Annotated in this window: 224 protein-coding genes, 1 tRNA gene, 3 rRNA genes and 12 pseudogenes (2 of these 240 running past the window's edge); 117 read left to right on the top strand and 123 right to left on the bottom strand. The window is 58.3% G+C overall.

Annotation, left to right across the window (positions count from 1 at the left end; all coding sequences use genetic code 11):
• Positions 1 to 25, bottom strand: the start of a protein-coding gene (locus tag LIW51_RS22610; RefSeq protein WP_227377341.1) for a thiolase domain-containing protein. Its footprint begins 1,145 nt before the window's first position; only the first 25 of its 1,170 coding nucleotides appear in the window; it begins with the start codon at positions 23 to 25; its stop codon lies off the left edge, out of view.
• A 110-nt stretch (positions 26 to 135) separates the two neighbouring features.
• Here LIW51_RS22610 and LIW51_RS22605 point away from each other — a divergent pair, with 110 nt between their 5' ends.
• From LIW51_RS22605 to LIW51_RS22585, 5 genes are all read left to right on the top strand, one after another.
• Positions 136 to 1,581: an MATE family efflux transporter gene (locus LIW51_RS22605; protein ID WP_227377340.1), complete on the top strand. Its 1,446-nt coding sequence runs from the start codon at positions 136 to 138 to the stop codon at positions 1,579 to 1,581.
• A 55-nt stretch (positions 1,582 to 1,636) separates the two neighbouring features.
• The gene (locus LIW51_RS22600) at positions 1,637 to 2,113 is read left to right on the top strand and encodes a metal-dependent hydrolase (protein ID WP_227377339.1); all 477 of its coding nucleotides are present in this window, start codon (positions 1,637 to 1,639) and stop codon (positions 2,111 to 2,113) included.
• 47 nt (positions 2,114 to 2,160) lie between these two features.
• Positions 2,161 to 3,624 (top strand): lipase maturation factor family protein, encoded by a 1,464-nt coding sequence (locus tag LIW51_RS22595; RefSeq protein WP_227377338.1) that lies wholly within the window; start codon positions 2,161 to 2,163, stop codon positions 3,622 to 3,624.
• Between the two features lie 117 nt (positions 3,625 to 3,741).
• Positions 3,742 to 3,906: a hypothetical protein gene (locus LIW51_RS22590; protein WP_227377337.1), complete on the top strand. Its 165-nt coding sequence runs from the start codon at positions 3,742 to 3,744 to the stop codon at positions 3,904 to 3,906.
• A gap of 50 nt (positions 3,907 to 3,956) precedes the next feature.
• Positions 3,957 to 4,358: a DUF488 domain-containing protein gene (locus tag LIW51_RS22585; protein WP_227377336.1), complete on the top strand. Its 402-nt coding sequence runs from the start codon at positions 3,957 to 3,959 to the stop codon at positions 4,356 to 4,358.
• Positions 4,359 to 4,373: 15 nt separating this feature from the next.
• Here the strand turns inward: LIW51_RS22585 and LIW51_RS22580 are convergent, their stop codons facing one another.
• Together LIW51_RS22580 and LIW51_RS22575 are read right to left on the bottom strand one after the other, a co-directional pair.
• The gene (locus LIW51_RS22580; RefSeq protein WP_227377335.1) at positions 4,374 to 4,634 is read right to left on the bottom strand and encodes a hypothetical protein; all 261 of its coding nucleotides are present in this window, start codon (positions 4,632 to 4,634) and stop codon (positions 4,374 to 4,376) included.
• Between the two features lie 99 nt (positions 4,635 to 4,733).
• Entirely contained in the window at positions 4,734 to 6,101 is a 1,368-nt protein-coding gene (locus LIW51_RS22575; RefSeq protein WP_227377334.1) for a sodium-dependent transporter, read from the bottom strand.
• Between the two features lie 102 nt (positions 6,102 to 6,203).
• Here LIW51_RS22575 and LIW51_RS22570 point away from each other — a divergent pair, with 102 nt between their 5' ends.
• The 5 genes from LIW51_RS22570 (at position 6,204) to LIW51_RS22550 (ending at position 10,349) form a co-directional block, all read left to right on the top strand.
• A complete protein-coding gene (locus LIW51_RS22570) occupies positions 6,204 to 7,751 on the top strand; it encodes a SagB/ThcOx family dehydrogenase (RefSeq protein WP_227377333.1) in 1,548 nt (515 codons plus the stop codon).
• Between the two features lie 161 nt (positions 7,752 to 7,912).
• Positions 7,913 to 8,383, top strand: coding sequence for a cupin domain-containing protein (locus LIW51_RS22565; protein WP_227377332.1), 471 nt, complete (start codon positions 7,913 to 7,915; stop codon positions 8,381 to 8,383).
• A gap of 64 nt (positions 8,384 to 8,447) precedes the next feature.
• Positions 8,448 to 9,296 (top strand): DUF3891 family protein, encoded by an 849-nt coding sequence (locus LIW51_RS22560; protein ID WP_227377331.1) that lies wholly within the window; start codon positions 8,448 to 8,450, stop codon positions 9,294 to 9,296.
• Between the two features lie 117 nt (positions 9,297 to 9,413).
• Complete coding sequence (locus LIW51_RS22555; protein WP_227377330.1) at positions 9,414 to 9,794, top strand: hypothetical protein; 381 nt, start codon at positions 9,414 to 9,416, stop codon at positions 9,792 to 9,794.
• Between the two features lie 252 nt (positions 9,795 to 10,046).
• Positions 10,047 to 10,349, top strand: a complete 303-nt coding sequence (locus LIW51_RS22550; RefSeq protein ID WP_227377329.1) for a hypothetical protein — start codon at positions 10,047 to 10,049, stop codon at positions 10,347 to 10,349.
• On the opposite strand, the gene LIW51_RS22545 is transcribed toward LIW51_RS22550, so the two are convergent.
• Entirely contained in the window at positions 10,333 to 11,931 is a 1,599-nt protein-coding gene (locus LIW51_RS22545; RefSeq protein WP_227377328.1) for a class I adenylate-forming enzyme family protein, read from the bottom strand. The two genes, LIW51_RS22550 and LIW51_RS22545, sit on opposite strands and share 17 nt — an antisense overlap.
• 313 nt (positions 11,932 to 12,244) lie before the next feature.
• On the opposite strand from LIW51_RS22545, the gene ddfA (LIW51_RS22540) reads away from it, so the two are divergent.
• Both ddfA (LIW51_RS22540) and LIW51_RS22535 read left to right on the top strand, forming a co-directional pair.
• Positions 12,245 to 12,580: a DdfA family disk-determining factor gene (ddfA, locus tag LIW51_RS22540; RefSeq protein WP_227377327.1), complete on the top strand. Its 336-nt coding sequence runs from the start codon at positions 12,245 to 12,247 to the stop codon at positions 12,578 to 12,580.
• A gap of 137 nt (positions 12,581 to 12,717) precedes the next feature.
• The gene (locus LIW51_RS22535; RefSeq protein WP_227377326.1) at positions 12,718 to 13,962 is read left to right on the top strand and encodes a hypothetical protein; all 1,245 of its coding nucleotides are present in this window, start codon (positions 12,718 to 12,720) and stop codon (positions 13,960 to 13,962) included.
• Here LIW51_RS22535 and LIW51_RS22530 read toward each other — a convergent pair whose 3' ends face one another.
• Positions 13,963 to 15,210 carry an MFS transporter gene (locus LIW51_RS22530; protein ID WP_227377325.1) on the bottom strand — a complete coding sequence of 416 codons (1,248 nt, stop codon included), beginning with the start codon at positions 15,208 to 15,210 and terminating at the stop codon, positions 13,963 to 13,965.
• A gap of 94 nt (positions 15,211 to 15,304) precedes the next feature.
• A complete protein-coding gene (locus LIW51_RS22525; protein WP_227377324.1) occupies positions 15,305 to 16,618 on the bottom strand; it encodes a DUF2238 domain-containing protein in 1,314 nt (437 codons plus the stop codon).
• Positions 16,619 to 16,729: 111 nt separating this feature from the next.
• Between LIW51_RS22525 and LIW51_RS22520 the strand changes: the two genes are divergently transcribed.
• From LIW51_RS22520 to LIW51_RS22500, 5 genes are all read left to right on the top strand, one after another.
• Positions 16,730 to 17,278 carry a ribbon-helix-helix protein, CopG family gene (locus LIW51_RS22520; RefSeq protein WP_227377323.1) on the top strand — a complete coding sequence of 183 codons (549 nt, stop codon included), beginning with the start codon at positions 16,730 to 16,732 and terminating at the stop codon, positions 17,276 to 17,278.
• Positions 17,279 to 17,399: 121 nt separating this feature from the next.
• Entirely contained in the window at positions 17,400 to 18,617 is a 1,218-nt protein-coding gene (locus tag LIW51_RS22515) for an Nramp family divalent metal transporter (protein ID WP_227377322.1), read from the top strand.
• On the top strand, positions 18,618 to 20,624 hold the full coding sequence (locus tag LIW51_RS22510) for a hydantoinase/oxoprolinase family protein (RefSeq protein ID WP_227377320.1): 2,007 nt from the start codon (positions 18,618 to 18,620) through the stop codon (positions 20,622 to 20,624). It begins immediately after the preceding gene.
• Positions 20,621 to 22,234 carry a hydantoinase B/oxoprolinase family protein gene (locus LIW51_RS22505; protein WP_227377319.1) on the top strand — a complete coding sequence of 538 codons (1,614 nt, stop codon included), beginning with the start codon at positions 20,621 to 20,623 and terminating at the stop codon, positions 22,232 to 22,234. Before LIW51_RS22510 ends, LIW51_RS22505 begins: the two co-directional genes overlap by 4 nt.
• A gap of 46 nt (positions 22,235 to 22,280) precedes the next feature.
• Positions 22,281 to 22,994 (top strand): maleate cis-trans isomerase family protein, encoded by a 714-nt coding sequence (locus LIW51_RS22500; RefSeq protein WP_227377318.1) that lies wholly within the window; start codon positions 22,281 to 22,283, stop codon positions 22,992 to 22,994.
• A 609-nt stretch (positions 22,995 to 23,603) separates the two neighbouring features.
• Here the strand turns inward: LIW51_RS22500 and LIW51_RS22495 are convergent.
• The 3 genes from LIW51_RS22495 to LIW51_RS22485 all read right to left on the bottom strand — a co-directional run bounded on the left by LIW51_RS22495 (position 23,604) and on the right by LIW51_RS22485 (position 25,115).
• Positions 23,604 to 23,894, bottom strand: coding sequence for a DUF8036 family membrane protein (locus LIW51_RS22495; RefSeq protein ID WP_227377317.1), 291 nt, complete (start codon positions 23,892 to 23,894; stop codon positions 23,604 to 23,606).
• A gap of 2 nt (positions 23,895 to 23,896) precedes the next feature.
• Positions 23,897 to 24,175, bottom strand: a complete 279-nt coding sequence (locus LIW51_RS22490; RefSeq protein WP_227377316.1) for an ArsR/SmtB family transcription factor — start codon at positions 24,173 to 24,175, stop codon at positions 23,897 to 23,899.
• A 130-nt stretch (positions 24,176 to 24,305) separates the two neighbouring features.
• The gene (locus tag LIW51_RS22485) at positions 24,306 to 25,115 is read right to left on the bottom strand and encodes a spondin domain-containing protein (protein ID WP_227377315.1); all 810 of its coding nucleotides are present in this window, start codon (positions 25,113 to 25,115) and stop codon (positions 24,306 to 24,308) included.
• A 245-nt stretch (positions 25,116 to 25,360) separates the two neighbouring features.
• Between LIW51_RS22485 and LIW51_RS22480 the strand changes: the two genes are divergently transcribed.
• The gene (locus tag LIW51_RS22480; RefSeq protein WP_227377314.1) at positions 25,361 to 26,572 is read left to right on the top strand and encodes a glycoside hydrolase 5 family protein; all 1,212 of its coding nucleotides are present in this window, start codon (positions 25,361 to 25,363) and stop codon (positions 26,570 to 26,572) included.
• Positions 26,573 to 26,579: 7 nt separating this feature from the next.
• On the opposite strand, the gene LIW51_RS22475 is transcribed toward LIW51_RS22480, so the two are convergent.
• The 5 genes from LIW51_RS22475 to LIW51_RS22450 form a co-directional block, all read right to left on the bottom strand.
• On the bottom strand, positions 26,580 to 27,215 hold the full coding sequence (locus LIW51_RS22475) for a right-handed parallel beta-helix repeat-containing protein (RefSeq protein ID WP_227377313.1): 636 nt from the start codon (positions 27,213 to 27,215) through the stop codon (positions 26,580 to 26,582).
• 106 nt (positions 27,216 to 27,321) lie between these two features.
• Complete coding sequence (locus LIW51_RS40485; RefSeq protein ID WP_255767527.1) at positions 27,322 to 28,137, bottom strand: outer membrane protein assembly factor BamB family protein; 816 nt, start codon at positions 28,135 to 28,137, stop codon at positions 27,322 to 27,324.
• 286 nt (positions 28,138 to 28,423) lie between these two features.
• Positions 28,424 to 28,545: ribosomal RNA gene (rrf, locus tag LIW51_RS22460) — 5S ribosomal RNA — on the bottom strand.
• A gap of 130 nt (positions 28,546 to 28,675) precedes the next feature.
• Positions 28,676 to 31,595: ribosomal RNA gene (locus tag LIW51_RS22455) — 23S ribosomal RNA — on the bottom strand.
• A 428-nt stretch (positions 31,596 to 32,023) separates the two neighbouring features.
• Positions 32,024 to 33,494, bottom strand: a 16S ribosomal RNA gene (locus LIW51_RS22450).
• The 16S, 23S and 5S rRNA genes sit together here, the layout of an rRNA operon.
• Positions 33,495 to 33,966: 472 nt before the next feature.
• Here LIW51_RS22450 and LIW51_RS22445 point away from each other — a divergent pair.
• From LIW51_RS22445 to LIW51_RS22430, 4 genes are all read left to right on the top strand, one after another.
• Positions 33,967 to 34,125 carry a hypothetical protein gene (locus tag LIW51_RS22445; protein ID WP_227377312.1) on the top strand — a complete coding sequence of 53 codons (159 nt, stop codon included), beginning with the start codon at positions 33,967 to 33,969 and terminating at the stop codon, positions 34,123 to 34,125.
• A 95-nt stretch (positions 34,126 to 34,220) separates the two neighbouring features.
• A complete protein-coding gene (locus LIW51_RS22440) occupies positions 34,221 to 34,496 on the top strand; it encodes a hypothetical protein (RefSeq protein WP_227377311.1) in 276 nt (91 codons plus the stop codon).
• Positions 34,493 to 34,699, top strand: coding sequence for a DUF7835 family putative zinc beta-ribbon protein (locus LIW51_RS22435; RefSeq protein WP_227377310.1), 207 nt, complete (start codon positions 34,493 to 34,495; stop codon positions 34,697 to 34,699). The genes LIW51_RS22440 and LIW51_RS22435 overlap by 4 nt, the downstream gene beginning before the upstream one ends.
• A 5-nt stretch (positions 34,700 to 34,704) precedes the next feature.
• A complete protein-coding gene (locus tag LIW51_RS22430; protein WP_227377309.1) occupies positions 34,705 to 34,911 on the top strand; it encodes a DUF7563 family protein in 207 nt (68 codons plus the stop codon).
• 60 nt (positions 34,912 to 34,971) lie between these two features.
• Here the strand turns inward: LIW51_RS22430 and LIW51_RS22425 are convergent, their stop codons facing one another.
• The 6 genes and pseudogenes from LIW51_RS22425 to LIW51_RS22400 form a co-directional block, all read right to left on the bottom strand.
• Positions 34,972 to 36,501: an oligosaccharide flippase family protein gene (locus LIW51_RS22425; RefSeq protein WP_227377308.1), complete on the bottom strand. Its 1,530-nt coding sequence runs from the start codon at positions 36,499 to 36,501 to the stop codon at positions 34,972 to 34,974.
• A gap of 121 nt (positions 36,502 to 36,622) precedes the next feature.
• A complete protein-coding gene (locus LIW51_RS22420; RefSeq protein ID WP_227377307.1) occupies positions 36,623 to 38,062 on the bottom strand; it encodes a sulfatase-like hydrolase/transferase in 1,440 nt (479 codons plus the stop codon).
• A 162-nt stretch (positions 38,063 to 38,224) separates the two neighbouring features.
• Positions 38,225 to 38,329, bottom strand: a pseudogene (locus tag LIW51_RS22415) (SDR family oxidoreductase); the annotation flags it as partial.
• Between the two features lie 37 nt (positions 38,330 to 38,366).
• Complete coding sequence (locus LIW51_RS22410) at positions 38,367 to 39,140, bottom strand: hypothetical protein (protein ID WP_227377306.1); 774 nt, start codon at positions 39,138 to 39,140, stop codon at positions 38,367 to 38,369.
• On the bottom strand, positions 39,137 to 39,937 hold the full coding sequence (locus tag LIW51_RS22405; RefSeq protein ID WP_227377305.1) for an outer membrane protein assembly factor BamB family protein: 801 nt from the start codon (positions 39,935 to 39,937) through the stop codon (positions 39,137 to 39,139). The genes LIW51_RS22410 and LIW51_RS22405 overlap by 4 nt, the downstream gene beginning before the upstream one ends.
• The gene (locus LIW51_RS22400; RefSeq protein ID WP_227377304.1) at positions 39,930 to 41,120 is read right to left on the bottom strand and encodes a sialidase family protein; all 1,191 of its coding nucleotides are present in this window, start codon (positions 41,118 to 41,120) and stop codon (positions 39,930 to 39,932) included. The genes LIW51_RS22405 and LIW51_RS22400 overlap by 8 nt, the downstream gene beginning before the upstream one ends.
• A gap of 127 nt (positions 41,121 to 41,247) precedes the next feature.
• Between LIW51_RS22400 and LIW51_RS22395 the strand changes: the two genes are divergently transcribed.
• Complete coding sequence (locus LIW51_RS22395; RefSeq protein ID WP_227377303.1) at positions 41,248 to 42,108, top strand: hypothetical protein; 861 nt, start codon at positions 41,248 to 41,250, stop codon at positions 42,106 to 42,108.
• Positions 42,109 to 42,160: 52 nt separating this feature from the next.
• Here the strand turns inward: LIW51_RS22395 and LIW51_RS22390 are convergent, their stop codons facing one another.
• Complete coding sequence (locus LIW51_RS22390) at positions 42,161 to 42,349, bottom strand: hypothetical protein (RefSeq protein ID WP_227377302.1); 189 nt, start codon at positions 42,347 to 42,349, stop codon at positions 42,161 to 42,163.
• A gap of 291 nt (positions 42,350 to 42,640) precedes the next feature.
• Here LIW51_RS22390 and LIW51_RS22385 point away from each other — a divergent pair, with 291 nt between their 5' ends.
• Positions 42,641 to 43,198, top strand: a complete 558-nt coding sequence (locus LIW51_RS22385; RefSeq protein WP_227377300.1) for a GNAT family N-acetyltransferase — start codon at positions 42,641 to 42,643, stop codon at positions 43,196 to 43,198.
• A gap of 90 nt (positions 43,199 to 43,288) precedes the next feature.
• Here the strand turns inward: LIW51_RS22385 and LIW51_RS39405 are convergent.
• The 3 genes and pseudogenes from LIW51_RS39405 to LIW51_RS22370 form a co-directional block, all read right to left on the bottom strand.
• Positions 43,289 to 44,064 (bottom strand): annotated as a pseudogene (locus tag LIW51_RS39405) (NAD(P)H-hydrate dehydratase).
• Positions 44,065 to 44,306: 242 nt separating this feature from the next.
• Positions 44,307 to 44,765 (bottom strand): twin-arginine translocation signal domain-containing protein, encoded by a 459-nt coding sequence (locus LIW51_RS22375; RefSeq protein ID WP_227377298.1) that lies wholly within the window; start codon positions 44,763 to 44,765, stop codon positions 44,307 to 44,309.
• A 475-nt stretch (positions 44,766 to 45,240) separates the two neighbouring features.
• The gene (locus LIW51_RS22370) at positions 45,241 to 45,666 is read right to left on the bottom strand and encodes a CBS domain-containing protein (protein WP_227377296.1); all 426 of its coding nucleotides are present in this window, start codon (positions 45,664 to 45,666) and stop codon (positions 45,241 to 45,243) included.
• Between the two features lie 121 nt (positions 45,667 to 45,787).
• On the opposite strand from LIW51_RS22370, the gene LIW51_RS22365 reads away from it, so the two are divergent.
• The 3 genes from LIW51_RS22365 to LIW51_RS22355 all read left to right on the top strand — a co-directional run bounded on the left by LIW51_RS22365 (position 45,788) and on the right by LIW51_RS22355 (position 48,577).
• Positions 45,788 to 47,572 carry a S9 family peptidase gene (locus tag LIW51_RS22365; RefSeq protein ID WP_227377294.1) on the top strand — a complete coding sequence of 595 codons (1,785 nt, stop codon included), beginning with the start codon at positions 45,788 to 45,790 and terminating at the stop codon, positions 47,570 to 47,572.
• Between the two features lie 126 nt (positions 47,573 to 47,698).
• The gene (locus tag LIW51_RS22360; RefSeq protein ID WP_227377292.1) at positions 47,699 to 48,103 is read left to right on the top strand and encodes a CBS domain-containing protein; all 405 of its coding nucleotides are present in this window, start codon (positions 47,699 to 47,701) and stop codon (positions 48,101 to 48,103) included.
• A gap of 57 nt (positions 48,104 to 48,160) precedes the next feature.
• Entirely contained in the window at positions 48,161 to 48,577 is a 417-nt protein-coding gene (locus tag LIW51_RS22355) for a hypothetical protein (protein WP_227377290.1), read from the top strand.
• Between the two features lie 93 nt (positions 48,578 to 48,670).
• Here the strand turns inward: LIW51_RS22355 and LIW51_RS22350 are convergent, their stop codons facing one another.
• The 8 genes from LIW51_RS22350 to LIW51_RS22315 form a co-directional block, all read right to left on the bottom strand.
• On the bottom strand, positions 48,671 to 48,937 hold the full coding sequence (locus tag LIW51_RS22350) for a hypothetical protein (RefSeq protein WP_227377288.1): 267 nt from the start codon (positions 48,935 to 48,937) through the stop codon (positions 48,671 to 48,673).
• Entirely contained in the window at positions 48,934 to 49,710 is a 777-nt protein-coding gene (locus LIW51_RS22345) for a hypothetical protein (protein WP_227377286.1), read from the bottom strand. The genes LIW51_RS22350 and LIW51_RS22345 overlap by 4 nt, the downstream gene beginning before the upstream one ends.
• A 51-nt stretch (positions 49,711 to 49,761) precedes the next feature.
• Positions 49,762 to 50,157, bottom strand: coding sequence for a hypothetical protein (locus tag LIW51_RS22340; protein ID WP_227377285.1), 396 nt, complete (start codon positions 50,155 to 50,157; stop codon positions 49,762 to 49,764).
• 133 nt (positions 50,158 to 50,290) lie between these two features.
• Positions 50,291 to 51,364 (bottom strand): hypothetical protein, encoded by a 1,074-nt coding sequence (locus LIW51_RS22335; protein WP_227377284.1) that lies wholly within the window; start codon positions 51,362 to 51,364, stop codon positions 50,291 to 50,293.
• 39 nt (positions 51,365 to 51,403) lie between these two features.
• Positions 51,404 to 52,423 (bottom strand): lipid II:glycine glycyltransferase FemX, encoded by a 1,020-nt coding sequence (locus LIW51_RS22330; RefSeq protein WP_227377282.1) that lies wholly within the window; start codon positions 52,421 to 52,423, stop codon positions 51,404 to 51,406.
• A gap of 4 nt (positions 52,424 to 52,427) precedes the next feature.
• Entirely contained in the window at positions 52,428 to 54,101 is a 1,674-nt protein-coding gene (locus LIW51_RS22325; protein ID WP_227377280.1) for an alkaline phosphatase family protein, read from the bottom strand.
• Positions 54,098 to 56,014 (bottom strand): asparagine synthase-related protein, encoded by a 1,917-nt coding sequence (locus tag LIW51_RS22320; RefSeq protein WP_227377279.1) that lies wholly within the window; start codon positions 56,012 to 56,014, stop codon positions 54,098 to 54,100. Before LIW51_RS22320 ends, LIW51_RS22325 begins: the two co-directional genes overlap by 4 nt.
• Positions 56,008 to 56,163, bottom strand: coding sequence for a hypothetical protein (locus LIW51_RS22315; RefSeq protein ID WP_227377277.1), 156 nt, complete (start codon positions 56,161 to 56,163; stop codon positions 56,008 to 56,010). The genes LIW51_RS22320 and LIW51_RS22315 overlap by 7 nt, the downstream gene beginning before the upstream one ends.
• Before the next feature lie 268 nt (positions 56,164 to 56,431).
• Between LIW51_RS22315 and LIW51_RS22310 the strand changes: the two genes are divergently transcribed.
• Positions 56,432 to 56,746 carry a zinc ribbon domain-containing protein gene (locus tag LIW51_RS22310; protein ID WP_227377276.1) on the top strand — a complete coding sequence of 105 codons (315 nt, stop codon included), beginning with the start codon at positions 56,432 to 56,434 and terminating at the stop codon, positions 56,744 to 56,746.
• 14 nt (positions 56,747 to 56,760) lie between these two features.
• Here LIW51_RS22310 and LIW51_RS22305 read toward each other — a convergent pair whose 3' ends face one another.
• Positions 56,761 to 57,876 (bottom strand): mechanosensitive ion channel family protein, encoded by a 1,116-nt coding sequence (locus tag LIW51_RS22305; RefSeq protein WP_227377275.1) that lies wholly within the window; start codon positions 57,874 to 57,876, stop codon positions 56,761 to 56,763.
• A 204-nt stretch (positions 57,877 to 58,080) separates the two neighbouring features.
• On the opposite strand from LIW51_RS22305, the gene LIW51_RS22300 reads away from it, so the two are divergent.
• The 8 genes from LIW51_RS22300 to LIW51_RS22265 all read left to right on the top strand — a co-directional run bounded on the left by LIW51_RS22300 (position 58,081) and on the right by LIW51_RS22265 (position 66,424).
• Positions 58,081 to 58,830: an ABC transporter ATP-binding protein gene (locus tag LIW51_RS22300; RefSeq protein ID WP_227377274.1), complete on the top strand. Its 750-nt coding sequence runs from the start codon at positions 58,081 to 58,083 to the stop codon at positions 58,828 to 58,830.
• A complete protein-coding gene (locus LIW51_RS22295) occupies positions 58,830 to 60,062 on the top strand; it encodes an ABC transporter permease (RefSeq protein ID WP_227377273.1) in 1,233 nt (410 codons plus the stop codon). Before LIW51_RS22300 ends, LIW51_RS22295 begins: the two co-directional genes overlap by 1 nt.
• 95 nt (positions 60,063 to 60,157) lie before the next feature.
• Entirely contained in the window at positions 60,158 to 60,709 is a 552-nt protein-coding gene (locus LIW51_RS22290) for a DJ-1/PfpI family protein (RefSeq protein WP_227377272.1), read from the top strand.
• A 95-nt stretch (positions 60,710 to 60,804) separates the two neighbouring features.
• Entirely contained in the window at positions 60,805 to 62,136 is a 1,332-nt protein-coding gene (locus LIW51_RS22285) for a tryptophanase (RefSeq protein ID WP_227377271.1), read from the top strand.
• Between the two features lie 155 nt (positions 62,137 to 62,291).
• Positions 62,292 to 62,729 (top strand): hypothetical protein, encoded by a 438-nt coding sequence (locus LIW51_RS22280; protein WP_227377270.1) that lies wholly within the window; start codon positions 62,292 to 62,294, stop codon positions 62,727 to 62,729.
• Positions 62,730 to 62,877: 148 nt separating this feature from the next.
• Positions 62,878 to 64,239, top strand: coding sequence for a sulfatase family protein (locus LIW51_RS22275; protein ID WP_227377269.1), 1,362 nt, complete (start codon positions 62,878 to 62,880; stop codon positions 64,237 to 64,239).
• Between the two features lie 143 nt (positions 64,240 to 64,382).
• Entirely contained in the window at positions 64,383 to 64,571 is a 189-nt protein-coding gene (locus LIW51_RS22270; protein WP_227377268.1) for an HVO_2922 family protein, read from the top strand.
• A 473-nt stretch (positions 64,572 to 65,044) separates the two neighbouring features.
• Entirely contained in the window at positions 65,045 to 66,424 is a 1,380-nt protein-coding gene (locus LIW51_RS22265; protein ID WP_227377266.1) for a calcium:cation antiporter family protein, read from the top strand.
• Between the two features lie 17 nt (positions 66,425 to 66,441).
• On the opposite strand, the gene LIW51_RS22260 is transcribed toward LIW51_RS22265, so the two are convergent.
• Positions 66,442 to 67,671, bottom strand: a complete 1,230-nt coding sequence (locus tag LIW51_RS22260) for a permease (RefSeq protein WP_227377264.1) — start codon at positions 67,669 to 67,671, stop codon at positions 66,442 to 66,444.
• 333 nt (positions 67,672 to 68,004) lie between these two features.
• Between LIW51_RS22260 and LIW51_RS22255 the strand changes: the two genes are divergently transcribed.
• Entirely contained in the window at positions 68,005 to 68,877 is an 873-nt protein-coding gene (locus LIW51_RS22255) for an alpha/beta fold hydrolase (protein WP_227377263.1), read from the top strand.
• A gap of 136 nt (positions 68,878 to 69,013) precedes the next feature.
• Here the strand turns inward: LIW51_RS22255 and LIW51_RS22250 are convergent, their stop codons facing one another.
• Positions 69,014 to 69,694 (bottom strand): haloacid dehalogenase type II, encoded by a 681-nt coding sequence (locus LIW51_RS22250; RefSeq protein ID WP_227377262.1) that lies wholly within the window; start codon positions 69,692 to 69,694, stop codon positions 69,014 to 69,016.
• On the opposite strand from LIW51_RS22250, the gene LIW51_RS22245 reads away from it, so the two are divergent.
• Complete coding sequence (locus tag LIW51_RS22245) at positions 69,693 to 70,079, top strand: hypothetical protein (protein WP_227377260.1); 387 nt, start codon at positions 69,693 to 69,695, stop codon at positions 70,077 to 70,079. The genes LIW51_RS22250 and LIW51_RS22245 overlap by 2 nt on opposite strands.
• 81 nt (positions 70,080 to 70,160) lie before the next feature.
• Here LIW51_RS22245 and LIW51_RS22240 read toward each other — a convergent pair whose 3' ends face one another.
• The 3 genes from LIW51_RS22240 to LIW51_RS22230 form a co-directional block, all read right to left on the bottom strand.
• On the bottom strand, positions 70,161 to 70,631 hold the full coding sequence (locus LIW51_RS22240) for a hypothetical protein (RefSeq protein WP_227377259.1): 471 nt from the start codon (positions 70,629 to 70,631) through the stop codon (positions 70,161 to 70,163).
• A gap of 303 nt (positions 70,632 to 70,934) precedes the next feature.
• Positions 70,935 to 71,909 (bottom strand): aldo/keto reductase, encoded by a 975-nt coding sequence (locus LIW51_RS22235; RefSeq protein ID WP_227378318.1) that lies wholly within the window; start codon positions 71,907 to 71,909, stop codon positions 70,935 to 70,937.
• Between the two features lie 111 nt (positions 71,910 to 72,020).
• The gene (locus tag LIW51_RS22230; RefSeq protein WP_227377258.1) at positions 72,021 to 72,560 is read right to left on the bottom strand and encodes a metal-dependent hydrolase; all 540 of its coding nucleotides are present in this window, start codon (positions 72,558 to 72,560) and stop codon (positions 72,021 to 72,023) included.
• Between the two features lie 262 nt (positions 72,561 to 72,822).
• Here LIW51_RS22230 and LIW51_RS22225 point away from each other — a divergent pair, with 262 nt between their 5' ends.
• From LIW51_RS22225 to LIW51_RS22215, 3 genes are read left to right on the top strand one after another with little or no spacing between them, the layout of a single operon-like run.
• Positions 72,823 to 74,118 (top strand): glycosyltransferase family 2 protein, encoded by a 1,296-nt coding sequence (locus tag LIW51_RS22225; protein WP_227377257.1) that lies wholly within the window; start codon positions 72,823 to 72,825, stop codon positions 74,116 to 74,118.
• The gene (locus tag LIW51_RS22220; protein WP_227377256.1) at positions 74,115 to 74,996 is read left to right on the top strand and encodes a polysaccharide deacetylase family protein; all 882 of its coding nucleotides are present in this window, start codon (positions 74,115 to 74,117) and stop codon (positions 74,994 to 74,996) included. The genes LIW51_RS22225 and LIW51_RS22220 overlap by 4 nt, the downstream gene beginning before the upstream one ends.
• A gap of 24 nt (positions 74,997 to 75,020) precedes the next feature.
• The gene (locus tag LIW51_RS22215) at positions 75,021 to 76,034 is read left to right on the top strand and encodes a GNAT family N-acetyltransferase (RefSeq protein WP_227377255.1); all 1,014 of its coding nucleotides are present in this window, start codon (positions 75,021 to 75,023) and stop codon (positions 76,032 to 76,034) included.
• Between the two features lie 169 nt (positions 76,035 to 76,203).
• Here the strand turns inward: LIW51_RS22215 and LIW51_RS22210 are convergent, their stop codons facing one another.
• The 4 genes from LIW51_RS22210 to LIW51_RS22195 form a co-directional block, all read right to left on the bottom strand.
• On the bottom strand, positions 76,204 to 77,085 hold the full coding sequence (locus tag LIW51_RS22210; protein ID WP_227377254.1) for a glycoside hydrolase family 16 protein: 882 nt from the start codon (positions 77,083 to 77,085) through the stop codon (positions 76,204 to 76,206).
• Between the two features lie 1,172 nt (positions 77,086 to 78,257).
• Positions 78,258 to 79,829 (bottom strand): putative glycosyltransferase family protein, encoded by a 1,572-nt coding sequence (locus tag LIW51_RS22205; protein WP_227377253.1) that lies wholly within the window; start codon positions 79,827 to 79,829, stop codon positions 78,258 to 78,260.
• A 42-nt stretch (positions 79,830 to 79,871) separates the two neighbouring features.
• Positions 79,872 to 80,771, bottom strand: a complete 900-nt coding sequence (locus tag LIW51_RS22200; RefSeq protein WP_227377252.1) for a glycoside hydrolase family 16 protein — start codon at positions 80,769 to 80,771, stop codon at positions 79,872 to 79,874.
• 350 nt (positions 80,772 to 81,121) lie between these two features.
• Positions 81,122 to 83,317: a DUF2206 domain-containing protein gene (locus tag LIW51_RS22195; RefSeq protein ID WP_227377251.1), complete on the bottom strand. Its 2,196-nt coding sequence runs from the start codon at positions 83,315 to 83,317 to the stop codon at positions 81,122 to 81,124.
• Positions 83,318 to 83,892: 575 nt separating this feature from the next.
• On the opposite strand from LIW51_RS22195, the gene LIW51_RS22190 reads away from it, so the two are divergent.
• Entirely contained in the window at positions 83,893 to 84,747 is an 855-nt protein-coding gene (locus tag LIW51_RS22190) for a glycosyltransferase family 2 protein (RefSeq protein WP_227377249.1), read from the top strand.
• Here LIW51_RS22190 and LIW51_RS22185 read toward each other — a convergent pair.
• The gene (locus LIW51_RS22185; protein WP_227377248.1) at positions 84,729 to 85,721 is read right to left on the bottom strand and encodes a glycosyltransferase family 2 protein; all 993 of its coding nucleotides are present in this window, start codon (positions 85,719 to 85,721) and stop codon (positions 84,729 to 84,731) included. The two genes, LIW51_RS22190 and LIW51_RS22185, sit on opposite strands and share 19 nt — an antisense overlap.
• Positions 85,722 to 86,241: 520 nt before the next feature.
• On the opposite strand from LIW51_RS22185, the gene LIW51_RS22180 reads away from it, so the two are divergent.
• Positions 86,242 to 87,657 (top strand): oligosaccharide flippase family protein, encoded by a 1,416-nt coding sequence (locus LIW51_RS22180; RefSeq protein WP_227377247.1) that lies wholly within the window; start codon positions 86,242 to 86,244, stop codon positions 87,655 to 87,657.
• Between the two features lie 235 nt (positions 87,658 to 87,892).
• Here LIW51_RS22180 and LIW51_RS22175 read toward each other — a convergent pair.
• Positions 87,893 to 88,117, bottom strand: a pseudogene (locus LIW51_RS22175) (DUF955 domain-containing protein); the annotation flags it as partial.
• A pseudogene (locus tag LIW51_RS40035) lies at positions 88,045 to 89,108 on the bottom strand (HEAT repeat domain-containing protein). The pseudogenes LIW51_RS40035 and LIW51_RS22175, both read right to left, overlap by 73 nt.
• A gap of 103 nt (positions 89,109 to 89,211) precedes the next feature.
• Between LIW51_RS40035 and LIW51_RS22160 the strand changes: the two are divergent.
• Positions 89,212 to 89,427 (top strand): annotated as a pseudogene (locus LIW51_RS22160) (hypothetical protein); the annotation flags it as partial.
• A gap of 801 nt (positions 89,428 to 90,228) precedes the next feature.
• Positions 90,229 to 91,218: a bile acid:sodium symporter family protein gene (locus tag LIW51_RS22155; protein WP_227377243.1), complete on the top strand. Its 990-nt coding sequence runs from the start codon at positions 90,229 to 90,231 to the stop codon at positions 91,216 to 91,218.
• 300 nt (positions 91,219 to 91,518) lie between these two features.
• Here the strand turns inward: LIW51_RS22155 and LIW51_RS22150 are convergent, their stop codons facing one another.
• From LIW51_RS22150 to LIW51_RS22125, 6 genes are all read right to left on the bottom strand, one after another.
• Positions 91,519 to 92,370, bottom strand: a complete 852-nt coding sequence (locus LIW51_RS22150; RefSeq protein WP_227377241.1) for a type I glutamate--ammonia ligase — start codon at positions 92,368 to 92,370, stop codon at positions 91,519 to 91,521.
• A 483-nt stretch (positions 92,371 to 92,853) separates the two neighbouring features.
• A complete protein-coding gene (locus LIW51_RS22145) occupies positions 92,854 to 93,339 on the bottom strand; it encodes a DUF8154 family protein (protein ID WP_227377239.1) in 486 nt (161 codons plus the stop codon).
• Positions 93,336 to 93,935 carry a nucleotidyltransferase domain-containing protein gene (locus tag LIW51_RS22140; RefSeq protein WP_227377237.1) on the bottom strand — a complete coding sequence of 200 codons (600 nt, stop codon included), beginning with the start codon at positions 93,933 to 93,935 and terminating at the stop codon, positions 93,336 to 93,338. The genes LIW51_RS22145 and LIW51_RS22140 overlap by 4 nt, the downstream gene beginning before the upstream one ends.
• Before the next feature lie 150 nt (positions 93,936 to 94,085).
• Positions 94,086 to 94,664 carry a hypothetical protein gene (locus LIW51_RS22135; RefSeq protein WP_368411859.1) on the bottom strand — a complete coding sequence of 193 codons (579 nt, stop codon included), beginning with the start codon at positions 94,662 to 94,664 and terminating at the stop codon, positions 94,086 to 94,088.
• Between the two features lie 418 nt (positions 94,665 to 95,082).
• The gene (locus tag LIW51_RS22130) at positions 95,083 to 95,862 is read right to left on the bottom strand and encodes a hypothetical protein (RefSeq protein WP_227377235.1); all 780 of its coding nucleotides are present in this window, start codon (positions 95,860 to 95,862) and stop codon (positions 95,083 to 95,085) included.
• 26 nt (positions 95,863 to 95,888) lie between these two features.
• Positions 95,889 to 96,026, bottom strand: coding sequence for a hypothetical protein (locus LIW51_RS22125; protein ID WP_227377234.1), 138 nt, complete (start codon positions 96,024 to 96,026; stop codon positions 95,889 to 95,891).
• A gap of 265 nt (positions 96,027 to 96,291) precedes the next feature.
• Between LIW51_RS22125 and LIW51_RS22120 the strand changes: the two genes are divergently transcribed.
• Entirely contained in the window at positions 96,292 to 96,486 is a 195-nt protein-coding gene (locus tag LIW51_RS22120; protein ID WP_227377233.1) for a hypothetical protein, read from the top strand.
• Between the two features lie 855 nt (positions 96,487 to 97,341).
• Here LIW51_RS22120 and LIW51_RS39400 read toward each other — a convergent pair.
• A pseudogene (locus LIW51_RS39400) lies at positions 97,342 to 97,461 on the bottom strand (type II toxin-antitoxin system RelE family toxin); the annotation flags it as partial.
• 380 nt (positions 97,462 to 97,841) lie between these two features.
• On the opposite strand from LIW51_RS39400, the gene LIW51_RS22115 reads away from it, so the two are divergent.
• From LIW51_RS22115 to LIW51_RS22085, 7 genes are all read left to right on the top strand, one after another.
• Entirely contained in the window at positions 97,842 to 98,369 is a 528-nt protein-coding gene (locus LIW51_RS22115) for an alpha/beta hydrolase (RefSeq protein WP_227377231.1), read from the top strand.
• Between the two features lie 9 nt (positions 98,370 to 98,378).
• Positions 98,379 to 98,606, top strand: coding sequence for an alpha/beta hydrolase family protein (locus LIW51_RS39395; RefSeq protein ID WP_227377229.1), 228 nt, complete (start codon positions 98,379 to 98,381; stop codon positions 98,604 to 98,606).
• A 1,159-nt stretch (positions 98,607 to 99,765) separates the two neighbouring features.
• Positions 99,766 to 102,213: a bacterio-opsin activator domain-containing protein gene (locus tag LIW51_RS22105; RefSeq protein WP_227377227.1), complete on the top strand. Its 2,448-nt coding sequence runs from the start codon at positions 99,766 to 99,768 to the stop codon at positions 102,211 to 102,213.
• A 79-nt stretch (positions 102,214 to 102,292) separates the two neighbouring features.
• Positions 102,293 to 102,661 carry a DUF7344 domain-containing protein gene (locus LIW51_RS40030; RefSeq protein ID WP_438267381.1) on the top strand — a complete coding sequence of 123 codons (369 nt, stop codon included), beginning with the start codon at positions 102,293 to 102,295 and terminating at the stop codon, positions 102,659 to 102,661.
• Positions 102,662 to 102,870: 209 nt separating this feature from the next.
• Entirely contained in the window at positions 102,871 to 103,179 is a 309-nt protein-coding gene (ddfA, locus tag LIW51_RS22095) for a DdfA family disk-determining factor (protein ID WP_227377223.1), read from the top strand.
• 126 nt (positions 103,180 to 103,305) lie between these two features.
• Positions 103,306 to 103,956 carry an HAD family hydrolase gene (locus LIW51_RS22090; RefSeq protein WP_227377221.1) on the top strand — a complete coding sequence of 217 codons (651 nt, stop codon included), beginning with the start codon at positions 103,306 to 103,308 and terminating at the stop codon, positions 103,954 to 103,956.
• A gap of 695 nt (positions 103,957 to 104,651) precedes the next feature.
• A complete protein-coding gene (locus LIW51_RS22085) occupies positions 104,652 to 104,891 on the top strand; it encodes an SWIM zinc finger family protein (RefSeq protein WP_227377219.1) in 240 nt (79 codons plus the stop codon).
• 41 nt (positions 104,892 to 104,932) lie between these two features.
• Here the strand turns inward: LIW51_RS22085 and LIW51_RS22080 are convergent, their stop codons facing one another.
• The 3 genes from LIW51_RS22080 to LIW51_RS22070 all read right to left on the bottom strand — a co-directional run bounded on the left by LIW51_RS22080 (position 104,933) and on the right by LIW51_RS22070 (position 108,591).
• Positions 104,933 to 105,799: a glycerophosphodiester phosphodiesterase gene (locus tag LIW51_RS22080; RefSeq protein WP_227377217.1), complete on the bottom strand. Its 867-nt coding sequence runs from the start codon at positions 105,797 to 105,799 to the stop codon at positions 104,933 to 104,935.
• Between the two features lie 371 nt (positions 105,800 to 106,170).
• Positions 106,171 to 108,189: a CocE/NonD family hydrolase gene (locus LIW51_RS22075; RefSeq protein WP_227377215.1), complete on the bottom strand. Its 2,019-nt coding sequence runs from the start codon at positions 108,187 to 108,189 to the stop codon at positions 106,171 to 106,173.
• A 156-nt stretch (positions 108,190 to 108,345) separates the two neighbouring features.
• Positions 108,346 to 108,591, bottom strand: coding sequence for a hypothetical protein (locus LIW51_RS22070; RefSeq protein WP_227377213.1), 246 nt, complete (start codon positions 108,589 to 108,591; stop codon positions 108,346 to 108,348).
• A 206-nt stretch (positions 108,592 to 108,797) separates the two neighbouring features.
• Between LIW51_RS22070 and LIW51_RS22065 the strand changes: the two genes are divergently transcribed.
• Complete coding sequence (locus LIW51_RS22065; RefSeq protein WP_227377211.1) at positions 108,798 to 109,037, top strand: hypothetical protein; 240 nt, start codon at positions 108,798 to 108,800, stop codon at positions 109,035 to 109,037.
• A gap of 266 nt (positions 109,038 to 109,303) precedes the next feature.
• Here LIW51_RS22065 and LIW51_RS22060 read toward each other — a convergent pair whose 3' ends face one another.
• A complete protein-coding gene (locus LIW51_RS22060) occupies positions 109,304 to 109,510 on the bottom strand; it encodes a hypothetical protein (protein ID WP_227377209.1) in 207 nt (68 codons plus the stop codon).
• Positions 109,511 to 110,426: 916 nt separating this feature from the next.
• On the opposite strand from LIW51_RS22060, the gene LIW51_RS22055 reads away from it, so the two are divergent.
• Positions 110,427 to 110,654 (top strand): hypothetical protein, encoded by a 228-nt coding sequence (locus LIW51_RS22055; protein ID WP_227377207.1) that lies wholly within the window; start codon positions 110,427 to 110,429, stop codon positions 110,652 to 110,654.
• Between the two features lie 18 nt (positions 110,655 to 110,672).
• Here the strand turns inward: LIW51_RS22055 and LIW51_RS39390 are convergent, their stop codons facing one another.
• Positions 110,673 to 110,852, bottom strand: a complete 180-nt coding sequence (locus LIW51_RS39390; protein ID WP_227378317.1) for a MarR family transcriptional regulator — start codon at positions 110,850 to 110,852, stop codon at positions 110,673 to 110,675.
• Between the two features lie 419 nt (positions 110,853 to 111,271).
• Between LIW51_RS39390 and LIW51_RS22045 the strand changes: the two genes are divergently transcribed.
• Together LIW51_RS22045 and LIW51_RS22040 are read left to right on the top strand one after the other, a co-directional pair.
• Positions 111,272 to 111,838 carry a DUF7437 domain-containing protein gene (locus LIW51_RS22045; protein ID WP_227377205.1) on the top strand — a complete coding sequence of 189 codons (567 nt, stop codon included), beginning with the start codon at positions 111,272 to 111,274 and terminating at the stop codon, positions 111,836 to 111,838.
• A gap of 583 nt (positions 111,839 to 112,421) precedes the next feature.
• Entirely contained in the window at positions 112,422 to 113,513 is a 1,092-nt protein-coding gene (locus LIW51_RS22040; protein ID WP_227377203.1) for an Ldh family oxidoreductase, read from the top strand.
• A 375-nt stretch (positions 113,514 to 113,888) separates the two neighbouring features.
• Here LIW51_RS22040 and melA read toward each other — a convergent pair whose 3' ends face one another.
• Entirely contained in the window at positions 113,889 to 115,214 is a 1,326-nt protein-coding gene (melA, locus tag LIW51_RS22035) for an alpha-galactosidase (protein WP_227377201.1), read from the bottom strand.
• A 76-nt stretch (positions 115,215 to 115,290) separates the two neighbouring features.
• Here melA and LIW51_RS22030 point away from each other — a divergent pair, with 76 nt between their 5' ends.
• The 3 genes from LIW51_RS22030 (at position 115,291) to LIW51_RS22020 (ending at position 118,487) form a co-directional block, all read left to right on the top strand.
• Complete coding sequence (locus LIW51_RS22030; RefSeq protein WP_227377199.1) at positions 115,291 to 116,643, top strand: sugar ABC transporter substrate-binding protein; 1,353 nt, start codon at positions 115,291 to 115,293, stop codon at positions 116,641 to 116,643.
• Between the two features lie 148 nt (positions 116,644 to 116,791).
• On the top strand, positions 116,792 to 117,556 hold the full coding sequence (locus LIW51_RS22025) for a carbohydrate ABC transporter permease (protein WP_227377197.1): 765 nt from the start codon (positions 116,792 to 116,794) through the stop codon (positions 117,554 to 117,556).
• Positions 117,557 to 117,590: 34 nt separating this feature from the next.
• Complete coding sequence (locus tag LIW51_RS22020) at positions 117,591 to 118,487, top strand: carbohydrate ABC transporter permease (protein WP_227377195.1); 897 nt, start codon at positions 117,591 to 117,593, stop codon at positions 118,485 to 118,487.
• Between the two features lie 132 nt (positions 118,488 to 118,619).
• On the opposite strand, the gene LIW51_RS22015 is transcribed toward LIW51_RS22020, so the two are convergent.
• The gene (locus LIW51_RS22015) at positions 118,620 to 119,942 is read right to left on the bottom strand and encodes an alpha-glucosidase/alpha-galactosidase (protein WP_227377194.1); all 1,323 of its coding nucleotides are present in this window, start codon (positions 119,940 to 119,942) and stop codon (positions 118,620 to 118,622) included.
• Between the two features lie 1,301 nt (positions 119,943 to 121,243).
• Positions 121,244 to 121,372, bottom strand: coding sequence for a DUF7837 family putative zinc-binding protein (locus tag LIW51_RS40025; protein ID WP_438267380.1), 129 nt, complete (start codon positions 121,370 to 121,372; stop codon positions 121,244 to 121,246).
• A 150-nt stretch (positions 121,373 to 121,522) separates the two neighbouring features.
• Here LIW51_RS40025 and LIW51_RS22010 point away from each other — a divergent pair, with 150 nt between their 5' ends.
• Both LIW51_RS22010 and LIW51_RS22005 read left to right on the top strand, forming a co-directional pair.
• Positions 121,523 to 121,909: a nuclear transport factor 2 family protein gene (locus LIW51_RS22010; RefSeq protein ID WP_227377193.1), complete on the top strand. Its 387-nt coding sequence runs from the start codon at positions 121,523 to 121,525 to the stop codon at positions 121,907 to 121,909.
• Positions 121,910 to 121,927: 18 nt separating this feature from the next.
• Entirely contained in the window at positions 121,928 to 122,143 is a 216-nt protein-coding gene (locus tag LIW51_RS22005; protein WP_227377192.1) for a hypothetical protein, read from the top strand.
• 1,350 nt (positions 122,144 to 123,493) lie between these two features.
• Here the strand turns inward: LIW51_RS22005 and psmA are convergent.
• Positions 123,494 to 124,228, bottom strand: a complete 735-nt coding sequence (psmA, locus tag LIW51_RS22000; protein ID WP_227377191.1) for an archaeal proteasome endopeptidase complex subunit alpha — start codon at positions 124,226 to 124,228, stop codon at positions 123,494 to 123,496.
• Positions 124,229 to 125,031: 803 nt separating this feature from the next.
• Between psmA and ddfA (LIW51_RS21995) the strand changes: the two genes are divergently transcribed.
• Positions 125,032 to 125,331, top strand: coding sequence for a DdfA family disk-determining factor (gene ddfA / locus LIW51_RS21995; RefSeq protein WP_227377190.1), 300 nt, complete (start codon positions 125,032 to 125,034; stop codon positions 125,329 to 125,331).
• Between the two features lie 27 nt (positions 125,332 to 125,358).
• Here ddfA (LIW51_RS21995) and LIW51_RS21990 read toward each other — a convergent pair whose 3' ends face one another.
• Together LIW51_RS21990 and LIW51_RS21985 are read right to left on the bottom strand one after the other, a co-directional pair.
• Positions 125,359 to 126,357 carry a HalOD1 output domain-containing protein gene (locus LIW51_RS21990; RefSeq protein ID WP_227377189.1) on the bottom strand — a complete coding sequence of 333 codons (999 nt, stop codon included), beginning with the start codon at positions 126,355 to 126,357 and terminating at the stop codon, positions 125,359 to 125,361.
• 270 nt (positions 126,358 to 126,627) lie between these two features.
• A complete protein-coding gene (locus LIW51_RS21985; protein ID WP_227377188.1) occupies positions 126,628 to 126,942 on the bottom strand; it encodes a DUF7344 domain-containing protein in 315 nt (104 codons plus the stop codon).
• A 158-nt stretch (positions 126,943 to 127,100) separates the two neighbouring features.
• On the opposite strand from LIW51_RS21985, the gene LIW51_RS21980 reads away from it, so the two are divergent.
• Together LIW51_RS21980 and LIW51_RS21975 are read left to right on the top strand one after the other, a co-directional pair.
• On the top strand, positions 127,101 to 127,592 hold the full coding sequence (locus LIW51_RS21980) for an Lrp/AsnC family transcriptional regulator (protein WP_227377185.1): 492 nt from the start codon (positions 127,101 to 127,103) through the stop codon (positions 127,590 to 127,592).
• Positions 127,593 to 127,760: 168 nt separating this feature from the next.
• Positions 127,761 to 128,138: a DUF7344 domain-containing protein gene (locus tag LIW51_RS21975; protein ID WP_227377183.1), complete on the top strand. Its 378-nt coding sequence runs from the start codon at positions 127,761 to 127,763 to the stop codon at positions 128,136 to 128,138.
• A gap of 130 nt (positions 128,139 to 128,268) precedes the next feature.
• Here the strand turns inward: LIW51_RS21975 and LIW51_RS39385 are convergent, their stop codons facing one another.
• Together LIW51_RS39385 and LIW51_RS21965 are read right to left on the bottom strand one after the other, a co-directional pair.
• Entirely contained in the window at positions 128,269 to 128,532 is a 264-nt protein-coding gene (locus LIW51_RS39385; RefSeq protein ID WP_227377181.1) for a HalOD1 output domain-containing protein, read from the bottom strand.
• Between the two features lie 477 nt (positions 128,533 to 129,009).
• Complete coding sequence (locus tag LIW51_RS21965) at positions 129,010 to 129,492, bottom strand: Lrp/AsnC family transcriptional regulator (RefSeq protein ID WP_227377180.1); 483 nt, start codon at positions 129,490 to 129,492, stop codon at positions 129,010 to 129,012.
• Between the two features lie 155 nt (positions 129,493 to 129,647).
• On the opposite strand from LIW51_RS21965, the gene LIW51_RS21960 reads away from it, so the two are divergent.
• From LIW51_RS21960 to LIW51_RS21950, 3 genes are all read left to right on the top strand, one after another.
• The gene (locus LIW51_RS21960; protein WP_227377178.1) at positions 129,648 to 130,628 is read left to right on the top strand and encodes a DMT family transporter; all 981 of its coding nucleotides are present in this window, start codon (positions 129,648 to 129,650) and stop codon (positions 130,626 to 130,628) included.
• Positions 130,628 to 131,266 carry a trimeric intracellular cation channel family protein gene (locus tag LIW51_RS21955; protein WP_227377177.1) on the top strand — a complete coding sequence of 213 codons (639 nt, stop codon included), beginning with the start codon at positions 130,628 to 130,630 and terminating at the stop codon, positions 131,264 to 131,266. The genes LIW51_RS21960 and LIW51_RS21955 overlap by 1 nt, the downstream gene beginning before the upstream one ends.
• Positions 131,267 to 133,290: 2,024 nt before the next feature.
• Positions 133,291 to 133,542, top strand: coding sequence for a hypothetical protein (locus LIW51_RS21950; RefSeq protein WP_227377175.1), 252 nt, complete (start codon positions 133,291 to 133,293; stop codon positions 133,540 to 133,542).
• On the opposite strand, the gene LIW51_RS21945 is transcribed toward LIW51_RS21950, so the two are convergent.
• The 3 genes from LIW51_RS21945 to LIW51_RS21935 form a co-directional block, all read right to left on the bottom strand.
• Positions 133,537 to 134,124: a hypothetical protein gene (locus LIW51_RS21945; protein ID WP_227377173.1), complete on the bottom strand. Its 588-nt coding sequence runs from the start codon at positions 134,122 to 134,124 to the stop codon at positions 133,537 to 133,539. The two genes, LIW51_RS21950 and LIW51_RS21945, sit on opposite strands and share 6 nt — an antisense overlap.
• Positions 134,125 to 134,661: 537 nt before the next feature.
• Positions 134,662 to 134,853 carry a hypothetical protein gene (locus LIW51_RS21940; protein WP_227377171.1) on the bottom strand — a complete coding sequence of 64 codons (192 nt, stop codon included), beginning with the start codon at positions 134,851 to 134,853 and terminating at the stop codon, positions 134,662 to 134,664.
• Between the two features lie 168 nt (positions 134,854 to 135,021).
• Positions 135,022 to 135,348 carry a DUF7344 domain-containing protein gene (locus LIW51_RS21935; RefSeq protein ID WP_227377169.1) on the bottom strand — a complete coding sequence of 109 codons (327 nt, stop codon included), beginning with the start codon at positions 135,346 to 135,348 and terminating at the stop codon, positions 135,022 to 135,024.
• 289 nt (positions 135,349 to 135,637) lie between these two features.
• Here LIW51_RS21935 and LIW51_RS21930 point away from each other — a divergent pair, with 289 nt between their 5' ends.
• Positions 135,638 to 136,921 (top strand): DUF7504 family protein, encoded by a 1,284-nt coding sequence (locus LIW51_RS21930; RefSeq protein ID WP_227377167.1) that lies wholly within the window; start codon positions 135,638 to 135,640, stop codon positions 136,919 to 136,921.
• Between the two features lie 98 nt (positions 136,922 to 137,019).
• Entirely contained in the window at positions 137,020 to 137,247 is a 228-nt protein-coding gene (locus LIW51_RS21925) for a hypothetical protein (protein ID WP_227377165.1), read from the top strand.
• Positions 137,248 to 137,380: 133 nt separating this feature from the next.
• Here LIW51_RS21925 and LIW51_RS40015 read toward each other — a convergent pair whose 3' ends face one another.
• The 4 genes from LIW51_RS40015 to LIW51_RS21910 form a co-directional block, all read right to left on the bottom strand.
• Positions 137,381 to 137,530 (bottom strand): hypothetical protein, encoded by a 150-nt coding sequence (locus LIW51_RS40015; RefSeq protein WP_438267409.1) that lies wholly within the window; start codon positions 137,528 to 137,530, stop codon positions 137,381 to 137,383.
• 772 nt (positions 137,531 to 138,302) lie between these two features.
• Entirely contained in the window at positions 138,303 to 139,352 is a 1,050-nt protein-coding gene (locus tag LIW51_RS21920; protein ID WP_227377163.1) for a DUF7972 family membrane protein, read from the bottom strand.
• Between the two features lie 764 nt (positions 139,353 to 140,116).
• Positions 140,117 to 141,406, bottom strand: coding sequence for an FAD-dependent monooxygenase (locus LIW51_RS21915; RefSeq protein WP_227377161.1), 1,290 nt, complete (start codon positions 141,404 to 141,406; stop codon positions 140,117 to 140,119).
• Between the two features lie 42 nt (positions 141,407 to 141,448).
• Positions 141,449 to 141,805, bottom strand: a complete 357-nt coding sequence (locus LIW51_RS21910; protein WP_227377158.1) for a winged helix-turn-helix transcriptional regulator — start codon at positions 141,803 to 141,805, stop codon at positions 141,449 to 141,451.
• 153 nt (positions 141,806 to 141,958) lie between these two features.
• On the opposite strand from LIW51_RS21910, the gene LIW51_RS21905 reads away from it, so the two are divergent.
• The 5 genes from LIW51_RS21905 (at position 141,959) to LIW51_RS21885 (ending at position 144,662) form a co-directional block, all read left to right on the top strand.
• Positions 141,959 to 142,366, top strand: coding sequence for a DoxX family protein (locus LIW51_RS21905; RefSeq protein ID WP_227377156.1), 408 nt, complete (start codon positions 141,959 to 141,961; stop codon positions 142,364 to 142,366).
• A gap of 85 nt (positions 142,367 to 142,451) precedes the next feature.
• On the top strand, positions 142,452 to 142,919 hold the full coding sequence (locus LIW51_RS21900; RefSeq protein ID WP_227377155.1) for a DUF6789 family protein: 468 nt from the start codon (positions 142,452 to 142,454) through the stop codon (positions 142,917 to 142,919).
• A gap of 82 nt (positions 142,920 to 143,001) precedes the next feature.
• Complete coding sequence (locus tag LIW51_RS21895) at positions 143,002 to 143,250, top strand: Rdx family protein (RefSeq protein WP_227377153.1); 249 nt, start codon at positions 143,002 to 143,004, stop codon at positions 143,248 to 143,250.
• Positions 143,251 to 143,267: 17 nt separating this feature from the next.
• On the top strand, positions 143,268 to 143,459 hold the full coding sequence (locus LIW51_RS21890; RefSeq protein WP_227377152.1) for a thioredoxin domain-containing protein: 192 nt from the start codon (positions 143,268 to 143,270) through the stop codon (positions 143,457 to 143,459).
• 279 nt (positions 143,460 to 143,738) lie between these two features.
• Positions 143,739 to 144,662 (top strand): bile acid:sodium symporter family protein, encoded by a 924-nt coding sequence (locus LIW51_RS21885; RefSeq protein ID WP_227377150.1) that lies wholly within the window; start codon positions 143,739 to 143,741, stop codon positions 144,660 to 144,662.
• 6 nt (positions 144,663 to 144,668) lie between these two features.
• Here LIW51_RS21885 and LIW51_RS21880 read toward each other — a convergent pair whose 3' ends face one another.
• Positions 144,669 to 144,947: a winged helix-turn-helix transcriptional regulator gene (locus tag LIW51_RS21880; protein ID WP_227377149.1), complete on the bottom strand. Its 279-nt coding sequence runs from the start codon at positions 144,945 to 144,947 to the stop codon at positions 144,669 to 144,671.
• A gap of 163 nt (positions 144,948 to 145,110) precedes the next feature.
• Between LIW51_RS21880 and LIW51_RS21875 the strand changes: the two genes are divergently transcribed.
• On the top strand, positions 145,111 to 145,524 hold the full coding sequence (locus tag LIW51_RS21875) for a hypothetical protein (protein ID WP_227377148.1): 414 nt from the start codon (positions 145,111 to 145,113) through the stop codon (positions 145,522 to 145,524).
• A 65-nt stretch (positions 145,525 to 145,589) separates the two neighbouring features.
• On the opposite strand, the gene LIW51_RS39380 is transcribed toward LIW51_RS21875, so the two are convergent.
• Together LIW51_RS39380 and LIW51_RS21865 are read right to left on the bottom strand one after the other, a co-directional pair.
• Positions 145,590 to 146,021 carry a PIN domain-containing protein gene (locus tag LIW51_RS39380; RefSeq protein ID WP_227377147.1) on the bottom strand — a complete coding sequence of 144 codons (432 nt, stop codon included), beginning with the start codon at positions 146,019 to 146,021 and terminating at the stop codon, positions 145,590 to 145,592.
• The gene (locus tag LIW51_RS21865; RefSeq protein WP_227377146.1) at positions 145,987 to 146,130 is read right to left on the bottom strand and encodes a hypothetical protein; all 144 of its coding nucleotides are present in this window, start codon (positions 146,128 to 146,130) and stop codon (positions 145,987 to 145,989) included. Before LIW51_RS21865 ends, LIW51_RS39380 begins: the two co-directional genes overlap by 35 nt.
• Positions 146,131 to 146,961: 831 nt before the next feature.
• Here LIW51_RS21865 and LIW51_RS21860 point away from each other — a divergent pair.
• Positions 146,962 to 147,381, top strand: coding sequence for a hypothetical protein (locus tag LIW51_RS21860; RefSeq protein WP_227377145.1), 420 nt, complete (start codon positions 146,962 to 146,964; stop codon positions 147,379 to 147,381).
• 37 nt (positions 147,382 to 147,418) lie between these two features.
• Here the strand turns inward: LIW51_RS21860 and LIW51_RS21855 are convergent, their stop codons facing one another.
• Positions 147,419 to 147,544: a hypothetical protein gene (locus tag LIW51_RS21855; protein WP_227378316.1), complete on the bottom strand. Its 126-nt coding sequence runs from the start codon at positions 147,542 to 147,544 to the stop codon at positions 147,419 to 147,421.
• Positions 147,545 to 147,648: 104 nt separating this feature from the next.
• On the opposite strand from LIW51_RS21855, the gene LIW51_RS21850 reads away from it, so the two are divergent.
• A tRNA-Leu gene (locus tag LIW51_RS21850) sits at positions 147,649 to 147,733 on the top strand.
• Positions 147,734 to 147,843: 110 nt separating this feature from the next.
• The gene (locus LIW51_RS21845) at positions 147,844 to 148,122 is read left to right on the top strand and encodes a helix-turn-helix transcriptional regulator (protein ID WP_227377144.1); all 279 of its coding nucleotides are present in this window, start codon (positions 147,844 to 147,846) and stop codon (positions 148,120 to 148,122) included.
• Between the two features lie 118 nt (positions 148,123 to 148,240).
• Here the strand turns inward: LIW51_RS21845 and LIW51_RS40010 are convergent, their stop codons facing one another.
• Complete coding sequence (locus tag LIW51_RS40010; RefSeq protein ID WP_255767555.1) at positions 148,241 to 148,417, bottom strand: hypothetical protein; 177 nt, start codon at positions 148,415 to 148,417, stop codon at positions 148,241 to 148,243.
• Positions 148,418 to 148,582: 165 nt separating this feature from the next.
• On the opposite strand from LIW51_RS40010, the gene LIW51_RS21835 reads away from it, so the two are divergent.
• The 3 genes and pseudogenes from LIW51_RS21835 to LIW51_RS39375 all read left to right on the top strand — a co-directional run.
• Positions 148,583 to 149,017, top strand: a complete 435-nt coding sequence (locus tag LIW51_RS21835; protein ID WP_227377142.1) for a hypothetical protein — start codon at positions 148,583 to 148,585, stop codon at positions 149,015 to 149,017.
• A 251-nt stretch (positions 149,018 to 149,268) separates the two neighbouring features.
• Positions 149,269 to 149,550: a hypothetical protein gene (locus tag LIW51_RS21830; protein ID WP_227377141.1), complete on the top strand. Its 282-nt coding sequence runs from the start codon at positions 149,269 to 149,271 to the stop codon at positions 149,548 to 149,550.
• 422 nt (positions 149,551 to 149,972) lie between these two features.
• Positions 149,973 to 150,038 (top strand): annotated as a pseudogene (locus LIW51_RS39375) (hypothetical protein); the annotation flags it as partial.
• 145 nt (positions 150,039 to 150,183) lie between these two features.
• Here LIW51_RS39375 and LIW51_RS39370 read toward each other — a convergent pair.
• Both LIW51_RS39370 and LIW51_RS21815 read right to left on the bottom strand, forming a co-directional pair.
• Positions 150,184 to 150,464 (bottom strand): annotated as a pseudogene (locus LIW51_RS39370) (alpha/beta hydrolase fold domain-containing protein); the annotation flags it as partial.
• A 51-nt stretch (positions 150,465 to 150,515) separates the two neighbouring features.
• Complete coding sequence (locus tag LIW51_RS21815) at positions 150,516 to 151,583, bottom strand: endonuclease/exonuclease/phosphatase family protein (protein WP_227377140.1); 1,068 nt, start codon at positions 151,581 to 151,583, stop codon at positions 150,516 to 150,518.
• Between the two features lie 769 nt (positions 151,584 to 152,352).
• Between LIW51_RS21815 and LIW51_RS21810 the strand changes: the two genes are divergently transcribed.
• The 5 genes and pseudogenes from LIW51_RS21810 (at position 152,353) to LIW51_RS21795 (ending at position 157,394) form a co-directional block, all read left to right on the top strand.
• Positions 152,353 to 152,643, top strand: a complete 291-nt coding sequence (locus tag LIW51_RS21810) for a hypothetical protein (RefSeq protein WP_227377138.1) — start codon at positions 152,353 to 152,355, stop codon at positions 152,641 to 152,643.
• A 361-nt stretch (positions 152,644 to 153,004) separates the two neighbouring features.
• Positions 153,005 to 153,427: pseudogene (locus tag LIW51_RS21805) on the top strand (potassium channel family protein); the annotation flags it as partial.
• Positions 153,428 to 153,622: a TrkA C-terminal domain-containing protein gene (locus tag LIW51_RS39365; protein WP_368411809.1), complete on the top strand. Its 195-nt coding sequence runs from the start codon at positions 153,428 to 153,430 to the stop codon at positions 153,620 to 153,622.
• 710 nt (positions 153,623 to 154,332) lie between these two features.
• Positions 154,333 to 154,815 carry a hypothetical protein gene (locus LIW51_RS21800; protein WP_227377137.1) on the top strand — a complete coding sequence of 161 codons (483 nt, stop codon included), beginning with the start codon at positions 154,333 to 154,335 and terminating at the stop codon, positions 154,813 to 154,815.
• 506 nt (positions 154,816 to 155,321) lie between these two features.
• A complete protein-coding gene (locus LIW51_RS21795; RefSeq protein WP_227377136.1) occupies positions 155,322 to 157,394 on the top strand; it encodes a PQQ-dependent sugar dehydrogenase in 2,073 nt (690 codons plus the stop codon).
• Between the two features lie 1,408 nt (positions 157,395 to 158,802).
• Here LIW51_RS21795 and LIW51_RS40480 read toward each other — a convergent pair.
• Positions 158,803 to 159,156: a DUF8081 domain-containing protein gene (locus LIW51_RS40480; RefSeq protein ID WP_497007395.1), complete on the bottom strand. Its 354-nt coding sequence runs from the start codon at positions 159,154 to 159,156 to the stop codon at positions 158,803 to 158,805.
• Positions 159,157 to 160,007: 851 nt separating this feature from the next.
• On the bottom strand, positions 160,008 to 160,178 hold the full coding sequence (locus tag LIW51_RS21790; protein ID WP_227377135.1) for a hypothetical protein: 171 nt from the start codon (positions 160,176 to 160,178) through the stop codon (positions 160,008 to 160,010).
• A gap of 12 nt (positions 160,179 to 160,190) precedes the next feature.
• Between LIW51_RS21790 and LIW51_RS21785 the strand changes: the two genes are divergently transcribed.
• Complete coding sequence (locus LIW51_RS21785) at positions 160,191 to 160,409, top strand: hypothetical protein (RefSeq protein WP_227377133.1); 219 nt, start codon at positions 160,191 to 160,193, stop codon at positions 160,407 to 160,409.
• A gap of 431 nt (positions 160,410 to 160,840) precedes the next feature.
• Here LIW51_RS21785 and LIW51_RS38960 read toward each other — a convergent pair.
• Positions 160,841 to 161,989, bottom strand: a pseudogene (locus tag LIW51_RS38960) (aminotransferase class V-fold PLP-dependent enzyme).
• A 170-nt stretch (positions 161,990 to 162,159) separates the two neighbouring features.
• Here LIW51_RS38960 and LIW51_RS21770 point away from each other — a divergent pair.
• From LIW51_RS21770 to LIW51_RS39360, 3 genes are all read left to right on the top strand, one after another.
• Positions 162,160 to 162,342: a hypothetical protein gene (locus tag LIW51_RS21770; RefSeq protein WP_227377130.1), complete on the top strand. Its 183-nt coding sequence runs from the start codon at positions 162,160 to 162,162 to the stop codon at positions 162,340 to 162,342.
• A gap of 117 nt (positions 162,343 to 162,459) precedes the next feature.
• Entirely contained in the window at positions 162,460 to 162,732 is a 273-nt protein-coding gene (locus tag LIW51_RS21765; RefSeq protein ID WP_227377128.1) for a hypothetical protein, read from the top strand.
• Positions 162,733 to 162,847: 115 nt separating this feature from the next.
• Positions 162,848 to 163,351, top strand: a complete 504-nt coding sequence (locus LIW51_RS39360; protein WP_368411808.1) for an AMP-binding enzyme — start codon at positions 162,848 to 162,850, stop codon at positions 163,349 to 163,351.
• Positions 163,352 to 163,615: 264 nt separating this feature from the next.
• On the opposite strand, the gene LIW51_RS21755 is transcribed toward LIW51_RS39360, so the two are convergent.
• Positions 163,616 to 163,774, bottom strand: a complete 159-nt coding sequence (locus LIW51_RS21755) for a DUF8008 family protein (protein ID WP_227377126.1) — start codon at positions 163,772 to 163,774, stop codon at positions 163,616 to 163,618.
• Positions 163,775 to 164,161: 387 nt separating this feature from the next.
• Positions 164,162 to 164,575, bottom strand: a complete 414-nt coding sequence (locus tag LIW51_RS21750) for a winged helix-turn-helix transcriptional regulator (RefSeq protein WP_227377125.1) — start codon at positions 164,573 to 164,575, stop codon at positions 164,162 to 164,164.
• Positions 164,576 to 164,703: 128 nt separating this feature from the next.
• Between LIW51_RS21750 and LIW51_RS21745 the strand changes: the two genes are divergently transcribed.
• From LIW51_RS21745 to LIW51_RS21735, 3 genes are read left to right on the top strand one after another with little or no spacing between them, the layout of a single operon-like run.
• The gene (locus LIW51_RS21745; RefSeq protein WP_227377124.1) at positions 164,704 to 165,159 is read left to right on the top strand and encodes a DUF6069 family protein; all 456 of its coding nucleotides are present in this window, start codon (positions 164,704 to 164,706) and stop codon (positions 165,157 to 165,159) included.
• The gene (locus tag LIW51_RS21740; RefSeq protein ID WP_227377123.1) at positions 165,159 to 165,761 is read left to right on the top strand and encodes an NADPH-dependent FMN reductase; all 603 of its coding nucleotides are present in this window, start codon (positions 165,159 to 165,161) and stop codon (positions 165,759 to 165,761) included. Before LIW51_RS21745 ends, LIW51_RS21740 begins: the two co-directional genes overlap by 1 nt.
• Before the next feature lie 9 nt (positions 165,762 to 165,770).
• Positions 165,771 to 166,319, top strand: coding sequence for a WD40/YVTN/BNR-like repeat-containing protein (locus tag LIW51_RS21735; RefSeq protein ID WP_227377122.1), 549 nt, complete (start codon positions 165,771 to 165,773; stop codon positions 166,317 to 166,319).
• Between the two features lie 60 nt (positions 166,320 to 166,379).
• Here the strand turns inward: LIW51_RS21735 and LIW51_RS21730 are convergent, their stop codons facing one another.
• The 4 genes from LIW51_RS21730 to LIW51_RS21720 form a co-directional block, all read right to left on the bottom strand.
• Entirely contained in the window at positions 166,380 to 167,420 is a 1,041-nt protein-coding gene (locus LIW51_RS21730; RefSeq protein WP_227377120.1) for a hypothetical protein, read from the bottom strand.
• A gap of 300 nt (positions 167,421 to 167,720) precedes the next feature.
• The gene (locus LIW51_RS40475) at positions 167,721 to 167,936 is read right to left on the bottom strand and encodes a DUF8141 family membrane protein (protein WP_368411807.1); all 216 of its coding nucleotides are present in this window, start codon (positions 167,934 to 167,936) and stop codon (positions 167,721 to 167,723) included.
• A gap of 618 nt (positions 167,937 to 168,554) precedes the next feature.
• Complete coding sequence (locus tag LIW51_RS21725) at positions 168,555 to 168,992, bottom strand: DoxX family protein (RefSeq protein WP_227377119.1); 438 nt, start codon at positions 168,990 to 168,992, stop codon at positions 168,555 to 168,557.
• Positions 168,993 to 169,178: 186 nt separating this feature from the next.
• Entirely contained in the window at positions 169,179 to 169,964 is a 786-nt protein-coding gene (locus LIW51_RS21720; protein ID WP_227377117.1) for an HAD-IIA family hydrolase, read from the bottom strand.
• 308 nt (positions 169,965 to 170,272) lie between these two features.
• On the opposite strand from LIW51_RS21720, the gene LIW51_RS21715 reads away from it, so the two are divergent.
• Positions 170,273 to 171,952: a potassium channel family protein gene (locus LIW51_RS21715; protein WP_227377116.1), complete on the top strand. Its 1,680-nt coding sequence runs from the start codon at positions 170,273 to 170,275 to the stop codon at positions 171,950 to 171,952.
• A gap of 32 nt (positions 171,953 to 171,984) precedes the next feature.
• Here LIW51_RS21715 and LIW51_RS21710 read toward each other — a convergent pair whose 3' ends face one another.
• The 3 genes from LIW51_RS21710 to LIW51_RS21700 all read right to left on the bottom strand — a co-directional run bounded on the left by LIW51_RS21710 (position 171,985) and on the right by LIW51_RS21700 (position 176,478).
• A complete protein-coding gene (locus LIW51_RS21710; RefSeq protein WP_227377115.1) occupies positions 171,985 to 173,457 on the bottom strand; it encodes a stage II sporulation protein M in 1,473 nt (490 codons plus the stop codon).
• A 41-nt stretch (positions 173,458 to 173,498) separates the two neighbouring features.
• Complete coding sequence (locus tag LIW51_RS21705) at positions 173,499 to 174,341, bottom strand: hypothetical protein (RefSeq protein ID WP_227377114.1); 843 nt, start codon at positions 174,339 to 174,341, stop codon at positions 173,499 to 173,501.
• A gap of 328 nt (positions 174,342 to 174,669) precedes the next feature.
• Positions 174,670 to 176,478 carry a bacterio-opsin activator domain-containing protein gene (locus LIW51_RS21700; RefSeq protein WP_227377113.1) on the bottom strand — a complete coding sequence of 603 codons (1,809 nt, stop codon included), beginning with the start codon at positions 176,476 to 176,478 and terminating at the stop codon, positions 174,670 to 174,672.
• Between the two features lie 372 nt (positions 176,479 to 176,850).
• Here LIW51_RS21700 and LIW51_RS21695 point away from each other — a divergent pair, with 372 nt between their 5' ends.
• Entirely contained in the window at positions 176,851 to 178,194 is a 1,344-nt protein-coding gene (locus tag LIW51_RS21695) for an MmgE/PrpD family protein (protein WP_227377111.1), read from the top strand.
• A gap of 175 nt (positions 178,195 to 178,369) precedes the next feature.
• Here LIW51_RS21695 and LIW51_RS21690 read toward each other — a convergent pair whose 3' ends face one another.
• Positions 178,370 to 178,735, bottom strand: coding sequence for a hypothetical protein (locus LIW51_RS21690; protein WP_227377110.1), 366 nt, complete (start codon positions 178,733 to 178,735; stop codon positions 178,370 to 178,372).
• Between the two features lie 820 nt (positions 178,736 to 179,555).
• Here LIW51_RS21690 and LIW51_RS21685 point away from each other — a divergent pair.
• From LIW51_RS21685 to LIW51_RS21675, 3 genes are all read left to right on the top strand, one after another.
• Positions 179,556 to 179,792 carry a hypothetical protein gene (locus tag LIW51_RS21685; protein WP_227377108.1) on the top strand — a complete coding sequence of 79 codons (237 nt, stop codon included), beginning with the start codon at positions 179,556 to 179,558 and terminating at the stop codon, positions 179,790 to 179,792.
• Between the two features lie 480 nt (positions 179,793 to 180,272).
• Positions 180,273 to 180,551 (top strand): hypothetical protein, encoded by a 279-nt coding sequence (locus LIW51_RS21680; RefSeq protein WP_227377107.1) that lies wholly within the window; start codon positions 180,273 to 180,275, stop codon positions 180,549 to 180,551.
• 72 nt (positions 180,552 to 180,623) lie between these two features.
• Entirely contained in the window at positions 180,624 to 181,304 is a 681-nt protein-coding gene (locus LIW51_RS21675; RefSeq protein ID WP_227377106.1) for a hypothetical protein, read from the top strand.
• Between the two features lie 8 nt (positions 181,305 to 181,312).
• On the opposite strand, the gene LIW51_RS21670 is transcribed toward LIW51_RS21675, so the two are convergent.
• Complete coding sequence (locus tag LIW51_RS21670; protein ID WP_227377105.1) at positions 181,313 to 181,540, bottom strand: hypothetical protein; 228 nt, start codon at positions 181,538 to 181,540, stop codon at positions 181,313 to 181,315.
• Positions 181,541 to 181,832: 292 nt separating this feature from the next.
• Between LIW51_RS21670 and LIW51_RS21665 the strand changes: the two genes are divergently transcribed.
• Positions 181,833 to 182,663, top strand: coding sequence for a phosphosulfolactate synthase (locus LIW51_RS21665; RefSeq protein ID WP_227377104.1), 831 nt, complete (start codon positions 181,833 to 181,835; stop codon positions 182,661 to 182,663).
• 34 nt (positions 182,664 to 182,697) lie between these two features.
• Here LIW51_RS21665 and LIW51_RS21660 read toward each other — a convergent pair whose 3' ends face one another.
• Positions 182,698 to 183,105 (bottom strand): hypothetical protein, encoded by a 408-nt coding sequence (locus LIW51_RS21660; RefSeq protein WP_227377103.1) that lies wholly within the window; start codon positions 183,103 to 183,105, stop codon positions 182,698 to 182,700.
• Positions 183,106 to 183,270: 165 nt separating this feature from the next.
• Between LIW51_RS21660 and LIW51_RS21655 the strand changes: the two genes are divergently transcribed.
• Entirely contained in the window at positions 183,271 to 184,089 is an 819-nt protein-coding gene (locus tag LIW51_RS21655) for an aldo/keto reductase (protein ID WP_227377102.1), read from the top strand.
• 14 nt (positions 184,090 to 184,103) lie between these two features.
• Here LIW51_RS21655 and LIW51_RS21650 read toward each other — a convergent pair whose 3' ends face one another.
• Together LIW51_RS21650 and LIW51_RS21645 are read right to left on the bottom strand one after the other, a co-directional pair.
• Positions 184,104 to 185,036 (bottom strand): phosphorylase family protein, encoded by a 933-nt coding sequence (locus LIW51_RS21650; protein ID WP_227377101.1) that lies wholly within the window; start codon positions 185,034 to 185,036, stop codon positions 184,104 to 184,106.
• Between the two features lie 49 nt (positions 185,037 to 185,085).
• The gene (locus LIW51_RS21645) at positions 185,086 to 186,660 is read right to left on the bottom strand and encodes an acetolactate synthase large subunit (RefSeq protein WP_227377100.1); all 1,575 of its coding nucleotides are present in this window, start codon (positions 186,658 to 186,660) and stop codon (positions 185,086 to 185,088) included.
• A gap of 116 nt (positions 186,661 to 186,776) precedes the next feature.
• Between LIW51_RS21645 and LIW51_RS21640 the strand changes: the two genes are divergently transcribed.
• The 3 genes from LIW51_RS21640 to LIW51_RS21630 all read left to right on the top strand — a co-directional run bounded on the left by LIW51_RS21640 (position 186,777) and on the right by LIW51_RS21630 (position 189,783).
• Complete coding sequence (locus LIW51_RS21640; protein ID WP_438267379.1) at positions 186,777 to 187,679, top strand: succinate dehydrogenase/fumarate reductase iron-sulfur subunit; 903 nt, start codon at positions 186,777 to 186,779, stop codon at positions 187,677 to 187,679.
• A gap of 209 nt (positions 187,680 to 187,888) precedes the next feature.
• A complete protein-coding gene (locus LIW51_RS21635) occupies positions 187,889 to 189,574 on the top strand; it encodes a cbb3-type cytochrome c oxidase subunit I (RefSeq protein WP_438267408.1) in 1,686 nt (561 codons plus the stop codon).
• Positions 189,574 to 189,783: a DUF6684 family protein gene (locus LIW51_RS21630; RefSeq protein ID WP_227377097.1), complete on the top strand. Its 210-nt coding sequence runs from the start codon at positions 189,574 to 189,576 to the stop codon at positions 189,781 to 189,783. Before LIW51_RS21635 ends, LIW51_RS21630 begins: the two co-directional genes overlap by 1 nt.
• A 49-nt stretch (positions 189,784 to 189,832) precedes the next feature.
• Here LIW51_RS21630 and LIW51_RS21625 read toward each other — a convergent pair whose 3' ends face one another.
• The 3 genes from LIW51_RS21625 to LIW51_RS21615 all read right to left on the bottom strand — a co-directional run bounded on the left by LIW51_RS21625 (position 189,833) and on the right by LIW51_RS21615 (position 193,916).
• On the bottom strand, positions 189,833 to 190,852 hold the full coding sequence (locus LIW51_RS21625; protein ID WP_227377096.1) for a Gfo/Idh/MocA family protein: 1,020 nt from the start codon (positions 190,850 to 190,852) through the stop codon (positions 189,833 to 189,835).
• Positions 190,853 to 190,929: 77 nt separating this feature from the next.
• On the bottom strand, positions 190,930 to 192,333 hold the full coding sequence (locus LIW51_RS21620) for an FG-GAP-like repeat-containing protein (RefSeq protein ID WP_227377095.1): 1,404 nt from the start codon (positions 192,331 to 192,333) through the stop codon (positions 190,930 to 190,932).
• Positions 192,288 to 193,916 (bottom strand): ArnT family glycosyltransferase, encoded by a 1,629-nt coding sequence (locus tag LIW51_RS21615; protein WP_227377094.1) that lies wholly within the window; start codon positions 193,914 to 193,916, stop codon positions 192,288 to 192,290. Before LIW51_RS21615 ends, LIW51_RS21620 begins: the two co-directional genes overlap by 46 nt.
• On the opposite strand from LIW51_RS21615, the gene LIW51_RS21610 reads away from it, so the two are divergent.
• Positions 193,905 to 194,243, top strand: a complete 339-nt coding sequence (locus LIW51_RS21610; protein ID WP_227377093.1) for a hypothetical protein — start codon at positions 193,905 to 193,907, stop codon at positions 194,241 to 194,243. The two genes, LIW51_RS21615 and LIW51_RS21610, sit on opposite strands and share 12 nt — an antisense overlap.
• A 221-nt stretch (positions 194,244 to 194,464) precedes the next feature.
• Here the strand turns inward: LIW51_RS21610 and LIW51_RS21605 are convergent, their stop codons facing one another.
• From LIW51_RS21605 to LIW51_RS21580, 6 genes and pseudogenes are all read right to left on the bottom strand, one after another.
• Positions 194,465 to 195,724 (bottom strand): ABC transporter permease, encoded by a 1,260-nt coding sequence (locus tag LIW51_RS21605; RefSeq protein ID WP_227377092.1) that lies wholly within the window; start codon positions 195,722 to 195,724, stop codon positions 194,465 to 194,467.
• A 192-nt stretch (positions 195,725 to 195,916) separates the two neighbouring features.
• Positions 195,917 to 196,345 carry a universal stress protein gene (locus tag LIW51_RS21600; RefSeq protein WP_227377091.1) on the bottom strand — a complete coding sequence of 143 codons (429 nt, stop codon included), beginning with the start codon at positions 196,343 to 196,345 and terminating at the stop codon, positions 195,917 to 195,919.
• Between the two features lie 340 nt (positions 196,346 to 196,685).
• Positions 196,686 to 197,084, bottom strand: a complete 399-nt coding sequence (locus tag LIW51_RS21595) for a helix-turn-helix domain-containing protein (RefSeq protein ID WP_227377090.1) — start codon at positions 197,082 to 197,084, stop codon at positions 196,686 to 196,688.
• Positions 197,085 to 197,181: 97 nt separating this feature from the next.
• A pseudogene (locus tag LIW51_RS21590) lies at positions 197,182 to 197,577 on the bottom strand (DUF6691 family protein); the annotation flags it as partial.
• Between the two features lie 34 nt (positions 197,578 to 197,611).
• Positions 197,612 to 198,108, bottom strand: a pseudogene (locus LIW51_RS21585) (YeeE/YedE family protein).
• Positions 198,105 to 198,416, bottom strand: a complete 312-nt coding sequence (locus tag LIW51_RS21580) for a hypothetical protein (RefSeq protein ID WP_227377089.1) — start codon at positions 198,414 to 198,416, stop codon at positions 198,105 to 198,107. The pseudogene LIW51_RS21585 and the gene LIW51_RS21580 overlap by 4 nt, the downstream one beginning before the upstream one ends.
• A gap of 95 nt (positions 198,417 to 198,511) precedes the next feature.
• Between LIW51_RS21580 and hflX the strand changes: the two genes are divergently transcribed.
• The 4 genes from hflX (at position 198,512) to LIW51_RS21560 (ending at position 202,706) form a co-directional block, all read left to right on the top strand.
• Positions 198,512 to 199,798, top strand: coding sequence for a GTPase HflX (gene hflX, locus LIW51_RS21575; RefSeq protein ID WP_227377088.1), 1,287 nt, complete (start codon positions 198,512 to 198,514; stop codon positions 199,796 to 199,798).
• A 186-nt stretch (positions 199,799 to 199,984) separates the two neighbouring features.
• Entirely contained in the window at positions 199,985 to 200,608 is a 624-nt protein-coding gene (locus LIW51_RS21570) for an NADH-quinone oxidoreductase subunit B (protein ID WP_227378312.1), read from the top strand.
• Entirely contained in the window at positions 200,605 to 202,248 is a 1,644-nt protein-coding gene (locus LIW51_RS21565; protein WP_227377087.1) for an NADH-quinone oxidoreductase subunit D, read from the top strand. Before LIW51_RS21570 ends, LIW51_RS21565 begins: the two co-directional genes overlap by 4 nt.
• The gene (locus LIW51_RS21560; protein WP_227377086.1) at positions 202,245 to 202,706 is read left to right on the top strand and encodes a NuoI/complex I 23 kDa subunit family protein; all 462 of its coding nucleotides are present in this window, start codon (positions 202,245 to 202,247) and stop codon (positions 202,704 to 202,706) included. The genes LIW51_RS21565 and LIW51_RS21560 overlap by 4 nt, the downstream gene beginning before the upstream one ends.
• On the opposite strand, the gene LIW51_RS21555 is transcribed toward LIW51_RS21560, so the two are convergent.
• From LIW51_RS21555 to LIW51_RS21515, 9 genes are all read right to left on the bottom strand, one after another.
• Positions 202,700 to 203,155: a hypothetical protein gene (locus LIW51_RS21555; RefSeq protein WP_227377085.1), complete on the bottom strand. Its 456-nt coding sequence runs from the start codon at positions 203,153 to 203,155 to the stop codon at positions 202,700 to 202,702. The two genes, LIW51_RS21560 and LIW51_RS21555, sit on opposite strands and share 7 nt — an antisense overlap.
• Positions 203,156 to 203,189: 34 nt before the next feature.
• On the bottom strand, positions 203,190 to 204,593 hold the full coding sequence (locus LIW51_RS21550; RefSeq protein WP_227377083.1) for an arylsulfotransferase family protein: 1,404 nt from the start codon (positions 204,591 to 204,593) through the stop codon (positions 203,190 to 203,192).
• Between the two features lie 266 nt (positions 204,594 to 204,859).
• Complete coding sequence (locus tag LIW51_RS21545) at positions 204,860 to 205,708, bottom strand: class I SAM-dependent methyltransferase (protein WP_227377081.1); 849 nt, start codon at positions 205,706 to 205,708, stop codon at positions 204,860 to 204,862.
• On the bottom strand, positions 205,705 to 206,793 hold the full coding sequence (locus LIW51_RS21540; RefSeq protein ID WP_227377080.1) for a glycosyltransferase family 4 protein: 1,089 nt from the start codon (positions 206,791 to 206,793) through the stop codon (positions 205,705 to 205,707). The genes LIW51_RS21545 and LIW51_RS21540 overlap by 4 nt, the downstream gene beginning before the upstream one ends.
• A complete protein-coding gene (locus LIW51_RS21535) occupies positions 206,766 to 207,143 on the bottom strand; it encodes a 6-pyruvoyl trahydropterin synthase family protein (RefSeq protein ID WP_227377078.1) in 378 nt (125 codons plus the stop codon). Before LIW51_RS21535 ends, LIW51_RS21540 begins: the two co-directional genes overlap by 28 nt.
• A gap of 2 nt (positions 207,144 to 207,145) precedes the next feature.
• The gene (locus LIW51_RS21530; RefSeq protein ID WP_438267378.1) at positions 207,146 to 208,174 is read right to left on the bottom strand and encodes a zinc-dependent alcohol dehydrogenase; all 1,029 of its coding nucleotides are present in this window, start codon (positions 208,172 to 208,174) and stop codon (positions 207,146 to 207,148) included.
• 37 nt (positions 208,175 to 208,211) lie between these two features.
• On the bottom strand, positions 208,212 to 208,808 hold the full coding sequence (locus LIW51_RS21525) for a hypothetical protein (protein WP_227377076.1): 597 nt from the start codon (positions 208,806 to 208,808) through the stop codon (positions 208,212 to 208,214).
• Entirely contained in the window at positions 208,805 to 209,419 is a 615-nt protein-coding gene (locus LIW51_RS21520) for a sensor histidine kinase (protein ID WP_227377075.1), read from the bottom strand. The genes LIW51_RS21525 and LIW51_RS21520 overlap by 4 nt, the downstream gene beginning before the upstream one ends.
• The gene (locus tag LIW51_RS21515; protein ID WP_255767524.1) at positions 209,365 to 210,111 is read right to left on the bottom strand and encodes a PAS domain-containing protein; all 747 of its coding nucleotides are present in this window, start codon (positions 210,109 to 210,111) and stop codon (positions 209,365 to 209,367) included. Before LIW51_RS21515 ends, LIW51_RS21520 begins: the two co-directional genes overlap by 55 nt.
• On the opposite strand from LIW51_RS21515, the gene LIW51_RS40005 reads away from it, so the two are divergent.
• A complete protein-coding gene (locus LIW51_RS40005) occupies positions 210,046 to 210,618 on the top strand; it encodes a hypothetical protein (RefSeq protein ID WP_438267410.1) in 573 nt (190 codons plus the stop codon). The two genes, LIW51_RS21515 and LIW51_RS40005, sit on opposite strands and share 66 nt — an antisense overlap.
• On the opposite strand, the gene LIW51_RS21505 is transcribed toward LIW51_RS40005, so the two are convergent.
• The gene (locus LIW51_RS21505; RefSeq protein ID WP_227377074.1) at positions 210,538 to 211,002 is read right to left on the bottom strand and encodes a response regulator; all 465 of its coding nucleotides are present in this window, start codon (positions 211,000 to 211,002) and stop codon (positions 210,538 to 210,540) included. The genes LIW51_RS40005 and LIW51_RS21505 overlap by 81 nt on opposite strands.
• A 130-nt stretch (positions 211,003 to 211,132) precedes the next feature.
• Between LIW51_RS21505 and LIW51_RS21500 the strand changes: the two genes are divergently transcribed.
• The 3 genes from LIW51_RS21500 (at position 211,133) to LIW51_RS21490 (ending at position 214,557) form a co-directional block, all read left to right on the top strand.
• Positions 211,133 to 211,762 (top strand): phosphoribosyltransferase, encoded by a 630-nt coding sequence (locus LIW51_RS21500; RefSeq protein ID WP_227377073.1) that lies wholly within the window; start codon positions 211,133 to 211,135, stop codon positions 211,760 to 211,762.
• A gap of 299 nt (positions 211,763 to 212,061) precedes the next feature.
• The gene (locus LIW51_RS21495) at positions 212,062 to 213,036 is read left to right on the top strand and encodes a transcription initiation factor IIB (RefSeq protein ID WP_227377071.1); all 975 of its coding nucleotides are present in this window, start codon (positions 212,062 to 212,064) and stop codon (positions 213,034 to 213,036) included.
• Between the two features lie 234 nt (positions 213,037 to 213,270).
• On the top strand, positions 213,271 to 214,557 hold the full coding sequence (locus LIW51_RS21490) for a hypothetical protein (RefSeq protein ID WP_227377069.1): 1,287 nt from the start codon (positions 213,271 to 213,273) through the stop codon (positions 214,555 to 214,557).
• 5 nt (positions 214,558 to 214,562) lie between these two features.
• On the opposite strand, the gene LIW51_RS21485 is transcribed toward LIW51_RS21490, so the two are convergent.
• The 3 genes from LIW51_RS21485 to LIW51_RS21475 form a co-directional block, all read right to left on the bottom strand.
• Positions 214,563 to 215,621, bottom strand: a complete 1,059-nt coding sequence (locus tag LIW51_RS21485; protein ID WP_227377068.1) for a DUF7350 domain-containing protein — start codon at positions 215,619 to 215,621, stop codon at positions 214,563 to 214,565.
• A gap of 183 nt (positions 215,622 to 215,804) precedes the next feature.
• Positions 215,805 to 216,404, bottom strand: coding sequence for an HD domain-containing protein (locus LIW51_RS21480; RefSeq protein WP_227377067.1), 600 nt, complete (start codon positions 216,402 to 216,404; stop codon positions 215,805 to 215,807).
• Between the two features lie 526 nt (positions 216,405 to 216,930).
• A complete protein-coding gene (locus LIW51_RS21475; RefSeq protein ID WP_227377066.1) occupies positions 216,931 to 218,205 on the bottom strand; it encodes a M24 family metallopeptidase in 1,275 nt (424 codons plus the stop codon).
• 496 nt (positions 218,206 to 218,701) lie between these two features.
• On the opposite strand from LIW51_RS21475, the gene LIW51_RS21470 reads away from it, so the two are divergent.
• The gene (locus LIW51_RS21470; RefSeq protein WP_227377065.1) at positions 218,702 to 219,184 is read left to right on the top strand and encodes a VOC family protein; all 483 of its coding nucleotides are present in this window, start codon (positions 218,702 to 218,704) and stop codon (positions 219,182 to 219,184) included.
• A 156-nt stretch (positions 219,185 to 219,340) separates the two neighbouring features.
• Entirely contained in the window at positions 219,341 to 219,646 is a 306-nt protein-coding gene (locus LIW51_RS21465) for a hypothetical protein (protein ID WP_227377064.1), read from the top strand.
• 79 nt (positions 219,647 to 219,725) lie between these two features.
• On the opposite strand, the gene LIW51_RS21460 is transcribed toward LIW51_RS21465, so the two are convergent.
• Positions 219,726 to 220,040: a HalOD1 output domain-containing protein gene (locus tag LIW51_RS21460; RefSeq protein ID WP_227377063.1), complete on the bottom strand. Its 315-nt coding sequence runs from the start codon at positions 220,038 to 220,040 to the stop codon at positions 219,726 to 219,728.
• Between the two features lie 479 nt (positions 220,041 to 220,519).
• Here LIW51_RS21460 and LIW51_RS21455 point away from each other — a divergent pair, with 479 nt between their 5' ends.
• Positions 220,520 to 221,014 (top strand): Lrp/AsnC family transcriptional regulator, encoded by a 495-nt coding sequence (locus LIW51_RS21455; RefSeq protein WP_227377062.1) that lies wholly within the window; start codon positions 220,520 to 220,522, stop codon positions 221,012 to 221,014.
• A gap of 280 nt (positions 221,015 to 221,294) precedes the next feature.
• Positions 221,295 to 222,128, top strand: coding sequence for a TrmB family transcriptional regulator (locus LIW51_RS21450; protein ID WP_227377061.1), 834 nt, complete (start codon positions 221,295 to 221,297; stop codon positions 222,126 to 222,128).
• A gap of 12 nt (positions 222,129 to 222,140) precedes the next feature.
• Here the strand turns inward: LIW51_RS21450 and LIW51_RS21445 are convergent, their stop codons facing one another.
• The 4 genes in view from LIW51_RS21445 to LIW51_RS21430 are tightly spaced (at most 1 nt apart) and all read right to left on the bottom strand, a layout consistent with a single transcriptional unit that may run on beyond the window.
• Entirely contained in the window at positions 222,141 to 222,848 is a 708-nt protein-coding gene (locus tag LIW51_RS21445) for an ABC transporter ATP-binding protein (protein ID WP_227377059.1), read from the bottom strand.
• Complete coding sequence (locus LIW51_RS21440; protein WP_227377058.1) at positions 222,848 to 223,606, bottom strand: ABC transporter ATP-binding protein; 759 nt, start codon at positions 223,604 to 223,606, stop codon at positions 222,848 to 222,850. The genes LIW51_RS21445 and LIW51_RS21440 overlap by 1 nt, the downstream gene beginning before the upstream one ends.
• The gene (locus tag LIW51_RS21435) at positions 223,606 to 225,579 is read right to left on the bottom strand and encodes an ABC transporter permease (RefSeq protein ID WP_227377057.1); all 1,974 of its coding nucleotides are present in this window, start codon (positions 225,577 to 225,579) and stop codon (positions 223,606 to 223,608) included. Before LIW51_RS21435 ends, LIW51_RS21440 begins: the two co-directional genes overlap by 1 nt.
• A 1-nt stretch (position 225,580) precedes the next feature.
• Positions 225,581 to 225,708 carry the end of an ABC transporter substrate-binding protein gene (locus LIW51_RS21430; protein WP_227377056.1) on the bottom strand. 1,129 nt of this gene lie beyond the right edge of the window, so only the last 128 of its 1,257 coding nucleotides appear in the window; its start codon lies off the right edge, out of view; it ends in the stop codon at positions 225,581 to 225,583.

Raw genomic sequence — 225,708 nt, 5'->3', positions numbered from 1 at the left:
CACCCACGACGGTAGCTCGTGGCATGGTTACACGTTTCCCGAGCGACACTAAGAAACCACTGACCGCCGCAATTTTCCGCCGAGGCCGCCGCATATCGAAAGGACTATACTTCGATTCGAAACACTTGTAGCGTCGTGCCCCGCTTCCCGAATCCGATACGGCTCCTCATCTTCGCCATCGGTCTCGCGCTCTCCCGTGTCGGTCTGGTCTCTCCAAAGAACGTCCGTCGAACCACCGATCTCGCGTGGCCGCGCATTGTCACCGGTCTGGCGCGCATGTCGAAGAACGCCGTCGACGTCGCGTTCGTCGGCATCGCCGTCGGACCGGTGGCCATCGCCGGAGTCGGATTCGCCACGCCGTACTGGGGTATCGCGTTCTCGCTCGGCGGGGGGTTCGCGGGCGGCACCATCGCGCTCGTCTCGCAACGCTACGGCGCGGAGGCGTTCGACGAACTCGGACAGGCGGTTCGGTCGAGCGTCGCGCTCGTCCTCGCGGTGTCGTTCCCCGTCGCGGTCGTCTTCGGGCTGTTTCCGGCGGAACTCGTTTCGGTGATGACCGACGACCGGACGGCGATCGAGTTCGGCGCGTCGTACCTCCGCATCCTCTCGGTCGGCGTCCCCTTCGCCGGACTCAACCTCGTCGGCAGTCGCATCTACATCGGCGCCGACGACGCGTGGACGCCGATGCTTGTTCGGGCGGGCGGCGCGCTCACGAACATCGTCCTCAGCGCCGCGTTCGTCTTCTGGGTCGGGCTAGGCGTCGAGGGTGCCGCGCTGGGAACGGTGCTCGCCAACGTGGTCGTGACCGTCGGATTCGCCGTCGGTCTCGTGACCGGTCGGTTTCCCGGCGGAGGGGAGCTCCCCGTACGGGTCGACCCGTTCGACGGCTATCTCGACGCGGAGACGCTCCGACGACTCGTCCGAATCGGCCTGCCGGTCGTCGGTCGGAACTTGGTGTGGACCGTCGCTAAGTTCCCGATGCTCGCCATCGTCGCGCTGTTCGGGCCGAGCGTGGTCGCCGCTTACGTCATCAGCCGACGCATCTGGGGGCTGATGAACACCCCCGGTTGGGGGTTCGGACTGGCGTCCAGCAGCCTCGTCGGGCAGGAACTCGGCGGCGGCGACGAACGCGCCGCCGAGACGTACGCCCGCGACGTCATCGTCTTCTCGGTGGCAACCTACGCGGTCGCCGCGGTCGTCGTCTTCCTGCTGGCCGAACCCATCGTGCTATCATTCGTCGCCGACCCGGCGGACCCCTCGGTTCCGGTCGCGGTGTCGCTCGTCTACGCGGCCTGCGTCGCGGTCATGGCGCAGGGAATCAAGGGGGCGGCCGCCGGGCCGCTCGACGCCAGCGGCGACACTCGCTGGCCGTTCTACAGCCAGATAGTCGGGATGTTCGGCTGCGCGATACCGCTGGCGTGCCTCGGTGCCACCACCTCGCTCGGACTCGCGGGCCTGTACCTGTCGTTCGTCGCCGAGGCAGCGGTGCCCGCGGCCATCAACTACCACCGCTTCTCGACCGGGAAATGGAAGGCCATCAGCCGGGAGTTCCGTCCCGGTTCTCCGGTCGCCGACGACTGAAAACGGAGTCCCGCCCGTCGAAACGCCTTCGTACCGCGACCGTCTCGGTCACCGCATGGTTCACACGGCGGCCCATCTGCTGTCCCTGCTCCCCGCCATCCTGACCCACGGCGTCGTCGGCTACGCACTCGTCCGAATCCTGACGGACGAACCTCCGACGCTCGGATTCCTCGTCGGGATGCTGCCGGATGTCGACCTCTACTTCGGTCACCTCTGGCGGTTTCCATTCGTCCATCGCGGCGTGGTCCACACGCCGCTCTTCGTCCTCGGTTGCTGCGCCGCGGTCTTCGTCGTAACTCGTGAGCGAACGGTCGCGGTCGCCGTCGGTCTTAGCACCCTCTCTCACCTCGTCCTCGATTCGTTCACTGACATGGGGATACTGTGGCTCTACCCCCTCAGCACGCGCTACTTCGCCCACGATATCGAGTTACACGGCGCCCGGAACACGATACTCCTCTGGACGCTGGTCGGAACGGTGCTCGCAGTCGACCGCTGGCGAAATCGTCACGACTCGACCGAAGACTGCGTCTGAAACGCTAGCCATCAACCACTTGAAGGACGGATGAGACGGATTCAGACGTGTTCGTTTCGTCACTTTACGGGCAGGAAACGTACGTGCTCGTCAGATTCCTCCTCCGGCGGGGTATCGGCGTCACGTATCTCGTCGCGTTCCTCGTCGCGGCGAACCAGTTCCGTCCCTTGGTCGGCGAAGACGGCCTGCTACCCATCGAGGGGTATGTCGAACGTCGTCGGTTCCGCGACGCGCCGGGCATTTTCTACCTGTTTCCCGACAACGCGGTCATCGGCGCGGCCGCGTGGCTGGGGGTCGGCCTCTCGATTCTGGCCGTCTCCGGCGCGTCCGAGGCGTTCGGAACCGGCGTCTCGATGCTCGTTTGGGGTACGCTCTGGCTCCTGTACCTCTCCTTCGTGAACGCCGGCCAGACGTTCTACGGGTTCGGCTGGGAGTCGATGCTGCTTGAGACGGGCTTTCTCGCCGTCTTTCTCGGCGCAAGCGACGTTGCGACCCCCACGGTCGTCGTCTGGCTGTTCCGGTGGCTGCTGTTCCGTAACATGTTCGGCGCGGGGCTGATCAAGATCCGCGGCGATGAGTGCTGGCGGAATCTCACGTGCATGGACTACCACTACGAGACACAGCCGATGCCGAACCCGACGAGTTGGTACGCCCACCACCTGCCCGATTCGGTGCATCGAGGCGCGGTCGTGGTGAACCACGTCGTAGAGTTGGCTATCCCGTTTCTGTTCTTCGCTCCGCAACCCGTCGCGGCGTTCGCCGGACTCGCCACGATACTCTTTCAGGGTTGGCTGATGGTGACCGGCAACTTCTCGTGGCTGAACTTCCTAACGGCCGTGCTCGCGTTCAGCACGTTCAGCGACGCGCTCCTCGCGCCGGTGCTGCCCATCACGTCGTGGAACACCGCGACGGCACCGCTCCCCTTCCAAATCGCCGTCTGGCTGTTGGCCGCCGTCGTCGTCCTCCTGAGCGTCAGACCGGTCCGGAACATGCTCTCGTCCGGACAGGTGATGAACACGTCGTTCGACTCGCTTCACCTCGTCAACACCTACGGCGCGTTCGGGTCGATAACGCGAAATCGATACGAAATCGCGGTCGAGGGCACGCACGACGACGTGCTCACCGACGACACGGAGTGGAAAGCCTACGAGTTCAAGGGGAAGCCGACCGACCCAGAACGGCGACCGCCGCAGGTCGCGCCGTACCACCTCCGACTCGACTGGCAACTGTGGTTCGCGGCCATGGCTCCCTCGCCGTTCCGGCATCCGTGGTTCGTTCGCTTGCTCGGCAAACTGTTGGAGGGCGACGAATCGACGCTCTCCCTCCTCCGAACGAACCCGTTTCCGGACGACCCGCCGAAGCACGTGCGGGCGGTTCGCTACCGCTATCGGTTCACGTCGCCCGAGGAGCGAGCAGAGACGGGGCGGTGGTGGCACCGCGACCGCGTCGGAACGTACTTCGACCCGGTCTCCATCGACGACGCTAGAATGCGAGAGTCGCTCCGGCGATAGAGAGCGACCGGTTTCCGTCGGTTCGGTGGACTCGACCGTCGCGGCTCGAACCGCGTTGTATTCGTCGGATAAAACATAATAATCATTATATTAACTCCGGAATACGAAGAGACGAACATGCTCGCAGTTCCCCTCCAAGCCCTTTCCGGCGGGATCGAACTGATAGTCATCTTCTTCACGTTCCTCGTCTGGCTCGTTCCGTTGGCCGGTATCGCGCTGGTGCTCTACTACCTCCGGAGCATCGATAAGCGACTCGAACGATTGGTCGAACTCACCGAGTAGGACACCCCAACGCCCAATACCCGCGCGCCCTTCGACCGAGCGTGACGACGATGAGCGACCTCGACCTGCACCACGCGCATCTGGCCGCCCTGCAACACGACCACGTCGACGTTCCGGAGAACGCGGTCGTCTACGGCGTGGTCAGGAAACCCCTCCCGTGGCTCTGGGGCGTCATCGACGACAACCGCCCGGCGGTCGCCCCGCCGGAATCGCTGCTCGACGAGTTCAAAGGGCGAGCCGACGAAGTCGGCCACAACCGGGCGTGGGAGGAACTGGAGTTCGAGCGGCGCTATCGGAACCACCTCCGGACGAGCGATTCGGCGGCGGAGACGATGGCCGAACTCCGCGACGAAGCCTGCGAACGACCGGTGTACCTCGTCTGCTACGAGAACGTCGAGCAGAAGAACTGTCACCGCACACTGCTCGTCGACGAGTTGGAGAACGGAAAGTGACCGTATCGAGTCTTCCTATGGCGCCCCGTTCAGCATCTGCCACCAGACTATCGGCAACGACATCGCCAGTATCGGCACCCCGAGGAGCGCAACGACGAGCGTCCCGCCTTCGATAGTCAGGAAGAGGAGCGAATTGAAGGAGTGTGGCATCATCGACCAGTGTTGCCAGAACTGCTGCCACAACCGAGGTAGGAACAGTACGACCCCCGCCCAGCCGAGCCACGAGATGACGGAGACGGCGAGTCGAGACGGTGAACGTTCGGAGAGGCGACCCATGAACATGTAATGGTTTTCGGCGCACCGGTATCGGTTTTACTGACTCGGCCGAGGTGCGCGACCGTTCGACCCAGAGGGAGTCACCGATATCGAACTCGACTAGGGAAGATACTGAACGACGTTCGCGTCGATGAACGACGAGACGCTGATGAGGAGCGTCATCCCGACCGCGAGGAGGACGACGATGCGAACGTGCCACAACCAGTACCGCGGCAGGAATCGCTCGTGAAGCCCTTCGCCGAGTTCCGCCATCGCTTCCCGACCGTAGTTCCATCCGACGAACACAGTGACGAGGAAGATGCCGACCGGAAGCAGAACTTCGCTGGCGACCGAATCGAACAATTCGAGCGTGCTCGTGTTCAACGCGGTCGGAACGCCGAGGAGGAACGCGCCGACGCCGAGTCCCCCGGCGACCACCGGTCGGTCGACCGCGTAGTTGTCGACGAAGTACGCCGTGGGGATTTCGAGCAGGCTGATCGACGACGATATCGCCGCGATGAGAACGACGAAGTAGAACACGATGCCGAGCACCTCCCCGGCGGGAAGCGTCCGGAAGGCGTTCGCGATACTGACGAAGATGGCACCGGCCCCGGCTTCGCCCGGCTTCACGCCCTGTGCGAAGAGCAAAGGAAACACGATCAGACCGGCGAGGTAGCCGACGAGCGTGTTCATCACGACGATGGCGACGCCGTCGGTGACGAGGCTCTCGGAGTCTTCGACGTACGACGCGTAGGTTATCATGATTCCCGAGCCGAGAGACAGGGTGAACAACACTTCCCCGACCGCGGCGGGGATGAGGGTGTCGAGGTTCGAGAAGAGGTACTGGAAGTCGGGTTCGAGGAAGTACCGGTATCCGGCACCCGCACCCGGGAGGGTCGTGGCGTAGAGCGCGAGCGCGACCATCAGGACGACGATGGCGGGAACCATGATTTTGGTCGCCAGTTCGATGCCGCGTTCGATTCCGAACGCCACGATTCCGACCGTGACGAGGAGGAAGAGCGCTCCGTACAATAGCGCGTCGACGCCGGCGGCGGCCGCCTCGAAGTGCGCGGCCGGTCTGGCGAAGTACGCCCCACTCGGGCTTTCGAACAGGTATCGCGTTACCCAGCCGCCGACGACGCTGTAGTACGCTACGACCCAGAACGCCGTCACCGCGGCGAGCGCACCGGCCGCCTTCCACGCCCGTCCGCCGGCCGCGAAGGCATCGACGACGTTCCGGTGCGTTCGCCGTCCGATGGTGAACTCCGCCAACATCGCGGGGAGTCCGATTAGCAGAACCGCGATGAAGTTGACGAGCAGGAACGCGGAACCTCCGTGGCCCGCGGCTTCGTACGGAAAGCGCCAGACGTTTCCGAGACCCACCGCGCTCCCTATCGCCGCCGCGATGAAGCCGAGCCGCGAACCCCAGTGTTCGCGGCCGGGGAGTCGGTCGGTCAGCCCCGCCGTATCATTGGTACTCTGTGGCATATAATGGCTGATAGTGAAAACTAATAATATTGATATTGGCCGATTCCTCGAAACGTGTCCTTCCAGCAGGCCCTTTTACGACTGGCCGTGCTACGGGAGCGTATGCCAGAGGGAGTGGACGCGACCGAGTATCACGAACGGACGAAACACTCGCCGGAGAGCGTCGGAGGCGGCCGAATGGAGTGGGAGAATCAGCCGACCCCGTACAAGACCTACGTGGACGTACCGCGAGTGGCGCTCGCGCGGTCGATTCGACCGCCGCAACTTCCGACGCTCTCGGCGCTTCACTGGCGGGTTTCGGACGCGGACGAGGGAACGAGCCCGGCCGTCGACCGCGAAACCCTCACGCAACTCTGCTATTACGCCGCGGGCGTCACGCGCGAACTCCCGATTCCGTCGCGGTCGCCCCTCCGGAGCGACACGGCCCGCTACCGCGCGGCTTCGTGTACCGGAAAACTGTATCACATCGACCTCTATCCCGTCGTCGGCGAGGGCGTCGACGGAATCGACCCCGGCGTGTACCACTTCGACCCGACGACGCTCTCGCTCGATGTGCTCCGCGAGGGCGATTTCCGGGGCGTCCTCGCCGCGGCCAGCGGGGGCGAAGCGCACGTCGTCGCCGCCCCGGTCACGTTCGTCGCCACCTCGACGTGGTGGCGGAACGCGTGGAAGTACGGCGAACGCACCTACCGCCACGCGTTCTGGGACTCCGGAACCGTCTTGGCGAACCTCACGGCGGTCGCCCGCGGGCTCGAACTCCCCACCGAGGTCGTGACCGCATTCGCCGACGAGGAGGTCGCCGCGCTGCTCGGACTCGACACCGCCGAGGAAGCGCCATTGGAACTCGTCCCCGTCGGTACCGGCGCACCCGCACCCGACGCGCCGCGGGTTCCGACCGTCGACCCCGAGACGGAACCACTCTCGGAACACATCGTCGACCATCCGCTCATCCACGAGGCGTACGTCGGTTCGTCGCTCCCGGACGGCGACGCCGTCCGCGACTGGCGCGAGCGCGCTCCCCGAGAGCCGCTGACCCGCGACGTGGGGGATGGCGAGCGCGTCCCCCTCGAACCCGTCGGTCCGGAGCGAGCCTCGAAGGTGCCGCTCCACGAGACGATCACTCGTCGCGGCTCCTGCCGGGAGTTCGTGCGCGACGACCTGAACTTCCGGAAAGTGTCGACCGTCCTCGAACGAGCCGTGAGCGGCGTTCCGCTCGACGCGCGGAACGCCGAGGGTGCGCTCCAGTACACCGACTGCTATCTGCTGGTCAACGGGGTCGAGGGCGTCGAATCCGGCGCGTACCACTACCACCCTGAGGCCGGGGAGCTCGAACGACTCAGGGCCGGAGCGTGTCGCAAGGAGGCCGGTCACCTCGCGCTCGACCAGCGACTCGGCGCTGACGCGGCTGTCTGCGCGTACTTTCTGGCCGACCTCGACGCCGTCACAGAGCGACTCGGCGACCGAGGCTACCGCGTCGCCCAGCTCGAAGCCGCGCTCACCGCCGGCAACCTCTATCTCGCCACCTACGCGCACCGCGAGCTCGGCGGCACCGGGCTGACCTTCTACGACGATTCGGTCACCGAGTTCCTCTCGCCGCGTGCGCGGGGTCAGACGCCGATGTTCCTCTACGCCCTCGGGCGACCGGCGTGACCTTCACGGCGCGACAACACGTCTCGTTTCGCGGCTCCCGCGACGATACTCGTCGAAACGGTCATGGTGCGGGCGAGCGTACTCTGTTACCGAGTACCACGCTATCGATTTCTTTCCGCCAGCGTGCAGTGCTACCAGCCAAACTGAGTTGGAGAACTGTCATGACGCCGAAATCACGAGAAGAGCCGCTCCGAAGCGTCGAACTCTACCGGTTCGACGGAGCCGACGTGTGGCAGGAAGGCGACGAGCGCGCCCGACTGCGCGGATACTTCCCGCTATCACCCGGGACGCCGGGGGCAGGAAAGGTTGCGGGCGAAGGTCTGATGATGGTCTGCATGGAAATCGAACCAGGCAACTACCTCCCGATCCACCGCGACAGCGCCGAGGAACTGCTTCACGTGACCGCCGGGAGGGTAGAAGCGACCGTCGGCGACGCGACGGTCGAACTCCCGACGGGCGGGGTGACAATCGTTCCGACCGACGTTCCCCACAGCCTGCGGAACGTCGGCGACGAGATCGCATGCGTCCTCGGCATCTTCCCGAGTAACGAACTGACCGCGACGTTCGAGGAACCGCTAGAGCCGTTCGGTACGAACGTCGTCACCATCGGCCCGGAACCGGACGCCGAGTAGCGGACTCGATTCGACTCCGGAATCGGCGACGACTTTTTTCTGCCCGCCCGTGGAACCCGAGACCATGATAGTTGCCGAGCAGGAGAACCGCTACCGGTTCATCACGCAACCGAACCACGCCGACTTGTCGGGGCAGTTCGCCGAGCGTTGGGGAAACGACGAATTCGAGCGCCCGAAACCGTCTCAGTCGATGGTTCTCGCGGCCTACACCCACGACAACGGCTGGTGGGAGTACGACCTCCACCCCCACCTCGACGAGGACGGCGAACCGGTCGGGTTCACCCGGATACCGGCGGACGCGTGGATAGACTGTTACGACGAGGGTATCGACAACGTCGTCGAGATGGATGCGTACGCCGGACTCGTGGTGTCGATGCACGGCACCGGCCTCCGTCGCCAGCGATACGGTCTCTCGCCGTCGATGCCCGACCTGCCGTCCGAGTTCGCGGAGTTCGTCCGCCGACAGGAAGAACGCCAAGAACGTCTCCTCGCCGAACTGCGCGACGCGAACCGGTACGAGTGGCTCTCGGAGTCGGACGAATCGTTCCTCGCGGCGCTCCACGAGACCGGAACGCCGCCCGACGACTACGACGGACGCCTCTGGTTCGATTACAAACTCCTGCAGGCGTGGGACACCCTGTCGCTCTCATTCTGCACCACCGAATCGCCGCCTGGCTACGACCCCATCGATTCAGTGCCGGTGGCCCCCGGCGAGGCGGACGAGACCCTGCGAATCACCGCGCTCGGCGGGGACGAGTTTCGGGTTGAACCGTGGCCGTTCGAGGAGTCGACCGTCCGCGTTTCGGTGCCGGCGCGAACCGTGCCGAAAAGCGATTTCGACGGGGAAGACGGACTGATTCGAGCGTACTACGGAAGCGAGCGCGAAACGGTGACGTTCACCCTCCGCCGGTGAGAATCGGGTTCCACGCGTCGAGGGTGGACGGTGAGTCCGACGCCGTTCTCGCCGGAACCGGAGGAAGACTTTCGGAACAGCCGGATAATTGAAATTGTCGGTGTAGAAATGGCACGTATGAACCGCCATCGGGCGACCGCCCTCGCGCTCGTTCTCGCCGTCCTGTTCGCCGGCTGTAGCGGCATCGGCGGGTCAGGCGGAACGACCTCGCCGACCGGAACGACGACCTCCGCGGCGACGAATTCCTCGACCACGACGACGACCACGACCGCGAACACTGCGACGACCGAGATGTGGATCGAGCCGAGCACGCCGCAGAAGACGGAGGTCAAGAGCGAGTCGGGTCACATCGCCGGCGTGAAGTTCGTCGACAAGGTCGGAGCGAAGAACGGCAGCTACGGCGACTTCGACCTGCGGGTGACCGCCGATACGCGGTTCCCGAACGTTGACCCGAAAAGCGACGGCGAACCGTACTTCCTCTTCAAGATAAACGGATAATGGGTCGCGCGAAAGAACGCCGAGTGGCAACAGAAGAAGAACGGCGAGTTCACGATAACAATCCTGCGGGACGCCCTCGACCAGTTCGACTCTGGAACCCTGACGGTGCGGGTGACGCTCCTCGAAAATGACAGCCACTCCGACGACAAATACGATACGTGGAAGGGAACCATCGAGTATCGATCCGGCGGATAGTTCCCCAGATACTCACAGCTGCCGACGGAGGTCGCGGCGGATAGAGGATCGCGGCGGATGGAGGTCGCGTCGCTCCCCGTGACGAACGAGGGTCGCGGCGAGTGGCGGTCGACTACAAATATCGCTTCGTATAACCGCCAACAGCTACTCGATTTTCGTGTCGAAACGTGCGATCGCAGGGAACAAGCTCACGGGATCATGGTAGACAGTGACTTACACGTTTCGTTAACACCCACCCTCACACCCCTCCCTGCACCCGACGCTCTCGTCCGTTTTTCCGTGCGCGAGACGCGACCGGCGGGGGTAGTCTCCTCCGAAGCGGGAGCGGCGCAGGAAGCGGCGATCACCCTTCGCCGATGAGTCGCTCCTCGTCCTCCCAGAACTCCTGTCGCAGTTGGTACTTCTGTACCTTCCCGGTCGCGGTTTCGGGGAGGTCGTCCTGAATCAGGATTTCCCGCGGAACCTTGTAGCCGGCCATCCGTTCGCGGCAGAACTCCTCGACATGGTCTTTCGAGAGATCCGCGCCGGGTTTCGGCACGACGATGGCCGTCACCATCTCGCCCCACTCCTCGCTGGGGGTGGGGATGACCGCCGCCTTGGCGATGTTGGGGTGGTCGTAGAGGTGGTCCTCGACCGCGATCGAGGAGACGTTCTCGCCGCCGGAGATGATGATGTCCTTCTTCCTGTCCTGGATGGCGATCATCCCGTCCTCGTCGATGGTGGCGAGGTCGCCCGTGTGGAAGTAGCCCGGCAGGCGGTCGTTGAACGCCTCTTCGGTCGCCTCCGGCTTGTTGAGATAGCGATCCATCACCTGATTGCCCTGCACGACGATCTCGCCCATCGTCTCGCCGTCACTGGGAACGTCCTCGCCGTCTTCGTCGACGACGCGCACGTCTGTACAGAGCGTCTCGCTCCCCTGGTTCACTTTGAGCGAGCGCCCGCGCTCGGCAAGTCGGCGGGGGGAGTTCGACGTCGTGATGATGGGCGCGGTCTCGGTCAGCCCGTAGATGTGGATGATGCGCCAGCCGATGTCGTCCTCGATGGTCTCGATGGTCGCCGTCGCGGGCGCGCTCCCGGCGGTGGCGATGCGAACATCGCGGTCGCCCGTCGTCTCGACCTCCGGGTTATCCTCGTAGTGCGCGATGACGCGGTTGAGCACCGTCGGCGCGCCGCACATGAACGAGACGTCGTAGTCGCGCACCTTCGAGAGCGTCCGCTCCGGCGTGAACTTCCGCAAGCAGACGTGCGTGCCGCCGGTTCCCGTGATGGCGTAGGTGTGCCCCCAGCCGTTGCAGTGGAACATCGGCAGCGTCCAGAGGTACGTGTCGTCGTCGCTTATCTCCATGTGCTGGTTGAGCACGAGCGCGTGCCAGTGCTCGGTTCTGTGGGTTCGGACGACGCCCTTCGGGTCGCCGGTCGTGCCCGAGGTGTAGTTGATACTCGCGTCGTCGTCCTCGGAGATGGTCGGGCGCTCCGGCGGTTCCGGGGAGGCGTCGTCCACAAGGGCCGCGTAATCGACCCAGTCGCCGTCGATTCGGTCGGCCTCGTAGCCGACGAACCGCTCCGCCGGAACCGAGTCCCGCACCGTCTCTATCTTATCGGCGAAGTCGTAGTCCGCGATGACGACCGAAGCCTCGCAGTCGTCGAGGATGTACTCGTAGTCCTCGGGCACGAGGCGGTAGTTCATCGGGACGTACACCGCACCGAGTTGATTGGTCGCATACAGCGATTCGAGGAAGTAGTGCGTGTTCGAGGCGAGCATCGCCACGCGGTCTCCCTGCTCGATACCGAGGTCGGCCAGCGCGTTCGACAGACGATTTACCCGTTCGTTGAATTCCCCGTAGGTGTACTCCGTGCCGTCGTCAGCTATCACGCCGACGACGTCGTCGTAGAGGTCGACGGCGCGGTCGAGGAAATCCAGCGTGGTCATTTCCGTCTTCATGAACCGTCGTTCGAGTCATACTCTGGCGACGGGGTAAGTATTTCGCCTTTTGGTATCAATTATCACACGTTCGGCTCGGCCGGGGAGACACGTCCGCGTAGCGAACGAAAACCGACCGTCGGCCACGTGTGAGAAACCGGGTTATTGTAGCCCTTGAAGACGGTGGAGCACCTCGGAGATGAGACGAGAAAGCACACACTGTGCGTCTGCTGTCGACAGGATAGGTATATGTCAGTAGCTCTACTTGTATACCCGCGTTGACTGCCGAGTCCCACGCACGGCGCACCTCACAGTACACACTCGCTCCACAACCATGACCGACCACAAACGCGATCTCGATTTCGACCAGCAACGCAACTCGTCCGACCAGCAACGCCATCGTACGACGTTCGACCCCGAGACGGATACGGTCAGCGAGGAACTCGTCGAGGCCGTTACCGCCTTCAACGACGCCGTCCCCGACGAGTTGGCTATCCTCGCCGACTTCATCGACCCGGACGCCCTCGACGCCCTCTTTCGGCCTCGCCCGGACGGGACGCCCCGCAACACCAACGGGCGAGTCCGATTCGAGTACGACGACGCAGTCGTCCGTATCCAGACCGACGGGAAGATCACGCTCCGTAAGCCCAGTCCTCCTCCCACCGAATGACCGGCACGTCGTCTACAGGTTGCGTTCGCCAGCCGGAGACCGAACGTGAGGGGTCGTGAGAATGTCCTCACTTCAGAAACGCACCTCCGATTCAAGCAACGCAATCTTCTTGTGAAACACGCGCTAACGCCACCGACATGGCTAGCGTGACGCGCGAGTTGACGGAACCCCGCGTCCTCGCGCACACCAAGCGCCACCTGTTTCCCGACGACGCGCAAAAATCGTACGCGGTCGTCGATACGCAGTTCGCCACCGACCGCTGGGTCGCCGGTGAGCGAATCACGTCCGAGGTCAAGGAGACGCTGGCGCCGTTCAACCACGTCCGCGTCGGGACGGGATACCCGGATCTCGTCGGAGTTCGCGCGCTAGACGACGAACTACAGGCCGTCGAGCGCCTCGGCGACGAGCCGCCGCTGGTGGCGGTCGAAGCGAAAGGGTACACCAAACACGGGGACATCGACGTCGAGCGCGGCATCGTGCAAGCGTACGACCGTCTCCACGAGGCCAACGCCGCGTACGTCGCCGCTCCGGTTCGGGCGGTCTCCCGGTCGGATCGAACGCTCGCCCGAGAGCTGAACGTCGGCGTTCTCGGCGTCGAAAGCGGTGGAACCATCGAACCGCTGGAGGTGCCGCGAATCGTCGGAAATCGGACAACGACGGAGACGAACGCGATTCGATTTCAGGCGAGCGCGCAGGGCGTGGCGAACAAATCCTTCGGACTCAACCACCCGAAGAACTACCTCGGCTATCCGCTCGCGCACTACGCCGACGGTTCGACGGAGGAACTGATGAGGACGAACAAGATCGTTCGAGAGGTCGAGAGCGCGCGGCGAGGTGCGGCGTTTCTGAATCTCGTCGACGAGCGACCGAACGGCGTCCGGCTCACGCCGCTCGGGAGGGAAGTGGTTCGTTTCGCGCTCGACCGATACGGCTCGGTCGAAACTGCCTTGAGCGAGTTCGAAGGGTGGTATCGGAAGTCGCAGCGTTTCTACGACCTCGCGCCGGAGTGGGGGTTGCTCACCCGACGAGTCGTGTTCGCGTATCCGGCGACGAAACTGCTCGTCGAGGAAATACAGAACTTGCACGACGACGGAACGCCCGAGCCGTCGCTCGTCGACCTCGTCGCGTATCTCCACGAACTCCATCCGTCCTTCGCAATCGAACTGTTCATCCGAGGGACGGACGACGCCAGAATACGAGTGTTGACGCCGGACGGCGAGTTACGGGCGAGCCGACTGGCCGACGGAAACGTCTACCACTCGCCAACCGTGTTCCAACTAAAAGCCATGCTGTTCCACGCGGGAATCGTCACCGAGCGGGGTGCCGAACCCTCCAACCTCGACCCGACGGCGGACACGTGGGCGCTTCGAAATCGCCTGTAACTACCCGTCTCCTGGGAGTACCGCGTAGCAACCGAGCGCAACAGCCGAGAGCGCCGCCAGCGCGAGGAACGCGGCGTCGAAGCGGTTCGCGTCGGCGAAGAGACCGACGAACGTGGAACCGGCGGAACCGACGAGGAAGAAACCGGTGCGGATGAACCCCCATGCCGCACCCTCGACGTGGTCGGGGAGCGTCCCGACGATGTAGGCGTTCGTGACGGGCGCGATGGCCATCCGCGTTCCGAGGACGGTGACGACGACCGCGAGCGCCGTCACCCCTGACGCGAGCGTGAGCGCGACCGGCGTGACAACGCCGACGGCGGTGACGACGAGGAGGACAGGTTTGATCCCGACGCGGTCGGCGGCGTTGCCGGCCACCAGCTGCGAGAGTGCGCCCGCGACGAACATGAGTCCGTAGAGCAGCGCGGCGGTCTGTTGGTCGAGTTCTTTGACCTGTTCGAGATACGTCGGCAGAAACGCGGTCAGTCCCTGATAGACGAACAGGAGGAGACCGATGGCGACGGTCGCGACGCGTATCGACCGGTCGGAGAGCGTCCCGACGACGTCCCGAAGGAGGTGGGTCGAACGCGGGGCGGTCTCGTCGGCATTCGCGTCTGCGCTAGCATCTACTTCGTCGGGCGTTCGCTCGGGGACGACCCGCCACGCTAGCGCTGCGACCGCGAAGAACGGCACAGAGAGACCGGCGAGAATGGGTCGCCAGCCGACTCGCTCGACGACGGCGGTCGCAGCGCCGGGGAGCACCGCGGAGCCGATGCTGCCCATGGCGAGCGTGACGCCAAACGCCGCACCCGCCTTCCGCGTGAACGTGCGCGAGAGGACGGTTCCCCGGCTCGGTCCGTACAGTCCGGAGCCGAGTCCGAAGGCGGCGGTTCCGACGAAGAAGACGGCGAACACCGGGGAGAAGCCGATCAAGCAGAGGCTCAACCCCGAGAGGCAGAGACTCGCCGTGAGCAGCGTGCGTTCTCCGATACGATCTATCAACACCCCAGCCGGGAACTGCATCAGGGCGTAGCCGACCCAGAGCGCGGTGATGGCGAGTCCGGCGGTGGCGTTGGAGACGGTGAACGCGGTCTTGATCTGCGGCAATAGGGGAGGGATGAGAAAGCGCAGTCCGAGCGTGAACGCCCAGCCGACCGCGACGACGACGAGCAGCCAGCCGCGACCGTCGCCGCGAAGTCCGCGCACTCCATTCCGGAGGTGAGCGACGACCGACCAGCGACTGGGCGACATCGATACTGTACCTCGAACAGGGTCGGGCGGGCGGTTAAACGAGTGGGTGTCCGCCAATCTGTCCGGTTCCGAAGTCCGTCGACGGAGAGTGCGCTCAGTCCGCCCCCTCGGAGTCCATTCGGGCGGCGAGCGCGTCTGTGACGTTCGAGAGGTGGGCCGCCCCCCAGACGGCGACCGCGACGCCGCCGACGGTGTCGAACACGAGGTCGAGCATCGTGTTCGACAGCGAGTACTGGGCGAGGACGCTGTCCGTGTCGGTCATCGACGCCAGTCCGTCGAGACCGAACTCCAGAAGCTCCCAGAGCACGCCGAACGCGAGCGTGAACAGGAGGATGAAGACGACCATAAACTTCCCGGGAAGGTAGACGCTGTCGGCGTGGATGTCGAGCGCGCGAACCGTGGTGTAGCCGGCGGCGGCGACGAGCGACGAGGAGAGCGCGTGCGTGAGTTGATCCCATAAGCCTATCGACTGGTACAGCCCGAGCGTACCGACCGCGTGGAGGAACACCGGCACGACGATCCAGAGCGTCAGTCCGGCGTCGATGGGCAACCGGAAATTCCGTTCGAGCAGCGCGGGAAGCTCCATCAGGACGAGTGCTATGGCCGCGTTGACGATGATGCCCACGTTCGCTTCGTACAGGCCGACGAGTAACACGCCGACGAGGACGAGTTGGAACGCGCGAACCACCTGTCGCTGGCGGCGCTCGGACATGCGTCCCCGCCCGTCGGCGGATTCCACGGCGGTCGCGCCGTCCGGTCGGTTGCGCTCGCCGCCCGTGTCGAAGCCGAAGCGCGCCGTGTCGGCCCGCCGAAAGTACGCGTCGAACAGCACGCCGGCCGCGACGCCCGCGCCGGTCGCGGCGAGCAGCGACCACATCACCTGGCTGAGCCCGCGGAGGTTCTGCGTGCCGACCGCGCGGTCGACGACCCACTGGACGACCGCCCATGTGCCGGCGGTCGCCATGGTCGCGGTGACGACGAAGAGCACCGCGAACGCCGGGGAGAGTTCGACCGCGGTGAACGTGTCCAACTCGACGGCGATGACGAGCGCCAGCCCCGCGACGGCGAGGAACGTCGCGACGGGTCGCGGGAGGAACGAATCGAACGGTACGCCGGCGAGCGGGGCGGTGACGAAGAGGAGCGCCTCCCATGGGAGCATCGCCGTGGCTCTTCGATACGTGATGACCGGAACTAGCGCGATTGCGACCGCCGCGACCGCCAGCCCCGCCCACAAGTAGTCGCCGTCGACGGTGCTCACGAGAGCCGAGACGGCGATGGCCGCGACGAGCGTCCACGCCGCGACGGCGTTTCGGTTCCGGGGGACGAGCGCATCGCCGCTCGGTTCGACCCCCTCGTTCGCTCCGCCCTCGTCGCGCGTCTCGCCGTCGCTCGTCCCCCTCCTGACCATAGGTGCGATACGGGCGAGGGAACCAAAAAGAGAGCGTCGAGCAACCCCGTCGCTCGCTAACTTCGGTGAGAGACGAAACCATAAGTGCCCTCGTTCGGAGTAGACGATACGATGACGAACCGCATCACGGTGTCGCTCGACGACGACGCGCGGACGGCGCTCGACGGTCTCGTGAAGCGAGCCGACAAACCACAGAGTGAACTCGTCAGGCAGGCACTCACCTTCTACGCCGCGAACTACGACGCGGCGACGGCGGACGCGGAACCGAACCTCGAAGCGTACCATCAGATGCTGTCGAGCGGCGAGCACGTCCTGCTCGACGTGGATTTCCTCCACTGCTTTCTGGACTACGTCGAGGACGAGTCCGGCGACCCCGACCCCGAGTTCCTCGAACTTGCGGACAAGGTCTCCGAGTACCACGCCCGCGAGTACGAACACCGGTTCGCGTCGCTCGGCGAACTCCTCGATTGGTTGTCGTTCTGCGGTTTCCTGACGGTTCGAGCGACGGAGGGCGACACCTACCACGTCGTCTTTCCGACGGAGTCGGTCAAGTGGTTCATGATGCGATTCGTCGAACTGAGCGCGGCGCGGCTTCCGTTCGAACTCGAAATCGAAGATGGCGTCTCGAAGGTGCTCATCACCGAAGTTCGCCGCGGGTGACCGGTGAACGATTCACAATTGTTCATACGCATTCATACGCCCTTACACGGCGATATGCAGCGTTCTTAGGCGGGTTTTAAGTCCGACTCGTGGGTTGTGACAGCATATCACGGATACGACTATGAACATCGTAAATCGACTCCGTTCCGTCGGGCCGGGCGCGATGGTCGCCGCCGCGTTCATCGGCCCCGGAACGGTCACGACCGCGAGCGTGACGGGCGCACGGTTTGGCTACGCGCTCGTCTGGACCATTGCCTTCTCCATCGTCGCCACAATCATCTTACAGGAGATGAGCGCGCGGTTAGGGGTCGTCACCCGCCGCGGACTCGGGGAGGCGCTGCGAGAACAGTTCAAACACCCGACGCTGTCGTACCTCAGCGTGGCGCTCGTCGTGAGTGCCATCGGTATCGGGACGGCGGCGTACGAGGCGGGAAACATCCTCGGCGGCGCGGCGGGTCTGGCGACCGTCACGGGCATCGGCTCCTCGTTCTGGGGGCCGCTCATGGGGCTGTGCGCTGGCGCGCTCCTGTGGAGCGGTCGGTACGAACTCATCGAGCGCGCGCTCGTCGCTCTCGTCGGGGTGATGGCGTTCTCGTTCATCATCGACGCGATTCTCGTCGGCCCCGACCTGAACCGCCTCGCCCTCGGGTTCGTCCCGTCAGCGCCCGAGGGGTCGGCGTTCCTCATCACGGGCCTCATCGGGACGACCATCGTCGGCTACAACCTCTTCTTGCACGCGAGCAGCGTACAGAAGCGGTGGGGCGGCCCGGAAGACCTCGCAGAATCCAGAACCGACACCGTGGCATCCATCCTCGTCGGCGGGATCATCACGCTCTCCATCCTCGTCACTGCGGCGGCGGTCTTTCCCGCCGGGACGGAGATACAGGACGTGGGGACGATGGCCGAGCAGTTGCGGCCGCTCGTCGGCAACTACGCGACGATACTGTTCAGCATCGGCCTGTTCGCCGCTGGATTCACCAGCGCGACGACCGCGCCGCTCGCTGGCGCGTACGCCACGGCGGGAGCGCTCGGCTGGGACGTCGATCTGAAGTCGTTTCGCTTTCGCGCCGTCTGGGCGACCATCCTCGGGGTCGGAACCGTATTCTCCGCGCTCGGTCTCGAACCCGTCGAGGCCATTGTGTTCGCGCAGGTTGTGAACGGGATACTTCTTCCCGTCGTGGCGGTGTTCCTCATCTACGCCATGAACGACCGCAGCACGCTTGGCGAGTACACGAACACCACCGTACAGAACGTCCTCGGAGGTATCGTCACCATAATCGTCGTTTGGCTCGGCCTCCGCGCGCTCTACACCGTCGCGGAGAGTATGGGGGTGGTCTGAGTGGTCGGCGAAACGCGCGTCGGCGTGGACGTCGGCGGCACCTTCACCGACGTGGTGCTCCTCCTGCCGGACGACGAACTCGTGACGGCGAAAGTGCCGAGCACCGACGACCAGAGCGTCGGCGTCCTCGCCGGCATCGAGAAAGCCTGCGACGAGGCGGGCGTCGATCCGAGCGACGTGGACGCGTTCGCCCACGCGATGACTGTCTCCGTGAACGCCCTGCTCGAAGAGAACGGCGCGAAGACCGCGCTCGTGACGACCGAGGGGTTCCGCGACGTACTCGAAATCGGTCGGCAGAATCGACCGAATCTCTACGACATCGACACCGACAGACCCGCGCCGCTCGTTCCCCGCCGCCGCAGGTTCGAGGTCAAGGAACGAACCGCGGTCGACGGCGTCCGCACGCCCGCCGACGAAGGCGAAGCGCGCGATATCGCGGAGGAGATTCGGCGGTGCGGCTCGGAGAGCGTCGCGGTCTGTCTGTTGCACGCCTACCAGCATCCCGAAAACGAGCGGGTCGTCGCCAAAATTCTCCGCGAGGAACTCGACGTCCCCGTCTCCGCGTCCCACGAGGTGCTCGCCGAGTTCCGCGAGTACGAACGAGCCTCCACGACGGTCGTGGACGCCTACGTCACGCCCGCCATCGACGCCTACATCGGTCGCCTGGAAGAGCGCGCCGAGGAGCGAGGCGTTCCAGCGCCGCGAATCATGCAGGCGAACGGCGGCATCGCCCCGGCGAAGACGGTACGAGAACACGCCGTCACGACGACGATGTCCGGCCCCGCAGCAGGCGTCGTCGGCGGGGCGGAGACCGCCGGGGAGCGCGCCCGCGACGGGCTCGTCACCTTCGACATGGGCGGCACCTCCAGCGACGTGAGCCTCGTCCGCGACGGCGAGGTCGAGCGGACGACGAATGCCGAAATAAACGGGCGACCCATCAAGACGCCGATGGTGGACGTGAACACGGTCGGCGCGGGCGGCGGAAGCGTCGCGTGGGTGGACGCCGGAAACGCCCTGCGCGTCGGGCCGCGCTCCGCGGGAGCGAACCCCGGCCCGGCCTGCTACGGGCGCGGCGGTACGGAGCCGACCGTGACCGACGCGAACGTCGTGCTGGGCTACATTGGCGGCAGTTCGGCCCTCGCCGGCGAACTCGAACTCGACGTGGAGGCGGCCCACGACGCGCTGGAACGACTGGCCGACGACGCGGGATTGGACGACGCGCTCGATGCCGCCCGCGGCGTGTACCGGGTCGCCAACGCGAACATGACCCGCGCCATCCGCGCCGTCACGATCGAGCGGGGACACGACCCGCGGGGATTCGGTTTGGTCGCCTTCGGCGGGGCGGGGCCGATGCACGCCGCCGCCCTCGCCGAGAGCCTCGACATGGAGTCGGTCGTCGTTCCGCACGCCTGCGGCGTCCTCTCCGCCTACGGGTTGCTCGTCGCCGACGAGCAACACGACTCGGTTCGCACGCTCCGGAGTCCGCTGGCGAACGTCGCGCTAGACGACGTGGAGGCGACGTACGACGACCTCGCGGAGGACGTGCTGGCGGACGTCGCGATCCCCGAGGAGGCAGCGGTTCGTCGCGCCGCCGACCTGCGGTACGTGGGACAGAGCTTCGAACTCACGGTGCCGGTTGACGGAGCGTTCGACGCGAGCGCCGTGGCCGACCGATTCCGCGAAGCCCACGAGAGCACCTACGGGTACGCGATGGACGACCCCGTCGAACTCGTGAACCTCCGGGCGACGGCGGTCGTCGAGCGCGAATCGCTCTCGGTGAGCTATCGCGATTCGGGCGAGGCCGAAAAAGGAACGAGGAAAGCGTTCTTCGGCGAGCGGTTCCGCGAGACGCCCGTCTTGGCGCGCACCGGACTCGGCGAGGGTGCGACGGTCGACGGGCCGACCGTCCTCGAGCAGAACGAGAGCACGGTCGTCGTTCCGCCGGGATGGTCGGGCACGGTGCGAGCGGACGGGACGCTCGTGCTCTCGGGGGGCGAGGGCGAATGAGCCGCGACATCGACGCCGTCACGCTCGAAATCGTGCGAAACCAGTTCGAGAGCGTCGCCGAGGAGATGGGGCAAGTGCTCATCACCTCCTCGTACTCGCCGAACATCAAGGAGCGACGCGACTGCTCGACCGCCCTCTTCGACGCCGACGGTCGCCTCGTCGCGCAGGCCGAACACATCCCGGTTCACCTGGGCGCGATGCCCGAGGCGGTAGACACCGTGCTGGAGTACGATCCGCGACCGGGCGACGTGTTCGTCCTGAACGACCCGTTCGAAGGCGGCACACACCTCCCGGACGTGACGATGGTGTCGCCCGTCGCCGTCGACGGGGAGACGCTCGGCTTTGCCGTCTCCCGCGCGCACCACGCGGACGTCGGCGGGATGACGCCGGGAAGCATGCCCGCCGGAGCGCGGGAGATATACCAGGAGGGCATCCGACTGCCGCCGGTTCGACTGGTCAGCGGCGGCGAGGTGAACGACGACGTGATGCGCCTCCTGCTGGCGAACGTCCGGAATCCGAGCGAGCGCCGGGCGGACGTTCGCGCGCAGATCGCGGCGAACGAACGCGCCGAGGAGCGACTGGGCGACCTCGTGGACGAACACGGCAGAGACCGCATCGTTGCGGCTTTCGACGCCGTCATCGACTACTCACGCGACCGCGTGACCGCCGAACTCGCCGACCTGCCGAACGGCGAGTTGGGCGCGCGCGACGTGATGGAAGGCGACGGGGTGACCGACGACGAGATTCCGATCAAGGTGACGGTGACGGTCGAAGACGAGCGAATCGAGGTTGATTTCGCTGGCACCGCGCCGCAGGTCGCGGGTAACGTGAACGCGCCGGTTGCGGTGGCGAGGAGCGCGGTGTACTTCGTGATTCGGTGCGTGACCGACCCCGAGATACCCCCGAATCAGGGCTGTTACGATCCCATCTCGGTCTCGGTGCCGGAAGGGTCGCTGTTGAACCCCCGACCCCCGGCGGCGGTCGTCGGCGGCAACGTCGAAACCAGCCAGCGAGTCACCGACGTGGTGTTCACGGCGTTCGCCGAGGCGGCCCCCGACCGCGTCCCGGCGCAGGGACAGGGGACGATGAACAACCTCACCATCGGGAGTCGATCGGGAGGCGGAGACGGATTCACGTACTACGAGACCATCGCCGGCGGGTTCGGCGGCCGACCGACGAAAGACGGGCTTGACGGAGTGCAAGTGGGGATGACGAACACGCTGAACACCCCGGTCGAGGCACTCGAAGCCGAGTACCCCCTGTTCGTCGAGGAGTACGGTCTCCGCGAGGACAGCGGCGGTCGCGGCGAACACCGGGGCGGCCTCGGCGTCGTCCGCTCCGTGAGGGTCGAGGCGGACGCGACGGTCTCGCTCCTCACCGAGCGGCGGCGAGTCGCTCCACGCGGAATCGCCGGCGGCGAAGACGGCGCGACGGGCGTGAACCGCATCGGGGGCGAGGTCGTCCCGGCGAAGACGACGCGCGACGTGGCGGCGGGAACGACGGTCGCGGTTCTGACGCCGGGCGGCGGCGGGCACGGGTCGCCCGACGACCGCGACCCGGAGGCCGTCAAGCGCGACCGCGCGGACGAGAAGACGGAGTGGAAGGAATGAACCGACTCGGAACCGCGAACCGGACCGGAAACGGGAGGTGGCGCTGATGTTCGGCTGGCGCGGTCGTCTCGGCGCAGTCGTCCCGTCCTCGAACACGACGGTCGAAGGCGAGTTTCGGCGCGCGGTTTCCGACGGCGCGAGCGTCCACTCGGCGCGGATGCCCCTCGAAGCCGTCACCGTCGAGGAACTGGACGCGATGGCCGACGACGCCGTCGAGTGCGCGGAGCGACTGTCGCACGCCGGCGTCGACGTCGTCGCCTACGCGTGTACGACGGGAAGTCTGCTCCACGGCCCCGGTTTCGATAGCGACCTCGAAGCGACGCTCGGCGAGGCGGCGAACGTTCCCGCGGTGGCGACGGCGCTGTCGGTCAAGCGCGCGCTCCGGGTGCTCGACGCCGAGCGAATCGCCGTCGTGACGCCGTACACCGACGAGTTGAACGACCGGGAAGCGTCGTACCTTGACGACGCCGGTTTCGACGTGGTTGAGATGGACGGTCGCGGAATCGAGGCCAACGCCGATATCGGGTCGCTTCGGCCTGCGGACGCCTACCGACAAGTTCGGGGGACGGTCTCCAAGGCGGGTGCGGTGGACGCCGCGTTCGTCTCGTGTACGAACTACCGAACTCTTCCCGCGATAGAACCGCTCGAAGCCGACTTCGACGTGCCCGTCGTGACGAGCAATCAGGCGACCCTCTGGGACGCGCTTCGGCAACTCGGCGTCTCGGCGAACGTGCCAGGACGGCTCGGCGATCGGGAGTAGCAGACGATATAAATCCGTTCGATGGCCACCTCGTCCGCACTCGTCGGGTTTCGCTCGGCAAAGAATTGCGGAAACGGTGCGATGTTGTGAAAACACCTCCCTAGTCGAAGGTGAGGTGGTGATCGATTTCGGGGTGGCGCTAGGGTTTCGAGCCGACCGCGAACATCACTCCCTCACCAACAGGGTCACGCCGAGCAGGCAAGCCAGGAGGACGACGACGACGATTCGAATACGGGTGATGTTCGCCAACTCCGCGATAGTGTTCACGAAAGTCGTGAACATCGTTACGACTGTCAGCACTTCCTTGAATAGGTGAGTCGTGGGTCTCATGGTGGCAGATAGGTGGATACTCCAACGACCGCGCAAAGCGCGGTCATTCTTGCATCGAGGAGCAGCACTTATGAAAGCCGACGACCGTTTTCCGCCGTGAACGGTCGAACTCAGGTTAGCAGGGGGCTAAGCTCGTCATATTGCCGACCGTCGCCGGGCTGAGCGACGAACGACCGCGGTTCGCCTTCCCGCCGTCGATGAACGGAATGAATGAGTTACGCCCGTGCTAACGCTCGTTCGACGCCGATGGGTGGCGAATCGACGCCGATTACCAACGGCCTATTTCATCGTCACGTAGGTGAGAAAGGCGAGCGCGACGAACTCCAGCGTCCGAAGGACGAGGACGGCCTGCTGAACGCGAGGCGTCATCCCGTAGAACCCCTTCATCGTCAGGAAGAAGTACAGCGCCACCGCGTTCTCGGCGAGCATGACGACCGCGAACGCGAGGAGACCCAACACCAACCGGGATTTGAACAGGGCGTAGTTCCGAATCCAAACCCCAGTCAGCGCGAGGAGAAAGAGGACGTTCACGCCCGTCAAAACGCTCGCCGCTTCTATCGTCGTTGCCATGGTTACAGGTTCGTTTTCTCGAGTATCGTCTCGAACGTCTCGCGGGACGATTCGAACCGGTCGGTGAGGAAGTATAGCTTCGCGTACTTGTTCTCGCCCGATTCGACGACGCCGTGGTCTTCGAGCATCCCCAGATGGTGTCGGACGGTCTTGTAGCCGAGTTCCAGTTCGTCGGCGAGTTGGTTCGCGTTCATCGGTTTCTCGGAGAGGGCGCGGATGATCCGGACGCGGTTTTTACCGCCGCGCGTCGCCGTGAGCAGATACCAGAGCGCCTTCTCCATCGCACGTTCCTACGTTTCTCTGTGCGAAGCTTGCATAAATGCTTTTGCAGGCGGAGAAGTCGCTGGTCACCCCGATAAAAATCGAGAGCGATGCGGTCGGCGGGATGACGGGTTCGTCGCTCGCTGCCGGTCACTGTGGCTGGATCGTCAGTTTCAACACGTCGCAAGCGTCGGGGTAGTCGTATCCGTTGACGTCGGCTATCGGCGCGACGGTTCCGCGTTCGACGAGGCCGACGCCGGGCGCTCGTTGTCGTTGGGCCTGATTCGGCCCGGTTCCTGGCTCTTCGTTGATCTCAGTGCCTGCATCCCAGAGCGAGACGCTCTTCGAAACGTCACCCGATATCGGGTCGTTTCCGTCGAAGAGCCGCATCCCGGACGCGCCTCCGAGCGCGAAGAACAGGTCGTTCGACGGGACGAACATCGTCACGAGCGAGAGCCGGACGTTCGACATCATCGGCGTTTCTACCTCGAACTCGTACGCTTCTCTCGGCGGAAGCGGACTCGGCTCGTCGCTCCCCATCGGCGTCGTGAACGCGCCGCTCGCCGCGACCGAGTCGCGCTCCGCGAGCGCGGACGCGAGTCGTTCCGGGTTACCGTCCTCCGCGACTTCTTCGAGACCGTTGTTTCGCTCCGGTTCGCCGGACGTGAATATCGGTTCGTCGTTCCGGTGAACGGCGTACGCGCCCGGCGAAAGTGGAACCGGTTGTTCCGCGAGTTCTCCGTTCTTGCTCGTCGTGAGCGTCGTACCCGTCGAGACGTTTTCAAGTCGGACGGTGAACGACCGCATCTCGTTCCGGCCGAATCCGGCGGTGTTTCCGATGCCCGCGACGCCGAGTGTGGTCACCCCGGCGGCGGCGAGGAACATTCGCCGTGACGTTTCGAACCGGATCGGTCCGTCGCTCGACTTCGGCGTGGGACGTGAGTCAGTGGGGTCAGTCATTCGAATTCCGTGCGTTGGAACGCACGAACGGTACTGCCCCGGGGAGTCAAAAGTAGATTTTTCTACATTCGGGACGAGTTTCACCCAAATCTCGGTCGAAACGGTTCCGAGACGCTTCCGACTTCCCGCGGACGCAATCTGTGCTCGGTTCGACGTGAACCGCGTCCCCTCGGAGACGTTTATAGGGGACGATCTGTAAAATTCCGTAAAGTTACTTTGTTGCCGTTCGAGTGCGAACAGGGAGTATGAGCAGGCGAGTTGGCCGACGGAAATTTCTCGCGTTGAGTGCCGGAGCAGGTGTAGGTGCGGTTTCCAGCGTATCGAAGAGTAGCGGCGTCGTCGGGGGCGGTTCCAGGAGAAACCGGCCGGAGAACCGGCGTCGAACCGACCTCAACTTACCGCCCGATACCGACGCGCCGGTCGACGTCCGCGGGGCGATCTACATTCCGACGCGGGCGTTCAACCGCTATCAGATGTGGCGAGATTACGACCCGGCGATCATCGAGCGCGATATGGGGTACGCCGCGAGCGTCGACCTGAACGCCATCCGAACGTGGCTGAGCTACGAGTACTGGCTCCAGAACCCGCAGCGACACGAGGAGGCGGTCGACCACTTTCTGGCGACGGCCGAGCGAAACGGAATTCGAGTGTTGCTCGGACTGTTCGACAGCGTCGGGCGCGAACCCACGTTCGAGAACCTCATGAACGACGACCCGCTGACCGCGGTGCAGGCGTTCTCGCCGTCGACCAGGACGATGGCGAACGACGATCTGTGGGACAACCCGCGAGACTTCATCGTCTGGTTCATGGAGAAGTATCGCAACGACGAGCGACTGCTGGCAATCGAGTTGACCAACGAACCGGGCTGGAACAACAAAGACCTCCAGTTCTTCAAGGAGTTATCGAAAACCTTCACCCTGTATCGCGGCGAGATTCCGCTCACAGTCGGTTCGACCAGTTTGGTGAACAACGTCGACTACTTGGACTGGGGGATGGATATCCTCCAGTTCCACTACAACTTCGCGCGGACGCCGAGTCTCTACGAGCGCGTGCTGCGGCAGGCGAACCACGTCTCGTCCAAGCTCGACGCGCCGGTCTGGCTCTCGGAGTGGCAGCGAATCCGCCCCGGCCAGAAGTTCTTCGCCGACGTGGCCGAACAGTTCGAGGTTCCGAACTACGCCTCGCTCGCGCCGACCATCCGGGAGTCGGGCGTCGGGAACTTCTTCTGGTCGCTCATGGTCAAACCGGCGTTCTCGCTCTACATGCGAGAGAAGGGCGTCCTTAACGGTCTCTTCCACGAGGACGGAGCTGTCTGGAGTTTGGCCGACGCGCGTAGCATCAAATCCATGTCCGGCGACCCGGAGTACGAGGGCACCGAACGAAAGGAGTACCCCGACTGGGCGAAGATCATCAAGAAGAAAGAGGACGTCGCACCGGGCGAAGAGCAGCCCGAGTGAGGCGCTATCACCCTCCGTTCTGCCGGTACTGTCCGCGACCTCGCGTCGTGTTCGCGGCGCGGTTGTTTCGGAAGTGCGTCGAGGAGAAGGTGACCTCCTGGCTGTCCTCGTCGATGACGACGCCGAACAGGTTGTTGGTCACCCACGAGTTCTCGACTGTGACGCGCGTGCCGTTCCAGACGGTGATTCCTTCCGTACTCCGAACCGTGGTGACCTTCCGAATCGTCACGTCAGATGCGTTCGTGACGTGGATGCCGCGGTTCCACCGCTCGACCCTGACGGAGTGGATGGTGACGTTGGAGACGCTCCGCTCGCTTCCGACGATAATGCCGGTCGTGTCGGTCACTCCTCGGCCCTGAATCTTGTGTCCCGAGCCGTTTATCGTCACGTCGCTCGCGTTGATTTCGAGACACCCGGACGCTAATCCGGCCGCACCGCCGAAATCCTTCGTCAGTACGTACGTCCCGGAATTGTTTATTTCTCTACAGTTCTCGATGGTGATCGCCTCGCCGGATTGTGAGCCGGGACGATCGTTCCCCGGCAAATCGGCGATATCGACGGCGAGAGTCAGTACCACGAGGAGGAGAAGCGGAGCGACGATGATGAGCTTTCGCCCCGCAGACGACGCGTCGATGGAGACCATTCGTAGTCCCAATTAAGCCGTGTGCTTAATAAATGTCGATGACTGGAATCCGTCGGCTCGAAGAGGTTTCGAGTCCGTTCGGCGAGCAGTGGCGTCCGCTCGCGTTTTACGCTCGGTTTCCGATGGCTCTGAGCCACCCGTCCGACGCGCCGATGAAGACGCGACTGCCGGCGACCGCCGGGGAGGAGTCCACGTACGGGCCGTCCTCGCGGTCGGCCTCGAAATCGATTGCCACGCTCCCTCCCCGTCGACGGTCACCGCCGAAACCCCGTTCGCACAGCCGACGTAGACAACGCCGTCTGCGACCGCCGGTGACGAGCGCGTGTCGGGTTCGATCTCCGCCGTCCAGCGTTCCGTACCGGTTTTCGCGTCGACCGCCTACAGGCGACCGCGGGTTACGCCCGAACCGGTGGCCGACATCGACCTTCCAGCGCTGCGTTCCGTCCGCGATGTCGACCGCGTAGAACGTCCGTCCCCACATTCCGGCGTAGAGAACGCCGTCGGAGACTGCCGGTGCCGACGAGATGTACCCCTCTGTTTCGAATCGCCACAGCGGGTCACCGGTGGTCGCGTCGACAGCGCAGATACCGCCTGGGTCGCCCGTCCGTGTGGCGTAGACGACGTTCTCCACGACGACCGGCGAACTGTTCATCGTCGGCGTCCCACCGTCGAACGTCCACTCGATATCGGCGGTTCGACCGGGGCCGCGAGCGGTCGAGGCGGCTCCGCTGTTTCGGTCATCGCATCCGAAACACGGCCACGAGTCGACGGTCTGCGCTCCAGGGGTCGAATCGTTCATTTTCAGTTCCGGTCGTCGCGGACTCGAACTCGTAATGCATCCTGCGAAGGCGCCAATGGCACCGAGCGTTGCGAGCGCCCTGCGACGCGTCCACCGTCGGGCGGCCGATTTTTCGCCACGCATGGTTGGACTATCAATTTATTCAGTGAAAAATAAATCGTAGACCCAAACGGTCGCTGTACCAATCGTTCGGCGAACGGATGGCCGCGCGTCGCGCTCTCTCCATCCCGCCGGGCGTCGCGTATTCGTATCTAAAATCGGTGAGTATGCGCGCTATGCATGGTAATGACCGCTTGAAACGGTGTTGATACCGAACGGACATAGCGGAAACCGCTTTTCGCGTCGCTATCGACAAAAATAGAAAAACCCCACACAGAGCATGCTCTGTGTGGGGTTGATGTCGTATGAATGGAGGCGGCGAATCGAATTTCCCAGAGGCTCGCGCACTCCAGTACTGATCGAAACGCAGGCAGGCTTAACTACCGTGTTCGGGATGGGTACGGGTGTGACCCTGCCGCTCTGGCCGCCTTAACGTCAACTCACGGAATCGAACCGTGACGCGGATACCAATCGTTGATGGTTCGTGTGACCATGTGTATGTGCAATCCAGTTTGCGCCTGGACTCACCGTCGGAGTCGACAGTGATTCCAAATGCGGTATGATTGTGTGGCGTTGACCGGTTAGTACTCGCGGGCTGAACACCTCGTTGCCTCGGTGCGTACACCCCGAGTCTATCGAACTCGTCTTCTACGAGTAGTCTCGGTGGTATCTCTTTTCCAGGTGGGTTTCGAGCTTAGATGCGTTCAGCTCTTACCCCGTGATGCGTGGCTGCCCAGCACGCGCCTTGTCAGACGACTGGTACACCAGTGGCATCCATTCGTAGTTCCTCTCGTACTATACGAACGTTCCCGTCAGATACCATAACACCCCCAATAGATAGCAGCCGACCTGTCTCACGACGGTCTAAACCCAGCTCACGACCTCCTTTAATAGGCGAACAACCTCACCCTTGCCCGCTTCTGCACGGGCAGGATGGAGGGAACCGACATCGAGGTAGCAAGCCACCGGGTCGATATGTGCTCTTGCCGGTGACGACTCTGTTATCCCTAAGGTAGCTTTTCTGTCATCAATCGCCCGCATCAAGCAGGCTGATTGGTTCGCTAGACCACGCTTTCGCGTCAGCGTCCTTCGTTATGTAGGACACTGTCAGACTTCCTTGTGCTCTTGCGCTCTTCTCCGAGTCTCCGACTCGGGTGAGGAAATCTTGGGGCGCGCTCGATATCTTTTCGAGCGCGTACCGCCCCAGTCAAACTGCCTGGCTACCGGTGTCCTCCGCCAGGAGTGAGGGTCGCAGTCACTACCGGGTAGTATTTCACGGATGCCTCGGCGGCCCGCTAGCGCGGGTGCCTGGGTGACGGCTCCTACCTATGCTGCACAGTAGCGACCACGTCCCAGCGACAGCCTGCAGTAAAGCTCTATAGGGTCTTCGCTTCCCCTTGGGGGTCTCCAGACTCCGCACTGGAACGTACAGTTCACCGGGCCCAACGTTGGGACAGCGACGCTCTCATTGATCCATTCATGCAAGCCGCTACTGAAGCGGCAAGGTACTACGCTACCTTAAGAGGGTCATAGTTACCCCCGCCGTTAACAGGTCCTTCGTCCCATTGTACTGGGTGTTCAGATACCTGCACTGGGCAGGATTCAGTGACCGTACGAGTCCTTGCGGATTTGCGGTCACCTATGTTGTTACTAGACAGTTGGAGCGTCCGAGTCACTGCGACCTGCCCTTCCACAGGGCAGGCATCCCTTATCGCGAACTTACGGGACTAATTTGCCGAATTCCCTAACGTCGGTTGCTCCCGACAGACCTTGGCTTTCACCGCCAGAGTACCTGTGTCGGATCTTGGTACGATCATCATGCTCGTCTTTTCACGGGCTCCGGGTACCACCGACTTGCGCTATCCCGCCGTTCATCCGCTTCCTGCCATTACGGCTTCCACGGATTTGGACGGTTCGACCGGGCGACTGCCCGGCTCGATGTTTCCTGAAGCGTCGACTTTGAGTGCACGATGGCACTGGAATATTAACCAGTTTCCCTGTTGTCTCGCTCGAATTGCGACGAGACTTAGGATCGGCTAACCCTCAGCTGATCAACATTGCTGAGGAACCCTTACTCGTAAGGTCGTCGAGGGTCTCACCCGACTAACGCTGCTACTATGGCCAGGATTTTCTAAACTGAGCGGTCCATACGAACTCTCGCCCGTACTTCCACCCGCACAGATTGCCAACCTACTGGATCACTCGATGATGAGTGCCGCCAGGTCTCGGTGATGAGCTTGAGCCCCGATCATTTTCGGCGCCGCAAACCTCGGCCGGTAAGCTGTTACGCTTTTCTTAGAGGGTAGCTGCTTCTAAGCTCACCTCCCGGCTGTTTAGGGCTTGCGACCACCTTCGATTGCACTTAGCTCGCACTTTGGGACCTTAACCCAGCTCTGGGTTGTCTCCCTCACGGTACACAGGCTTACCCCGCGCACCGGATTCCTCGCGTCGACGGCGTCCGTAGGTTCGGAGTTTGACAGGAAGGCCGACTCCTCTCGGAGGCGGGACTTCCAATCGGTCGCTCTACCCCACGAACTGCCTCAGCGAAGGTCATGCTTCGACATGTTTCGGTTGGAACCAGCTGTTGCCGGGTTCGATGGGCCTTTCACCCCTACACATAGGTCACGAGAGGGTATTGTAGGACACCAACTCTAGCAGGCCTCCACGTGGCTTTCGCCACGCTTCGCCTTGCCCATGCGTAGATCACCCGGTTTCGGGTCGTATCCGGTCGACTCCCCGCCCTTGAAGACGGTGACCCTCGCGCAAAGCGCTGCGGTCGTATTGGTTTCCCTGTGCCTGCCCCGATGCTCGGGTTAGGCTCGCCGATCAGATACACTCCCTGGCTCGTTTTTCAAAACGTACGACAGAACACCGGCTCCCAGCAAGTCCTACTGCGGGTTTGCACCCGGGTCGTTTGTTGCTGGGCCTTGTATGCCCTGTCGCTCCATCGCCACTTGATTTCAAGCCCTATTTCACCTCCCTTTTCGAGGTGCTTTTCAGCGTTCGCTCACGCTACTTGTTCGCTATCGGTCTCGAGTCGTGTTTAGTCTTCGCGGTCAATGCCCGCGATATTCACGAGGGATTTCCGACCCCCGCTACTCGGGAGCTGACGCACAACGTAGTAGTCTCTCATACGGGATTGTCACCCTGTTTCATGCTCCGTTCCAGAAGACTTCTGAGAGGCGTTTCGATGCTGAGAGTCAGTCCGCACACCACATTGCCCGTGAGGGCTTCGGTTTGGACTGTGTCGTGTTCACTCGCCGTTACTAGCGACATCGCGTTTGCTTTCTTTTCCTGCCGATACTGAGATGTTTCAGTTCTCGGCGTTCCCCATTGCGCGAAGCAATTGCGGTGGGGATTCCCATTCGGAGATCCTGAGTTCTTCGCCTCCGTGCGGCTCCCTCAGGCTTTTCGCAGCTTGGCACGTCCGTCGTCGGCGCTCGAGCCGAGCTATCCACCAAGTGGCACAGTAGCCACGTAATATTGGATTGGATTCACTGTATGACTCACGGATGTGAGTCCAGTGGACGCCTGGATTGCACGTACACACGGTCGTCATCGCACGTCCCGGTGGTCGCCAAGAGCGTGCGTCGAACCCTTCCCAACCGCGCTTTCGCGGGATGGTGCATCGGTTTTCTTCGGAATAGTTCGTTTCGGCCCCATACACTTAAGGGGAGCGATTCGAACTACCCGACGGAACGGCCTTCCTCGGGATTCGAACCCGAGCACTCTCCGAAACGGAGATGCTCACCACTGAGCGAAGGCTTCCCTCGTCAAGGGGAGAGTAGCCTTGGTAGTTCTAAGGTGCCTCGTCGGAATACGAGAATGCCTCGAAGGTGAAATGCCACCCCGTCAGCACGCTGCTGACAGGGAAGGGTGAGCCGGGCGCGTCGGCCCGGTCTCGATCGTTAGGAGGTGATCCAGCCGCAGATTCCCCTACGGCTACCTTGTTACGACTTAATCCCCCTTGCGAAGCCCAGATTCGACCATCGCCTGATGGCCTCATCCGGACCTCACTCGGGTGATTTGACGGGCGGTGTGTGCAAGGAGCAGGGACGTATTCACCGCGCTCTTCTGAAGCGCGATTACTACCGAATCCAGCTTCATGAGGGCGAGTTTCAGCCCTCAATCCGAACTACGACCGAGTTTCCGAGATTAGCGCCCCCTTTCGGGGTTGCAACCCATTGTCTCGGCCATTGTAGCCCGCGTGTAGCCCAGCACATTCGGGGCATGCTGACCTACCGTTGCCCGTTCCTTCCTCCGCTTTGGCAGCGGCAGTCTCCGTAATGTACCCAGCCACCACAAGGGTGCTGCTGGCAATTACGGACGCGGATCTCGCTCGTTGCCTGACTTAACAGGATGCCTCACGGTACGAGCTGACGGCGGCCATGCACCTCCTCTCAGTAGCTCTAGTAAGCTCATCAAACTGACCGTCACTGCTACTGTCGGTGCTGGTGAGATGTCCGGCGTTGAGTCCAATTAAACCGCAGGCTCCTCCGGTTGTAGTGCTCCCCCGCCAATTCCTTTAAGTTTCATCCTTGCGGACGTACTTCCCAGGCGGCTCGCTTCCGTCTTCACTGTGGCACAGCACAGGCTCGTAGCCTGTGCCACACCTAGCGAGCATCGTTTACAGCTAGGACTACCCGGGTATCTAATCCGGTTCGTGACCCTAGCTTTCGTCCCTCACCGTCGGGTCCGTTCTCCCAAGGTGCTTTCGCGATCGGTGGTCCGTCCAGGATTACAGGATTTCACTCCTACCCCAGACGTACCCCTTGGGTCTTCCGGCCCCAAGCCAGCGGGTTTCCGCCGGACGCCTGCTCGTTGAGCGAGCAGATTTCCCGACGGACCTGTCTGGCAGGCTACGGACGCTTTAGGCCCAATAATAGCGGCCATCACTTGAGCTGCCGGTATTACCGCGGCGGCTGGCACCGGTCTTGCCCAGCTCTTATTCGTGTACCACCTTACGATACACAAAAGCGAGGACTATATGCCCTCGCACTTGGAGTTCCCTTATCGCACTGGCGTGCAGTGTAAAGTTTTCGCGCCTGCTGCGCCCCGTAGGGCCCGGAATCTTGTCTCAGATTCCGTCTCCGGGCTCTTGCTCTCACAACCCGTACCGATTATCGGCACGGTGGGCCGTTACCCCACCGTCTACCTAATCGGCCGCAGCCACATCCTATAGCGCCGGAGCGTTTCCAGCTCTCCGTATTCCAACGTGAGAGCCTTATCCAGTATTAGCCTCAGTTTCCCGAGGTTATGTTGGTCTATAGGGTAGTTTGGCCACGTGTTACTGAGCTTTCCGCTACGAGTCTGAACTCGTACAACTAGCATGGCTAAATCGAACTCCAATAGCAATGGCCTCTGGCAGGATCAACCAGAATGCCGCTGGACGCAATGTCCAGCATTGTAGGCGGAGACACTCTCAAAGAGAGTGTATCACATATCACATAGTTCGAGACACCGCATCGGTATTCCGACAAGGTGTCACCGAACTACCAAGGCTAACATCAGATCCCATCGTGTACGGCTGACCGCAGGGGTGGAATCCTCATTTCCTGATGACCGTGACGGAGATGTCCGCCACCGTCCTTCACATTACTGCGAAGTTGTCGCCATCATATAAGGGCTTCGAATTCACCTGTATCGAGGTGAACCGAAACACCGGGCGACTTCGACATTCTATCCGAGTGGCCGGTTGAATTTAAGTACATCGAATCGGATCCGCTGTGATACGTTTCGGCAAGCCACACCGCGGTATCGCTCGATTGACGGTAGCTGTAGTTGACAGTATTTTCCGCATGCGGACGCAATTCTCGGTTACTCGATGTCAACCGCTCGTTTCTCACGGTTTCTGTGTACGCCCGTGGAGACGGCGATGCAGGATTCGCGTTCGAAAGAGAGACGACGGACGCCACGGACGCGAATCATAGTACCCCGGTTCGGCGGACTCCGGCGACGACGACCGAAGACGGGCGTCGGCGAGACGGCACGTCGAGCCGTCCGGTGTTTTGAGAATCTGGTCAGAATTCCTTTTTGAGTAGCAACGGTCGAATAGAGTGGGTCGAGTGACCTCGACCGCCGGAACGAACCGACCGGAGTTGGCATCCATGTCAAACACACTGCGCCGTGGTGGAAACGTGACGACGGAGCAGCCCATCGAAGAGACGCGGTACGGCCCGCCACAGCACTCGACGCGCGCGAGAGTACCCGAACAGGCGCTCTACGGCAACCCCCAACACGAGACGGACGTCGTGGTCAACGCCGACCTCCGAGAATCGCTCGACTACGAACTCGCTTGGAACGAACATCGTCACGAGCGCCGACGGCGACGCGAACGCCCGCGGTTAGTTTCGCCGTGCAACACCGAACAGTCCCACCCATGACAACCACGAAACCGAGAGACAGGTTCGACGACTTCGTCGAAACCTGCGACGAGTGCGGAACCGATACTCCACATCAGGTCGAGATTTCGATCCTGACAGAGAACGAGGCGAGCGACAACGCCGAGTTCTCGCGCGAACCGTATCGCGTCACCACCTGCCAGTGGTGCGGGGAGACGACCGCCATCCGGATGAACAACGCCTGATACTCATGGCACACGACACGTCCGCCGGGAGCGGCGTTCGCGTTCGACGACCGAGCGCGCCGTCGCAGAATCGCTGTCAAAAGTGCGGTGCGTTCGTCACGCCCCAGTTCGCCCGCGTGTTCGGGAACAACGTCGACGAGGTGTACGGTTGTTTCACCTGCCTCGAAAAGCGGGCGGTGCGCCGAGGTGCGGCCCGCGTCGGGCGCGAGTAGCGCCCTCAAAAGGTGAGCTGCTCGGAAGTCGGGGCATCCCGACTTCCACTGTTTCGGTGCTCAACTGGGGAGATAATCCGCGAAGAACTCCTGATCCTCTCGTTCGATTCCGAGCGTGTACAACACCGCCGCGAACGCGGCGAGGCCGAGGACACCTCCGACCGCACCCTGCACGAGCGCGGCAAGCGCGCCGGAGACGGGGCCGGTGAGGAAATACTTGCATCCATACATGGCGAGCGCCGACGCCACACCGGCGAAGACCGGCTTGACGTACTTTCTAGAGTAGGGGAACAACCCCTCCGTGTACCACACCTCGACGATTCGCAGGACGTTGACCGCCGCGATGACCGTGGCGCTGGCGACCGCGGCCCCGATGAGGCCGAACTGCTGGATGAACAGATAGTTGAGCGCGACGTTGAACGCGCCCAACACCCACTGGTTGACGAGCGTCAGATAGTGGTGGTCGGTCATCATCAGCACGTACCCGCTAGGACCGACGCTCGCGTTCGTGAGTTGGGCGACGACAAACAACAGCAACACCGCCTGTCCCTTGGTAAAACCGTCCCCGAAGAGCGTGAGCAGTTCGTTCGCGTAGACGATGGCACCGACCGCCGGAAACAGCGCCAGCGTGAACGACCATCGGGTCACCCGCCGGTAGAGCGATTCGAGGTCCCCCATCCGACCGTCGTTGTACATGCGCGAGGCGATGGGCGGGAACAGTTGGCTGAAGGCGCTCAGCGGAAGGATGAGCAGTCCGGCCAGCACGGTAGCGCTCCTGTAGATACCGGCGGCGTCCGGACTCGCGATGTACGCCCCCAAGAAGCCGACCATTAGGATATCGACGCGGTTCGAGAGGACGTACCCGGCCTGATTGAGCGTCAGCGGAAGCGAGAAGTCGTAGAATTCGACGACCTCCGACCGAGACGCGCGGAACGACGGTCGGAGGTCGGTTCTCGTCAGCACCAGCCAGACGGCCGCGACGAATACGAAAACGGTAGCGACGACCGTCGCGGCTATCACGCCGAAGATTCGGTATCCGAGCAACAGCGCGATTCCGACCGCGGCGAGACGGGTGACCGGAAGCAGGACGTTCATGATAAAAACCTGATATTCCGGCAGTTCGAGGCCCTTGAAGACGCTCTTGATGCAGTTCGTGAGCGTGTTCAACGGAAGAACGAACGCCAGCACTCGAAGGACGTCGGTGAGATAGGGACGGAAGGCCTCGTCGGCGAACTGCGTCACGACCGGCGCGGCGACGTAGAGAACCACGGCGACGACGACGCCCGCGACCAGCGAGGTGAGATAGGCGAGGCCGAGCATCCGGCGTCGCTTTCTCGGGGCGTCCTCGTACTGGGGAACGAACTTCAGGATCGATTGGTCAGTTCCAAGATTGGTCAACACCTCCACGAACTGTAGGAGGATGAAGCTGAACGAGTAGACGCTGAACAGCACCCCTCCGAGTCCGCGCGCCAACACGAGAGTGATGAGGAATCGAAGGCCGTTGTCGAGACCTTTTCCGGCCATGAAGAACGACGCGCCGCGAGAGAGCGACCGGAGCGGCGAGTACGAATCTGACGATTGGTCAGCCATTGACGTGAGGAGACGATTGTGGACTACCGGGGATTATCTCTTCCGTTTCCGCGTCGCGGATTTCGTTTTCGCGCCGCGGGAGTAGACGGCGAGTGCCCTCCGCGAAGCGCGAAGCGGTCGATCACAGGTAGCCCAGTTCCTCCAAGCGCGACTCCGTCGTCGAATCGATCTCCTCGGCGGTGCTGGGGGAGGTGTCCCGCGCCGACTCCTTCGCGTCCGCTATCGGATCGTCGAAGAACGCCGATTCGACGGCCGGCGTCCCTTCGGTCGTCTCGACCCGCCGCTGCCACGACGGGCGGTCGGAGTCGAGTTCGTACTCGATGCGGGTGCCGAGCGAGTCCCAGACGGTTTTGGTCGTCCCGTCGTACGCGCACCGAATCGCTCGATCCCAGTATTCGTAGTCGGACGGCGGCTCCGGGCCCGCGCTCATCCCGACGAGTTCCGCTGGAAGCCGGTCGCGTTCCACGTCGGGCGTTCGCCCGTCCGCCAGCCCGACGACTAGATCGCCGAGCGTGAGCTGCGAAACGTAGCCCGTCTCGCGGCTGTTGTAGCCCTCCGGCGGGTTGATGATACACAGCGGGACGTGGAGCAGGCCTTCCGAAAGGCTGCTCTTGTGGTTCGCCACGAAGTCGTCCGCCTCCTCAGCGTGGTTCTCGCCGTGGTCGGAGGTGACGATTATCGTCGTCTCGCGCTCCGACCGTTCGAGCACGTCCGTCACGAACGACGCGACGACGCGGTCGAGATACTCGATGGTCGCCCCGTACACCTCCTTTCGGGTGCGCCAGTAGTCGTCGTGCCGCCCCGATTCGTCCATCAGTTCCCAGACGCCGTACCGGCTCGACGTCCACGAGTTCGGAACGCGCTGGAGGGAGGAGTCGAACGCGAGACAGGGCTGGAGTGGGGTGTGCGCGTCCATCAGGTTGCAGAAGCCGAAGTACGGACGGTCGGTTCCGTCGATGTGGCGTTTCGCGGCGCGGAGCACCGCCGACGCCCCGTCGTCGACGCCTTTCGGCACCGGGCCGGTTTTCGTCAGCTCGTGGAGGTAGCCGAGTGTGGTGTTCTTCAGACTCCGGACGGGGTACTCATGCGTCAGCGCCGCTCGCAGGTACTCGACGTACTTCTCCGGACCGCTCGTGTCGACGCGCCGGCTCACCTCCCGGAGGCTCGTCGCTTCGGGATAGCGGTGTTTGGGTTCGACGGGGGAGAACTCGTCGAACCAGGAGTCGAAGCCGTAATCCGGATTGACGAAGGCGTTCGCGCTCGCGCCGAACGTGGAGTAGCCGTCAAGGTCGTCGAGAAACGTCTCCTCCCGGTCGATGGTGTCAAATCGCCGATTGTGGGTGTGAACGCCGTGTTTCGAGGGTAACTCCCCGGTGAACATGCTCGCGTGGCTCGGGACGGTCCACGAACTGGCGGCGCGACACTGGGTGAACGAAACATCCGCGAGCCGCTGGAGTCGTTTCGCGTAGTCGGAGAAGAAGTCCGCACGAACCGTATCGAGACACACGACGAGGACGTTACGACGCCCCGTCTCGTCGGTATCGTCTGCTGCGAGAGCCATTGCTACCCTGATTGTGGATGGAAGGTAAAACGGTGTCGGCCAAAAATTATGAATCGATACCGTTAGCTGAACGTCGGCGCGGTAACATGCCCCCCTCGGGCGTCGCCCTCACACGAAGAAATCCGGAAGAATCGCACTCGGCGATGGTTCGGCGGCGGTGAACTACGCGGTGTTCACCACCCCACCGTCCACGACGAGCGATTCGCCGGTGACGTAGCTGGAGCGGTCGCTCGCCAGGAACAACGCGGCCTCCGCGACGTCGTCCGGCGTCAGTGTTTCTGCGGCGCTCTCGAATCGTCCGCGGTCACGCCGACCGTTCGAGTCGGTCGAACGAGTCAAGGAAGACGACGATGGAAACCGCGTGGATGGGAGCGACGACCGCGGAACTCACGAACGCTCCGACGACGGGAATACTCCCGAGAATCCATGCCGAGAGGCCGACGGCGAGGACGAGACCGAACACCGTGACGCCCTCACCCGCGGTGAGTCGCGAACTCCGACCGACCGCGGTTCGAATATCCGCACCGGCGACGACGAGCGCCGGAGCGACGAACAACCGAACGAACGTCGCGAGGAGGCCGACGAGGGTGACGAACCCGAGGCCGTCGACCGCGCCGAGGAGGCGAAAAGCCGCCTGCACGACGGCCACGAATCCCAGATACGTGAGCAATCGCTCCATCGTCCGTTCCGCCTCGAACGCTCGCGCCAACGTGAACCACCCGGCTATACCGACCGCGAGGAACACGACGAGTTCGAGGCCGACCGCCCAGAGGAAGTATGGGAGTTTCAGGTTCACGAGCGCCGCGACCGGGAGCCCCGTCGTCTCCGAACCGGTCGGATAGAGGGAGAACTGAACTCTCACCATCGTCTCGCCGAGACCGTCGGAGACTCGCGTCGGAACCGCGTCGGTGAGCCGTAACCGACCGACGACGCTGAGGACGACGCCCGCCACGGCGAACGGCACGACGAGTTCGGGGTCGCGACCGAGGCGATCGATCGCCTCGCGGAGAATCCCGGTCGTGGTTCGATGCATACCGGAACGAGCGTCGAACGCCGGGAACCGCGCGTCGTCGCTCATCGTTTCTCCTCCAGCGCGATGACGCGACCGTGGGAGACGACATACAGCACGCCGTCACCGATAGCGGGGAGAGACGCCGGGCCCGTTTCGAACCGCCACCGAACCGTCCCGGTCGCCGCGTCGAGCGCGACGATGTGAGCAGTGTCGGAAGCCGTACCGGGAACGACCGCATAGACGGTGCGTCCGACGGTAACGGGGGGAACGGCGCCCGGAGAACCGAAGAAATCGAAACTCGGGTCGCGGGTCGGGCCGTGCCACCGCTCGACGCCGAACTCGTAGTCGAAGAGACGACGCCCGCCGCCCGCGTTGAGACCGTAAACGCCGGTCGGGGCGGTTACGGCCAACGTGTCCGTCTCGTACGCTCTCGCATCTGCTCGCGCCGGACTCGACTGGTACGACCCCTCGTGGGAGAAACACGGGGACCCCGTCGCCGCGTCGAGGGCGGTCAGTCCTTGGCCGGTCGCGTAGAGGGTGTCACCGAGGAGGATCGGCGAGGCGACGCCGCCCGAGAACCGCTCTGGCTCGCGTCGCCACTTCACTCGGACGGACCGTTTCGGCCCGGCGGTGTCCGGATTGTAGCCGGTTCCGGCCGGGTCGTAGCGCGCCATCGGCCAGTCGGGGCCGGCGTCGCGTTCGTCGGTGTCCGCGACGCCGATACCCGACCGGCCGGCGAGAGCGGTACAGGAGCCGACGACGGCGACGCCGAGGCCGGAGAGGGCGGTTCTGCGGGAGATGACGGGAACCATCTCCCCCGATTCTTCCCTGCCGGTGGTAAATACTTCTCGGAACTCAATCACCGCGCACGACGACCGTACCGCCTTCTCCGACCGCGACCGCCCGACGAGCGCCGACCGCGACCCCTCGAAGCGGCCCGCTTGCGGGCGTCGGGATACGCTCCCAGTCGGCGGTCGCGCCCGCGCGCTGGTAGATGATTCCGGCGTCGCCGCACGCGACGGTCCGACCGTCTTCCCGCGCGAGCGCCCGGAGCGCCTCGTCACCGAGTCGAATCGGCGTCCAGTTTCCGTCGTCGTACCGGTGGATGACGCCGTCGTCGGCGGTTACGGCGCAGTCGCCGCGCGACGTCGAGGCGACGTCGGTGAATGTTCCGTCCGCGCTCTCGACGCCGATCCGTCGGAACGACTCGCCGCCGTCTTCCGTCTCGAACGCGGAGTTGTTCGTATCACAGAGGTAGCCGACCGACGTATCGACGAGTGTCGCGGCGCAGAGGCTCGACCCACTTCCGGGTTTTACGGGGTCGTCCCACGCGATATCGCCGTTCCGATGACGACCGCATAAGACCTGTCCGGAGCCGTTGACGAGGAGTATCGTCTCATCACCCTCCGACCCCGCGACGGCGATATCGGCCCAGTTGTCGGTGATGCCGGACGGCGCGGAGTGGTCGACGTGCCGACCCGTCTCCGGGTTCAGCCAACCCAGCGCACCGCCGTCGCCGGCGAACCAGACGGCATTTCCGTCGGTCGTCACGTCGGCACCGCGTAGGTCGTTCGCATCCGCGCTCGACCCGTCCGGAAGTGCGACGCGCCACTCGCATTCGGGCGCGTCCGCGAGAACGATTCCATCTTGGCCGACGGCGTACGCGCCGTCGGCGGTGACGACGGCGTCGAACAGCGTCGCGTCCGTCGGGGTGTCGGTCGCCGTCCAACTCGCCGAGTCTTCGTCCGGTTCTGCGGGCGATTCGCCCGACTCCGCCGCCGGTTCGTCGACGGAACTGACGCCGGCGTCAGTTCCGCCGGATTCGGTTCCGCCCGAATCGACGCCGCCGAACTCGCTTCCGGAGAAGTAGAGCGCGATCGGCGGGACGACGTAGACGGCAACCGCGACGACCGCGAATCCGTTGTGCACGAACGTCAACATCCCGAACGCGGTCAACGCCGCCGTCGCCAGCGCGTGCAGCCACGTCTTCGTGTAGCGCCGGTAGAATGCGACGAACCCGCGCCGGGGGCGAGCGGAGTGTTCCATCGAGAGGTCGTACTCGCGCGAAACGGAAATGACCTTTCGCCCGAGGGTAACGGATCGGAGGGTGCCTTCGGCGACGAGAGGTTATTCCGGAGAGAAAATACTCACTATTGACATCCGACATTCGAGTATGAACGTCTCCAGACGGCGACTTCTCGCCCTCGCCGCCGGCAGCGGAACGGCCTTGAGTGGCTGTCTCCTCTGGGACACCCACGACGATAGCGAACTGGCGTTTCACTTCGAGTCGGTCGCACCATCGAACTTGGGAGCGGAATTTCTGTACACGAACGGCGAGTGGACGCCGACGCAGCGGCGGCTCGTCGCTTCGGGCGTGCCGAACGGGACGACGGCGTACAGGCACGAACCGTTCGTGGACGGCGAGTTCGTGCGAGTGAACGGGACGTACTACTCGGTCGCGTCTACCGAAAACGGTACCAGAACCGTCACCAGACCGGTACTCCGCGCAGAACCCGTGTCGAGCGCGAACGGCGAGCGCGGCGATTTCTCGGGGCTCTCGCCCGACGACCAACGATTGCTGAAGTGCGCCATCGCGTCCGCGGACAGAAAAGGGCCGACCCCTTGCGTCGTCCACGCGAGAACCGAGAGCAAGTTCTGGCCGAACCCACCCTTCGAGTACCTCCGTCACAACGACGAGGACTACCGTCTCGTCGCCTCCGAGCGAAACGTCACGTTCCCCCGATACGACTTCACCTTCGAATCGGTCGCGCGAAATCGTTTCGCATTCGCCGAGTTCGCCGCCCGAGAGCTGGTCGCCGTCGATTACGACGCGAGAGACCTGACCGAAAAGCAACGGAGCATCCTCCGAACGGCGGCCCGCGAGGGAGCCCACCGAGAATCACCCCCACCGTACTCCAACTCACTTCTCGTCCTCGTCCGGGGGTTCGAGGCGTCGGCGGACGATTTCCGCGATTACCTCCGCTTCGAGGAGGCGTACTATCTCGCGTGGACGACTCGCTCCTACGACGATTGACGCTCGGCTATGAGCGGTCTTCCATCGCGTCGGAGTCCCGTTCCCCGTCCCGTCAATCGAAGTCGTCCGGGTCGAACCGATACTCTCCCTCGGTGTGGGTCGGGGTGGGTCGCCCGAGACGAACCTCGGAAACGAAAAATCGGAGGAGGACGACGATTCCGACGAACGCCGGTAACACCGTGAAGAACGGAATCGTCGCGTTGAGCCAGCGAACTAGCTCTAGCACCCCGGGCAGCGCCATTAGGATTCCCATATGCACTATGTGATGACGGCACATACTTTAGTTTTTCTGTGACACCGTCGAGTGCTGATTTTTCCGAGCGCTGCCGCGAGTGCGTCGTCCGTGGCGAGAAAATCGAAGCCCCCTCGAAAGGGCGTCGAGACGGCCACGCCGCCGACGGAGTTCCATCATGAGGTCTCGTCGAAGTCGCAAGCGGTGAAGAAAGAACGTCTACATCTCACGCGGTGGGCGGGCCTTCCTCGATCGAGTCGTTCCACAAGGTCTATGGTCGGATACGGTGATTCCGGATTCGTGCCGGGAGCACGCATTTCGAGCGGCGAGCGAGTCACGCTCCGGACGGTCGAGCGCGAAGAGATCCCGTTCCTCCAGCGCGCGTTCGCCAACCCCGAGATTCGCTATCCGATTGGCAACCCACTTCAGAACCGGGAGCAGATCGACGTTCCGACCGGGGATGGGAGCGGTGACCAGTTTCTCGTTTGTCTCGACGGAGACGACGCCGCTCCCGACCGGCCCGACGAAGACGTGAGGCGGCTCGGCGCGGTGTACGTGGACGACGCCGACTGGCGTCGTCCGGAACTCGGCTACTGGCTCGTCCCAAAGATTCACGGGGAAGGCTACGGCACGGAGGTCGTCTCGCTCGTCGTCGATTACGTCTTCCGGGTGTACGACCATCCTGCCGTGGGCGCGGAGGCCTTCGACTTCAACGACGCATCCCGCGGGCTGCTGGAGTCGCTCGGGTTCGCGGAGGAAGGGCGCATCCGCAAGGATCGGTTCATCGACGGCGAGTACCGCGACATGATCCAGTACGGACTCCGCCGTCGAGAGTGGCGCGAACGGGGCCGAGCGTAACTCTTGCAATCCGTCGACGCTTCGTGACCGTTTGGTTCGCACCGCGGATTTGACGTTCACAGCCGATTCGTCCAAGTGCAGAGCGTGAATTCAGCGAATGGTATCGGGGATTCGGTCGATGACGTCGGTGGCGACGAGACCATTACCGCGTTCGGCCATCGCGAGTTCACCCGCCTTCCCGACGATCCACGCGCCGAGGCGGCCGAACTCGGCGCGGTTCAGGCCTTGGCTGAGCAGGGCGGCGACCACCCCCGTCAGCGTGTCCCCCGTTCCGGCGACTGTCAGCGCCGGCGTGCCGGTCTCGTTGGTCGTCCGGTCTCCGTCGACGATGATGGTATCGACGTCGCCGGTCGTCGCGACGATAGCTCCCGTCGACTCGGAGAACGTCTCCAGCGACCCGTACTCTTCGACGATGGCCTCCTCCTCCGCATCGTCGGGTATGAAGACCGTGTTCGAGAGATCACCGCTCAGCGCCGGTTCGATGGCGACCGCATCGACGACGACCGGCAGATCGACCTTCGCGAGTGTCTCTCGAACCGCAGTCCGTTCGACCGAGTGAGACCGGGGCCGACGACGAGTGCGTCGGACAACTGTCAGAGTTCGACCGCTCGGTCGACCGCTTCCTCGGTGAACCCTTCGCCGGGATACCGACCGACGAGCAGGTTCGGCGAGTGGCTAGCGACGATGGGGTGAATCTCCGTCGGCGCGAGCGCCCGGACGTGATCCGACCCCGTCCGGAGGGCGGCCAACCCGGTGAGCGCCGGTTGGCCGGTGAACTCGACGCTTCCAGCGATGACGCCGACCGTTCCGCTTTGCCCGCCAGCTTCGTCCAAATGGTTCGGTAGGGTCCGCAGAAGACGATCTATGGTGGTTCGTCGTTCGAGGGTGACCCGGTTAATTCTACTGTCCGATTCGCACCACGAATTTAACATCAAACCCTGACATTTCCACGTGCAGAGTACATGCCGAACGCCGATTCGAAAACCGAATTTGTGTCGTTGCTCGACCGGGCAAGTGTACGAGTGACGCCGTCGTGGGAACCCTCACAGCCGACGATACGAATCGAATGAGGAAGAGGGATTACCACGAGATTCAGCGAGCCGTCTCGTTACCCACCCCGAAGGCTCGTGCTGAGCAGATTGAGCGAGCTGCTGAATACCGACGCGTCGCCCGAGAACCGACGGGTGGACCCCGTGTTCAGCGAGAGGTCGCGGCCGAAGACGAACGTCGTAATCTGGCCCTGCCCCCCGCCACCGCCGCCCAGCAGGTAGCGGACGATGTACGCGTTGTAGTCGTCCGGCTGGCTGATCTCGGGGACGTTGCCGCCACCAGGTCGCGCGAGGAGTCGCACGGTCGTCGACTGTTCCAGCGATTGGATGACGCGGAACTGCACGTTCGGGTGGTAGTCGTACGTGTATACCAGCACGTTCTGGCCCTGCGCCGACGCACTGCCCGCACTTCCGAGCCCGAGCGCGAGCGCACCCGTCGCGAGCGCGCCCTTCTTCATGAACGACCGCCGTTCTTCTGATTCAACGTCTTCCGTGTCTCGTTGGTCTCGTTCTGTCATTGTTACTCCCACTTTCTACCCATGCCGAACTCCGCGATTAAGGCCGCAGATGGTTCACGTTTTCACGAAAATCCTACCGAAGCTTCGAGAGCGGTAATTGGTGGTACTATCGCGGTATCGGCGGTTACATCAGTGGAATTCGCTTCCTAGAGGGATGCTCGTTGTCCCGCCCGCACCGAAATCTACCAGCCAAGGTGTAGTACGAGCGAAACTGTGCTGAATAGAGACCGTGAACCCAACGACGCGACCCCAAAATTACGTCTCTTCCGACAGAACGGAGTACGTCACGTGGCCGTCGACGGGAGAGCAGAGCGGATACGTATCGAGCTCGTGACCCGGGTTTGCCACTGTCGGGGGAGCGATAATCATCCGCCGATTGCCAGAAAACGAGCATCCACCACCGACGTTGCTCGTTCGAAAGAAGATCGACGCGTCGATTCGGTTTTGCGTCTGACACCGTGCGCCCGTGTGACCGTCAGTCGGCGGAGTAGCCCGGCGACTGTGCTTCGATGACGGTCGATATATCCTCCATCTCCTCGCCGACCGTCGAAACGACGTCGTCCAACGTCGCGATTCCCTGTAGCTTCCCGCCGCCGTCCACGACCGGAACGCGCCGCACGTTCCCGTCTGCCATCGTCTTCGGTAACTCGACGGCTTCCGCGTCCGCTTCGATGGTCAGCGGGTCTTCAGTCATGAGGTCGCTCGCCGTCAGCGACGAGACGTCCGAACCGTCCCCGACCGCAAGGGCGATGTCCCGGTCGGTCACGATGCCGACTGGTTTCTCGTCTTCGACGATGACGACGTCCCCGACTCCCTCATTTTTCATCGTGCCGGCCAGTTCTTCGACCGCGGTATCTTTGCTCGCCGTGACTGCGTCGACAGCCAAGGTACCTACGGGCATGGTTCGGTCGAATATGGACGCTGGATATCAATCAATGGTTTGGCCGTCCGACGACGGAAAAGTACCGGAGAAACGGACGGCCGAGGCGAGTTTTTTGGCCTCGCCCTCCCTCTAACGCATCATGTACTCCGTCTCGCGCTATCTGAGCATCGATGCCGTCGAATCGCCGACCGTTACCGTCGACGGCGACCTCGTCTTCCTCATCAACACGACGGGCACGCCGCAGGTCTGGACGCTCGACTCGCCGAACGCGTGGCCCGACCGACTCACCACCCACGACGAACGGATCTCGTTCGTCTCGGCGTCCCCGACCCGCCCGGAAGTCGTCTTCGGCATGGACGAAGGGGGTGACGAGCGTGACCAACTCTACCGGTACGACCTGACCGACGGAACCAAAACCCGACTCACGGACGTTCCGGAGGCGATACATCTCTGGGGCGGCTGGAGTCCCGACGGCGACCGAGTCGCGTTCGCCGCGAACCGCGACGACCCCGGAACGTTCGACGTGTACGTGCAGGGTCGGGACGAAACCGACGCGACGCTCGTCCACGAAGGCGACGGCGGCTTTCTCAGCGTCGAAGCGTGGGGTGAGCCAGGTATCGTCCTCTCGAAGGCAAACGCCAGCTTCGACCAGAACCTCTCCTTCTTCGACCCCGAGACGGGCGACCATCGCAAGCTCACCGACGACGCGGAAGCGAGCTACGCGGACGTTCAATTCGGCCCCGGCGGTGACCTCTACTGCGCGACGAACCGCGGCATCGACACCTCCTACGTCGGTCGAATCGACCTCAACGACGGCACCCACACGGTCGTCGAGGAGGGCGGCGAGTGGAACGCCGAGCAACTCGCCCTTCACCGCGAGACGGGACGCGTCGTCTGGAGTCGGAACGTGGACGGCTACTCCGAACTGTCCGCCGGGCGACTCACGGGCGACGGTGACGCCATCGAATCACTCCCCGACCCGGAAATACCCGAGGGAGTCGTCTCCGAAGTCGCGTTCGCTCCCGACGGAGAACGGTGTACCCTCTCGCTGAGCCGGAGCGATAACCCGAAAAGTGCCTACGTCTTCGACCCCGAGACGGGCGCGGCGGAGCGGTGGACCGATTCGGGGACGCTCGGCATCCCGCGCGACACCTTCAGCGAACCGGAGATCGTTCGATACGATTCGTTCGACGGCCGGGCGATTCCGGCCTCCTGGACGCTTCCGCCGGACGCGTCACCAGGCGAAACCCCCGTCATCGTGGATATCCACGGCGGTCCCGAGCACCAGCGCAGACCGTGGTTCTACCCGATGAAGCAGTACTACCTCCGGCGCGGCTACGCCGTCTTCGAGCCGAACGTCCGCGGCTCGTCCGGATACGGCAAGGCGTATACCCGTTTGGACGACGTGGAAAAGCGGATGGATTCGGTGCGAGATATCGCGGCGGCGGTTGGATGGCTCCACGAGCGAGAGGCCGTCGATTCAGACCGAGTCGTCGCCTACGGTCGCTCCTACGGCGGTTTCATGGTGCTCGCCGCCATCACCGAGTATCCGGAGCTTTGGGCGGCGGCGGTCGATTTCGTCGGCATCGCCAACTTCGTCACGTTCCTCGAAAACACGGGCAATTGGCGTCGTTCGCACCGCGAGCGCGAGTACGGGTCGCTGACAGACGACCGGGCGCTCCTCGAAGTCATCAGCCCCATCCACGACGTCGACCGCATCTCTTGTCCGCTGTTCATCCAGCACGGCGCGAACGACCCGCGGGTTCCGGTCGGGGAGGCGGAACGGATCGCCGAGGAGGTTTGTCAGCAGGGGGTGCCGGTCGAGACGTGCATCTTCGAGGACGAAGGCCACCACACGACCTCGCGGGAGAACCTGATAGCGCAGTTCGAGCGAATCATCTCGTTCATGGACAAGCACGCGTAGCCGACGAACGAAAGCGTCCGAGGGGCCACCGATGTATCAGTTCGGATTCGTACTCTGTTTCGGCGCAACCGAACGAGAATGATACGTGGTGACAATCTTTATACGTATTCGGGACGGAGAATAGGTATGGACGATATTTTTGTCGGCCGGTTGATGACGTCCGACCCGTACACCGTCACACCGGAGACGCTCGTGGAAGACGCGGCACAGGTGATGTTAGACCGCGACATCGGTTCCGTTCTCGTCGTCGACGAGGAAGACGGGTTAGAGGGAATCCTGACAACGACCGATTTCGTCGAAATCGTCGCCGAGAGCCACCCGAAGGCGGAGACGGCGGTATCGGCCTACATGTCAACGGAGGTCGTCACCGCGACGGCGCAGGACTCCATCCGCGACGTTGCGGACGCGATGATAGAACACGGGTTCCACCACATGCCCGTCCTCGACGACGCGGAAGGAGTCGTCGGAATCATCTCGACGACGGATCTCGCGTCCTATCTGTCGCACGTTCAGACGTCGAGTCCGTCGTGATCGAACATCTTGAAAAATTAATCGGTATTATGTGCGGAGCGTTATGCACGCGGTGGAATGTCAACAGGGAGTCACCGTGGCACCGCAGACCCGCTCAAAACGTTCGGAATCAGCCTGGATTCGCTCGCTAGCGTTCGACGGCTCCGCATCCGTTCGTGGACGATCCTCTGGCTCTCGTTCGTGTCCGGACGGGCCGGTAGCACGACACGACGACTGCTCGTCCTACCGGCGGACGTTTACGAGGATGTAGCGGAGGTATTCCACGCAGGTATCGACCAGGAGGTCGAATTAGGTGAGACGAATCGGGCGCAACGGATAGCGTTTCTCGCCACCGCTCTCGGCTTTCTCGGTGTCGCTATTGTCATGTTCGTAGTCGTGTCTCGAAACGACGAGAGACTGTTTCTAGTATTCGTCTTTTCGAGCATGTTCGGCGTGTTCTCCCTGCCGTTTCTCCGGCTCGCTCTTTTCGACTAGTTCCGGGCGCTGGACTACGCAATCGCCTCGATCTCCAAATCGATAGCGCAAATCCGCGACCGTTTCGGAGTCGCCGCGTGACGAGATCCGATTTCACAAACGCTCGACCCTGATACAGCGTTGGGCGGGGCCGGACGAGCGGTCGAAGAGCGTTCCGAACGAGAGGTTTGGGTCGGCCCGGAACGTCGCCAGACAATCGCGGCACAGACCGGCGAACGCGGCCGACGACTCGCGTCGGGATGCGACCGAACGTCCGATGGCCGTGCAGGTCACCCTGACCGCGGCGCGTTCGTCACAGCGTTTGCAGGCTGGGTCGCTCATCGCGTCGCGTGCATCGTCACTAGTGTTCCGAGTGGTCATCGAACTCGTACCGGAGCACGGGTCGTAGTTCCAAGAGTATGACCCGCGTGCGTCGAGGCGTTCGGAACACAAGCGTCGCCTACTCGAACGGGTCGATGTGTCAACCGTGACCGCTCCACGACCGACATCGGCGGTGCGCTCCTCGCAAACCATCGAACGACGGCGAAAAATCCGACCGCCAAGAGCGTCGTCAACCACGGCAGGGGGTACATCCAGTACGTCGGAAACGGACGAACAAACAGCGGTAGGGAGAACGACGCCGCAAACGCGAGCGCTCGCTGCTCCGGCGTTCCCGATTTCCAGCCGACGCCGAATCCGCGGCGAATCGTGACGAGAACGCCGATGGCACCGAGCGAGAGCAGATGCCACAGTCGGAGCGCGGTTCGTCGGTGGAACGCAACCCACGTCTCCGTCCCGTTCCACAGCGACGGCGTCCACTCGACCACGTAGCGTCGCATCGCCCACAGGTTCCGGTCGAGACTCGCCACGAACGCGGCCTCGCCCCAGACGAGGAACGCGCTCGCGTAGCCGACCGCGACGCCGACGAACTGCACCCCCCACCGCAACTTCCACCGCGACCTCCGCTCCGTCGAATCCGCCGAATCCGACACGAAGCGACCGTACAGCACGCCTGGAACGGCGAGAACTCCGTACTGCGACAGCAGTCCCGCCGCCGCGACGGTGAGGCCGCAGGTCGTCACTCGTCGCCGGCGGAGCGCGAGGAGCACCCCGACGAGCGTGAACGACCGTGCGTTTACGGCGTGCCTGTTCACGAGGGGGACGGCCGCGAGAAACAGGAGGGCGCTAGCGAGTCCGACGACGCTCTACCCCGACTCGGCGTGTGTCCGCCAGAGTAGGTACGCGACCGCTCCGTTGGCCAACCCGACCAGAAGTAAGAACACCACCAGATACCGGTTCGTCGCGGCAACTGCGAGGTTGAGGTACTCGAACAGCGGCGGCTTGTTGTCCACGGGAGCGGTGAGGTATGGCGGCGCGCCGGCGAGCACCGCCTCGGCGACCGGTCGCCACATCGTCGTCATGTCCGGGTGCGGACTCGTCTGCGCCGTTAGAATCCTGAGGTACCGGACGAGGGCTTCGGAGCAACCGATGCCGAGTAACGCGAGATCGACCAATCGCCGGTTCGACGCGCGAAGCAGCGGATACTTCCTGGGCGTCTCGAACGGAGCCGCCCACTCGGGAGAGGGCTTTTCGGAGGGCATGATTGTAGCTCAATATGTTATTTCAATTCAGAATACATTAATTCCTATAATTTGGGAAGCTACACGTAGTTATAAGCACCCCGGACGAACGAGACGGGCTTCGATTGCGAGAAGCGACGTGAGAAATGCGAGTTCACTTCTCGCGTCGAACCAGCGCCCGGAGTCCGAAGCCGAGCAGACCACCGAGCGCAGCTATCGCACCGAATCCGGCCTGTCCGTCGGATTCGGTCGTCCGCGTCGAGGTGGTCGAGGTCGTCGGGGTCGACGATTGGGTCGTCGTCCGTGTAGTGGTCGAAGTCGTTCGCGTCGTGGTCGTCGGAGTCGTCGAGGGCGATGTGGTCGTCGTGGTTGGGGTCGTCGTCCGAGTGGGAGGGGCACCCGACCCGTTGCACCCGCCCGACCGAATGACGACCGGCGTATCCATATCGAGCGAGAACCACTGGAACTCGTCCGAGTCGGCGACGAGGACGTTCCACCGCTCGACCTCACCCTCGTAGTGCTCGCCGTACAGTCGCGCCTCGTCGTTGAACGCGGGGTCGATTCGAATTTCGGCGTCGTCGGTCACGCCCCGGAAGGCGCCACCGTCCGAACCGCCGCCGTTACGGGGGTCGGCGGCCCACGTCCAGTCCACCGTCGATTCGTCGCCCGATCGCTCGAACCGGTCGTAGTTGGTGGAGGCGTTGTACTGGTCGTCCATGACCGCCCACCCGCCGTCGGGAGGGAACCCCGAGAAGTCGAGCGTCACCGCCCCACCGCTGTCGCCGCCGCGCTTACTGTGCATAAACACGAGGCTCGTTCCGTTCGGGCCGTCGTAGAGGTAGAAGACGCTGTTTCCGGCCTGCTCGAACGCCTTCGCGGGGCCGTAGGCGCTGTACCGACCGGTCGAGTAGGTGTCCGACGACCGATAGTCGTAGAACTCCTCGACCGGGAGGTTCTCGTTCGACGTGACGACCGCGAGCGGGAGGCACGCGTCACCCTGTTCGAGGACGAACGCCGACCGGCGGATATCGCCCGTCTCGAAGTCGTCACCGGGGTGTTTTTCGTCCGCGAGAACCGACGAGACGCCGGCGATCGATCCGGTGATTCCGGCGGTTGCGAGCAGGTAAGAACGTCGATTCAGTCCGTCTTCGGAGGGGTTCTTCGTCGTCATTAGGTTCGGTAGATGGATGTCCTTGGTTTCGATGGAGGGTTCGTTCGTCCGGTTCACCCGGAGCGTCGAAACGACCGTGACGGTTACGGTCGGCGGTCATTCGGAAAAGACCTTGAGCGGGGTCGGCAGTCGCCGGTACACGCCGGTCACCGCGCGCATCCGCGTCGTCTTCCGCTGGGCGGTGTAGTAGGGTACTGGCTCTGGGCCGAACTTCGATTTGTACCGGCAGAGCCGGGGGAGGTTCGCGCCGAAGAGGTCGTAGCGCGACCGCCCCCGCGATTTTGCCTCCTGCATGATGTGCCAGTCGAGCAGGTCGTTGATGGGAAAGTCCACGTCCGGTTTCGCGCCGCCCTGCCAGCGATAGACGGTGTCGCCTCGTTCGAGCGCGACGATACCGCCGAGGATTTGACTGTCGCGTTCGCAGACGTACGGTCTGACCTGCCCCTCCGGTAGTCGGTGGAACAGTTCAGTCACGAACGCCGGGTCGATTCGGTACTCTTTCCCCTGCGCGTCGTGACGATCTTGAACCTGCTTGATGACCGCCTCGATACCTTCGACGCCGCCCTCCCGAATCGTGTACTCCTCGTCGCAGTTTCGGACGTTGCTCCGGGCGTCGCGGCTGAGCTGCATCAGCAAGTCGTCGGCGGTGAGGTCGAGGATGTACGTGTACGACGGCGACACGTCGAACCCGTTCCACGAGAACGGTCGCAGGTCGGTGTAGCCGTCCACGGTCCGAACGTCGACGTAGTCCGGGTCGAGTTCCTCGTCCACCCAGTCGAGACAGCCGTCGATGAACTCCCGGTGGCGCCGCTCCGCTTTCCGCTGTTTGAGCTTTCGGAAGTTGAGCAGGGCGGGGCCGAGACAGTACACCTCCAGGTGCGGCGGCGGCGAGTAAACCATCTGAAACCGGCCGGTCGTCGTCTCGAACAGCGGGAAGAGACCGACCGGTTCTTCTCCCTTGTAGCCGATCAGCGGTCGCAGTTCCGCGTTCGCGGTTCGCGCGAGGTGCAAAAGCGCCTCGCGCCGATGGAACGGCGTCGCGTGCTCCGAACGCTCCGCGTAGGAGTTCCACTCGTCGAGCGCGTCGTCGTCTGCTTCGCGTATCGTTATCGTCATGGTATCACTCCAGATAGCCGAGGGCCGTCAATCGGTTCGCAATCGATTCGTCGTCCGTCTTCGTTCCGCGTCGCTTCGTCTCGTTTCTCCGCGCCGGGTCTCGCTCCGTCTCGTCGTCCTCCCGGCGCGGTCGTGCGCGCCGCGTCGAGTACGCTCGCTCACCGCTTGCTTCGACGCTGGACAGCACCGAACCGTCCATCTCGATGCTCTTCGGGAGGCCGAACAGCGCGAGCACGGTCGGCGTCACGTCGAAGATGTGTGCGCCTTCGAGCGTCCCGCCGACGCCCTGGCCCGCCGCCGCGACCACGCCGTCGCGCTTGTGGTTCCACGGCTGGCCGGGGGCGGCGAAGGTTTGCCCGGCGAGTTCGGCGGAGAGGAAGTGGTCGAAGTCGGCCGGAACCGTGACGACGTCCACGGCCTTCTCGGCCTCTGGGCCGTCGAAGTACGCCTCGCGCCGGGCGACATCCTCGAAGAGAGGGTCGCCCTCGGGCGTCTCGACGTCCTGCAGGAGTTCGACGAGTTCCGTCCGCAGACTCTCGTACCGCTCGGGCGGGACGACGCCCTCGGGTTCGCGCCCTTCGAGATTGATTCGGACGCCGCACTCGATTCTGGCCCGCACGAACGCCCGCGAAGCGGCGAAATCGACCTGCCTACTGCTCGCCCGGACGACGTGGTCGGGGACGACCCGGGCGGCGAGGTCGCGGAGACCGACCGCCCCCAACAGTTTGCCCGCTCGGTGGGTCGTGAGACCGTGTCGGGCGGCGAGCGCGGTCAACCGCTTCGACAGTCCGGCGGCGTCCGGCGAATCGTCGCCGTCGCGGAGTTGCCCGTCGCGTATCGGAACCCACGACGGCATCCCGTCGCCGCCCTGCGAAACCGCCGCGTAGCCGTGCTCCGCGAGGAACTCGTTGAGGTAGAATCCGTACCCGTCGTACTCGCCGATGCCGTGGTCGCTGACGACGAGGACAGTGTCCGGGTCGCAGTCCGCGAGGATACGCCCGACCTGTTCGTCGACGGCCTCGTACACCGCCTGCACCATCCCCCGCTCGCCAGGGTGTTCGTGGAACACCGTGTCGGTCTGCTGGAACTGGACGAAGCCGAAGTCGGGGTCGAATCGGTCGGCGAGGTAGCGGAAGGCGTCGCCGCGCATCTCAGTGACCGTTCGGTACTCCGAGACGGCTTGGGCGTCGCTGACGCCGTCGGAGTTCGGATACACGCGGTAGTCGCCGAGCGCCTCACACAGTTCGTCGAGGAGCCCCGAGGGGTGACAGCGCGGGGATTCGGGGGCCATGTAACCCGGCACGAGCGCGCCGTCGAACTCGCCCGGCGGGTGCGTCACGGGGACGTTGACGACGACGCTCGAATAGCCGTGCGCCGAGAGGAGTTCCCAGAGGGCGTCCGACCGCACGTGCGTCCCATCGACCACGTCCCATTCGTAGCCGTCGTAGTCGAGGAAGCTGAAGACGCCGTGTTTCCCCGGATTGACCCCGGTGAACAGCGACGGCCACGCGCTCGGCGTCCACGGCGGCACCTGCGACTCCAGCGGCCCGGCGACGCCCTCGTCGACGAGTCGTTCGAGGTTCGGGAGTGCTCCCTCCTCGAACAGCGGTTCGAGCACCGGGAGGCAGGCGCCGTCGAGACCGACCACCAGCGTTCGAAGCCCGTCCCGGTCGCTCACCGGGCGTCACCCCGACTTCCGGTCACGGGCGTCGGCGGTGATCGCGGCGGGCGTCGGCCGTCGGTCTCGCCGTTACCGGATTCGTCTCGGTTGCGGAGGCGCTCCGTAACCGGCATCTCCAGCAGGGTCAACAGCGTGTACAGTTCGACCGTGTTGTCCTCCCCGTCGAGATGGTCGCCGTAACACCGTTTCACGCCGTCCCACTCGAGAAACGGCAGCTTCTCGACGGTAGCGCGATTCTCGGCGAGCGCGTCCGCGACGAAGCCGTGATTCCTGACGAGTTCCGCGTCGTTCGACCACGGGCCGTGCGTGAACCACGGCTCGGGAAGTTCCTCGCCGTCCACGAACTTCCGCCGGAGCGCGTTCAGATGTCTGCCGACGTACTCGACCGGGAACGAGCGGTCGACCGAGACGCCCGACCCGGAATGCGGGACGGCCGCGAGCCGCGGAGAGAGGCGTTCTATCGCCCGGTTGACAACGTTTCGCCGGAGTCGATACCGAACCGGCATCGAGAGGTGGAGATCGACGAGGCGGTTGTCGAGGAACGGGGTTCGATAGGGGCGAAGCTGGCGGAGACCGTTCGTGTAAATGAGTTCCGTGTCGTTCGAGAGCGGGTAGTAGTCGCTACAGACGACGAGTTCCCGGAGCGAGCGGTATCGAACGCCGTGGTGGTCGACGTGGTCACCTTCGTCCGTGACGTTCTCGCGGAGCACTCGGTCGAGTTCGACGCCGTCGAGGTACGACGGCGTCTCGACGGCGAGTCGGTCGACGAACTCGTCCACTGATTCGATCCGGTCTTCGAGGGGGAGGGTCACCGTCCCGAGCGGGCCGAGGGACACCTTCGGGGATGAGAGCGAGTATCCTTTGAACAGCGTGTCGGAGTACAGCCCGGACAGCAGCACGTCCACCGAATTCGTTATCTCGTCGGCGAATCCCGTCGGATACGCCTGCGTGAACCAGCCGTCGAAGTTCGAGAGCGGGGCGTTCCGTTCGAGCGCCCGGGGCCGATAGTCGCGGTCGCGCCGGAGGAAGACGAACTCGTTTCCGGCGGCGGCGGCGACTCGCTTCGCGGTTCTCGCCTCGCGGTTCGGCCAGTCGTTCATGTGGAATCCGACGACCGGTTTGGGCATCGCGGCCATGACGAGCCGCGAGTCGCTCCCGCCGCTCAACAACAGACCGTAGTCGAGGTTGTCGCGCACCCACTCGTCGAGCACTCGGCGGAAGAGGTCGGTGAAGCGGTCGACGAAGAACCGGAACGGCGCGTCGACGGGGGTGTACTCGGGTCGCCAGTAGGAGCGCGTGTCGGTGGACATCGCGTCGAGATCGAGGGTCGTCACCGTTCCAGGCGGGAGCTTCTCCACGCCGGAGAGCGGCGTCGTCACCCCGAACGAACGCTTGAAGGCGAGGTACTCGGCGAGGTAGTCCAAGTCGAACGACGTTTCGACGCCGGGGTGGGACGGGAGCGACTGCACGTCGGTCGAACACAGCAGTGTTCCAGAGGCGGTCGTGTGGAAGAGCGGGTACGAGCCGAGGCGGTCGGTCAGCAGATGGACGTCCCGCGCGTCGCGGTCGTAGACGACGCCGGCGAACTGTCCGTTGAGACCGTCCGCGAAATCGACGCCGTAGGCTTCGTAGAGGTTCGCGCAGTACGTCGGCGCGTCCAACCCCGTCGGGCGGGGCGAGTACGACCCGCCGCGCTCGAAGCCGTACACGTCGCCCTGAATCCAGACCAGCGCGTCGCCGTCGGTCGTTCGCACCGGCTGGTCGTCGGCTAGCACCGGGTGGAACGAGTTCGCCATCGCGACGCGTTCGTCGGAGAAGGTCGCGGTTCGCTCGTCCTCCGACCACGTCGTGCTCGGAAGCGCCTCTAGGCCGTGCCTTCGCTCTCCGAAGGCGCCGAACAGCCCTACCATGTCGCTTCCCCTCCCGATTCGGCACCGCGACCCTTCGCCTCCGTAGTGTCAGCGTAGCGTTCGCTAGTCCGACCGTGCTTCGGCGACGGAACCGACGCCTCTCTCGCGGTAAGACGACGTACCCCGATTCGGTGCGTTTTTCCCTTCATTTGATTTCACGGGAAAGCGAATGGACGTGTCGCGGTATTGTTATAAGCGTCCTGTACTCCGATTGCCCGAGCCTACCATGCGTTCAGGGAGACATTACCGAACCGTAGGCGATTCGTACCGGTCTCGCGCGAACGTCGAATTCGGAATCGATGTCCGCGGTGCGAGACGCGGGACCCGATGCAGTATCGTGAGGACTGATGGGGCCACCTGTCCCATTCGTGTCAATTTTGTCCAATAGCTAAGTAGCTCCTCAGAGTAGCGCGCGACATGGATGGGGAGACTATCTTTCGAGTGCTCGTCGGCGGGGTGCTCGCCGTCGCTCCGACGCTACTGTTCCTCGGACTGTGGCGAGGGTTGATGGCGCTGCGCGACGACGACCTCGTCAATCGAACGATGAGCGGCGAGTTCGGAACGATACCGGACTCGCCGATTTCGGCGATGATGTTCGGCCGGAACGCGGTCGGACGGGAACCAACGCCGATGAGCGGGGCGCGAGTCGAGCGAGTTCGCTGTTCGTCTTGCGAGGAGCCGAACGCCAGCTACGCGGAGTTCTGTCGAAACTGCCTCGAAAAACTCCGCTGACGACCGGCGAGGAGTCACTCGATTCGTCGATCCGCGCTTCGACCGTCGACGACGCGGAACCCCCCGGTCTCCTCGCGCGTCGCCACTTCTCGTTGCGGGAACGGTATCTTGATTCCCTCGCGGTCGAAGGCCACCTTCACGCCCCCGATAACCGCCGCGATGGCGCGCCACTTCCGACGACTGCTCGGTCGGTCTATCCAGAACCGGAGTTCGAGGAGCACGGCCGACTCGCCGAAATTCGTCGGGACGGCGGACGGCTGGGGCACCTCCAGCACGTCGTTCTGGTCGGCCATCGCGCGCTCCGCGACGGCGACGGCGTGCTGGAGGTCGGCGGCGTAGTCGACGCCGACCTCCAGTTCGAATCGGAGTCGTCCCTTCCGCACGTAGTTGATGATGGTGTTCGACCCCACTACGTCGTTCGGAATCACCACGAACTTCCCGGAGAATGTCTCGATCCGCGTCATGAACAGCGTGATGTCGGTGACGATGCCCTCGTCTTCGGCGATCTGAACCCAGTCGCCGATCTCGAAGGGGCGCGAGAACATGAGCATGAACCCCGCGATGAGCGCGCTCAGCGGTTCGTTCGCGGCGAGTCCGATGATGATACCGAGGAATCCGGCCCCTATGAGGAGGGCGCGAACGTCGACGCTCCAGACGCTGAGGAGAAGCAGGCCGGCGAGGATGTACACGCCGACCTCCATGAGCCGGTTGAGTATCTCGATTTGATGGCTCGTTATTTCTCGGGTTCGGGTGGTGAACCGCTCGACGAGCCGTATCAACATCCCCGAACCGATGTACGCGGCCGCGACGACGCCGAGCGTGATGGCGATTCGAAGCCCGGTCGAGGTTAGCTGTGAGAAGATGTCGACTCGCTGAACGCCGGGTTCGGAGCCCGCCCATAGCGTGAGCGCGTACTGGCCGACGAAAACCGCGACGACGCCGGTCACGGCGAGGAGGACGACGTCCACGACGCGCGGGTTGACCTGCCGTTTCAATCGCGGTGCCGCCTTCCAGAGCATCCATACGACGAACACAAGCGCGACGAGGAGGAACGTCGATAGCAGGACTCGCACCTCGGGAACGGGAAGCTGTTCGACGAGTCGAGTGAGTAGATTCGGCGAGTACGTCATTGGTTCACTCCGGCGAGGGCAGGACACCGGTCACTGGCGAGTTACGAGCACCCTCACCGCAGTCAGTGTCGGTCGCTCCCGGCTTGAGCGTGTTGGGAGTTGCGTTCGTTCCGACCATCTTCGAGCGAGAAGCGGAGTTATTTTCCGCGGACGGGAGGCCGTGAGATGGGGCAGGGTTTAGGCGTTCGGGATGGTACGACTGGTATGGTCGCCAGCCACTCGGCGACGGGGGCTGATGGGGGTTCGGGGGATGCCGTGGCACTGACCGACGTTCGGAGGACCTACTATCTCGGCGCGCCGGTTCACGCGATAGACGGCGTGACACTGTCGATTCGTCGGGGGGCGTACACCGCCGTGATGGGGCCGAGCGGGTCGGGAAAGAGCACCCTCCTCAATCTCATCGGCTGTCTCGACACGCCGACTGAAGGGACGATTCGCGTCAACGACCGGGAAGTGACGGCGCTGTCCGACAACGAACGAACGACGGTTCGCGGACAGGAAGTCGGCTTCGTCTTCCAGACGTTCAATCTGATGCCGCGACTGACGGCGCGCGAGAACGTCGCGCTCCCGCTCATCTTTCAGGGAGTCTCTCGCTCCGAACGACGAGACCGCGCCAACGAACTGCTCTACAAGGTCGGCCTGCGCGGTCGGGAAGACCACCGCCCAAACGAACTCTCGGGCGGCCAGCGTCAACGCGTCGCCATCGCCCGCGCGCTGGCGAACGACCCGGCCATCGTCCTCGCCGACGAGCCGACGGGGAACCTCGACACCGAGACGGGCCAGCAGATAATGGCGCTCTTCGAGGAACTCAATGACGACGGGCACACCATCCTGATGGTAACCCACGAGCGCGACATCGCGGAGCACGCGGAGCGCGTGGTACACATCCTCGACGGAACCGTCGAACGCGTCGAGGAGATAGAGGTTCCGCGCCGGGTCGGCGAGGCGCGGTGATGGAGTTCGGCGAATCGCTTCGGATGAGCCTGCGGGCGATTCGAGGCCACCGAGTCCGGTCGTCGCTCTCGGCGCTCGGCGTCGTCATCGGCGTCGCCGCGGTCATCACGCTCGTCACCCTCGGCACGAGCCTCCAGGCTGAAATCTTGAGTCAAGTCGCGGGCGACCGAGCGCCCAACATGTTCGTCTGGGTCGGGCCGCCCGGCGGACGCCCCGGCTTCGGCGCACAGGCGGTGTTCACCCGACACGATATCGCGGGACTCCGACGAATTGACGGCGTGGCGGCCGTCATCCCGCAGGGCGTCGTTCCGGTCGTCGCGCTCGCGCACGACGGCGAGACGGTGAGCCAGAACAACGTCGTCGCCACGACGCCGGCGCAGTTCAGGAACCGGGAGTTCGTCGCCGGCGGTTCGTTCGAGCAGGGAGAACCGGAGGTCGTTCTAAACCCCATCGCGGCGCGACTGTTCGAGGATAGGGTGACGGTCGGTGACCGAGTGTCGATACAGATGGCGAGCGGCGAGACCGTGAACGCCCGCGTGGTCGGCGTTCTCGACGGGTCGGGTGGAACCGGCCAGTTCGACGACGGGGCGCTCCCGCAGGTGTACGTCCCGACCCGTCCGTTCTACGGTTCGACCGTCGAGAGTCCGACGCAGGGCGCCAAACAGCACGTCTACCCCCTGCTCACGGTCGTCGCCGAGAGTCACGAGGCGGTTCCGGAGACGAAGGCGAGAGTGCAGTCCTACCTCGGTTCGAACGCCGACGCGGCGCGCCTCGCGCCCGACGAGTACAGCGTCCGCGTCCAGACCGATCGTGATCTCGTCCGACAGGTGGAGGAACTGCTCACGACGCTGACGACATTCGTCACCAGCATCGCGGTCGTCTCGCTGGTCGTCGCCGCGCTCGGCATCGCCAACGTGATGCTCGTGAGCGTCACCGAGCGCACCCGCGAGATCGGCATCATGAAAGCCGTCGGCGCGCAGAAGCGCGACGTGCTCCAACTGTTTCTCACGCAGGCGATACTACTCGGCGTCATCGGGTCGGTCTTCGGTGTCGCGGTCGGCGCGGTTGGCGGCTACCTCGCCACGGACTACGTGGGCCTGCCCCTCGTGTTCGCCGCGGAGGTGATTCCGGTCGCCATCGCGGTCGGTCTCGTCGTCGGGATGGTGACGGGACTCTACCCGGCGTGGAGCGCGGCGCGGGTCGACCCCATCGATGCGCTCCGATACGAATGAGTACGGTCGGAGTAGCGAATCGGTCGAAGTAGCTCCGCGGGCGAGTCGCGCTTTTCGCTCGCAACATCCAAGCGGCCCGCCCGCGAACTCCGCCCATGCACATCGCGTTCGTCGCCTACGACGGCATGACCGCGCTCGATTTCGTCGGCGTCTACGACCCGCTCACCCGACTCGACACGATGGGATTCCGCGACGACATATCGTGGGACATGTGCGCCCGGACGGAGCGCGTCACCGCGAACGCCGGACTCGAACTCGTTCCGGACGCGGTGGACGAATCGCTTTCGGGGTACGATATGCTGGTCGTTCCGGGCGGGTTCGTCGCCCGAGAACTCGCCGAGGACGAGGCGTTCGTCTCGTGGTTGGCGAGCGCCGATTCGGAGCGGGTCGCCTCGGTCTGTACGGGGTCGCTCCTGCTCGGCGCGGCGGGCTTTCTCGACGGGAAGCGAGCGACCACGCACCCCGACGCCTACGACCGACTCGCCGAGCACTGCGAGGTGGCCGAGGAGCGCGTGGTTCGGGACGGACGGGTCGTGACGGCGGGCGGCGTCACGTCGGGCATCGCCCTCGGCCTGTCGCTCGTCACCGAACTGACCGACGAGGACACCCGCGACGTGATAGCGACCCAGATGGACTACCCGTACTAACGATGGTCAGAGTCGGGCGTCGTCCCCCGGTTTCGCTCGTCTCTGTTCGAAACTATCTCAGCAGGATTAAAGACGCCGCTCGCCAGGACTCGGATATGCGAGCTTATCGGGCGAAAGTCGTCGAGCCGATTTCCCTCCCCGACCGCGAGGAACGAGTCGCCAACCTCGAAAAAGCGGGCTACAACGTCTTCAATCTCGATTCGGACGACGTGTTCATCGACCTGTTGACCGACAGCGGGACGGGAACGATGAGCCAAGACCAGTGGGCCGCGATGATGCGCGGCGACGAGGCGTACGCCGGGAGCGATAGCTTCGAGCGCCTACGAGAGAGCGTCGCCGACGTGATGGGGTTCAAGAACGTCGTTCCGGCCCACCAAGGGCGCGGGGCGGAGAACGTCCTCTACGGCGTCCTCGTCTCCAAGGGCGACTACGTGCCGAACAACACCCACTTCGACACGACGCGGGCGCACGTCGTGAACAACGGCGGCGACCCCATCGACTGTCCGACGGACGCCGCCGAGGACGACCCCTTCAAGGGGAACTTAGACCCCGAGAAAGTCCGCGAACTCGCCGACGACGTCGGAGCCGAGAACGTTCCCGCGCTCGTCGTCACCGTCACGAACAACTCGATGGCGGGACAGCCGGTGAGCGTCGAGAACGTCCGCGAGGCGCGCGACGTCGCCGACGAACTCGACGCCACGTTCGTCATCGACGCCTGCCGGTTCGCGGAGAACGCCTACTTCGTCCAGCAACGCGAGGAGGAGTTCGCGGAGTCGAGCGTCGCCGCCATCGCCCGCGAACAGCTCTCGTACGCCGACGCCATCGTGATGAGCGGGAAGAAAGACGCGCTCTCCAACATCGGCGGGTTCGTCGGCGTGTGCGACGGGAATCTGTTCGAGCGGGCCAAACAGCGCGGCATTCTCTTCGAAGGCTTCTCCACCTACGGCGGCCTCGCCGGCAGAGACCTCGAAGCGATGGCGGTCGGCCTTCGGGAGGCCGTCACGCAAGAGTACATCGAATCGCGCGTCGAGCAGGTGCGCGAACTCGGCGACCTCCTTCGGGACGTCGGCGTGCCGATCTACACCCCGACCGGGGGGCACGCGGTGTACGTGGACGCCGAAGCGTACCTCCCCGAAATTCCGCGCGAGCAGTTCCCCGGACAGGTGTTGGTCGGCGAACTCTACCGCGAGGGCGGGGTTCGGGCCGTCGAGCTCGGTGAGTTCGCCTTCCCGGACGAAGACCGACCGCAACTCGCCCGCCTCTGTCTGCCCCGTCGCTCGTACTTCCGCGACCACCTCGAACACGTCGCCGAAACGTTCGAGAAAGTCTCCGCTCGTCGCGGCGAACTCGCCGGACTCGAAGTAGTCGAGGAACCGCCGATGAAGGAACTGCGCCACTTCAGCGCGAGACTGGAACCGGTGGCGTAAGCCGGACCCGGCACGGAAAGGGGCTTGTCGATGGCCGTCGTCTGCAGTACGATGGTCGCAATGCCAGCGGTTCGGTGGTGGGGGATTGCGGTGCTGTTCATTATGGTTAAGGGTCTCGTGTTCGAAGGTGCGATTCCGGTCACGAGCGAGTGGATGTGATTCTGACGGTGTTGGAACTGGTTGCTCTCCTGTTGCCCCCACTGGCTATCGCCTTACAGGTCGTACTCGCGTACTCGGAATCGTTTCCGATTCGGTCGCAGGGGTTCGGCCCCTCACTTCGACGGATGAGTTTCCTCATGGTCGGGGTCGCGTCGGCCAGCCTCTTTTTCGCCGCGGTCATACTGCTGGGAAGCGTGAACCTCGAACCGATGCTCTGGCTCGGCATCGCGCTGGTCTGGTTCGCGGTGTATCTCTTCACGCACCTTCCGCTGACCGTGGCGCTGGTCGCGTTTCGCGTGGAGGAGGCGGACGAGCAGTTTCACGACGTGCTCGGTCTCTACCGTCCGATATCGGAGTACGTCCATTATCCGAAGGAGGTTCAATTGCTGGTGGCCGAACCCTACGCGAGGGTCACCGAGACGGAGCGGGAGTAGCGTCGGGCGGTTCGCGCTCGGCGAACTCGCCAGGTCGGTAGAACTAGAAGAGTACGGAGATGACAGGAACACATCCGACCGTTCGCACGCAAGGTATTTGACCTTCGTGACGAACTGTCGAGTAGCGGAACTTCGCCGCGATCGATGAATGAGTGCAAACGACACGCCCGTAACCGTACTGTTCACCGTCGATTCGCTCCGAGCCGACGCGCTTCCGGACAACAGTGTCGCCGCCACCCTCGGCGAGCGAGGAACCGTCTTCGAGAACGCGTTCGCCCACGGAAACTGGACGCCCTTCTCGTTTCCGTCGGTTCTCGGCGCGAAACGAGTGTTCAGCGACTCGCGGAGTATCGGCGTCGCCGACGAGCCGACGCTAGCGGAGACGCTCCGCGACGGGGGAATCGCCACCGCGGGGTTCAACGGTTCGAACGGGTTTCTGACTGAGCACTGGGGGTACGACCGCGGCTTCGACGAGTTCGAGACGTTCACATCGAGAACCGGCGACAGCCTCTACAGCAAGTACCTCACCGCCCACCCGACCGTGCAGGCGTGGCTCCAAGTCGTGGCGTCGCCCGTCCGACGGCTGCTCGGCCGCGAGGGCGGCGCACGAAACGTCTCACGGATGCTCGACGTGGAGCGGCGCGCGGTCGAATTCGTCGAGCGGGCGGAGCCACCCTTCTTCCTCTGGGTTCATTACATGGACGTTCACACGCCGTACGTTCCCGCGCCGAAGTTCGTCCGGGATGAGACGGGTGCCAGCGTGGGCACGCTCAAGATGCTTCGAGCGCACGCGAGGACGGGGTTGGGTCGGGAGGTCGGCGAGACGACGCTCGCCGAGTTACGGTCGCTCTACCAGGCCGCAGTTCGTCAGGTGGACGAGAGCGTCGGTCGCGTGCTCTCGGCGCTCGAACGCGAAGGGCTTCGAGACGACGCGTGCGTCGTCCTCGCGGGCGACCACGGCGAGGAGTTCATGGAACACGGCCACCTCGCTCACTACCCCAAACTCTACGAGGAGCTGGTTCACGTCCCGCTGGTCGTCGACCACCCCAAGGCCGAGGACGAGCGCGTCGAGCGCGCGGTCGGTCTCGACGCGATTCCGCCCACCGTCTGCGAGGCGATGAACGTCGAACACGACTTTCCGGGAGAGAGTCTCCTCGACGGCGACCCCGACCCGGTGCCGGTCACCTCGGTCGCGGTTCGGGGCGAGCACGTCACCCGCCAACCGATTCCGCGGCATCTGGACGACGGCGAACTGCTCGTGAGCGCGCGGACGGAAGGCTGGACGTACGTCTACCACACCGAATCGGACGACAGGGAGCTATACGACAGAGACCGCGACCCGGAAGAACGGGAGAATCGGTGGGACGAACTCGCGGACTCCAACGTCGCCGCTCACCTCCACGGAGTGGTCGAAGAGCGCATCGAGGACATCGAATCGGAGGGAGGAGACGACTCGGTCGAACCGCCGTCCGCGGTCACGAACCAACTCGAGGCGCTCGGCTACCAGTAGCCGTCGTCGGTCAGGGAGTTCGGTGACCGTCCCCCTCGCCACACGTTTTAGCTGATGGAACTCGAAGAGTGGAGTTACGACCCGGCTGTATTCGTGACGAGATCGCTCGCAAGCACTATGGGCCACCAGCGAGATAAGCACGTATGCCGATCGATTCGACGTTCGAACTGTACCGAGATACCGCCGGCGAGTGGCGCTGGCGACTCGTCGTACCCAACGGGAATATCATCGCGGATAGTGGAGAAGGGTACAAGTCGAAGCAGGGTGCGAAGCGCGGAATTCGGAGCGTGAAAAACAACGCGTCAAACGCTCGGGTCGTCGTTATCGACTGAACAAGATGGAACGCGATCCGAACTTGCAGCTAGCAAGGTCTCGAACGGCTCTTCCCGAGATATGAATCCCATCTTCGAGGCTCTCTATCCTCGTAAATGTCCAGAACGCGGTTCTCAAACCACGTAGCGACCGGACGTGCGTTTCACCGCTAAATTCGTGATAATGGCGTCTCGTCCCGACTCGCGGCAGATATCGGCACTCGATGCGTTATCTTGTGTTTTTTGCCGTAGTCTCGCCTGTCTTACTACACGCATGGTAAAGCGCCTCATCGAACCAAACCGAATTTCCGAAAGACACTCCGCGGCCCCACCCGCGGCAAGCAAGAGATCGGAGTTTATCTCTCGATTCCTCCCGTCGACGCCCCCCGTCGTTGAGGTTGAACGAACGTCCGACTGGAACGACGGGGGTTCCGTACCGTGCGTATCGGGAAAAACCCAAAGGGATAGGCGCGTCCCTTCCGTTTACCAGATCGATGTTTGAACGTCTCCGCCATCCGCTCGTGGCCGTAGCCGCGGCGTTACTCTTGACGCTTCCGTTCGTCGCGCTGTTCGTCACGCACGGCTATCACCTCGACCCGGCCTCGACCCCGGAGAGTCCGGGCACGAACGTCGCCCCCTCCGTAGCGGTTCTCGTCGGCGGTCTCGCAATCCTCGGTGCGGCGTTCCTGCTCGCGTGGGGCGCGGAGACCGCCGAAAAGGACGTCCCGACCGCGTTCGCCATCGCCGTTCTCGCGGTGCTCGCTGTCGCGCCCGAGTACGCCGTCGACGCGCTGTACGCGTGGAACGCCGGGGCGTTCGAAGAGACCGCACGCGGGGCGGAAGCGGCCAATCTCGCCATCGCGAATATGACCGGGGCGAACAGAATCCTGATCGGCATCGGCTGGTCCGGCATCGCGCTGTTCACGATCTACCGGGCCAAACGCACCGACGACCCGACGGTCAACCAGCGCGCCGGCTTCCTCGCGGACGCCGTCGAAATCGACCGCGACATCTCCCTCGAGATCGCCTTCCTGCTCGCGGCGACGGCGTACGCGTTTTTCGTCCCGCTCGGCGGCGGCATCGGTATCGTCGACACGATCGTTCTCGTCGGTCTCTACGTCCTCTACATCGGCATCGTCGTTCGCGGCGACGTCGAGGAGGGTGAGACGCACGTCGGCGTCCCCGCGTACTTCCAGGAGTATCCGAAGGGGCGGCGCATCGCGGTCGTGCTCTTCCTCTTCGCGTACTCCGGGCTGATCATCTTCGAGGGGGTTCACCCGTTCGCGTTGGGCCTCGAAGAACTCGGAACCGCCCTCGGCGTTCCACCGTTCTTCATGATCCAATGGCTCGCGCCGCTCGCCAGCGAGAGTCCGGAACTCATCGTCGTCGCCTACCTCGTGAACAAGGCGCGTTCGACCGCCGGCTTCAACGCGCTTATCTCCTCGAAGCTGAACCAGTGGACGCTCCTCATCGGCACGCTCGCGGTCGTATACTCTATCGCTGCCGGCCACATCGGCACCCTTTCGTTCGATCAGAAACAAACGGCTGAGATCTGGATCACCGCCGCCCAGAGCTTCTTCGCACTCGCCATCCTGACGAACTTCGAAATCAGCATCCGCGAGGCGGTGGCGCTGCTCGCGCTGTTCGTCTCGCAAGTCGTCGCGGAGTTCTACGTGATTCAAACCTACGCCGAACCGGCCGCCACGAACGTCAGTCTCCTCATCCTGTACGCCTACACCGCCGTCTACGTCGTCCTCGCCGTCGGCCTGTTCGTCGCGCGCTCCGGGAATTTCCGCGAACTGGTCGCGCACACCACCTCGAACGTCCGCAGCGCGGTCGGAAGTGACACCGGCCAGCCCGAACGCACGGACTGATACCGGACTCGGGACGGTTAATCGGCGTGCGCGGCCATCTCCCCCTGTTCGCCGCTCGACTCGAAGTACGTTACGTACACCTCCGCTATGAAGACGACGGTGAAGACCACGTTGAGCACTAAGGTGTAGGTGTGGGGCACCGACCCGCCGGTCTGTCCTCGCTTCGGAATCAAGTTGACGGCGAGCCACGCGTAGTGGGTGACGATTCCCGCCACCGTCGCCACGGCGAAGATGGAGACGAACAACACCGCCGCGAGGCGCTTTCCGTAGTATTTCCGGTACATGTCCACGATGTGTGGGACGATGAGGTCGGCGTAGATGAAGCTCATCACGCCGCCGAACGGGATGCCGGATGTCCAGAGCACGAGTGCGAAGGGAACGTTTGCCACCGAACAGACGAACGTGATAACACCGACTGCAACGCCAATAATACTCCCAAGCACGACCCACGCGACGGTGCCTTGCGGCGCGACCGTGAACAGTTGCGCCCACCACGTTTTCGGGATGAATGCGGCGATAAATGCTGCAATGATGAATCCTGCGACGAGATCATCCCACAGCATTTCCCACTCGCCGATGGCGTTGCGGAAGGCGTTCTTCCAGCCATGGAGCGTGAGAAGCTTGTCTTTCCACGTTTCATCCTCACGCTGGTTCACGTAGGTCTGTTTGCACGATTCCGAGCAGAAATATTCAGTACTGCCATCCGTCTCCACACTTAGCGTGTCCTCGTCGTCGGGATCGACTTCCATCCCACAGACTGGATCTCGAACCATCCCGTCTTCGTCATCATCGATATGACTGCGCGCAACCTCAAACCACGAGTCGGGAACGACGTACTTCGTAATCCCGGCTACCAGCAGAATCATCAAGATGCCGCCGAACACATCGGCGGCGACGAACTGCCAGCCGAGCAGGATCCACATCACCAATCCGATCTCGATAACGAGGTTCGTACTGGCGAACTGGAATGCGGCGAACGATGACTCCGGCGACGCGCCTTTCTTGAACAGCGATTTCGTCGTGGCGACGGCCCCGAACGAACAGCTCGACGAGAGGAAGCCGAAGAAGCTTCCCAACCCGAGTTCCTTCAGACCGCGACCGCCCAGCACGTTCGTCATCTTCTCCTCACTCACGAACGCCTGCACTGCCCCCGCGATGGTGAACCCGAGCACCAGCGCCCACCACGTCTTCCACGTCATGTTGCCGAGGAACTTTGCGGCCTCGACGAGGCTCTGGACGACGTTCATGGGCGTAACTAGCGGCGGAACACTTTCTACGGTTGTGGTTAAGGGAACGAAGTCCTCGAATCCGACCCTGCGACACGTCGTACCGAAGATATCGACGAGAAGACCGATTCGACGGGTGTTCGGAGAAAAACCACACTGTCCGTTCGACGTCTCACCGCCATCGAGTTTGGTTTCTAAGACTGAACCCGTACTTCGTCTCGGATGATAACCCGACGAGTGGCACGTCCCCGAGCGGTTCGGAGCGGCAATGCCCGGTGCGGCTTGCGCCAAGCGGTTCGATTCACCGTCGTTGTACGGTGAGTTCATCTATTTCCGGGCTGAGTAGAGAACCGTATGCCGACCGTTCGAACGAACGATATCGAGACGTACTACGAACGACGGGGTACCGGCCCGTCGATCGTGTTCGTTCATGGCGACATCCTCGACCACACCCAGTGGGCACCGCAAGTGGACGCGCTCAGCGCCGAGTACGCGACCGTCGCTTACGATGTCCGAGGGCACGGCCGAACCGGTGGCTCGGGGAAAGGTTCGTATTCGATCGACCTCTTCGCCGACGACCTCGACGCGCTCGTCACCGCCTTAGACCTCGATCGACCCGTTCTGTGTGGTCTCTCGACGGGGGGATGCATCACACAAGCGTACGCGGCCACGTATCCTGACAGGTTGGCCGGTCTCGTGCTCGCTGATACGTTCACCCCGGAACTGTTCGATCGGTTCGAGTGGCTCCAGCGGTCGGCGTTGCTGAAAGCCGCGACTCCGCCGGTTCGGCTCGTCGGCTACGAGCGTGTGGAGAAGGTCAAGGTGTGGTTCCAAGAACGAATCTCCGGGAAAGGCGTCAGCGGCGACTACGAAAAGATCGAGCGACTTCGAGCGACGGGGCCGAAGATGGACACCGACGAGTTCGCTAAAGTTATCCGTGCCGTCGCGACCTTCCACCGGGCGGAGATCGATCTCCCCGCAATTTCCGTCCCGGTGCTGGTTCTGTACGGTGAACACGAACCGCCGTTCATCCGGCGACACGCACCGAAGATGGGCGCCGAGATTCCGAACGCCACCGTTCGGGAGGTGCCCGACGCGGGACACGCTTCCAATCTCGACAACCCCAAATTTTTCACCGCTGCGGTGCGCGAGTTCCTCGCTCCCATCGTCCCTCTCGACGCCGCCGATAACGCCGACAGAAACGAGGGTACGGAGGAGTCGAGATGACGAGCACCACGGCGGAGAGCAGCGTCCCGAGAGGGATAGCGGGAAGGGGCATCGTCTCTAGAAAAGCTGCACTCGGCGTGAATAGTGATTTTCGTCGACGGATTTCGGCGTTCGGTCGCGGATTTCGACAGCACCGCTACACGTCCAGTTCCTCTGCGAGTTCGTGGAACGTTTCGACGGTCAGATCCGGTTCATCGCCAAACGGTTCCCACGACTTTCCCTTGCGATTCGCCCACACGCCCTGCATCCCGGCGTGTTTCGCACCCTGCACGTCGAACCAGCCGGCGGCGACGTGGGCGATCGCTTGGATGGGCGTTCCCACCCGACCGGCGGCGTGACGGTAGAGTTCCGCGTCCGGCTTGAACGTCCCTATCTCGTCGGCGCTGATTGTGTCCGCGAGTAGGTCGCCGATGTCGGCGTGTTCGACCATCGAATCCAGCATCTCGGGGTTGCCGTTGGAGACGACGTAGCAGTCGTACCCACCGTCGCGGAGGCGCCGGATTCCGTCACGAACGTCGTCGAACACGTCGAGTTCGTGGTACACCGCGAGGATTTCGTCGCGCTCGCGCTCGGAGATGTCGGCGTCGTTGGCGGTGAGAGCGTACTGAAGCGCGTCGCGGTTCATCTCGTAGAACGGTTGGTACGCGTCGACGTGGTTGGCGACGAACGTGTATTCAAGCGACCGGGCGCGCCAGAGCTTCGAGACGGGTTCGGGGTTCTCGACGCGCTCGGCGAGTGCCCGCTCCGCCGCATCGACGTCCACCAGCGTTCCGTAGGAGTCGAACGTGACGGTCGTGACTTGTTCGGGGTCGAACATGCGTCGAGCGAATTTCGTCCACCGAGGAGTTAATTGTAGCGGGCCACGCACACCGCGCTTTCTCGTTCGAAGAAGCGGTTATTCCCGCAACCGTAGTAGTTCGCGGTACGTCCGCGACAGACCACGACAACTCGGTCGTTCGACTCGTACTCGTCGTGCTCGTCGCGCTCCTGCTGGTTCCGACGCTGACGATGGCCTTCGCGTTTCCGATGATGGGCGGGTAGATGATGGGATCGGGGTTCCGCGGGCCGATGCCGGTGTAGGGGTCGCGGTGCTCGGTCCGCTCCTCGTCGGTATCGGATACCTCACGTACCGCACACTCGCTGACGGAGGTCTCGTGGGCGCCCGCGCTCGAAGAACTGCAGGTGGCCTACGCTCGCAGTGATATCTCCGAAGAGATGTTCGAAACTCGCCGAGATCGTCTGCGCCGATGACGTGCTTCGACGCTCGCGCCGAGCGCGAACGCTCAACCGTTGCTGGACGAGTCGGTTCGCAGGTCTATCGTGTGCTCGGTCGCTCCGTCGTGCCGATCGAGTTCGGATATCCGGCTTCCGCACGAACTCCGCGTTTCGTTCGGACTGAGGTAAACGTCGAACTGCGAACTGCAGTCCATCGTCCCCCACGTCTCGACGAGCGTCGTCTGATCCGCCGACTTCGGCTTGAGCGTGTAGAGTAATTGGCCGCGCTCCGGCACTCCCCGTAGCCGGAATCGGAGCATAGAGTGTGCCTCGACGGTGTACCCGCGCTCGAACACCACGTCGGTTTTCGGTTCTATCTTCGTCGCCTCCGTCCGCATCGCGGACGCGAGCTGGAGACCGTCGTCGGCGCTTCGGACGACTTTCGTCTCCCCGCGCCGGTTTGTCAGTACGAACGTCGAAATCGGGCGTTTCGACACCGAAATCGAGAACCGCTGCGACCGGTTCGTCGGATTCTCCACGAGAAGGCGGCCCTCGGTCGAGGACTCGGAACTGGTTGAAGAAGCGGAGTTCGACAAGGATGCGAAACTGACCGAGGACTCGGAGTTCGACGAGTCCTCGGAGTTCGTCGCTCTCTTCGCGACGCGAGAAGCGCCTATTCCGGCGAAGAGAACCCCGGTTGTTGCGAGAACGCTTCGTCGTGATACGTGGCTGAACAGATCCCCCATGATGTACCCCAGGGAACGCAATCGTCCTTGAACGATTTCAATGCTGTGGTGTTCACGCTCCGTTCGCCGGGGCACGCTGGCCCAGCGGATTTGCGATCACTCGTGTCCCGAGACGCGAACCGGTTCGTATGGCTCCTCGAGATACGCCATATCGCCCGACGAGAGATCGATATCGAGGGCTTCGACGGCGTCTTCCAGGTGTTCGACGCTGGTCGTGCCGACGATCGGAGCGTCCACCCAGTCCTTGTGGAAGAGCCACGCCAGCGCGATCTGTGCCATCGTAACGCCCTTCTCGGCGGCGAGTTCCTGCACGCGTTCGTTTATCTCCGCGCCGCCACCCTCGCGGTAGGGGTGCTCGTACATGTGCTCTTCCGTCTCGCCGCGAAGCGTGGCGTCGATCTCCTCGTGCGGTCGGGTGAGGTAGCCGCGGGCGAGGGGACTCCACGGGACGACGCCGATTCCCTCGCGGTCGCAGAGGGGATGCATCTCGCGCTCTTCCTCGCGGTAGACGAGGTTGTAGTGGTTCTGCATCGTGACGAAACGATCGAGTCCGAGTCGGTCGCTCGTGTGGAGTGCGTCCGCAAACTGGTACGCCCACATCGAACTCGCGCCGAGGTAGCGCACCTTCTCGCGCCGAATCGCATCATTAAGCGCCCGCATCGTCGTCTCGATGGGCGTGTCGTCGTCCCAGCGGTGAATCTGATAGAGGTCGATGGTGTCCACGCCGAGTCGGTCGCGCGAGTTGTCGAGTTCCTGCTCGATGGCTTTCCGCGAGAGGCCGCCCGAGTTCGGGTCGTCCTCGTCCATTTGGAAGTAACACTTCGTGGCGATTACGCTCTCGTCGCGTCGGCCCTCCAGTGCCGTCCCGAGGATGCGCTCGCTCTCGCCGCCCGAGTACATGTTCGCTGTGTCGAAGAAGTTGATACCGAGGTCGATGGCCCGTTCGATGATGGGCAGGCTCTCCTCTTCGTCCAGTATCCACTCGCGCCAGTCGCTCGACCCGAAACTCATGCAGCCGAGACAGATGCGACTGACCTCCACGCCGGTGTCGCCGAGCGTCGTGTACTCCATGCCGCCGCAGTCGCACGCCGACGGGAAAAAGCTAGGTACCATCGAGAAACGTTGGAGAGCTATCCAGATAGCTCTCCAGAAATCCATCCGAAGAGGAGCTCTCCGACGTTATCAGCGACCCGGTCGCGGCAGTGCACCGACGAACTCGGACAGACCGGGGACGCCGTCGCTCACCCAGATCAGTATCGTCACCGCGGCGAGCAGAAACTCCGACGCGGAGAATCCGATCGAAAGCAGTTCCTCGAAGTGCGCGGCGAAACTCGGTTCGTCGTCCGCGGCGACGGGGAGCGCGGGCCAGAGTAGGAACGAGAGATAGGCGTACTCCCCGGCCAGCGCCGGGCCGTACGCGTCGCCGACGAGGTGCGAGAAGTACCCCACGCCGAACGCGAGCGCACCTCCACGACCGGTTCGTCGACAGTACATCGTGACCAGTGCCACGACGAGCGTCGCGATGAGCACCGAGTGGGCCAGCGACCGGCCGCTCGGGAGGACGGACACCGTCCACGCGAGCGGCTTATCCACCACGTCGGGGAGTTGGGTCGCAACTGCGAGGACGACGACTTCCCTTCCGTTTGGCGGGCGCCCACGCAATCGGTGGACGACGAGAGAGTACGCGAGATACCCGAACCCCAGATGCTCCCATGGCCACATGGGACGTCGGGACGGGTAGTGGAGCCTTAATTCGCCCGGCCGGACCGCGTGGAAACGTCTGCTTTCGAAAATCATCCCACCGACAGCCCGGTCGTAATCCTCGTTACGCGACCGTGCGCGGTTCGATAGGAACGCGTTCCCTCGTCCTCTCGTTCGATAGCGACGACTGCGCTCGCGGTGACGGGTCAATAACAAAGTGTTAGTTGGTATATTCGATCTCAGTTAGAGTATTCCATTCTAAGTGGAATATTCCGCTTTCCCTATGACTTTCGAACACCGTGAGAACGAAACCACGGCAGACAGTCGGCACGACAGACCCGCGGTCGGCGTCGTCGCCACCGAGACCAACGCGGGCGCGATCGCCAGAGCCGTGCTTCGGGCGTGGCGACACGGATACGCGGTACTCGTCGTCGGCGCGTGCGATTCCGACAGCGAATCGGTTCGAATCGCACATCAACTCGGATGTCACGTTCTCGCGCGAGCCGAAGGCGAGCCCGAAACGAGACTCGTCGGGTTCGCCCGCGAACTCGGATTTCCGGGCGTCATCATCCACCGAAATCCGGCGAACCGGATCGATTTCGACCGGAGCGTCGCCACCCTCCGAAACGCGAACGCCTACGCCGTCGACGCGAGCACGATCCCCCGCACCGCGAGCGGAGTGCTGGTCGGGATACCGGCCTACGAGGAGGCGGCGACGATAGGCGAAGTCGTCTCGCGCGTTCGCGTCCACGCGAGCGCTGTCCTCGTCGTGGACGACGGCAGTTCGGACGAAACCGGGGAGCGCGCCCGTGCCGCCGGAGCGGAGGTCATCCGGAACGACCGAAATCGAGGGTACGGAGCGGCGCTCCAGACCCTATTCCGGGAGGCGAAGAACCGGGGGGCAGACCACCTGGTCGTCCTCGACGGGGACGGTCAACACGACCCAGACGACGTTCCGAAACTGGTCGAGAAACAGCGCGAGACGGGGGCCGAACTCGTCATCGGAAGCCGGTTCGCCGAGGACACCGAAAGCGATGTACCGAGCTATCGCCGGATCGGCCTCCAGGTCGTGAACGTCCTGACGAACCTCAGTCTCGGCGTCGTTCGCGCCGATTCGTGGGTGCGCGACACGCAGAGCGGCTTTCGGGCGTACGACGCTCGGTTCGTCGAGACGTTGACCGAGGACGAACTCCTCGGCGATAGCATGGACGCGAGCACCGACATCCTCTATCACGCGCAGCGTCACGGCTACGGGACCGAGACCGTCGGAACGGAGATCAAGTACGACACGGGCGAGAGCAGTCTCAATCCGGTGCAGCACGGGGTGATCCTCGTCGGGAATATCCTTCGAACCGTCGAGCGCGAGCATCCACTGACCATCCTCGGCGTGCCGGGCTTCTTCGGGGCGTTCGTCGGACTCGGCTTCGGCTACTGGACGTTCACGAACTACATCCAGACCGAAACCTTCCCCCTCGGGCTCGCGATCACCTCGGCGCTCTTCCTCCTCGCCGGAATCTTCTCCTGTTTCACCGCCATTGTCCTCCACTCGCTCGACGCCCACTTGGGAGGGAGGGGATGAGGAACGTCGTCAGCTTCGACCTCGAACACTGGTACTCGGCGACGCTGGTGCGGGAGTCGGTTAGCGACCCCGAAGACAGGGTGGCCGAATCGGTGGACATCGTGCGAGATGTCCTCCGCGCGCACGACGTGACCGCGACGTTCTTCGCGGTGGGCGAACTCATCCGCGAGCGTCCCGACCTCGCGGCGTCGCTCGCCGACGAGGGCCACGAGATCGCCTCGCACGGCCACACGCACACGCCCTTGTTCGACCTCTCGCCGGACGAGTTCCGGCGCGAACTCGCCGGCAGCGCGGACGCCATCGAGGACGCCACAGGGGAGCGACCGGTCGGCTTCCGCGCCCCGAACTTCTCGGTGACGGAGAGGACGGCGTGGGCGTTCGACGCCCTCGTCGACCAGGGCTACTGGTACGATTCGAGCGTCTTTCCGGTTCGGACGCCGATGTACGGCGTCCGCGGCGCGCCGGTGAGACCGCACCAAATCGACCCGAAGAACCCCTTCGCCAACGGGAGGGCCGTCCACTACGAGGGCGGCCGCGGGGATGTCGAGCGCCGCTCCGACGACCGTTCCCTCCTCGAACTCCCGCCCGCGGTGTTCCATCCGCGATTTCGCCTCCCCATCGCGGGCGGATTCTACGCCCGACTGCTCCCGACGTGGGTGTTGAAACGCGGGATTCGAACGCTCAACGCCCGGGGGATTCCGGCGATGCTCTACTTTCACCCGTGGGAGTTCAACCCGAAGGTGGCGACCGACGCGCTCCCGCCGCACGCGCGGTTCGTCAGCTATCACGGCATCGAATCGACCGCCGAGAAACTGGACGGTCTCCTCGCCTCGTTCGAGTTCGGCTCGGTGCCCGAAAGCATAACTCGCAGCCTGTAGTCTCTGCGGAAGATGCGGGTGGGGATGGTCGACAATCGTGGAGAGTGGAACAGCCTCGTCGAAGATTCGGGCGGTCCCGTGTTCGCGCTCTGGGAGTGGGCCGAGGCGTGCGAGCTGTATGGCCACCAGTGGTCCTGTCTCGGCGCGTGGCGCGGGGACGAGTTGGTCGCCGGCATTCCGCTGGTTCACATGCGGAGCCGCGCGTTCGACGATCAGCTCGTCTCGATGCCGTTCTCCGAGCACGGGTCGGTCGTCTCGCGCGACGACGACGAGGCGACGTGGGCGCTGCTCGACCGGGTACGGGAGGTCGCCGACCGACTCGGCGTGGATTTCGTCTCGCTCAGGGGACGCGACCTCGGCGACCCGCCGGGATATCAGCGACGAAATCGGTTCCTGACGTTCCGAATACCGGTCGGCGACGGCCCAGATGCGGTGTGGGACGGGCTGAGTTCGAGTCGGCGGGGTCACGTTCGTCAGGCGCGGGAGAACGACCTCGAACTCGCGGAGGCCGACTCACTGGCCGACCTGCGGGAGTATTTCGACCTGTACGTCGAGAGCGTCCGCGGTCACGGGAGTCCGCCCCACGCCTTCGAGTTCTACGAGCGCCTCTGGCGCGGACTGGGCGACCGGATGCGGGTGCTTCTCGCCCGCAAGGACGGCCGCCTCGTGAACGGAATCATCGATTTCCCCTTCGGCGACCGCGTGTTCCACTGGGGGAGCGTCGCGGACTACGAGTACCGGGACTTGGACGGCGGAAGTCTCCTCCTCTGGGAAGGTCTCGAGTGGAGCGCCGAGAACGGGTACGAAACGTACGACCTCGGGCGAACGCGAGAAGGCTCGGGCGTCTACTCGTTCAAGAAGAGTTTCGGCGGCGAGAAGGTTTGGTATAACGACTACCACTACTTCCCAGATGGCGAAGTCACCCTTCCAAACCCCGATGATGGCAAGTACGACCGTTTCAAGCAGGTTTGGCGGCGGCTTCCGATGCCGGTTGTCCGGACGCTGGGGCCCCCAATTCGAGGAAAAATTAGTCTATGAGAAGGCCGTCAGAAAGATGTAAAGCCCGGATGTAAACACCTGGTTCGTTTCCGTCCCGGCTTAAAATGGATTTGTCTTGGATAGGTCTGAGAAAAAGTTCTGCAGAACTGCCATCCCATAATCGAGCTTAGATGTGATGGTTGTCTCACCCGAGCCACTCGAGCTGGCATTACTTTTCCCAGACACGAACCCAGTCAACCACTAGTTTTTCGCCCCAAGAGTCGTTGTAATTCACATCGCCGATAGAATCGACCCCAATATTTAGCATCAGGTAGAAGGGAGCACCGTGTTCGAGCGAAGTAAGCGCAGTCTCGTCTGTACACTCTCCGACTTTTTGGCCGTCAAAGAACCATTCAACGCGATCCTTGAGCCACGCACATCCGAATACATGAAAACTGTCGGTGAGATCTGAGGAGGTTCCATAATGCGTCGGAAGCATTTCATGCGTCGACCCGTCACCGGGTTCTGTCGAGGACGAGTAGTGAATGTTGAAGTTCGCACTCGATACCTCATCTTCAGTGCTTTCACCGGTCATAAACAGTTCCATAATATCGATTTCCGGTGGCCAATCGCCAGAATTTGGTTTTGCCCAAAAGGCCGGCAAGAAACCGACGCGGAACGGATTCTTTAGCCGAGCCTCGACGAACGACCCTGGACCGAACGTGACCTTATTTCGAGTGTTAACCGCCCCAGCATAAACCTCCTGAGCATCGTGGGTTCCAGACAAATGAAGTCGGTTGTTTTTCACGGCGACGTTATCTGACGTAATTCGCTCGGCGGATGCTTCTGAGGTATTTCCCCATCCATACCCAACTTCCCAACTGCTGTTATCTAGTGATCCAGAACTGAAGGTATCCTGGAATACACGCGTCCACTCGTTTGGGTTCACTGGTCCACCACCAGATGCACCAGCGACGGAGTTCGAGCCGATGAACGATCCACTTAGTGCAGTTGCACTTGCACCGGCTATTTTAAGATAGTTCCGCCGATTTACTGTCGATTCTAGAGATGTTTCTTCGTCTTCCTTAGCGGATTTCTTGTCGCGTGCCATGCAGATTCAATGTTATACCGCCATTATATAAGGGTAGCGGTTTTGTATCAGTATGTTCGATAGTATTGATATTCCTTTCGTCAAAACTCTAACCTAAACGTTATATTTCCTAATAAATATTCACGTAATATTCTCAGAGGTGTAAAAGAAGCTTTGAGTGAGAAAGATTCCTAGTTTTCGGTTCACGAATCATCCAAGATTTTAGCTAAATTGCAGGCGGGTAAGCCCCTTCCATAACGAGTGAAGCGAGTAGGGAGGGGATACACCTGCAGTCTTCGTTGTTCTTACACGTTCGATAGCTTGATGTACTATCGACGCGATGCGTGTGCGTGAAAGTAGGAGGAGTTGAAGCCCTCATTGCCTCCCACGCACTGCGCAGTGCGGAACGATAGGCAACGGACAGGCCGAATCCACGCCTTCGGAGACAGCGACCGCTTTAGATTCGCGGTGAATCTGCAAGTCGCGTCGCTGAACAAGTAAGCCCTCACCGCAAGAAGCGAGGTGGTGAGTCACCCTGAGCGCGGTCTGTGAGGGGTAATTCACAACCACCCTCTATTGTCACACGAAAACTGCTATCTGGTGGTGGACTACCCCGACCACAAGGGTCGGGGCTTCCTGCTTCGGCGTCAGAACTTTTACCGTCATACCGGACGACAAAGCGGTTCCAGACTCCATAGGCGTCCTCCCACGTCGAGACGATTCGGCCCATCCCCTGCCTATCGTGCTCGCTGGGCGTTCCGGAACGCGCCGTATCAAACGCCGGGAGTTTGTGCAACTCCCGTACTTACGTCCGAGCAGGCCGGCGGCCCATCACGTCCAAAGAAACGGGCGGTCGGACGATAACGCTTACGCGATTCATCCTCGAGGTCAAGCCCCGAGGCACTCTCGCTGTATTTCACTGTAGAAAGAGCGATTGCGGTTCGAACAGACGGACGATAGGCTTGGCGTCCGACACTCAGATTATGTGAAGCGATTACAGCGTTAGTGGGATCGTCGCCGCTCACAAAGCGGAAGCTCCCACGACCGAGAAGCAATCGTCCTTGAACATTCGTTATCAGCCATCCGTACTCGGAAAGTGATGTCTCGAGATCGGTGTGTTGGGAGGATTGTTTGATCGGGGGAGTGCAGTGAGCAGTGGGGAAATCAAAGTCAAAAATGTCAAACACGACGGCTTATTTGATATCTTCGTTAGTCGAACGAACTTTTACCACTATAACGTCGTCGTTACGAAAGACTACTTCGTATCTGGAACTTTCCTTGAACGTTGTTTGGCGACTTTCCCAGTAGGCCTCGACGTATCCGCGCGAGGGGGATTTGACGTTGCCATCTCTGGGAATATAAATATAGTCAGGAGATAGAGATGAGCGATCAATGACGTTTGAGATACATTCTGCGGTTGGGCACCGCATCAGTTTGGATTTTAGCGCCCGATGGCGACTCCAGCTCCATTTCTCCGACCATTCAGCCCCTCTGGGCGCGACAACGCTAGTCCGTTCAGCGAAAAGGGGGAACCACTCTGCCGCATCCCCTATTATAAGAAACGAACTGTTCCGTGAAACTGAATTTTTAACCCAAGTCATCGCCTCAGTGTCTTTTCCGTCAACAAACATGGGAAGATTGTCCCTGGTCGGAAGACCCTGTTCAGTATAAAGAGCAGCGGATCCGACACCATACAGTACAAGTAGTGACACAAACAGGAATTTTACTCTGGTAGAGGAGAATCGATACCTGCGTTCAGTAGTTACCGGGTTCTGGATCGTAAATCCGGATAACGAACTCGCGAGTCGTAATATTAACACAGAAACCATTAAGGCACCTATTATCATCAGGTGTTCGTCTTCTCCAACGATGATGCCGGTTGCGAGGAACCAAAGTGGAAAAAATAGTTCACGGCGTGCCAAGAAATATACCCAGGCTACCGCGCTTAACGCTGGCCATAATGAGGGAGGGGCAGTTTTGGGAAGGAGGAAGATGTACGGCCAGATGTAGTTACCGATACCCCCGTGCGTGGCACCTGCTCTAAAAAAGATGTCCAATCCATGAACTGAGATAACCTGGAGCCACCAAGGGGATGAGATCGCCACTCCACCAATTGCAACAATAGAACCGTAGACTATTCCTCGCCAACTTCTATCAAAAAACAGATGGAACAGGACGTAACTAGTACCAAGGAAAAGGGCGTATTTGAGATGGGTGAGCAACGTAACCGCGAATAGCAAACTGGCCAGGATAACCATCCGAATCGAATGGGATTCAAAGAGTTTCTTCCCAACAACGAGTCCGAGACAAGTGGCAAAAAATGCGAATGATCTCACAAATCCTCCTGCAGTAATCGTGTACTCTAAAATAGAGGGTGCTGTGATAGCAACGAGGGTTGCGACGATAGCTGTTGATTCGGAGACTTGATTTTTCGCAAACAAAAAATAGGCCATATAACCAAAGAGCAGTACCACGCCAGGGAGAAATCTCATTAAAGCGACTTCCCCCACTCCCACGTATCGAAAAATAGCCATAAGATAGAGGCCCAAAGGAGGATACCCAAACGGAATACCACCTCGCGTATAGTGGGGTATCCGTTCAGGGAGTGTGAACCCGTGACTCAGTATTTCATTACTCATACTCATGAATAAACCGCCTGCAAGCCCCGGATAGGGATGAGACAGAACGTAGGTAAGGTAAATAAGTGTAAATACGAAACTAATGAGAGCTAGTACGTAGCGTATCGGTACCGGCTTATCCCCCATCCTGGGCACTCTATCTTTAGCAAAGGATATAACATTTCTGGGCTAACAGTTTCTCTCTTTCAACTCCACTTCCTCTTCAGCATTTTGCCAAACACGTACCCAGTCGGCGGTCATCGCTTCTTTCGAAAACTCTACAGGATCTGCCGGCACGGTATCAATAACGTCGATAGTTAGTAATAAATAAAACAACCCCCCCCTCCTCAACGCCTTCATTACGGTCGGATCAGTGAATTCCGCCGCTGGCACGCCGTCAACGTAATGAATTACTTTATAACCAGTCCAAAGGCACCCGTAAACGTGAAAACTATCGGTTAGATCTGAGTCGGATTTATATGATCTGGTTATTTTTCTATGAGTATCCTCGTCTCCCGGTTTTGTCGATGAGGAATAATGGAGGGTATGCTGGGATGTGAGCGCATCTCGGTAACTGCCGTTATTCTGAAACAACTCGACAACGTCTATTTCCGGTGGCCAAGCCCCATCGTTCGGTATCGCCCAGAAAGCCGGTAATATGCCCACTTGGTCGGGCATTTTCAATTTTGCTTCGAAATAACTGCCTGGGCCGAATGTGGCCTTGTTTCGAGTATTAACTGCCCCAGCGGTAGGACGTCCATTGTTGAGTTTTATTTGCAGATTTAATTTATTTTCCAATAGTTTGACATTATTCGTGCGTATTACTGTTGGGGAACTCTTAGTTGTCCGCCCCCACCCGAATCCGATATTCCACAATTTAGAGTTCAGCTTTTCTTTCTCAAAACCATCATGAAACTGAAGCTCCCAATCAGAAACCTTTGGTGGGCCTGCCTTCCCCTTTTGATCATATTCGTGGCAATTTTTTGAACCGTTCAAGAAATAAGCCGTACTCAATCCCGCATATTGCAAGAATTTACGGCGATTCGGCAGTCGAGATAACCCGAATTTTTTGTCATTTACGTCAGTCATCGTTAGCAGAACCTATCAATTTTGAAGATTTGAATCAGTATTAACGAATATCTAAATTCGTGTGTTGTTTCATCTAGTCCCCCACGCATCCTTTGACACCCACTACTCCGTTGACTACCCCTTCGCTGGGAGTATTCCCCAGAATCAGGGCATTCGTGATGGGTATGGGCTCCACAGAAATAAGAATGATGGAGCGTTAAGAATGATGGAGCGTTAACGAGTGGAGCACGAAGTCCAAGACAATGCTCGAACGAGAAGTTGAAGGTGGCAGATGTTAACTTTCGGTACCAAACACGGGATTTTCATTGTATGGTTTCTCTTGTAAATATCATTTAACCAGGTATTTATTCTCATCTTGGAGTACTGTTCGACTGAACTGAAGACGAATTTTTGGCTTTGTATATTCTAATATCGCCATTTGCGTAGATTAATTCATTTTGGCGCTCCACTTCGGTAAGATTCCGCTTCGTGATATGATCCAACGGGATACGGCCATTAGTTGTTCCTTTGATTACGCTACTATCCCTTATTAATATGTATCCGCCTGTGATATTATCTTCATTGAATTTCTTTCTGTATATATTTTTAAAACTAACTACCTCTACATTATAATGTGATGGTGGGACAATAGACCAAATCATAATCTGGGTCGTTTCGTCAGTGTGTAACGACACCGTCTCAGCCTGAGGACGGTTCTCCGTCTGGTTCTGTCGTTGGATATCGGAGTGGTTAGCTAACCAGACCAGAGCGGCACGTTCCGCATCATTATACGCATAAGTATGCGCATCTGAATTGAATGTATAGTCGCTTGAGGTACCCGCTAAGGAGAAAACGAAACCAGAATTGAACAGCAGCAGCAAAGAGAGAAACACCGAGATCAGTGACCACTTCGGTGGGTTCCAGAGGAGGATCGGCTTCACTTTTTCGAATATGAACGCGTAGCCAAAAATCGCGAAAGGGGCTAAGACAGGGAGCACCATCTGGTATGCTCTATCGGCCCAAAGATTTGCGATAACGAAGTAAGACAAACCGAGAAATACGAATAGTGGTACTGCTATCGCTGTGTGAACTACTCCCTTCGGGTTATTTCCTCGCCAAATTCCGACACCGATATCGACAATCCGCCTCATTAGTCCGATAGCTAACAAACAAGTTAATAATAGATAGATATAAAAGCTAACATTTTGGAGAAAAGAGCGTTCTTCTTGGACATATGATGCGCCAGAGCCGGGGACATTACCAGATGACAATTGGAATAGCTGGTTTACCATATCCAGAGGGATGTAAATCAACTCCGAAATGAAGTCAGGAGCGGCATAGCTGTACCAGGCCGTTGCGATTAGTAACAAGAACAAGGGATAAGTTGGAGAAAGATCGTCCTCAGTCTCACCAATAGTTTTCTTCACGAAATATAACATAATAGAGGCAACCAACAGTGAGATACCGAATACATACGACATTCCATAATGGGAACAGACGAGTCCGATATAAAGGAAAAATATGGCACTTTTTTGCCTGATACCCTTGGTTCCCTTCCGGATAAATATTTGGAGTAACAAGACGACGAACAGTTCCGAAACTAACTGTTTCCCTGGAGTAAAGAAGAAAGAAATATGATAGAACTGGAAAAATAGTCCACCGAATAGCGCAACGGTGTCTTCAAACATTTCCCTGGCCACATAGAAAACCCCCACAGGGACGAACGAAAATAGCATTACGTAGACTACCTTGAAAACGGTTGAGAGTTTCAGACCCGCGATTACCGTAAAGGTGGTTGGAACAGCGGTAACTAAGGGTATTGCCGAGGAGAACGTTTTCCGGGCCGGTTGCCAGGAGTGAGCAGCTAGAATATCCTTAGAAACAAAATAGGTGAATTGAATATCGACGCCAATAACATGATTAGTGATCAAATTCCGATGTAAAAGTATGGATATTGATATGAAAAACAGGATGGCCGGATAGAGCTTCGATGGAAGGTATCGAGTAGAGGAAATAATGACGAAACAAGTGACGAGCGTGATGAAGGCAAAGCTGCCGACATTTGAGTCGTACTGATTCATTAGTACAGCTGCCACAATGGCGGTGGCAGGGAGCGTCAGAAAAAATAGAATCGCGGATGAATCGATAGGGGGCAAGTAGAGAGAACGATTCGCACTACCGGAACGATAGTCCAATAACAGCAGTAGTGCAATCGTTGTAATAATCGAAACTGAAAGTGGAATGAACGAAAGCGGTGCACCAACACCAAACAGTGGTAATACTAGACTATTTAATACAACAATTATAGTAAGAAATATGAAACTAAGTCCGGAAGAAAATAAGATAAATCGCCCAAACGAGTCGTTCTCAAGGGAAAGCAATCGCGTGAGAAGAGCACCGGGGATGAATGTAAGTAGGATAACGCCGAGGAATGGACGAACGAAAAACAGTGGTTCTCTCCAAATGTCAAGAACGATTCCCAAGAAAAAACTAGTCAATAATCCTACTGTTATCGATTCCAAACGAATTCGGACATCCGAAGGGTCGAATTTGAATCTTCTAATCATATGTTTTCCTCACTAATCCACGGGATTTCTTGTGGGTGAATCCGGAAAGCCTGACGGTAGAGTTGCACATATATTTTATTATTTTCCTATTCTTATGTATTAAAATTAAGAGTAGTAATGAATACTATATATTGATACAATATGGATAATATCTAGTTAAGAAACCCTAGTGTAAAATGATATTTTGAAACTGTTACATCACCAGGAATGAACCCTGGTATCAATTAGGGAACGGTAGATACGACTACTCTGGACTGATATGAACAGACGATTACGCCCAGCAGGGCATTCGCTATCCGGCTTCGCACTGCCGTGTTTTTACGAAAAGAACGATAGCGGTACTCGGCTCCCAAACCTACTCCGGTGGCGTGGCGCAGTCTAAAGCCGGATTCATTTAGCCGACAGCGTCTCAAACTCCCCGATACTGACCCGAGTCGTAGTTGAGGAGGCCACAGTCGAATAAAGGTAGAATCCGAAAGTGAGCATCACTATTAAGTAGAAATAGATTGTGTTCGTAGTAGTCATACGGGGGGAGACCGGTGTTAAAGAAAATACTGCGATGGAAGCGTAATCATATGACAGATGTGGGAAATTACGCAAACACAGTCGAAAAAACACTTCCAATCTCAGTATGTATAACAACAAAAAACAATGCTGATACCATTGGTCAATGTATCGAAAGCGTCTATCAGTGGACGGACGAAGTAGTGGTGGTAGATACTGATAGTGACGACGGCACAACGGAAATATGTAAAGAGTATGGTGCAAAAGTATTTCAGCACGAATTTAAAGGCTTAGCTGACATAAAGATGAAAGCTGTCCAACATGCAGAAAACGAGTGGGTTCTGATTTTGGACGCCGACGAGGAGATTCCGAAAGAATTAAGAAATGAAATAATTTGGGTCTTCGACAATTCGGACGCCGTAGCGTTCTACATTAGGAAGAGAGAATATATGTTAGGTTCGTTCACGCATCAACATCACGTGAAACGACCCTATCTCGCAAAGAAAACTGCCATTTATTTTAAACAAGAATACGTATGGGAAAGGTTAACAGTACGAGAAGACTACAGAGACCAGACGGTCAAATTATCTGGATCAATTCTTCACTATCGGTTCGATAGAATTTCGGAGATGGAAATGCGAAACACCCAATATAGTGCACTGGAAGCGCTCCAAATCGTCGAAGAGAACAAGAGAGATGACATTCTTAGTCTCTCCCTTCGTGGGATCGCTATCGCGCTCGATCGTCTGATTCTCACGAAAGGAATTCTGGACGGGTACCAGGGGCTGATCGTTTCTTTACTGGAGTTCTACCAAATGATTCTCACATATGGGAAAGTTCGTGACATATATCGACTGAAGGAGCAGTATCCGGATAAATGGAAGCAGATTTGGATAGAAGAAGAATGTCAACGAGGAGCTATCTGAAAGTAGTAGCCATCTCGCAATTTACTTACTAAACGGCGGGGGTGGGGGCCATAACACCAAAAATAGAGCATATCCGAATTTGATTTGAATCGAGCAATTGTCTCAGGCTGGATAACATCACGTTCTGCAAGTAAGTGATGTCGTTGTTCGAAAAGGCGACGATAGATTCGGAACAGAGCCGAAATGGCCATCCGGTTCCAAAGCAGCCAGTAGCACGACCAGACGACTGTGGAGAAGAAAACGTATCTCCACGGTAAGTTCCTAACGGTCAATTTGATCCGGTTCTCGATTTGTCGTTCTCTTACCTCCAGCGTAGGGCGTCTTCCCTTTGAAGTCTTCTTATGATGAACTACGACCGAAGGAGTGTAGAGGATATCGTATCCGGCATCAAAAATCCGCAGTGAGAGATCCATCTCTTCGAATCCATATCCGAAGTGTTCCGGATACATTCCTGCTGATTTCAGGCTAGATCGCCGTATCGCATTACCAACGCCGATGAAATGTGTGGTAGCATACTCTTTTGACGGGGGCGTTCCGAACTCAATCGGGTTGGGAATCTCCATCCGAATAAGTTCCCCAGTCCAATAATTTCTACTTTGAAACGCTAACACACCGATCTTGTCGCGCTCGTTCAATATGCAGACGATTTCGTCCGTGGCACTCGAGTCCGGCAAGGTTGCATCGTCATCAATGGTGACGAGGAACTCGCCCTTCGCGTGCTGATAACCGATGTTTCGAGCTTTCGGAACGCCCATACGTTCGGAAAAGTGGTGATATTGTATGCAGTCACGGTCAAGCGGGCCTCCTTCGCTGAACAGTTTCAAAGAGTCGTCGGTCGAACTACTTACGACGACTATTTCAATCGGACGGTAGTCTTGGTCGAGAATGGACTGAATCGACTCGCGGAGATCGTTTGGCCTATTATACGTTGCGATGATGAAAGAAACCAATGGTTGATCTTGCAACTTTTTCACCCCTAGTCCTCCCGACAATGGGAACTATGGCTCTCGAAAAAAGAATTTCGGTTGAAAATCTGATATGATTCTCAAAGATTCAACCTCAGGTAACACATTGCAAAGAAAGCGGATGCAGGTACTGGTAGAAAGATGTTAATTGTTTTATTGCAAAAATATCACTAAGTTCACGATTGTATAGCTTGATTCGGTTGGACAGTGATGTGGATTGAATTCGGGCATGCGAACCACGACTTTCAACTGACTCGACCTTCTCCCTAATCTGAACAATATCAGTCTTGAGCACCTCCATTAGTGGCGTAAATCGGAATGGCCGGATAGCCAGACTTTTCAAGAACTTTTGAACGCTATTATGGTCACTCCTGTTCAGGATAATGTACATTTTGGAAAAATCTGTTAATAGAGCTTAAAAGATGTTTGAGAATACTGTTCAACCGGGGTTTTGGCCGATACTACTTTACCCTCACTTGACGGATTCTATGGTCAACCATTCTGCACATCACAGACACAATACTAAAACATGGACTTGAGCCGTTCATCACTGAGAATGTTCCTTTCGAAATGTGGCAATGCCATTCTCCTCTTCGCCGGAATAGTATATTTTACTCGTCATATTAGCGCCTATGAATTAGGAATTTTCTTTTTATTTCAAGCTTTTCTTGGGATTCTGTCGATTCCGGCAGACTTAGGTGTCCGAGGGGCGCTGGAAAAACGACTGAGCGAGGGATTTGAACGAAGCCGATTACTAGGCTCAGCCTTGGTAATGAAAATTGCAACTCTTAGTATCGTCTCAATCGGAATTCTCCTTGCACGCGACCACGTCAATACCTACCTCGGTGCAGACTTAGCGGTACTACTCGTTATTGCACTCGTTGCCACCGACCTCTCACAATTTTACGTTTACGCGGTCAGAGGAGAGCTACGAGTCGGGGAAACTGCACCAATCGAGTTTGTCAATCATTTTCTTTGGATTGGTATTGGTGCAGTGCTCGTCACGGTTGGATTCGGCGTGCGCGGAATCATCATCGGACTCATCAGCGGGGCAGTAGTTTCGTTGATATGGGCCTATTTGCGGAGCAACAGTGGCATCGGCAAACCTTCTATTGAACACTCGAAATCTTTGTTTGCGTTCTCCAAATATCAGACCGTTACTATGATCGGCGGACGTGTGTACTCTTGGTTGGATATTGTCATTCTTGGTCTATTTCTAAGTCAGAACTACATCAGTGCATACGAAGTCGCATGGCAGGTCTCCCTACTTGTAGTTCTGGTTAGCAAATCCATCGCACTGACACTTTTCCCGCAGATTAGCCGTTGGAGCGTCGAAGGAGCTACGGCTCACATGGAATCAACCATCTCCGAGGCAGTTTATATCGCGTTGTTTTTCTCGATACCTGCTTTAATCGGTGCCAGCGTTTTTGCAAGTGAAATACTCCAGTATATTTTCGGCGAGGAATATACCATCGCGTCAGCCGTTTTCATTGTTCTCATGATCGAGAAGGTGATCCAATCAGTCAATGATATCATTGAGCAGTCCGTTCGAGCTCTCAACCGTCCTGACCTCGCAGCACGTGCGACGATAATCGCGGTCAGCCTCAACTTAATTTTGAATCCGCTCCTCATTGTTTCTGTAGGATTCGTCGGAGCTGCCATCGCTACTACGATTTCTTGGTTTGTCAACACAACCCTTCATACGGTCTATCTTCTACGGTTCATCTCGTTGGACTTCAAACCACACATCCTCGGTTGGTATACAGTTGCTTCACTGATAATGGGGAGCGCATTAATCGCGATAAAATCGTTTGTCCCCGTCACGAGCGCACCGCTTTTAATACTGGAGATCGTCGTCGGCGTGGCCGTTTATATCGGTATATCAGCAATTATCCCGGATGTCCGAAAGCGGATTATCTTTCCCGGGCTTCGATTACTCGTTTGAACTCGCTGGGTATCTCGAGAATACAACGCTGTCAACGTGTACTGTCGTGGTGGGCTCGGCCGAGCGTACTCTGTGTCAGTTCCGAACTAGCTAGTCGTTTCGGTGGCCATTGGTTCACTCTGTATGGAGGTCTATTCAGCTTCAATCAAGTTGAAGAATCGCTACTTACGACAGAATTCGCTCAATTGTACGACAAAAATCACGTCTGCTTGGTCCTGGAACATGTGGACTCCCGTCACTTGTCGACTAGGTCGACGATCTCCTCGACAGTCTGGCTGATTCGGGCAAGTCGTTCTTGATGTGCATCAGAGTCATCGTCTTGCCACGCCGTAAGATAGAACGCCGACCTGCTTGTGTCGAGCCCAAAGTGTCGACCGACGACGTACGCTACCGCCTCGGCCTCGACCTCATGTTTTGTTCGCTCGATCTCGTCGTCGACTTCGAAGTGCAGGAGTGCGTTGTGCACATCGGTGAACCGTTCTCAGGAAGCGCGAGCCCGCAGTGTGAGCACTCACCATCTCCATCGGGCGACGTGATCTCCTCGACGATATCGTCGGTTGTTCCCTGGATTCCCTCGACGGTGCCGATCCCGTCAGGTAACGATTCCGGATTCTCTGGGTCATCCGATGTGGTAAGAGCGAAGCCAGCCCGCTTTGTGACGAAGGACTCCTCGTCATCTTCTAGCGCCACGAGTTCCGTCCTGGGGAGCAATACATCTTCGATATCCGCCCAGGCCAACAATCCGAGCGCCTCAGCAGCCTGACCACGGACGAAGGAATTCTCATCGTCGAGTCGTCTGCCGAGTTCTGATCGTGCTTCCACGAGTGCGTCTGGATACTCACAGCCGACAACGACCACCGCCGTACACAGGTGATACCGCACGAGTTCGTTCTCGTCGTCAAGGTGTTCGGCGAGATTCAAGCCCTGATGTCGGAGTCAGCGAGGGTTGCCCAGCGCAATGTATTCGAGAGCTTTCGCCAGCTTCTCTTTCACCTCTGGTTCGTCGAATGAAAGGCCGATTCGGAGTTCAGCCAAGATTTCAGGTGAAGCGACGGCGTCTGGATTTTCGAGCGCGATGTAGCCCAGCACCTCCGCCGACCGGGCACGAACGTGGTAGAATTCGTCTTCGTCGGCAAGTCGGTCAGCGAGCGCCGAGACGACAGGGACGACTGCCTCTCGGTCGGCTTCAGCGATGGTGACGAATAGCTTCGCGGTCATCAGACGGATTGACCGCTCGTCGTCGGTTAGAAACGGTATGAGCGAAGAGCAAAGCGCGGAGAACGTGGTTGGTCGGTCGTCTGCGAGGCGTCGCAGTTCCTGTAATGATTTTTCCGAGTCTCAGTGTCTTCTGTTTTGAGTTGAGCGAGATACGTACTCGCTTCCTCGTGTGCGTTCTCCTCGATCAATCCAGGTAGGTGCTCTATTGGTGGTGAATGTCCTGATTCCTCCATTGACTCGTTCTTCTCGTTGCAGAGCTATCACCGTGCGACACGAATAAGTGGAGGTGGTAGTTTGGTGCTGGAATGCGTCGCTCCGTTCGTCCTAGAGAGACGGCCTCTAGCGAGCGAGCCATCAACGTACGAAAGCTACGGCCAAGTCGGCCATTCACCGGCACGCTACAATCTCCCTGGACGAGTGATCATCGACGGCTCGAACACGTTCATGTGGAATCAGACGAACCTCGATGGCTGTCTATATCTCGTTGAGAAGTCGGGCAAACCACTGCAGGAGTTGGCCTGGTCGTCGATTGGGAACATTCTGGTGATTGTTGCTAGTGGCTTTGCAGCAGTCGTCGTCAGGAGGCTAACTGTGAGGAGAGCGATGAGTGTTCGGTGTCATTTTCTCATCGGTCAACGGCCGTAACCTAGCGACCTAATACTTTCTTTGTTGGCGACCACTAACGGGCCGCTGATACCGCTGTGGTTTATATTTCACCCATCTAGTCAGCTGCAACCGCGTTTTGAGAGATTGGTCAGAATGGTTTTTTCGTAATATACTCTTGGTCTATCTGGGTCGGTGTCACCGACCTGGCCTCCGCATCCTGGCTGCCTCGCCGTCAGCGGGATGTGAGGTACACCCACTGAACAAAAGCGAGCCGTCACCAACCGCTGCGAGAACCTGTCATCCAGCACGCCCCAGTCGACAAAACTCAGCGTCACAATCCGGGTAGGGAGACTCACCACAACTGGGGCGTTGCGGTTTCCCATTCACAGAAGTATAGAGTGGAAGCCCACGACTGGAGTCGCGATGGATAGTCTCAAATTGAGTTCGGAGACGGAGTCATCCTGCTCTTGACCGCATTAATCGCTGCTGGAAGCTATTCAAAACAAGCTTCAATAATATCTTCACTGGCTACAGAGGCAGGGCTCCTCCCCAGTGGCCAAGGAGGTCAACTCCGAAGATACTCTTGGATATTGCGTAATTGCTTTCTGGGCCTTTTTCGTATAGACGGTGTCCGATATAGCGGTCAGTATTGCTACGAACTACATTACCGATAGACATAAAAACGAGATTTGATATGCATATGTGCATGGTACAGTTACAGCGACTGTGGATCGACGGGTGGGGACAATGAGAATGCTTGATGCTGCACGGCGTCTAAGCGCTGTCGCAAATCGCTACTTTGTCGTCTGGGTGCTCGTGTTCTCTGGGCTTGCTCTTACTGCCCCCACGGCGTTCACGTGGATCAGCCCGTATATCACACCACTGCTCGGCATCATCATGCTTGGAATGGGGTTGACACTGCAACCTGTTGACTTCCATCGACTCGTCGAACGACCACGCGACGTGTGCATCGGTGCTGTCACACAGTGGGTTGTCATGCCGATGGCGGCATACGCCATCACCGTCGCACTCTCGCTTCCTCCCGAACTTGTCTTGGGCGTCGTCCTTGTTGGTGCCGCACCTGGTGGTACCGCGTCGAACGTAATGACATACCTCGGCGATGGCGATGTCGCACTCTCCGTGGCGATCACCACCGTGACGACGATCGCAGCACCGATCGTCATGCCCGCATGGGTCGTCTTCCTCGCTGGCGAACAGCTGAATGTGACGTTCGCGCAGCTCTTCACGAGCATCGTGCAGGTAGTGCTCATTCCCGTTGTCGCTGGCTTCGCACTCCGTTATATCCTTGATCGGAAGGCACCTGAAGTCGCTGAAGCAGGCCTTGACGTCTTCCCGGCAGTGAGTGTTATTGCAATTGTTGCAATCGTCGCGGCCGTCGTCGGCCTTAGCAAAGCGACGATTCTTACTGCTGGTGCAACTGCTGTCGTCGCAGTCGTGGCGCACAACACGATTGGCCTCGGCACTGGCTATGGCGTCGGTCGATTGACTGGAATGTCTGAAGACCGCGTTCGTACCTGTGCGTTCGAGGTTGGCTTGCAGAACAGCGGCCTCGCTGTGGCGCTTGCCACCTCCTTTTTCTCTCCTGCTGCGGCCCTGCCGCCAGCATTATTCAGTATCTGGCATAACGTCAGCGGGCCTGCCTTGGCCTCCTACTTTGTTCGCGATGAGCAATCCGCAGCGCAGTCATCGTCTCCCGCGATACACGCAGATGATTGAACTACTGCAAGAATATCGAGGATAGTTGATTCCGAACGTGGGATTCGGAAGTCCTAATCCGCACAGGAGGCGGTGAGCGATTCATCTCACAGGCCAAAATCGTCGAAGTGCAGGACGTAAATTCTAACGCGGTGGAACCTTCGAGGCCGCTTCTGCCGGACGGGTGACTGTCTCTCGTCGTTGTTCCCTCTCGTTGACTGGACGGTGCTGACGGTCGGACGATAGCACCTGACCGTGCGGAAAAGAGCGTCCAAATCGGAATGGTTTGTTGAGGAAGTGGACATCGCTTTCAATAGGATTTTACTTCGAGACGCGGATGTCGTCGTACTCCGCGCTCTCCGGATTGTCGGTTCCGAATCGTGCGTTCACCGCGTAGAGGTTGCTTCCAAACTCCGCGACCGTCGTCGGCACATCGAACTCTGGATTCCAGAGTGAGAGATGGAGATGACTGCCACTCCCTGCGTGCTCCGGAAACGGTTTTGGAGAGAATGTCGCTCGCAGGTCGTGATTCCTGGCCACTGCTTTCACTGTCTGTTTGTAGAACGTCTGGTTGTCAGCTGGCGTGAGGCCCTCGCTACGTTTGATTGCGATTTCCTGCTGGCCAGGGCTGTATTCGGGGTAATAAACCGACATCTCCATGCTCTGGGCAGCAAGCCCATCGACGATTTCGAGGATAATCTCGTGCGCACTTTGTATTCCATCGGCCGTATAACAGCCACTTTGATCGAAGGGTTCGAACCCGTCTTCCGTTTCACGGACGAGATACCACTCGGGTTCGAAAGCGGCGTGCGACTGATACTCGAAGGTGTCAAGAAAAGTATGGAGCTGAGATCGTGGATCGATCTCCCATGGCGTCTGATCAAGACTGTAGAGATCACACATCATCGCAGCGCCACGATTTACATATGGGAGCAGGCGAAACGTCTCGGGGTCGGGAATAAGTCTAACCTCTCCGACACGGCTTAGTGGTGCTTCCTCCGTCGGATAGTCGCTGTCTGTAAATGCCTGCTGAGCCTGTGCGATGTTCGCACCATTAGTGAAAATACTTTCAATAGTGGCTGCATTAACGACTCGTCCCCGCTCGACGCCCGCGTTGTCGACCCAGAAGAGCCGGACGAGCTCAACGTCATTACTTGTGCATGTTTTGATCACTTCTGATTTGGGGGCATAGCACCCCTAAGATAGAACACCAACGAACGACATTATTGCTACAGTCAGGAACATATTCATCGATGATTATTCGAGAATAGCAAAACACCATCTAAGGACGAGAGAGACGGATTCTGGACCAAATATGATAATAGATCGACATCTATCGGTAACTGTGAATAGCAATTTGGGGAAGTACTACATTCGCGTTGACAGCAAGTACCCAGAATACACTAAGGGCCAACTGAGTATGATACCGAGTTCTATCGGGAGTTGTTGATTCGTGCTGCGGCGAGTGTACTATCACCGTTGGGATGGCGCGAATCGGACCTCAAAAAGAAGTTAAGACAGTATACTGAGTCGAGCTTGGCATCGTCCGGATAAAGTTCGATTTAACTGCTGTGTTCCTTCTCTTTCCTTGTTGCCATTGTCGGCCGATATGCTACTCACACGGGAGATTTTTGCTGTGGTTGGTGGTGCTTTCGGTCAGTCGCTACACAGACAATCTCTGGTTCGGGTGAGATTGACGACTTCCTTATGGAGGTTCGTCGCAAGTTGATAGATTGTTTGGACACGGTACTCACCTGCAATACCTGTGCGGTAGTACGATTCTGATCGATTTTCCTGCCAGAGTGCTTCGAGACGATCTGCGATATCCTCCGAGAAGAGTCCTGCCTGTATTCCGTACTCGTACACTTCGGTATGTGATTGTCTAGGAATATCGTATCCACTTGCTTCCACGTAAAATTGGATTGAGCGCTCGATCGCCACGAACGATGCTTCGATAATCACCGTGTAGTGGCCATTGCGATCGATCAGAAAATGGGCAGCGTCGAGCAATCGACAGGCCTTCCGCAGTTGGAGGATGGTCGGATCGGTCACGAATTCCAATCCCGTTTCTGGATTATCGGGTGAGCGTTGGAATGCATCTTCAGCATCGGCGAGTGCATTCTCGATCTCTTTTGAAGTCATTCGCTTGCTCCAAAGATATCCTGCTTGACGTTCTGGAGTGTGCCTGTCGCGTAGAGTTCGACTCCTTCTTGCAAAATCGGTTGGAGATCTGCGCCTCGTCGGCGGGCACTATTTGGTGATTCGACGAAAATTTCGAATTCATATCGCTGTTCGTCGATTGGCTGCGCTTCGAGATCCGATTTGATCTTCGAGATTGCTCGCCGTGTGACTACGAGTTCATCGTCTCCATCAGTCAATACGAACAGATCGATATCGCTGACGCGATCTGCCTCACCTCGTGCGACACTGCCAAAGCAAACGATGCCGGCAATCGATGAGAGCTCCTCGGTAACCCGATCTCTGAATCGTTCGAGAGGTTGCCGGAAGGTTGCTTGTGGGATTTCTAGTAACGGGTTGTCGGCTTCATGCAGGTGTTCGTCATTGATCTGATAGAGGGTCTTCCTCCCAACGTCGCGACGAGTGATCAACCCGAGGGCGGCAAGTAGTGTGAGTGCTTTCGAGACACTCGGGCCGCCGAATCCGGTGAGCGTCTGGAGATCACGATTTGAGAATTCACTCGTCGGATTTTGAGCGGTGATTTCCAGGATATCATCCATCGCTTCATACCTGAAAATCTGTTCGTCTGGCAATGGAAGGCGTAACTCTACACGCATACTGTTATGTGTGGTATAAACGTTTACGCCTCATATATCGATTGTGTTTCTGCTACCTGGTATCTCCTGTGGGCAGGTCAGCGAGCAATCCAGTCAGCACGTGCCGCCTGCACCGCCAGCCGCTCCAGCTCCGGCACAGCTCGCTGCACTCGCGCTTGCACCCGCTGCAGCGGCCGTCCCGGCAACGATGATCGCTGCATTGTTCGTCCGGCTATAGTTTGTACACTCGCCCCAGGCAACTGGAGCGATTTCATCGTCGATGTCGTGGGCATCGAACACAGCATCGCGCAGATCCGCGAGCGTAAAGCCGGCATCAGTTGCGTATCGGTCGACAAGTTCGTCCGTTAGAAGAACGCGTCGACACTCCTCGGCCTCAAAGAGCTTGTCGCCATCAAACGTGAATTGGTTATCATAGTGACGGACGAAGACATCATCAAAGGGGCCCTGCATCGCGAGTGCAGCTTCGCCGACGAGATCCCACACAAGATCTTGGTCAGGATTTTCGACATCCTCTCCGAGAGAAAACCGAGCGATTGGCACGACGATTGGTTCTCCGTCAGGTCCTTCGTTGACAACCGCGATGCCCGTTATACCACAGTCGTCAACGGCGTAGCCACCACGCTCGACTGCATCGTGGAGCGCTTCATCCGCCTTGTTTTGTCGTGATTCCAGATCGACTTGCTCATCTGGTGTGCCACTGCCGAGGAGTCGCTAAAGTAGTGAGGGCATTGTACCGGAATCATTCGTGTGTAGTATCTTTGCTATTTGGGTGGTGGAATGACTGTTGACGAAAGTGAGCGTGTCCCTCAAATTCACCAGTTCGAAAACGCGGTTTACGCAGCCACACGCTCGGGGGGTTCCGCTCAATGGACGCCGACGAGATATGGACCAATCGATTACACCGTTGTAATAGAGGGGGATCGCGAGAGCGACCCCCTCCATTTCGCAGAAAATGACGCAGAAACAGACGCACTCCACTGTAGCCAACACACTAGTACCACCATGGTTCACCGGTAGTGCGGTGTGAATCTCGGGTGGTGGTGCCGCCCATGTAGGGGTTCTCCGAACCCCCGTGATTACAACGCTATAATCACCGACCTCCGTTTGTGATCTCCGAGTTGGCTTGGTGTGCCCGCATCCATCCTGCGAGGTCGGGATGCCCGAACATGATTTCGATGTGATGCCCGCCGACATCCATCGCGTCGTCCACGGACTGCGTCCGTGACTCCTTGTAGCTCACGCCGGGCACACGGTCGCCCATCTCCTCCATCAACCGATAGCCGTCGTTCTTGTACGCACAGCCATAGTGCGTGGCGACTTCACGGTAATCAAGGCGTGCGACCATCACGTCATTCGTCTTGGCGACCTTCTTGGCATGTTCAAGGACATTGAGGTACTTATCCTCTACCTGCTGACTTTCTGCGCGCTTCTCGCGGAAGTTGACCAGTTCGATATTCTGCTCCGAACGCTGTACCGTTTCGAAAAGTTGCTTCCCTGCATTGGATGCTTCCGCGACGAGATTGGGTGAATCGTCGTCAACGCTTTCCTCAGTCTCATAGTCACGAACGAGATTGATCAGTCGAGACACCGACGCCCGAATTCGGGCATTCTTCTCTTCAGCGTCGATGAGCTCGTCAATGTCCGCTTGCATGGTCTCGGTCGTGTCTGCGAGTCTACTGAGTTGCTGTCGATCCTGAGCACACGCTTTTGCCGCGTCCTCGCGATAGTTCTTGAGCTCACCGACTCGCTGTTCAAATTCGTTGATCCGCTGGTCTTTCTCGGTAACTTCCTGCTCAGGGTCATTAATACGGTTGGTGAGCGTCTGGACGTGCTCACCAACGACGTCTCGATCAACGACCTTGTCGAGCACGTCCAGACGCTCCGGACATGGTGGTGTTACTCATTGGCATGCACCTCCACGGGGGCCGCAATGTCGCCGTCTGGCGTGGAGAGGCGGAGAATATTGGCGATGGTGGTGAGTGACCCGATACACCGGACGGTCGTGTTACTGGGGGTGTGCTCGCTGATAGTCATGCGCGCGTCGAGCTAACTGGCAGTGGTAGGTGGCCTACTGTGGGGCGTGCTGTGCTGTCGAAGAACATTACCGATTTATTCACAATATTATGACGCCAGAGTAGCCATTAACGTCTCAAACTATGAGCGTCATATAGCGCACTGTGACCAAGACGGAATATAAATGTTCTATCGCTACTGAGTGAAGCCTTCTAACCACATCAGAAAAAGGAGTTGCCAAATAAAGCACACTTCTCATTAAAGTGACGCTCCATACTTTACTTGTATGGCTCAGGAAAACTCCACCAAACAAACGGTCAAGAAGTTCACACAGAGCTACTCTGAAGAGGGGTTGGCAACGCTGCTCATCGTATTGGGCACCATCCTGTTCGTGTTTCCCGAGCCCATTACGTCGGTGACCGGTGTGATTCTGCTGCTCATTGGTGCCGCTCTGTGGTTCACCGATTGGGTGTGGGGATAAAAACCCCCTCACCGTCACACCGCTATCATGATCAGTCGTGGAGGTAGATTGGTGTCGTTATCAAGAATGAATGAGCAACATTAGGAAATGAGAGTGCAGTGATGTTGTTAAAATCCTTGTTTTATGACATACTAAATAATTCTGCCGAATAGGATCCCTTATCCCGATAGCAAGACTTCTCTTCATCGTTGTTTTATACGGACAGTCAAACTCGTGGCTATCAGCGAACCTCTACAGCCCTCCTTTGACGGTGCTACGATTCTGTCTATTTTCTCGGCTCATTTCGGTCTCGTAGTACTGACATTCCCATGATTTCAGCATCCTCTTGGTTTCGTGGTAATCCGACTAGTACATATGCTCTATTCACACTCTGTACCTCCCCTTTCCTTTGGACGATTTTCGAGGTACAGAGGGTGATATAACGGCGTTAGATTTGCATATAATAGCGGAAGGGTGATCTCTAGCCGTTATTTGTTATATGCAAATGCTTTCGGATTATTTGCGAGATATATGCACTGCGTTGAGTTCTCTTACCACCGAATACCGCAGTTATTGCTAATCGCCCGTATCTTGTTACTCATACTATATTAAAATAGAGGGCGGAAATCGGCTCAGACGCCCGAATTCATTGCACAGAATAACTCATTCGTATTTGCAAACCGGCTAATATAGATAGGACGAAACACAAGTCATAAAGTAGGTGCTCAATATGATAGGATGGAAATGATCGGCTTCCCAAAGCAAGCTACCGTGATGGCTATTCTGTCCAATCACAGTATGTGGGAATTTTTTCTGTAATTCACTCGCCAAGGGGAGAGTTGCTCGACGCATCCCTCTCGCTATTCACCCCATGTGTTAATCATCTGCTGTGTACGCTCCGCTTCGGTGTTCGATGCGATGTACTTCCAGAAGCCGTCTCTGCTGATCGAGAACACACGCGAGACCATATTGCCCAACATGCAGTTTCTCGAATGGTCAAAACAGTGCTAATATTCCTTGATGAGGACACCGTCAATGCGGTCGAAGTAATCGATATTGCGAGTCACTACTGGTTCTTCGACTTCGATCGCAGTCGCTGCAATCAAACAATCGTCGAGACCAACGGTTATCCCATTGTTTTGCAACTCACCGTAGAAGCGTCCTTGGAACCGTTATAATCTCTAGAACTGAAGGGAGAAACCACAGAGTAGCTAACTAACGGTCAATTTCTTCACTATTTATACCAGTGTTTATGTCACAACGTATACGTCCCTATGTGACCATTAGTAGATGACTTGAGTGGGGTGCGGTGGTCAAGCCTATTTGGATGGCTTGGGGCCTCTTGTCCTGAGTCGGCGAAATCTTGGGGAAAGAGTATGGAAATCGAGTTTAACAATCCCATGTTCGAAGAATGGACCCAACGAGCGCTATTGTACTCTGTGTATGGAGGTGCTGACTTCGGTGAATGTCTCACGACCGCCGAACGGATTACGGACGGTGATCGTGAGAGTTGGTACGAGGAGTGGGTCAAAACCGGAGACCGAGTCTCTGCAATCGCTGACGATAGCAAAAGAGGCGGCCATGCGGTCAGCGCCCGTGAAGCGTATCTCCGTGCCTCGAATTACTACCGCACGGCGTATCCGTTCCTCTACGGGACACCCACAGACCAACGTCTCATTGAGACGTTCGAAAAAGAAACCGATGCGTTCGAACACGCTGCTGCGCTGTTTGACCCACGGGTCGAACCAGTAGAAATTCCATACGAGGACACAACATTGCCGGGCTATTTCTACCGAGTAGATGACTCTGAATATCCTCGTCCGACAGTAATCGCCACGAATGGGTACGATTCGACGATCCAAGAAATGCATTTCGCTCACGCCGTCGCTGCTATTCGCCGATAATACAATTGCTTGACGTTTGACGGCCCAGGACAAGGACGACCGCTCATTAAGCAAGATCTCTTCATGCGTCCTGATTGGGAACATGTCGTTACACCAGTCGTCGACTGTGCCCGTTCCCGATCAGAAGTTGATCCTGATCAGATTGCACTTATTGGGTGGAGCTTTGGAGGGTATCTCGCCCCACGGGCGGCCTCGGGCGAGCACCGGCTGGCAGCATGCATTGCTGACCCCGGTTAGGGGGATATGATTACGGCGATCCGAGTGATAGCTACCAAATTTGGGATGGCCCAAGAAGCGGCTGACGAGTTGCCCGATGTTGATCCAGATGCTTTGCAGCCGTTGTTTGAGGCAGTCGAGTCATCGCCAGAGCTAACCTGGACATTCAAGCAACGCGGTCTGTGGGTACATGGGTTCGATTCTGGAATACCTCCAAGCTATGCCAGAGTATTCTCTGACAGATCGTGCTGGCCAGATTCAGTGTCCCACGCTCATCACACAGGCTGAAAACGATCCTCTGGCTGCATTCGCTGACCAACTGTACGACGCTCTCGAGTGTCCGAAAGAACTGATACAGTTTACTGCCGCTGAAGGGGCTGACAACCACTGTGAGATGCATGCTCGGACACTCTTCCACCAGCGTACGTTCGACTGGCTCGATGACGTTCTATCGAATGAGTGATTAGATTGGTGTTATTATTCATTCAAAGAGTTTGCTTGAAGTCTATTGCCCTACTCCACTCTTCTGAATGATCCCTGATTGTTTCTAAGGACGCTTCACGGGGGAACCTTCTATGATCTCGGTGATGTAGCGATCGAATACGCCTAACCGAGTAAGTTCGGTTCGGGTGAATCATTCACGACGTTGGAAGTACTTCGGAAAGGTCGCTGGTGAGGATGAGTACGAGTATCGGGGGACTGAGTGTTGGCAGCGAAGTTCGCCTGCGTATATCGACGAAGCGCAGAAAGAGCTTATTCGAGCAGTGGATGAGCATCGTGATCCGGAAGCGGTCTGTGAAGAATTGCGGTCGTGGGTTGATCGGCTTGAGCGTGGGGCGGTCGATCCGAATGAGTTGGTGATCACGAATCGTGTTTCGAAGCAACGGGAGGACTATTCGCAATCGACGCGGAGTGTGGCAGCACTGGAGCGGGCAGCTGATTTGGGGTTGGCGCGGTCGCCAGGTCAGAGTGTATCGTATTAATCAAGGTGTACAGAAGAGGGGGTTCTGCGATAGACGTTGCCCAGCCATGTCCGATTCACGGAGGATCCTGCCTGATGTTTGTGAAAAACGTATTCAGTACTGTGGCTTCAAGACCCACAATACTTATGCCCACATCATCTAGCTCAGACGACTCGCATCCCCTTTTTCACGAGTACACCGAGCCATCTTCCGAAGACATGTTTTTCAAACAGCTCGTTCACGACGCACTTGACGGATTTCTCACCCTCGATGATACGGCAAAGATTTGCTTTGCAAACGAAGCAGCAGGCGACATCTTCGGCTATGAAGTCGATGAGCTCGTCGGTCGATCAGTTGACGACCTTTTCCCAGAGCAGTATTGTGACAATTATCTCGCCGAATTGCATCAGCATATGCACGACGCCGCGACGGCAGTTGAACACACTGAAATTGAGCGCATTGGGTGTCGCAAGGACGGTACCGAAGTCCCGCTATCCTTCTCGCTTCGGGAACATACATACCGTGACCAGCGCCTCTTTACGGCGATACTCCGAGATATCTCGGAGCAGAAGCGACAGCGTGAGCGATTGGAAGCAGCGACTGAGAAGTATCAGACGCTCGTCGAAGCAGCCCCGGATGCGATTTTCGTCGCCGATGCCGAAACAGGCATCATCCAAGAAGCGAACCAGGCCGCCGCTGAACTTCTCGGAAAACCGACGACCGAGATCGAAGGGATGCATCAAACCGACCTGCATCCATCGGAGCATGCTGAACGGTACGGACAACTCTTTCAGAGCCACGGACAACGCGGCGGGTTGTTTGAACAAAACAAGGATTTGAGCATCGTTGATGCTGACGGGCAGCACATTCCGGTCGCCATCAACGCCAATGTCACCACGCTCCAGGATCGCCGCGTGATTCAAGGCATCTTCCGCGATATCAGCGATCAAAAACGACGTGAGGACGCGCTCCAAACGTTACATACGACAACCCAACGGATGCTCACGACCTCATCCCGTCAGGAGATCTGCACCGAAGCGATGCGAACGGCAACCGAGGTACTAGAGTTGTCGATCACCGGCCTACACCTCCACGCAGAAAACGAAACGGCACTTGAACCGGTCGCCATGTCTGAAGCAGCGTACACCGTATTCGACGGTTCTCCCCCGACGATCACCTCCGAGAATTCGCTTGTCTGGGACGTCTTCGAGACCGGTGAATCACGAGCGATTCCCGACTTACAAGAGATTGAGAACCACCAGACGCAGGAGACGCCGATTCGAAGTGCAATTATCACCTCACTCGGTGACCACGGCGTCTTCATCACGGCATCGACCTCGGTTCGCGACTTCGATCGCCTCGACTACGACCTCATGCGCGTCCTCGCTGCGAACACGGAAGCCGCATTGACACGTGCCGAGCGTGAACACGCCGTAGCTCGTCAACGGGATGAGCTAGAAACCCTGAACCGCCTCAACGCGATCATCCGCGATATCAACCAAACGCTCATCGCTGCACCGTCACGCGAGGAGATCGAACGGACAGTCTGTGAGCGGTTCGCCGGCTCAGACGGCTATCTCGGGGCGCTCATCGCCGATCTCTCAACCGTGGAACAAGGGCTGAACCTCCGAACTGCAGCCGGGATTGACGATCAATATCTTCAAGCAGTCGATGCCGCAGCGCCCGCAACGGAACAAGGAGCGGCGGCATCAACGCTCGAAACCGGTACTCTCACTGTCGTGGAAGATATCTCGACGAGTGAAACTTTCCCCGAAGGCGTGCGAGAAGACGCATTGGCACGTAAGTATCAGGCTGCCGCCTGTATTCCACTCAGCTACGGTGACACGACCTACGGTGTACTGGTCGTGTACGCGTCACAATCAGCACTGGTCGGAGAGCGCGAACAGGCAATCTTTGCAGAGTTAGGTGAAACGATTGGCCACGCGATCAACGCTGCCGAGAGTCGGAAGCTCCTCCATACGGATCAGGTTCTGGAACTCGAATTTTCGCTCACTGAGAGCGACGCCTTCTTCTTCACTGTTTCTGACGAACTGGAGTGTACAATCACCCTTGACGGCGTTGTTCCATCGTCGGACGGAACGTTACTATTCTACGTCTCCGCCACTGATGTGACCCCTGATCAACTCCTTGAGCGAGCATGGGAAGCACCGAGAGTCGATCGGGCACGATTGATCGCCGAGACGGAGTCCAACAGTTCCTTTGAGTTCGTGTTTCAGGGCACCGAAACGGCTTCGCAGTTGCTCATCGAACGGGGAGCGTACATCCGAAGTGGGATAGCATCTCACGGGGTGGGGACGCTCACGATCGAAGTACCGGCCGACGTCAACATTCGATCGTTCGTTGAAGCCGTCCAAACCATCTATCCAAATGCATCACTCTATGCCAAGCGACAGCGGACGCGGCCAGTCCACTCTCGAACCAGCTTTCTGAACGAGCTCGAGACGACGCTCACTGACCGCCAGCTCGAAATTCTGAAGATGGGCTTCCATAGCGGGTACTTCGGCTATCCGCGCGACAGTACCGGTGAAACGCTCGCAAATACGCTCGATATCGCGTCTCCGACGTTCCACCAGCATATGCAGTCTGCACTGCAGAAACTACTCACCTCTATCTTTTCTCCCGACAGGAAGTCACGTCGGCACTAACCATCAACGCTCTCCGTCATGTCTACCTCAATACTGAGCCCAACTACTTGTTGGTGCTGGACTACAAGCGGAACCCAATATGACCAGCAGCGAGCGTCCAGATACACCAGCTGTGGACGATCCGAATACACCGACACTAAGTCACGATGCCATTTTCGACCTGCTGAGCAACGAGTACCGCCGCCACATTCTCTATCACTTTCATGAGCAACCACAAGCGGTTGCTACCGTTGACGAACTCGTCAGGCATCTTCGCACGCAGTTCGACGCACGTGCAGCCGGGGATACTGACCAACTCAGAATACAACTCCGCCACAGTCATCTTCCCAAACTGGAGAGCCATGGCATTCTTGAGTACAACGAACGAAGCGAGACCGTTCGCTATCGAGATGGAAGTGAAATCGAACGGCTTGTAGCCTGTGCAAAATCAGCCAAAATTCCAGTGTAACGACCAATACTATTCTGTCCCTTGAGCATTCTCTTAGTACTGAGATACTTCGAATTGATAACGAGGAAGAGACTATGTTTTATGATTCTAATGTATTCATTTTCAGGTGATGATTGCAGAGTAATTGGCGAAAATGTAGCTCATCTATTCGGCCGTGTCGACACGAGAAACTAATAGAAGTGAAGGTGCTTCTCTGCCCAAGATTCGTCATGCCAGACCGCAACCCAACGCTGGGAGAAACAGCATCTCAAACAGCTCTCAACCCACCGCTGGATGCTACCCAATTAAGCACACTGGTTATTGAGGCAGTTGCCGCGCACGAAGACCGATCACCAGACGACTTGGAACCCATCTACCAGTCCATCAACCCCGATGCGCTCAACAGCCTGTTCACCCCCTTGATTGATGGCACTTCACGAGCAGATGGCCACGTATCGTTTTCGTATTGTGGCTACCACGTAACGGTCTCCAGTGACAGGACAGTTGATCTCGAACCACTGGAGACCACGTCGCAGTAACTCTCTTGGCGATAATAAGATGGTACCGTCGTTCTACTCGGCACAAGATTGATCATACACTCGGTTTTCGTGTCGGTTGTTTATGCAGCCGCAATCGGCATATAGTAAGCATCGAAGTTTTAGTATATGGCCCAATTTCAGGCCGTCCTCTTTGATATGGATGGGGTACTTGTTGACTCGGAACCGTTTTGGCAGCAGTTCTGGCGTGACCAAGTATTTACCCATGCAGAAACCGGTGATCCAAGTCTGGAGGATGTTACTGGCCGCAATTTCCGTGAGAGTCTCAAGGAGCTTGCAGCCACACATGGTCTTCCGGGAGGAGCTGAGCGCTATGTGCGTCAGTTCGAAATAGCTGCTGAGACAGTATATGGCGAGCGAGTGTCGATTACACCTGGAATGCCGGACTTCTTTGAGACACTTCGTGATCGAGGGATCAACGTTGGAATTGTCTCGTCAGCACCATCGGATTGGATTGAAACAGTCATTGAGCGATTTGATTTGGCACCAGTCGATGTCATGGTGAGCGCTGAACACATCGATCTACCAGGCAAGCCAAAACCCTTCATTTATGAGCATACAGCCGCCGATCTCACCATTTCTTCCTCCACCTGCCTTGTTATTGAAGACTCTGTCAACGGTGTCCGATCAGCCGCACGAGCAGGCTGTACTGTCATCCGATTTTGTCAGGGAACTACTGTGCAGGCGACCGACCATACTGATTATGTCGCTAACTCTCCGGACGAGCTTCAGCAAACGATCCTCGAACTTCTTTCGTAGTTTTCTCTTCTCGTTCGGTGATTCCCTTTCTCTCTTTGATGAGTCACACTCGTTGTGACTGGCATTGCGTACGAAACTACGGTCTAGCTGTAAAATACCACTATACTACTACTGAAACAAAATGGGGGTCTTCCTTAGTTGTGACTGAGTAAGAGTGTATCAGGAACGTGAGGAACGCGGTTCAGCCGCAACCAAACCGCGTGTCCACGTCACGTCTATCCAATTTGACGATTATCGTAGCGTTCTCACACCGTCGAAGTCTCACCCCGATGTTTTTTGTCCTGTCTTCCAGGCTTCTCGGGGAAACTTGACCGGGGATCCGAGAAAATGCCGAGCTAAATACTCCTGTCTCACCTAATCGGTTTTTAGTAATGTCAGACTCTCATCGATCCTCTCTAGACGGTTGGTACCCTAGTAGTATTACAGAGATTATATTTGTGTACATAAATAACACTTGGCGAGGAGACGGTGCCCTCGGACATGGTGAAATGTGCCGGGTGCGCCAACACCCGGTACCGGTCTTTGTGAATGAGGTCCAGAAGACCCTAAGTACAAAACCATCCGTAGACATTGAAACTGACGAGACGGCACACAAACGCGCACAGTCCGAACACTTCTCCTTCGACGTTGATGCCCCTTGAATAGTTGAAGTCACCAACAAAAGTTACGAGAATCCCGCAGACCATCAGTACGTTGTGTCCATCGACGACGTGACCGACGAACTGATGGCCTGTACGTGTCCGCACCACCTCCACCGCAACGCCTACTGCAAACACATGGCCGCCGTCGAAAACACGACTGATGACCGGACGCTTGACGCGTTCCCTTCGGAGGACGAAGACGATGCCGAGCCAGAAGACTGTGTCTGTGACGGCCTCGATGACTTCCCGTGCTGGCCGTACGTGAGAATAGGGCGTAAAGAACTGTCGGATTAATACAATCCTCTTCCCTTGTCGCTCAACTAGTCTGATATTTTTTACTGATTCGGTGGGTTGGGATGCGTATTGTTAGTGGCGAAGGTAGCCATATGCGGATAGTCTGCGATCAATCCATCTACGCCCAGCTCAAGTGGTTTTTGTGCCTCTCTCCAACTATCGATCGTCCACACATTCACTTCTCGACCTTCCTCGTGAGCGGTTTCTACAAGATCACGATCAAGAACTCCGGTTGATGGATTGACTGCTTTCGCATTGAGTTCGCGAGCAATTTCCAAATTTTCTTCTTTATTACTTCCGAAAATTGGCGCCACATCGACGTTGGGATCTACATCTTGAACTGCTCTGAGCGCGTCCGAGTCAAACGAAGACACATAGTACTCCCCCGGGTATCGCGATGCAATGGGTAGTGTTCGTTCGGCAAATTCTTTCCAGGAAAGGGGACCCGGATCTTTGAATTCAATATTCATCATAACACTCGATCTAGTTGCATCAAGTGTTTCAGCGAGCGTTGGGATTGTCTCTCCGGACTCGAGAACTTCTGCTTGCAATACTATTTCAGAGGGGGTTTCCTCAACGAGGCCTTCCTCATCTGTGAGATTATCAAGTGCCGCATCGTGAAAAACAACAATTTCACCATCACTTGTTGCTTCCACATCGATTTCAATCCGGTCTGTTCCTAAGCGCGATGCACCCTCGACAGCGGCGATCGTATTTTGCGGAAATACGTCTCTGAACCCGCGATGTGCCGTTATATGGAACTTATCTTGTGCTCTTTGGGTAATGTTCTGTTTCTCTCGTGCTGTCCCCGTACCGCTCAACACTGAGACACCAAGTGCCATACCAATGGTTCCAACTACATTTCGTCGCGAAATCCGGTTCATAACTTGTTTATGATATCGTTCCATCGGTTAAGTTAAGAATCAATCCGTAATAAGTATTTGTATCAAATTATGAATTTGTAACTAAGAGTACGGAATTATACGTTGTAATATTCACGCAATAAGAAAGCAAGTATATATTATGCGAGCAAGACGATGGCAGTTCGATCACAGCGGAGCTAACATATACGTATCATCAGATGATCTACTAAATATTTTTCAATGAAAGCATGACGACCGTCTCGTGTCCGTTCGGCGTCGTAAACGAGAGCCGGACGTCACCCATCTCGAGGAGTCGATTCGCTAGCCATTCGCGCACCCGTAGTAACTTGTTTATTTGTACCTTGTATCTCAATGGATCGACTGAAACGTACCATCAAGGGTTGTTTACAGAATCATTATTGACGCCACGTCTCCTCGAACATCGTGTCGCCATCGAGTTCAACAGTGGTCTCAAGCTGACAGAGATTGTCAGAAATGTAGTTACTGGCAACAATCTCGAATTCGCCGAAATTAGTCGTAATTCCTAGCGTCATCTCGTTCTGAGCAGCTGCGGTTGATGGATCGTCTGCCATAACCGATGCCTCAAAAGTTGCTTCCCGGGAAAATCGACCGTGAGGAAGATCGACGTCCAACGAGTGGCGTTTGGACGTCTGGACACAATCAGAGACCCGCTCACGACTGGTGGTCCACGAGGAGCTGCCATTTGCATTTTCAGCGCTTGTCGGTACACTTTCATCGGGTGGGGCCATATCTACTGAATCATCAAAATCCACACTGTTCATTCTACGCCCAGGGAACCGCACAGTAGCAGGATCAACAGGTGTGGAACGAACGATAAACGACCCCTGGTGTGGGGTTGGAAGGGAGACGGGGAAATAAGACGATCCGACGGCAACGCGGATCGAATGCCCTTCCTCGAAGACATGGGACTTGGGATCAAATGGAACGGTCACATAGTATTCAGTCCCCGGTTCCATTTCATCCGGGTAATCGAGGCCCTTCCGGTATTTTCCCCGCACAGCGCCGTGGGAAACGAGTGTGCCACGTGAATCCGGCGACAAATCGATGAGCCGAATGACAATGGTTGGGTCGGGAACGCTGGCTTCGAGTCGGAGCGTCACTTCGCCAGTTCCAGTGAGTTCGATCGGGTTATCTAGCGGATCTGTCTCGAATGTTAACGACCGTACGTCGTCATCGTTCGTTGCTGGCGGTTCGAATGATACTCCGTAGGGATCGATCGAGGAAGGTCCGACAGTAGGATCAAACGTGTACTCGGCATCAACTTCACCGATCTCGTATTCGTTCGGCGACGAGAGCCCTGTCGGTGTGAGTGCAAACGTCACAAACTCATCTGTCTTGTCATAGATTGTCTCGCCGTCAGATGGTGGATTAGTTGAATTCTCATTACAGACTGTCGGCCACGTCTTCCGGCCGCGCCATTGACCGGCCGAACTCCCGCCACCGTCGAACTCGGTCCAGTAAGAAATGGTCGGTTCGTCCATCACACCGTTTTCTTCATCACGCAGGAAGCGGTCGAACCACTCGAGTGCCTGCTGACGGAAGTCGATAGCACTCTCACGACCCCGATGAGGCATCTGATGACGCCAGGGACCGAGCAGAAGTCGCTTCGGTGCGTCGATGGCCTCGAAGTACTCCAACGTATCCTGTGTGTATGGGTCACGCCAGCCACCAATCGCGAGCGTCGGGGTTTCGATACGCTCGACGGGAATGTTCTTGTCCTCCCAGTATGATTCGTGGGGATCGTTGTCTATGAATTGGAACAGCCATGGTGTTTGATCGCGTGACCCTTCTAATCGATTCTGCCAACGATTGAGCCAATCACCATCTGAATCACGGATACTCGCGGGTTTTGCCTGGAGAGCTTGCATCAAAGTTAGCCAATCCATCCCAATGGTGAGAAACTCGAACAGGCCGCCGTAGGAGTATGCGTTCCGCCATCCCTGATATGGGGTATGAATAGGGACGATCGCGTCCAAGTCGTCCGGCTGCTGGGCCGCAGCATCCAGCGCTGTGATACCGCCGTAGGATTTCCCAAAAAGACCGATTCGACCAGTAGTCCAAGGCTGTTCAGCGAGCCACTCGACGATGGCGGCCGGTTCAATCCCCTCACGTCGAGTGAATGGTTCGTCGATAAACCCGCTTGAACTACCCGTCCCGAGCATGTCAGCGACGATGACCTCGTAGCCATGTTTGGCAAAATACAGACACAAGGGGTCGTAAGCACCGTAGGTGATGAGATCGTCCTGATGATACGGAACGTACATCAACAGGGCTGGTGAGGGCGCATCGCTGCTGAGCGGTTCATATCGGGTCGCTGCAACGGTTTCTGACTGTACGGGGATTTCAAGAGCCGTGTGGCGTCGAATTTCGCCAAGGGAGTCGTGGGAAGTCATGATAGGATCGAAATGGCAGCTACTTTCATCAATCCACCGATTCTTACAGGCTCAGTTTTGACTCACCCACACATCCTCAAACAACAGTTATACGAGGCGGTTCCCGCCACGTCGAGGGGGACGCGGTAGTATTTTCAACTACTTTGGATTACTCGGTCAAGTAATCAATGAGAAAATATTTACCGTTAGTGAATAAGTGTAGAAGAGTATGGCAACACGACGAACCATTCTAAGCGGTATTGGCCTCCTTGCGGCCGGGGGACTTGGCGCATCGACAGTGATTGGGACAGCCACGCGCCCAAGTTCGACGTTCAAGAAGTGAACACGGAGCTTGAATATGTCGTCTTTGTAAACAACGGTGAGAAAGACTACGATCTCAAAGACCACATCGTTGCATTCCACTATCAAAACCCCGACTATAATCAGCGAAAGCGTATTCCGGGTGGAGAGAAAAACCCGACCGTATCGAATACGGCACGATCGTCTCGCCCGGCGAATACTATACGATCGCCACCGGCGCCGTCGATGTCGACCCCGCCACCACCGAACACGACGTCCGCCTGAGGTTCGACTACGACAGCCACGTCATCGACAACGATGGTAGCGACGTGATTGCGCTCCTCGACTCCGACGGAAACGTGGTGTGTCGCAGCGACGAGCAAGCAACCACCACAATCACTACCTCGTCGGAGGAAACTACTACGTCGGAGGAAACCACGACCACCGAAGAAACGACGACCGAGGAGACGACGACTACGACCGAAGACACGACGACCACAACTACCACCTCCGAGGACGATTCTTCCAAGTCGGACGAGACGACGACCACGACGACGAAAGACTGCTAACACCAGTCCCGCTGATATTGAGTGAATCGGCGATCTTTTTTATAATCCTACAACGCCATACATAGAATGCAGGATGATTGCCTGATACTGGCGCTGTTTACTGGCCGACAAGAAGGCGGTCTGCGGGAAAATGCGGTGACTGCTCAAGGTGGCCGATCGTATCCTGTAACGCGCGTTCAGCGGGCGGGAGATAGCCCGGTGGCATAGTCATGGCTGCCGGTATGCACGGTCGAAAGAAAAAAGCTAGATTGCTAGCAGGCTAACACCTAATATTGTGAGTGTCTCGAATCGTGATACTCCTGATCGGCAACCTCGACCAACCGCTCGTCGCGTTCCAGTTCCCGTTCCCGTAGCGCCTGTTTGGCCTCCCGGTTCTCCCGCGCCCACTGGATCAACTGGGGCATGATGTATATCGCGTACACGTACAGGAGTGCCACGAGTAACGCTGCTACGATGGCGAGTTTCAGTACCATCCTTAGGCGCTGGAGGACTGGTTCGACGCATCCAGTATCACTGGTGGTTTCGTCGAACTGTTCTGATTGCCGCTCAGGATGGCTTTATCCGTCGGGCGGATCGCATCGATGTAGCGCTGCCGCTCGACGCATTCCCGTCGGAGGACGAAGTCGATGCCGAACCAGAAGACTGTGACTGCGATGGCCTCGGTGGCTTCCCGTGCTGGAAGTGTGTGAAAACGGAACGTATGGAACTACCGAACTAAGTTCCGTTCTTCTCTCAATTTCTGATACGGTAACTAACGCACACTCCCATTGCTGAACAGCAGACTCTCGTTGTGCTCCTGAATTATTCTCACTCCGCTTTTTGCACTTTTGAGGTCCAATGCTATTTATGTAGTTTCGATTGAGGCGATAAGCGACTCGCTCAAAACCTATCTCGCAATAGTAAACAATTATTATGATTGGTGGTGTACTACTAGTAAGAGTGAAAACTCATGCCAGTTCCACACTACCCGTCAGACGAACCCGAGGAGGTGCCTCCCCCAGACATTGATGGCATTATCCAGCGCATCCTTGATCCGAAGGGTCGATCACCGCCGCCTCCAGTTAGAACGTAACTCCGTTCGGCCTACTCGCTGCGTATTGCTGGTGTTTTCAACAAAATTCATTTCCAACCGTCCCAAGACCACCGAGGATACTTCAGAAGACGTCGAATCAATTGAGACTGAAATCCGACATATCGATCGGTGACTCACCCTCGGTCACGAGAGCCACCGCCAGTTTCCCACTCACGGGCGCTGTTGTGAACCCATGTCCGGACAGCCCCGCTGCGACACCCGCAGTCAACCGAGTCCGAAGCCAGTCGACACTAGCGTCACAGCGGACGACTGCGACAGCACACACGCTAACAAATCCATCATCGGGCCGTTCTCACTTGGCACGTACTCGCAACGAACGCACGGACAGGCTGTTCTTCCTCGCTATCCGGAACTCTGTATTTCTCGTCTGGAGTGACGCCACTCTAGTCGGTATTCGCACCACCGACTTAGAATCCGGGAACGCGATGGACTGGGAGCCCGCAGAAGTGGCGTCCCTCCACGGTATCGATAACGAACACTGGGAACTCTTCTGGTTCGAATATCTTTGGATCCGTCGTGATTAACTGAGGTACCTATTGTACCTATCCCTCAGGGATCCACCAGCTGACAACTCGTGGACTTAATTTCCCACGCTCCACTACACCATCCTCATGTAACTCTTCAAGCTGTCGATGCGCGGACGGCCGCTCAATCCCAAGCGTGTCCGCCACCCACCGAGCGGTCACCGCCGGAAATTCTGACTCCCTGATTGCACTAAGAATATCCTCATCAGTCGTCTCCTCTGTATACCGCCCATGATGTGTGTACGGGTCGGTTTGTAACTAGACGCACGGTGAATTGACTGCCCTCCAACAGCAAACGCAAACATCATCAGCGACCAGGTCGCTTGTCTGACGACAGTTGATCCTGTTTTGTGACTTGGCCACCACACTCCGGACACACTCCTTCTGCGGTATCGAAGGTTTCACGACATATCTGGCATTCAAATCGCGTACCACTCTTCGTCGTGAAGAGCTCTTTGAGTTTGCTCATGAAACTCATTGGTAGTAATGTACACTCTTTGTGGTATCAAAAAATCCTGGGGAACCATGCAGTGGCCACTAATTGAAGTAGTCTGCTTTTGATTCCGTCCACACCGCAGGATAAGAGTTAATACACTATCCATAGAACATGTATTGTGATGTCGACGGACGACCGAATCTCGACGACCCCCAACCACGAGGAGACATTCAATGATCTCCTCACCTACGCTGAACTCCTAAATACCCCCCAACTGGCCCGTCTGTACATTTACATACTCCAAAACGGGCCAGTCGCAATCGAGACGATCAAAACGGATCTCGACATGGCGCATTCGACGACCTACAAATACATCGGGCAACTCGAAGAGATGGGTGTTCTGTCTCGCCACGACGACGAGACACCAGCGATGGTCACTGTGGAGCCGATTCGCCTGCAAATCGAGACCGATCATGGCGTCGTGACTGCAACACCAACACTCATTGACGCAATTGGCCGCCAGCACGATACGGAGGATATCCGCGTGTTCGTCGACCGGCAAGGCATTGCCAAACTGGCCGCTGCACTCCACTATACGCTCCGAGTGTTGAATGGCGAACTCACACAACGGACTGCTGCATCTAAACTCGGTGTTCACCCCGTCGAGGGAATGACCGTCTTCACTGCGTTACAGGATGTCATCGAGGAGGCGGCTGACTATGATCCCTATCTAGAGCGAGCCGAATAATGGTAGGGGCGGAGATTCCGAGCGACAGCGCTGCGATCATCGACAGTAGCGTTCTATTTGCGATGGGTGAGCCGTCGAACGAGAAATGCCAAGTATTCGAATGATTTGTTCGTCAGCGAAACCTCACCGTCACAGTCTCCGAACAGGTCGTTGCAGAGCTGGTGAGAGTCCCAACGCGTACACCTATCAGCGCAATCGATTGCGAGCAGCCCAAGATGCAGGGTGGTTACATAGAATCAGGCGCCCTCATACGCCGTCCGATGTGGCCACCCAAGCTCCTCCGCAATCTCGCTCGTTATGTAGAGTTTAAGCGGTTCCATGACCGCAAGGACATTTGCTGGCTTGCGCTCCTAGACAAACTCGCCTCCCTTTCCTCATGCTCTCTCCTCGAACGAGATCAATATTAAATGGTGATTGTCATAAGTTCGCAATGGTTGATCCATTGTGAATCCGGTAACACTCTCACCTGCAAGCTGACTCGATCCACACTTCTGGCTGGCTTCCTCGAGAGATATAGCCACGATTCGAATTCAATCCCCTGGTGATCGGTAACGCTTATCAACCCTGCCCACACGCTATCCCCATGAAACGTATTGACGAATCGACGCTTGAGTCTTACGCAACCGAGGTGATTCAGGCGATGGGTGCGCAGGATGGGACGGCAAGCGCGGTTGCGAACTCGCTTGTTGGCTCCGACCTCCGGGGACACACCTCTCATGGGGTACTCCGCCTCGATTATTACTACCACTTCATCGAGGAAGGTGTCATCGACCCGAAAGCCAAGCCGGAAGTCGTCGCGGACGACGGACCGACAGCTCGGATCGACGGTCGGAACGCGTTCGGACAGATCGTCGGACGGGAGCTGGCAACTCAACTCGTCACCCGGGTCGAGGAGCATGGTATCGCCGCTGTCGGCGTCCGCGACGCGACACATCTTGGCCGTGTCGGTGAGTGGGCCGAGCACATCGCCGCTGAAGGGTACGCTATCGTCGGATTCATCAACACGCAGGGTGGCGGACAGCGGGTTGCGCCGGCTGGAAGCTCACGGCGTGGCCTCTCGACCAACCCAATCGTCGTGGGCTTCCCAACGTTCGATTCGCTCCCGCACGACGTCGTGCTCGACATGGCAACCAGTCAGGTGGCTCACGGCAAACTGCGCGAACGAACGTACACCAACGAACCGATTCCCGAAGGTTGGGTGGTCGACGAGAGCGGCGATCACGTCCGCGACGTCAAGGACTTCTACGGCAACGAGGCAGCGATCCGCCCCCTGGGCGGGGCCGTCTCGGGATATAAGGGCTTCGGGCTGGCCATCCTTGCAGAGCTGATGGCCGGTTGTCTCGGAGCCGGTGATGTCGTGGGCATGGCAAATCCGGAGCAGTCGAACAACGCCGCTGGGTTCCTCGCGGTCGATGTTGAGCGCTTCCTCCTGCCTGCTGAGGTCGCCCAACGTGTCTTGGCGCTCAGGGATCACCTTGAGGGGCTAAACACTAACGATGTCCCCGTGGGCACCGGTGCGAAGGGTAATAAGCCACGTCTCCCCGGTGCACCAGAGTACGAGCATCTGATGAAAAACCGCGAAGCGGGAGTTCCGATCAATAACCGACTCTCGACCTTCCTCTCGGATCTGAGCGACCGCCTTGGTGTGATACCGCCTCCAGCGCTGCGGGAATAGCTGTGACAAAAAATGCTACGAGTGGCAAGATGCTTCAAACTACCCGATTTGATCGTTGAAGTGCTATTGACTTCATCTATCCGCCTAAAATCGAGATTGTTTTATGAATTTGATTATCTATGTTCCACCGTCCTTTTCCTCCATTACAGAAATCTAACTTTTTGTCCGCAAAAGTAACCCTGATTGAGACATTCATCCCCCTTCACTGTTACCACCAACAACGACCCCTCTCCACTAACATATCGGTCTCACAGAAGCAAGATACAGCAAATCGTTTCAACTAGAGGCCCCAGTGACTGTCAATTGGTAATAGACACAACGATAGACATACTAGTAAGTGATAACTAGGATAGATCTAATGGCTAGCCTGCCTTGCTAGCACCTACTGTGAGTGCCAGATACCAGTCGATCAGGTAGAGAGGCTGCATTTGCTTCGAGTAGGTCACTCACCATAGCATCGATTTCATCGAGCGTGCATGCGGCCGCCGTGAGCGGATCGAGTTTGATCGCTTGACGCAGCGCATCTTGATCATGATCGAGTGCGGCCTTCACTGCAAGCCGTTGCACATCGATGTTCGTGCGATCGAGTGCCGCCAGTTGTGGTGGGAGTTCACCAACACTACACGAGTTAACTCCTCGATCGTCAATCAAACAGGGAACTTCGACGCACGCATCGTTTGCGAGATTGCTAATGGCTCCCTCGTTATTGCTGACATTCAAGTTGAGTCGACGAGGTTGCCCTGTTTCTATCGAATGAATAATTCGTGCGGCGTACTCCTCCGACCGTTCGATTTGAAGATCCACCTCGTCAAACGACATTCGATCACGCTCTGAGGAACGTTCTTTCCATCCTTCAAGGTAGGTTGCGTTCGGCATTCTTTCGGCATAATTAGTCCCGGTCATCGCCTCGATAGTCGCTGGTTCAGTACGGAAGTAAGGAACGTACTCGCTCATGTGATGGCTTGATTCAGTCACGAAGGCTCCGAAGTGCCGGAGTATCTCAAACCGAACAGTATCTTGTTTGTAAACGTCCGGATCATTCATCCTGTTGTGAAGGTCGGGGTACACATCCCGTCCATTGACTTCGGCCTCCAGGAACCACGCCATATGGTTAATGCCAGCAACCCAATAACTAAGATCCGTAACGTCAACGCCGACATAGCTGGCGATTGCCTCCGCAGTGTGGGGAACACTGTGACACAGCCCGGCATAGTCTATGTTAGTCTCCTCTTCCAGTGCCCAACAAATAATCGCCATCGGGTTCGTGTAGTTGAGCAACAGAGCATCAGGACAGCGTTTCTCCATGTCGTTCGCTATATCAAGAATCGTCGGAATTGTCCGCAATCCGCGAAAGATGCCGCCAGGACCGAGCGTATCACCGATGGCTTGTTTGACCCCGTATTGTTCCGGGATCCGTATTTCGTTCTCGAAGGATTCGGTTCCGCCGACGTTGATCATGTTCAATACGTAGTCGGAGCCCTCGAGTGCTTCTTGACGGTCAGTGGTCGCGTCGACAGTCGCCTCGACGCCACCGTTTTCGATCATCATCTGTGCCGCCTGTTTAGTTTGCTTGAGTCGATGTTCGTCGATATCCATCAGTGTTATCGAGCTATTTTCGAGTGCTGGATAGGAGAGAATATCTCCGATGAGATTCTTTGCAAACACCATACTTCCCGCGCCAATAAATGAAATCTCGACCATAGAGTATTCTTATGCTCAATTAACATATAGTCTGCGAAAAATTTATCACATGTCCCAATAAGTCATTTAGATAACCATGCCAAAGTACGACACGCCAGAGTACAACACAATGCTGTATATGAAGAGACGTGAGATGATCAAAGGCATCGGCGCTACTGCAGGAGTAGCGTCGTTTGCTGGCTGTGCGAATAGTGGAATTCCCGGGACAGGAGGCAGCGGTGGCAGCAATGGAGAATTGCTTTTCTGGGCGTCACCATTTGACGATGCAGTGTGGGATTCCTGGAAGAAGTGGTTTAACAATCAATGGAAGAAGAACCACGACTCATCCGTGACGTTGTCTCCCTTCACCTACGAAGACATGCGTCAGAAATTCCTCAGCGGCGGGCGCCAAGGCAAGCCAGATGCTATTGAAGGCGTTCTTGAGAATCTCAGTGAGTACATCAAAGCTGACCTCATCGAACCAATTACGAAGCAGGGCAAAAACCTGGATTTCTCTGATGGATATATCGACGGCGCCTGGAATGCGGTGACGTATAAAGGGGAAGTGTACGGACTCCCATATTTCGGGAACGGCCGCGCCCTTGTCTATCGAAAGGATGTTTTCGAGCGAAATGGCCTAAAGCCACCGAAAACAGCCAAAGAATTCCATGAGGTAGCACGCACCATCAAGGAGAATGAAGACATCACGCCATTCAACAACTGTACGAAAAAGGGCGGCGTTCGCGCATTCCAGGAATGGATCTCTCACGTGTTCCAGTATCACGACAACCTGTACACTCCAGACGGTGATAGTTGGAAACTCCAGGCGACACCGGATACTCTCGGGAAGATTTTCAAAGCCTTCTACTACGAACCCTGGGCGAGCGACAATCCATTCTGTAATCCTGATAATAGGGGGCAGGGTTATCAAGCGAACGACCCCGGCTATTTGAATGGGAACATCGCCATGATCGAATGCGGGACGTGGTTGATGGGATGGACAACCGGACCCGAGATCAATAACGAGAGTCAAACAACCAAACTTCTTGAGGAGAACACTGGTGTCGCCCAGTTACCGTACGCCACCGGCGGTGAGGTTGGCACATACTTAGAAGTAAAACCCGTAATGGTGAATAAACACTCCAAAAATAAGGATCAGGCATTTGACATCGTCTCAAAGTTCTGCAGTCCGAAATCTATGCGGCAGATGCCCAGTGATAATAATTTAACCCCGGTTCACAAAGACGTTAAACCTACACTCAAAATCGATGCCTGGAAGCCGTTTGTCGATGCAATGGAGGCAGGCAAACCACTGGCAAAAATCACGTGGGGGCCAGTCATGGACGCTTACTACGACGAAATGCAAAGTGTTGTCTATGGCCGAAAAGAGCCGATGAAAGCCGGAAAAGATCTTCATTCCAAGCTTAAGGATTTAGAATCTAAAATCTAAGATGGCAACTGAAACACGGACTACAAACAAATACGTCGATGAGTTCACTAGTCTACTTAAAGAGACCTGGCTAGGATACGCGTTTGTCATCCCAGCCACTATCGTTCTGGCACTCATCGTTCTCTATCCCACCGTCCGAGGAGTTATGATGGCATTTCAGGAGATGTCGCTCCTTCAACCGAATCAGGTAGCCTTCATCGGCTTACAGAACTTCTATCAGATGGTGGGGGATCCGAATTTCTGGATGGCACTGAAGAATTCAGTTCTACTCACAGTTCTTGCAGTCTCGCTAGAATACCTGCTCGGCTTGGGGTTGGCATTAGTACTCAAACAGAAGGTGCCAGGGATTAAGATATTCCGGAATTTCGCGATGGTAACGTGGGTGTTGCCGGTAGTCGTAATGGTCATCATCTTCCGGTGGTTGGTTCAGCCGGATTATGGACTTCTCAATGTCATTCTTGGCTCGCTCGGATTACCGACAACCTATTGGTTTGGTTCGCCGACGTGGGCGTTTCCGCTGATCGTGGTGATGCACGTCTGGCGAAACGCGCCGTTTTTCGCTATTGCTTTGATGGCAAGTATGCAATCGATCCCTGAATCCTACTACGAAGCGGCCGCAATGGACGGTGCCAGTAAACTCCAGCAGTTCCGTTACATTACCCTGCCAAATATTTCGTACGTGTCGATGATCATGATCATTCTGCATGTTATCTTCACGCTCAATAATTTCGATATCGTCTTTCTTTCGACGGGTGGTGGCCCGCTCGGCACGACTGAGGTGTTGGCCACGTACGTATACAAACTCGCGTTCAATCAGTATACTCTCGGGTATGCCGCCAGCATCGGACTCGTAATGTTGATTCTATTGATGTTTTTCACGGTTGTCTACGTCAAATTGGAGGAAATCGACTGATGATTCAGACAGCGATACGAATGGAGGTACAGACATGGCAGTAGAGACCGATAGTGAACCAACCAACCTCGTTCAACGGTTTGACGAGTGGCTTGGCGAAGAGGTGAGCCTACGTGTTGGTATCGTGATTTACGTTGCGCTCGCTCTCTATTTTGGGTTCCTCCTCTTACCAATTTTCAACCTCATTATCGCAACAGTCTCGGAACAATCCGTCATGTACTCTAGTCAGCTGCTCCCGTCACTCGGAGAGTTCACGCTACAAAATTACATGACGGTTCTCACCCGTGGAGAGTTCCAGCGGTATGCGATCAACTCGATCATCGTGGCTACGAGTACAACTGGCTTGACGCTGATCTTGGGTGTCCTTGCAGCCTACGCATTGAGTAAGTTCGAATTCCCCGGGCGGAACGTACTCCTGTTGGGCTATCTCGCCACACAGATGCTGCCATGGGTACTGGTGTTGATTCCATTTTTCCTTGTCATGTTCAGCCTCGGTCTCGTCAATACCTATCTTGGTATCGTTCTCGCCCACACAGCTTTCGCACTTCCATTTGCAGTGTGGCTTCTCAAAGGGTACTTCGATAATATCCCTGATTCCCTAGCAGATGCTGGTAAGATGGATGGCTGTTCGCAAATCGATATTCTCACTCGAATCATGCTCCCGTTGTCACTGCCGGGAATCACGGTGGCAGGATTCTACACATTCGTGCTCTCGTGGAACGATTACCTTGCCATCTCGGTTCTCTCACAGACTGCTGTAACTCGGACACTTCCCTTTGGACTTCAACTATTCCAATCACAGAATCAAGTCAACTGGGGACTTGTCCTCACAGCAGCGTTTTTGACAATGATTCCGGTTGTCGTTCTCTTTGCCCTCATTCAGAACCGATTGGTCGAGGGGCTTGCCAGCGGTGGTCTGAAGGGAATGTGATTGATTCTCTGAAACGTCTCAAAATCCGTTCTGATTCTCCGGCTCGATGTGCAATGACGATTGAGTTATCTTTACATGATTACTTCTATCGCTCCAATCGATTGAAGAGTTCGTAGAGCCACAGAGAACGTTTCAGCCGAGCAATTTGTCAGGAAGGTAGGCAGCATTCGCTTCGAGTAGGTCACTCACCATGGCATCGATTTCATCGAGCGTGCACGCGGCCGCAGTGAGCGGGTCGAGTTTGATCGCTTGCCGCAACGCCTCTTGATCGTGGTCGAGTGCGGCTTTCACTGCAAGCCGTTGCACGTCAATATTGGTGCGATCAAGTGCTGCCAATTGCGGCGGGAGCTCACCGACTGCACATGGATGTACCCCTTGATCGTCGACTAAACAGGGGACCTCAACACAGGCGTCAGTCGCTAAATTCGAAATCGAACCTGTATCGTTGCGAACGTTGATATTCAATCGACGAGGTTGTCCAGTCTCCATCGAATGAATCACCCGTGAGCCGTACTCTTCCGAGCGTTTTATCTCAGGATCGATCTCAGACGCGTCTATTTCGGCGTCTTCCTGCTGGTAGGAACACCAGTGCTCGAAGTACCGTCCTGTCGGCATCCAATCTACGAAGTAATCATCGTGATTCTCTTCAACGATGAATCTCTCAATCGTCTCTTCTTCAGTACGGAAGTAGGGGACGTACTCGCTCATATGATTGCTCGATTCGGTAACAAAGGCTTCGAAGTGCCGGAGTATTTCGAACCGTACGTTATCACGACTGTATATGTCCGGGTTCTCAATTGCATCAAAGAGGTCAGGATAGATGCTTTCTCCGTCGTGTTCGGCTACTAAAAACCACGCCATGTGGTTTATGCCAGCAACCCAATACTCCAGTTCATCTGTAGGAACGGAGGCGTAGTTTGAGACGGCCTCGGCAGTGTGCTGGACGCTGTGACAAAGTCCAATGATATCGATCTCGGTTGCTTCATCAATTGCCCAGCATAGCATCGCCATCGGATTAGTATAATTGAGAAGGAGAGCGTCGGGACACAGTTCTTCCATGTCGTGCGCGAGATCAAGCATCACCGGAACGGTACGGAGCATTCGGAATACACCACCAGGGCCGAGGGTGTCCCCAACAGCCTGATTGACACCATACTGTTGCGGGATTCGAATCTCGTTTTTGAAAGGTTCCCTTCCTCCAACGTGAATCATGTTAAGGACATAATCGGCATCGTCGAGTGCCGTTCGACGATCCGTGGTTGTTTCGATCGTCGCTTCGACATTGTTCTCCGCAAGCATTGCATCGGCTGCAGAAGCGCTTCGGTTGAGCCGCTCCGAATCGATATCCATCAGTGATAGTCTACTCCCTTGCAATTCAGGAAATGAGAGAATGTCACCCATGAGATTTCGGGCAAAGACGATACTACCAGCACCAATGAACGCAATTTTCACCATAAATTAGGTTACATAATAACGCGTGATAAAATGTGACAATGCGGCAACGATCGTCTCTAATTATAACATAGTTTTACTTCATTTAGGTCGACTCACTAGCTATGCTGTCATCGTCAACATCGAGCTGATGTGGATTTTCTGTCATTCCATCAAAAACGGCCTGTGCTTGTGTGTCGATACTACTGCAATCGTAATCACCGTCAGCTGGCGGTGGTGGAAGCTTTGACAGTAGAAGTTGGAGTTACTGTGGAACTGTGAAGATCCACAATCTGATATTGTAGCGTTCCGCTGTCAAAGACAAATACATGCTTATCTCGTGCTTGCGAGCAAGCACTGCACTCGTCTGATCCACAAACGAAATATGCTGATCGTCAAACCACTCGAACTGCTCACACGCCGTATCATACGTCTGCTTTCCCACTGGCAGGAGGTTCACTGTGGAGCGCGTCGAAGAGCACCGTCTCACGAGTATAGGAGAAGGTACGGGGATGTAAGTATCTTAACCTCTCTCCGGTGGCGGGGTCGACAGTCGGCCATTGCGATATACCACATCCCAAGCCGTCGATGAGCAGAGGGTCGTTCAATCCCAAGCGTATCTGCTACTCACCGAGCAGTCACAGCAGGAAGCTCTGACTCACGTATCGCCGAGAGAATTTCCTCATCAGTCGTTTCCTCTGCATACTGGCCGCGAGGATCGCGCTCTCTCTCGTCTGTCATCGTAGTCGTCAGCTGATAAGACGGGGGAAGACTAGACTAACCACGGTTCGGAAGGGTCTGTCACACAAGTCATCACGGGAGATACGTAGTCACGTCGATCGGATATCGCACACCGTTCTGGTATCGATCAAGAAATTTGATGATATATCTCGCCCGAAGGTCAAATTCACCAAACAATACGGTCACAAATCTCTCAGTTGGGAACGAAACGATCGGTTCTATTACATTTGCCGCGACGGATGACGCGCTTGCACCAGCTATGTCACCACCCTAGCCACCAACTGGCTCTGTAAGTACTGATGATGGTATCAGCCCACTCTAGAGCGTGGAAATGGTTCTGGTAAGAACAACTTTACAGCATTAGAATCCAAGAATTCGAGATCGGATGAGTCACCGAGATTTACTAGCTGTTCTGGGCCAGAAACCCGTAATTAGTCGTGATCGTACGTGATTGAATCACCGAAAACATTCTGATCATTTTCATACAGTTCGGTGATCGGTTGGCCATTTTCACTGCGCCGGCTCTGTTGAAATTCTCAACTGATGATAGTTTGACGAGGGCGTGCTGAATGCAGGGCGCCTACTCATTCGGGGACATCCTCAACATATATCGTGTGCTCTGTCTGCCCCTTGTACTCAAGATGGAGGCTGCTGACTGGAACCGCTGCCCGGCAGAACGGGCACGTGCCTAATATCGATTCATTGTCTGCCACGGATCATGTTCAGAGATCACTGCACATGAGACGGTCAACGACAAGGACGTCCCCTGCTGGAAATGCGCAAGAAGGTTTCTCTGGTCGAGACAGCCAATAGCCGTGAACTATATCGATTCGCGAGTCGTTCAGTCGTGATGGTGGGGAATAATGACCGCAGAACAACAGAGCAATGTCGAAATCGCGCAGACGGTGTACGAATCGTTTAACGAGGGCGATATTGACACTATCTTGGTTTTGATGGCTGATGATATCGAGTGGATCGAACCAGAGGGCTTTGTCTTCGGTGGCACTTATCATAGCCCCGATGCAGTAGTGGAGAATGTCTTTGAGCCGGCAATGGAAGAATTCGAGACGTTTAGTGTTGAACCTGATCGGTTCATCGACGGTGGTGAATTGATTGTCACCCTCGGAACGTTCCGTACCACGACAGAAGCAGGCAAGCAGATCGAAAGTCCCTTCGCACACGTCTACGAGATGCATGACGGCTGTATCACTCGGTTTGTAAACTATACGGATACCGCACTCTGGCAGTAAGCTTGACCGCTTGACCGAGTGCGTAACAGGGACACTGAAGACGCCAAGAGTATTGTCAACCGAGCGCGAACACACACGGCGACCGTCGTTGCTGAGCACTTCCTTGATCTGCCGGTTGGAGCGATTGATTGGGGCTCAAAGCGTTCTCAGTGGGAACATTTCTCCTTCGACATCCAAGTCTCTGGCCTCATCGACGTCACCAACGAGAGCCACGAGACGCCCGCAGACCACTAGTACACCGTCTCCATCGACGACGTGACCTACGAGCTAATGACTTGCATGAGACCGCATCACGTCCACCGAAACGTGTTCTGTAAGCACATGGCCGCTTTTGAAAACGCAACTAACGACGGGACGCTTGAGACATTCTCCTTGGAGGATGAATAATGACGAACCTGAGGAGTGCGACTATGAGGGTTTCAGCGGTACCCCATGTGGGGAGTACGTGAAAACGAGACCACAGAAACTGCCGAGGTGATTTCGTGTAAATGCGTACTATTTATTAGACATGAAAATTAATATACCGTTTTGATGACAAAACATATGTACGTAGAGCCTGTGTCTATGCATAGCTATGGGAATACTACATCGGTTACGCGACACCTTTAGTTCAGGAAAACCGCCTCAACAGACGGAACAGCAGATACAGGCGACCGGTGATATTTTTGAATGTGAAGAATGCGGTACCACCTTTATTTCGAAACCATCCAATTGTTCAAAGTGCGATCAGGGCGAGTTCCGAAATCTCGGCAGTTGTTAATCCTATATCCTTTTCGTTCGTTTTATACTGATACAGTTTCTAACGGGCATAATCGCGATACTCATCGACAGTAATTTAGTATCTATGATTCCACCGATTGACCTGCCAGATTATGTGAAATTCTATGCTAAAGCAAAGCGCGTCCGTCGACTTTATTTCTAAATTTAATATTATTGTTAAAAATTTCTTAACACCACCCCTACAACCTGAACACCAAGTGCGCCCTCGTCGAAACCGGTGGCCGCATGTAGTGGATTTCCGGGAGCATAGGATCGAAGGCAACGATGCTCTACCCATTTTCGATCCTCAAGGGCCGCGGCGCCTCCGCGAATCAGAAGGATTCACGCATGGCAGTATCACGAGTTTGGTGAGGCCGATCACGGAGCAACGTTTACCCGCTGGACAGACCGCCTCGACAGCTCGCAACACTGCGAACGCTTCACTACACCAAAGCGGTGGCTCGTGTGCGAGGGCTGTGGTGGTCGGATTGCACACTATCGACGCTCGAAAACGGTTCGCAACCCGGAGCAGTACAGCTGTAGTCAGTGCAGTGGGTCGTTCCGTGTCAAGGACGGCAACTGGCACTGACTCTCGTTTAAGTAGTTCTCGCGACAAGGAATAGATACGAGAAAGATTCTCACCGGTTATTGCTTTCTGCGTGAGTCTTTATCGTCGCTCCTGCGTCGGATAGAGAGCGTGTACCCTGGTTAGTATCCCATACTAGCCATAACCAATCCTCAAGAAGCTCCTATTACGTGGTGTCCGAAACCAGTGGTAGAAGCCTTGAGAGAGTATTGTATCTCCAGAATGTCTACTACTTGTGTTTACTCATCAGACGTTGAAACGCCACTCAGATGTTCTGCAACCGTTTCCTCATTTACTATCTCGTACCGGTTTGAATCAGTATCGATAGTTGCAACACTAATGTCCGTTGCTAACAGCTCATCATCGGTCACATTTTCAAGAGCCCGAAGAACTGCCCGAATGCCATCATCAAGCGATAGATCGGCCCTATATTGCTCTTCGAGAGCGGCTTGTAATTCATTACTATTCACTCCAATTGCAGTTGCCCTCCATTCGGACGCTGTCCCTGCCGGAGTGACTTCGAATAGTCGCGGGTCGCCCTCGTGGATTCCACCAATAAGAAGACCGACACCAAATGGCCGTGTGCCACCTTTCTGTGTATGTTCTTGAATATCATCACAGACTGCAGTGGTGAGCGTCTCGACATCAATTGGCTGATCATAGCGCCATTGCTCAACTTGTGCATGCTGACGTGCTTTGTCTACCAGTTTGCGAACGTCAGCAGCATGGCCCGCAGATGCAACCCCAATGTGCTTGTCGGTCTTATGGAGCTTTTCGATCGACGAAGGTTCCATTAGCGATGATCGGATATTGATTTCGGCTGCGAGTACTACACCATCATTCGTCTGAATTCCGATACTGGCACTGCCCCGTTTGACAGCTTCGCGAGCATATTCAACTTGATAGAGTCGGCCGTCCGGTGAGAAAATTGACGTTCCTCGATCGTATGCTTGTTGTTGATTTTGATCTTGCATAGTGCTGGATAGAGCGCTCGGCTCTCGTTACTGCCCATTGGAGTGGGTTTTGTAAAGGAGTTTTGTTGGCCTGTCGAGAAGCGTGACGAAAAAACGACCCTGCTTTTCGCATGCCTGCATTCAACTAACGACTTCTCCTACTGACGTTATCGGTCCTCTCCCATTCTCTCACTCATACGTTTCCGAACAATGTAGGCGCTAACGAGAGTATTCAAGCTGATTATCGGACTGAATGAGGACACAACGGCGATCCTTACGTATGACCGATTGATGAACTCGATCACACAAACGCCAATCAAGACTGACGGGGTGGATGGAAACGGGAGTCGGCATATCGACCGGCGACGAACAGAGGGACAAGTGCTCAAATCAGTGCAACAGCTTGGCAAGGAGTATTTTTGACCGGGTTCATCCGCGCTATCGATAGGTGTTCGATGTCGAATAAGGGCGCTAAACGTCGTTACATTCGACGATCGGATTCGGCTGTTCCGAACAATCGGGCAAAAATCAGTCTGGTTGCTGTGATTTCGGCTCGTTTCCTGATGACTGATTGGTTCTATAACCGATGTAGAACGTGCGACGGCAGTGAGATGATTTTCTCGATTCTATCGATTTGAGACGGTTTACTGCCGGTTGAGAGTATTAGCGGCAGTGGATATCACCTAGTATTTCCGGTTAAACCGATTAGCATGTGCTCCGTTAGCCGAGAATGCTGAATTTCCGATTCAGAAGTCAGATGCAAATCTCTTGTTTCCCATATTCTCACAGAATGTTTTTGATGACCGCTCTCAAAGTGCTCACGCATGAGTGATGAGGATTCGCCGAGCTCTGCTGGGGTGCCACGCGAAGCAATTCAAAACCAGTATGAGTGGTCAGCAATCAAACCGAGCACCGCTGTCGTCGAAACCGTTGCCCAGGCAGCGAACTGCGACCATCAGGAGCTCAGTCCACTCTACGAGTGGATTGATCCCGAAGCCTTAGATGCGATTATTGCACCACCACTGGCACGGACCACCCATACGACTACGTCGATCTCCTTCACCTACACTGACTACTCCGTCACTGTCCACAGCACTGGCGCCGTTCACGTTGCTCCCGCCTAAGAACTCTCGCTGCTGTCGCACCGAGGACTAATCGTCCGCAGTCGTATCGGGATCTTGTCGCGGTGGCAAGCCCGTCGCCATCAATCGCCGGGCGATCACTACAATCCCATTGTCGAACCCTTTCCCAAACACGGCCTTTTCCGTCTCAACCCCACCAGTGGCCGTCTCGTGCACTGAGCTCACAAGAATTGTGTTCTTATCGATTAACAGTAACCGACTGATCGTCGTATCGTCGTTGGCATCAAGGGGCGAACTGTGCAACCACTCCAGCCCCGAGACGAACACTTCTGCATCGGGCAGTGCCTTTGCAACCTGCTCTCGAACGTCTTCAGTTTGCACGCCAATCAGAACATCAAGACCGGTGTCCAGCGCTTCTTGGAGCTGTTCGAGTAACTCCTCGGTAACGATCTCGTCACGACCGATAATGAGCACGATCTCTCGTCCGGCGGCATCGATGAGTTGTTGAGTACGATTCGTAATCGGGGTTGTTCCCGAGAGCGCCCACACTTCGTGTGTAATTTCCTCATCGCCACCGTTCGATTCTGCCGGCTCGATCGCAGTAAGAGCCTCGACGAGTGTGTCCGTGCGCGATTCGTATTCTTGGCGCAGTGTCTTGGCGGCCTCCTCGATCGGCACAGCCCGGAACTGCTGGGGATTCGAATGCTGGATCTCGACGAGGCCCTTGGTTTCTAACACCCGAATCGCATCATAGACGCGTGTTCGCGGTACGTCGGAGGATTCGCTGATCTCTTTTCTGACGTGGTACGCGTCGTAATCGAACACAACACGGCCGTCGGTGTCACGCGGTGTATCATTGGGCCGTGGCCCGAACAGTGCATCAAGGGCCTCCGGATCGATGAACTCCGCGAGGAGTGCCAACTCGGCGGGATCGGCGTCATTGAGTGTCGCGACAGCTTTGATGAGTTCTTCGCTGACGCTGTCCGTGAGCGGATCAAACTCCGTCTGATAGGTGTCATCGTCCGACTCATCACGATTCTCATCGTTGGGGGGTGTATGATTCGTCATGGTGTCAAAGAGAAGTGAAAACAGTGTGATGCGCCCCACACGCGTCATGTGAAACAGCTAGAGTAGACCTGAAAGGTTCGCTTCCGCCACAAATGGAAACAGACACACAGTGCGTTCTTACTTCTTCGTCGTAGAAAGAGTACGTGCCAGCCACATATATCTCTAGCTACGAACCGAGCACTGAAAGCTATGAAATGCTGCCGATTCCCGGCCTGATTTCGGGGAGTCGTTGACCACCGACTGCCACTGATCTCGTCCCGATATACTGCCTTAGTCAGGGACACCACCATCAGGAAGCACATCTTGATTCTCACTCAGAACGGTAAGCAATGGCTCTATCTCGTCGAACCGAGGCCCCTTCGTCACGCGGTGTGCGTCTTGATCCCAGTCGATAAAGCCGTGATCCGCTAATTTGGGGAGATGGACGTGCTGCATTGCGATCGTTTGATCTCGGTCTCCCCCGTCCGCTGCCAAAGCTCGGGATGGAGCGGGACGAGCGGGTTGGGGAGTCCGTTGTGCTAAGGCGACTAGGAGCCGTCGTCTGTGGCGATTCGAGAGTACTGAAAGCTGCTCATCAAGCGTCATAGGTACTTAAATCCCAACGCACTGTACATGGTTAAGCAACCCTCATTTTTCGGTTTAGTCATTGTTTGAGGAAGTGAGTGAATCACTTGAACGGGGTTGGTTGGAGGTTCACTCAGTTTCTCACAGACTATTTACGCCCACTCCACCTGTTATCGCGTATGAGCCGAGGACTCGACAACGTTGATCAGGGTATTTTGTATCATCTCCAGCGAGACGCACGGAATACAACCACGGAAGAGATTGCCGAAACAGTCGGTGTCTCCGCGAGCACTGTCCGGAACCGGATTTCGCAACTCGAAGAAGACGGCATTATCAAGGGCTATCATCCCGAGATCGACTATGAAGCCGCCAACCTTCCGCTCCGCGTACTGTTCGTGTGTACCGCGCCAGCAACCAAACAAGCCGAATTTGTCCAGAAGATGCTTGCTGTGCAGGGCGTGGTCGATGTGCGTGAGATGCTTGTCGGAAAACGGAACATCTACGTGGAAGTGGTTGGGACGAGTAGCCAAGATATCACACGCATCACGGACACGCTGCACGACTCAGGCCTCACGATTGAGAGTTCCGAGATCATGCGCGAGCGGCATATCCAGCCGTTCGACCATTTCCACTTCAGTGAGGAAACGGCAGAGGAGCGGCGTGAGAGCTGAGTTTCAACTCTTCCAATTGCGTATTTCACAATTTTGAAGACGAACGGTGCTGGAATCACACAGTGACTCTGTCACAGAACGATAATTCGCGTCTCTCTGTGTGCATTCCACAATCTATAAATATAATTATACAAAATGACTATATGTGAAGCCAATCGAGGTGCGAGTATGCACGAGGAGAGATACCAGATTGGCGATCGTGGCACCACAACAGGACAGATATCCCTGTTATATAAGCTCCTCGCCGATCACCGGCGTCGAGTTCTCCTCCAGTGTCTTCGCGACACAGAGGCTCCCATGCCTATCTCTACGTTAGTGACGGAGGTGACACAGAGTGACGACCGCTACCCGTCGACTGGAACCACGGACACAGAGATTGCATTGCATCACATTCATCTTCCGAAACTCGCAGAGACAGGGATAATAGAGTATGATCAGTCCGCCCAGCAAGCCACCTATACTGCCCCATCACAGGTTGACGTGCTACTCGACCAGATGCTGGTGACGGCTGGGCCCACGGAGCAGGAGACGTCTCAGTTGGAGTAGCGGCTGTTGGTACCAGTTTGCCGATCTTCTATACCCCATCATCTTACTGCTTGGCGTGCTGTACCGTCTGATTGAAGAGCAATGGCTTCTAGAATTCGGTACTTCTGGTTTGACTGATGATAGCGATGTCCTATGAATCCAGGTCGGACACAGTAACAGTTCGATCAGAATGAATCGTGACGTGATAGCTAATATATTCGAAGCTCACTTCTGGCGAGCTGTGCTGATAGAGAGTTTCGAGTGCATCAGGATTGATAGCCTCATAAAGAGGAGTCGCAGGCTTCGTGTCGTTGATTTCGGTCACTGCCGTTACCACGGCAGCGGTGATCGACTCGGTGTCTGAAGAGGCGGTGCGTATCGGTGGCTCTGGGTGCGAAGGTGACGAGCTGGGCATATCCTCTGATGAGAGATAGTGTGTTAATAGTTTTTAGGAGACAGATGGTAACATATACCAGGACTCTTCAAGCAGTCTGGATCGACCGAATACACCGTCTTCTCGATAACCACCTCGCCCGTACCTACCAACCCAGTAGCACATCACCTCCCTACAAACTCTCGCACCTTGTGGACAATCGGCCAGCTGAAACAGTACCTCACCCGGTGTGAACCACCCCGTCTTTCAAGTGAATCCCAGCAGTGCGGACAGTCGGCTTCTGCCATCTGGAAAGTCCACTGTTACCACACCACATTTCCGTTGTAATCTCGAACAATCATCCCACTCAGCACGGCAGACAGTTCCCTTTTCGCAGCGTGAACAATTCCACGGAAACACACCGAATTTCGGGAGTATCTGGTACTGTGAACATGCGCTAAGACGGAGCAGACCGTCCGTCGTCTCATCCCTAATGAGTAGAATCAATAGACCACTCGGCTACTCCACGATCTCCTCAACGAGAGTTTCCTCGGCATACTGCTGGAGTGGATAATGGCTGTCGAGTTCACGCTCAATAACGAACATGGAATCAGTTCGAGCAACTTCGTCAAGTTCTTCGAAGTCAGAGATAAGCCGCTCAACACTGTCACTATTGGGGAGCCGAGCTAATGCAATGAAGTCTGTGCCCCCCATCGTGAAGAAGACCTTTGTAACCCTCTCAATGCCAGCAATAACCTGACCACTCTCAGAATGGGATTGATTGTCTTTCGTGAACACTTGTACAAGAATTGTTACCTCTAGTCCGAATTCGTCGAGATCAAGATCCAATCGATCGTTTGTGATGACGCCAGCGTCTCGGAGCTTGTTGAGGCGATAGTGGATCGTCGACAGCGGGATCCCCGTCGCTTCGCTCACCGATTCGGTACTCGTGGTCTCAAGTTCTTCGAGCGATTTCAGGATTTGAATGTCCTTCTCGTCCATAGCGTGTTGATAACTCACATTCGTAGCAGCTTCAAACTTTATCAGATTTCTCGCAGCTATTTCGAAGCTACTCCAGAGACTCCGAAATCCGCTCGGAGAACTGCCGTATTCGTCCTATTATTGCCAATCCAGCGAATACCAACAGACAACACAATATGAAAGCGACAAGCAAACAACGATTTCACATCCCTGCAAGTCTCGCCATCATTGGACTGAGCTTTCTCTGGGGAGCGGGCTTCCCAGCAATCGATATTGTAGTGACACAGCTACCGCCACTGGGTGCAGCGGGTATTCGTTACGCTGTTTCCGGTTGTATTGTCCTCGGGTACGCACAAATGGTGACAGATCGGCTACTTCCAAAGACCATTCGTGAACTACGGAGTATCGGTATCGTTGGCGGGTTCATGTTTGGTAGCTATCAAGCGGGGTTATATCTGGGTACACTGTACATTTCGGGAGCGATTGCGTCTGTCGTTACCACAATGTCACCAGTCGTAGCAGCCCTCGTCGCAGTCCCAATCCTCGGTGAATCACGAGGCCTCCTTGACGGTATCGGGTTCTGTCTTGGTCTAAGTGGTGTCTTGATCCTCTCACAACCCTCAGTTAGTACTGCATCTCTTTCGTCGACAGCTCTCGGCGTTGGATTGGTTTTCCTGGGAACGATACTGTTCGCAGTTGGTTCTGTTATATTCCAGTTGTTTGATGAAGATGAAGAACTAACAGCGGAAGTCCTCCAAGGATGGGCGATGCTAGTTGGGGCGGCACTATTGTTCTGCGGAGGTATTCTTCGCGGTGAATCGATTCCGAACGTCCAGTCTCTCTCCCCAATCGCGCTCGCCTCGTTGCTATATATTACACTAATCGCCGGTGCTGGTGGCTACCTCCTGTACTTCCGGTTGGTGCGGCAGGTTGGAGCGACAGAAACAACACTTGTGGCGTATTTGGAACCAGTTGCAGCGACACTCGTATCAGTTCTGCTCCTCAACCAGACGATTGATACGACGACCATTATTGGATTCCTTGCCGTCGCGACGGGGTTTACACTCGTTAGTCGAGACACGATGCGCCGAGCAATAGCTCGGTTCCAAACGACAGATTCAACCACAAGCTCTGCGCATCGAACCGGTAATAGCTGATGCTAAATAACCCGCTATTCTGGGTTGCAAATGCTATTGGATTGGTCGCCTTCGCGCTCGTTGGTGCCAGTAAGGCCATTCGAGAAGGCTTCGACCCGTTTGGTGTTACTGTTGTTGGGCTCGTGACTGCGTTCGGTGGGGGAACAACGCGGGATCTCCTTGTAATGCGAATCCCGCTCTCACTTCAGACATTCTCTAATATTGGGTTTGGGGTGATAGGGGTAATTCTAGCGGTTGCTCTCTCAACTTTCCTTCAGGATCCTGACCAGCATCCGTTCTCCCTCACTGCCGACGCGATTGGACTCGGTGCGTTCGCGACAACGGGTGCAATCGTCGCGACTACTGTTGGAGTATCTCCATTTGGGGTGGTCGCTCTTGCGACGATAAATGCTGTCGGTGGCGGTGCATTCGCTGATATTCTGCTAGACCGTCCCCCGTTTATTCTGCTACAAGATTTCTATGCGAGCTGTGCGGTGTTTGGGGGATGTACTTATTGGTTAATTTTAATGAGTTTTGGGGCAGGAGCTCTCGCGGCCAGTGGGTGTGCAGTGATGACTGTCGGTACGAGACTTATTGCGGTCCGATATGGGTGGGAGCTTCCAAATATTCGGAATTACACGGTTGAAAATGCTCGCTAAATAATGCAGGTGTAAGCCAGGAAATCCCCGCGAAGCCAGTACTACAGTCATACTTCGTGCGTCCTCCTACATTCTAACCTTCCACGTGCCTGCAGAAGTCTAGACTGGCGCTCTTAAAGCAGAGTGAAGACTGTCGGTTAATCCGAGTCAGTTGAGTCGCCAATCATCGTTCTATTATGAATGTGATTGGTAAACAGTGTCTTTTTGAGTACCTTCGATCAGCCTTACCGATCAAAGGAATGACTGGTAGGAATCCAACCAAACACGAAGGCAGAGAGTATGTCATTCACAGTGATCTCTCGCCATCTACCGCCGCAACAGGAAGCCGGGCAGAGTTAGGTTCGGTGGATACTGTTCTATGGCACCCGGCTGAGAATTGAGCGACTAGAAGCACGCCGAACGCTCCGCAACGGACCGCCTCGCCCAAATGGACCACTGCTGACACCGGTGGGAAAGTCAGGCTGCTGTAGCCGGTGGACAGTCCATTTTCCCGTAGTCAGAGGACACTAGATTTCCGTAGTAATCTGGCTGCTTGCAGGCGTTTCACCGTCTCTCGTGCCCATCACGCTCTCTAGTGACGGTCCCACTGCAACGGAGCTCGTTACTAGCAGTCCCCCTGTGCTGTCGCGGTAGTGCCGGCGCACATGGCAGTCTGTCGCTCGTGGACAGTCCCACGTGTTGGAGCCTTGGTTGTCGATGTTGCTCTCACTGAAACTGTGGTGTATTGCACAGACTGGCACCCCAGTAGTGCGCTCGGGGTCGGCACCCAGATCATGCCGTCACACGGCACCCAGTCAGTGCGTGCTGGCGTTGGCACCCGGCCACTGCATCACGCTGTTAGTGGAGGTGTGTCGCTCGTCGGCGCCCCTTTCTTCGTGTGCATGGACTGGCACCCCCCATACTGGCCGTTCTGCGTCCTCGGGTCCTGTTCCGCCAGAGGTGGACTGTCCGGCGTCATCACGCCTGGTGACTATCCGGTGTGGTCGCATCATCACGCTTTCCGTGGTTCGTCACTCGGTGTCCGGGGTCTTGCTGCTCGTGATGGTTCTCAGGAAATCTGGTGTGGTTTCACTCACGTTGTCAGCTGTCCCATTGTTGGCCGTGCTGCTCAGGCCGTGATACACTGCTTCTCGCTTGCCGTGGTTGCTACGGTCTTCGTGCTGTCCTGGACGCCAGCGCTCTCGTTTCTGTTCACCGCCTCACCTCGGTTCGCACTCGTCCTCTCTACTGTTGTCCTGTCTTCGGTCGGCGCACTTGTTGTTTGCTCCGCTAGTCGCGCTGCTGGACAGTCCCCCTTCTCATCTCTCTGTTTCTTTCCCCTGGGTCCGGCATGGCCTGACTGTCCCACGCACTTACTCCACTCCCTTCTCTCCTCGTGTTCTAGGGTGGACTGTCTCCACTGCTCGCTAGCTGCCTGCTGACGGGCTGTTCGCTCGTCGGTTTCTCGCCTGCGATGTGCTTGTTGGGGTGCCCTGTTCACGTCACTTCATCTAGCCTCAATTTCGTGATAGGTTTGGGAGCCCCTCGCTGCTGTTGCACTCGCCACTCAATCTATGGCGCCCGCCTAGATTTTCACTTTGTTCGGGGGGCGTATTCGCCCCGCGTTGTGTCGCGCACTCTCTTTTCCAGTTTCTGATAGAACTGTGGATTTCCTCTCTGGCGTTATTTTTGGTGTTGTTTACCGCTTCATGCACAGCTATCGGGGTTTCTCGATATAGCTGTATAGTGCCCTGATATTGAAGCCGTACTACCTCAATAGTGCTGGGTGCAGGTATACTATGAACTCTGATAACTCCACACCAACCCCCGATGAAATGCGAGACAAACTCGGTGACCAACGCCGGAAAATGCTTGCTACACTCAACCGGGCCGACGAAGGCACATTGGATACGTCAACACTTCGATAACGTGCCGACGTTCCCACCGGAAGTATCGACCATCATCTCAAGTTGCTCACCCGCTGGAATCTCATTGAGCAACAACCGGATCGCATGTACACTGGGCAAGGTGGCTCACGTGCTCGCGTGTGGCAGCTCACCGACGACGGAGTGGCGTTTATCGAAGAGCATGACGACGTGCTCTCGCCGCCAGAAACCGCGCAGACCGCCACACGAGTAACGATGCTTGAAAATCGGATCGAAGACCTCAAAACAGAAACCCGCCAGCGGCGGCAGATTATCATCGACATCTTAGAAGTTATCACCGATGCACAGGACGACAAGACGCAAGAACAAGTCGGACAAATCCTCGTAGAGGCCGACACAAAGCTATCATAGCACGCCAAACCCACTTTCCGACTCGGTACTCTCCTCCTCATCCGTGTTCGTATCGCTTTCGCTGCTCACGTTCTCGACAGTCGGCGCTGCGCTTCCCTCTCGTTCGGTGCTCACATCGTTTCTGCTGTCCGTCTCACGCTCGTCTCTCACGCCGTCTGTGACTGAGTCATCGGTATTCTCGCCATTCGATTTCGGCTGATAACCGGATACATCGTCTACCAGATCCGTCAGCGGCGTCTGTGTCTCGCCTTCGTACAACCGGATATCCATCGGCGTCTGCGTCTCCGGCGGGACGACGATCACATTCCATTCCACCGCATCGAGGTCGCCGTCCATTTCGTACTCGGGGATCACCGGCGGCTTCACGTTCCGATCGCCCCTGCTCGGGTAGGCACTCGCGTCGGTGAAGATGTCGGCTGCTGTCTCGAAGTGGGCATGAACGGTGCCGTCACTGTCGCGGAGCACATACAAGTCAGTGAGAAGGTCTGCTGCCTCATGAGCTCGGTCATACATGAGTTCTTGATCGAATAATGGGAGATCATTTGTCCAAAATGATTCCCAATCGATAGTGCGGTCGTACATGTCTGTCAATCCTTTCTTTCGATGTATTCTCAATTAATACTATCTCTATCGATGGAAAGAACGAGGGTAGTTACGGACGGTCAATGCCAGGCGCCATCTCCCAGACACGGTCCGTCGCGACGTACTCGCCGTCCTCATACTTCGACCGCATTTAGAGGAAACGATTCACAATCGACTCAACCCGGCTCTTGATTCCGCTTTCGCCTCCGACGTTCCCATCATGATCAATAGTATGCTCGACCCCGAACTTCTCGACCTGTAGCTCCTGTGCGTCTGTATCGTACGCTACGGAAAACTCATTCTGCTCAAGTCGCTCGATAATTGGCGCGAATTGCTCCGGTGGTTCTGCTTGCTGCTCGAGTGACTCTGCATCTTCTCGCGTTTTGCTTTCACTCTCGTCAGTGGGTGCAAGCCGGGGTTAGGGAAAGCCGTAGCGACGCACACTCTGCTCGCGGACGCCCTCAAATACGGTGTTTGGTTCGGCATCCCTCCACCCTTCCCACGCCGCATCCAAATCGGTCTCGAACGCAACGGCCACTAATGGGTGTCCGCTGGATACTCTGGATTCATCTCCGCTGTGGTCATTGGACCTTCGCTGGTCTGGAACTCCCAATCGGCTATCGTCTGCTCCGATGGTTTTGCGATGACAACCCCCACGTTTGGATCATCGTCTTCGGTGTCAATCACGCGGTCGCCGACTGACAGCCGTGTCATGTCTGATTCACTCATAGGTGCGAGTAGCAGTTGGCGGTCGATAAAACAGTGGGGCGCATGGGTTAGTATAGGATGGGAAACTGCGCCCTTTAGAGAGCATGTCCACGATATCCTTGGGTTTGACCTTACACACGAGTTTCTACCTGTGGCACGCCAACGAGCGCCGCAGGCATCATGTTTGTCTTACTCACCCTGGGCGGTCACCTTGAGGAAGGCTTCACCCACCGTGCTCTCCCGATACCGAATTGTCTGATGCCGTGTGTCGTACTCGATGAGGCGGTGATCAGCGAGAGCCGGGAGATGCTGATGTACTAGGACAATCTGTGCCTGGTAGTGCGACCTGATCGCCTCCACGTTGTTCTGAACGTAGCCAGCTAGCTCGTCGAGTATAGCAATGTCCGTGTCCTTCGTTCGAAGATATGAGAGCACTGTGCGACGACACGGGTCTGTGAGTACTTTCATGAGCGCGTCGACCGGGATGTCGTGCGTGGTGTGCTTACAAAGTGTCATTTTTTCTCCCTTCAGTGTGGCGAATCTCACTGGAACATCACCAATGGGTGTCCACGAGTATCGTCCAGCCGAAATCCACACCAGTGGATATCCACAGTCGTGCTATCGTCTTAGTCTCTCTAACCAGATGGTCAAAACACCACATGTTCTGCTCTCACCTGATTTTATAGTGCTTTCTTCGGAATAATTGATCAAAGTAGCTACTGCGATCGTTTCTCTATTCACTACATTGTATGGGGACACACGTGCCAACGGAGTTTTTACGCTTCGAAGGGAAGGTAATACACCAATGACCAGTGAGCAGCACCAGCTTCAAGACCTCTTTCAACCAGATCAGTGCCATCAGGCCTCCATCGACGAGAACGGCCACAAGACGCTAAGTATGCGCCTAAGTGAAACGATGGCAACTGTACTTGATAAAGATCCACGTGAAATCCCACCCCTCTACGGGGTCATCGACCCAGACGCACTCGGTGACGTCTTTCACCCTCTCTCGAGGGATACTCAATGGGCACAGCACTCGCCCGCTGAGATCGTGTTTTCATGGTGTGACCACGCTGTCCGTGTACAACAAACAGGTGAAATTAGTATCACGAATCAACCCGTCATTCCTCAGATCGGTGCGGGTGTCGCCTCGTCTGCTATGCTCTCTGCTGAAGCACTATCTGACTCAGATGGGGTCGCTCATGAGTATGCTGCAGCCGAGGATGTAGGAACAGAAGTTGTCCTGGCTGTTGCCGATGAAGTCGGGGTTGAACCGCGTGCATTGCGGGAACAACTATCGGATCACATCAATCCGGACGCGCTCACCAACTTGTTCCGTCCGAAAGTCGACGGAACGCCACGACCTGGGGGCTATGCCTCGTTCGCATTCCAAGGGTATTTTGTCACAGTCTCAAGCGACGGGACAATCACACTGCAGTCAGAACTAGCCCAGCTGAAACAAGATGGTGGGAATGTCCTCGTGGTTGGAGACGTCCCTGATGACGTCTTCACCACTGCACGCTCATTCCTCAGTGGAGAGCCAAAGCCGACCCAATACGATCTGTTTGCGTTACTTGACCGCTCGCCAGCGGCACTCCAGCAGCACGCAACACCAGGACAGCCTACCCCGAGCACCGGTGAAATTCTTGATTGTCAAATACCAGTGAGATCGGCGGGGGTGAGTGAGTATCCTTCAGAGCAACAGGCCCAAAATACCCAGATTACTCAGATTGCAGGGGATCTGTCCGACCTTCGAGTAGCACTGATTCAGGCACTCGCAAGATACGAGCATGACACAGAAGATTCTGATGTGGCTGATCTCCGGCTCTACATTGATTCGCTTCGGCCGATTCTTGATGACGCTAACATCGACGTTGCCACGTTTTTGCGTCCAATCCAGCAAGCTGTGAGCGCCGTGGGTGCAGTTGGCTATTATCTTCTCTCGGGTGATCGAAATGCGCCGTGGATCCGAGAGCTTGAAGCAGACTTTGATGCCGTGATCGAACTTCGCATTGGTACGTCCGGCCCTGAGCAACGATGGAGTCTTCGCTACACCGGCTATACAACGCGGTGGTTCTCACTCAATTAGCAATAATATTTAAATTATTAGCAACAATACGGGTGAGTTCAACGCGAGTTTGAAAAGCGGTGCTGATTTTTACATAGAGGGCCAAATTTCAGTTGACGATGAAATTGACGATCAAGTTGCAGGATGGACATGAGTTAGAATTGACGGATGTCGGCGTTGAAACGTATGACCAGACCAATACGATCGCACTAAGCGTCAATGCACTCATCAAAGATCTTGATGACGAAACACTCGACGCATTCGAAGGACGAAAACTCCACCCACTTACTCTCATCTTTGGCACTGAAGAAGAACTCCCGACTACGGAGGAAGACGACGAGACCTAGAAATCTGTAACCCATATTCTGAGGGCGGAAACGGCCTACGGAAGGTGCAAACTTCACCAAGGCCATGTGAGCCATTCTTCACCGTCACATATCACTCAAAGATACACCCTCAGAACCAGATAGAAGATTCCGGTTAGGTACGCTCGTAGGAAGCAGCGAGTGCAAGAATCGCTTCAAGCCGTGTTCCACCTCGGTAGCGAACGGTCTCATTTCGAGCGTCATACTCAAGCACATTGTGATCCGCAAGTTTCAGGAGATGCTGATGGTGTAACCGGAGACAGATGCGATTTTCTGAGGGCTCTTAATCAAGCGAGTTCTGAAGATGTGAGACAGCGATGAATCCAGTGAGTGCACACGCGTCTAATGGACGAAACTCGGCTGGACTCGATTTATGGATTGACGGCCAGAATGGGGTGATTCGCGTTCCTGAGTCCGGATCGCTTACGTTCGAGCCAGGTGAGAAATATCGGGATTGTGAGCGCCTGACAAACTGGAGTGAGACTCCTGGGAAGTGTCTCTGTCTCTCGATCCACACGCACAAAACAACAGAAGGAGCACAGAACCCGGAGACGGAATTGAATCGCAATCTAGCTAATGGCGGAGAATTCGATGACCACCTCTCGATTCGCGTCTGGCTCACCCAGAGCGGAGAAGTCATCGGCTATTTCTTTGGTGGAACCAATTCGTATCTCCCCTATTCGGGAGCCGCACACCGCCCTCCGACGTGTCTCTCGCTCCCCACGTCATTGACGCGAACGAATGCACCTCGCACCAGCTTTTGTTTCGAGTTGTGCTACCCGACTGTCGTCCGGGATACACTCGGAGACACGCTTGCGTTTGATCTCGAACTCACACGATACCCGCCGTTCTTGTACGCACACCCGGAGTGGGTCGTGACTTCCGATAGCCTAAACGAGCAACCACCATGTGATTCAGTAGTGAACGAGAAGTACGTACCACATTTCGCGAAAATTTTTCTGCTATATCTGTTGTCCCTCTATCTTGGATATTGTTGGTTCCTACCGTCTGAAATGTGGCTTCTGGTCCTCTCTGGATCATTCGGTATTATCGTACGACACTTCGAACGGCCCCTCACTAGGATCCTTTTCGGGAAGAATTGGCCCGATTGCAGCTGACCGTCGAGTTAGTGTTGTTGTTCGAAGGATATAGGCAGCGAGTAAGACAAGTGGGACAAATACAAGGGTTGCAAGGAATGACGTTACATATGGGAGGTACAGAATATTGATCGTTGCACCACCGAAATCACCATAGAGAATTGTGATAAGCACCGCAGCAAGCACTGCTGGTATACCGTAGTAGATCGTCAGTTGTGAGAACCGCGTGAGCTCTTGTTGGAGATATATCGTCTTGAAGTGCTCCTGTGCAACGCTAAATAACTGGAGTAGTTCGACCAAATCATCGAACTTCTGTATAGTTCCGTCCGAGAGCGAGGGAGCGCCATTGCGGAGATGTTTTGCTGCATAGAGCTGCCAGACATTATCGTACCTGATCGCAGTTGAGATCGTATCGAACGCGGTTTCTCCGGTCTGATCCAGTGACTCGTCGATCTGCTCTGTGCTAGCTGCAACGCCATTAGCGAACCGAACTGCCTGTGTTTGATACTCTTCATCATCATGGTCGTCCAAAGCGGTGGCAAGGGCATTGGCACGGTGTTGAATAGCCGTGGCAAGCAATGTGAGAAGTCGGGAAGGGGCGGCTGGAGCCGCTGGTACACCAGACGTCTCCTCGATATCTTGACGGAATTCTCTAACACCGTCCAGACGATCGCGGAAATCGCCAGCTGGGGAGAACTCTTGGGAAAGAATGAGTTGGTTGACCGAGACGACGAGGGTAACTAGTGAGAAGGTGCCAGCAATCATTCCACTCGCCATTCGTGTGACTGAATCTTCATTTGTGAATGCGATTACACCAAAGCGAGAGAGGATGAGTAATAGCACGAAAATCAGTGTAGAGCCACCGATCGTGATGATCAGCCGATTTCCCTCGACCAGTATCCAGTCTATAATTCGATTGCGTGATCCCGGTCGTTGAGCGACATCTGTGCTGGTTGACTCTGTCGTGCTATCGCTTTCAGTAGAACGCATGGCACGAAACTAGTGCGACGGGACAAAGAGCGTTGGCATAGAACACAAGAAAAAGTCTTGATCGATTATTACTCCTCTTCTTGAGTCTGGTATCTCAAAGAAAAACGCAGTAGTCCACTGTTGAAAAGTCATATTGAAATGTATGCCGCCCCTCTATTCGCAGTATGATGACTAACAGTGTACCAGGGGGCAAGTCACGGGTGAAAGTTCGCTCGCAACAGTTTTCCCGGCGGCACTTTCTGTCCTTCATTGGTAGTGGATCAACAATCGTTCTTAGTGGTTGTACAAGCACGAATGACGAGCCACAGTATACGCGTGCTGACGTTAACAATACCACTGGCAAACCACGAACGGCGAACGAGATGGTCGCAGCAGAAGCGGTCGCCCGGTCAAAAGATATTGTATGTGGTAGTCGACGGTGCAAAGCGCTCGCGTGAGCGAGTGATGTTGGCAAGTGAGGAGCTGGACGAGTATGATATTGGGTTTTATCGAGAGGTATTGGTTCGTGCGGCAGCGAGTATGTTATCGCCGCTTGGGTGGCGTGAGCCGGACATTGAGGAGGAGTTAGGACAGTATACCGAGTCCAGTTTGGCGTCATTCGGTTGACGATGACTATGGTTCCAACGAGAGAGTGGTACCAGGACATCGGCAGAAGTGAAACGAACGAGAGAAACCACGGTTGATTCGAGGAAGATCCATCGTTTGCTGCTTTGGAGGTATAACGACTGTCGGGATACCTCCGTCGTGGGCAGTGTTGATAGTCTTCACTTCTCTTGAGAGACGTCCATCAAATAGCTCGTATCGACATCGACCGGCGCTGGACCCCACATGAATGTGTCTCGTGCCTGTTTTGGGAGCGGAGTACGAGAGATTCCCCAGAAGAGTGACCGCAGTAGCGGGCGTTTCATCCCATCTGGGACGACATCGCCGTATTTGACGAACGTAGAGAACGGTCGCTCGGCTCGTCGTTGGAATCTCACAACCTCTTTGACTGCCGGTCGCCGAATGGATTCATACCGCCTGAGCGTTTCCGCCGGGATCAATCCCGTAGTCTGATTCAGTGCAGTCATGATCACCGAATGGGCGACCACTACATCCTGGATCGCCATTCCATTCCCTTGGCCACCCACGGGGGACGCAACGTGGGCAGCATCACCGACGAGCAACAGTCCATTTTGTCTCCATTCATGGCTGATACCTGGTTCGATGTGCAACAGCGAACACTGCTGGAAATCAGTGAGATACTCCGGAAGGATAGTGGCAAGACTCGGATCGATGGCGACGAGTTGCTCGTGTAACTGTCCGATACCTTGTTCTTTTACTTGCGGGTACGATCCCTTTTCGATGGGCCAGCCCAATTGTGCCTCGTCCCTCCCAAGCCCGAAGGAGAGCAGTGCACCGGAGGTGCCGACTTTCGCCAACACCGGGTCCTCAATAACCGTTGCAGGGAGTTTGAACCAGAGTAGTTCGAGGGTGGACTCGAACAGTCCGGGATCGATACCAGCCGCCTTCCGAACCGTCGAATATCGGCCGTCAGCACCAACAACGAGACGGTTGCGAATTGTAATGGATTCGTCGTGTTCCCGGTCGGTGGCTTCGACACCGATGACTTGATTCCCTTCACAGAGCAGATCCGTTGCTGCCGTTCCATTACGGTAGGAAAACGAGTCGAACTGTGACGCTGCATCGATAAGTACCTGAAGCAACGGTGGCTGCTCCATTAACAAGGCGTAATTGTACGGACCAGGCGCTGCCTCGAGGGACATAATCGGATAGGATCGATCATAGACGTCAACTGCGATATCGCGAACCTTCGTGTGTTCCAGCGTGAGAACCCGATCCAACACGCCCATTTGGTCGAACACGCGCAGTATCAACGGTTGGAACAGAAAGCCGCGGAACTCACGTTCGAGACTCTGCTGCCGTTCGAGCAGGACAGTCTCGACCCCACTTCGCGCCAGCAGATAGCCGAGAACACAGCCGGCAGGCCCGGCTCCAACGATGACGACGTCCGTTTCGATGGTTGTTTCGTTAGTCGGGGATGTCTTGCTCATCGGAATGATCTCCTTTGTACGGTCTTTTTGGAAGAGTCACATTTACTGATCTTCGAGATAGCGTTCCCCCCACGCGTCCATCGCAGTGATTATCGGTTCGAGCGACGCTCCTTGCTCGGTGAGCGAGTACTCGACACGGAACGGTTTCTCGCTCACGATGGCGCGATTCACCAGTCCATTATCTTCTAAATCCTCAAGGCTGCTCGAGAGCACCGTACTGGAGATCACGTCGATCTCCGCCTTGAGAACGTTGAATCCGAGCGGCCCATGTTCGAGTAGTCGATGGACGATAACAGGATGCCACTTTTTCCCGATGAGATGGGCTGTGCACGTGACGGTACACCATTCGTCGTCGGCACACCACGAAGCAACACATCCTTCTTGTTTTGTGTTACTCATTCGTCCCTGTCGGTAGCAAGTGAAGCGTGATTAGTGTAGTGCTATTAGACAATCATTCCACAGTTACTATTAGTTCCTAAGGGAGTTAGCAAACACAACTTCATTCGTTTGCCCTTCGCTTATGCTTATTTCGGATCTTTATGACTACCTACTATGGTCGAACGACGTGTTGATAGCATTCGGTCACTCCATCAGTTGGCTCCCGCCTGGGTTCTCACCACACTCCGTCTTGTTCTCGCCGCTCTAGTTGCGAAACCAGCACTGAGTAAATTCGTTACTTACAGTAATTCAGTCGCGTTTTTCGATGCTTACGGAATTCCGATGCCAGCAGTGATGGTCATCGTGGCAGGGTTGCTCGAAATCGCAGCGGTCGTGATGCTCCTGTTCGGAATTGGTGATCGAATCGCGGCTGTGTTGTTGCTCCCCGTGATGCTCGTTGCGATCCTGTACGTTGGCCCGGATTGGAAGAATCTCATTGTCCTTGTTGGATCCATCGTAATTCTCGTATTAGGAGCCGGTTCGTACTCGCTTTGGCAACCAACTGATCTACTCCTCGGTTAGTGTATCCTAACCTCGTCCGTTTCGGCTCAGTCCGTTAGCTGAGGCTTGTCCTAGGCTTATTTGGTTTCTCTCGGTTTCTCTGAACGTGACCCAACAGAGATTGACACATGGCTTCGGCTATGGAATTGGTGCGACGATTCTAATGTCACTCTTTATGTTAGTGGCAACGGTGACTGGGGCGTCTCCGATGCCAGAACCAATCCCAAAAGCAGTAGTTGCCACTCTCTTCGGGAGTGGTCTTCCGAAACCAGTGCTACTGGTGCTGGTGGTCGGGCTCCATCTCGGATACGGTGGTTTCTTTGGTGCTGTTCTTGCACGGGTTACTCAGCCGGTAACGATTTGGAAGGGGCTTGGCCTCGGCGTCGTACTCTGGGCAGTGATGCAACTCACGTTCCTTCCGTTCCTCGGCTGGGGAGTGTTTGGAATTGCAATTACCCCTAAAATTGCAGTTGCCACGCTCGTTCTTCACGTAGTGTACGGCGGTTTGCTTGGCTGGGCACTGGATCGGGATGCAGTGATACAGACCAGAGAGTCACCGACTGCCGCCGATTGAGTAACAAGCAGTTAGTTCGCGCTAACTAGGTCAGAATACCTTGTCCTAGCTTTACAGCGGTGTCAACCCAAGAATGAGAGTGATGACCGCAATCGAAATCGAATACTGTGTCCCATGTGGGTTGCTCGACCGAGCGATTGCGACCCAAACCAGACTCTTGGACGAATTCGGCCAGCATCTGGATGGTGTAACGCTCATTCCAGGTCATGGTGGTGTATTCATCGTGACGGTCGATGAGGAGACGATTTGGGATAAAATCGTTCACGGTGCTGAGGTGGATATGGACCTGATTGTAAAAGCGGTTGACGACCACATCTCGGTTGAAGCCTAACTCTCGCCTGATCACCGATGCTCGAACTCTATCAAGCGAAAGACTGCGGGTACTCACAGAAGGTTCGCGAATCCCTCACTGACCTCGGCGTCTTGTATGTTATCCACAATCCGCGTACTGCTGCGGGCGAAATACGCAATGAACAGACACACAACGAACTCCAAACACTCGGTGGAAAGGATCAAATCCTGTTTCTCGTTGATCACTAGCGTGGTGTGACAATGTACGAGAGCGACGATATCATCGACTACCTCGAAACACACTACCAGTGACGATTGTCCGGAACGCAGATTTCACTATGGTCACTCCAATTGTGATCCCTGACGAGTGGCAACAGAGGACTTCCAGCAATGGAATATCGCATACTCAATGGTGACTTTGAGGAGTACGGTACGATGCCAAGATGACTCGGCCACGATGGGCACGCCGATTCGAACGCGCACAGAATACCAACTCACAAACCGTGTGTAGACAAACTACCCTCATTGATGGTTCATAGCACCCTCCCTCGAATCGCGGCCCTCGTTGATGACTATCTGTTGATTTGGGTGCTTCTCTCGGTTGGCATCGGGTTCGCTCTTCCATCAATAGCTGTTCTCACACCACTATCAACGCTGATTCTCGCGGTCATGATCGGTTCAGTCTCACTGACGCTTGCACCCGACCGATTCCGAGAGCTTCGTAGACAAACGCTCGTTACGATTCTCATCGTCCAGACCGGGATGCCGCTGCTTGCATTCGGTATCGCTCAGGGGCTTGGTTTGTCACCCGCACTCACGGCCGGGTTCGTTGTGTTGGGTGCAGTGACGCCCGAACTCGTCACGCCAACAATGACCGAACTGAGCGGGGGTGATACCGTACTTGCGACGGTTGTCCTTCTTGTGGTTGGATTTGGGACGTTGATGCTCGTCCCTGGAGTTGTCACGCTCTTCTTGGGTGGGTCCGTTGCAGTCGATCCAACAATTATCATCACACAACTGACACTCGCCGTTGTGCTTCCAATGAGTCTCGCCGTCGCAGCTCGCTCTCAGTGGCCTGATCGCATTGGAGCGCATGACGAGATTTATTCGTCGATAGCGGGCCTGATGGTGATTCTCATTATCGGCATCGTCACTGCCGCCAACGCATCGCTCGTTCGCGATAGCGGCACGGTATTACTTCTCGTGATAGTCGGTGCACTTGTCCTCAATAGTGGTGGCTACGTAGCCGGATGGCTCGTCAGCCGGAAGTTCACTCGGGGTGAGCGTATCGCCGCGACCCTCTCGGTTGGCATGCGTGACTTCGCCGTTGCCGCCGCCCTACTCGTTGGTGCTGGTTTTCCGACGTCAGCAACACTTCCAGCGGTCGTCTTCGGCATTGTCGAAATGACCACGAGTGCAGGCCTTGCGAAGTGGTTTCGTCGGCAGTCCTGAGTGCTATTACTGTTCTTCGTGTTCTTCGACCCATTCGAGAAGGGGTTCGAGTCGGTGACAGAGTTGCTCACCCTTTTCCGTCAGTTTATACTCCACGCGAGGAGGGATTTCTGCATACTGTTCTCGAGAGAGGTATCCCGCCTCGGCTAGGTCCTCGAGTCGTGACGACAGCGTTGAGCTACTCGCGTCCCCGAACGTGTCTTCGATTTCGTTGTATCTGACTGGCCCAATCGCGCCAACGACACAGATTAACTGCATCGCGTAGCGGCGACTGAGTAGCTCCATGACACCGCCTATGGGACAGTAACAGGTGGCTGTGTCACCAGTCGAATCTGCTGTTTTAGCGGGTCTTTCCGGATTGTTCGTCATAGCTGTTGTTCACCGCAGTTCGTTCGATACTTCGGACTTAACAGTATAATAACTTTGACTCTCAAAGTAACGGTGAAGTATGACAAACTCACCTGATATTGGTAGCGACGAACAGCTCGACGAGACACCGCTTGACAAATCGATTGAAGAGGATTTGACGGAGATTACGTGTACGCTCACGCCAGACCAAACCGAACAGCAGATAGAGTGGGTCGAGGAGAGTCTTTTTCCACACCTCAAAAGCATTCAGGAACACGAAAACGGGTTCACATTCGTGTTTGACCGTAGCCTAGAGGCATACGCGGCAGTCACAAAGGCGTCGTGGAAGGAGTCACATTGCTGCGCGTGGGCGACGTTTGACGTCGAACTCCCGATGGGCGATGATAGTATCAAGTGGAACGTTCGCTCCGACCGAACGGATGGTCTCGAGTTCTTTAGCGAAGCTCTGCAAGAGACGCTTCAGAAGTTCGAGAATGCACCGTCATTGCGGTGACGGATTTCCCACTGTGAGTCGATTCCTACTGGAGAAAATACGTCACCGAGGGTACTTCGATAACGTTATCTACGAATCGTCGATAATTTCTTCCGGTGAGCGTGCTCCTGCTTTATGAATTCCTTGTCAAACCAGACTAATGTCGTGTCTTGGCTCTCGGCACACGCTAAAATAAGACAGTCCATCGGATAGAGCAGTATTTCCTGGTGTCGTTTATTTGCGGCAAGCATGTCGGATGCATCCGGGACGATAATTTCAACCTGGGATGTAACCCGTCGTTCTAATTCGGCAACACGATCTTGTTTTGAGTTCCTTTTTTCCCGAGAGCATTCCGTAACTCCATCACATTCAGAAGCGAAATGTAGAAGTCTGCCTCGTGATTCAGAAAGCCGACTGCAACCTCTCCTCAGTTTGGTTCGTCTGTGAGTGCTGCAATGAAAATATTCGTATCGACAAAATACCTCATTCGCGTTCCCGTAGCTCCCGAACCGCAGCAACAGAATCTACGTCAAGCTCGCTTGCTTCGCCAGCAAGCGCGTCACCTAACCGCTCTTTTTCATCGGCGGTTTTTGTCAGATCCGTGAAGTCACTTGCTAAGATACTCATTACATAGGCAATTTGCATCCCTGACTAAGAAACCTTCCCCCGTTTTTGCGAACCCGACGTGGCTCTCGAGCAATCACGGGATCTTGGTGTTCCGCTCCGACCACAGACGCGGTGGCCAGTAGGACCTCTTCCCCTCCTGTTAGCTTGTAGCCGATAGACGCCGATACAACTGCCGTACTTACTTGTATCGTGGAAAGCTACGAAAGACACTTAAAATCACAATTAGTCCGATCAGAACCTCAAATATTAAAAAGACAACATGTTGGTCCGGAAAATATAGAATAAACAATAGAGCTATCACGACGAGAGAACCAATTACGGCAGGAAATCTTATCTCATCTTTTAATTCCTTTATCAGAATGGTTGTCGTTTGTGTTGTCTACGCTACTACCTCTTTAGAGCCGACTAAAGCTAAGATCACCTCCACTATTACAATTCCTATAATGAATTTCTTTGTCGCATGCCCTCTGATTTCACCTTTCAAGCGACTGAATCTGTATCTCCTCACACAATTGACTGAATGTATTCTCGCTAATGTGGTTCAGCGTGAAATAGAGCTACACAGAAAAATCCATTAGACCCGAACACTATTCTTCTGAAATCCACCAAATAACAACCCGTGGGCTCAACTTCCCACGTTCTAACTCGCCCTGTTCATGAAGGGCTTCGAGTCGCTGATGCACTGGTCGCAGCTCCATCCCAACCGTATCTGCGACCCACCGAGCGGTCACAGCAGGGAACGCCGATTCCCTAACCGCCTTTGCCCGTCGAATCGTCGTTATACCGAGTTTGCTACGTTGTTAATGTACTATATGATTCAGCAGAAAGCTCATGATAAGACCACACCCAGTAGTCATGCCCGTGCCGCCGACAGTGTATCTCGAATATTATCTCATGCTCGTTCTGTTCGCGGTTGGTTGGGTGTCCCTCGGCTACTGGATATACGCTGATGCCACTGCTCGTGGAAGTTCATCGGCGCTGTTCTGGGCCATTGGCACAGTGGTTTTCCTTCCGATTGGGGTGTACTATCTCCTCTTCTATCGGCGCTCGCACGAACGGGCTGTCCCACAGACGCGTCGTGAACGGATCGCAGAGATACTCGCGGTTGGCGGCATTGTGACGACGGTAGCGAGCGCAATGCTCACCCCACCAGATCCGCTCACACAACTTCAGTTCATGCCGGTTGCCTTCGTCGTGACTGTGTTGGTGCTGTTTCTTTTCGAGTACCGGATCAGAGCAAGCGGATCGTAATCGGTTACTGCGGGTTTCAACAGAGTCAGAGCGACTGCTATTCTGTCCGAATCCAGATCACCCGACGCGATTCTGGCTTCTTCTTGCGAATCTCCCCCTCTTCGGCAAGCCTGTTCAAAACCTCATATGCCGTCTGGCGTGGCCACTCAAGCTCCTCCGCGATCTCACTCGTTATGCTGTTGATACTGCTCCCGGTACAAAGCCATCTCTTAATGCCCTCCCACGATTAGAAAACCACTTATTCTGAACGAAGTAATCGATTGACGCGCGAGCGTTGCCAAGCCAGGCCAACGGCGGTGGGCTTAAGACCCGCTCGCGTAGGCGTCTATGGGTTCGAATCCCATCCCTCGCATTCCCATTCACACTCAACCCGAACGGTATCCGTGGGAGATCAGTTTCGACCCGACAGACATCTCTGCCATATCAAAGGTGTCTTGAGTAGCTAGTCACATTTGGTGTCTAATGCAACAACGTGTTCAAGCTCCAGAAGACACAGACGATCCACAAACAAAATCACCGACTGACGTGCTTTCCGAGCTTCCACCAAGTGCGAAACTGGTTGCGAAAGTCCTCGAATACAACGACGATGCGCTCACGCAGGCTGAACTCACCGATGAAACTTTGCTCCCGCCACGCACGGTTCGCTATGCACTCACTCGACTCGAAGAACACGATCTCGTCGGCTCACGCTTCTCATTTGCCGATGCACGAAAACGCTGCTATTCTCTTGCCTTCGACTAATTACGTATAATAGACGTGAAAGATAACCGCTCTACACAATCAATTCTAAACTAAGCTGAAAACAGAGACGTGAAAAGCCGACAATCGCTAACTAAAGTGCCTATTGTACCTATTGTACTTATTCCTCAGGAATCCACCAGATGACAACTCGCGAACTAAATTTCCCCCGCTCTACCCTCCCATCCTCATGCAACTCCTCAAGCCGCCGGTGAGCAGACGGCCGCTCGATCCCAAGCGTATCCGCCACCCACCGAGCGGTCACCGCCGGAAACTCTGACTCGCGCATTGCCGTCAGAATATCGTCGTCAGTCGTTTCCTCTGCATACTGGCCACAAGTATCGCGCTCTCTGATGATGCGGTAGTGGCGTTTGGGTTAGTATAACCTACTAACATCGGTTTATTCGACCATCATAGTCCATCTCGTGAGAATGTATTAGATAGTTGCAAGCGTATAGTACGTATGAACAACCGTCCCTCACGACTCGAACAGGGTGGGCAAATCAGCGGCTTGAGTGCGATGATCGCTGGTATTCTCGGCGTACTCTACATGCTGTTTACCTTCGTGATTCCATACCTCTCCATCTCTGTCACTGGAATCCGATTCAGTCACGAGGATGCGTCACTCGGAGCAGCAAACGCGCCAGTCTTTGCCTTCTGGACTGGTGTCCTGCTCGTCATCTCTCTCCTCGCAGGATATGTTGTATTGCGTGGCATTCTTTGGGCGATTTGGCTCCTTGCGATTGGACTGGGTGTCCTGACACTGCTTGGGTTGTTCAGCATTGGACTGATCATTGCACCAGCAGCTGTCCTATTACTCCTTGCAGCCCTTTTGCTAACTGGAGGTCGACACAGAAAGACCGACCCTCGTCATAATTCGCCACTTAGAAGTAGCTAGGTATTCTCGACCGTGTCTGCAACCCACCGAACGGTCACAGCGGAAAACTTGGTCCCATGACCCACTCTAAGAATATCATCGTCACCCGATTCCTCTGTAAACAGTCCCTTCTTATCACTCAGTCTGTTTCTGACTCCAATCGCTTACTGCAGGAGAGTAGCGGAATACGGTGTTCACGGTCGGAATTTTACGACCAGCCCATTGTAGGAGAAACCAGAACCTACACAACAATTCCCATCACCAGTGCCTCTATGACACAAACCGTCAATGAACTCCGAAACGAAATTCGACAGGCCGTCGGGAGATACGAACGCGTTGAATCGACGGCCTTCACCAAAGAAGCCCTTGCAGCAATCTGTACTACCGTGAACTACGATATCGACACAAACAATTTGCCATCCAAGCCACAGATGCGGGCTGGTATCCTCTGGAAAATCGGCAAGTTGGACGATGACAATCCGGAACAAACTCCCCAATCCTTCCGGAAAGCAGAGCTAGAAGCGATTGTAGCTGCACTGCAAGACGAGGAGTGATCACTGACTCACTCACCCTCTAACCACAGTGGTTTCAGACGTATCTTCATGCAAAGGATTACCCGACGCGCTTCTGGCTTCTTGCGAATCTCACCATCGTCCGCAGGCCCGTTCAAAACTTCATATGCTGTCCGACGTGGCCACCCAAGCTCCTCCGTAATCTCGCTCGTCATGGGGGTTCAAGCGGTTCGGCTAGAAGACGTAAAAGGATACAGAGACGATGGTTTGCAATCCTTGAACCCTTAGAATTTTGCGTTATTGGATGGATTAGCCGCCGATTTTTGTCCGATAGCCATTTATTCATTTAGAACCTATAACTATCACGGAGGTAATTCCATGTCAATAGGAACGTTCGATGCAAAGGAGCACGAACGTCGCGAGAAGAAAATGACGATCAACGGACGAACTTTGAAGGTCACGTAGAATACACTGGCGACGACTCAATCGAAGAACTCCTTGCTCGACTGAAAGAAGTGAAGGCAGAGTAGTCTGCAACCGGTTTATTGCTATTCCAAATTGTTGAGACAGCACTAGATTGAGTAGCATGTCACCCTCCCAGCGGACAGCTCGGTTCTCGGCTGTTGTATCCATCTGTTTGTGTACCGCTCGCTGCCGATACTGCAGTTAGAAGAATCAGGATACCGAGAGTGCGGTCGCGAGATCACGCCCCACTGCCGCAATCGCGTCCTGCGCCCGGTCGATACCCTGCTGCGTCAGAAAGCCGTGAATCATGGCCTCGTAATTGCGATACTGGATCGCAACCCCCCATTGACGAGCCGCTCTGCATACCCCGTCTCACCGTCACGTAACGGATCGAACCTGGCAATACAAATTGTCACGGGCGCCACCTCAGACAGGTCACCAGCGTGCATTGGATCCGCGTACGGATTCCGCTCGTAGATCTCACTCCCATAACAAGTGAGGTGATCTGCAGACCGAAAATTGGTCTTTGATGGGCGAGACAGCTACTCACTCACGGCTACCCACACCAGGAAATGATCGGACGCTTGTTCAGCCACAGCTCGGTGATTTTCATCTTTAGCTGGCCAGCCGATTCCAGATGAGTGGATCGTAAAATCCGTCGATGGGAGGACGTAATCGGCTCGCGTGGGCCCACGGGAGAGGTTGCTGGTCGCGTAAGGTGCTCCGTGCTCACTCCCTCCAGGACTGGACGGCGTCGTGGCGATCACTTGTGAATTATCGAGCAAGTAGCGTGTGACCGCGTCATCGGTCACCGTGTCACCGGGTTCGGTGTTCAAGTCGCCGAGTATGACGAACCGCTCATCGGTAGACAGACCGCCTTCGAGACCATCGTCGTCGTACGGATAGTCCGCACCGGCGACGTAGTCACCTAAAAAGCGAATCTCATCGTGACACCGTGGGGCGTTGAGGGTGTCCATGTCGTCTGCGAGTGGCGGTGACGGATGTGCGATTACGGCATGGATTTTACCGTCGGGAAGCTTGATCGGCACGTCTACCACCGTCTTTGCGGGGAGTCGAAACCGCTCACATTCGTCGGCGGTGAGGTACAAGTCACGGTCAGGATTGGTCGGGATCCGGTGGTTGGGAAGGTCGGCCCAGAGAAATCTCTGGAAAGTGCGGACGCTAGCGATATCGATCGGGAACCTACTGTACAGCGTCATCGCGTATCGCCCTGCATATGGGGCGTAGCTGAAACAGTCTCGAGCATACGCATCCGTTCCCGGCTCGACGCCGATTCCGTCTTTGCCGATGTCCATCCCGCTTGGGATACCTGTGTTACACCGTGGGGCAATCCATGCCTCGAAGTCGACGCCCTTGAGAGTAGCGGCTTGCGGCTCGCGAAGATAGTTTTCCAGGAACGCTGTCGCGTTGTGCACCTTTTCCCATCCCTGTACGAAGTTGTCGTCCATTTCGTTTACCAGAAGAACGTCCGGCGTCGGCAAACGTTGAATCATTTCGGCGGCTGCCTCAAGCTGCCTGGTTCCCCGTTGCTGGGCTTTCTCCGTCGTCAATAGTTCGATGTTGTACTGAGCGAAGACGTAGTTTTCCATGTGTCACACTGTCACACGTACTACTCGGATGCCCGAGAACCTCTCGATCAGTATACTAGTAGCACCTCTAGCAGCGCTTGTGATCGAAACGGTAGCGGTACGTTGCTTCATGGATGAATTGAATCCGACGGGTGACCGCTGGAATACCCAATAGCAAGACCGACCGAGGATCGAACACAGCTCGGTCGCGATGGATGAGTCTTACTAGACGGAGCGTGTTCCGCTCTTCGTCCCTCTCATAGTCAGCCACATTAACGATCGCATTAGAACTCCGTCAGTGCCATCGTCGGCGGTTGAACAGCATCTGATTGGCTGTACACCGCCCTAACGGGCGAGGCGGGAATCTCCGGTTTTCCGTAACTTTATCGCCACCGTGGAAGAAGTGGTTCTTGGGGGAACACCGATGTCAGCATCTTCACTCGAAGCCTTAGAAACGACTATTGACGAGATTCATCGAGCGTACAAAGAAGGCGATCTCACTAGTCAAGAACTCATTGACAACGTTTGCTATACCTTTCGGTAGCGTCCCAGTTCAATAAACGTGGTTTCAGTCGGACGCCGTGACCTCCTCCCACTCCTGAAGACCTGTGTAGATACGACTCAGGCTACTGCCTACAAATCCCGACCCGGAAGGTTGCGTCAGTGTCCGTGGAACCGCATCCAGGGACACGGGAGGGCCGGAATGAGAGATGATATGGGAACGACATGGTGGTCAAGTCGCTGGTGGTGAACCTGCTCCGCAACTCCTTCTCCTGTCGATGTCCGTTTTGTGCCCTCCTTCACTGTCGATGCCACCGGCAAAGTGGAAGTCACCAGTGAGAGCCACGAGAACCCCGCAGACCACCACTACGTCGTCTCCATCGACGACGTGACCAAAGAACTAATGGTCTGTACGTGTCCGCATTACATCCACCGCAATGCTTACTGGAAGCACATGGCCACAGTCGAGAACGCGACTGACGACGGACGCTTGAGGCGTTCCCTTCGGAGGACAACGATGTCGAACCAGAGGACTGTGACTGCAACGGTCTCGGTGGTTTCCCGTGCTGGCCATGCGTGAGAGCGGGACGGAAGGAACTGTCGAACTAACCACCGCTTCAACTTTTTTTATCCATGGCACGCCAAGTGCCGTTCTCAAATATCACCGACCAGCGATTACTCATGGAAAGTGCAGCGACCATAATGCCCCGCTGAATCAGGATTTGTTATGATAAATATGTTTGATTAAAGACTGGATCTGGATCTTTCAGTATTTGCTCATTGACCGAGAAGGATACCGTTTGGATAATCATTGCAAAATGACCAGGTTCCGTTTGAAGTGTTAAAGGTCGAATCTTTTGCCAATATAAACAGTACTGTAAGCGTGGGGAAAGACACATGATGAATGACAACCTTCGAATAGTGATTTTGGGGGAGGATACGTCGGTTATTATACTGGAGAACAACTAGCTAAACTGGAACATGATGTAGTCATTATTGAGCGAGATCAAACACGATGCGAATTGCTTCTTGAAGCCGGATTCAGTGCAGTTTTTCAAGGTGATGCGGTTGACCCTGAAGTCCTTGGGAGGGCCGATTTAGCCTCTACTGATGTCGTTGGTGGTCTCACCGATGATCTTGGTTCTAATTTAGCAATCTGTTTGATTGCTTCTAAGATGGAAGATACAAGAACTGTACTTCGGGTTGATTCACCTAGTGCACGAGAGCAGTATGCCGAATTCGTTGATAAGGTGATATTTCCTGAAGGACTTGGCGCACTTGCAACAGTAAGTGCAATTACAGGAGGAAGCCTTCCAGATGCTGTTAATGAACTCACAGAAATTATCGTTCTATTGCAGATATAGGTGACTGAGAACGCTCCCGTTGCTGGGGAAGCCGTTCAAGATATTGCAGTACCGAAGGGGAGTATGATTGTTGTGAATATGAACAGAAAAACAATCATTCGGCCTACTATAACCCTTGAACCAGGAATGAATCTTCTTGTCGCTACCGAACCTAATGCTTCTAGAAAAATAGTGAATTTACTTACTGGCAATTGAAGATGTATTTCTATCAAATTATCAAGAGGATAAAAACTATCATGCTTTATCAACAGACGCGAGACGAAATGGTCGAACAGTGAATATCCAGTTATCACAAAAGGAGCTTCACCGAGTCTGCTCTTCCGACTTTACATGACCGACTGACTTGTGATTCTGGTCAAGGAAACCTGACAATAGTTCTGTTCGCACAAGGCGAGAATTCGATGGGTTCAATTTAAACCGTCAAAAGATTCTGAAGCTCTACTCATTATTGAGGTGATGTAATTCAACGGCTAGATGGGCTGTCCAAGTTAAACTTGATTATCAGAATAGTATTTATTCAGTTGCAATAAATCAATGCGCGGTGATAACAGGCGACAGAGTGAACCATTTATGAGAAGTAGATTAGATGGTGGATCACGACTGAAATCAGTAGCTACACCACATGCGTGACCGACACACTTGATGGGTGATATCCGTCATCGATTCAAATCGGAGTGACGAGCTAAATATTGCTTACTGATTTCGGATCCCTATACGTCGTGATAGCATAATGATGAACAGAGAAGATACTAATCAAACAATGGTCGTTCAAACCATCGAAGGAGTTGAGGTATTGGTAAACACAAATCCAGGAGAGATATTTATCGACATTCCAGCGTCAAATCCCCGTTCGAGAAGGTGACCTCATTCAGGAAGGTGATGTTCGCACAAGGACATCTGGAGAAATGAAGGGGCCACGACTCACGCGGTGGCGTATTGAGTCAATCTCTACCGACACCGTAGTCGGAACTGATATTGACACTGGTGACCCTCAAGAATGGGAGCGAGAATGGTTGGTACAACGCCTTGGGGGTGGTGAATTCAGCGTCGAATTGGCAACGTTTGATCGGGTAAGCGTGACTGAAATTGATGAAGAGCAGGAGAAACATCCTGTCGAGAATATTAATAAGCCGAAACCTCATGTGGTCGTTGTCGCTTACGGAAACGACGGAGAGAAGTTCACTCAATTTTTCGCGGCAACGGAGCCTAAGAATTGGGATTCATTAGAAGTTGTCCAACAGGACGAACATGTCCAGAACTTCAGCGATGAGCTACGGAGACGCTTAGACGAAGCTGTCTACAAGGCGCTTAAGATTGAACAGCGATATCAATATATTAGTATTTTAGTATTATTTATATGTTTGAGGCTAAACGCTAGCTATGAGTGAGATTGACGCGACGAACTGGCGATGTTTGTGCTGGATTGGGAAGTTCCCTTGTGAGTAGTCAGCTACTCTAAAGACGTAATTAAACTATTGACCGGACGATCCCAGCGAAGCAATCGTCATCAAGGGCACTGACCGCATTGGCCTGATCGCAATACTAAGGTAGTTCGCCGCTGAGGGCAAGAAGTGAACGTTGGCGATTGCCAGACAAACTTTCTTTCGAATAGGGTGAAGAATACTAATTCGACCTATTTAGCGTCGACGCGTTCAGTCTTCTCTCCGAAAAAGCGGTCAAATCTTTGCCACAGTGCAATGACCCCTTTTCTCGGAGTAACAATAACAACGTGAGTACGTACCCCAACCACGGTGAAGGATGAGTTCGCTATAACAACCCCCAGTGATGGAAATGTCCCCTGATAAATCTTCATGGAGATGTTCATTCGAATTGTTCACCTGAACGGTTGACCGGGTTTATATCAATTGTCGTTGCAGGGTGGCCGAGGAAAATAATGACGAAAGAACATCCAAGTGAGGAGGAGGCCGCCTCTCACTCACGCCGAATGTTTCTCCGTGTCACGAGCGCAGGGGTGGGGCTGGCGTTTAGCGGGGTCGCAGTCGGTCAAGCGCAGTCATTCGAACTGGGCGGCGCGGTCGCTGGTTGGCAAGGACGTGCGCCGTCCTCTATCGAGGGGGAAACGAATCCAACGCTTCAGCTTCAAACGGGACAGCAATACGCCATTACGTGGGAAAATGTTGACGGACAACCCCATAATATCGCCATCCTTGACGCAAACGGCGAGGAGCTTGAGCGGACAGAAATTATCACCGAACAAGGCGCGACGCAAACACTGGAGTTCACTGCGACGGAAGAGATGGCCGAATATTACTGCGAGGTTCACCCGAGTTCGATGCGCGGCCAGATCCAGCTTGCTGGCCAACAGCAACAACAGCCAACGCAACAAGAAGAACCACAGCTCATCCCGGAGGGCCCGAGTATCGGTCTTCAGCAAGTAGCGGGAGCGCCGCTCCAACAACCGATTGGATTCACGTACGCGAATGAGGATGCTAACCGACGCTTCATCGTGGATCAGAACGGCCAAATCTACGTGCATGGCCCGGATGGTCTTCAAGATGAACCGTTCCTTGATATTCAAGAAAAGCTCTACTACCTGACAGAGACACGGGGTGGATTCGAGCGCCCGGAGGACAGCACGTTCGACGAACGTGGGCTACTGGGTCTTGCGTTCCATCCCGACTTCCAAAACAATCGCAAGTTCTATATCCGGTACAGCGCTCCGCCACGAACGCAAGAACTGGCCGGCCCACCGAATCGAGAGGGGATTCCAGAGGAGCCTGACCACACCTTTGTACTCGCGGAGTACCGAGCGACCCAGGATCTGAGCAAGGCTAACCCCGACTCAGAGCGCATTTTGCTCGAAATTCCCGAGCCACAATTCAACCACAACGCTGGTGATATTGCATTCGGTCCCGATGGCTTTCTCTACGTCACAGTCGGCGATGGTGGTGGTGCAGACGACACGTACAGTGGTCATGTCGATGATTGGTATCGTCGAAACGAAGGCGGGAACGGTCAGGACATCACACAGAATTTACAGGGAAGTATCCTCCGCATCAACGTCGATACACGGGAGAACAACCGGCCGTACGGTGTTCCCGATGATAATCCGCTGGTCGGTAATACAGGTTTCCCCGAGCAGTGGGCGTGGGGCTTCCGCAACCCGTGGCGGATGTCATTCAATGATGGTCGACTCTTTGCCGCAGACGTAGGACAGTCGCTCTTCGAGGAGGTCGACATCGTCGAGAAGGGTGGAAATTACGGCTGGAACGTCAAAGAGGGGACCAGCTGTTTCAACGCCCAAAATTCAGCCCAACCGTTCGACCAGTGCCCCGACCGGACGCCACAGAACGTTCGCGGAGGAGAGCCGCTCATCGATCCAATTATCGAGTACCCACACACGTACCAGGGACAGTCAGTCGGTATCTCGGTGACTGGCGGATATGTGTACCAAGGTAACACCCTCAGCTCCCTCCAAGGAGGGTACGTGTTCGGTGATTACAGTCAATCGTTCGAGGAGCCGCGGGGTCAGCTCTGGATTGCGCGGCCGTCCGAACAGGGTAATAAGACGACGACACCGGGCGAGGGAACACCAACTCAGACGGGAGCAGGAACGACGCCAGGCGAAGGAACACCTGCGACGACGACAAACGGGACGACCAAGACGAATCAGACGACCACGGAAGACGGCGGTCAACCCCAATCACAGGAAACTCCCTGGTCGATGGAGGAACTGGTCGTTGAAGGAAGTCAGAATGGTGAGATCAACCGCTTTGTGCTTGCATTCGGGCGTGATCAAAACGGGGAATTGTACGTCCTCGGAAGTAATACCGGCGGTGTTCGTGGGAATGGCTTCGTCTATAAGATCGTCCCGCCTGGCGAAGGAGAGTCCATTTCAACGCCAACGCAGACTACCACGGAGGGGACAACAACACAGACCGGGACAGCGGCCGAAACCGGAACAGAAACAACCACAACGACCGGCACCGGAAACGAAACGGGGTAAGCCAGCCGGTCCTTCCCTCCAATTATGATTTTCATCTGCCAACGGTGTCATCATTCTGCAGCATCTCGCAATTCGTTCGTAGCTAACGGCACTCCGAAGCTCCTACTCGGATCGTACTACTCCTGATCCCTCTTTGATTGGTAATAGTCCCAGGCTTCGTCAGGAATCTTCAATGTGGTTCCACAGTGGGGGCACGTCACGGTCTGTGCATCGGGTGCAGTGAATCGCTCATAACATTCTAAGCACCTCCATTCGACACACTCATCATCAGTCATCCTGTGAAAACTAGTTACTCACTAATTGTATGGCTATCGTGTGTCGAGTTACCAATCGCCGAAGATGACGGAAGACCAGTGATTGATAGGAGTAGTACACCAAAACTGAATCAGTCTGAGAGAGCGTTGTATTCACGCAATTCGTCGCGGCTGACTATTTCCCTTGAATTCATTTCCATCTTATTCTCCGAGTCATGCGGCTGCCCACTGTTTTTGTACCATTATTAAGAAACCTAGTAATCACGTCTGTCTTGTTCTGGCCGGAAAAATATGAAAACTCCAAGGATGACTAGTTCAGTGATCTGGTTATTTTTGTCTATCTTGCTGTGCCGGTTGACTGATGAAGTTTCGGTAAGCCTCATAGCAACTCTCACAAACGATGTGCTCATCATCCAGTGGTTCATACCCCAAATTCACACTTTGGAGCGTTAACCAAACGTGAGGGTCACTATCGGTGATTTGGGCGCCACATCGGTCACAGCTTTGCTTCGTCGTCGGCATTTGAATCCGTGAATAAACAAAGTATGTGGGTAGCTATCAACCTTCGGACGGCGAGAAGGGGACAGAACGCATAGAATGCACAGGGTCCGAAGATTCATCGGCTATGTTGCTCCCTCTGAAATAATCAAAGTCACCAGTAAGAGCCACGAGAACCCCACAGACCACCACTACGTCGTCGCCATCGACGACGTGACTCACAAGCTAATTGGCTGCACATGTAACTGGGTTACACCTATCACCAATCTTCCGACGAGAACTGTCTAGTAACACCCCAACTGGAGTTTTACTTTCACTATGTGGCCACGGAATATGAGTGAACCACCCGATTCTTACAACCAACGAAGGGACCATGAGACGATTAGAGAATCTACACCCAGATACATCGCTGGATCGTTCAGCAACCCGCGTGTTCATTGCCCTGGTGGGGATTGTACTCGCGCAAATGATGCTTCAAATAGCACTCGCGACCGATCTAGCTCGCTGGCCAGCGATGGGAGCAGGTGCTGTGGTTGCGTTCATCACCGGCGTATTTCTGGCCGAGTATGAAGCCTCGCCCCTTTAGCGGGGGAGGATGCCAAAGCGATGGTTATCGCTCGTACTCTCTCAGATCACTCGTCAGCTCAGCCCCTAACTCACCACCATCGAGAGATCCTGCCGAACAAAGTAGTAAAGCGCGTGGGGTTTCGACGCGCCTGCCACAATAGGCCCCTAGCGCCCCGCAGAGATTCGCACCAACATCGAATTTCCACATCCTCTATCTGTTTCAATAGATTCCGTAATCGACGGATGTGGTCGGCAAGAACATAGGCATCAACAGCACGTGGGTCATTTGCCGGTGCGGCCTGAATTCGCAGTGGCCCATCGCCTGCCGACAACTGACTTGTGTACGCCTCGGCATGTTCTCGTGACCCAAAGTCGAGAGTCGGGCCATGCGTCGTGATGACTTTCGAGAGTGTGGTGTTGACAGCGATAGCATTGTCCTTCACTTCGGCACTGAATCCCGTTCCCCCCCAGCCTGATTGGTTCAGCTGAGAATTCGTCGCTTGCTGCCCCCTCCGGCAACCGCTTAACAAGAATCCCCTTTTCGATACGTCCAGCAGTTAAATGACTGTCTCCGTTATCGAGGGCGATCGTCATCAGTGGTTTACTGTCCAGCCGTTTTCCTCAAATAGTGAAAATACAGCTCTTCAGTAACGTCTTGCTCTCATGGCATTCCCATCACTGTCGATCCTCGTTCCATTTGTTTGTACCCCCCTATTACTTTGGAAGAATTTGGGGGTACAGATCGGCATTTGACGGCTTTGAAATTGCATAGAATTGCTTAGGGCTGGTTTCTACCCGTAAGATTCAGCCTTAGAATCCTAAGGCTGGATCGAAATCATAAATACAGCCTTCCACGGCTTCACACGACCGAAAACTGGACTTTCCCGTGCTATCCTGATTCCTGTTACTCATCCAACCTTAGGCTCTCTTATTCATGTTACTATTCCAACCATAGGATCACGGATAGGTATTGGCTCACACAGGTATTATCGAGGAAGAGAACGCCTCTATCCAGCCTTAGACCTGAACTATTACAATTCTACAAATATATCCAAATATACTTGTGCCCTCGTAGACATTCCCGTCGATTCGGTCGTCGAATCACGACACCTCTTGCTTCCCCAAAGTAGTTGGTACAGGGGATCATTGTGAAATGAATGAGTACTGGCCTCACTCAATGTCCTGACTGTGGATGGACCGGTAATACAAGTGATTGCGTGATCGATGAACTTAAACGAAAGTGTCCTGTCTGCCACTACGTCTTTCGACGTAATTCGTAACTCGGGGAATCTCTTCACTCTTTCTCTGGAATCCACCAAATAACCACTCGCGGGCTCAACTTCCCCCGCTCCACCGCGCCATCCTCCTGCAACCCTTCGAGCCGTCGATGCGCAGTTGGCCGCTCAATCTCAAGCGTATCCGCCATCCACCGAGCGGTCACAGCCGGAAACTCGGACTCGTGCATCGCCGTTGGAATATGGACAACACATCAACACTCCGCCAAAATGCATATATTTACCGGCAAAATATGGCAACTATGGTGCGTAACAGTAACATAGCTGGCCTCGGACTCGTGGGATTATTGCTTATCGCTGGTATTATTCTCTTTGTCTTCCCAGAACCAGCAACTTCGGGGATCGGCGTCATGCTCATCATCGCCGCCGTTATCGTTTGGGCCGTCCAACGATTCTTATAAGTTAAACTCAGTACTAACAGCAGAGTCTATTATTCTTGTCATTTGAGGGATTTTCCTGTGCTATATCTCAGTAGATGTATTCTCTCTATTCATCATGTTGTGTGAAATTAATCTCCTCTGAGGATTTCAACAAGGTCAGTGGTCTTGTATTACGTGGACCCCGCGTAGCGGTCGTGCGCATCGAAAACGAAATATGCTAGCGGGAGTGAGCAGACGAACTCCTCTATTGAGTCATGATCGTAGTGTTTGAACCACCGTACCGCGACGACGAACGTCCGATTCCAGCCCAGCGAGTGAGTATACTGAAGTCAGGCACGTCACGAATAATCGATCGGCTCGGCCAGACGGGAAATCATCTTATCATCTGAACGATTCTGCAGTAAACTCTGGTCTGAACGTGCTGTCTAGTATGGAAGATTGAAAATCGACTACTAATTACTAACAGAGACATTAGTTAGTAGGTCAACCAGCTTATCAATCTCTTCGATTGTATTGTACAAATGGGGGCTGATTCGGAGGTTCCCTTCTCGTAGTGCCGTATGAAATCCGTTTTGGGAAAGCTTCACGTGGGTCTCTTGAACAAGTTCCTCCGTCGGATGGTGGAGAACAACGATGTTGGCGCGGCGTTCCGGCTCTTTCGGAGTAAGGACACTAAATGGACTCGATTCAACACCCTCGATGAGCCGATTCACGAGCTGTTCGCCGTGATTTGCGATACTGTCGAGTCCTATATCGTTGAGGTACTCGATAGAGGCAGTCCACGGCATGAAATTATTGAAATTAGCTGTTCCGAATACGTCTAAGCCAGAAGTTCCGAGGTCCGTCCGCAGTAGCAGATTCTGCATCTCATCAAGCGGTCTTCCTGCTTGCATGGGTAGCCAATAAGCCTGTACTGAAGAAAGCGATTTAATGACTTCCGGCGCAAGCCATATAAAGCCAGTCCCATATGGTCCACAAAGCTATTTGTACCCACAACTGGCCAGAACATCGATGGGAGTGTTCGTAACATCAATTGGTCGAGCACCCACGCCTTGCGAGCCGTTCAGCACGAAAATTACATCATTTTCGTTACAAACTCCCCCAATACCATTAATATCGAGTCGGCGGCCCGTAAACGAGTCAACCCACGTTGTACAGAACACGCGTGTCTGAGCGGTTATTGCATCGGAAATCTGCTGAGGAAGTTCGATGGCAGCATCTTGGTCGATAAACTGGAGGCGGACACCTTGTTCTTCAAGAAGTCGCCAAGGGAGGATTGTAGCAGGGAAGTCACCCTCAACGAGCAGTACTTCGTCGCCCACATTCCAATTAAGGCCTCGTATCAGCAGGTGAAGACCATATGAGAAGCTATTTCCAAGAACGATTTCGTCTGGCGAGGCATTGACCAGCGTTCCTAACGTGCGTTTGAGGCGGTCCGGAACATCCCAGAATGCTTGGTCCGAGAGTCGATGAGGAGCCTGTTTCAAAGCAGTGGCTTCCTTAATTACATTGACGGCTGGTTTCGGTAATGGGCCTTGATGTGCACAGTTTAGCCATACCTGCCCATCAAATGGTCCAAAATCGGCTCGCCAGTTGGTCATGAGATTACTACTCTCAATTACTACTACGTCGTTTTACAAGAATATCAAAATATCGGCATAGTTGATGGCATGAGCATGGGATTCTACTTGTTTTTATCTCCCGCTGAAGCGGGCTCACACGATGATTTCACGACCTCATATAGCATGTTTTTCGTACTCTCAGTGTAGATGTGTCATCAACAACGTATTCCGAGCCGCAGTACGACATCCACTGGGATTCGTACCTCTCGATCGAGGAGGATGCTCCTCCCTTCCGCGTTGGCCTGCGGTATATACGGACGGCGAGCGACGACCCGAGCATTCACGACCTCATCGGAGACCTCTACCTCGATGGTGATGTCCCCGACAATTGAGCGACGTGGCATCGCGGCTATACGCGCCTCGCCCCGTGGCTGAAAGCACATATTCTCCGCGAGGCGATGGAATGGAAGGAGACACGGCTTGCCCGCTATTTCGAACAGAACCCGCGTATGGCAACGGAATACGGATTCTTCGAACGCACTGAGTTCGGAGGAATCAATCCGGCTCCCCCAAACCAGTCCCGACTCTGGGAACTGTGGCACAACTCCTTCCCAAATGCCACTAAAGGATACTGTCATTCTGTTGCTGAGAAATTGGTCGAACTCGCTCGGGATAACGGGATTCCTGCGCCTGATGCGGTGTTCCAGCCCGACCAGACGGATACGATCAGTGAGCGGTCAGAGGTTCGCATCATCGCAGAAAAGACCGAGGAGGTCTGGTAGCAGGCCAAACCGTTCGTCACGGACACGTTCTACCTGAAGCGTGCCGAGAATACCGTGATTCACGAGAACGCGTTCTGGGAACAGCACGCCTACATGGGGATGCGTGAGAATATGTATGACAGAGCGATCAGCACTCTTTCTACATCGACTCGAAGACATGTTTACGACTGGCTGTGCAGACGTCTATCCACGCGAAATCGAAGAAACACTTTATGAAATCGATCAAATCACTGGTGCTGCGGTCATCGACACCCGCGATGACCTTCGAAGTGCAGTAGTCACAGCAGTCATCACTCAATCAAGCGATAATCTCACTGCCGACCAGATACGCAGGATTTGCGACGATCGTCTTGCAAGCCACGAGGTTCCTCAGCGAATCGAGTTCGTAAACAAGATTCCAACGACAGCAATTGGAAAAGTCGACCGAGTAGCCCTCCGGGAGAGATTCGGAACCCCCTCACCATATCCCCCATCGATACGTCACTTTCCTACCAATAATCGGCACTGTAGTGTTTGCTCGAACACCTCCGATTCGGATTCCCCTCGCGTATCGGCAATTCTACGGACGCGATCAAAGATCTCTGTCACCATAGTGAAAGGTATCGATCATACCAGTTAGGGATCATAATCGATCTTGGTTCGCTGATAATCATCTTGACTGATTCGATTACGTGTCTCTCCGGCCACGAACGCGGTGGCCGGTATTAGCTTTCCCTCTCCTGCTGGATACTAGCCGATAGCCGCCGATACAACTGTCGTACTCACAAGTAGCCGTACCAAGTCAGTCCCGAACTGTGTCACTTCGGGATGTCCATATCCGCGATTGTATGGGGTTTCGTGCTAGATTCGTGTCCCTCTCGGGCGCGAGTTCGTTCCGACCACGCTACTCTCCGGCAACCGCGTCTGTGGTCGGACTGTCGTCCGTGTTGTTGTTCGTCACCTCTCCGGGGAGCTCGACGTCTGCCTTCAACACGAAACGCGTCTCCTGGTAGCTCAACCCGTCTTTGAACCGTTGCCGCTTGATCTTCCCGAGCCTGTCCATTCGAGAGTTCGTGCATCGCGTCCATGGTTCGGCTCGTTTTAAGATGATACAGCGGTAGTTCGTTATCATTTAGTTATTATCTGACATGTATGGTCAATGTGAGACTGGTTCGCAAAAAATTGCACGACCTGGATTGACACGTACTTCTATTTTTCGAAAGTGCTCCGATCAGTACCTGGCGCAGAATCGACGGCCTCAGCAACGTCATTAGAGGTTCCTTGACATGGAATTGAATAGAAACCGAGATCGATCGCGGCGTCAAGCACTTCACGTTTTGGAGGAGTGAACAGCCCCGGGACAGTCTCCCTGACCGCCTGTAAAACTGGAGATTACGCGTCGAGAACCGCAAGAGTTATCGATAATTGTCCTGCCGAGATTTAGCGTGTCTCAATCATCATCGGTGGCAATCGGTTCGAGGTCGTGCCGCTCGGTCCAGACGCCGAGATACCAGAAGACAGGGGCTAGTTCTTTTGCCTTCTCCGTGGCGTTATATTCAACACGCGGTGGGATCTCGTTGTACGCTTGCCGCGTCAATAACCCGACCTCTGTGAGTTCTTCGAGCCGATTCGAGAGCGTGTTTGGAGCAATATCGACTGCCTCCTCAATATCGCTGAATCGCAACGGCCCATCTCCAGTTGCGAACTGGTGGAGGATCACGATGGTGTGTTTCTTTCCCAAGAGGTTGAGGAGCGCAGCCATCGTCCGATTGTCATCCTTCGCTTGTTCTGAGCCGGGTGGTCGCGCTGTCTCATTGGAGAGAATTGTCTCGATGAATTCTTCAGCCTGCGGTGATTCGACCATAGCCTAACTATGAGTTCTGAAGTCATATAACTTGTTTCTTCGAAGGTTGTAAGTAGCTACACAGGAGGTGAGTTGCTCCATGACTTCTAACTTAATAGTATATTACTACAGCTACTGTACTGTTGAGTATGGCATCCACGACCGCCATGAACAACTCGGAATTGAGCAGATCCGTCGGCACGGTCCGACTCGCAAAATTCGGCCTCTTAGCGTTGCTCATCGTGAGCATCGTGAACGTCCTCGTCCTGTTCATCGGGCTAGCGATCGTCGAATTCCCATCCGAATTCGTCGGCGGCCCGTTCGGACCACTCGCGGTGGGGCCGGTCGTCGTTAATTCAGCCGTTGCCGCCATCGGGGCGACCCTCGTGTACGAAGTGGTCACGCGATACGCGGCACGACCGAACCGGACGTTCACCATCATCGGAGGGGTGTTCTTGGTGCTCTCCTTTACGATGTTCCTCGTGCCCGACCTGTCCGGCGCTCCGCCGAGAGTCTTTGCTACACTCGCGGTGATGCACGTGACCGCCGCAGTCACCATCGTCGCCGTCTTGACCCGGGCGACGAACCAGGAGGCTGAATCTTAATGAGCTCTCTCGGACGCGCCGGTCGATCATCGGGGAAGGCGCGGCCGCACGTCGTCGCAGTATGCGGGAGCCGACGCGAAGCAAGTTACACCCGTCGAGCGCTCCACGAGGCGCTGGTCGGCGTCGAAGCAGCTGGCGGTACAACTGAGTTGCTCGACCTCGCGGAATTGGATCTCCCGCCGCTCGATCCCGACGTCGATGGGGCAGGAGACGGCGACATAGTGAGACGGACGATCCGTGAGGCCGATGCGGTCATCCTCGGAACGCCCATGTACCACGGCTCGTATTCGGGCGTGTTGAAAAACGCGCTCGATTACTGCGGATTCGACGAGTTCGAGAACACGACTGTCGGGCTCCTCGTCGTCTCGGGCGGGCCGTTTCCCACGCCGGCGCTCACTCACCTCCGCGACGTCTGTAGATCGCTACACGCCTGGGTTCTCCCGTACCAGGCGGCGGTTCCGCAGGCGCGTACCGCGTTCGACGATGACGGATTCGTAGACGAGGACCTCCGAGAACGCGTTCGGACGCTCGGCGTCCGCGCTGTCGAGTACGCATCAATCGAACCGGTCGAAACCCGGGCGGCGCAGCTTCAGGAGGCGTAATCAAGTCCCATGATTTTACTCATCGGGACGCAGGACGGCGTCCATACGTTCGAAGAGCACGGGTCGTTCGCCGCGTCGAAAACCGGCCTGTACCACTCGGCAGATCAGGGAATAATATGGGACCGACTTGGCGTGCCACAAGAGGAGGTGTACGTCGTCGCGGTCAGTCCCGACAGCAGTCGTCTGTATGCGGACACGCATCCGGCTCACATATACGTCTCGACTGATCAAGGCAGGACATGGACGGAACTGGAGGGGTTCCAGGAACTTCCCTCTCGTGACCAGTGGCATACTTCTCTTCATCGCGGGAAGTCACACGTCCGTAGCCTCGATGTACACGCCGATACACCCGACCGGGTAGTTGCTGGTGTCGAAGTCGGCGGAGTCCACATTAGTGATGATAATGGTAAGACATGGACTGAGCGATGTGCGGGTCTTGAGCTAGAACGCGGGGATGATCCCCAATATGATATTCACCACGTGTTAGTGGTAACCGCCGACGACGGGTCGGGACTCGGCCTCTCTATCGTGGACGGAATCGCGGAAGCACACGGCTGATCGGTCTCGATCTGCGACGGACGCGACGGCGGGTCGCGCTTCCTGATTCGCCGGGAGTGACTACGTTCGGCGGAAGCCCTCGACGGTCGGCGGTTCGAGGGGACTTGACGGAAGTCCGGGGGTTGGGTCGGGGTCGTTGTAGCCGCGCGGAGCGACGTCGTTCGGGGCGTCCGGATAGAACAGCGACGCCAGCAGTTGAATCTGCGACCGACCGACGCCGAGTTCGAACTGGCCGCCGCCGTACAGTCGAACGTCGTTACGCTCGCAGCGTTCGAGCGCCGCGAACAGCGATTCGACGCTCCCGAACCGCGAGGGCTTGACGTTCAACCATCGGGGTTCGAATGGAAGCGCCTCGATGCTCTCGACGCCCGTTATCGGCGCGTCCCACGAGATTCGGTCGCTGGCGGGGTCGAGAATCGGCGCGGTCTCGTCGGTGTATGCCGGGTCTTCGATGACCGCGTCCGGCAACCCGTCTCGAACACGCCGGTAGAGGTCGGGGTTCGGCGACTGGTTGACCTCGGAGTCGCCGTAGTGCGCTTTCAGGTCCACGACGCAAATCCGGCCCATCGCCGCCAGTTCCGAGACGAGATCGGGAGACCACTCCGGCGTCGCGTCGAGTTTGAACGCCAGTTCAGGATCGATGTCGAGCCATCGTCGGACGCGCTCCGCGCTCGGCGGGTCGCCCAGTCGCGTGCTCACCACGAATCGCACCGGGGAGGGAGTGCGGTCGAGAGCGGTCGGGAGGTCGATGTCGGCCTGCCGGAGCGCCAAGTCCAACGCCGCGCTCTCGAACCCCCATCGCCGGTAGTGTCGAAAATCCTCGCGGGACGGCCCCACTGGAAAGAGGTCGCGGTTGACCATTCCTGCCGAGAACTCGTCGAACGCGTACTTGCCCGCGAGGTCGAACTCAGCCCCCGCCAGCGCGCGCTGGTCGTCTTCGTCGTAGGTCACGTCCTCGCCGCGTCCGGTTTCGCCGGCACCGTGGAGGACGATTTCGGTCGTGACGCGCGTGAACTTACTCGACGTTTCGCGCTCGTGCGTTTCGAACTCGCAGGAATCGATTTCGAGTGGGAGGTCGGCAACCGCGTCGTAGAGCGTCATGGTCGAAGGTCGGTCGGAAGGAAGTTAACTGTCGGGTGGATACTCTCCGGAAGTCGTTCTCGGTCGGTAGACTTGAACTGCGCGAAGATGGCGTAGGTAAGTGAACGAGACTCATCTTCAGGGACGACGCGTAAGCGAGAGCGGGAAAGAACCGTTACGTCGGTAGTCCAAACGAGACGTAGCACTGTCGAAACGCTCAGCGGATGATAGTCTTCCCATCCTCAGCGACTGGTAGAGGACTCGTATTCAGCACGGAAGTACGGATAACGAACCTTGGAAACTCGAATGCATTATGGCGTTTCAAGTCCGGTTTTGAGCGTGACGCATAATCCACGTCGAAATCGGAAAGCTAGCCGCGACCAACCCGTACACGCCACCCAATATGGGTTCGACGCCGAACGACGGGGCCAACAGATATCCCGTAACGAATCCGAGCGGGTCCAGAACGAGTGCGATTATCAGTATCTGTTGTCCGAAGGACTTCGACTGGAGCCAACGGAATCCGGAGCGAAACATGGTGCGATATAGTCAAGCAGCCGTATGACAAGTCATATTTCTTTCGGTTGTCACCGAATCGATCGGTTCGAATCCTTACCAGCCATTCATATGTATTAAATTGTTGATAACAAACCGAGGTTCGACGGAGCCACCCGAACAGTAAAGTTAGCAGCTAAGCGTTCGGTATAACCCTTAAAAGAGGCTGAAAAAAAAGCGATCCAGTACGCGTCGGATTATTAGCCGCGTCAACGATCTGTGTTGTGCTTTTATTCGCGTACGCTTCGATGAAGATAGTTGTCGTCTCGTTCGAACCCATTATCGACCCCACGACCCTCGCTACCGTTGCGATCTTCGCAGGGGTGGCTGTATTTTTGCTATCCGATCACGATGAGAATAGTGCGTAGTCACTACGATAGTCGGTACTTTCCGTGCTACCGTCTGTAAAAACCCAGTTGGCGAATCAAGTCGATAAATTCGCGGAGTTACTCACCAACTATCTCGGTGGAGATAGCATCTCAGTAACGGTATTTCAGTAAAACCAACGGAGCTACCTTCGGTCGCCGAGACCGTCACCACCTCTCCACAGAAATCGATGACGCGGTCGAGGTGACTGACGACGAACGAGCGCGACCGGGATTACGTTTCTGAAATCATGAACGACGAGTTTAGTTCCCCGTCCGAGACGATGCTGTCGACCGAGAGTTCGCCGGCACCGCTCGCCGCGAGCGAGAACGCCGCCAGCGAGAGGACGATGGTAAGTTCAGAGTCCGAGTACCCCTTCGGCAGATGCACCAGTATCGTGGCGACGACCATCTCGACCGCGAGCACGAGCGCCGTAATTCGCGTGAACAGGCCGAGCAAGAGGAGCAAGCCGCCGCCGACCTCGACGACCGCGACGGCCCACGCCAGCGGCGACGCGAACGGAAGCCCGAGTCCGGCGAGAAATCCCGCGAACTTCGATACCGGCATCGCGGCCGGGCCGACGGCGAACAGTTTCCCGACGCCGTGGACGAGCACGACGAGACTGACCGCGACTCGAATCAGAAACGGCCCCCACGTTCGTGAATCGGTCATGTTCCTCTATTATCTCTACATCGTTAAATAGTTGTGCGCAAGATGCTTTATATTGTAAATAATATCGACGGTTGCGGCGCCTTCTGTCGTTTCGTGGGAGGAAAAACGGAGATCTACAGGTAAAGAGCGGCGCGTCTAAACCCTGCGAGTAGTGTTGTTCCGTCAGTAGGCAACGTGAACTGATGCTCAGTCTGCGAGAACGGCTTCTATCTCCCAGAGCGAGTCGATGACGTAGTCCGGTCGAACCGTCGCTTCCGCGAGGTCGTCCGGCGTCGTCACTCCCGAGTGGACGAGCACCGTCGTCGCTCCAATTCTATCGCCGAGAGCGATGTCGGTGTCGAGACGGTCGCCGACGACGAGCGTCTCGTCCGCCGGAACGCCGAGGCGGTCGAGCGCCGCCGCTCCCGCTTCGCGGGAGGGCTTTCCGAGCACGCGGTCGGGGTCTCGGCCCGCGACGCCCGCTATCGCGTTGAGGATGGCTCCCGACCCGGGAACGAGACGCTCCGCCGCGGGAATCGTCACGTCCGGATCGGTTCCGACGAACGCGGCACCGTCTTCGAGCGCCCAGAACGCTTTAGTGAGCGTTTCGTAGTCGAACTCGCGGTCGATGGAGCCGACGACGACGTCGACAGCGTCGGGGTCATCCCGGAGGGCGAATCCGCGTTCGCGCAAGAGGTCGCGGAGATACGACTCGCCGACGATGAACAGGTCGCTCCCGACGTGTTCGGCTTCGAGGAACTCGGCCGTGACGAGCGCCGAGGTGAGCACTTGTTCGGCGTCGATAGGAACGTCGTGGGCGGCGAATCGTTCGACGTAGTCTTCGGGAGGGTTCGTCGGATTGTTGGAACAGAGGAGGAGGTCTATCCCCGTCTCGCGCAGTTTTCGGATGCCGGTGTCCATGCCGGGTAAACCGTCGTCCCCGCGAACGAGCGTCCCGTCCACGTCCAGAATCGCACCGCGATACGAAGCCATTACGCGGGACGATACGCTCCAGCCTGTTCAATTGCCCGACTGACCGACGGAGTGCCAGCGCGGCGACCACGACCAGCGCGGATGACGGAAATCGGTACATCTCGGCGGGTTTGATTCCGTTCCGGTATATAAATCCACGTGTGCCATCGCGCTCGGCGCGAGGTGCTCGAACCACGGTGACGCGGTCGTCGCGGTGATGGAGTGTCGTTTTGGACTTTCGCGGACGCGAACGACGGGAAAGGAGCCGAGAGAGAAATCGACGGAGGACGGCAGAGTAAAGTTGCACGGATTAGAGTCAACATACGAGAATGGCTCAGCGACCTCAATGGTTCTCGGTCTCTCTCGGCGCGTTCGTCACGCGGCAACGACGGCGCGCGCTTCTCTACCTCGCCTCCTTCGCCGCTGTGCTGAGCCTGTACACGTTCGCGTACTCGTGGGGTATGACGACGTTCGAGGGCGAAGAGCGGAGCTTGATGTTTTCGTTCTCCGTCGTCATTGAGACCTTCACCACGACCGGCTACGGCGTGGACGCGGAACACTGGACAACGCCGCAGATGCGACTGATCATGGTCGCGATGCAGGTTACGGGCGTCTTTCTCATCTTCATGGCGCTGCCGCTGTTCGTCGCACCGTGGATTCAGCAGGCCCTCAGGGTGAGTCCGCCGACCAGCGTCGACGAACTGGAAGACCACATCGTCATCTGCGGCTACTCGCCGCGCGCGGAGACGCTCATCGACGAACTCGAATCGTGGAACCGAGACTACATCGTCGTCGTCAGCGATCGCGACGAGGCGCTCGACCTGTACGAACGGAACATCTCTCTCGTCCACGGCGACCCGGAATCGGCGGAGGTGCTCAGGAACGTCTACGTCGAGCAAGCCGACACGGTCGTCGCGGACGCGACCGACGAGCAGAACGCCAGCATCGCGCTGGCGGTTCGGGAAGTGACGGACGACGTGCAGATAATCAGCCTCGTGGAGGACGCCGACCTGACCAGATATCTCCGTTACGCGGGGGCGGATCAGGTGTTCTCACCGCGCCACCTCCTCGGCCACAGTCTCGCGGAGAAGGTGACCGCGTCGGTGACGACCGACCTCGGCGAGACGGTCGTCGTCGGCGAGGATTTCGAAATCGTCGAGCTATCGATACAAGACGGCAGCGAGGTGTGTGGGAGGCGACTCGCCGAGAGCGGCATCCGCGAGCGAACCGGCGCGAGCATCATCGGTCTGTGGCGGCGCGGCGAGTTCCAGAGTTCACCGTCCCCCGACACGACGCTGGACGAGAGCACCATCCTCGTCGTGGCGGGTCGGGAAGCCCAACTCGAACGACTGAAGGAGATGACGCTCTCCGACGAGCGCAGTCACGCTCGCGGGACGGTCATCGTCGCGGGACACGGGGAGGTCGGCTCGACGGTGCGAGAGACGATGCAATCGACGGCGATGCGAACCGTCGTCGTCGATATCGAAGACAAGCCGAACGTCGACGTCGTCGGCGACGTGACCGACGAGAGGACGCTACGGGACGCCGGAATCGAGCACGCGAACGCGCTCATCTTCGCGCTCGGGGACGACACGACGACCATCTTCGCCACGCTCGTAGCCCGAGAACTCGACCCGGGCGTCGAGATCGTCGCCCGAGCGAACGAGACGGAGAACATCGGAAAGCTCTACAGCGCGGGTGCGGACTATGTGCTCGCGCTCGAAACCGTCAGCGGACGGATGCTCGCGTCCACCATTCTCGAAGGCGAGGAGATAATCTCACCCGACAAGCAGATAGAAGTCGTCAGAACGACCGCACCCCGCCTCGCGGGGGAGAGTCTCGGGGACGCCGACGTTCGCTCCCGAACCGGCTGTACCGTCATCGCCGTCGAACGGAACGGCGACATCATCACTGACCTAGGGGCGGAGTTCGTGATTCGAGACGACGACCAACTTGTCATCGCGGGAACCGACGAGGACACGAACGAGTTCGCCGAAATCGCACAGTGACGCCGAGGTGTAATCGCCGAACCGTCGCCTGTTCACGCGATGGTCGAGGCGACCCACCACGTCAGAAACGCCTCGATGAACGCCGCGACGACGAACACCGGGAGGAGACCGAGCAGGACGTAGTACGCTCGGACGAGTTCCGCCGCGAGGTCGTCCGCGGTCGTCGAACCGCGGACGTACGACCACGCGACACCGCCGAGGTGAAGACCGAGCGCTCCCGCGACGGACAGTGCAGGTATCTCGACGATTCCGTGCGGCGCGATGAGCGCGACCGCGAGGCGAGGGTCGGGCAGTAGGCCGACGACGCCGCCGACGACGGCCCCGTTGAACAGGAGCGTGACGACGGTCGGAACGCCGAAGCCGAGTCCGGCGTACGCCGCCGAGATGGCGACCAACCAGTTATTCGCCGTCAGCGTGACGAACACGTCGACGGGAGCGGTGCCGAACACGTTCTCGGACACGCCCGGTCCGAGGCTTTCTAGCGCGAACGGGCGAGTGGCGAACCAGCCACCCGCGCTGCCGGCCGCGAAGAGGGCGAGTGCGGCGACCACGAGCGCGGGGCGACCGACGAGGAACGACCGGAGTTCGCGGAGACCGCGCCGCAGGGCGCTGCCAACCGATCCGCGCACGCGGGGCGCGACCGGCGGTTCGTCGAGATACAGCGCCGTCTTCAGCACGCCGAGCGTCGGCGCGAGACCGAACGCGAGGACGACGCCAAGGAGGCGGCCGATTCCGAGCAATTGGAAGACGAACGACGCGAAGCCGAACACCCCCACGAGACCGATAACCACGACGAAGTAGGCCGCGACTCGAAACGGCTTGCGCCGAACGAACCCGACGCTCCGTCGAACCCCGCCGCGCACACCGACGCCGTCGATGACGATGGCCTGCGGGACGAACAAAAAGAGGAGGTAGACGACGAACGCCAACGGGAGCCACACGAGCACCGAGAGGGCGAGCAGGAGTCCGGCGGCGACGCTCCCAGTTGCGGCGAGAAATCCGAACGCGGCGATGGGAGCGGTTATCAGGAGGAACGAGAGCGCACGAACGACGCCCAGCGCGAGGAACCGCTTCCAGTCTTGGGTCGCGCCGGTGACGCCGGACGCGACGGCTCGCTCGTCTCGAAGCGCCGCCGTTACCGCGTGAACCTGCGCCGCACCGGCGACGGCGCGGGCGACGAACAGAACGGCGACGCCGAGGAGCGCCGACACGAGGAGGAGGGCGACGACCTCGGGCGTGAACAGTCCCGCTATCGCCTCGCCGAGTCGTTCGAGTTGGGCGTCGCTCAACTCCGACCCCGCGAAGTCGATTCGTCCGACCGCGGTGACGACCGCCTCGATTCGACCGGTTCCGAAGAGGAGGGCGTAGACGAGCGCGACGCCGACGAGTGGAACCGTCTGCGCCACCAGACCGACGCTGGTTCCGGCGAGATACAGCGGCAACACCGCGACCGGTCGGGCGAGAAGCAGCGACCGAACCGACGAACTCGCGTCGCTGAATTTCATACTCGAACGTCTCACCCGAATTAGATATACGTGGCGGTGACTCAGTCGCGCGATTCGTAGTCGACCGTGAGGAACTGCCGACCGAACAGCCACATCTCGTGGCGGGCTCGGATTCCGTCTTCGTCGGGCCACACGCGGAACGACTGGCGTATCGGAAGTGCGACGGAACCTAGCCGCGTGACGAAGTACAGCCCTTCGTCGCCCGTCTCCGTCATCGTCGTCAGTTCGACGCCCGGCGGTTCGTCGCCGCGTTCGAGTTTCCGGATGGATAGCACGGTGCTCAGATTCGACCGTGGGAGGGGAGCCGCGATGTTGACGTAGCGCGTTCCGTCCCGAACGTGACTCGCGTAGATGGCGACGAACACCGCAGCCCCCGACTCGTTCGTCCGAATCCACGCCCGCGCTCCGTCGCGAGGGTCGTCGTCCGCGTCGATGGCGACGATTCGACTGGTGAGCGTCCCCGTCGCCGACCCCCACGGCCCGGGGAGGTTGAGCTGTTCGACCCGACTCGTCAGTCGGGAGGCGAGGGACGCACCCAGCCGGAATCCGCGATGCCACGTCACGCGATAGGTGAGGTTGTACTCGGCGGTGCGTTCGTAGAATCGCCGGACTGCTGGGTGAATCGCGTCCGGGTCGAAGTCGGGTTGGGCGTACTCACTCATGTCGTCCATTTCACCCGACAGAGGCTCCCCCGTCGCAACGTCGTGTCGTCGGAGGTACTCCGCACCGACGCGCCCCTTCGCGGTGAGCGGGCTGAACGGAATCGCTCGCGCGCGGGAGACCGCCCGGCGAACGCGCCGAACACCGACGCTCGCGGCGACGAGCAGAGCGACGGAGAGGGCGACGACCACCCGCAACTGGCGACACCCCTTTCTCACGTTCATACGACCGATTGGTCGCCTCGCTATTTCAGTCCACGCCCGACGAGTCGGCATATTAGCAAGGCCATAAATAAGTTTTTTGAAGTGTTTTATCGACGGTATGATAGAGAATGGAACAAAGAAGTGGGAGTCGACCGCTTCCAAAACGCCGCACCGCGACGAAGCGACGAACCACGACGCGGAGATACGCCGCGACGAGGCGGTGCGACATGAAAGCTGAGAGGAGACACGGCGTCGGTCGTTCTCGCTCCGCGCGCTGCTCCCCGGACCGTACGTCTGATATCCGAAGTGAGAGGCAGTACCGTCCGTTCGCTCTTTCGAACGGCAAATCTCACTCGACCGACGAGTGAGATTCGGTGAACAGCGCCTCGAAGATCTTCCTCTCGGCGGTGCGAACGTGCTGGTGGAAAGTGGGGGGACTGACGCCGAGCACGTCGGCGACGTCCTCGCCCGTGTTCTCCCGCGGCCAGTCGAAGAATCCCGAGTAGAACGCAGTTGCGAGGGAGGCCCGCTGGCGTTCGGTCATGTCGGTGAACGCCCGCTCGACGACCTCCGGAGTCGCGTCCGAGCGATGTTTCTGCCGGCGCGAGAGCATCTCCGCGACGGGGTACGCTTCCTGAATCACGTCGGTGATGTGTCGCACCGCCACACCGGGAGGGAGATGGATGGTCATGTGGAAGTCCCCTCTCTCGATAACTGCGTCTTCGATCAACCCGCCGTACGACGCTACGACCGATACCACTGGCGGTTCGACGAGGCGCAGTTCGAACCGTGCGTCGTCGCCTTCTCGACCGAAGATGGTCACCTCCTTGCAGTGAGGTAGTCGGTCGACGAGTAGCTCCACAGTCTCGGCCCCACCGTCGGTTACGGTTCCGTACTGGAGGTACGTTCCGTCGTCGACCGGAATGGTTCGGTCGATTGTAACCGTCCCCGGCGGAGGCTCCGCTCTCTCGGTGGTTTCGAAAATCCCGGGGACGCGAAGTTCGACTTCGACGATTTCGTCGCCCATCAGCGCCCGTTTGCGCTCGATAGCTGCGATGGCGTGTCCGGCGAGTTCGTCCAGTTGGCCGATAACTTCCAGTTCCTCGTCGGTGAAAGCGTTTGGTCGATCGGTGTAGAGGGAAAGTACTCCGTAGATGGAGTCCTCGTATACGATGGGAATCGACGCCGCCGACGTGTAGTCGTACTTGCGGGCGATATCGCGCCACGGCTCGAAATCCGGGTCGGCGAACACGTCTTTCACGACCTGTAGCTCCTGCGTCCGAATCACCCTCCCGGTCGGCCCACGACCCTCAGGGTCGTCGATGTCCATCGAGAGGTCGATCTCGTCGAGGTAGCCCTCGACGCCGGCCTCGACTCGGGGACGTATCTCGTTCGCCTTCAGGTCGACCTCCGCTATCCAAGCGAACGCGTAGGAGTCAGACTCGGCGAGAGATTCGACGATGACTCGCTCTATCTCCTTGCGCGTCGATTGATTTATCACGCCGTCGGTGATCTCCCGGATGACGGTGTTCAAATCGTTGAGCGCCGCGAACTGTTCGCGCTGCTGCGCGAGTCGCCGTTCGTGCTCGACTCGTTCTGTGATATCCCTGAGAACCGAGAGATGGCGTCCGGGAAGAGCGTCCGGTGTCGCGGCGTACTCGGTGATTCGCACGGTGTCGTCCGGTCGTCGCAGTGGGAACGTTCCGTGGAGTTGGTCGCTGTCCCTGAAAGCCCCCCACACCCCTTCGAAATCGTAGTCGTCTACCGCGAACTCGTCGACGGTGCGCCCGAGCAGTTTCTCACGAGGAAGCCCGAAGAGTTCGCAGGCCGCGGGATTCGCGGCGACGTACTGGCCGTCGTCGTCGGCGAGCACCATCGCGTCGAACGCCTCTTCGAAGACGGCGACGAACTGCTCTTGGCTTCCTTCGAAAAGCGCGTCGTCGCATTTCGCCCGCCACCACACCCGCCCGCGGGCACCGACTTTCTTGGTTTCGAGTTCGTTTCGTTCGACCAACGTCGTCAACCGGTCGTATGCCGCGCGTCGCGTGCAGTCGAGGGCGTCCGCGACTTCGCTCGTCGTCAGCGGCGCGTGCGGAGGGTCGGCGGTGTCGAAGATGGCAAGCGTTTCGGCGAGATGGTCGGAACCCTCGTACTTCATGCGTCGCGTACGTACTCGCCGATAGTTATACTTCCGTTAACAGAAGTCACCTTGCATCCACCGGTTACGCCGCCTCGAGCGATATATCAGACGATAACGGCCGATTCGAGTTAGTGGCGTGTGCCAATATCGAAAACCGGCCGTGGGGACAAACGTAATCGCAGAATATGACCTAATAGTTTAGGTGAAGTATTTTCTCATCGCCGACATGCCTCTCGTTTGTGGATTCTCTGTCACGTAGCTGGACGACCTCGGAATCGAAGCCTTCGGTCGTTCGAGCGAGAAGTAAGCCGGTGTTTCTCCGTCGAAACGTCGGATGACTCGGTGAACGCCCGGCGGTGCTTTTGGTCGTGCCCGTCGCAGGCGGGTCACATGACGACGACCGCCGAGACAGCAGATTTCGTCACGGAGACGGCGTTCGACGACCTCTCCGCTGACACCGTGGACGAACTGAAAAAACGAATCCTCGATTCGCTGGGCATCGCCGTGGGCGCGATGGGTGCGGACTCCGTGGAGAACGTCCGCGCGACTGTCGAGGAACTGGGAGAGGGTGACTGCTCGCTCTGGGGCGGTGGAACCGCGTCTCCCCCCGACGCGACCATGCTGAACACCGCGTTCGTCCGCTATCTCGATTACATGGACTCGTTCCTCGCGCCCGGCGAGACGCCGCATCCGAGCGACAATATCGCCGCCGCGATCGCGTGCGGCGAGTACGCAGACCGCTCCGGGGAAGAGCTACTCGCCGCGGTCGGCGTCGCGTACGAAGTGCAGGGTGAATTGGCGTGGAACGCGCCCGTTCGTAACAAGGGATGGGACCACGTCACGCACACGGTCATCTCCGCGACCGCCGGTGCCGCGAAACTGCTCGGTCTCGACCGCGAGGCGACTCGCGCCGCCATCGGCATCGCGGGAACCGCGCACAACGCCCTCCGGGTGACTCGAACCGAGGGAATCACGGAGTGGAAGGGACTGGCCTCCGCGAACACCGCCCGGAATGCCGTCTACTCCGCGATGTTGGCGAAGAACGGCGTCGAAGGGCCGACGAACCTCTTTGAGGGGCAGAAAGGCTGGAAGCAGGTCGTCTCCGGCGAGTTCGACGTGGACTACTCGCCGGGCGAGCGCGTCCACGACGTGATGACGAAGAAGTACGTCGCCGAGACGTACGCCCAGTCCGCCGTGGAAGGTATCATCGAGTTGGCCGAACGCGAGGATATCGACCCCGGTGAGGTGACGGAAATTCGCCTCGACACGTTCGCGGGTGCCAAACTCATCATCGGCGGCGGCGAGGGGTCGCGCTATCAGGTCGAGACGAAGGCGCAGGCCGACCACTCCCTCCCGTACATGCTCGCCGCCGCGCTCATCGACCGCGAGATGACGAACGCGCAGTACGAACCCGAGCGCATCAATCGGTCGGACGTCCAGGAACTCCTCCGGAAGGTCGAAGTTGAGGCGGACGACGAACTGACCGACCGGTTCGAAGCGGGCGAGATGCCGGCCGTCGTGGACGTGACGATGGCGGACGGCACGACGTACCGAATCGAGAAGGACGATTTCGAGGGCCATCCCAACAATTCGATGTCGTGGGAGCGGGTAGAAGCGAAGTTCCATCGGATGGCGGGGACGCGTTACGACGAGTCGCGCAGGGACGAGATAGTCGAGACGGTGTTGCAACTGGAGGATCGGGACGTGAGCGACCTAGTTGCGTTGCTGGGCTGATGTGGGACGCCGTATCGCATGATCCTCGTTTTCGATGCTCTGACGTGGTATCGTTCGAACCATCAACTTAGACCCTCCCTCTCCTCATGCTCGAGCACTGTCGCTGTCGAGTGACGATGCGAAAAAATATGAGGTGTTTGTTTATCGGTAAAAAATCCAGCGGTCAACGGCTAAATTAGCTGTTCAGGGGCAGAACGCCAACGCTGACGTTGATCTCCTGATTCTGTTCGGCGTTGTTCTCGGCGCTCGCTACGCCAACCTGAGCGTTCTCGTTGGATTGGCTGCTCGCCTGAACGGCGGTCGCGTCACCGCCGTACTTCGTCCATTTCGAGGCCGAGACAGCGGTCGCGTCGTCCTGGACGTTCACATTCGTTTGGGAAACGTCCTGATCCTGTGCGACCACAGCGGTGGCATCCTGGTCGATATCTTGGTCCTGTACGTCTATACCATCTGACTGTGCGGCTGCACTACCGATGACGCCGCCGAACAATACGGTGCTGGCGACCGCCATCGCGATCAGTATTCTGAGTGTTTTCTTCATGGTTTGGCTCTTGGTGGTGGGGAGGACAGTTCGACACAACGTCCACCCTCAACAGACCGTCACACCCTAACGGAGGTTCTGCGGCCTGTACCACCGCAGAATCGATATCGATCGAATTGTATTTCAACCCCCTGTATAGTTATGACCTTTCAGAGCGGACTATATGGATTCCATTGACTGTTTCCGTTCGATAACGGAAGTTAGGACTATTTAATCGCTAAAGCAGGCTGTACTTAGCCGCGTATCCCGCGTTTTCAGTATCGGCATCTCCTCCAGAGAATGCCTCGGTTTCGCGTCCCGTCACGGACCAGCGGCGAGGATTACGTATAAGTGTGCCAAACATTCACTATATTTTACCCCACGTCGCACGTCGCAGTCCCCTAATTGCGCGTTCGGATTTCTGATGGATGGTATGTCCGGGTAGCTGACGTCGAGGCTTGAAACGTGTGAACGAAAAAACTCGTCTGATCAACGACTGGGCTTTAGGCGTAATCTCGGTAATAGCTGTTTCTATCGGATAATATCCGCGGTTCAATGGATTTTTCGGGGGCCTCGGTCAAGGAGAAACGATAGAAATCGGATGCTTCCGAGACTTCGGTCTGCACTGCTGATTCGCTAAGGATTCAACTCCAACGCGAAGTTCTGACTTCGAGTAACCACTGTTGTACCCCTCGTGGCCGGTCAATAACAAAGAATAACCGTCCCGTTTTTCGTTCGGAGCTATGACCGACTACGTTCGCTTATCAGATAACTTTCACCGTCGGACGGGTACTCGAATACCTTCGAGACGTCGACGCGATCGACATTCGGGGGAAAGCCGATGAACAAAACCGTCCGAATCACCCTGGTACTTGCTCTCATCGCTGTGTTGGCTTTCGGCCCATCGATAGGCGCGGTGGAAGCGGAAAAAGCCTGTTCGCTTGCGGAGGACGCAGACATCGTCCGACATTTCGAACGGTACGGGGGAGGTTGCGAACCTGGTGATGAGACGTATATCACGTTTCCGGAGGGACAGCAAATAGATCAAATCGGCGAACCACCGTGGACGCCGTTATAACCCAATCGCCGGTACGCCAGTGATTTTTCGACGGGTCGGCGGCGCGTTTCAGGTGAATTCGACGACGATTCGTTTTTTCCACCGATCTCGACCGATGGCGACCATTCGACACTGACGTGTTCGTTTCCGGACCGATGGCCGCCGGTCGATAATCCGTTCGTCCGTCGCGTGGGGCAGCTTAACGGTAACGAAAGTTTCATATTCTTGAGTTCCAGTCTAGCAGCAGATGCTTTTCGCGACGATCGAATCCCATTGTGTGTAATTTCAGAGTCGCAGGAGATATCGATGGGAACGAAGAGGTTTTCAGAGTTATCAGTTCTCCGTTCATTATCCTTGGCTCGTTCCGATCTTAGTCCCCCCTGTCCGTTCTCAAGTTGTCAATAACAAAGGTAAATACTGGGTTTAGACCAAGTTGCGGCGAAATGTCGGAGTAACAAACGATGATTCAGATCGTAACGAAGTCACGAAATCGGTGAAAGAATGATGCGGAAATCAAAGACGAGCAGCGTAGTTCTCGCTTTGCTGCTCGTGATGTCGACGATGAGCGTCGGACTGGTGAGCGCGGCCACCCTTGGTGACGCGCCAGCGGGACAGGACGGTAGCGTCGTGCAGACGAACGGCGATGACGTCTACCTCGTCTTCGGGGCTGACACGTCGAACACTACCCTCGAAACGTGGGTTGAAGAGCACAAGAATCAGGCGCAGACGAGCTCACAAGAGTCCTCTTCGCAGGTCATCCAGTACCAGAACGTCTCGTAACTGAACGTCAATCAGCAGGGCGTCGCCATCGCCATCGCGGTCGGCGAGGGTAGCGTCGCTAAGGCGTGGCAGGTGAGCTGTCAGTTCAACAAGAACAAGCAGGTCGCGGACGCCACCGCCATCAACATGGATCCGAAGTCGGTTCAAACGGTCACAGCATCGGCCGACTTGAAGGACGACTTCTCAAAGTCGGACGTAAAGCGCACGAGCGACGGATCCGCACAAGCGAACGAGCAGAATGCGTCCGCGAACATCACCCAGTACCAGAACGTTTCCCAGCAGAACATCAACATCCAGAACGCCGCCGTGGCCATCGCTGTCGACCACAGCGATGCGACGGCGACCCAGGTCAGCTACCAGGCGAACTTCAACGCTCAGATCGCCGAGGCCAACGCGGTGAAGGTTGACATCGAGGAGGGAAGCTACCAAGCGACGGCGGTCATGAACGGCACGGACATGAAGGGTGACGACTCGTGGGCTGTCAGCTATGATGTCGGCGACGAACAGGTCAACGAACAACACGCCGCTGCGAACATCACGCAGGTGCAGTACGTCGAACAGTTGAACGTCAACGAACAGTACAGCGCCATCGCGTACGCCGCGAATGACGACTCCGCATCGGCGTCGCAGGTCAACTATCAGGTCAACGAGAACGTGCAGGTCGCCGAATCGAACGCGACCAACACCGACGGCGCGCAGAACGACCAGCAGAGCATCGGGCTCCCCGGAAGCAGCCTGCAACTCGTCGCGTAACTACGTCGCTAGTTCGGTGAGCAGTTCGGAAACGAACCACATTCGCGGTTACCTCGTTCGACTATTTTCTTCGCGCCGGACCCCCTACCGACACTCGGTGCGACCGCAGTTTCGTGACTGTCCGAGACGTTCTCGTGGAAGTCGACGTCGCAACGCTCTCGTTTCTCGTCGTCGGGATAGTCGTGACGGAACTGCTCCGCGAGCGCATCTGGTCCTCGTTTTCGTCGGTATTCCAACGGGGTATGCGGGATTGGTCGCGTTCGTCTTCGTGCATCGTCTCTGTGGCCGAGAGTGCGTCAATAACGGTGGATGTACCGGACTCGTCGCACCGAAACGCGTCGCCGGAGAGACTTTCGAAGATTACGTTACTGCGGAAGCTTACGCATCTCCAAAGAGAGCGCCTCGGGACGTTCGAGAACGCACCTCCTGGCTCGATGCATCGTAGAGTAGGTACTCGAACCGCTCACTACCTTCGTATCCCCCCAACTTCTTTTGTAGCAGGTCGTTGTACTCGGTGCAAGGGTTTCCATGACCGACAGAGCATTCGACTTCCTGCACGTCAACGAACGCGAATCGAAACCGCGCGAGAAGGGCATCACCGAGATGCGCGGACCGTATTATGACCCGATGGGACCGCGCGAGCTACGGGATATCTTCGATACGATGGGCGAGTATGTGGACATTTACAAGTTCTCGGGCGGGTCGTTCGCCCTGATGCCCGAGGACGCGGTGGAGGAACTCATCGCGGTGTGCCACGAGCACGACGTGCAAGTATCGACGGGAGGGTTCGTCGAGAACGTCCTCGTGCGCGACAACGACAAGGTGGAGCAGTACGTCGAGGAGGCCGGAAATCTCGGCTTCGACATCGTGGAGATATCGTCGGGGTTCATCGCCATCGACACCGACGACCTCGTGGCGCTGACCGAACTCGTCCAAGACCACGGTTTGAAAGCCAAACCGGAGATCAACGTCCAATTCGGCGCCGGCGGTGCATCGGCAGTCGAAGAACTTGAGAGCGAGGAAGCCATCGACCCGGCGAGCGCGATTCGAGAGGCCCAACGCCACCTCGATGCGGGAGCCTACAAGATAATGGTCGAATCGGAGGGCATCACGGAGCGGGTGCGCGAGTGGCGCACCGACGTGGCCTTCGCCATCGCCAACGAGGTCGGCATCGAGAACTGCGTGTTCGAGGCCGCCGACCCCGAGGTGTTCGAGTGGTACATCAAGAACTTCGGGCCGGAGGTGAACCTGTTCGTCGACAACTCGCAGATCGTCGAATTGGAGTGCATGCGCTCCGGTCTGTGGGGCAAGAAGAGTTCGTGGGGGCGGGTGGTGTCGTACGACGGAGAGGAGGGATGAACTACGACCCGCGTCCACCTCGGCATCAGTAGTTCTAACAGAGGTAGTTCAAGAGCGTTCCGAAGACGATGGCGAACCCTAGCCCGACGAGGATAACGAGTTCGGTCTCCGGCGGACTTCCGCCTTCGACCGGACAGTGAGTAACAACCTCGGGAAACGGTCGTAACTGACGCGGTTGTTCCAGCAAAGAGGCGGAACAACTTCGGAAATAAAATCCCGTCGCGGCGCTGAAAACGAGTAACCAGTCCAGTGGGAGGGTACGTTTTCCCGCCGTGAGGGACATCGAGGCGAGGAATGAGACGAGAAGTAGCAGTGCGAACAACGCGAATCGCTGACCGATCACCGTGAACTGTCCGAGCGCGAACGCGAGCACAGACAGCGATACGTAAACGACCACCCGCCGCTCCACCGCGAAGACGGACAGCCTCTCGGCGAATTGCATGGGTTATTTCGGTAATCGTTTATGGCCGGTAATAAACACGATGGACGGTCGAAGACGCGGTACTCGTTGTGGCGAGCGCGAACGCCCACCGCGTTTACTTTGCAGAGATACCGTCGCGCATCGATTCGCCAATCGCTATTTACCGCTCGCTCCCGACCGTGGCCTATGGAGTACGAGACGATTCGCGGGGAGGAGATTCCAAAGATCGGTCTCGGGACGTGGCGAATGGAGGGCGCGACCTGTCGAAACGCGGTTTCGACGGCGCTCGACCTTGGCTATCGACACGTCGACACCGCACAAGCCTACGGAAACGAACGGCAAGTCGGACAGGCCGTCGCAACCGCCGACGTAGCCCGCGAAGATGTGTTCCTGACGACGAAAGTGTGGCCTATGCACCGGAGCTACCGCGACATCGTCGACTCGGTTCACGGGAGTCTCGCTCGACTCGGCACGGAGTACGTCGACCTGCTCCTCATCCACTGGCCGAACCCCATCGCCTCGACCCGCGAAGTGATGCGCGCCCTGTCCGACGTGCGGAGCGACGGGCTGACCCGACACGTCGGCGTGAGCAACTTCGACACCGACCAGTTGGCGGCGGCGCAGAACGACGCGGGCGCACCTGTTTTCACCGACCAGGTGCAGTTCCACCCGTTTCAGCCGCAGTCCGACCTCCTCGACTACTGCCGGGAGCACGACGTGCTCTTGACTGCGTACAGCCCCCTCGCGCACGGCGGCGTCGTGGACGACCACGTCCTCACCGAACTCGGGGCGAAGTACGAGAAGACCCCGGCGCAGGTCGCGCTTCGCTGGGTCGTCCAGCACGACGGGGTAGTGACGATTCCGAAATCAACGAGCAGGGAGCACTTGGAGGAGAACCTCGCCGTCTTCGATTTCGAGTTGACGGAGACCGAGATGGCGCTCGTGGAGCGACCCTCGCGCGTTCGGACGGGGGTGTCGAGGCTTCGTGGACGGTTCGAGCGGTGATCCAGAGACGGGAGTCAGCGTCCCCGTTTGAATCGCTTCCGGTCGCTCCGTATCGCTTCGACTATGCGAGAACCGACGCGAAACGCGTTCTCCAACCCGAGTTCGATGGTGTGCCGACTCACTCCCTCGCGGAGACTTTCACGAGCCGACGCACTCTCGGGGGGTTGGTCGAAGTTCACCGCACCGCGAATGCTCAGGTAGCGATTCAGGAGACCGAAGCGGTCGAGCGCGGTCGCGGTGCCGAAATCCTCCATCTCGGTCGTCGCGTACACCCCTGCGTCGTACTCGTCGGCGAGCCACTGCGCCTGCTCGGAGAACTCCTTCCCGTGCCAGAACTCGTCCCCGCAGAGGGTCGTCCCGGTCGCAACGGTCGGCTTCGAACGCGCCGCGTCCTGCGCGTATCGATTTCGGTACCGCTGTGCTCGCTCCGAATCGAGCAGTTCGACTTCCGCCGCCGAGCAGTACGCCTCCGCGACGAGCACTTCGTTCAGGTGGAAGACGTAATCGTGCGGGCGATAGCCAAGCAGTTCGATGGGCGCACCACCGTCTCGGTCGGGAAGTCGGTGTTTTCTGTCCCAGTCGACGACGACGTCGCTGACGAAGACCGAGCCGAGCGTTCCGACGTCGGGTCGCACGCCGGCGATTCCGACCGTCAGAAAGTACGCGTTCGAGCAGTCGATTCGAGGGTGGGCGAGCACGGCCGTCACGGTCGCCGCCGCGTCGGCCTTCCCCATTCCCGTGGCCGTGATTCCGATTCCGTCGTCGGTGTGAAAGACGGGCATGTTCGCGCCGGGAACGGATACCTCGTTCGAGAACTCGTAGGCGTCCAGCCACGGTTGGAACTCGTCCGGTAAGTCCTCCGCGGTGGAGAAATCGTCGGCGGCGAACGCCGGCAGCAGGAGCACGTCGAGTTCGGTCGCGGACGAATCGGCGTCATCGGCCGTCATTTCCCGAGAAGATGTCGTCGCGGGGTAAAGTTCCCGCGGAACGTCGGGGTCACACCGGAATCTCGACCAGCGACATCTCGTCGCCCTCGACGCCCGCTCGTAGCGCGTCCACTATCTCCTCCCACGTCTCCGCCCGCGTCGCGTCGATGCCGAAACTCTCCGCGAACGCCACGAAGTCGGGGTTAGTCAGATGCGTGCCGAAGTGGTCGTCGCGGTGTTCCTCCTGTTCTTCGGTAATGAGGCGGTACTCCGAGTCGTTGAACACGACGATAGTGTAGTCGCAGCCGAGTCGGGTCGCCGTCTCTATCTCCGCCGCGTTCATCAGAAATCCGCCGTCGCCCGTGCCGACGACGACCTCCGAATCGAGCGCGAGGTCGGCCGCGATACCGCCCGGCACCGCGATGCCCATGCTGGCGAGACCGTTGGAAATGATGACCGTGTTCGGCTCGTACGCCGGGAAGTTCTGCGCGATAGCCATCTTGTGGCTCCCGACGTCGGAGATGAGCACGTCCTCGTCCGCCATCGCTTCGCGGAGGACGGGGAGGACGTTCCGCACCGTCACCGGGTCGTCGGCGTCTGGCGTGCGCATAACTTGCTCGACGATGGCTTCGCGCTGGTCGCGGTACCACTCCGCGGGACAAGTTACGTCCACTTCGGGGAGGACGGCGTCGAGTCCGGCAGAGAGGTCGCAGACGAGTTCTACTTCCGGATTGTAGTGCTCGTACACCTCGGCCGGTTCGTGGTCGAGGTGGACGATGTCCTTGTCGAGGTCAGGGTTCCACTTCTCGGGGTCGTGCTCGGCGATGTCGTAGCCCACCGTGAGCACGCAGTCGGCCCGCGCGATGGCGTCAGCCGCCTCGTCGTTCGCGCCAGAGTCGAGCGTGAACAGGGAGTGTTCGTCGGCGTCCGAGAGCGCGCCTTTGCCCATGTACGTTCCGACGACCGGAACGGAGGTGTCGGAGACGAACCTGCGGAGCGACTGGGCCGCTCGCGTCCGAACCGCCCCGTTGCCCGCGATGACGAGGGGTCTGTCCGCGTCCTCCAGCAGTTCGACGGCGCGTTTGACCGACTGTCGGTCGGGGTCGGGTCGGCGCACCCGACGGCGAGGTTCGAGAGGTTCGGCGTCCGTCTCCGCCGCGGCCACGTCCTCCGGAAATTCGAGGTGCGTCGCGCCGGGCTTCTCGTACTCCGCGAGTTTGAACGCCTTGCGAACCGACTCGTTGATTATCTCGGGGGAACTCAACTGCACGTTCCACTTCGTCACCGACCGATAGGTGTGGACGATGTCCAACGCCTGATGGCTCTCCTTGTGGAGTCGTTCGAGTCCGGCCTGTCCCGTGATGGCGACGAGCGGACTCTTATCGAGGTGGGCGTCCGCGACCCCGGTGAGCAGGTTCGTCGCGCCCGGCCCGAGCGTCGAGAGACAGACGCCCGCCCGCCCGGTCACGCGCCCGTGAACGTCGGCCATGAACGCCGCCCCCTGTTCGTGTCGAACGGGGATGAACTCGATATCGGACTCCCGAAGCGAGAACAACACGTCTTCGAGTTCCTCGCCCGGCAGGCCGAAGACGTACTCGACCCCCTCCCGTTCGAGACACTCGACGAGTAGGTTGGATGCTTTCATCGTTCGTGATACGCCGAAGGGAGACTAGTGCCTGTCGGCGGTTCGGCGAAACTCGTCCGCGGGAATCGGCGACGACATTTATTGTCGCGCGAACCGAGATATGTTCGAGGGTTTCCATGAGCCAACAGGAACGGGAAGTCGGACGCTCCGAGGGGCAGATGAACGCCGAGGAACCGACGGAGGACACGCAGGCCGAGGAGTTCCGAGCCGAGCGTTCGCCGCAGGAGCGTCGTCTCGCCAGAAAGCGGCGAGTACGGGAGCGCGAAACGGGAAGGGAACCCGAGACGGGGAAGGAGACGGTGCACCTGAAGGTGTTCCGCTACGACCCGGACGTGCCTGAGAAGTCGAAACCGCGATTCGACCACTTCCACGTTCCTTTCGAACGCGGACTGACCGTTCTCGACGCCCTCATCTTCGCGCGCGACCACTTCGACTCCTCGCTCACGGTGCGCCACTCGTGTCGGCAGGCCATCTGCGGGAGCGACGCCGTGTTCATCAACGGCCGCCAGCGACTCGCCTGCAAGACGCAGGTCGCCGACTTGGACGAACCGGTGCAGGTCGAACCGCTCCCCCATCAGGATGTGGTGAAAGACCTCGTCGTGGACATGGAACACTTCTATGACCAGATGCACGCGGTCGAACCATACTTCCAGACCGACTCGCTTCCGGACGACGAGTTGGAAGAGCAGCGCCAGTCGCGCGAGAACCGCGAGGAGATCAAGACGTCCACGCGCTGCATCTGGTGTGCCGCCTGCGTGTCCTCGTGCAACATCTACGCCGAGGACGAGCGCTATCTCGGCCCGGCGGCCATCAACAAGGCCTACCGCTTCGCCATGGACGAACGCGAGGGCGAGGGAATGAAAGAACACCGCCTGAACCTCATGGATCAGGCCCACGGCGTCTGGCGGTGTCAGACCCAGTTCTCCTGTACCGAGGTGTGCCCTAAGGACATCCCCCTGACCGAGCACATCCAGGAACTCAAACGGGAGGCGGTGAAACAGAATCTGAAGTTCTGGTGAGACTGGCATTTCTCGCGCTCCGGCCGAGGGCGCGTCCGTAGTGGATCGCTTCTTTCCGGTTCGATTCGGCGTTCACAACGAACTCCGGCCGTAGATTGAACACAAGCCGAGTCGGAACAGATGACATCTGACCGAAAGGAATTACCCTCTTCCGCCCAACTACCAGTACGATGGCTGCGCTTACGACGGACTTGGCGCTCACCATCCTGATGGGTGGGTTCCTCCTCCTCGTGCTGTTCTACGTCCTGCGCGTCGAGGACTGGCGGTCGTACACGCCCGCAGGTGGGGGGTGGGGTCAAGTCGAAGAGCGGCGAGTCGAGTACGCGGAGAAACCCGCCGGAGTAGTTCGGTGGCTGACGACGGTCGACCACAAGGACATCGGGATGCTCTACGGAGCCTTCGCGCTGATCGCGTTCGTCTGGGCCGGATTCGGCGTCCTCCTGATGCGAACCGAACTGATCACGCCGGACGCCGACCTCATGCAGGCGAGTTTCTACAACGCCCTGCTCACCACGCACGGCCTCACCATGCTGTTCCTGTTCGTGACGCCGATGATCGCGGCGTTCGCGAACTACTTCATCCCGTTGCTCATCGGGGCGGACGACATGGCGTTTCCGCGCATCAACGCCATCGCCTTCTGGCTCCTCCCCCCCGCCGCGATTCTCATCTGGATCGGCTTTCCGCTCGCGCTCCTCGGCGATATGCAAGCCCCGCAGACGAGTTGGACGATGTACACGCCGCTATCGGCGGAACAGCCAATTCCGACGAACGACCTCATGCTCCTCGGTCTCCACCTCTCCGGTATCAGCACCACGATGGGTGCCATCAACTTCATCGCCACCATCTTCACCGAGCGCGACGTGGACTGGTCCGAACTCGACCTGTTCTCGTGGACCGTGCTCACGCAGGGCGGTCTCATCCTCTTCGCGTTCCCGCTGCTCGGCAGCGCGCTCATCATGCTCCTGTTAGATCGCAACTTCGGCACCACGTTCTTCTCCACGGAGGGCGGTGGCCCGCTTCTCTGGCAACACCTCTTCTGGTTCTTCGGCCATCCGGAAGTGTACATTATCGTCCTGCCGCCGATGGGACTCGTCAGCCTCATCCTTCCGCGCTTCGCGGGACGGAAGCTGTTCGGGTTCAAGTTCGTCGTCTACTCGACGCTGGCCATCGGCGTACTCTCCTTCGGCGTCTGGGCACACCACATGTTCGCCACCGGCATCGACCCCCGGATTCGGCTCAGCTTCATGGCGGTGTCGCTCGCCATCGCCATCCCGAGCGCGGTGAAGGTGTTCAACTGGATTACGACCATGTGGAACGGGAACATCCGTCTCACCGCACCGATGCTGTTCAGCATCGGCTTCATCCAGAACTTCATCATCGGCGGCGTCACCGGGGTCTTTCTCGCAGCTATCCCCGTCGACCTCGTGCTCCACGACACCTACTACGTCGTCGGTCACTTCCACTTCCTCGTGATGGGGGCCATCGCCGTGGCGCTCTTCTCAGCGTTCTACTACTGGTTCCCTATCTACTCCGGCAAGATGTACCAGAAGACGCTCGCCCACTGGCACTTCTGGCTGACGATGATCGGCTCGAACGTGACGTTCTTCGCCCTGTTGTTCCTCGGCTACGGCGGCATGCCCCGGCGGTACGCGACCTACCTCCCGCAGTTCACCACGTGGCATCAGGTCGCAACCCTTGGCGCGTTCATCCTCGGAGTGGGCCAACTCATCTTCGTCTGGAACATCGCCCAGTCGTGGCTCGAAGGACCGACGGTCGAGGACAGCGACCCGTGGCACCTCGAAGCCGACGGCCTGCGCTCCAAGGAGTGGACGTGGTTCGAGAAGAAGCGCGAGACGGCGGTGGCGGACGGAGGAGAAGAAGGAGGTGAGAACTGATGGACGACTCCACGTTCGACCGCGAGACGCTCCTCGACATCACAGTGAACGTCGTCCCGATGCTCATCCTCCTGTTCTTCGTAATCCTGTTCACCGTCTGGACGCCGTGGAAGGGCCAACCCTTGATATACGCCATCTCCCACTTCCTGACCATCTTCCCGCTCCTACTGCTCGCGCTGCTGACGTGGATCGCGGCGCACTACATCTGAAGAGCGGGTCGAACACGACGAGTGCATCCGGCGAAAAATCCGGGATTCGTCAGTCGAGGTCAATCGAGATGCGGTCGCCCGACCTCGCCGACTCGTAGGCCGCCTCCGTGAGCGCGGTCACGGCGAACGCGTCGCGGGCGGTCGCAGGAGGTTCTTTCCCGCTCTCGATGGAGTCGATGAACGCCGCGGCCTTGCTCTCTTGGCGCCGGTTGTCGAAGTAGGGGACGACGGTCGTGCTGTCCTCCTCGATCTCCGTCAACTGGCGCGGTTCCCACTGGCGCCCTTCGAGGTACAGCGCCCCCTCGTCGTCCCAGATGTGGACGTGTTCGCGGACGCAAGGCGCGTCGCTGTACACCGAGATGCTGGCGGACGACCCTTCCTCGAACTCGACCGTGAGTTGCGCCCGTTCGTCCACCCGCCGGGCATCGTCGGCGAACTTCATGGTTGCCTGTACGGAGGCGGGCGTCAGTCCGGTCGTCCAGAGGACGGCGTCGATGAGGTGACTCCCGGTGTCGTAGAGGTTGCCGCCGCCGGAGAGGTCGGAGTCGGTTCGCCACGTGTCTTCGAACCGCGATATCCAGTTCTGCGTAATCTCGGCGCTGATGAATCGCGGCGTCAGGTCGGTTCCGTGCCACCGCTCTCGCGCCCGGACGAACGCCTGATTGAGGTGCCGCTGGTAGCCGATCATCAACACTTGGTCGCCCTCGCTCCGCTCGACGAGTTCGCGGGCCGTATCGCGGTCGGTCGTGAGCGGTTTGTCACAGAGGACGTGTAGTCCGTCGTCGAGCGCCATCGTCACCTGCTCGTAGTGGAACGTGTGCGGCGTTCCGATGAGTACGGCGTCTAACTCCTCCGCGTCGAGCATCTCGGTGTACTTCTCGTACTGAGAGCCCTGCCCGACGTAGAGCACCTCTCCGGCCTCGTTTCGCGCAGCATCGCTCACGTCCGCGAGGGCGACGACCGTCGAACGAGGGTCTTCCTCGAATTCCCGACCGACGGTCTTCCCGATGTAACCGCCGCCGACGACTCCGACTCTAAGCTTCTCCTGTTGTGGATTTGCGCCTGACATAAATTGTACCTTGGACTGAAGTAAATCTGTACGCTCGTTCGGTTGGTGGGGTCGGGACTTATGTCTCACGGCAGTCGCTACGATTCGTACGCGAGCGAGACGACCCGACCGTCACCGTACGTGACGTAGATCTCCTCGGCGCCGTCACCGTCCAAATCGGCGAGCGCCGGGTGCGTGTAGATGGGAACCGAACGCTCGTACGTCGCCAATACGTCGCCCGAGTCAGGAGCGACGACGGCGACTTTGCCGTCGTTCGTCGTCGCCACTAGTTCGGGTTCGTCGTCGCCGTCCACGTCGCCGACGAGCGGCGGCGGTGTCATCTGCGTGCCGGTCGTCAGCGACGACTTCCACTCGACGCTCCCGTCGGTCGCCCGGAGCGCGAACAGAGTCCCGTCGCGGGAGACGGCGTAGACCTCTGGCGTTCCGTCCCCGTTCGCGTCCGAGATGTCGTGAACCGCCGCGAGGTCGCCGACCGAGCGCCGCCACTCGACGCTCCCGTCGGCCCCGTCTACGAGGACGATGGCACCGCCCGACGTTGCGACGGAGATCTCGACCGCGGAGTCGTCGTCCGCCTGACCGGTTCCCATCCAGAGGATGGAGTCGTCGATGGCGTCGACCCGCCACTCGGTACTGTTGTCTCCGGCGAGTAGCACGACGTGGCCACCGTCGGGCGAGGCCACGCCGACCGCGAGTTCGGTGGAACCGTCCGCGTCGAAATCTGCGGCGGCGGGTTGCGCCCACACCGTGCCGCCGAGATTCCGACTCCACAGTGCGGTTCCGTTCGCCCGGACGAGTGATAGCCGCCCTTCCACATCCACCACGGCGGTTTCCCGTCCCAAGTCGGGCGCGAAGTTCGAAACGACGGGCTGCGTGTAGCCGTACGCGCTGAGTTCGTGACGTAGCTCCTCGTCGCCAGAGAGCGGATGATAGGCCGTGACTCGCCGTTCCGTGCTCGTCGCCAGCACCTCTCTGGTTCCGTCGCCGTCGAAGTCCGCAACGGTCGGGTCGGCGACGGCGTGGAGGGTGCAGTCGGCGGGTGAGACGCGGTCGTCCCAGACGACGCGACCGTCGTTCGCGTCGAGCGCGTACAGCCCGCATCCCGTCCCGTTCCCGCGGTCGCTTATCGGCGCGAAGACGAGCGACCGCCCCGAAACGTTGGCCGCCGCCGGGGCGTGGTGATTTCCGTTCATGTCTCGCCCGGTGTCGCTGACCCAGCGTTCAGAGAGCGTCCCGCCGTCGTTCGCCTCGAACGCGACGAATCCAACGCCGACGAGTGCGACGACGACGGTGAGGAGGACTGCCCCGGTTGTGAAGCGCATCGAGCACTCTTGGAAGTCGTCGGGGAAAAACGCTCCCTCTCGACGACGGGATTCGAGGCGCGTACCACGGACGTTCTGCCCCTCCGCGAACGTCCGTGATTCGACCGAGAGAAAACCTACATCGGAAGCGGTTTCGTCGGACCGGGGGTAGCCGGATGCCACCCGTCCGCCACCTCGAAGATGGCGACCCCCTCGTTTTCGAACACGAGGCGATACCGCGACGAGGATAGCATCGTCATCATCATCCTACTCGGTTGAGACCGTTGCATCCCGCGAATCGTGTACGTTCCTTTCGGAACATAGACGTAGTCCGGGTGGACTTGAGACTGCATCAACCGGCCCGTCAAGCAGTACGAACTGTGACACCGCGATAGCTGTCGGAAACGGCGCAACTGGGAGCGATATTGGGAGTGACCCTTCCACTCAACGCCCCACGGACCGACGAGGATCGTCCGGTCGGTCTGCTGCGGGAACCACTCGGCCGCGTCGCCGAGCACGACGAACTCCGCCGATGGACTGGTGTTCGACTCGGCCCACGCCATCGCCTCGACGTCGCCGTCGTCCACGAACTGCGGAAGCGACGGACTTCCGGCGTGAGCGTTCAACCCCCCCATCGCGTACAGCGTACCGCCGCTGAGTCCGATGGTCACGAGGAGCACGACCGAGAACGTCACGGCCTCTTCTCGGTTCAACGTCACCAACACGCCGTCTTTCAACCAGCGCGCGATTCCGTCGAAGACGAATCGCGCGCTGACGAGCGCGCCGATGAGGAAGACGAAGCGAGGTTCGCCCATGGCCGCGACGACGACGAACAACCACACCGGTAGGAAGAACTCGCGTTTCAGTACGAGCCAGAGACACCCGACGGCGGGAATCATGTACCAGACGGACAGGAACGGCGGTTCGTTGAGCTGTCGTTCGAGTAGACCTTTCATCGTGGGAATCACACCTCCGATGCCGCCGTGGGTGCCCGCCGCGGCCGCGAACACGGTCGAGCCGTGCATCGTGAGCACCACGCCCCACCACGGCACGGTGAGGACGATCCCCCCGACGCCGACGAGCGAACCGTAGAGGAACCCGCGAAGCGACCGGTCGAACCGAACATAGAGTAGGAGGAAGCTCATCACGAAGAAGACGGTGTACATGGGATGGGTGAGAATCGTCAACGAGAACGCGATGAGCGACGGGACGAGCCATCGAACGTCGTGCTCTCGAAAGAGGCGGAGGCCCGAGTAGATGCCGGTGAGCGCGAACAGCATGGCCGGCGCGCGGACGATTCCGCCGGCGGAGATGTGCCACTGGAGTAACTGCGGGCTGACGGCGACTATGAGGGTGGCGAGCGACGCCTGCGGTCGTGAGCCGGACAGGTCGCGGACGAATAAGTACAGCGGGACGAGGTACACGATGGTGACGAGCCCGGGAAGGAACCGGGCGATCGTGAACGAGCCGAGGTTCGTCACGTCGAGTATCACCGCTAACACGTAGAACATGAGCGGCGGGTAGGCGAACGGGACGCCGTCGGCGGTGTAGCCCGGGATGGTCTTCGGGAGGGCGTACCCGTTCTCGCCGATGCGCTCCGCGATTTGAAAGTACAGTCCCGCCCCGAACGAAGGGTACGAGTGCGAGCCGAGGTAGAAGTAGAGGATGCAGATGCCGGCGAGCAATGCGGGGAGGAGCCATGGCAGCTCGTGACCGAGTCCGTGCGGTTCCTGTGTCGTTTTCGAGTCCGTCTGATGGCTAGCCATGGTTGGAATCGGAGGCGACCGTTCGGCGGAGCGTGGCGGCGGGCGTTCTCGTTCGGGGGAACTATCGCCGTATTCATTCTTTGTTATCCAGTGGCTATCGACGGGTTAGCGACGAATACCGACCACACGGTGACGGTAGGCGGTCGTTCCCTTGGAAGTAACGTTAGATTGCTGAATTATTCCGAGCGCAAACGCGACGCGCCGGTCGACCGTCAGCTTCGCATCGAGGAGTTCACGTTCTGCTCCTCCCGAACCTCGTCGGTTCGTATCCGAGACCACGGCGTCGCGCTCGCCGTGCGACGTGCGTTCGAGCGCCGCACCGTATAACGCACCGGCACAGACGCGGGGGGTCAGTGCCGGCGCACCGAACCTCGAACCCTCGACGGAAAGCTTTCCGGTTCGGTCGAGGAAGTTCCGGATGGCGTCACCGACGGTACATAACCGGAAACGACACGACGAGCGGCCGGCTCACCGTTTGGATGACCGATGCGGCACCTTCGAGTTCGAAATAGTGTCGTTGGTTGGTGATGCGACAGCGTTTGCGTGCGCTACTCGTAGCGAAGCGCGTCGATAGGATCGATTTGTGCGGCGTTCCACGCCGGATAGAGTCCGGCGAGAACACCGACGAGAACACCGACCGCGACGGCGATACCGAACCATTCGGGTCGGAACGCGAGCGGTAAGCCGATGAACTCCGCCGCGACGTAGCCACCGCCGAGTCCGGCGAGTGCGCCGAACGCCGACCCGAACATGCCGAGCAACACCGCCTCGAACAGGAACAACTGGAGCACGTCGGTGTTCTGTGCGCCGACGGCTTTCATGATGCCGATCTCGCGGGTGCGCTCGGTGACGCTCACGAGCATGATGTTGGCGATGCCGATCGCACCGACGATGAGCGAGATGAGCGCGATACCGGTGATGTACGCCGTGAACGTGTTGCTCACCTGTTTGACCTGATTGATGAGTTCCTCCTGCGTGGTGACCTTGAACCGGTAGTTACTCGATTTCAACTGGCGGGCGTCGGAGTTCTCGCCGAGATATGTGTACACTCGACCCTGCACGGCGTCCACCTGTTCGGGGTTCTCCGCCAACACGAGTACTCGCCCGTAGACGCGCTGGTTCTCGTTCGCCGAGGGGCTGAACACCGTTCGCTGGTAGAACGGATCGGTCGGCGCGAAGATACGCGGCGTCGGCCCTTCGCTGATGCCGAGGGCCGACTCCTCGGACGGTTCGACGACACCGACGACCGTCGCGTTCACCTGTCGACCGCCAGCGGCCCGCGTGAGGGTGATGTTGTCCCCGACGGAGACGTTCCCGCTCCCGAACATCCGCGTGGCGGGGCGATTCAGGACGACTTCGCGTTCCCCGCTTTGGAACGCGCCACCAGCGATGAACTCCTGGTTCGTCACGTCGAAGTACGACGGCGTCGTCACGACGACCCACTGTCGACCCACCGTCGAGTTGTTGAACCCGACCGTCGAGGCGGCGATGCCACTCTCCGGAACAGCGGCTTCGACGCCTTGCAGGGAGCGAATCTCGTCGATGTCGTGCTCGGTGAAGATCGTCTGTCCGCCGTCGCCGAAGTTCGGAAGGCCGGTCTGGCTCGACGACTGCGCGGAGACGTACATCGTCGCCGCGTTCCCCCCCGCGACGGTGTTGACGATGTCCGCCTGCAGACTCGCGCCGAGCGTGACGAACGTGATGACCGCGGCCACGCCGATGATGACGCCGAGCGTCGTCAGCGTCGAGCGAAGTTTGTGTTCGCGGATGTTGCGCCAACTTATCCGGAGGCTCTCGAAAACGTTCATCTGCCCCGGTCATTCTGCGTGTCTCTCATTTCCCGTCCACCCGTCGCGGGCTACGTGCGCCATCGACAAAAACCCACGACGTGAAACGCCGTCTTAATCGGCTGAAACGCCGGATTATACCGTATTTGAGCGCTTCAATACCGCCTCGCGTTCGACCGACTCGCCCGCTCGAACCGCCTGCTCGAATCCGGCCTACTCGCTCTCCATCCGAACCGTGAGCACGGGAACGTCGGAGACTCGCACCACTTTCTCCGTGACACTTCCGAGAAGATAGCGGTCGAGTCCCCGACGACCGTGGGTGCCCATCACGATGAGGTCGATGTCGTGTTCGTTGGCGTAGTCGAGGATGGCGCGGTGCGGCGTTCCTTGGAGCACGGCGGTCTCCACCTCGATTCCCGCTTCCTCCGCTCTCGTCTCGGTATCGTTCACCGCGTCGTCGGCCTCGTCTTCGAGTTCGTCGTAGAGGATGTCGGCGCGAACGTCCGGCGGAACGACCGTCTGGTCTACCACCGAGACGACATGGAGGGTCGCGTCGTAGGTCGTCGCGATGTCGAGCGCCTGTCGAACGGCTTTCTCGGTCGTCTCGCTTCCATCCGTCGGGAGGAGGATACGGTCGTACATCCCTCCGTATCTCGCTCGCAATCGGGAAATGACTATCGGCGACGATCCTCGCTTCTCCGACCGCGAGAAGACGGAATCTTCGGGAGGCCACAGCGCGAGTCCCCGTGAGCGGAAACGTCGGCTATGCTCCGCAGGAGACGGTAGCAGACTCGAAACGGAACGGGTACGAGACGGCAGCGACGGCCGTAGGAACCACATAGCTGCCAACAGCCAATCTCACGGTCGATCCATTCGGGGCGAAGTGGTTCCGCTATCGTATATAAACACTCGGGTCGGTCGGTGTCGGGCGATTACCGGGTCATGGCGAGATTACGAGGTGGTTTATCGCGCCAGACCGGGATCACACGGTCGGAGTCGGCTGCTCCGTCTCGCCGTACTTGTCCTCGAACTCCTGAATCAGTTGGCCCATCTTGGCGTACCACTCATTCAACATCCGTTGCATGTCGCGGGACACTTCGCCGGGGTCGGTCGGTCGATAGACGTGGTAGTAGCCACCCTGTTCGTAGTTCACCTGCTCTTTCTGGATGAAGCCGGCCTGTAGCAGTCGTTGGATGGAGCGGTAGGCGGTGGAGCGTTCGCGGTCGATGCGCTCCGCTATCTCGTCGATGGTCATCGGTTCGTCGCCGTCGATCACGACTTGATAACACTTCCTGTCGAGTTCTTTGAGTCCGTGAATACACTCCAGCAGCCCTTCACACTCCATATCCTGCTGGAGGTACTCTGCCATCGAATCAGCCATCGTATGAACCCCGGTAGGAACTACGGAGGTAAAATAGTTTGTATACTTCGTGCAACACTCCGGAGAGTTCAGTCGGCAGCTGCGGTCCGCCGTCCGGCTCCGCGCGGCGTTCTCGCCAGCGGTCCTGTAGGTACGCACCGATGAACATCCCGGCGACGCCGAGCAACATCGGATAGTTCCCGATGCCGACGCTAGCGTAGGCCGACCCCGGACAGATGCCGGAGACGTCCCAGCCGACGCCGAAGACGACGCCATCACCGACGACATCCCGGTCGAACGACTTCAGCCGTCGCGCGTACGCGCTGCCGGTCAGCGGCGCGCTCCTGAGGAAGCGAGTTGCGACGGCGAACGTCGTCCCCGTCACGACCGCCGCGCCGCCCATCACGAAGAGGAGGCCGAGATCCTCGAACTGGAGGAAGTTCAGGACGACTTCGGGTCGCGCCATGTGACTGAAACCGAGGCCGAAGCCGAAGACGAGACCACCGAGCAGTATAGCGACGCGAACAGCGAACCGTGGTCATCGGAACTCACGGCGACACCCCCACCGCCTGCACCAGTTGCGCGGTGCCGACCGCCACGACCACGAACGTCGCCACGTTGACGATGGACGTCGAGGATGCCGAACCGACACCACAGACGCCGTGGCCGGACGTACACCCCTTCCCGAGGCGCGTGCCGACGCCGACCAAGATGCCACCTCCGAGCAGTCGCCACCACTGTACGTCCATCGTCCAGATATCGCCGTGGAAAACGATCCGATAGACGGCCGCTCCGCCGACGATTCCCAGCGTGAAGACGACGCGCCAATCACGGGACGCGACGTACTTCGACCACTGGAATCGCGGACGGGTCGAGGCGTACGACAGCGTCGATTCGAGAAACGTGCTCGCGCCGGCGATGATGCCGGTTCCGAGATAGATGATCGCTACCCCGAGACCAACGAGCACGCCCCCGATGGCGTATCGCGTGGTTCGTGGGGGAACAGTTCGGCGTACGTGAGCAGCGGTGACAGTTCGTGTATCATATTTCGGTAGTTGTGCTCCGGAGTAGTTGCTCGACGACCTCACTGCCGGCGAAATCGTTCGCTTCGAACGCTTCTCGTTCGTCTGTGTGCTGTTCGCCCAAATCCGTTCCGAAACCGCTTTGTGACGATTTTCCGACATTCCGGTCGCGGCTGACTGGCGCTCGCTCATCCAGTCGGAGTTCCGACACTTCCGGTACCTTTTTTAGATAGATGCTCGTTTCGGCAAACAAGGTCGAAGCATGACCACCTCTCTCCTTCACTGACTGGGCACCAGTCGGGTCGTCGTCCGCCTCACGACAACGGCGCACACCGACCCTCCCGGTTTCGTTCGTGACACGTCGATCAGCGCAGAGTGGCGATTTTCGCCGAGGTACCGACGAAGAGACGCACACGCGATTCAACCATGCAAACAGGTTCAGCAATCATCGCAAAACGAGCAGACGGCGGAACAGCGGAAACGACGAAGATAGGGGCGCTCGCCGACGCGGCGGGCTACGAGGTGGTCGGCGCGGTCACCCAATCGCGGCCGGAGGACTCGACGTATCAGTTGGGTCGCGGCAAAGCGGAGGAGTTGGCCGAGAGAGTCGCGGATGTGGGCGCGAACGCCGTCATCTTCGACAACCCCCTCAGCCCACAGCAGACCTCCGAACTCGGACGACTGTGTCCCGACGAGACCGAGATCCTCGACCGGTATCGACTCGTGCTGGAGATATTCAGCCAGCAGGCCGGAACCCGCCGCGCGAAGTTGCAGGTTAAACTCGCACAACTCCGGTACGAACGCCCCCGCGTACAAGCGGAGATCAGACTCGAAAAGGAAGCGGCGAACGAGCGTCGGGCGCGGGGCGGTCTCGGGGAGAAAGAAAACCGGCGTATCACCGACATCAAAGACCGAATCGAATCGAAACCCGACAGCCTCTCCGACGTCGGCGACCAGCGACGCAAAAAGCGTCGGGAGTCGGGATTCGACCTCGTGGCGCTCGCGGGCTACACGAACGCCAGGAAATCGACGCTCCTGCGGCGGCTGGCAGACGAGATGGAACTCGACCCGGAGCGTCACGACGACCTCCACGAGAGCGCCGCGGTCGAAGACCGTCTCTTCAAGACGCTCGAAACGACGATCCGCCGGGCCGAGATTCGGGAACGAAAGACGCTCGTCACGGACACGGTCGGATTCATCCAAGACCTGCCCCACTGGCTGGTCGAATCGTTCGAAGCGACGCTGACAGAGACGTATGAGGCGGATCTCGTCTGTCTCGTCGCGGACGCGAGCGACCCGCTGCCCGAACTGCGTGAGAAACTGCAAACCTCGCGCGACCTGCTCGACGGCGAGGCGGATCGAGTCCTCACGGTTCTCAACAAGGCGGACCGCGTCGCGGACGGCGAACTGGACGAACGAGTCGCGGAAATCGCCGATCTCGCGCCCGCCCCCGTCGTCGTGAGCACGACCGAGGGGACGGGTATCGACGCGCTCCGGGAGCGAATCGCCGACGAACTGCCCGACTTGGAGACCGACAGACTGGAACTTCCCAACACGAGCGAGACGATGACGTTCCTCTCATGGCTATACGACCACGCCCGCGTCGAGTCGGTGCGGTATCCGGACGATAGCGAGCAGGTCGTCGTGGAGTTTGCCGCAGACCACGGCGTGGCCGAGCGAGCGACGGCAAAGGCCGACGCGATTTCTCCTTAAATCCCGCGTCGACCACGTCGAACCACCCCGAATATTCATAACTGTCCCTCCCTAACGGCCTCTGACGCCCGTCAACGCGGGCAAGGGGTGGGGAACGTGAGTGATAAAACACAGCCAATACAGGAGGACAGTCCATCGGACGAACAGCTTGCGGCACCGGCTAGTCGTGCTCGTGCAAAAGAGGAGCTGCCGGGTCGGTTCGACTCGAAGCTCCGAGACGCGCTCGGAACCACGCCGTTCATCCTCACGAAGTTCGATTCGTTCATGAACTGGGTGCGGGGGTCGTCGATGTTCGTGCTCCAGTTCGGCATCGCCTGCTGTAGCATCGAGATGATGCACACCTACGCCGTCAAACACGACTTAGACCGCTTCGGAGCGGGGGTGCCGCGCGCCTCGCCGCGACAGGCCGACGTCATCATCGTGCCGGGAACCATCGTCTCGAAGTTCGCGCCCCGGATGAAGCGCGTCTACGACCAGATGCCCGAACCCAAGTTCGTCGTGAGCATGGGATCGTGCACCTGTTCCGGCGGCCCGTTCCAAGGAGGATACAACGTCATCAAGGGCGCGGAAGAGGTCATCCCGTGCGACATCCACGTCCCCGGGTGCCCGCCGCGCCCCGAGGCGCTCATCTACGGCATCGCCAAGTTACAGGAACGAATCGCACACGGCGAGGCGAGTCCGGTCGTCGTGAAGCCGTATGAACTGGAGCAGTTCGGCGACCTCGAACGCGACGAACTGGTCGAATCGCTCGCCGACCGAATCGACGAGGATACGCTCGTCATGCGCTACAACTGGGTGGATTCGCCGTGAGTTCGGGAGTGCAGGAACCGCTAGTGAACGGCGACGAACTCGCGGAGTTGCTCGGCGACCACGTCGTCGGCCGTGACAACCACTTCAACGCGCCGGGCTTCGTGATTCGGCCCGACGAGGTGCAGGACGTGCTCACCATCCTGCGCGACGAGGCCGGATTCGACCACCTCTCGTGTCTGACGGCCCAACAGTACCACGACCGCTACGAGAGCATCTACCACCTGAAGAAGTACGCCGACCCGCGACAGGAGGTGAGCGTCGTCGTCCCGACGAGCACGGACGAGCCGACGAGTCAGACGGCGGAACCCGTCTACCGCACCGCGAACTGGCACGAACGCGAGGCACACGACCTCGTCGGCATCGAGTACGACGGACATCCGGACATGCGGCGGATACTACTGCCCGAGACGTGGCAGGGACACCCGCTCTCGCTGGATTACGACCAAGACCGACCGCAGATAGTGACGCTAGAAGAGCACCGGAATCCGCTGTTGGAAGACCACGTCGGCGGCGATGCGGACACCATCTTCATCAACATCGGACCGCACCATCCTGCCACGCACGGCGTCCTCCACCTGGAGACCGTGTTGGACGGCGAGCAGGTGCTCGACGTGGAACCGGACGTCGGCTACCTCCACCGCTGCGAGGAGCAGATGGCCCAGTCGGGCAACTACCGGCACGAGATAATGCCGTACCCCGACCGCTGGGACTACACCGCGAACATGACCAACGAGTGGGCGTACGCGCGAGCCATCGAAGATCTCGCCGACATCGACGTTCCCGACTACGCGAAGGTGCTTCGGACGCTCGGGGTCGAACTCTCGCGGATGGCGGGCCACTTCCTCGCCCTCGGAACGTTCGCACTGGACGTGTACGGCGACTTCACCGCCATCTTCCAGTACTCGTTCCGCGACCGCGAGAAGGCCCAGAGCATCTTGGAGGACTTGACGGGCCAGCGCATGATGTTCAACTACTTCCGCCTCGGCGGCGTCATCTGGGACGTTCCCGAACCTCGGCAGGAGTTCTTCGACAAGACGCTGGATTTCGTCGACGAGTTACCGCGGGCGCTCGAAGAGTACCACAACCTCCTCACGAACAACGAGATATTCCAGCTTCGGTGCGTCGACACCGGTGTACTCGAACCTGACGTTGCGAAGGAGTACGGCGTGACGGGGCCGGTCGCCCGCGGGTCGGGCGTCGATTACGACCTGCGCCGCGACGACCCCTACGGCTACTACGACCAACTCGACTGGGAAGTCGTTACGGAGCCCGGCTGCGACAACTACTCGCGCGTGCTGGTTCGGCTTCGGGAGGTCGAGCAGTCGGCCAGAATCGTCGAGCAGTGCATCCAACTGCTCGACGAGTGGCCCGAGGACGACCGCGAACTCCAGTCAAACGTCCCCCGGACGCTCAAACCGCCGATGGACGCCGAAACGTACCGCGCGGTCGAAGCAGCGAAGGGCGAACTCGGCGTCTACATTCGCTCCGACAACACGTCGAAACCGGCGCGCTTCAAGATCCGAAGTCCGTGTTTCCACAACCTCTCCGCGCTTCCGGAGATGGCGACCGGCGAGTACGTGCCGGACCTCATCGCGTCGCTGGGGAGCCTCGACATCGTGCTCGGGAGCGTCGACCGATGATCGGGATACTGAAATCGATGGCGACGACGATGCGACACGCGCTGGACGGGTCGACGTTCACGGTGGAGTACCCCGACGTCGCACCAGAGGTCAGCCCGCGCTTCCGCGGCATCCACAAGTTCAGTCAGGAGCGCTGCATCTGGTGTCGCCAATGCGAGAACGTCTGTCCGAACGACACCATCCAGATCGTGATGGACGAGCAACGAAACGGCGAGCAGTACAACCTCCACGTCGGCCAGTGCATCTACTGTCGATTGTGCGAGGAAGTCTGCCCGGTGGACGCGATTTTGCTGACCCAGAACTTCGAGTTCACGGGCGATACGAAAGACGACCTCGTCTACAATAAAGAACAGTTGAAGAACGTCCCGTGGTACAAGGACATCGACCCGCTGGAATCGCGGGAGCCCGATAGGGGTGCGTGGATCGGCGAAGGCGAAGGGGACGTGGATTATCAGTAGTTTCGGACGGTCGGAGTTCGGTAGCCCGTTTCCACGACGGTAGAAGGTTCGAACTCCGAATTGCTCTCCGGCGTCACCGCCGCCATCTTGATTTTTTCGTTGTATATTCTGACGATGAGAAGATCCGAACTCGCCGGGTCTTTCCACAGATACTCGTCGGACAATTCCGATTCCACGTCGATGTTCACGGTGTAATCGCCACGTCGTACGTCGAACGGCTCGTCGAACCGAACCGCCTCGTCACTCACCACGGAACCGCTTTCGTCGAATACGATCTTCGAAGATTCGACGCGGGTGATACGTACTTCGAACGTTACGTCTCCGGAAGCGTGGTTCGACACGGACACCGAATGACCGCCGTCGTACAGGAGATTGTGGAGCGAGATACAGCCCGACAGGGGGAGTATCTCCATCGGAATGGACTTCGTGAATCGTCGTTTCGTGATCATCGGTGGAATCGGCGGGCGAGTCGAACAGGCGTAATCAGGCTAACCGCCGCACGCCGTAGTAGATTCGCTTTCGCTGGTACACGAGTTCACCGACGACAAAGCCGAGCAACAGCACGATAGCGAACAGCGCGGCGATGAAGGCGTACTCGTTCATCCAAATGGGGCGGATGAACGGCGTCGCCTGATCCCACTGCTCGCCGTACTGTCGCATGTCGTCCTCGATCGACGTTTCGCTGAACGTATTTCCGAGCAGGACGGACATCTTCACGCGGTCGCCGGTGCCGGGGTCGACGTTCGTGCTGCCGTGGACTTGGTACTTGCCAGTCACGCCTTGGTCGGCCATGGTCGGGCCGTTGGAACCGCCGCCGTGGGCGACTCGCTCGGCGTCGTAGGGGAGCCACGGGGAGTAAAACTCCCAGACGATCTTCCCCTTCGGCGTCACTTCGATGACGCGGTGGTTCGAGGAGTCCACGATGAGCGTGTTGCCGTTCGGCAACCGGTCGGCGTCGCGGGGCCAGTTGAACTTCTCCGACGACCCCATCTCCCACGTCTTCTCCCAGTCGTTTCCGCGTTTCGCGTACTCGACGACGCGGTGATTGTGCGAGTCGGCGACGAGGATGGTCGGAGTACCCGACTCGCTTTCGAGGTAGTCGGGGTTGTGTTGTTCGTAGATGATGTCGTGATTGCCACCATCCTGGCCGAGTTTCATCGTGACGTTATTCGTCTCGCGGTCGATGACGAGCACTTCGTCCATGTTCCGGGAGTCGGCCATGTACTTACCGGGGCCGATCTTGTCCACGTCGTTCACGTGCGTCCAGTCACCCGTGTACTCGTCCATCCCGGCGCTCTTCTCGTAGTAGTTGCGGAAGTACCAGCGCCAGACGATCTCGTCTTTCTCCAAGTCGTAGACGTAGATGCTGTCGTCGTTCTTTCCGGTGCTCTTGTTGTAAGCGCGCATGTTGGCGACGAGCAACTGCGACCCGTTGTTGATGAGGTCGACGTCGTGCGTGTCGTGGATTTCGAGGAACTGCTTCCACACCTTCTCCTTCGTCTCCGGATTGTACTCGTAGACGAGCGTCCCGCCGCGCTGGGTCGACGTGACGAGCAGGTTTCCGTTCTTTAAGGGATCGACGTCGTAGAACCACGTCGCACCCTCTTTCGACCCGTTGTGTACCCACTCGACGTTCCCTCTCGGGCCGACGGCGACGAGACGGGCGGGCTTTTTCCTGTTCCCCTTCCCTTGGAAGTGGAACCCTTGGACGCTGATGACCGTCGTTCCGTTGGCGGGACTCTCGATGGTGCCTTTTTGGAGATTCGATTCCTCTTGGTCGTACGTTACCGCGGAGACGGCGGAGGGCGCGAGCAGGGCGACGACCAGCAGTAAGACGACACCGCGCACGAGCCACGGTCGTGGCGGGAGTCGTTCCGTCCAGTCCATAAACTATACTCGGGAACCTTCACTTTGAGTATTTTGTGTTTCGTCCACCATCGCCGGTTGGTGATTCTACCGGTTCTTCTCCGAATTCGAATCCGATCACCAGCGTCGAATTGTGTCCCACGAGACAAATACGACGGCGGTCTGCAGGACGATGCGACCAGCACCGAGGCGGACACCGGCGGGAGGCAGAACGGAGAGCTTCGACGAAAAACGAGGGCAGAGCGGAGCGCGGCAAACGCGAAGTCGGCGGTCGCGAGAGGAACCGGTTACGCTCTTCTCGCCAACACGTCCAGTTGATGGGCGACGTACGTGAGTTCCGCTTTCTCGACCTGTCGGCGACGCGTCGCCGACCACTCAGCGAATGCCTCGGTTTCGAGCGCGGGATGGTCGGCGAGCGCACTTTCGATAATTCCGATGATGTGACGAAGGAAGACCTGCTCGTCCGCGGGGTACGACCCCGCTCGTGGATACACCAGCCAATCCGAACTCCCTGCCGCGAGCACCGTCGCGTCCCGCGCTCGGAGACCCGCGAGCAGTCGCCGCCCGGCCCGATTACATCCGCCCTCGTCGTCCATGTGCCGGTGGTACAGTCGTTCGACTCGCCCGTCCAGCGGATGAACCGGGTCGAACGTCGTGCCGCCGTCGAAGGTGATCGGGAAGTAACATATCCCGTCCGGTTCAAGCGCCGACAAGAGCGCAGGAATCGCCGAATCGAGGTCGAGCAGGTCGGCGACGGCGTGGCCGACGATAGCGTCCCACTTGCGATCCGTCGCTCGGGCGAACTCGACCGCGTCCGCGACTTCGAAGACGATCGTACTGCGTCGGTCACCGCGTTCGAGCCGGAGTTCGTCACCGCGAGAGTCGAAACCTCGCGCCAACAGTCGCTCCCGCGCAATTTCGAGGTTCTCCGGGTCGATATCGAGCACTGTGTAGTGAACCTCGCGGGGCAAGCAACCCCACAAGTGCAGACGCTCGACCATCGCGCCGGTTCCGGCCCCGACTTCGAGGAGTCGCACGGAGTCGGGGAGTTCGCGCCGAAATCGCGCGAGAACCCGGCGGTTCAGCGCCCGGTCGTCCACCGTCCGCTTCGCGGCGAGGTACTGCTGGAACGTCATGGCTCTGCGGGAATCGTGCTCGCGCTCCCGGTCACTTCGTCGAGCAGTCGCTCCGCCGCGTTCGTGGCGTCGTTCCACCCCGGATGCCCTTCGTATCGGTTTCGCGCCGCCCGGCTCATCCGCTGGAGCGCGTCCCTGTCGTCCCGAAGGACGCGAACCGTCTCGGCGATGGCGTCGGGGTCATCCGGCGGAAGCACGAATCCGTCCTCTCCGTCGGTGACGACCTCGCTCGCGCCGCCCGCGGTCGTCGCGATCGCCGGCAGACCGAACGCCATCCCTTCGAGGTACACCAGTCCGAACCCCTCGTACAGAGATGGAACGGCGAGAACGTGGCTCCAGGCGAGGTGTCCGGCCACCGCCTCGTCGGGGAGCCGACCCGCGAACGAAACCTTCTCCCCCAAGCTAAGTTCGTCGCGGAGGGCGCGAACTCGCTTCACGTACGCCGCGTCCGCGGACGCGCCGACGACCGTGAGACGCCAGTCGCCGGTCACCCGCGAGAGCCCTGAGAGCAGGACGTGGAGCCCCTTCCGCGGAACGATATTGCCGAGGAAGACGAGCCGAAGCGACCCCTCGAACTCCCTGCGGGGCGGCGAAGGCGGTGTGAACCGGTCGCCCGGGGGGTACGCCACCGTCGTCGGGAGGTGACAGAGGTCGAGAACGGATCGCCGTGTCGTCTCGCTGTTGCATATCGCACCGTCGACGCCCCGAAAGTAGCGACGTTCGACGGCGCGATAGACGCGATTTCGCCACGCCGCCCGCGATTCGCTCGACCGGAGGTGGTGGACGACGGAGAGAATCGGCGCGTCGATCGAACGATTCGTCCAGACCAGCGACGGATGACAGAGCTGGTCTTCGAGAAGCGCGTCGAATCCCGCCAGTTGCCAGCGAAGTCGGCGCGAACCGTTGTGCAGCAGACACCGACCGTAGTTCTCCCACAGCAGGCCGACGACCCGCACCTCGTGCCCGCGCTCCCGGAGGTGTTCGACCAGTTTTCGGTCGTAGCGAAAGCCGCCCGACCGCTCGGAGAGCGACCCGTACGCGACGAGTGCTAGGCGCATCACACCGACCGCTCGAAGGCGGCCCACGCGTCATCGTCCTCGTGTATTCGGACCCTCGCCTCGCCGACCTCCGGTGCGTCGATTCCGTCGAGAGCCCGGTCGCAGAACAGGCAAGCGAAACGTTCGACGCTTGGATTCAGTCCCTCGAACTCCGGGAGGTCGTTCAGCGTCTCGTCGCGGTAGCGGTCTACCGCGTCGTCCAGCGAGTCGCGCACCGCGTCGATGTCGACGAGGTAGCCGTGCCGGTTCAACGACTCGCCGCGAAGGCGGAGTTCGGCCCCGTACCGATGGGAGTGCAGGTCACCTTCCGGGCCGGGGTTCGGAACGGTCAGGTAGTGCTGTGCGACGAACGTCCGCGAAACGCTTACTTCGTACATGGTTACTCGTAAGTCAGGAGGACGGTCACCGCCTCGTCGGGTCGTTCGTCCAATAGTCGGTACGCTTCGGGGGCGTCCTCGACGGGGACGCGATGGGTGACGAGTCGTCCCGTGTCGATGTCGGCGAGTCGTCGCCACGCCACGTCGAGTCGGCGGGCAGCGTCCCACCGCCCCCGGAGTTCCGGGTCGAGGGTGCTCACCTGCGTGTTTTCGATGTCGATTCGACTTCGGTGAAACGCACCCCCGAGGTTCAGGTCGGCCCGCTTCTCGCCGTACCATGACCCGACGAGCACCCGCCCGTCGTAGCCCGTCGCCGCCACCGCGTCGTCCAGCGCGTCGGGGTTGCCGGAGAGTTCGTAGGTGAGGTCTGCCCCGGCGGGGGTTTCTGGCCGCGAGAGGACGGCGTCGATCTCTTCGAGGGCGTCGCCCGTCGCGTCGAGACAGCGATCCGCGCCCAGTTCCCCCGCGAGTTCGCGCCGGGTAGGATAGCGGTCGAGCGTCACGAGGTCGGACAGCGGGCAGTCCGCGAGCAGCGCGGTCGTCAACAGCCCGACGACGCCCTGTCCGAAAACGACGACCTGCTCGCCGATTCGCGGCGTTCCGTCGAGGACGAAGTTCACCGCCGTCTCGACGTTCGGCAAGAAGACTGCCTCCTCCGGGGAGTAGTCGGCCGGAATCGGGACGAGGTCGTCCGGCGGCGCGAGGAAGTGGCTGGCATGCGGGTGGAACGCGAAGACGGACTCGTCCAGCCAGTCGTCCGAGACGTTCCGTCCGATAGCGACGACGCGCCCGGCGGTCGCGTAGCCGTACCGAAGCGGAAAGTCGAGCGTGCCGGAGAGCGCGTCGATGGTCGTGTCGGTCGCCAGTTCGGTCGGCGCGTCCCCGCGATAGACGAGGAGTTCGGAGCCCGGGCTGACCGCCGACACCTCGGCGCGGACGAGCACCTCGTTCGGCCCCGGTTCGGAAACCCCTTCCACGCGAACGTCGAGTCCGCGCGGCCCCGTGAAGTAGACGGTGCGTGCGGATGGCACGTGTGCCATGCGACGGAGTCCGGGAAATTCCTTTCGGCTACCACGTCCGCCGACCAAGCAGACGGCGGACGGCGTCACAGAGGCGACGTCGAAGGGGTTCGAGCACGGGTCGCGGACAGACGGCGAGGTACGCCCGAACCGGGTCATACTCGTCGGTTTCGAGGAGCGTCAGCGCCCGCGCCGTCGCCCGGTAGTTTCCGTCCGCGACGCGAGGCGGCGCGCAGTCGCGGCGGTCGACCAGCACGATGGGTTCGTCCGGCGGGTCGTCCCGAATCGACAGGATTCGACCGACAGCGACGCCCGTCTCGGCGGTCAGGTCGTCGGGGTCGCCGTCCTGGATTCGGCGGGCGGCCCCGAGAATCGTCCCGTCGGGCGAGAGCGCCCGCCACAGCAGTTCATCCGGGCCGGCCACGACCCGCAGTCGTTCGAACGCCCGCCGGGAGAGCGTCAGTCGATGCCACTCTATCGGAGCGTCGCGCCAGACGAACGACGCCGCACCCGGTTTCAGGCGGAGGAGTCGGTCGATCATCTCTCGCTCCGACAGCGATTCGGTGTCGAACGACGGCGTATCCGCCTTACGACGTTCGAGTTCGAGCCAATGTTCGAGGACGGTGTCCTGCGAGACGCGCGTCATTCACCGACTCGTTCGACACCCGCGAACTCAAATCGTGCCCCGCCCGCGCTCGACTCGCCGAGCGAGACGCGCCAGTCGTGTGCCTCGGCTATCTGCTTGACGATCGTCAAGCCGAATCCGGTGCCACCCTCGTCGGAGGAGTAGCCCGACTCGAACACCGTCTCGCGGTCGTCGGGCGAGATGCCGGGGCCGTCGTCCTCGACGTAGAAGCCGGTTTCGAGTTCGCCGACGGAAATCGTCGCGTCGGGGCCGGCGTGCTCGACGGCGTTCCGAAACAGGTTTTCGAGCAACTGCTGAAGCCGACTCGCGTCCGCGTCGATGGTCGAGTCCCACGACGCGTCGAGGGTCGCCGACTCCGTCTCGACGAACGCCCACGCGCTCGTCGTGACCGCCGTCCCGTCGACCGGTTCGGTTTCGCTGACCGTCTGCCCCTGCTGCGCCAGCGTCAGCACGTCCTCGACGATGCCCACCATCCGGTCGTGAGCGCGTACTATCCGGTCTAGATGCTCGTCTTTCCCCGTCGCTTGGTACAGGTCGAGGAATCCCTGCGCGACGTTCAGCGGGTTGTGGAGGTCGTGGGAGACGACGCTGGCGAACTCTTCGAGACGCACGTTCTGACGCTCCAGTTCGCATTGGTCGGCTTCCGTTCGTCCTCTCGCTCGGTTCTGTCGAGGGCGGCGGTGGTGTTCGCGGCGAACAGTTGGGCGTAGTACACGTCAAAATCGTCCAGTCGCTCGCCGCCGAACGCCATCACGCCGCGGTTTTCTAACGGGACGAGCGCCTCCGATTGGTCGTCGGTCGTGTGCCGTCGCCGGACGACCGCCTCGCCGGTTTCGAAGGCGTCTAGTGTGGCGCTTCTGTCGGATACGGTCTCTGCGTCCCCGTACGCTCCGTGGTGCTCTTCAGTTCTGGCGATCAACCGAAACTCCGCGTCGTCGTACCGCCAGATTCCGGTCAGCGGAAGGGCGAGCACGTCGCGTGCCGCTCGAACCGCGATTTCGCTGATCGCGGTCGTCGTCTCGGCGGCCATCAGTTCGCGGGTCACGTTGTGGAGGGCTTCGAGCGTCTGCTCCCCGTTTTCCCGCCCGGTCACTTCCCGGGAGTTGAGCACCAGTCCCCCGACCGCCGGGTCGTCGAGTCGGTTCTCGCCCGTCGTTTCGAGGTAGCGCCACGAACCGTCGGCGCGGCGGAATCGGTACGTGATGGTTCGATAGCTGTCGGGGTCGTCGATAACCTGATGGAACGTCTCGACCACGCGGGGACGGTCGTCGGGATGGACGTGGTCGAACGAAACGTCCCCCACGATCTCGTCCGGGTCGTAGCCGAAGCGTTAGATGGACGGACTGTGATAGTGGAAAACGCCCGACTCGTCGACGAGTGCAATGAGGTCGTACGAGTGTTCGATGAGCGCGTGCAGTCGGTCTTCCGTTCGTTTTCGGTCGGTCACGTCTCAAACCGATCCGATGATCGCCGGACGACCCTCGTAGTTCGTTCTTCGGACGGAGAACTCCCCGTAGCGCGTCTCGCCGTCTTTCGTTTGGAACCTGGACTCATAGATCGAAACGGCATGGTCGCCGCTCTCGCGACTCGTCACGATATCTCTGACGCGGTCGTGGTCGTCCGGCTGCAGGAGCGACCAGACGTTAATGCCGCACAGTTCGTCCGTGTCGTAGCCGGTGATTTCGCACACTCGCCGGTTGACGAACTCGAATCGGTCGTCTCGATGGATTTAGATGACGTCGTGGCTCCCCTCCACGACGGTGCGGTAGAGTTCTTCCCGCTCGCGGAGCGCGTCGTCGGTGCGATATGAGTGGACGGCTTTCTCGATGCGATTCGCCAGCACCGCACACTGGTCGCTCGAAACGTCCTTCTGGAAGTAGTCGGTGACGCCCGCGGAGACCGCACGACTCGCTAACGCTTCGCTGCTGACGCTGGTGAAGAGGATGAACGGGAGTTCCGGATGGAGTTCCCGAACCGTTTCGAGTAAGTCGAGTCCGTTCGCGTCGCCCAACTCGTAGTCGCAGACGGCGCAGTCGATACCACCCTTTCGTACTTCCTCGCGGGCGTCCGTGGCCGACGACGCGGTTCGGAGTTGCAACTGCTCCGACTCCCGTTCGAGGAACGTCGCAGTGAGGTCGAGTAGGTCTTCGTCATCGTCCACGTGCAGAACGACGATAGACGGTGAGTCACTCATTCTCCATCGTTTCGTTGACAGACTGAGTACGCCACCATAGTTGTTGCGTCCGTTAGATATACGTTCTGTCAACAACGCCTTGCCGAGTGCTTTTACTGGATGGGTGTACTAGTCGGCACAGGGGAGGAGGATGTTCAACGATAGAACGGACGCGGGAGAGCAACTGGCCGACCGCGTTGTGCGCGAAGGGGTGACGGCGGACGTCGTACTCGCCATTCCGCGAGGCGGACTCCCGGTCGGACGACCGGTAGCCGACGCACTCGGCGTGCCGCTGGACGTGGTGGTCGCCAAGAAGCTGGGCGCGCCCGGTAACCCCGAACTCGCCATCGGTGCGGTCGGTGCGGACGGGAGCGTCTGGCTGAACGACGACCTCATCGACCGGTTAGGGGTGGACGAAGCATACGTCGAACGGGAGCGCGAGCGGCAGGCCGAAGCCGCCCGCGAGAAAGCGGCGGAGTATCGAGGTGACGAACCGATTCCGGACGTCGCGGGCGACCGAGTCGTCGTCGTAGACGACGGCATCGCCACGGGAGCGACGACCATCGCATGCCTCAGGCAGGTGCGAAACGCGGGAGCGAGTCGCGTCGTCCTCGCCGTCCCCGTCGGCTCGCCTCGGTCGGTCGAGCAGTTGTCCGACGAAGCGGACGGCGTACTCTACGTCGAGGTTCCGCCGTACTTCAGCGCGGTCGGACAGTTCTACCGTGTGTTCGAGCAGGTTCCGGACGAGGTTGCGAGGACGTACCTGAACGAGGAGACGTAGGACGTCATTTCGAACCGACAGCATCAGTCTGCCCGATAGAAGCCGAAAATTTAGCACAAAATCACCCGGCGTAAAACCGATATAGTTTTGTCCGTTTCGGATCACAATTTCGCAATTTCTCGAGCGTAAAACGGCCATTGGCTCCCGTTTCAGGCATCATTAACGAAGAATACGGAAAGTCAGGAATGGCACCATACTACGAAACATTTAAGTATATATCGTACTAACTGTTGGTTAGGAAGTGGCCCTCCGGGATTCTTCAGGTTCTCCCTCCCGGGAGCGCCCGCCAACCCACAACCATGACATCCACCAAAATTCAGAGCTACAGCGAGTCCGACGTATCGACCCGCGAGCGAGAGAACGAACAGGAGGAAGGCGTCTGTCCCGAGTGCGGCGGGAGACTCGTCGCCGACGAGGGGCACGGCGAGACCGTCTGTCAAGACTGCGGATTGGTCGTCGAAGAAGATAACGTCGACCGCGGACCGGAGTGGCGCGCCTTCGACGCGAGGGAAAAGGACGAAAAGAGCCGCGTCGGCGCGCCGACGACGAAGATGATGCACGACAAGGGGCTCTCGACCAACATCGGCTGGCAGAACAAGGACGCCTACGGCCGGACGCTCGGGTCGCGCCAGCGCGAGAAGATGCAGCGACTCCGCACGTGGAACGAGCGGTTCCGCACGCGCGACTCGAAAGAGCGCAACTTGAAGCAGGCGCTGGGCGAGATCGACCGGATGGCGAGCGCGCTCGGCCTTCCCAAGAACGTCCGCGAGACGGCCAGCGTCATCTACCGCCGGGCGTTGGAAGAAGACCTGCTCCCGGGGCGTTCCATCGAGGGCGTGGCGACCGCCTCGCTCTACGCGGCGGCCCGCCAGAGCGATATCCCCCGGAGCCTGGACGAGGTGGCGAGCGTCAGCCGCATCGACGAGATGGAGTTCAAGCGCACCTACCGCTACATCGTGCGCGAACTCAAACTCCAGATTCAGCCCGCCGACCCGCAGAACTACGTGACGCGGTTCGCGTCCGACCTCGACCTCGGCGACGAATCCGAGCGGTGCGCTCACGACCTGCTCAAAACCGCGAAGGAGCAGGGCGTCCACAGCGGAAAGTCGCCGGTCGGTCTGGCCGCCGCAGCCGTCTACGCGGGTGCGCTCCTCAGCAACGAGAAGGTGACGCAGGCCGAAGTGAGCGAGGTCGCCAGCGTCAGCGAAGTCACCATCCGTAACCGCTACCAGGAACTGCTCGAAGCCGCGGAAGATGGCCGTGTCGTCGCGTAAACCGTCCTCGCTTTTCTCTCCGATACGATAAACGTCGACCGGCGAGACGCGTCTGCGATGGAACGGAGACTGCGCTGTCGGAGACCGTCGATCGTACGGCGAGCAACTACGAGCAACCGGTGAGCGAGCGGACATTTATCGTCGTAGGGTGGATGAGTTGTCATATCTTCGCTTCGGAGTAACCGAAAACGGCCAGTACACTAATTTTGTACGACTCGAAATCCTTCGATACGTATGCCCGGATCACGAATCGGGGTCGACCGCCGCGTTGTGACGGGCATCCTGCTTCTCGTACTCTTCGGTCTCATCGTCGTCCAACCCGGTTTCCTCGCGCCGCATTCGGTCGACGAGACGGAACGGAAAGAACCCGAGGACGTGCGACTCGTCAAGCCGAAAGAGAACAGTTCGGCGAAGCTGTGGCCGTTTACGAGCCGACGAAAGTCGTTCGACTCGTTGACCCTCCCCATCAACGCCGTCATCCGCGGACACTCCGAACGAGTCGTGACGCAGTTGAAGACCGGACGAGGGGCAAAGTGGGACAACCAGTCGAACGAGTGGCGAGGGGTGGGGGACGAGGACGAACCCGTGGTCGTCAACGACCAGATCGTCGAGTGGCGCAACACCACGGGGGCGACGCGGTACACCTACATCCAAGCCCCCGGTTCGCGCGGCGGGTGGGTCACGGAGACGGCACAGCTCCACGATGGCACTTACTTCGGCTCGCGGTATCACCTCCGACTCTACGAAGCGGGAAAAGGGAACCAGACGTGGACAGCCGTCCAAGCTCACCACGAACACTGGGACTGGTTCCGACTGCGACACTCGGTCGGGTCGCTCTCGATGGCACAGTACTATCTCGACAGTCAGTACTATGGAAAGTGGTACGTCGACGATATCTCCCGCGAGCGATTCGCTAACGGTGGCATCTCCGACACCGACGGGTGGGTGTCGGTCATCGAACTTCGAGAGACGAGCGAACTACGACCGGTATCGCTGGTGTGGGTCGCGCTGTTCCTCGGTTCCGTCGGCGTGCAGGAATCGGTGCTCTCGTCGCTTCGTGAGGCCGAATCATGGCTCTCGACGGAGACGAACCAACGCGGAGTTGCGCTTACCGCCACGCTCATCGGCCTCCCGCTGCTGGTACGCAGCGCGAGCATCTTCGTCGAGACGACCGTCCCCGCCGTCCCCGTGAAGGCGATCGCCGGCATCGGCTACCTCGTCTACGTCGTCGGCCTACCGCTGGCCACGGTCGGCTTTCCGAAGGGCGGGCGGTCGCTGGACTGGTTCGGCGTCGCCGTCGTCGCCCTCGGTCTTGGATTCCTCCTCGATTACCGGAGCATCGGCGTCAAGGTGCTCCCCATCGCGGTCGTGCTCCACCGACTTGTCGTCCTCGCCGTCGTCGGGACGTTCGCGGTCGGCGGGGCGCAGCAAAAGGAGAACGGACGCTGGAACGTGGTGGTGAAGGCAGCCCTCGCCATCTGGGTCGCCGTTCTCGCGTGGCCGCTGTTCTATGGCTTCTGATTCGGTCACTGAACCGAAAACTGCATCTTCGGCATCGATAGGAACGCCGTCTCGTACCCTTCGTGTCGGGAGACCGAGGGGGACGAATCGACGAGCACCGTCAGTTCGTCGCCCGACCTGACGCCCTTCACGTTCGCGCCGTAGTGATAACCGATGTCGGGGTCGAGCGTCTGTTGCAGCGCGCCGTCGAACACGGACTTTCCGCTGCGGCTCAGCTTCGCCGACAGCGACATCATCGGGAGCGGGTAACGGTTGTACGGCGTCCGCGGCGAGACGAGGAGATAGGTGTCGTCCGCGAGGTCGGCGTCGCTCACCGCGACGACGAGGAACTTCGCGTCGCCGCTCGATTTCTCGCCGACGAACTGGCCGGGCAGGTCGTTCTTCGGCGGGACGTGACTCGTCGGCATCTGCATCTCCATGGGGTTCACCGCGCCTTTCTTCCCTTTCTTGTCGTCCAGCCTCTTGAACGACAGTGCGTCCAGTTTCTGCTGGGTGAACTCGAACTTCGTCGAGAGCGTCGCGCCCGAACCGAACTGGCCCGAGAGCGCCCCCGTCCGGCGGACGCTCAGTCCGGCGACTCGTATCTTCGCGTCGTAAGTTCCGTCGCCGTCCAGCGACATGTTGTCGCCGAAGTGAAATCCCATGTTCTGCGAGAGCATCGGCCACATCGTCCGGGTCGTGCTCCAGTCGCCCTTCGAGAGTTCAATTCGAACGTCCCCCGCGGGGAGCACCGTCTTCGTCTTCGCGTCCCAGACAGACGCCATCAGGTGGAGGTCGTCGCCCTTCTGGACGGTGACCTTCTCCTGCTGTTGGGCCGTCCCGCCGCCCATCAGCCAGAATCGGTGGGGAAACGAGTAGAACAGAGCGAGTCGATACCGACTCTGTTTCGCCATCCCCGCCATCTCCATCCCCTCCACGTGCGTCGGATAGTACACTGCCTCCGGGCGATTTTTCACCATCGGCGGCTCGTTCGGCAACGTTCTCGTCTGGAACATCCCCGAACACCCCGCGAGCGAGGCGGCACCGGTGGCGCCCGCGGTCTGCAAAAATCTGCGACGGTTCATCGACTGGGAGTTGACATTCGCCGGGAAAAGGGGTTCTGGTACACCCGTCGAAATGCGCCCCGATGAATTCGGCGTACCGGATCTGGATATCTATCTGTAAATCCATTCGGATAGCTATCTGCATAGCTATCTGAAAAAGAGCCGGACGAAGAGGGTATCGAGAACAGCCGCGAGAAAACCGTTTCACTGCGTCTGGCTGTACTTCTCCATCCACTCCTGAAGCGTGATTCCCATCGCGGACTGGGTGATGGCGTTCGAACTCGCCGAGTTGGCGCTCTTCACCAGTTCGGCTTCGAGGGTTCGTTTCGGAACCTCGCCGAGGAAATGGGGAATCGCGCGCTGAACCGCGAGCGGACAGCCGACTTCGTGGGCCAGTGCGTACCCCGACAGCGAGTGCGGAACCTCCTCGGTGGCGTAGGTCGGGTCGGGGTCGAGCAACGTCTCCTCGTCCACGAAATCGACGTACTCGTAGCATTTTCCCACGTCGTGGAGCAGGCAGGCCGCGACGATCACGTCCTCGTCAGGGTCTGCGCCGTGGAACTCCCGCTGTTCCTCGGCGGAGCACACGGCGATCCGAGTTACGCCGCGGACGTGCTCGACGTTCGTCACCTCGTGGATGTTCCACGCGTATGGGATGTCCTCGATGTCTCGCCAGCCGCCGCGGTCGAGGCCGAGCAACCACGCATCGGCGACCTGCTCACGCAGTTCGTCGCTTTCGATGGAATCGAGTTCGGGGAAGGCGTCCTCGACCTGTTCGCGGTAATCGGGCGTGTCGTCGCTCATGGAGTTATTGTTCGCGGCCCGTGACGTAATGGTTCGTGAATCGGCTTGGTTTGGACGGCGTTTGTTCGCGGTTGGTCGATGCCATAGACCGAACCGATCGCTTCTTCGTACTAACGTTGGAAGGGTTCGTGGTCGTATTCCGGAAAGCCCTCGTATGCTCGACTTTCGCGGCCTCTACTGCACTCCTCACCTCGCTCCCTGTCGGTCGCTCGGTGTGCGGTGCTTACGGGGCCGGGCGTTCTCGTGAGCGACGACGGATGGAACGAGAGCACCGAAGAGCAAGTTCTTCCAGTGGCAAGGAGACAAAGCGCGCAGCAACATCTCCGTGAACGCAGCAAGCGGAGCGCCGTGAACGGCCGGGGGCTTTCGAGGACAACACGACTGCGATAACTCGTCAAATCCGAGGAGAGCGTCCGAGGATTTTCTGAGATTTCATATTAACGGTACATCTCAGTACAGAATAGTACACAACGCGACCCCGCCTAGCCGCCCGAAACACTCCTTCATAAGGAAATTCAAACGACGCTCAACAGTCGATGGTCGTAATCTCCTCGACGGGCCATTGACTGAGAATCTCGACGCCGTTCTCGCGGACGACGACCATCTCCTCGACGCGCACGCCCTGCCGGTCTGCGGGTTCCATCGTCTCGACCGCCATCGTCATCCCCTCCTCGATCTCGATGGGGTGGTCGGGCGAGATGCCGCGCCAGATGAGCGGAACCTCGTACAGTTGCAGGCCGAGACCGTGCGCCCAGTGGTTCGTCGTCATCTGCCAGTAGTCGGTGGCGCCGTACCAGTCGGCGTGCTCGCCTTCCATGTCGGGGAAGCCCTGCGAGATATCATCGGTCGTCGCGCCGGGTTCGATGCGTTCGAGCACGTCGTAGAGGTTGTCGCGGGCGGTCTCGTAGGCGTCCCGCTGGGCTCGCGTCGGCTCGCCCACGCTGAAGGTGCGGTAGTAACAGGAGCGATAGCCCATGAAGCCGATGTTGTAGAAGTCGGCGTAGACGAGGTCGCCGGGGCGAATCACGCGGTCGGTCGTGTTCGCCTGATGCTTCGGCCACGTGTTCGGCCCGGACGTGACGTAGCCGCCCTGCACCATCGCGCCGAGGCCCCAGAGTTCCCTCGTCGCCTCGCCCCAGACCTCCGACTCGCGCGCGCCGGGTTTCGCGGTCTCCGTGATGCGCTGGAATCCGGCCTCGCAGAGCGCGGCGACCATCCGCAGGCACTCGATCTCGTCGCGCGTCTTCACCTTTCGCGCGCTCTCCATCACCGTCGCACACTCGTCGGTTCGCACGTCGACGCCGCGGTCTTCGAACTTCGAGATGAGAGCACCGTTTCCGATGTCGATGCCCATCGGTTCCTTCGCCACGCTGTACTCCTCCATCGCCTCGTAGACGAGGTCGGCCATCTTCCCCTTCAGCCAATCGCGGGCGGAGTCGCGTCCCGAGGCCCGCGGGACGTTCCCGAGTCCGGGGCAGGCGTAGCGAATGTCGTCCAGCCACGGACAGTTGAACCGCTGGTTGCTCGCGTGGTCGGCCGTATCCCAGTGGACGACGTCGCCGTCCTCGGTGAGCAGGGTGTAGTGGTCCGCGCCCGACCCGCCCGTCATGGCGAGGCCGGTCACGTACCGGACGTTCGGGTCGTTGATGAGGAGCATGCTGCCCAGTCCCGCCTCGCGCATCCGGGTCAGTGCGCGCTCCTTACGCTCCTCGCGCATCCGCTGGAAGTCGATTCGTTCCTCCCAATCGACGCCCATCGTCCCGCGCGTCCCTTCCATGAAATCGCGTTGGTAGAATCCCATGGGGCGGGTTACTCCGAGGTTCGTATTGAAGGTAGGTGAAACACCTCTGTCAAGGTGTACGGAAGGCGTCGTCGCTGAGAAGCGCGACGACGAGTATCACGCCGAACACCATCCGCATGACGTCGAACATCGCCAGACCGAGGAAGGTGTTAAACGCGTACGGTCGTACCGTCCACTTGTGCTCTCACTCTCGCCGCATCGACAGCTCGAAGAGGGCCACCAGTTTCCCGAGCGCAAGTGCGAGCAGGATCGAACCGGTAACTGCCTCGATGGCCACTGCTCGCACTCTGTAATCCACGGATTACGTCGATGCCAGCGACGAAACACAGCACGCTGCGCTTGTGTTGGTAGGAAAGTGTTCGTCTCCTGTACGCACGTGACATGATTCGAAATCGTATCATCCGTACATAATTTTTATCACTTTTTCGTACAGGTAGATTAGACTGGATTGTCGCTTGCCGTACACTCAAGATAGCTCCAATCGTTTCCATGACTAATGCGAACGCACGACACGCCGGTCCGGGTCGACCACGTCGGCATCGCCGTCGAATCCATCGAACACGCCGAACCCGTTCTGCTGGCGCTGGGCTGCGAACGCCTCACCGTCGAGCCCGTGGAAGACCGGTTTCGCTGGGCGTACTATCGCCTCGGCGACGCCTCTCGGCTCGAACTCATCGAACCCGTCGCGGAGGACACTTTCCTCACCGACTTCCTCGACCGTCGCGGCCCGGGACTCCACCACGTCACCCTCGAAGTCGCGGACATCGACGCCGTCATCGAATCGCTCCGCGAGCACGACCTTCGGGTCGTCGACCGCGCCGAGTTCGACACATGGACGGAGGCGTTCGTTTCGCCCACAAATCCGACCGGTGCGCTCTTCCAGTTGATGGAGTACCACGACGATTACCACGAAGAACGCCTGCCCTCGGAAGAGCTGTTCGTGAACGGAAATCGAGTCGGGGAGTCGTTCGAGCGGTAGTTCCTCTCCCGGTTCGGGACGAAACGGCCGAAATAAGCCCGCGCGTCGACCGCTCGTTCGTAGCGACGTGTTACTCACTTCCTCAAACGTTCTCGTTATTAGAAAATGTTCATTCTTTATTATCTTTGGGACGTTGTCTAGCCCGACGAGGTTACTATGCTCGATGACCAGCTAAGCGTGCTGTCGAACGTCCACAGACGGCGTACGTTGCTCGCCTTACTGGAGGAGAATCCGCAAGACGACCGTACGGTCGCTTCCGGCGGTTCGGATCCGGGCGAAGGGCAGCAAACAATTGCGATGGAGCACGTACACCTTCCTCAGTTGGAGGATCAAGGCTACATAAATCGGAACCGAGAAGAAAACAGCGTGACGAAAGGTGCCCAATTCGACGAAATCAAGCCGCTACTTGCGATTCTAAAGGGGATAGAAGATGAAAAGTCCGAAGTTAGGTCGCTCGACTGAACTCCGTCCGAAATCCAGTACGAATCGCTCCGAGCTTGCGCTACCAAACGATTTTGGATCCCCGCCGAGCTGTCCTCGCTCACCGCTGTTTCGAGCGCGCCGTGACGGTTCCGTCACCGATCACTGAGACCTCGATTCCGTCGTACGCGAACTTCACGCACACGTCGTCAACGGTGTCGAATCCCCGTACGGTAGCGAGCGCGTCCAGCGCGTCGGGGTTGAGAAAGTCGTACAACGGTGGTACGTCCGTGGTATCGCGGCCAGTAACAGCGGCGACGGCCTCGACGACGGCGATACTAGGTTGTCCGTTTCGTGACCAGTCGAAGGAGGTGGAACTCGTCTCGAGATTCGATTCCGACCGACCCGCATCGGCTGATGGTTTCTCATCGTCCATGGTAGATGTCCTTTCTGAACAGAGGGATGTTCTTGTACGGTCATCCTGTTCGGTGTGATGGATTACGTCATCTACGCCATAAAGACTTTTGTGATTACGCGGGTGAATATATTTTCCGGTCGAGCAGAGAGGCCTTTTCGGGGAAGATTACCACGGAATTCCGGGACGGCCTCGTTCGGTAATCCGCTCCGGTCGGTTTCCGCTCGATGGTAGAAATCCCGTTTCTCGAACGGCAACGAGGGCGGTCCGAAACCGCGCTCGCGGAAACTGCCGTGAAAGTGGCAGTTCCAGCACGGAGTGACGATTGGTTGGGACCCTCTCGGACTCCGTGCCATTCGGCATTTCGGGCTAGCCCGGTATAACCTTACTGTGATTATTCGGGTGAACAACTTGATAGGTGACAATTCGGCAGAGCAGCCGAACGAGATTCGGTGCCGTCGCACTCAGATTACATACGGCCAGCGTTCGTATTCGAATCCATGCCCAGGGAGTTGGACAACGTAGATAGGGGTGTCCTGCATATGCTTCAAGAGGATGCCCGGCAGATGACCGCCCAGGAAATCGCCGATACGGTCGGCGTTTCGCCGAGCACCGTTCGGAACCGAATCGACCAACTCGAAACCGAAGGTATTATCAAAGGGTACCATCCCGAAATCGACTACGAAGCGGCGAACCTCCCGCTACGAGTGGTCTTCGTCTGTACCGCCCCGCCGACCGAACGTAGCGGACTGGCAGACGAGGTTCTGGACATCAAGGGAGTGGTCGACCTCCGGGAGATGATGACCGGTCGGAGGAACATCCACATCGAAGTCGTCGGGACGAGCACGGTCGATATCACTCGTATCACAGACGCCGTCCACGACCTCGGACTCGAGATAGAAAGCTCCGAACTCATGAAACGGCGCGAGATACAGCCGTTCAATCACTTTCATTTCACCCCCGAAGATCACGATTCGGCAGCAGGGAAAGAGTAGACGTCTCTCCCCCGACTGCAAAATCCGCATTTTTTAGCCAATATTCTGCTATTTCCAACACTATCAATTGCGAAATAACTCGCTTGCTGTCGGGGAGAGTGGGGAAACCGCAAAATGACTGGTATCTTATAAGTATGGTTCAAGTTGGTCGAGTCCCTTCGAACGAATATGGAAGGTCGTACTGTCAGACGCTTACGAGTAATTCGACAGGAACTGACTTGTGAGTGGCGACAGAACAACGGAGACGGTACCGGTTTCGCCGGTAGCATGGTTGGGACCCATGAAGGATCTATCTAATCATCAACGGGCGGTCGAACTGCTTCAGAAACTCGGGTTGAAAGAGTACGAAGCGAAGTGCTTCGTGGCGTTGTCACGGCTCCCGAAAGGGACGGCCAAAACGATCAGCGAGACCTCCGAGGTTCCTCGGACGCGGGTCTACGACGCGATTCGAGTGTTGGAGGCCAAAGGACTCGTCGAAGTTCAGCACTCGAACCCGCAGCAGTTTCGGGCCGTGTCGATCGAGGAGGCATCCGAGACGCTTCGAGAAGAGTACCAATCCCGGACGGAGACGCTCGTCGATGCGCTCGGGGACATCGAACCGGCACTCCCGGACGACGACCAAGAAGTGACGCACGAAGTTTGGGCGCTGTCCGGCGCCACCCCGATTACGAATCGGACACAGCAACTCATCGACGCCGCCGGTCGGGAAATCGTCCTCATCGTCGGTCGCGAAGCGGTTCTCACGGAGGACTTGGTGGAGCACCTACAAACGGCTCAGGAAACGGGTCTCTCCGTTCTCATCGGGGCGGTGACCGAACAGCTACGCGATCGGATTCAGGAGGCGCTTCCCGACGCCGAAGTCTTCGTCTCCGGGCTGGAGTGGTTGAGCGGTTCGCTGACCGACCAATCGGAGGACGTGACTATCAGTCGGCTCCTGCTAGTCGACCGGAACACGATTCTGGTCAGTTCGGTGTACGAGAAGGATTCTAACGAGCCCAGCGATGAGAAAGCCGTGTTCGGGAGAGGGTTCGACAACGGAATCGTAGTGATCGCCCGCCGACTGATGGCGACGGGATTGAATTCGGCCGACGACCCCGAAACTTCCGACGGATGACGACCGTCGCGGTCACACGCTGATGCCGAGGTGTTTGTCCATCACGTCCTCGTTCGCTTCCAGTTCCTCGGGCGTCCCCTCGAAGACGATTCTCCCTTGGTCTAGCAGGTAGACCCTGTCCGCGAGCGAGAGCGCGACCGCGACGTTCTGCTCCACGAGGAGCACCGTGATACCCTCCTCGTTTAGGTCACGGATCAGGTCCTCCACCCGCTCGACGATGAGCGGCGCGAGTCCCTCGGTCGGCTCGTCTAGCATGAGCAGATCCGCGCCGCAGACCAGCGCCCGGGCGATGGCGAGCATCTGCTGTTCGCCGCCCGAGAGATCCGTCCCCCGACTGTCCCGGCGCTCCCGGAGGTTCTCGAAGGTGGCGAGCACGTCGTCCACGTCCCTCCGATGCGCGCTATCGCTTCCCCCGAGCGCCCCGACGGCGAGGTTCTCGCGCACCGAGAGGCCGGGGAATACCCGCCGCTCTTCGGGCACCAGCGCGATTCCGCGCTGGACGGTCTCAACCGGCGAGCGGCCAGCGATGTCATCCCCGTCGAATCGAATCGTTCCGGCGGTGGGCGAGAGTGCACCCGTGATACACCGCAGGGTGGTCGTCTTTCCGACGCCGTTGCGCCCGATGAGCGCGACGACCTCGCCCTCTGCTACGTCGAGCGAAACGCCCGAGAGCACTTCAGTCTCGCCGTAACCGGCCCGCAGATTTTCGATGGAGAGCATCACGCCCGAACACCTCCGAGGTACGCCGCCTGCACGTCGTCGTCCGCCGCCACCGCCTCCGGCGTTCCGGTCGCAAGCTCCTGCCCGCGATTGAGCACCGTGATGCGGTCGGAGATGTTCATCACGAGGTCGATGTCGTGTTCGATGAGCAGCAGCGTCCGCTCCGCGAGCACGTCGTCGATGAGTTCCATCGTCGCTCGCGTCTCTTCCACGCTCATCCCGGCCGTCGGCTCGTCCAGCAGAACGACCTGCGGGTCGGTCGCCAGCACCAGTCCGATCTCCAGCCGTCGCCGATCGCCGTAGGCCAGCGCCGCCGCGCGCTCGTCCGCGCGCCCCGCGAGGCCGACGCGGGAGAGCACGTCCTCGACCCGTTCGTTGACCGGTTCGAAACTGTCCGCCGGTCGGAACAGTCGCTCGCCGAACGAACTCGACCCCTCGTTCACGGATTGGGCCGCGAGGAGGATGTTCTCCCGGACGCTGAGGCCGCCGAAGACGGTCGTGATCTGGAACGACCGCCCGATGCCGCGCCGCACGCGCTCGTGAGGGGGAAGCTTCGTCACGTCCTCGTCCGCGAAGACAACGCGGCCCGACGTGGGCGATAGCGCGCCCGAAATCAGGTTGAACAGCGTCGTCTTCCCGGCTCCATTCGGGCCGATGACGCTCCGGAACTCGCCCGCCTCGACGGAGAGATTCACCCCGTCCACCGCGACGAGTTCGCCGAACTGTCGCGTGATGCTTTCGGTTTCTAGCATCGCCATCAGTTGCTCACCTCCGACTCGGTTTCCGCGACGGGTTCGGGGCCGCCGCCGGTCTCTCGGTCGGTGGGCCGGGCGAACATCCCCGGAAGCGAGACGAGGCCGCGCGGCACGAAGATGACGAAGACGACGAAGACGAGGCCGAGGATGCCCTGCCACTGCTCCGTGAACGAGCTAAGAATCTCTCCTAAGCCCACGTACACGCCTGCACCGATCATCGGCCCGTACAGCGTCCCCATTCCGCCGAGGATGGTCATCACGATGACCTCGCCGGACTTTATCCACGCGAGGAACGAGGGTGCGACCCCGCCGGTGTGAATCGCCGAGAGACCGCCCGCGAGACCGGCCAATGCGCCGCTGACCACGAACGCCCGTCGCTTGTAAGCGGGCACGTCGTAGCCGACGAACGAAGCTCTCTCTTCGCTCTCTCGGATACCCTGAAGGACGCTCCCGAAGGGGGCGTTCATCATCCGTCGGGCGAGCAGGTACGACCCGACGACGAGGGCGAGCACGAAGTAGTAGAACAGTTCGATATCGCCGAGCAGGGCGACGTTCCCGACTTCCGGGCCGCCCATCAGCCCGTACACTGGGTCGAAGCCGAACAGACCGTCGCTTCCGCCCGTGAACTCGACCTGCTGTGCGAGTTGGAAGAACAACTCCGCGAAACCGAGGGTTATCATCGAGAAGTAGACGCCCGACACCCGGATGGAGAGGTGGCCGACGCCCCACGCGACGAGCGCCGCGACGAGGATGCCGACGCCGAGCGCGACGAACACCGAGGGGGTCGCATGCTCTACGGTGAGGACGGTGCCGTAGGCTCCCAGTCCGAAGAAGAGGACGTGGCCGAGCGAGACGAGTCCGGCGTACCCCATCACGAAGTCGAGGCTGAGCGCGAACAGCGCCCAGACCAGCGCGGTCAGTAGGAGCGAGTTCACCTCGTACGACGTGTATAGCACGCCGATTCCGAGCGGTGCGAGGAAGAGCAGACCGACGACGGCCGCGCCGAGTCTGAAGCGCGTACTGTCGTCCAGTACGCCGCCGCCACCGCCAGTCAGCAGTTCGCCGCCGCCGTCCGAGGACTCCCACTCGGGGTTGCCGAACAGCCCCTGCGGGCGGACGAGCAGGACGCCGATCATCAGCAGGAAGACGACCACCCCTCCGATGTTCGGGAGGACGGCGTCCAGCCCGAACGGCGGACTCCGGAAGAACGTCTCGATGATGCCGACGGAGAACCCGCCCAGCACCGCGCCGCGGAAACTGCCGAGGCCGCCGAGCACGACGATGACGAACGCGGGGATGATGACGGAGTTGCCCATCCCCGTGCTGACGCCCTGTTTCGCCCCGAGCACGATACCGCCGAGCGCGGCGAGGAACGAGCCGAACGCGAAGACGAGCGTGTAGTAGCGGTCGATGTCGATGCCGAGGTGGCGCACCATCTCGCGGTCTTGCGCGCCCGCGCGCACGACGAGACCGAATCGGGTTCGATTCAGGAGGAGCCACGTGCCGACCGCCGTCACCGCGCCGACGGCGATGACGAAGAAGCTGTACTTCGAGTAGTTGAACCCGAGCAGGTCGACCGGCCCGCGGAGCGAGGGCGGTTGGGCGAACGGTTTGGGGTTGTCGCCCCAGACGAACGCGATGGCGTCCTTGAAGATGAGCACCAGCCCGAACGTGAGCAGGATGTGGTACAGCGGATTTCGCCCGTACAGCGGTCGAATCGTCGCTCGTTCGACGACCGCCCCGACGACCGCGACGAGCAGGGGAGCGACGACGAGCGCGATCCAGAAAGCGCCCCCGCCGGTTCCGACGGCGACAATGGCGAACGCGAGGTACGCGCCGAGGGCGAAGAACTCCCCGTGCGCGAAGTTGATGACGTCCATGACGCCGAAGATGATGGACAGTCCCGCCGCGAGCAGGACGTACACCGCCCCGATGGTCAGCCCGTTCAGGAGTTGTTCGATGAACGCTCCTGCCATATCAGAGCTGACAGCCGGTCTGGTCACACGGCGGGATGGCTTGGTCTCCCTCGACCTTGTTGATGAGTTTCACGTCGACCATCTTGCCGCCCTTGAAGACGTTCCGTCCGACCCAGACGGGATTTTTCG

The organism is Haladaptatus halobius (genome assembly GCF_020618475.1).
Taxonomy (GTDB): domain Archaea; phylum Halobacteriota; class Halobacteria; order Halobacteriales; family Haladaptataceae; genus Haladaptatus; species Haladaptatus halobius.
Note: the sequence above shows the minus strand (reverse complement) of the source record. Positions and strands in the feature narration are given on the sequence as shown.

What these genes read in the sequence shown, in the direction of transcription:
- LIW51_RS21835 (WP_227377142.1), top strand. Translation starts at nt 148,583, where the DNA reads ATGAACAACCGTCCCTCACGACTCGAACAGGGTGGGCAAATCAGCGGC.
- LIW51_RS21990 (WP_227377189.1), bottom strand. Translation starts at nt 126,357, where the DNA reads ATGACGAATCATACACCCCCCAACGATGAGAATCGTGATGAGTCGGAC.
- LIW51_RS22535 (WP_227377326.1), top strand. Translation starts at nt 12,718, where the DNA reads ATGGCTAGCGTGACGCGCGAGTTGACGGAACCCCGCGTCCTCGCGCAC.
- LIW51_RS22420 (WP_227377307.1), bottom strand. Translation starts at nt 38,062, where the DNA reads ATGGCTCTCGCAGCAGACGATACCGACGAGACGGGGCGTCGTAACGTC.
- LIW51_RS22570 (WP_227377333.1), top strand. Translation starts at nt 6,204, where the DNA reads ATGCCAGAGGGAGTGGACGCGACCGAGTATCACGAACGGACGAAACAC.
- LIW51_RS21795 (WP_227377136.1), top strand. Translation starts at nt 155,322, where the DNA reads ATGACGAAAGAACATCCAAGTGAGGAGGAGGCCGCCTCTCACTCACGC.
- LIW51_RS21550 (WP_227377083.1), bottom strand. Translation starts at nt 204,593, where the DNA reads ATGGACTGGACGGAACGACTCCCGCCACGACCGTGGCTCGTGCGCGGT.
- LIW51_RS21465 (WP_227377064.1), top strand. Translation starts at nt 219,341, where the DNA reads ATGCTCGATGACCAGCTAAGCGTGCTGTCGAACGTCCACAGACGGCGT.
- LIW51_RS21560 (WP_227377086.1), top strand. Translation starts at nt 202,245, where the DNA reads ATGATCGGGATACTGAAATCGATGGCGACGACGATGCGACACGCGCTG.
- LIW51_RS22575 (WP_227377334.1), bottom strand. Translation starts at nt 6,101, where the DNA reads ATGCCACAGAGTACCAATGATACGGCGGGGCTGACCGACCGACTCCCC.
- LIW51_RS21885 (WP_227377150.1), top strand. Translation starts at nt 143,739, where the DNA reads ATGGTTCATAGCACCCTCCCTCGAATCGCGGCCCTCGTTGATGACTAT.
- LIW51_RS22490 (WP_227377316.1), bottom strand. Translation starts at nt 24,175, where the DNA reads ATGGAGAAGGCGCTCTGGTATCTGCTCACGGCGACGCGCGGCGGTAAA.
- LIW51_RS21700 (WP_227377113.1), bottom strand. Translation starts at nt 176,478, where the DNA reads ATGAAGTACGAGGGTTCCGACCATCTCGCCGAAACGCTTGCCATCTTC.
- LIW51_RS22545 (WP_227377328.1), bottom strand. Translation starts at nt 11,931, where the DNA reads ATGAAGACGGAAATGACCACGCTGGATTTCCTCGACCGCGCCGTCGAC.
- LIW51_RS22435 (WP_227377310.1), top strand. Translation starts at nt 34,493, where the DNA reads ATGACAACCACGAAACCGAGAGACAGGTTCGACGACTTCGTCGAAACC.
- LIW51_RS22105 (WP_227377227.1), top strand. Translation starts at nt 99,766, where the DNA reads ATGTTTTTCAAACAGCTCGTTCACGACGCACTTGACGGATTTCTCACC.
- LIW51_RS22590 (WP_227377337.1), top strand. Translation starts at nt 3,742, where the DNA reads ATGCTCGCAGTTCCCCTCCAAGCCCTTTCCGGCGGGATCGAACTGATA.
- LIW51_RS21705 (WP_227377114.1), bottom strand. Translation starts at nt 174,341, where the DNA reads ATGAACGTGAGAAAGGGGTGTCGCCAGTTGCGGGTGGTCGTCGCCCTC.
- LIW51_RS21525 (WP_227377076.1), bottom strand. Translation starts at nt 208,808, where the DNA reads ATGACGCGCGTCTCGCAGGACACCGTCCTCGAACATTGGCTCGAACTC.
- LIW51_RS22425 (WP_227377308.1), bottom strand. Translation starts at nt 36,501, where the DNA reads ATGGCTGACCAATCGTCAGATTCGTACTCGCCGCTCCGGTCGCTCTCT.
- LIW51_RS21935 (WP_227377169.1), bottom strand. Translation starts at nt 135,348, where the DNA reads ATGACACTTTGTAAGCACACCACGCACGACATCCCGGTCGACGCGCTC.
- LIW51_RS21735 (WP_227377122.1), top strand. Translation starts at nt 165,771, where the DNA reads ATGATTTTACTCATCGGGACGCAGGACGGCGTCCATACGTTCGAAGAG.
- LIW51_RS21460 (WP_227377063.1), bottom strand. Translation starts at nt 220,040, where the DNA reads ATGGACGATGAGAAACCATCAGCCGATGCGGGTCGGTCGGAATCGAAT.
- LIW51_RS21830 (WP_227377141.1), top strand. Translation starts at nt 149,269, where the DNA reads ATGACACAAACCGTCAATGAACTCCGAAACGAAATTCGACAGGCCGTC.
- LIW51_RS21915 (WP_227377161.1), bottom strand. Translation starts at nt 141,406, where the DNA reads ATGAGCAAGACATCCCCGACTAACGAAACAACCATCGAAACGGACGTC.
- LIW51_RS22145 (WP_227377239.1), bottom strand. Translation starts at nt 93,339, where the DNA reads ATGACTTCAAAAGAGATCGAGAATGCACTCGCCGATGCTGAAGATGCA.
- LIW51_RS21660 (WP_227377103.1), bottom strand. Translation starts at nt 183,105, where the DNA reads ATGCAATTCGCCGAGAGGCTGTCCGTCTTCGCGGTGGAGCGGCGGGTG.
- ddfA (WP_227377223.1), top strand. Translation starts at nt 102,871, where the DNA reads ATGCCAGACCGCAACCCAACGCTGGGAGAAACAGCATCTCAAACAGCT.
- LIW51_RS22250 (WP_227377262.1), bottom strand. Translation starts at nt 69,694, where the DNA reads ATGTTCGACCCCGAACAAGTCACGACCGTCACGTTCGACTCCTACGGA.
- LIW51_RS22560 (WP_227377331.1), top strand. Translation starts at nt 8,448, where the DNA reads ATGATAGTTGCCGAGCAGGAGAACCGCTACCGGTTCATCACGCAACCG.
- LIW51_RS22440 (WP_227377311.1), top strand. Translation starts at nt 34,221, where the DNA reads ATGTCAAACACACTGCGCCGTGGTGGAAACGTGACGACGGAGCAGCCC.
- LIW51_RS22400 (WP_227377304.1), bottom strand. Translation starts at nt 41,120, where the DNA reads ATGGAACACTCCGCTCGCCCCCGGCGCGGGTTCGTCGCATTCTACCGG.
- LIW51_RS21615 (WP_227377094.1), bottom strand. Translation starts at nt 193,916, where the DNA reads ATGGCTAGCCATCAGACGGACTCGAAAACGACACAGGAACCGCACGGA.
- LIW51_RS21595 (WP_227377090.1), bottom strand. Translation starts at nt 197,084, where the DNA reads ATGGCTGATTCGATGGCAGAGTACCTCCAGCAGGATATGGAGTGTGAA.
- LIW51_RS21800 (WP_227377137.1), top strand. Translation starts at nt 154,333, where the DNA reads ATGAAGGGGCCACGACTCACGCGGTGGCGTATTGAGTCAATCTCTACC.
- LIW51_RS22555 (WP_227377330.1), top strand. Translation starts at nt 9,414, where the DNA reads ATGAACCGCCATCGGGCGACCGCCCTCGCGCTCGTTCTCGCCGTCCTG.
- LIW51_RS22340 (WP_227377285.1), bottom strand. Translation starts at nt 50,157, where the DNA reads ATGCCCTCCGAAAAGCCCTCTCCCGAGTGGGCGGCTCCGTTCGAGACG.
- LIW51_RS22020 (WP_227377195.1), top strand. Translation starts at nt 117,591, where the DNA reads ATGGCAGTAGAGACCGATAGTGAACCAACCAACCTCGTTCAACGGTTT.
- LIW51_RS22205 (WP_227377253.1), bottom strand. Translation starts at nt 79,829, where the DNA reads ATGGGGGATAAGCCGGTACCGATACGCTACGTACTAGCTCTCATTAGT.
- LIW51_RS22585 (WP_227377336.1), top strand. Translation starts at nt 3,957, where the DNA reads ATGAGCGACCTCGACCTGCACCACGCGCATCTGGCCGCCCTGCAACAC.
- LIW51_RS21505 (WP_227377074.1), bottom strand. Translation starts at nt 211,002, where the DNA reads ATGAGTGACTCACCGTCTATCGTCGTTCTGCACGTGGACGATGACGAA.
- LIW51_RS22015 (WP_227377194.1), bottom strand. Translation starts at nt 119,942, where the DNA reads ATGGTGAAAATTGCGTTCATTGGTGCTGGTAGTATCGTCTTTGCCCGA.
- LIW51_RS21745 (WP_227377124.1), top strand. Translation starts at nt 164,704, where the DNA reads ATGGCATCCACGACCGCCATGAACAACTCGGAATTGAGCAGATCCGTC.
- LIW51_RS22505 (WP_227377319.1), top strand. Translation starts at nt 20,621, where the DNA reads ATGAGCCGCGACATCGACGCCGTCACGCTCGAAATCGTGCGAAACCAG.
- LIW51_RS21880 (WP_227377149.1), bottom strand. Translation starts at nt 144,947, where the DNA reads ATGGAGCTACTCAGTCGCCGCTACGCGATGCAGTTAATCTGTGTCGTT.
- LIW51_RS22550 (WP_227377329.1), top strand. Translation starts at nt 10,047, where the DNA reads ATGGAGGTCGCGTCGCTCCCCGTGACGAACGAGGGTCGCGGCGAGTGG.
- LIW51_RS21860 (WP_227377145.1), top strand. Translation starts at nt 146,962, where the DNA reads ATGATAAGACCACACCCAGTAGTCATGCCCGTGCCGCCGACAGTGTAT.
- LIW51_RS22330 (WP_227377282.1), bottom strand. Translation starts at nt 52,423, where the DNA reads ATGACGATAACGATACGCGAAGCAGACGACGACGCGCTCGACGAGTGG.
- LIW51_RS22410 (WP_227377306.1), bottom strand. Translation starts at nt 39,140, where the DNA reads ATGAGCGACGACGCGCGGTTCCCGGCGTTCGACGCTCGTTCCGGTATG.
- LIW51_RS21920 (WP_227377163.1), bottom strand. Translation starts at nt 139,352, where the DNA reads ATGCGTTCTACTGAAAGCGATAGCACGACAGAGTCAACCAGCACAGAT.
- LIW51_RS21475 (WP_227377066.1), bottom strand. Translation starts at nt 218,205, where the DNA reads ATGGGATTCTACCAACGCGATTTCATGGAAGGGACGCGCGGGACGATG.
- LIW51_RS21650 (WP_227377101.1), bottom strand. Translation starts at nt 185,036, where the DNA reads ATGACGGCCGATGACGCCGATTCGTCCGCGACCGAACTCGACGTGCTC.
- LIW51_RS21655 (WP_227377102.1), top strand. Translation starts at nt 183,271, where the DNA reads ATGGAGTACGAGACGATTCGCGGGGAGGAGATTCCAAAGATCGGTCTC.
- LIW51_RS21715 (WP_227377116.1), top strand. Translation starts at nt 170,273, where the DNA reads ATGGCTCAGCGACCTCAATGGTTCTCGGTCTCTCTCGGCGCGTTCGTC.
- LIW51_RS21435 (WP_227377057.1), bottom strand. Translation starts at nt 225,579, where the DNA reads ATGGCAGGAGCGTTCATCGAACAACTCCTGAACGGGCTGACCATCGGG.
- LIW51_RS21985 (WP_227377188.1), bottom strand. Translation starts at nt 126,942, where the DNA reads ATGACGCTTGATGAGCAGCTTTCAGTACTCTCGAATCGCCACAGACGA.
- LIW51_RS21790 (WP_227377135.1), bottom strand. Translation starts at nt 160,178, where the DNA reads ATGCACGAGTCCGAGTTTCCGGCTGTGACCGCTCGGTGGATGGCGGAT.
- LIW51_RS22245 (WP_227377260.1), top strand. Translation starts at nt 69,693, where the DNA reads ATGCGTCGAGCGAATTTCGTCCACCGAGGAGTTAATTGTAGCGGGCCA.
- LIW51_RS22365 (WP_227377294.1), top strand. Translation starts at nt 45,788, where the DNA reads ATGTACTCCGTCTCGCGCTATCTGAGCATCGATGCCGTCGAATCGCCG.
- LIW51_RS22090 (WP_227377221.1), top strand. Translation starts at nt 103,306, where the DNA reads ATGGCCCAATTTCAGGCCGTCCTCTTTGATATGGATGGGGTACTTGTT.
- LIW51_RS22120 (WP_227377233.1), top strand. Translation starts at nt 96,292, where the DNA reads ATGGCTCAGGAAAACTCCACCAAACAAACGGTCAAGAAGTTCACACAG.
- LIW51_RS21940 (WP_227377171.1), bottom strand. Translation starts at nt 134,853, where the DNA reads ATGAGTGAATCAGACATGACACGGCTGTCAGTCGGCGACCGCGTGATT.
- LIW51_RS21455 (WP_227377062.1), top strand. Translation starts at nt 220,520, where the DNA reads ATGCCCAGGGAGTTGGACAACGTAGATAGGGGTGTCCTGCATATGCTT.
- LIW51_RS22265 (WP_227377266.1), top strand. Translation starts at nt 65,045, where the DNA reads ATGTTTGAACGTCTCCGCCATCCGCTCGTGGCCGTAGCCGCGGCGTTA.
- LIW51_RS22395 (WP_227377303.1), top strand. Translation starts at nt 41,248, where the DNA reads ATGAACGTCTCCAGACGGCGACTTCTCGCCCTCGCCGCCGGCAGCGGA.
- LIW51_RS21535 (WP_227377078.1), bottom strand. Translation starts at nt 207,143, where the DNA reads ATGTACGAAGTAAGCGTTTCGCGGACGTTCGTCGCACAGCACTACCTG.
- LIW51_RS21610 (WP_227377093.1), top strand. Translation starts at nt 193,905, where the DNA reads ATGGCTAGCCATGGTTGGAATCGGAGGCGACCGTTCGGCGGAGCGTGG.
- LIW51_RS21755 (WP_227377126.1), bottom strand. Translation starts at nt 163,774, where the DNA reads ATGGACAGGCTCGGGAAGATCAAGCGGCAACGGTTCAAAGACGGGTTG.
- LIW51_RS21490 (WP_227377069.1), top strand. Translation starts at nt 213,271, where the DNA reads ATGCCCGGATCACGAATCGGGGTCGACCGCCGCGTTGTGACGGGCATC.
- LIW51_RS21960 (WP_227377178.1), top strand. Translation starts at nt 129,648, where the DNA reads ATGAAAGCGACAAGCAAACAACGATTTCACATCCCTGCAAGTCTCGCC.
- LIW51_RS22180 (WP_227377247.1), top strand. Translation starts at nt 86,242, where the DNA reads ATGGACTTGAGCCGTTCATCACTGAGAATGTTCCTTTCGAAATGTGGC.
- LIW51_RS22375 (WP_227377298.1), bottom strand. Translation starts at nt 44,765, where the DNA reads ATGACAGAACGAGACCAACGAGACACGGAAGACGTTGAATCAGAAGAA.
- LIW51_RS22275 (WP_227377269.1), top strand. Translation starts at nt 62,878, where the DNA reads ATGAGTGCAAACGACACGCCCGTAACCGTACTGTTCACCGTCGATTCG.
- LIW51_RS22500 (WP_227377318.1), top strand. Translation starts at nt 22,281, where the DNA reads ATGTTCGGCTGGCGCGGTCGTCTCGGCGCAGTCGTCCCGTCCTCGAAC.
- LIW51_RS22080 (WP_227377217.1), bottom strand. Translation starts at nt 105,799, where the DNA reads ATGGAACGATATCATAAACAAGTTATGAACCGGATTTCGCGACGAAAT.
- LIW51_RS22515 (WP_227377322.1), top strand. Translation starts at nt 17,400, where the DNA reads ATGAACATCGTAAATCGACTCCGTTCCGTCGGGCCGGGCGCGATGGTC.
- LIW51_RS21945 (WP_227377173.1), bottom strand. Translation starts at nt 134,124, where the DNA reads ATGTACGACCGCACTATCGATTGGGAATCATTTTGGACAAATGATCTC.
- LIW51_RS21720 (WP_227377117.1), bottom strand. Translation starts at nt 169,964, where the DNA reads ATGGCTTCGTATCGCGGTGCGATTCTGGACGTGGACGGGACGCTCGTT.
- LIW51_RS22495 (WP_227377317.1), bottom strand. Translation starts at nt 23,894, where the DNA reads ATGGCAACGACGATAGAAGCGGCGAGCGTTTTGACGGGCGTGAACGTC.
- LIW51_RS22475 (WP_227377313.1), bottom strand. Translation starts at nt 27,215, where the DNA reads ATGGTCTCCATCGACGCGTCGTCTGCGGGGCGAAAGCTCATCATCGTC.
- LIW51_RS21665 (WP_227377104.1), top strand. Translation starts at nt 181,833, where the DNA reads ATGACCGACAGAGCATTCGACTTCCTGCACGTCAACGAACGCGAATCG.
- LIW51_RS22075 (WP_227377215.1), bottom strand. Translation starts at nt 108,189, where the DNA reads ATGACTTCCCACGACTCCCTTGGCGAAATTCGACGCCACACGGCTCTT.
- LIW51_RS21910 (WP_227377158.1), bottom strand. Translation starts at nt 141,805, where the DNA reads ATGAGTAACACAAAACAAGAAGGATGTGTTGCTTCGTGGTGTGCCGAC.
- LIW51_RS21440 (WP_227377058.1), bottom strand. Translation starts at nt 223,606, where the DNA reads ATGGCGATGCTAGAAACCGAAAGCATCACGCGACAGTTCGGCGAACTC.
- LIW51_RS22115 (WP_227377231.1), top strand. Translation starts at nt 97,842, where the DNA reads ATGGAAATCGAGTTTAACAATCCCATGTTCGAAGAATGGACCCAACGA.
- LIW51_RS21975 (WP_227377183.1), top strand. Translation starts at nt 127,761, where the DNA reads ATGCACGAGGAGAGATACCAGATTGGCGATCGTGGCACCACAACAGGA.
- LIW51_RS21905 (WP_227377156.1), top strand. Translation starts at nt 141,959, where the DNA reads ATGGTCGAACGACGTGTTGATAGCATTCGGTCACTCCATCAGTTGGCT.
- LIW51_RS22215 (WP_227377255.1), top strand. Translation starts at nt 75,021, where the DNA reads ATGGTCGACAATCGTGGAGAGTGGAACAGCCTCGTCGAAGATTCGGGC.
- LIW51_RS21480 (WP_227377067.1), bottom strand. Translation starts at nt 216,404, where the DNA reads ATGAGCGACGACACGCCCGATTACCGCGAACAGGTCGAGGACGCCTTC.
- LIW51_RS22565 (WP_227377332.1), top strand. Translation starts at nt 7,913, where the DNA reads ATGACGCCGAAATCACGAGAAGAGCCGCTCCGAAGCGTCGAACTCTAC.
- LIW51_RS22305 (WP_227377275.1), bottom strand. Translation starts at nt 57,876, where the DNA reads ATGACGTACTCGCCGAATCTACTCACTCGACTCGTCGAACAGCTTCCC.
- LIW51_RS21545 (WP_227377081.1), bottom strand. Translation starts at nt 205,708, where the DNA reads ATGACGTTCCAGCAGTACCTCGCCGCGAAGCGGACGGTGGACGACCGG.
- LIW51_RS21845 (WP_227377144.1), top strand. Translation starts at nt 147,844, where the DNA reads ATGCAACAACGTGTTCAAGCTCCAGAAGACACAGACGATCCACAAACA.
- LIW51_RS22200 (WP_227377252.1), bottom strand. Translation starts at nt 80,771, where the DNA reads ATGACTGACGTAAATGACAAAAAATTCGGGTTATCTCGACTGCCGAAT.
- LIW51_RS22600 (WP_227377339.1), top strand. Translation starts at nt 1,637, where the DNA reads ATGGTTCACACGGCGGCCCATCTGCTGTCCCTGCTCCCCGCCATCCTG.
- LIW51_RS22290 (WP_227377272.1), top strand. Translation starts at nt 60,158, where the DNA reads ATGCACATCGCGTTCGTCGCCTACGACGGCATGACCGCGCTCGATTTC.
- ddfA (WP_227377190.1), top strand. Translation starts at nt 125,032, where the DNA reads ATGAGTGATGAGGATTCGCCGAGCTCTGCTGGGGTGCCACGCGAAGCA.
- LIW51_RS22430 (WP_227377309.1), top strand. Translation starts at nt 34,705, where the DNA reads ATGGCACACGACACGTCCGCCGGGAGCGGCGTTCGCGTTCGACGACCG.
- LIW51_RS21765 (WP_227377128.1), top strand. Translation starts at nt 162,460, where the DNA reads ATGGCAACGGAATACGGATTCTTCGAACGCACTGAGTTCGGAGGAATC.
- LIW51_RS21640 (WP_438267379.1), top strand. Translation starts at nt 186,777, where the DNA reads ATGAGCCAACAGGAACGGGAAGTCGGACGCTCCGAGGGGCAGATGAAC.
- LIW51_RS22235 (WP_227378318.1), bottom strand. Translation starts at nt 71,909, where the DNA reads ATGGAGTACACGACGCTCGGCGACACCGGCGTGGAGGTCAGTCGCATC.
- LIW51_RS22040 (WP_227377203.1), top strand. Translation starts at nt 112,422, where the DNA reads ATGAAACGTATTGACGAATCGACGCTTGAGTCTTACGCAACCGAGGTG.
- LIW51_RS22260 (WP_227377264.1), bottom strand. Translation starts at nt 67,671, where the DNA reads ATGAACGTCGTCCAGAGCCTCGTCGAGGCCGCAAAGTTCCTCGGCAAC.
- LIW51_RS22190 (WP_227377249.1), top strand. Translation starts at nt 83,893, where the DNA reads ATGACAGATGTGGGAAATTACGCAAACACAGTCGAAAAAACACTTCCA.
- LIW51_RS22390 (WP_227377302.1), bottom strand. Translation starts at nt 42,349, where the DNA reads ATGGCGCTGCCCGGGGTGCTAGAGCTAGTTCGCTGGCTCAACGCGACG.
- LIW51_RS21605 (WP_227377092.1), bottom strand. Translation starts at nt 195,724, where the DNA reads ATGAACGTTTTCGAGAGCCTCCGGATAAGTTGGCGCAACATCCGCGAA.
- LIW51_RS21555 (WP_227377085.1), bottom strand. Translation starts at nt 203,155, where the DNA reads ATGATCACGAAACGACGATTCACGAAGTCCATTCCGATGGAGATACTC.
- LIW51_RS39385 (WP_227377181.1), bottom strand. Translation starts at nt 128,532, where the DNA reads ATGCCCAGCTCGTCACCTTCGCACCCAGAGCCACCGATACGCACCGCC.
- LIW51_RS22310 (WP_227377276.1), top strand. Translation starts at nt 56,432, where the DNA reads ATGGATGGGGAGACTATCTTTCGAGTGCTCGTCGGCGGGGTGCTCGCC.
- LIW51_RS21925 (WP_227377165.1), top strand. Translation starts at nt 137,020, where the DNA reads ATGAAATTGACGATCAAGTTGCAGGATGGACATGAGTTAGAATTGACG.
- LIW51_RS21815 (WP_227377140.1), bottom strand. Translation starts at nt 151,583, where the DNA reads ATGGAAAACTACGTCTTCGCTCAGTACAACATCGAACTATTGACGACG.
- LIW51_RS22480 (WP_227377314.1), top strand. Translation starts at nt 25,361, where the DNA reads ATGAGCAGGCGAGTTGGCCGACGGAAATTTCTCGCGTTGAGTGCCGGA.
- LIW51_RS22220 (WP_227377256.1), top strand. Translation starts at nt 74,115, where the DNA reads ATGAGGAACGTCGTCAGCTTCGACCTCGAACACTGGTACTCGGCGACG.
- LIW51_RS22230 (WP_227377258.1), bottom strand. Translation starts at nt 72,560, where the DNA reads ATGTGGCCATGGGAGCATCTGGGGTTCGGGTATCTCGCGTACTCTCTC.
- LIW51_RS40005 (WP_438267410.1), top strand. Translation starts at nt 210,046, where the DNA reads ATGGAACGTCTCGACCACGCGGGGACGGTCGTCGGGATGGACGTGGTC.
- LIW51_RS21865 (WP_227377146.1), bottom strand. Translation starts at nt 146,130, where the DNA reads ATGAGTATCTTAGCAAGTGACTTCACGGATCTGACAAAAACCGCCGAT.
- LIW51_RS21450 (WP_227377061.1), top strand. Translation starts at nt 221,295, where the DNA reads ATGAAGGATCTATCTAATCATCAACGGGCGGTCGAACTGCTTCAGAAA.
- LIW51_RS21690 (WP_227377110.1), bottom strand. Translation starts at nt 178,735, where the DNA reads ATGAAGAAAACACTCAGAATACTGATCGCGATGGCGGTCGCCAGCACC.
- LIW51_RS39360 (WP_368411808.1), top strand. Translation starts at nt 162,848, where the DNA reads ATGACAGAGCGATCAGCACTCTTTCTACATCGACTCGAAGACATGTTT.
- LIW51_RS21645 (WP_227377100.1), bottom strand. Translation starts at nt 186,660, where the DNA reads ATGAAAGCATCCAACCTACTCGTCGAGTGTCTCGAACGGGAGGGGGTC.
- LIW51_RS21680 (WP_227377107.1), top strand. Translation starts at nt 180,273, where the DNA reads ATGATGCGGAAATCAAAGACGAGCAGCGTAGTTCTCGCTTTGCTGCTC.
- LIW51_RS22520 (WP_227377323.1), top strand. Translation starts at nt 16,730, where the DNA reads ATGACGAACCGCATCACGGTGTCGCTCGACGACGACGCGCGGACGGCG.
- LIW51_RS21500 (WP_227377073.1), top strand. Translation starts at nt 211,133, where the DNA reads ATGTTCAACGATAGAACGGACGCGGGAGAGCAACTGGCCGACCGCGTT.
- LIW51_RS21685 (WP_227377108.1), top strand. Translation starts at nt 179,556, where the DNA reads ATGAACAAAACCGTCCGAATCACCCTGGTACTTGCTCTCATCGCTGTG.
- LIW51_RS21965 (WP_227377180.1), bottom strand. Translation starts at nt 129,492, where the DNA reads ATGGACGAGAAGGACATTCAAATCCTGAAATCGCTCGAAGAACTTGAG.
- LIW51_RS22060 (WP_227377209.1), bottom strand. Translation starts at nt 109,510, where the DNA reads ATGGTACTGAAACTCGCCATCGTAGCAGCGTTACTCGTGGCACTCCTG.
- LIW51_RS21445 (WP_227377059.1), bottom strand. Translation starts at nt 222,848, where the DNA reads ATGCTCTCCATCGAAAATCTGCGGGCCGGTTACGGCGAGACTGAAGTG.
- LIW51_RS22370 (WP_227377296.1), bottom strand. Translation starts at nt 45,666, where the DNA reads ATGCCCGTAGGTACCTTGGCTGTCGACGCAGTCACGGCGAGCAAAGAT.
- melA (WP_227377201.1), bottom strand. Translation starts at nt 115,214, where the DNA reads ATGGTCGAGATTTCATTTATTGGCGCGGGAAGTATGGTGTTTGCAAAG.
- LIW51_RS22580 (WP_227377335.1), bottom strand. Translation starts at nt 4,634, where the DNA reads ATGGGTCGCCTCTCCGAACGTTCACCGTCTCGACTCGCCGTCTCCGTC.
- LIW51_RS21725 (WP_227377119.1), bottom strand. Translation starts at nt 168,992, where the DNA reads ATGACCGATTCACGAACGTGGGGGCCGTTTCTGATTCGAGTCGCGGTC.
- LIW51_RS21635 (WP_438267408.1), top strand. Translation starts at nt 187,889, where the DNA reads ATGGGTGGGTTCCTCCTCCTCGTGCTGTTCTACGTCCTGCGCGTCGAG.
- LIW51_RS22355 (WP_227377290.1), top strand. Translation starts at nt 48,161, where the DNA reads ATGTCAACAGGGAGTCACCGTGGCACCGCAGACCCGCTCAAAACGTTC.
- LIW51_RS21695 (WP_227377111.1), top strand. Translation starts at nt 176,851, where the DNA reads ATGACGACGACCGCCGAGACAGCAGATTTCGTCACGGAGACGGCGTTC.
- ddfA (WP_227377327.1), top strand. Translation starts at nt 12,245, where the DNA reads ATGACCGACCACAAACGCGATCTCGATTTCGACCAGCAACGCAACTCG.
- LIW51_RS21785 (WP_227377133.1), top strand. Translation starts at nt 160,191, where the DNA reads ATGGACAACACATCAACACTCCGCCAAAATGCATATATTTACCGGCAA.
- LIW51_RS22195 (WP_227377251.1), bottom strand. Translation starts at nt 83,317, where the DNA reads ATGATTAGAAGATTCAAATTCGACCCTTCGGATGTCCGAATTCGTTTG.
- LIW51_RS21955 (WP_227377177.1), top strand. Translation starts at nt 130,628, where the DNA reads ATGCTAAATAACCCGCTATTCTGGGTTGCAAATGCTATTGGATTGGTC.
- LIW51_RS22125 (WP_227377234.1), bottom strand. Translation starts at nt 96,026, where the DNA reads ATGACTATCAGCGAGCACACCCCCAGTAACACGACCGTCCGGTGTATC.
- hflX (WP_227377088.1), top strand. Translation starts at nt 198,512, where the DNA reads ATGCAAACAGGTTCAGCAATCATCGCAAAACGAGCAGACGGCGGAACA.
- LIW51_RS22255 (WP_227377263.1), top strand. Translation starts at nt 68,005, where the DNA reads ATGCCGACCGTTCGAACGAACGATATCGAGACGTACTACGAACGACGG.
- LIW51_RS22360 (WP_227377292.1), top strand. Translation starts at nt 47,699, where the DNA reads ATGGACGATATTTTTGTCGGCCGGTTGATGACGTCCGACCCGTACACC.
- LIW51_RS22525 (WP_227377324.1), bottom strand. Translation starts at nt 16,618, where the DNA reads ATGGTCAGGAGGGGGACGAGCGACGGCGAGACGCGCGACGAGGGCGGA.
- LIW51_RS21600 (WP_227377091.1), bottom strand. Translation starts at nt 196,345, where the DNA reads ATGTACGACCGTATCCTCCTCCCGACGGATGGAAGCGAGACGACCGAG.
- LIW51_RS22270 (WP_227377268.1), top strand. Translation starts at nt 64,383, where the DNA reads ATGCCGATCGATTCGACGTTCGAACTGTACCGAGATACCGCCGGCGAG.
- LIW51_RS21740 (WP_227377123.1), top strand. Translation starts at nt 165,159, where the DNA reads ATGAGCTCTCTCGGACGCGCCGGTCGATCATCGGGGAAGGCGCGGCCG.
- LIW51_RS21630 (WP_227377097.1), top strand. Translation starts at nt 189,574, where the DNA reads ATGGACGACTCCACGTTCGACCGCGAGACGCTCCTCGACATCACAGTG.
- LIW51_RS22155 (WP_227377243.1), top strand. Translation starts at nt 90,229, where the DNA reads ATGAGAATGCTTGATGCTGCACGGCGTCTAAGCGCTGTCGCAAATCGC.
- LIW51_RS22140 (WP_227377237.1), bottom strand. Translation starts at nt 93,935, where the DNA reads ATGGATGATATCCTGGAAATCACCGCTCAAAATCCGACGAGTGAATTC.
- LIW51_RS22045 (WP_227377205.1), top strand. Translation starts at nt 111,272, where the DNA reads ATGTCGACGGACGACCGAATCTCGACGACCCCCAACCACGAGGAGACA.
- LIW51_RS21495 (WP_227377071.1), top strand. Translation starts at nt 212,062, where the DNA reads ATGACATCCACCAAAATTCAGAGCTACAGCGAGTCCGACGTATCGACC.
- LIW51_RS21930 (WP_227377167.1), top strand. Translation starts at nt 135,638, where the DNA reads ATGACCAGTGAGCAGCACCAGCTTCAAGACCTCTTTCAACCAGATCAG.
- LIW51_RS22295 (WP_227377273.1), top strand. Translation starts at nt 58,830, where the DNA reads ATGGAGTTCGGCGAATCGCTTCGGATGAGCCTGCGGGCGATTCGAGGC.
- LIW51_RS22350 (WP_227377288.1), bottom strand. Translation starts at nt 48,937, where the DNA reads ATGACCACTCGGAACACTAGTGACGATGCACGCGACGCGATGAGCGAC.
- LIW51_RS21750 (WP_227377125.1), bottom strand. Translation starts at nt 164,575, where the DNA reads ATGGTCGAATCACCGCAGGCTGAAGAATTCATCGAGACAATTCTCTCC.
- LIW51_RS22530 (WP_227377325.1), bottom strand. Translation starts at nt 15,210, where the DNA reads ATGTCGCCCAGTCGCTGGTCGGTCGTCGCTCACCTCCGGAATGGAGTG.
- LIW51_RS22485 (WP_227377315.1), bottom strand. Translation starts at nt 25,115, where the DNA reads ATGACTGACCCCACTGACTCACGTCCCACGCCGAAGTCGAGCGACGGA.
- LIW51_RS21875 (WP_227377148.1), top strand. Translation starts at nt 145,111, where the DNA reads ATGACAAACTCACCTGATATTGGTAGCGACGAACAGCTCGACGAGACA.
- psmA (WP_227377191.1), bottom strand. Translation starts at nt 124,228, where the DNA reads ATGCAAGATCAAAATCAACAACAAGCATACGATCGAGGAACGTCAATT.
- LIW51_RS21485 (WP_227377068.1), bottom strand. Translation starts at nt 215,621, where the DNA reads ATGAACCGTCGCAGATTTTTGCAGACCGCGGGCGCCACCGGTGCCGCC.
- LIW51_RS22210 (WP_227377254.1), bottom strand. Translation starts at nt 77,085, where the DNA reads ATGGCACGCGACAAGAAATCCGCTAAGGAAGACGAAGAAACATCTCTA.
- LIW51_RS22010 (WP_227377193.1), top strand. Translation starts at nt 121,523, where the DNA reads ATGACCGCAGAACAACAGAGCAATGTCGAAATCGCGCAGACGGTGTAC.
- LIW51_RS21890 (WP_227377152.1), top strand. Translation starts at nt 143,268, where the DNA reads ATGCTCGAACTCTATCAAGCGAAAGACTGCGGGTACTCACAGAAGGTT.
- LIW51_RS21895 (WP_227377153.1), top strand. Translation starts at nt 143,002, where the DNA reads ATGACCGCAATCGAAATCGAATACTGTGTCCCATGTGGGTTGCTCGAC.
- LIW51_RS21710 (WP_227377115.1), bottom strand. Translation starts at nt 173,457, where the DNA reads ATGAAATTCAGCGACGCGAGTTCGTCGGTTCGGTCGCTGCTTCTCGCC.
- LIW51_RS22320 (WP_227377279.1), bottom strand. Translation starts at nt 56,014, where the DNA reads ATGGTAGGGCTGTTCGGCGCCTTCGGAGAGCGAAGGCACGGCCTAGAG.
- LIW51_RS40030 (WP_438267381.1), top strand. Translation starts at nt 102,293, where the DNA reads ATGACCAGCAGCGAGCGTCCAGATACACCAGCTGTGGACGATCCGAAT.
- LIW51_RS22285 (WP_227377271.1), top strand. Translation starts at nt 60,805, where the DNA reads ATGCGAGCTTATCGGGCGAAAGTCGTCGAGCCGATTTCCCTCCCCGAC.
- LIW51_RS22030 (WP_227377199.1), top strand. Translation starts at nt 115,291, where the DNA reads ATGCCAAAGTACGACACGCCAGAGTACAACACAATGCTGTATATGAAG.
- LIW51_RS21980 (WP_227377185.1), top strand. Translation starts at nt 127,101, where the DNA reads ATGAGCCGAGGACTCGACAACGTTGATCAGGGTATTTTGTATCATCTC.
- LIW51_RS21625 (WP_227377096.1), bottom strand. Translation starts at nt 190,852, where the DNA reads ATGTCAGGCGCAAATCCACAACAGGAGAAGCTTAGAGTCGGAGTCGTC.
- LIW51_RS22315 (WP_227377277.1), bottom strand. Translation starts at nt 56,163, where the DNA reads ATGAAGGGAAAAACGCACCGAATCGGGGTACGTCGTCTTACCGCGAGA.
- LIW51_RS22225 (WP_227377257.1), top strand. Translation starts at nt 72,823, where the DNA reads ATGACTTTCGAACACCGTGAGAACGAAACCACGGCAGACAGTCGGCAC.
- LIW51_RS40475 (WP_368411807.1), bottom strand. Translation starts at nt 167,936, where the DNA reads ATGTTTCGCTCCGGATTCCGTTGGCTCCAGTCGAAGTCCTTCGGACAA.
- LIW51_RS21730 (WP_227377120.1), bottom strand. Translation starts at nt 167,420, where the DNA reads ATGACGCTCTACGACGCGGTTGCCGACCTCCCACTCGAAATCGATTCC.
- LIW51_RS21470 (WP_227377065.1), top strand. Translation starts at nt 218,702, where the DNA reads ATGCGAACGCACGACACGCCGGTCCGGGTCGACCACGTCGGCATCGCC.
- LIW51_RS40485 (WP_255767527.1), bottom strand. Translation starts at nt 28,137, where the DNA reads ATGCGTGGCGAAAAATCGGCCGCCCGACGGTGGACGCGTCGCAGGGCG.
- LIW51_RS22300 (WP_227377274.1), top strand. Translation starts at nt 58,081, where the DNA reads ATGGTCGCCAGCCACTCGGCGACGGGGGCTGATGGGGGTTCGGGGGAT.
- LIW51_RS22025 (WP_227377197.1), top strand. Translation starts at nt 116,792, where the DNA reads ATGGCATTTCAGGAGATGTCGCTCCTTCAACCGAATCAGGTAGCCTTC.